Origin of the sequence: Mesorhizobium sp. KR9-304, from assembly GCF_040049215.1 — a bacterium.
Taxonomy (GTDB): Bacteria; Pseudomonadota; Alphaproteobacteria; order Rhizobiales; family Rhizobiaceae; genus Mesorhizobium_K.
On record NZ_JBDZDN010000001.1, the window covers coordinates 1,970,810 to 2,195,558 of the forward strand.

Annotated in this window: 226 protein-coding genes, 1 tRNA gene and 1 pseudogene (2 of these 228 cut by a window edge); 145 read left to right on the forward strand and 83 right to left on the reverse strand. The window is 64.0% G+C overall.

Annotation, left to right across the window (positions count from 1 at the left end):
- Positions 1–798, reverse strand: partial view of a YgcG family protein gene (locus ABLE71_RS09465; protein ID WP_348783086.1) — the 5' portion only. 66 nt of this gene lie to the left of the window's left edge; 798 of the gene's 864 nt are visible here — the first part of the coding sequence; it begins with the start codon at positions 796–798; the stop codon falls past the left edge of the window.
- 29 nt (positions 799–827) lie between these two features.
- Positions 828–1,454: a LemA family protein gene (locus tag ABLE71_RS09470; RefSeq protein ID WP_348783087.1), complete on the reverse strand. Its 627-nt coding sequence runs from the start codon at positions 1,452–1,454 to the stop codon at positions 828–830.
- Positions 1,455–1,611: 157 nt separating this feature from the next.
- On the opposite strand from ABLE71_RS09470, the gene ABLE71_RS09475 reads away from it, so the two are divergent.
- The 6 genes from ABLE71_RS09475 to ABLE71_RS09500 all read left to right on the forward strand — a co-directional run bounded on the left by ABLE71_RS09475 (position 1,612) and on the right by ABLE71_RS09500 (position 8,065).
- Entirely contained in the window at positions 1,612–1,869 is a 258-nt protein-coding gene (locus tag ABLE71_RS09475; RefSeq protein WP_348783088.1) for a hypothetical protein, read from the forward strand.
- A 4-nt stretch (positions 1,870–1,873) separates the two neighbouring features.
- On the forward strand, positions 1,874–2,758 hold the full coding sequence (gene pdxY / locus ABLE71_RS09480; protein ID WP_348783089.1) for a pyridoxal kinase PdxY: 885 nt from the start codon (positions 1,874–1,876) through the stop codon (positions 2,756–2,758).
- A 2-nt stretch (positions 2,759–2,760) separates the two neighbouring features.
- The gene (locus ABLE71_RS09485; protein ID WP_348783090.1) at positions 2,761–3,525 is read left to right on the forward strand and encodes a DUF429 domain-containing protein; all 765 of its coding nucleotides are present in this window, start codon (positions 2,761–2,763) and stop codon (positions 3,523–3,525) included.
- Positions 3,526–3,586: 61 nt separating this feature from the next.
- Entirely contained in the window at positions 3,587–4,228 is a 642-nt protein-coding gene (locus ABLE71_RS09490; protein ID WP_348783091.1) for a carbonic anhydrase, read from the forward strand.
- Positions 4,229–4,323: 95 nt separating this feature from the next.
- Positions 4,324–6,372 (forward strand): M3 family metallopeptidase, encoded by a 2,049-nt coding sequence (locus ABLE71_RS09495; protein ID WP_348783092.1) that lies wholly within the window; start codon positions 4,324–4,326, stop codon positions 6,370–6,372.
- Positions 6,373–6,487: 115 nt separating this feature from the next.
- A complete protein-coding gene (locus ABLE71_RS09500; protein WP_348783093.1) occupies positions 6,488–8,065 on the forward strand; it encodes an alkaline phosphatase in 1,578 nt (525 codons plus the stop codon).
- A 77-nt stretch (positions 8,066–8,142) separates the two neighbouring features.
- Here ABLE71_RS09500 and ABLE71_RS09505 read toward each other — a convergent pair whose 3' ends face one another.
- A complete protein-coding gene (locus ABLE71_RS09505; protein ID WP_348783094.1) occupies positions 8,143–8,427 on the reverse strand; it encodes a hypothetical protein in 285 nt (94 codons plus the stop codon).
- A gap of 181 nt (positions 8,428–8,608) precedes the next feature.
- Between ABLE71_RS09505 and typA the strand changes: the two genes are divergently transcribed.
- Positions 8,609–10,438 (forward strand): translational GTPase TypA, encoded by a 1,830-nt coding sequence (typA, locus tag ABLE71_RS09510; RefSeq protein WP_348783095.1) that lies wholly within the window; start codon positions 8,609–8,611, stop codon positions 10,436–10,438.
- 10 nt (positions 10,439–10,448) lie between these two features.
- Here typA and ABLE71_RS09515 read toward each other — a convergent pair whose 3' ends face one another.
- Positions 10,449–10,865, reverse strand: a complete 417-nt coding sequence (locus tag ABLE71_RS09515; protein ID WP_348783096.1) for a type II toxin-antitoxin system VapC family toxin — start codon at positions 10,863–10,865, stop codon at positions 10,449–10,451.
- Positions 10,862–11,104 (reverse strand): type II toxin-antitoxin system prevent-host-death family antitoxin, encoded by a 243-nt coding sequence (locus ABLE71_RS09520; protein WP_348783097.1) that lies wholly within the window; start codon positions 11,102–11,104, stop codon positions 10,862–10,864. The genes ABLE71_RS09515 and ABLE71_RS09520 overlap by 4 nt, the downstream gene beginning before the upstream one ends.
- Positions 11,105–11,189: 85 nt before the next feature.
- Between ABLE71_RS09520 and ABLE71_RS09525 the strand changes: the two genes are divergently transcribed.
- The 4 genes from ABLE71_RS09525 to ABLE71_RS09540 all read left to right on the forward strand — a co-directional run bounded on the left by ABLE71_RS09525 (position 11,190) and on the right by ABLE71_RS09540 (position 18,606).
- Positions 11,190–11,534 (forward strand): hypothetical protein, encoded by a 345-nt coding sequence (locus ABLE71_RS09525; protein WP_348783098.1) that lies wholly within the window; start codon positions 11,190–11,192, stop codon positions 11,532–11,534.
- Positions 11,535–11,622: 88 nt separating this feature from the next.
- Complete coding sequence (locus ABLE71_RS09530) at positions 11,623–12,237, forward strand: LysE family translocator (RefSeq protein ID WP_348783099.1); 615 nt, start codon at positions 11,623–11,625, stop codon at positions 12,235–12,237.
- A gap of 199 nt (positions 12,238–12,436) precedes the next feature.
- Entirely contained in the window at positions 12,437–17,209 is a 4,773-nt protein-coding gene (locus ABLE71_RS09535) for an NAD-glutamate dehydrogenase (protein WP_348783100.1), read from the forward strand.
- Positions 17,206–18,606 carry an MFS transporter gene (locus tag ABLE71_RS09540; RefSeq protein WP_348783101.1) on the forward strand — a complete coding sequence of 467 codons (1,401 nt, stop codon included), beginning with the start codon at positions 17,206–17,208 and terminating at the stop codon, positions 18,604–18,606. Before ABLE71_RS09535 ends, ABLE71_RS09540 begins: the two co-directional genes overlap by 4 nt.
- Positions 18,607–18,643: 37 nt before the next feature.
- Here the strand turns inward: ABLE71_RS09540 and purH are convergent, their stop codons facing one another.
- The 4 genes from purH to htpX all read right to left on the reverse strand — a co-directional run bounded on the left by purH (position 18,644) and on the right by htpX (position 24,630).
- Positions 18,644–20,260 (reverse strand): bifunctional phosphoribosylaminoimidazolecarboxamide formyltransferase/IMP cyclohydrolase, encoded by a 1,617-nt coding sequence (purH, locus tag ABLE71_RS09545; protein WP_348783102.1) that lies wholly within the window; start codon positions 20,258–20,260, stop codon positions 18,644–18,646.
- 101 nt (positions 20,261–20,361) lie between these two features.
- Complete coding sequence (locus ABLE71_RS09550; protein ID WP_348783707.1) at positions 20,362–22,032, reverse strand: heparinase II/III family protein; 1,671 nt, start codon at positions 22,030–22,032, stop codon at positions 20,362–20,364.
- A 199-nt stretch (positions 22,033–22,231) separates the two neighbouring features.
- A complete protein-coding gene (locus ABLE71_RS09555; protein ID WP_348783708.1) occupies positions 22,232–23,563 on the reverse strand; it encodes an RsmB/NOP family class I SAM-dependent RNA methyltransferase in 1,332 nt (443 codons plus the stop codon).
- Positions 23,564–23,622: 59 nt separating this feature from the next.
- The gene (gene htpX / locus ABLE71_RS09560; RefSeq protein ID WP_348783103.1) at positions 23,623–24,630 is read right to left on the reverse strand and encodes a zinc metalloprotease HtpX; all 1,008 of its coding nucleotides are present in this window, start codon (positions 24,628–24,630) and stop codon (positions 23,623–23,625) included.
- 106 nt (positions 24,631–24,736) lie between these two features.
- On the opposite strand from htpX, the gene ABLE71_RS09565 reads away from it, so the two are divergent.
- The 5 genes from ABLE71_RS09565 to ABLE71_RS09585 all read left to right on the forward strand — a co-directional run bounded on the left by ABLE71_RS09565 (position 24,737) and on the right by ABLE71_RS09585 (position 29,696).
- A complete protein-coding gene (locus ABLE71_RS09565) occupies positions 24,737–24,958 on the forward strand; it encodes a DUF1674 domain-containing protein (protein WP_348783104.1) in 222 nt (73 codons plus the stop codon).
- Positions 24,959–25,059: 101 nt separating this feature from the next.
- Positions 25,060–25,929 (forward strand): transglutaminase family protein, encoded by an 870-nt coding sequence (locus ABLE71_RS09570; protein ID WP_348783105.1) that lies wholly within the window; start codon positions 25,060–25,062, stop codon positions 25,927–25,929.
- A 44-nt stretch (positions 25,930–25,973) separates the two neighbouring features.
- Positions 25,974–26,417: a thermonuclease family protein gene (locus ABLE71_RS09575; protein ID WP_348783106.1), complete on the forward strand. Its 444-nt coding sequence runs from the start codon at positions 25,974–25,976 to the stop codon at positions 26,415–26,417.
- A 257-nt stretch (positions 26,418–26,674) separates the two neighbouring features.
- The gene (locus ABLE71_RS09580; protein WP_348783107.1) at positions 26,675–28,072 is read left to right on the forward strand and encodes a TadE/TadG family type IV pilus assembly protein; all 1,398 of its coding nucleotides are present in this window, start codon (positions 26,675–26,677) and stop codon (positions 28,070–28,072) included.
- A gap of 355 nt (positions 28,073–28,427) precedes the next feature.
- Positions 28,428–29,696 carry a cyclopropane-fatty-acyl-phospholipid synthase family protein gene (locus ABLE71_RS09585; RefSeq protein ID WP_348783108.1) on the forward strand — a complete coding sequence of 423 codons (1,269 nt, stop codon included), beginning with the start codon at positions 28,428–28,430 and terminating at the stop codon, positions 29,694–29,696.
- A 1-nt stretch (position 29,697) separates the two neighbouring features.
- Here ABLE71_RS09585 and ABLE71_RS09590 read toward each other — a convergent pair whose 3' ends face one another.
- Both ABLE71_RS09590 and acs read right to left on the reverse strand, forming a co-directional pair.
- Positions 29,698–30,450 (reverse strand): MOSC domain-containing protein, encoded by a 753-nt coding sequence (locus tag ABLE71_RS09590; protein ID WP_348783109.1) that lies wholly within the window; start codon positions 30,448–30,450, stop codon positions 29,698–29,700.
- The gene (gene acs / locus ABLE71_RS09595; protein WP_348783110.1) at positions 30,447–32,402 is read right to left on the reverse strand and encodes an acetate--CoA ligase; all 1,956 of its coding nucleotides are present in this window, start codon (positions 32,400–32,402) and stop codon (positions 30,447–30,449) included. Before acs ends, ABLE71_RS09590 begins: the two co-directional genes overlap by 4 nt.
- Before the next feature lie 292 nt (positions 32,403–32,694).
- On the opposite strand from acs, the gene ABLE71_RS09600 reads away from it, so the two are divergent.
- The gene (locus ABLE71_RS09600) at positions 32,695–32,967 is read left to right on the forward strand and encodes an usg protein (protein ID WP_348783111.1); all 273 of its coding nucleotides are present in this window, start codon (positions 32,695–32,697) and stop codon (positions 32,965–32,967) included.
- Between the two features lie 13 nt (positions 32,968–32,980).
- On the opposite strand, the gene ABLE71_RS09605 is transcribed toward ABLE71_RS09600, so the two are convergent.
- Entirely contained in the window at positions 32,981–34,015 is a 1,035-nt protein-coding gene (locus ABLE71_RS09605) for an aldo/keto reductase (RefSeq protein ID WP_348783112.1), read from the reverse strand.
- Between the two features lie 36 nt (positions 34,016–34,051).
- Complete coding sequence (locus ABLE71_RS09610) at positions 34,052–35,248, reverse strand: MFS transporter (RefSeq protein ID WP_348783113.1); 1,197 nt, start codon at positions 35,246–35,248, stop codon at positions 34,052–34,054.
- Between the two features lie 114 nt (positions 35,249–35,362).
- On the opposite strand from ABLE71_RS09610, the gene ABLE71_RS09615 reads away from it, so the two are divergent.
- Entirely contained in the window at positions 35,363–36,274 is a 912-nt protein-coding gene (locus tag ABLE71_RS09615) for a LysR family transcriptional regulator (protein WP_348783114.1), read from the forward strand.
- Between the two features lie 39 nt (positions 36,275–36,313).
- Here the strand turns inward: ABLE71_RS09615 and ABLE71_RS09620 are convergent, their stop codons facing one another.
- Entirely contained in the window at positions 36,314–37,363 is a 1,050-nt protein-coding gene (locus ABLE71_RS09620) for an aldo/keto reductase (protein WP_348783115.1), read from the reverse strand.
- Between the two features lie 88 nt (positions 37,364–37,451).
- Positions 37,452–38,114, reverse strand: a complete 663-nt coding sequence (locus ABLE71_RS09625; RefSeq protein ID WP_348783116.1) for a YggS family pyridoxal phosphate-dependent enzyme — start codon at positions 38,112–38,114, stop codon at positions 37,452–37,454.
- Between the two features lie 146 nt (positions 38,115–38,260).
- Between ABLE71_RS09625 and leuS the strand changes: the two genes are divergently transcribed.
- Genes leuS through ABLE71_RS09640 form a run of 3 tightly spaced genes read left to right on the forward strand, consistent with a single transcriptional unit; the run spans position 38,261 to position 42,415 of the window.
- Positions 38,261–40,891: a leucine--tRNA ligase gene (leuS, locus tag ABLE71_RS09630; protein ID WP_348783117.1), complete on the forward strand. Its 2,631-nt coding sequence runs from the start codon at positions 38,261–38,263 to the stop codon at positions 40,889–40,891.
- Positions 40,878–41,429: an LPS assembly lipoprotein LptE gene (gene lptE / locus ABLE71_RS09635; RefSeq protein WP_348783118.1), complete on the forward strand. Its 552-nt coding sequence runs from the start codon at positions 40,878–40,880 to the stop codon at positions 41,427–41,429. The genes leuS and lptE overlap by 14 nt, the downstream gene beginning before the upstream one ends.
- 17 nt (positions 41,430–41,446) lie before the next feature.
- Positions 41,447–42,415, forward strand: a complete 969-nt coding sequence (locus ABLE71_RS09640) for a tripartite tricarboxylate transporter substrate binding protein (RefSeq protein ID WP_348783119.1) — start codon at positions 41,447–41,449, stop codon at positions 42,413–42,415.
- A 19-nt stretch (positions 42,416–42,434) separates the two neighbouring features.
- Here ABLE71_RS09640 and ABLE71_RS09645 read toward each other — a convergent pair whose 3' ends face one another.
- Together ABLE71_RS09645 and fsa are read right to left on the reverse strand one after the other, a co-directional pair.
- Positions 42,435–43,241 carry a fumarylacetoacetate hydrolase family protein gene (locus tag ABLE71_RS09645; protein WP_348783120.1) on the reverse strand — a complete coding sequence of 269 codons (807 nt, stop codon included), beginning with the start codon at positions 43,239–43,241 and terminating at the stop codon, positions 42,435–42,437.
- A 9-nt stretch (positions 43,242–43,250) separates the two neighbouring features.
- The gene (gene fsa / locus ABLE71_RS09650) at positions 43,251–43,907 is read right to left on the reverse strand and encodes a fructose-6-phosphate aldolase (protein ID WP_348783121.1); all 657 of its coding nucleotides are present in this window, start codon (positions 43,905–43,907) and stop codon (positions 43,251–43,253) included.
- 106 nt (positions 43,908–44,013) lie between these two features.
- Between fsa and ABLE71_RS09655 the strand changes: the two genes are divergently transcribed.
- From ABLE71_RS09655 to ABLE71_RS09690, 8 genes are all read left to right on the forward strand, one after another.
- Positions 44,014–46,221 (forward strand): primosomal protein N', encoded by a 2,208-nt coding sequence (locus ABLE71_RS09655; protein WP_348783122.1) that lies wholly within the window; start codon positions 44,014–44,016, stop codon positions 46,219–46,221.
- A gap of 73 nt (positions 46,222–46,294) precedes the next feature.
- Positions 46,295–46,900 (forward strand): isoprenylcysteine carboxylmethyltransferase family protein, encoded by a 606-nt coding sequence (locus tag ABLE71_RS09660; RefSeq protein WP_348783123.1) that lies wholly within the window; start codon positions 46,295–46,297, stop codon positions 46,898–46,900.
- Between the two features lie 90 nt (positions 46,901–46,990).
- Positions 46,991–47,386, forward strand: a complete 396-nt coding sequence (locus ABLE71_RS09665) for a DUF4345 family protein (RefSeq protein ID WP_348783124.1) — start codon at positions 46,991–46,993, stop codon at positions 47,384–47,386.
- Positions 47,387–47,621: 235 nt separating this feature from the next.
- Positions 47,622–48,182 (forward strand): F0F1 ATP synthase subunit delta, encoded by a 561-nt coding sequence (locus ABLE71_RS09670; RefSeq protein WP_348783125.1) that lies wholly within the window; start codon positions 47,622–47,624, stop codon positions 48,180–48,182.
- Entirely contained in the window at positions 48,182–49,711 is a 1,530-nt protein-coding gene (atpA, locus tag ABLE71_RS09675) for a F0F1 ATP synthase subunit alpha (protein WP_348783126.1), read from the forward strand. Before ABLE71_RS09670 ends, atpA begins: the two co-directional genes overlap by 1 nt.
- An 8-nt stretch (positions 49,712–49,719) precedes the next feature.
- Positions 49,720–50,607, forward strand: coding sequence for a F0F1 ATP synthase subunit gamma (locus tag ABLE71_RS09680; protein WP_348783127.1), 888 nt, complete (start codon positions 49,720–49,722; stop codon positions 50,605–50,607).
- Between the two features lie 87 nt (positions 50,608–50,694).
- On the forward strand, positions 50,695–52,236 hold the full coding sequence (gene atpD / locus ABLE71_RS09685) for a F0F1 ATP synthase subunit beta (RefSeq protein ID WP_348783128.1): 1,542 nt from the start codon (positions 50,695–50,697) through the stop codon (positions 52,234–52,236).
- Positions 52,237–52,335: 99 nt separating this feature from the next.
- Complete coding sequence (locus ABLE71_RS09690) at positions 52,336–52,734, forward strand: F0F1 ATP synthase subunit epsilon (protein ID WP_348783129.1); 399 nt, start codon at positions 52,336–52,338, stop codon at positions 52,732–52,734.
- A gap of 579 nt (positions 52,735–53,313) precedes the next feature.
- On the opposite strand, the gene ABLE71_RS09695 is transcribed toward ABLE71_RS09690, so the two are convergent.
- The 5 genes from ABLE71_RS09695 to tsaD are packed head-to-tail and all read right to left on the reverse strand — an operon-like array spanning position 53,314 to position 56,824.
- Complete coding sequence (locus tag ABLE71_RS09695; protein ID WP_348783130.1) at positions 53,314–53,964, reverse strand: methyltransferase; 651 nt, start codon at positions 53,962–53,964, stop codon at positions 53,314–53,316.
- Between the two features lie 18 nt (positions 53,965–53,982).
- Positions 53,983–54,408, reverse strand: coding sequence for an EVE domain-containing protein (locus ABLE71_RS09700; protein ID WP_348783131.1), 426 nt, complete (start codon positions 54,406–54,408; stop codon positions 53,983–53,985).
- An 8-nt stretch (positions 54,409–54,416) separates the two neighbouring features.
- Positions 54,417–54,722 (reverse strand): YciI-like protein, encoded by a 306-nt coding sequence (locus ABLE71_RS09705; protein WP_348783132.1) that lies wholly within the window; start codon positions 54,720–54,722, stop codon positions 54,417–54,419.
- Between the two features lie 24 nt (positions 54,723–54,746).
- Positions 54,747–55,727 (reverse strand): NAD(P)H-dependent glycerol-3-phosphate dehydrogenase, encoded by a 981-nt coding sequence (locus ABLE71_RS09710; protein ID WP_348783133.1) that lies wholly within the window; start codon positions 55,725–55,727, stop codon positions 54,747–54,749.
- Positions 55,724–56,824, reverse strand: a complete 1,101-nt coding sequence (gene tsaD / locus ABLE71_RS09715; protein WP_348783709.1) for a tRNA (adenosine(37)-N6)-threonylcarbamoyltransferase complex transferase subunit TsaD — start codon at positions 56,822–56,824, stop codon at positions 55,724–55,726. Before tsaD ends, ABLE71_RS09710 begins: the two co-directional genes overlap by 4 nt.
- A 99-nt stretch (positions 56,825–56,923) precedes the next feature.
- Here tsaD and hemC point away from each other — a divergent pair, with 99 nt between their 5' ends.
- The 6 genes from hemC (at position 56,924) to ABLE71_RS09745 (ending at position 62,977) form a co-directional block, all read left to right on the forward strand.
- A complete protein-coding gene (gene hemC / locus ABLE71_RS09720) occupies positions 56,924–57,853 on the forward strand; it encodes a hydroxymethylbilane synthase (RefSeq protein WP_348783134.1) in 930 nt (309 codons plus the stop codon).
- 6 nt (positions 57,854–57,859) lie between these two features.
- Entirely contained in the window at positions 57,860–58,600 is a 741-nt protein-coding gene (locus tag ABLE71_RS09725; RefSeq protein ID WP_348783135.1) for a uroporphyrinogen-III synthase, read from the forward strand.
- A gap of 86 nt (positions 58,601–58,686) precedes the next feature.
- Positions 58,687–60,129 (forward strand): phage tail protein, encoded by a 1,443-nt coding sequence (locus tag ABLE71_RS09730; protein ID WP_348783136.1) that lies wholly within the window; start codon positions 58,687–58,689, stop codon positions 60,127–60,129.
- Between the two features lie 9 nt (positions 60,130–60,138).
- The gene (locus ABLE71_RS09735) at positions 60,139–61,734 is read left to right on the forward strand and encodes a heme biosynthesis protein HemY (protein WP_348783137.1); all 1,596 of its coding nucleotides are present in this window, start codon (positions 60,139–60,141) and stop codon (positions 61,732–61,734) included.
- 29 nt (positions 61,735–61,763) lie between these two features.
- Positions 61,764–62,252, forward strand: a complete 489-nt coding sequence (locus ABLE71_RS09740) for a TerB family tellurite resistance protein (RefSeq protein WP_348783138.1) — start codon at positions 61,764–61,766, stop codon at positions 62,250–62,252.
- Positions 62,252–62,977: a glutamine amidotransferase gene (locus ABLE71_RS09745; protein WP_348783139.1), complete on the forward strand. Its 726-nt coding sequence runs from the start codon at positions 62,252–62,254 to the stop codon at positions 62,975–62,977. Before ABLE71_RS09740 ends, ABLE71_RS09745 begins: the two co-directional genes overlap by 1 nt.
- Before the next feature lie 2 nt (positions 62,978–62,979).
- On the opposite strand, the gene ABLE71_RS09750 is transcribed toward ABLE71_RS09745, so the two are convergent.
- Both ABLE71_RS09750 and ABLE71_RS09755 read right to left on the reverse strand, forming a co-directional pair.
- Positions 62,980–64,221: an MFS transporter gene (locus ABLE71_RS09750; RefSeq protein ID WP_348783140.1), complete on the reverse strand. Its 1,242-nt coding sequence runs from the start codon at positions 64,219–64,221 to the stop codon at positions 62,980–62,982.
- A 129-nt stretch (positions 64,222–64,350) separates the two neighbouring features.
- Positions 64,351–65,043, reverse strand: coding sequence for an FCD domain-containing protein (locus ABLE71_RS09755; protein ID WP_348783141.1), 693 nt, complete (start codon positions 65,041–65,043; stop codon positions 64,351–64,353).
- 168 nt (positions 65,044–65,211) lie between these two features.
- On the opposite strand from ABLE71_RS09755, the gene ABLE71_RS09760 reads away from it, so the two are divergent.
- Genes ABLE71_RS09760 through ABLE71_RS09790 form a run of 7 tightly spaced genes read left to right on the forward strand, consistent with a single transcriptional unit; the run spans position 65,212 to position 71,822 of the window.
- Positions 65,212–66,207, forward strand: coding sequence for an ABC transporter substrate-binding protein (locus tag ABLE71_RS09760; protein ID WP_348783142.1), 996 nt, complete (start codon positions 65,212–65,214; stop codon positions 66,205–66,207).
- 2 nt (positions 66,208–66,209) lie between these two features.
- Positions 66,210–67,028: an ABC transporter permease gene (locus ABLE71_RS09765; protein WP_348783143.1), complete on the forward strand. Its 819-nt coding sequence runs from the start codon at positions 66,210–66,212 to the stop codon at positions 67,026–67,028.
- A 2-nt stretch (positions 67,029–67,030) separates the two neighbouring features.
- Complete coding sequence (locus tag ABLE71_RS09770) at positions 67,031–67,834, forward strand: ABC transporter ATP-binding protein (protein ID WP_348783144.1); 804 nt, start codon at positions 67,031–67,033, stop codon at positions 67,832–67,834.
- 24 nt (positions 67,835–67,858) lie between these two features.
- Positions 67,859–68,611, forward strand: a complete 753-nt coding sequence (locus tag ABLE71_RS09775) for an ABC transporter permease subunit (protein ID WP_348783145.1) — start codon at positions 67,859–67,861, stop codon at positions 68,609–68,611.
- Positions 68,608–69,312, forward strand: coding sequence for a fumarylacetoacetate hydrolase family protein (locus tag ABLE71_RS09780; protein ID WP_348783146.1), 705 nt, complete (start codon positions 68,608–68,610; stop codon positions 69,310–69,312). Before ABLE71_RS09775 ends, ABLE71_RS09780 begins: the two co-directional genes overlap by 4 nt.
- Positions 69,305–70,825 (forward strand): acyl--CoA ligase, encoded by a 1,521-nt coding sequence (locus ABLE71_RS09785; RefSeq protein ID WP_348783147.1) that lies wholly within the window; start codon positions 69,305–69,307, stop codon positions 70,823–70,825. Before ABLE71_RS09780 ends, ABLE71_RS09785 begins: the two co-directional genes overlap by 8 nt.
- Positions 70,826–70,838: 13 nt before the next feature.
- Entirely contained in the window at positions 70,839–71,822 is a 984-nt protein-coding gene (locus tag ABLE71_RS09790) for a 2-dehydropantoate 2-reductase (protein ID WP_348783148.1), read from the forward strand.
- A 13-nt stretch (positions 71,823–71,835) separates the two neighbouring features.
- On the opposite strand, the gene ABLE71_RS09795 is transcribed toward ABLE71_RS09790, so the two are convergent.
- Positions 71,836–72,846, reverse strand: a complete 1,011-nt coding sequence (locus ABLE71_RS09795; RefSeq protein WP_348783149.1) for an NAD(P)H-quinone oxidoreductase — start codon at positions 72,844–72,846, stop codon at positions 71,836–71,838.
- Positions 72,847–72,937: 91 nt separating this feature from the next.
- Here ABLE71_RS09795 and ABLE71_RS09800 point away from each other — a divergent pair, with 91 nt between their 5' ends.
- The 4 genes from ABLE71_RS09800 (at position 72,938) to ABLE71_RS09815 (ending at position 75,691) form a co-directional block, all read left to right on the forward strand.
- Positions 72,938–73,132 (forward strand): DUF1192 domain-containing protein, encoded by a 195-nt coding sequence (locus ABLE71_RS09800; protein WP_348783150.1) that lies wholly within the window; start codon positions 72,938–72,940, stop codon positions 73,130–73,132.
- Between the two features lie 97 nt (positions 73,133–73,229).
- Positions 73,230–74,483, forward strand: a complete 1,254-nt coding sequence (locus tag ABLE71_RS09805; RefSeq protein ID WP_348783151.1) for an MFS transporter — start codon at positions 73,230–73,232, stop codon at positions 74,481–74,483.
- A 78-nt stretch (positions 74,484–74,561) separates the two neighbouring features.
- Positions 74,562–74,825, forward strand: coding sequence for a metalloregulator ArsR/SmtB family transcription factor (locus ABLE71_RS09810; RefSeq protein ID WP_348783152.1), 264 nt, complete (start codon positions 74,562–74,564; stop codon positions 74,823–74,825).
- A 143-nt stretch (positions 74,826–74,968) separates the two neighbouring features.
- Positions 74,969–75,691: a pentapeptide repeat-containing protein gene (locus tag ABLE71_RS09815; RefSeq protein ID WP_348783153.1), complete on the forward strand. Its 723-nt coding sequence runs from the start codon at positions 74,969–74,971 to the stop codon at positions 75,689–75,691.
- A gap of 195 nt (positions 75,692–75,886) precedes the next feature.
- Here the strand turns inward: ABLE71_RS09815 and ABLE71_RS09820 are convergent, their stop codons facing one another.
- Positions 75,887–76,066: a DUF465 domain-containing protein gene (locus ABLE71_RS09820; protein ID WP_348783154.1), complete on the reverse strand. Its 180-nt coding sequence runs from the start codon at positions 76,064–76,066 to the stop codon at positions 75,887–75,889.
- A gap of 240 nt (positions 76,067–76,306) precedes the next feature.
- Here ABLE71_RS09820 and ABLE71_RS09825 point away from each other — a divergent pair, with 240 nt between their 5' ends.
- From ABLE71_RS09825 to ABLE71_RS09835, 3 genes are all read left to right on the forward strand, one after another.
- Positions 76,307–76,510 carry a YdcH family protein gene (locus ABLE71_RS09825; RefSeq protein WP_348783710.1) on the forward strand — a complete coding sequence of 68 codons (204 nt, stop codon included), beginning with the start codon at positions 76,307–76,309 and terminating at the stop codon, positions 76,508–76,510.
- A 91-nt stretch (positions 76,511–76,601) separates the two neighbouring features.
- A complete protein-coding gene (gene purE / locus ABLE71_RS09830; protein ID WP_348783155.1) occupies positions 76,602–77,099 on the forward strand; it encodes a 5-(carboxyamino)imidazole ribonucleotide mutase in 498 nt (165 codons plus the stop codon).
- Complete coding sequence (locus tag ABLE71_RS09835; protein WP_348783156.1) at positions 77,096–78,193, forward strand: 5-(carboxyamino)imidazole ribonucleotide synthase; 1,098 nt, start codon at positions 77,096–77,098, stop codon at positions 78,191–78,193. Before purE ends, ABLE71_RS09835 begins: the two co-directional genes overlap by 4 nt.
- A 1-nt stretch (position 78,194) precedes the next feature.
- On the opposite strand, the gene ABLE71_RS09840 is transcribed toward ABLE71_RS09835, so the two are convergent.
- Entirely contained in the window at positions 78,195–78,605 is a 411-nt protein-coding gene (locus ABLE71_RS09840) for a lysozyme inhibitor LprI family protein (RefSeq protein ID WP_348783157.1), read from the reverse strand.
- Positions 78,606–78,814: 209 nt separating this feature from the next.
- On the opposite strand from ABLE71_RS09840, the gene ykgO reads away from it, so the two are divergent.
- The 3 genes from ykgO to ABLE71_RS09855 all read left to right on the forward strand — a co-directional run bounded on the left by ykgO (position 78,815) and on the right by ABLE71_RS09855 (position 80,748).
- A complete protein-coding gene (gene ykgO, locus ABLE71_RS09845) occupies positions 78,815–78,940 on the forward strand; it encodes a type B 50S ribosomal protein L36 (RefSeq protein ID WP_348783158.1) in 126 nt (41 codons plus the stop codon).
- An 80-nt stretch (positions 78,941–79,020) separates the two neighbouring features.
- Complete coding sequence (locus tag ABLE71_RS09850) at positions 79,021–79,629, forward strand: hypothetical protein (protein ID WP_348783159.1); 609 nt, start codon at positions 79,021–79,023, stop codon at positions 79,627–79,629.
- 57 nt (positions 79,630–79,686) lie between these two features.
- Positions 79,687–80,748 carry an alpha/beta hydrolase gene (locus tag ABLE71_RS09855; RefSeq protein ID WP_348783160.1) on the forward strand — a complete coding sequence of 354 codons (1,062 nt, stop codon included), beginning with the start codon at positions 79,687–79,689 and terminating at the stop codon, positions 80,746–80,748.
- On the opposite strand, the gene pyk is transcribed toward ABLE71_RS09855, so the two are convergent.
- Positions 80,723–82,198: a pyruvate kinase gene (pyk, locus tag ABLE71_RS09860; protein ID WP_348783161.1), complete on the reverse strand. Its 1,476-nt coding sequence runs from the start codon at positions 82,196–82,198 to the stop codon at positions 80,723–80,725. The two genes, ABLE71_RS09855 and pyk, sit on opposite strands and share 26 nt — an antisense overlap.
- Positions 82,195–82,620: a DUF1036 domain-containing protein gene (locus tag ABLE71_RS09865; protein ID WP_348783711.1), complete on the reverse strand. Its 426-nt coding sequence runs from the start codon at positions 82,618–82,620 to the stop codon at positions 82,195–82,197. Before ABLE71_RS09865 ends, pyk begins: the two co-directional genes overlap by 4 nt.
- Positions 82,621–82,929: 309 nt before the next feature.
- Between ABLE71_RS09865 and ABLE71_RS09870 the strand changes: the two genes are divergently transcribed.
- From ABLE71_RS09870 to ABLE71_RS09885, 4 genes are all read left to right on the forward strand, one after another.
- On the forward strand, positions 82,930–83,727 hold the full coding sequence (locus tag ABLE71_RS09870; RefSeq protein ID WP_348783162.1) for an N-formylglutamate amidohydrolase: 798 nt from the start codon (positions 82,930–82,932) through the stop codon (positions 83,725–83,727).
- 70 nt (positions 83,728–83,797) lie between these two features.
- Positions 83,798–84,106, forward strand: a complete 309-nt coding sequence (locus ABLE71_RS09875; protein WP_348783163.1) for a DUF1244 domain-containing protein — start codon at positions 83,798–83,800, stop codon at positions 84,104–84,106.
- A 101-nt stretch (positions 84,107–84,207) separates the two neighbouring features.
- Complete coding sequence (locus ABLE71_RS09880) at positions 84,208–84,468, forward strand: DUF2312 domain-containing protein (protein ID WP_348783164.1); 261 nt, start codon at positions 84,208–84,210, stop codon at positions 84,466–84,468.
- A 102-nt stretch (positions 84,469–84,570) separates the two neighbouring features.
- A complete protein-coding gene (locus ABLE71_RS09885) occupies positions 84,571–86,403 on the forward strand; it encodes a mechanosensitive ion channel domain-containing protein (RefSeq protein ID WP_348783165.1) in 1,833 nt (610 codons plus the stop codon).
- Between the two features lie 24 nt (positions 86,404–86,427).
- Here ABLE71_RS09885 and ABLE71_RS09890 read toward each other — a convergent pair whose 3' ends face one another.
- A complete protein-coding gene (locus ABLE71_RS09890; RefSeq protein WP_348783166.1) occupies positions 86,428–86,907 on the reverse strand; it encodes a class I SAM-dependent methyltransferase in 480 nt (159 codons plus the stop codon).
- A 313-nt stretch (positions 86,908–87,220) separates the two neighbouring features.
- Positions 87,221–88,153 (reverse strand): tyrosine recombinase XerC, encoded by a 933-nt coding sequence (locus tag ABLE71_RS09895; protein ID WP_348783167.1) that lies wholly within the window; start codon positions 88,151–88,153, stop codon positions 87,221–87,223.
- Between the two features lie 89 nt (positions 88,154–88,242).
- Here ABLE71_RS09895 and rimM point away from each other — a divergent pair, with 89 nt between their 5' ends.
- From rimM to ABLE71_RS09925, 6 genes are all read left to right on the forward strand, one after another.
- Complete coding sequence (rimM, locus tag ABLE71_RS09900) at positions 88,243–88,842, forward strand: ribosome maturation factor RimM (protein WP_348783168.1); 600 nt, start codon at positions 88,243–88,245, stop codon at positions 88,840–88,842.
- Complete coding sequence (trmD, locus tag ABLE71_RS09905) at positions 88,839–89,564, forward strand: tRNA (guanosine(37)-N1)-methyltransferase TrmD (protein WP_348783169.1); 726 nt, start codon at positions 88,839–88,841, stop codon at positions 89,562–89,564. The genes rimM and trmD overlap by 4 nt, the downstream gene beginning before the upstream one ends.
- Before the next feature lie 191 nt (positions 89,565–89,755).
- Positions 89,756–90,283 (forward strand): 50S ribosomal protein L19, encoded by a 528-nt coding sequence (gene rplS / locus ABLE71_RS09910; RefSeq protein WP_348783170.1) that lies wholly within the window; start codon positions 89,756–89,758, stop codon positions 90,281–90,283.
- Between the two features lie 278 nt (positions 90,284–90,561).
- The gene (locus ABLE71_RS09915; RefSeq protein WP_348783171.1) at positions 90,562–91,353 is read left to right on the forward strand and encodes a transporter substrate-binding domain-containing protein; all 792 of its coding nucleotides are present in this window, start codon (positions 90,562–90,564) and stop codon (positions 91,351–91,353) included.
- 9 nt (positions 91,354–91,362) lie between these two features.
- Complete coding sequence (locus tag ABLE71_RS09920) at positions 91,363–91,881, forward strand: GNAT family N-acetyltransferase (RefSeq protein WP_348783172.1); 519 nt, start codon at positions 91,363–91,365, stop codon at positions 91,879–91,881.
- A 2-nt stretch (positions 91,882–91,883) separates the two neighbouring features.
- Complete coding sequence (locus ABLE71_RS09925) at positions 91,884–92,708, forward strand: amino acid ABC transporter permease (protein WP_348783173.1); 825 nt, start codon at positions 91,884–91,886, stop codon at positions 92,706–92,708.
- 26 nt (positions 92,709–92,734) lie between these two features.
- Here the strand turns inward: ABLE71_RS09925 and ABLE71_RS09930 are convergent, their stop codons facing one another.
- From ABLE71_RS09930 to sdhC, 5 genes are read right to left on the reverse strand one after another with little or no spacing between them, the layout of a single operon-like run.
- Positions 92,735–93,370: a DUF480 domain-containing protein gene (locus ABLE71_RS09930; RefSeq protein ID WP_348783174.1), complete on the reverse strand. Its 636-nt coding sequence runs from the start codon at positions 93,368–93,370 to the stop codon at positions 92,735–92,737.
- A 2-nt stretch (positions 93,371–93,372) separates the two neighbouring features.
- Complete coding sequence (locus tag ABLE71_RS09935) at positions 93,373–94,152, reverse strand: succinate dehydrogenase iron-sulfur subunit (protein ID WP_348783175.1); 780 nt, start codon at positions 94,150–94,152, stop codon at positions 93,373–93,375.
- Positions 94,153–94,167: 15 nt separating this feature from the next.
- Entirely contained in the window at positions 94,168–96,000 is a 1,833-nt protein-coding gene (gene sdhA / locus ABLE71_RS09940) for a succinate dehydrogenase flavoprotein subunit (RefSeq protein WP_348783176.1), read from the reverse strand.
- Between the two features lies 1 nt (position 96,001).
- A complete protein-coding gene (gene sdhD, locus ABLE71_RS09945; RefSeq protein WP_348783177.1) occupies positions 96,002–96,385 on the reverse strand; it encodes a succinate dehydrogenase, hydrophobic membrane anchor protein in 384 nt (127 codons plus the stop codon).
- On the reverse strand, positions 96,385–96,789 hold the full coding sequence (gene sdhC / locus ABLE71_RS09950) for a succinate dehydrogenase, cytochrome b556 subunit (protein WP_348783178.1): 405 nt from the start codon (positions 96,787–96,789) through the stop codon (positions 96,385–96,387). Before sdhC ends, sdhD begins: the two co-directional genes overlap by 1 nt.
- Before the next feature lie 424 nt (positions 96,790–97,213).
- Between sdhC and ABLE71_RS09955 the strand changes: the two genes are divergently transcribed.
- From ABLE71_RS09955 to ABLE71_RS09965, 3 genes are all read left to right on the forward strand, one after another.
- Positions 97,214–97,627 (forward strand): hypothetical protein, encoded by a 414-nt coding sequence (locus ABLE71_RS09955; RefSeq protein WP_348783179.1) that lies wholly within the window; start codon positions 97,214–97,216, stop codon positions 97,625–97,627.
- A gap of 57 nt (positions 97,628–97,684) precedes the next feature.
- Positions 97,685–99,013: a hypothetical protein gene (locus tag ABLE71_RS09960; RefSeq protein WP_348783180.1), complete on the forward strand. Its 1,329-nt coding sequence runs from the start codon at positions 97,685–97,687 to the stop codon at positions 99,011–99,013.
- Between the two features lie 74 nt (positions 99,014–99,087).
- Positions 99,088–99,882 (forward strand): hypothetical protein, encoded by a 795-nt coding sequence (locus tag ABLE71_RS09965; protein ID WP_348783712.1) that lies wholly within the window; start codon positions 99,088–99,090, stop codon positions 99,880–99,882.
- Here the strand turns inward: ABLE71_RS09965 and ABLE71_RS09970 are convergent.
- Together ABLE71_RS09970 and ABLE71_RS09975 are read right to left on the reverse strand one after the other, a co-directional pair.
- On the reverse strand, positions 99,869–101,077 hold the full coding sequence (locus ABLE71_RS09970) for a GGDEF domain-containing protein (protein WP_348783181.1): 1,209 nt from the start codon (positions 101,075–101,077) through the stop codon (positions 99,869–99,871). The two genes, ABLE71_RS09965 and ABLE71_RS09970, sit on opposite strands and share 14 nt — an antisense overlap.
- Before the next feature lie 158 nt (positions 101,078–101,235).
- Positions 101,236–102,450, reverse strand: a complete 1,215-nt coding sequence (locus ABLE71_RS09975) for a GGDEF domain-containing protein (RefSeq protein ID WP_348783182.1) — start codon at positions 102,448–102,450, stop codon at positions 101,236–101,238.
- Positions 102,451–102,620: 170 nt separating this feature from the next.
- Here ABLE71_RS09975 and ABLE71_RS09980 point away from each other — a divergent pair, with 170 nt between their 5' ends.
- Positions 102,621–102,932: a hypothetical protein gene (locus ABLE71_RS09980; RefSeq protein ID WP_348783183.1), complete on the forward strand. Its 312-nt coding sequence runs from the start codon at positions 102,621–102,623 to the stop codon at positions 102,930–102,932.
- A 62-nt stretch (positions 102,933–102,994) separates the two neighbouring features.
- On the opposite strand, the gene leuC is transcribed toward ABLE71_RS09980, so the two are convergent.
- The 4 genes from leuC to ABLE71_RS10000 all read right to left on the reverse strand — a co-directional run bounded on the left by leuC (position 102,995) and on the right by ABLE71_RS10000 (position 105,776).
- Positions 102,995–104,407, reverse strand: a complete 1,413-nt coding sequence (leuC, locus tag ABLE71_RS09985) for a 3-isopropylmalate dehydratase large subunit (protein ID WP_348783184.1) — start codon at positions 104,405–104,407, stop codon at positions 102,995–102,997.
- Positions 104,408–104,464: 57 nt separating this feature from the next.
- Positions 104,465–104,599 (reverse strand): hypothetical protein, encoded by a 135-nt coding sequence (locus tag ABLE71_RS09990; protein WP_348783731.1) that lies wholly within the window; start codon positions 104,597–104,599, stop codon positions 104,465–104,467.
- A gap of 59 nt (positions 104,600–104,658) precedes the next feature.
- Positions 104,659–105,216, reverse strand: a complete 558-nt coding sequence (locus tag ABLE71_RS09995; protein WP_348783185.1) for an MgtC/SapB family protein — start codon at positions 105,214–105,216, stop codon at positions 104,659–104,661.
- Positions 105,217–105,350: 134 nt separating this feature from the next.
- The gene (locus ABLE71_RS10000) at positions 105,351–105,776 is read right to left on the reverse strand and encodes an OsmC family protein (protein WP_348783186.1); all 426 of its coding nucleotides are present in this window, start codon (positions 105,774–105,776) and stop codon (positions 105,351–105,353) included.
- Positions 105,777–106,052: 276 nt separating this feature from the next.
- On the opposite strand from ABLE71_RS10000, the gene ABLE71_RS10005 reads away from it, so the two are divergent.
- Both ABLE71_RS10005 and ABLE71_RS10010 read left to right on the forward strand, forming a co-directional pair.
- Complete coding sequence (locus tag ABLE71_RS10005) at positions 106,053–106,181, forward strand: hypothetical protein (RefSeq protein ID WP_348783187.1); 129 nt, start codon at positions 106,053–106,055, stop codon at positions 106,179–106,181.
- Positions 106,178–106,534, forward strand: coding sequence for a YciI family protein (locus ABLE71_RS10010; RefSeq protein ID WP_348783188.1), 357 nt, complete (start codon positions 106,178–106,180; stop codon positions 106,532–106,534). Before ABLE71_RS10005 ends, ABLE71_RS10010 begins: the two co-directional genes overlap by 4 nt.
- A 5-nt stretch (positions 106,535–106,539) precedes the next feature.
- Here ABLE71_RS10010 and ABLE71_RS10015 read toward each other — a convergent pair whose 3' ends face one another.
- Positions 106,540–107,796: a ubiquinone biosynthesis hydroxylase gene (locus ABLE71_RS10015; protein ID WP_348783189.1), complete on the reverse strand. Its 1,257-nt coding sequence runs from the start codon at positions 107,794–107,796 to the stop codon at positions 106,540–106,542.
- Between the two features lie 106 nt (positions 107,797–107,902).
- Here ABLE71_RS10015 and ABLE71_RS10020 point away from each other — a divergent pair, with 106 nt between their 5' ends.
- From ABLE71_RS10020 to ABLE71_RS10030, 3 genes are all read left to right on the forward strand, one after another.
- Complete coding sequence (locus ABLE71_RS10020; protein WP_348783190.1) at positions 107,903–108,778, forward strand: acyl-CoA thioesterase II; 876 nt, start codon at positions 107,903–107,905, stop codon at positions 108,776–108,778.
- Between the two features lie 223 nt (positions 108,779–109,001).
- Complete coding sequence (locus ABLE71_RS10025) at positions 109,002–109,340, forward strand: P-II family nitrogen regulator (protein ID WP_348783191.1); 339 nt, start codon at positions 109,002–109,004, stop codon at positions 109,338–109,340.
- Between the two features lie 33 nt (positions 109,341–109,373).
- Positions 109,374–110,843: an ammonium transporter gene (locus tag ABLE71_RS10030; protein WP_348783192.1), complete on the forward strand. Its 1,470-nt coding sequence runs from the start codon at positions 109,374–109,376 to the stop codon at positions 110,841–110,843.
- Between the two features lie 129 nt (positions 110,844–110,972).
- On the opposite strand, the gene ABLE71_RS10035 is transcribed toward ABLE71_RS10030, so the two are convergent.
- Positions 110,973–111,278, reverse strand: a complete 306-nt coding sequence (locus ABLE71_RS10035; RefSeq protein ID WP_348783193.1) for a hypothetical protein — start codon at positions 111,276–111,278, stop codon at positions 110,973–110,975.
- A 474-nt stretch (positions 111,279–111,752) separates the two neighbouring features.
- Between ABLE71_RS10035 and ABLE71_RS10040 the strand changes: the two genes are divergently transcribed.
- The 12 genes and pseudogenes from ABLE71_RS10040 to ABLE71_RS10095 all read left to right on the forward strand — a co-directional run bounded on the left by ABLE71_RS10040 (position 111,753) and on the right by ABLE71_RS10095 (position 120,664).
- Positions 111,753–112,022 (forward strand): hypothetical protein, encoded by a 270-nt coding sequence (locus ABLE71_RS10040; RefSeq protein WP_348783194.1) that lies wholly within the window; start codon positions 111,753–111,755, stop codon positions 112,020–112,022.
- 41 nt (positions 112,023–112,063) lie between these two features.
- A complete protein-coding gene (gene rpsU / locus ABLE71_RS10045; protein ID WP_348783195.1) occupies positions 112,064–112,327 on the forward strand; it encodes a 30S ribosomal protein S21 in 264 nt (87 codons plus the stop codon).
- 38 nt (positions 112,328–112,365) lie between these two features.
- Positions 112,366–112,554 carry a hypothetical protein gene (locus ABLE71_RS10050; RefSeq protein WP_348783196.1) on the forward strand — a complete coding sequence of 63 codons (189 nt, stop codon included), beginning with the start codon at positions 112,366–112,368 and terminating at the stop codon, positions 112,552–112,554.
- Between the two features lie 133 nt (positions 112,555–112,687).
- Positions 112,688–115,324, forward strand: a complete 2,637-nt coding sequence (locus ABLE71_RS10055) for a DNA translocase FtsK (protein WP_348783197.1) — start codon at positions 112,688–112,690, stop codon at positions 115,322–115,324.
- 148 nt (positions 115,325–115,472) lie between these two features.
- Positions 115,473–116,162: an outer membrane lipoprotein carrier protein LolA gene (locus ABLE71_RS10060; RefSeq protein ID WP_348783198.1), complete on the forward strand. Its 690-nt coding sequence runs from the start codon at positions 115,473–115,475 to the stop codon at positions 116,160–116,162.
- Positions 116,163–116,265: 103 nt separating this feature from the next.
- On the forward strand, positions 116,266–117,072 hold the full coding sequence (locus ABLE71_RS10065) for an exodeoxyribonuclease III (protein WP_348783199.1): 807 nt from the start codon (positions 116,266–116,268) through the stop codon (positions 117,070–117,072).
- Between the two features lie 113 nt (positions 117,073–117,185).
- Entirely contained in the window at positions 117,186–117,971 is a 786-nt protein-coding gene (locus ABLE71_RS10070) for an SDR family oxidoreductase (protein ID WP_348783200.1), read from the forward strand.
- A 106-nt stretch (positions 117,972–118,077) separates the two neighbouring features.
- On the forward strand, positions 118,078–118,251 hold the full coding sequence (locus ABLE71_RS10075) for a hypothetical protein (RefSeq protein WP_348783201.1): 174 nt from the start codon (positions 118,078–118,080) through the stop codon (positions 118,249–118,251).
- A 25-nt stretch (positions 118,252–118,276) separates the two neighbouring features.
- On the forward strand, positions 118,277–118,867 hold the full coding sequence (locus ABLE71_RS10080; RefSeq protein ID WP_348783202.1) for a DJ-1/PfpI family protein: 591 nt from the start codon (positions 118,277–118,279) through the stop codon (positions 118,865–118,867).
- Positions 118,868–118,927: 60 nt separating this feature from the next.
- Entirely contained in the window at positions 118,928–119,335 is a 408-nt protein-coding gene (locus tag ABLE71_RS10085; protein ID WP_348783203.1) for a hypothetical protein, read from the forward strand.
- A 3-nt stretch (positions 119,336–119,338) separates the two neighbouring features.
- Complete coding sequence (locus ABLE71_RS10090) at positions 119,339–120,058, forward strand: YafY family protein (RefSeq protein WP_348783204.1); 720 nt, start codon at positions 119,339–119,341, stop codon at positions 120,056–120,058.
- Positions 120,059–120,131: 73 nt separating this feature from the next.
- A pseudogene (locus ABLE71_RS10095) lies at positions 120,132–120,664 on the forward strand (GrpB family protein).
- A gap of 61 nt (positions 120,665–120,725) precedes the next feature.
- Here ABLE71_RS10095 and ABLE71_RS10100 read toward each other — a convergent pair.
- Positions 120,726–121,409 carry a DUF1013 domain-containing protein gene (locus ABLE71_RS10100; RefSeq protein ID WP_348783205.1) on the reverse strand — a complete coding sequence of 228 codons (684 nt, stop codon included), beginning with the start codon at positions 121,407–121,409 and terminating at the stop codon, positions 120,726–120,728.
- Positions 121,410–121,629: 220 nt separating this feature from the next.
- On the opposite strand from ABLE71_RS10100, the gene ABLE71_RS10105 reads away from it, so the two are divergent.
- The gene (locus tag ABLE71_RS10105; protein WP_348783206.1) at positions 121,630–123,828 is read left to right on the forward strand and encodes an esterase-like activity of phytase family protein; all 2,199 of its coding nucleotides are present in this window, start codon (positions 121,630–121,632) and stop codon (positions 123,826–123,828) included.
- 82 nt (positions 123,829–123,910) lie between these two features.
- Here ABLE71_RS10105 and gcvA read toward each other — a convergent pair whose 3' ends face one another.
- Genes gcvA through ABLE71_RS10120 form a run of 3 tightly spaced genes read right to left on the reverse strand, consistent with a single transcriptional unit; the run spans position 123,911 to position 125,904 of the window.
- Complete coding sequence (gcvA, locus tag ABLE71_RS10110; protein WP_348783713.1) at positions 123,911–124,831, reverse strand: transcriptional regulator GcvA; 921 nt, start codon at positions 124,829–124,831, stop codon at positions 123,911–123,913.
- Between the two features lie 56 nt (positions 124,832–124,887).
- Positions 124,888–125,232: a hypothetical protein gene (locus tag ABLE71_RS10115; RefSeq protein WP_348783207.1), complete on the reverse strand. Its 345-nt coding sequence runs from the start codon at positions 125,230–125,232 to the stop codon at positions 124,888–124,890.
- A 60-nt stretch (positions 125,233–125,292) separates the two neighbouring features.
- Positions 125,293–125,904 (reverse strand): L,D-transpeptidase, encoded by a 612-nt coding sequence (locus ABLE71_RS10120; RefSeq protein WP_348783208.1) that lies wholly within the window; start codon positions 125,902–125,904, stop codon positions 125,293–125,295.
- 86 nt (positions 125,905–125,990) lie between these two features.
- Here ABLE71_RS10120 and ABLE71_RS10125 point away from each other — a divergent pair, with 86 nt between their 5' ends.
- The 5 genes from ABLE71_RS10125 (at position 125,991) to ABLE71_RS10145 (ending at position 129,387) form a co-directional block, all read left to right on the forward strand.
- Positions 125,991–126,674 (forward strand): response regulator transcription factor, encoded by a 684-nt coding sequence (locus ABLE71_RS10125; RefSeq protein ID WP_348783209.1) that lies wholly within the window; start codon positions 125,991–125,993, stop codon positions 126,672–126,674.
- Between the two features lie 66 nt (positions 126,675–126,740).
- Entirely contained in the window at positions 126,741–127,193 is a 453-nt protein-coding gene (locus tag ABLE71_RS10130; RefSeq protein ID WP_348783210.1) for a cyclic nucleotide-binding domain-containing protein, read from the forward strand.
- A gap of 209 nt (positions 127,194–127,402) precedes the next feature.
- Positions 127,403–128,062, forward strand: coding sequence for a peroxiredoxin (locus ABLE71_RS10135; protein WP_348783211.1), 660 nt, complete (start codon positions 127,403–127,405; stop codon positions 128,060–128,062).
- 69 nt (positions 128,063–128,131) lie between these two features.
- On the forward strand, positions 128,132–129,163 hold the full coding sequence (locus ABLE71_RS10140) for an MBL fold metallo-hydrolase (RefSeq protein ID WP_348783212.1): 1,032 nt from the start codon (positions 128,132–128,134) through the stop codon (positions 129,161–129,163).
- A gap of 62 nt (positions 129,164–129,225) precedes the next feature.
- Entirely contained in the window at positions 129,226–129,387 is a 162-nt protein-coding gene (locus tag ABLE71_RS10145; RefSeq protein ID WP_348783213.1) for a hypothetical protein, read from the forward strand.
- 48 nt (positions 129,388–129,435) lie between these two features.
- On the opposite strand, the gene ABLE71_RS10150 is transcribed toward ABLE71_RS10145, so the two are convergent.
- From ABLE71_RS10150 to ABLE71_RS10175, 6 genes are all read right to left on the reverse strand, one after another.
- Positions 129,436–130,335 carry a fructose bisphosphate aldolase gene (locus tag ABLE71_RS10150; protein WP_348783214.1) on the reverse strand — a complete coding sequence of 300 codons (900 nt, stop codon included), beginning with the start codon at positions 130,333–130,335 and terminating at the stop codon, positions 129,436–129,438.
- A gap of 126 nt (positions 130,336–130,461) precedes the next feature.
- Positions 130,462–131,661: a phosphoglycerate kinase gene (locus ABLE71_RS10155; RefSeq protein ID WP_348783215.1), complete on the reverse strand. Its 1,200-nt coding sequence runs from the start codon at positions 131,659–131,661 to the stop codon at positions 130,462–130,464.
- Between the two features lie 74 nt (positions 131,662–131,735).
- Complete coding sequence (locus tag ABLE71_RS10160; RefSeq protein WP_348783216.1) at positions 131,736–133,607, reverse strand: potassium/proton antiporter; 1,872 nt, start codon at positions 133,605–133,607, stop codon at positions 131,736–131,738.
- A gap of 179 nt (positions 133,608–133,786) precedes the next feature.
- Positions 133,787–134,800 carry a type I glyceraldehyde-3-phosphate dehydrogenase gene (gap, locus tag ABLE71_RS10165; protein WP_348783217.1) on the reverse strand — a complete coding sequence of 338 codons (1,014 nt, stop codon included), beginning with the start codon at positions 134,798–134,800 and terminating at the stop codon, positions 133,787–133,789.
- A 151-nt stretch (positions 134,801–134,951) separates the two neighbouring features.
- Entirely contained in the window at positions 134,952–137,003 is a 2,052-nt protein-coding gene (tkt, locus tag ABLE71_RS10170; RefSeq protein WP_348783218.1) for a transketolase, read from the reverse strand.
- A gap of 104 nt (positions 137,004–137,107) precedes the next feature.
- Entirely contained in the window at positions 137,108–138,007 is a 900-nt protein-coding gene (locus tag ABLE71_RS10175) for a LysR family transcriptional regulator (RefSeq protein ID WP_348783219.1), read from the reverse strand.
- 100 nt (positions 138,008–138,107) lie between these two features.
- Here ABLE71_RS10175 and ABLE71_RS10180 point away from each other — a divergent pair, with 100 nt between their 5' ends.
- From ABLE71_RS10180 to ABLE71_RS10190, 3 genes are all read left to right on the forward strand, one after another.
- Positions 138,108–139,100, forward strand: coding sequence for an aldo/keto reductase (locus ABLE71_RS10180; protein ID WP_348783220.1), 993 nt, complete (start codon positions 138,108–138,110; stop codon positions 139,098–139,100).
- 186 nt (positions 139,101–139,286) lie between these two features.
- Positions 139,287–139,559: a DUF4164 domain-containing protein gene (locus tag ABLE71_RS10185; protein ID WP_348783221.1), complete on the forward strand. Its 273-nt coding sequence runs from the start codon at positions 139,287–139,289 to the stop codon at positions 139,557–139,559.
- Positions 139,560–139,563: 4 nt separating this feature from the next.
- A complete protein-coding gene (locus ABLE71_RS10190; RefSeq protein WP_348783222.1) occupies positions 139,564–139,932 on the forward strand; it encodes a cell division protein ZapA in 369 nt (122 codons plus the stop codon).
- A 174-nt stretch (positions 139,933–140,106) separates the two neighbouring features.
- Here ABLE71_RS10190 and rpoH read toward each other — a convergent pair whose 3' ends face one another.
- Both rpoH and ABLE71_RS10200 read right to left on the reverse strand, forming a co-directional pair.
- On the reverse strand, positions 140,107–141,018 hold the full coding sequence (gene rpoH / locus ABLE71_RS10195) for an RNA polymerase sigma factor RpoH (RefSeq protein WP_348783223.1): 912 nt from the start codon (positions 141,016–141,018) through the stop codon (positions 140,107–140,109).
- Positions 141,019–141,207: 189 nt separating this feature from the next.
- Positions 141,208–142,266 (reverse strand): RluA family pseudouridine synthase, encoded by a 1,059-nt coding sequence (locus ABLE71_RS10200; protein ID WP_348783224.1) that lies wholly within the window; start codon positions 142,264–142,266, stop codon positions 141,208–141,210.
- 23 nt (positions 142,267–142,289) lie between these two features.
- Between ABLE71_RS10200 and ABLE71_RS10205 the strand changes: the two genes are divergently transcribed.
- The 13 genes from ABLE71_RS10205 (at position 142,290) to ABLE71_RS10265 (ending at position 157,726) form a co-directional block, all read left to right on the forward strand.
- Complete coding sequence (locus ABLE71_RS10205) at positions 142,290–142,670, forward strand: fimbrial protein (RefSeq protein WP_348783225.1); 381 nt, start codon at positions 142,290–142,292, stop codon at positions 142,668–142,670.
- The gene (locus ABLE71_RS10210) at positions 142,667–143,059 is read left to right on the forward strand and encodes a VOC family protein (RefSeq protein WP_348783226.1); all 393 of its coding nucleotides are present in this window, start codon (positions 142,667–142,669) and stop codon (positions 143,057–143,059) included. The genes ABLE71_RS10205 and ABLE71_RS10210 overlap by 4 nt, the downstream gene beginning before the upstream one ends.
- A gap of 100 nt (positions 143,060–143,159) precedes the next feature.
- Positions 143,160–143,234, forward strand: a tRNA-Glu gene (locus ABLE71_RS10215).
- Positions 143,235–143,498: 264 nt separating this feature from the next.
- Positions 143,499–143,828, forward strand: a complete 330-nt coding sequence (locus ABLE71_RS10220; protein ID WP_348783227.1) for a GYD domain-containing protein — start codon at positions 143,499–143,501, stop codon at positions 143,826–143,828.
- Positions 143,829–144,114: 286 nt separating this feature from the next.
- Positions 144,115–147,810 carry a PAS domain-containing protein gene (locus tag ABLE71_RS10225; protein WP_348783228.1) on the forward strand — a complete coding sequence of 1,232 codons (3,696 nt, stop codon included), beginning with the start codon at positions 144,115–144,117 and terminating at the stop codon, positions 147,808–147,810.
- Between the two features lie 474 nt (positions 147,811–148,284).
- A complete protein-coding gene (locus tag ABLE71_RS10230; protein ID WP_348783229.1) occupies positions 148,285–149,289 on the forward strand; it encodes a substrate-binding domain-containing protein in 1,005 nt (334 codons plus the stop codon).
- Between the two features lie 113 nt (positions 149,290–149,402).
- Positions 149,403–150,791: a phosphate ABC transporter permease subunit PstC gene (gene pstC / locus ABLE71_RS10235; RefSeq protein ID WP_348783230.1), complete on the forward strand. Its 1,389-nt coding sequence runs from the start codon at positions 149,403–149,405 to the stop codon at positions 150,789–150,791.
- On the forward strand, positions 150,784–152,391 hold the full coding sequence (pstA, locus tag ABLE71_RS10240; RefSeq protein ID WP_348783231.1) for a phosphate ABC transporter permease PstA: 1,608 nt from the start codon (positions 150,784–150,786) through the stop codon (positions 152,389–152,391). Before pstC ends, pstA begins: the two co-directional genes overlap by 8 nt.
- Positions 152,392–152,404: 13 nt before the next feature.
- Positions 152,405–153,220 (forward strand): phosphate ABC transporter ATP-binding protein PstB, encoded by an 816-nt coding sequence (pstB, locus tag ABLE71_RS10245; protein ID WP_348783232.1) that lies wholly within the window; start codon positions 152,405–152,407, stop codon positions 153,218–153,220.
- Between the two features lie 40 nt (positions 153,221–153,260).
- Entirely contained in the window at positions 153,261–153,968 is a 708-nt protein-coding gene (phoU, locus tag ABLE71_RS10250; RefSeq protein WP_348783233.1) for a phosphate signaling complex protein PhoU, read from the forward strand.
- Between the two features lie 30 nt (positions 153,969–153,998).
- Positions 153,999–154,688 (forward strand): phosphate regulon transcriptional regulator PhoB, encoded by a 690-nt coding sequence (gene phoB / locus ABLE71_RS10255; protein ID WP_348783234.1) that lies wholly within the window; start codon positions 153,999–154,001, stop codon positions 154,686–154,688.
- A 105-nt stretch (positions 154,689–154,793) separates the two neighbouring features.
- On the forward strand, positions 154,794–156,113 hold the full coding sequence (locus tag ABLE71_RS10260) for a vanadium-dependent haloperoxidase (protein WP_348783235.1): 1,320 nt from the start codon (positions 154,794–154,796) through the stop codon (positions 156,111–156,113).
- A 2-nt stretch (positions 156,114–156,115) separates the two neighbouring features.
- Positions 156,116–157,726, forward strand: coding sequence for a CRTAC1 family protein (locus tag ABLE71_RS10265; RefSeq protein ID WP_348783236.1), 1,611 nt, complete (start codon positions 156,116–156,118; stop codon positions 157,724–157,726).
- Positions 157,727–157,758: 32 nt separating this feature from the next.
- Here the strand turns inward: ABLE71_RS10265 and ABLE71_RS10270 are convergent, their stop codons facing one another.
- The gene (locus tag ABLE71_RS10270; RefSeq protein WP_348783237.1) at positions 157,759–159,000 is read right to left on the reverse strand and encodes an ROK family transcriptional regulator; all 1,242 of its coding nucleotides are present in this window, start codon (positions 158,998–159,000) and stop codon (positions 157,759–157,761) included.
- Positions 159,001–159,241: 241 nt separating this feature from the next.
- Here ABLE71_RS10270 and ABLE71_RS10275 point away from each other — a divergent pair, with 241 nt between their 5' ends.
- The 4 genes from ABLE71_RS10275 (at position 159,242) to ABLE71_RS10290 (ending at position 164,433) form a co-directional block, all read left to right on the forward strand.
- Positions 159,242–160,276 (forward strand): substrate-binding domain-containing protein, encoded by a 1,035-nt coding sequence (locus ABLE71_RS10275; protein WP_348783714.1) that lies wholly within the window; start codon positions 159,242–159,244, stop codon positions 160,274–160,276.
- A 253-nt stretch (positions 160,277–160,529) separates the two neighbouring features.
- Positions 160,530–161,936: a sugar ABC transporter permease gene (locus tag ABLE71_RS10280; protein WP_348783238.1), complete on the forward strand. Its 1,407-nt coding sequence runs from the start codon at positions 160,530–160,532 to the stop codon at positions 161,934–161,936.
- Between the two features lie 11 nt (positions 161,937–161,947).
- Complete coding sequence (locus tag ABLE71_RS10285; protein ID WP_348783239.1) at positions 161,948–162,727, forward strand: ATP-binding cassette domain-containing protein; 780 nt, start codon at positions 161,948–161,950, stop codon at positions 162,725–162,727.
- Positions 162,728–162,840: 113 nt separating this feature from the next.
- Entirely contained in the window at positions 162,841–164,433 is a 1,593-nt protein-coding gene (locus ABLE71_RS10290; RefSeq protein ID WP_348783240.1) for a CHASE domain-containing protein, read from the forward strand.
- Between the two features lie 78 nt (positions 164,434–164,511).
- Here the strand turns inward: ABLE71_RS10290 and ABLE71_RS10295 are convergent, their stop codons facing one another.
- From ABLE71_RS10295 to ABLE71_RS10310, 4 genes are all read right to left on the reverse strand, one after another.
- Positions 164,512–164,763, reverse strand: coding sequence for a hypothetical protein (locus ABLE71_RS10295; protein WP_348783241.1), 252 nt, complete (start codon positions 164,761–164,763; stop codon positions 164,512–164,514).
- Between the two features lie 69 nt (positions 164,764–164,832).
- Entirely contained in the window at positions 164,833–165,159 is a 327-nt protein-coding gene (locus tag ABLE71_RS10300; RefSeq protein ID WP_348783242.1) for a hypothetical protein, read from the reverse strand.
- A 395-nt stretch (positions 165,160–165,554) separates the two neighbouring features.
- On the reverse strand, positions 165,555–165,719 hold the full coding sequence (locus tag ABLE71_RS10305; protein WP_121583648.1) for a DUF1328 domain-containing protein: 165 nt from the start codon (positions 165,717–165,719) through the stop codon (positions 165,555–165,557).
- A gap of 117 nt (positions 165,720–165,836) precedes the next feature.
- The gene (locus ABLE71_RS10310; protein WP_348783243.1) at positions 165,837–166,631 is read right to left on the reverse strand and encodes a response regulator; all 795 of its coding nucleotides are present in this window, start codon (positions 166,629–166,631) and stop codon (positions 165,837–165,839) included.
- A gap of 266 nt (positions 166,632–166,897) precedes the next feature.
- On the opposite strand from ABLE71_RS10310, the gene ABLE71_RS10315 reads away from it, so the two are divergent.
- Together ABLE71_RS10315 and ABLE71_RS10320 are read left to right on the forward strand one after the other, a co-directional pair.
- On the forward strand, positions 166,898–167,095 hold the full coding sequence (locus ABLE71_RS10315; RefSeq protein ID WP_348783244.1) for a NepR family anti-sigma factor: 198 nt from the start codon (positions 166,898–166,900) through the stop codon (positions 167,093–167,095).
- A 4-nt stretch (positions 167,096–167,099) separates the two neighbouring features.
- Positions 167,100–167,648, forward strand: coding sequence for a sigma-70 family RNA polymerase sigma factor (locus ABLE71_RS10320; protein ID WP_348783245.1), 549 nt, complete (start codon positions 167,100–167,102; stop codon positions 167,646–167,648).
- On the opposite strand, the gene ABLE71_RS10325 is transcribed toward ABLE71_RS10320, so the two are convergent.
- The gene (locus ABLE71_RS10325) at positions 167,634–168,014 is read right to left on the reverse strand and encodes a response regulator (protein WP_348783246.1); all 381 of its coding nucleotides are present in this window, start codon (positions 168,012–168,014) and stop codon (positions 167,634–167,636) included. The genes ABLE71_RS10320 and ABLE71_RS10325 overlap by 15 nt on opposite strands.
- Positions 168,015–168,171: 157 nt before the next feature.
- Positions 168,172–169,422 carry an AI-2E family transporter gene (locus ABLE71_RS10330; RefSeq protein ID WP_348783247.1) on the reverse strand — a complete coding sequence of 417 codons (1,251 nt, stop codon included), beginning with the start codon at positions 169,420–169,422 and terminating at the stop codon, positions 168,172–168,174.
- Between ABLE71_RS10330 and ABLE71_RS10335 the strand changes: the two genes are divergently transcribed.
- From ABLE71_RS10335 to ABLE71_RS10350, 4 genes are all read left to right on the forward strand, one after another.
- Positions 169,391–169,711 (forward strand): hypothetical protein, encoded by a 321-nt coding sequence (locus ABLE71_RS10335; RefSeq protein ID WP_348783248.1) that lies wholly within the window; start codon positions 169,391–169,393, stop codon positions 169,709–169,711. The genes ABLE71_RS10330 and ABLE71_RS10335 overlap by 32 nt on opposite strands.
- Positions 169,712–169,720: 9 nt before the next feature.
- Positions 169,721–170,173, forward strand: coding sequence for a hypothetical protein (locus tag ABLE71_RS10340; RefSeq protein ID WP_348783249.1), 453 nt, complete (start codon positions 169,721–169,723; stop codon positions 170,171–170,173).
- A 79-nt stretch (positions 170,174–170,252) separates the two neighbouring features.
- Positions 170,253–170,438 (forward strand): hypothetical protein, encoded by a 186-nt coding sequence (locus ABLE71_RS10345; protein ID WP_348783250.1) that lies wholly within the window; start codon positions 170,253–170,255, stop codon positions 170,436–170,438.
- A gap of 269 nt (positions 170,439–170,707) precedes the next feature.
- Positions 170,708–171,715, forward strand: a complete 1,008-nt coding sequence (locus ABLE71_RS10350; protein ID WP_348783251.1) for a PRC-barrel domain-containing protein — start codon at positions 170,708–170,710, stop codon at positions 171,713–171,715.
- A 54-nt stretch (positions 171,716–171,769) separates the two neighbouring features.
- Here ABLE71_RS10350 and ABLE71_RS10355 read toward each other — a convergent pair whose 3' ends face one another.
- Entirely contained in the window at positions 171,770–173,314 is a 1,545-nt protein-coding gene (locus tag ABLE71_RS10355) for an alkaline phosphatase family protein (protein ID WP_348783252.1), read from the reverse strand.
- Between the two features lie 210 nt (positions 173,315–173,524).
- Here ABLE71_RS10355 and ABLE71_RS10360 point away from each other — a divergent pair, with 210 nt between their 5' ends.
- From ABLE71_RS10360 to ABLE71_RS10380, 5 genes are all read left to right on the forward strand, one after another.
- Positions 173,525–174,457, forward strand: coding sequence for a VOC family protein (locus ABLE71_RS10360; RefSeq protein ID WP_348783253.1), 933 nt, complete (start codon positions 173,525–173,527; stop codon positions 174,455–174,457).
- Positions 174,458–174,468: 11 nt separating this feature from the next.
- Entirely contained in the window at positions 174,469–175,098 is a 630-nt protein-coding gene (locus ABLE71_RS10365; protein WP_348783254.1) for an alpha/beta hydrolase, read from the forward strand.
- Complete coding sequence (locus ABLE71_RS10370) at positions 175,095–175,409, forward strand: GNAT family N-acetyltransferase (RefSeq protein ID WP_348783255.1); 315 nt, start codon at positions 175,095–175,097, stop codon at positions 175,407–175,409. The genes ABLE71_RS10365 and ABLE71_RS10370 overlap by 4 nt, the downstream gene beginning before the upstream one ends.
- A 52-nt stretch (positions 175,410–175,461) precedes the next feature.
- On the forward strand, positions 175,462–175,761 hold the full coding sequence (locus ABLE71_RS10375) for a GNAT family N-acetyltransferase (protein WP_348783256.1): 300 nt from the start codon (positions 175,462–175,464) through the stop codon (positions 175,759–175,761).
- Positions 175,762–176,035: 274 nt separating this feature from the next.
- A complete protein-coding gene (locus tag ABLE71_RS10380; protein WP_348783257.1) occupies positions 176,036–176,425 on the forward strand; it encodes a hypothetical protein in 390 nt (129 codons plus the stop codon).
- Between the two features lie 100 nt (positions 176,426–176,525).
- On the opposite strand, the gene ABLE71_RS10385 is transcribed toward ABLE71_RS10380, so the two are convergent.
- On the reverse strand, positions 176,526–178,613 hold the full coding sequence (locus ABLE71_RS10385; protein ID WP_348783258.1) for an ATP-binding protein: 2,088 nt from the start codon (positions 178,611–178,613) through the stop codon (positions 176,526–176,528).
- A 25-nt stretch (positions 178,614–178,638) separates the two neighbouring features.
- Positions 178,639–179,418 carry a response regulator transcription factor gene (locus ABLE71_RS10390; protein WP_348783259.1) on the reverse strand — a complete coding sequence of 260 codons (780 nt, stop codon included), beginning with the start codon at positions 179,416–179,418 and terminating at the stop codon, positions 178,639–178,641.
- Between the two features lie 58 nt (positions 179,419–179,476).
- Between ABLE71_RS10390 and ABLE71_RS10395 the strand changes: the two genes are divergently transcribed.
- Entirely contained in the window at positions 179,477–180,157 is a 681-nt protein-coding gene (locus ABLE71_RS10395; RefSeq protein ID WP_348783260.1) for a response regulator transcription factor, read from the forward strand.
- A 35-nt stretch (positions 180,158–180,192) separates the two neighbouring features.
- On the opposite strand, the gene ABLE71_RS10400 is transcribed toward ABLE71_RS10395, so the two are convergent.
- Positions 180,193–180,369, reverse strand: a complete 177-nt coding sequence (locus ABLE71_RS10400; protein WP_348783261.1) for a hypothetical protein — start codon at positions 180,367–180,369, stop codon at positions 180,193–180,195.
- A 314-nt stretch (positions 180,370–180,683) separates the two neighbouring features.
- Between ABLE71_RS10400 and ABLE71_RS10405 the strand changes: the two genes are divergently transcribed.
- The 8 genes from ABLE71_RS10405 (at position 180,684) to ABLE71_RS10440 (ending at position 189,740) form a co-directional block, all read left to right on the forward strand.
- Entirely contained in the window at positions 180,684–182,906 is a 2,223-nt protein-coding gene (locus ABLE71_RS10405; RefSeq protein WP_348783262.1) for an adenylate/guanylate cyclase domain-containing protein, read from the forward strand.
- Positions 182,903–183,937 (forward strand): LacI family DNA-binding transcriptional regulator, encoded by a 1,035-nt coding sequence (locus tag ABLE71_RS10410; protein WP_348783263.1) that lies wholly within the window; start codon positions 182,903–182,905, stop codon positions 183,935–183,937. The genes ABLE71_RS10405 and ABLE71_RS10410 overlap by 4 nt, the downstream gene beginning before the upstream one ends.
- A gap of 229 nt (positions 183,938–184,166) precedes the next feature.
- Positions 184,167–185,291 carry a sugar ABC transporter substrate-binding protein gene (locus ABLE71_RS10415; RefSeq protein WP_348783264.1) on the forward strand — a complete coding sequence of 375 codons (1,125 nt, stop codon included), beginning with the start codon at positions 184,167–184,169 and terminating at the stop codon, positions 185,289–185,291.
- A gap of 66 nt (positions 185,292–185,357) precedes the next feature.
- Positions 185,358–186,914: a sugar ABC transporter ATP-binding protein gene (locus tag ABLE71_RS10420; RefSeq protein ID WP_348783265.1), complete on the forward strand. Its 1,557-nt coding sequence runs from the start codon at positions 185,358–185,360 to the stop codon at positions 186,912–186,914.
- Positions 186,914–187,894: an ABC transporter permease gene (locus ABLE71_RS10425; protein ID WP_348783266.1), complete on the forward strand. Its 981-nt coding sequence runs from the start codon at positions 186,914–186,916 to the stop codon at positions 187,892–187,894. The genes ABLE71_RS10420 and ABLE71_RS10425 overlap by 1 nt, the downstream gene beginning before the upstream one ends.
- Positions 187,891–188,880 carry an ABC transporter permease gene (locus ABLE71_RS10430; protein WP_348783267.1) on the forward strand — a complete coding sequence of 330 codons (990 nt, stop codon included), beginning with the start codon at positions 187,891–187,893 and terminating at the stop codon, positions 188,878–188,880. The genes ABLE71_RS10425 and ABLE71_RS10430 overlap by 4 nt, the downstream gene beginning before the upstream one ends.
- Positions 188,881–188,887: 7 nt before the next feature.
- A complete protein-coding gene (locus tag ABLE71_RS10435; protein WP_348783268.1) occupies positions 188,888–189,439 on the forward strand; it encodes a gluconokinase in 552 nt (183 codons plus the stop codon).
- Positions 189,440–189,599: 160 nt separating this feature from the next.
- Positions 189,600–189,740 carry a DUF1127 domain-containing protein gene (locus ABLE71_RS10440; RefSeq protein WP_348783269.1) on the forward strand — a complete coding sequence of 47 codons (141 nt, stop codon included), beginning with the start codon at positions 189,600–189,602 and terminating at the stop codon, positions 189,738–189,740.
- 131 nt (positions 189,741–189,871) lie between these two features.
- Here the strand turns inward: ABLE71_RS10440 and ABLE71_RS10445 are convergent, their stop codons facing one another.
- The 5 genes from ABLE71_RS10445 to ABLE71_RS10465 form a co-directional block, all read right to left on the reverse strand.
- Complete coding sequence (locus tag ABLE71_RS10445) at positions 189,872–190,213, reverse strand: winged helix-turn-helix domain-containing protein (RefSeq protein ID WP_348783270.1); 342 nt, start codon at positions 190,211–190,213, stop codon at positions 189,872–189,874.
- Between the two features lie 42 nt (positions 190,214–190,255).
- Entirely contained in the window at positions 190,256–191,401 is a 1,146-nt protein-coding gene (gene modC / locus ABLE71_RS10450) for a molybdenum ABC transporter ATP-binding protein (protein ID WP_348783271.1), read from the reverse strand.
- On the reverse strand, positions 191,398–192,102 hold the full coding sequence (gene modB / locus ABLE71_RS10455) for a molybdate ABC transporter permease subunit (protein WP_348783272.1): 705 nt from the start codon (positions 192,100–192,102) through the stop codon (positions 191,398–191,400). Before modB ends, modC begins: the two co-directional genes overlap by 4 nt.
- Before the next feature lie 16 nt (positions 192,103–192,118).
- Entirely contained in the window at positions 192,119–192,922 is an 804-nt protein-coding gene (modA, locus tag ABLE71_RS10460; protein ID WP_348783273.1) for a molybdate ABC transporter substrate-binding protein, read from the reverse strand.
- A 188-nt stretch (positions 192,923–193,110) separates the two neighbouring features.
- Positions 193,111–193,824 (reverse strand): DeoR/GlpR family DNA-binding transcription regulator, encoded by a 714-nt coding sequence (locus tag ABLE71_RS10465; protein ID WP_348783274.1) that lies wholly within the window; start codon positions 193,822–193,824, stop codon positions 193,111–193,113.
- 123 nt (positions 193,825–193,947) lie between these two features.
- Between ABLE71_RS10465 and deoC the strand changes: the two genes are divergently transcribed.
- Both deoC and ABLE71_RS10475 read left to right on the forward strand, forming a co-directional pair.
- Positions 193,948–194,943 (forward strand): deoxyribose-phosphate aldolase, encoded by a 996-nt coding sequence (deoC, locus tag ABLE71_RS10470; RefSeq protein WP_348783275.1) that lies wholly within the window; start codon positions 193,948–193,950, stop codon positions 194,941–194,943.
- A 10-nt stretch (positions 194,944–194,953) separates the two neighbouring features.
- Entirely contained in the window at positions 194,954–197,338 is a 2,385-nt protein-coding gene (locus ABLE71_RS10475; protein ID WP_348783276.1) for an aldehyde dehydrogenase family protein, read from the forward strand.
- A 45-nt stretch (positions 197,339–197,383) separates the two neighbouring features.
- Here ABLE71_RS10475 and cydB read toward each other — a convergent pair whose 3' ends face one another.
- The 3 genes from cydB to ABLE71_RS10490 all read right to left on the reverse strand — a co-directional run bounded on the left by cydB (position 197,384) and on the right by ABLE71_RS10490 (position 200,955).
- Entirely contained in the window at positions 197,384–198,394 is a 1,011-nt protein-coding gene (cydB, locus tag ABLE71_RS10480) for a cytochrome d ubiquinol oxidase subunit II (protein WP_348783277.1), read from the reverse strand.
- The gene (locus tag ABLE71_RS10485) at positions 198,394–199,791 is read right to left on the reverse strand and encodes a cytochrome ubiquinol oxidase subunit I (RefSeq protein WP_348783278.1); all 1,398 of its coding nucleotides are present in this window, start codon (positions 199,789–199,791) and stop codon (positions 198,394–198,396) included. The genes cydB and ABLE71_RS10485 overlap by 1 nt, the downstream gene beginning before the upstream one ends.
- A 264-nt stretch (positions 199,792–200,055) precedes the next feature.
- A complete protein-coding gene (locus ABLE71_RS10490; RefSeq protein WP_348783279.1) occupies positions 200,056–200,955 on the reverse strand; it encodes a DMT family transporter in 900 nt (299 codons plus the stop codon).
- 99 nt (positions 200,956–201,054) lie between these two features.
- Between ABLE71_RS10490 and ABLE71_RS10495 the strand changes: the two genes are divergently transcribed.
- The 5 genes from ABLE71_RS10495 (at position 201,055) to ABLE71_RS10515 (ending at position 205,994) form a co-directional block, all read left to right on the forward strand.
- Entirely contained in the window at positions 201,055–201,651 is a 597-nt protein-coding gene (locus ABLE71_RS10495; RefSeq protein WP_348783715.1) for an ABATE domain-containing protein, read from the forward strand.
- 319 nt (positions 201,652–201,970) lie between these two features.
- Complete coding sequence (locus tag ABLE71_RS10500; RefSeq protein ID WP_348783280.1) at positions 201,971–202,468, forward strand: Imm26 family immunity protein; 498 nt, start codon at positions 201,971–201,973, stop codon at positions 202,466–202,468.
- A gap of 38 nt (positions 202,469–202,506) precedes the next feature.
- The gene (locus tag ABLE71_RS10505) at positions 202,507–203,712 is read left to right on the forward strand and encodes an RHS repeat-associated core domain-containing protein (RefSeq protein WP_348783716.1); all 1,206 of its coding nucleotides are present in this window, start codon (positions 202,507–202,509) and stop codon (positions 203,710–203,712) included.
- Between the two features lie 32 nt (positions 203,713–203,744).
- Positions 203,745–204,008 (forward strand): hypothetical protein, encoded by a 264-nt coding sequence (locus tag ABLE71_RS10510; RefSeq protein WP_348783281.1) that lies wholly within the window; start codon positions 203,745–203,747, stop codon positions 204,006–204,008.
- Between the two features lie 1,449 nt (positions 204,009–205,457).
- Positions 205,458–205,994: a hypothetical protein gene (locus ABLE71_RS10515; protein WP_348783282.1), complete on the forward strand. Its 537-nt coding sequence runs from the start codon at positions 205,458–205,460 to the stop codon at positions 205,992–205,994.
- A 20-nt stretch (positions 205,995–206,014) separates the two neighbouring features.
- Here ABLE71_RS10515 and ABLE71_RS10520 read toward each other — a convergent pair whose 3' ends face one another.
- The 6 genes from ABLE71_RS10520 to ABLE71_RS10545 all read right to left on the reverse strand — a co-directional run bounded on the left by ABLE71_RS10520 (position 206,015) and on the right by ABLE71_RS10545 (position 214,036).
- Positions 206,015–207,697, reverse strand: coding sequence for an ABC transporter permease subunit (locus ABLE71_RS10520; RefSeq protein WP_348783283.1), 1,683 nt, complete (start codon positions 207,695–207,697; stop codon positions 206,015–206,017).
- Between the two features lie 34 nt (positions 207,698–207,731).
- On the reverse strand, positions 207,732–208,811 hold the full coding sequence (locus tag ABLE71_RS10525) for an ABC transporter ATP-binding protein (RefSeq protein WP_348783284.1): 1,080 nt from the start codon (positions 208,809–208,811) through the stop codon (positions 207,732–207,734).
- Between the two features lie 32 nt (positions 208,812–208,843).
- A complete protein-coding gene (locus ABLE71_RS10530) occupies positions 208,844–209,956 on the reverse strand; it encodes an extracellular solute-binding protein (RefSeq protein WP_348783285.1) in 1,113 nt (370 codons plus the stop codon).
- Between the two features lie 240 nt (positions 209,957–210,196).
- Positions 210,197–211,471, reverse strand: a complete 1,275-nt coding sequence (locus ABLE71_RS10535; protein WP_348783286.1) for an FAD-dependent oxidoreductase — start codon at positions 211,469–211,471, stop codon at positions 210,197–210,199.
- On the reverse strand, positions 211,468–211,965 hold the full coding sequence (locus tag ABLE71_RS10540; protein WP_348783287.1) for a flavin reductase family protein: 498 nt from the start codon (positions 211,963–211,965) through the stop codon (positions 211,468–211,470). The genes ABLE71_RS10535 and ABLE71_RS10540 overlap by 4 nt, the downstream gene beginning before the upstream one ends.
- Before the next feature lie 154 nt (positions 211,966–212,119).
- A complete protein-coding gene (locus tag ABLE71_RS10545) occupies positions 212,120–214,036 on the reverse strand; it encodes a sigma-54-dependent Fis family transcriptional regulator (RefSeq protein WP_348783288.1) in 1,917 nt (638 codons plus the stop codon).
- A 226-nt stretch (positions 214,037–214,262) separates the two neighbouring features.
- On the opposite strand from ABLE71_RS10545, the gene ABLE71_RS10550 reads away from it, so the two are divergent.
- From ABLE71_RS10550 to ABLE71_RS10590, 9 genes are all read left to right on the forward strand, one after another.
- Positions 214,263–215,414, forward strand: coding sequence for an LLM class flavin-dependent oxidoreductase (locus ABLE71_RS10550; protein WP_348783289.1), 1,152 nt, complete (start codon positions 214,263–214,265; stop codon positions 215,412–215,414).
- Positions 215,415–215,437: 23 nt separating this feature from the next.
- Entirely contained in the window at positions 215,438–216,703 is a 1,266-nt protein-coding gene (locus tag ABLE71_RS10555) for a D-arabinono-1,4-lactone oxidase (protein WP_348783290.1), read from the forward strand.
- Positions 216,704–216,723: 20 nt separating this feature from the next.
- Complete coding sequence (locus tag ABLE71_RS10560) at positions 216,724–218,199, forward strand: aldehyde dehydrogenase family protein (protein WP_348783291.1); 1,476 nt, start codon at positions 216,724–216,726, stop codon at positions 218,197–218,199.
- Positions 218,200–218,209: 10 nt separating this feature from the next.
- The gene (locus ABLE71_RS10565; protein ID WP_348783292.1) at positions 218,210–218,581 is read left to right on the forward strand and encodes a RidA family protein; all 372 of its coding nucleotides are present in this window, start codon (positions 218,210–218,212) and stop codon (positions 218,579–218,581) included.
- Positions 218,582–219,055: 474 nt separating this feature from the next.
- Positions 219,056–220,369, forward strand: a complete 1,314-nt coding sequence (locus tag ABLE71_RS10570; RefSeq protein ID WP_348783293.1) for a hypothetical protein — start codon at positions 219,056–219,058, stop codon at positions 220,367–220,369.
- Between the two features lie 13 nt (positions 220,370–220,382).
- Complete coding sequence (locus ABLE71_RS10575; protein ID WP_348783294.1) at positions 220,383–221,366, forward strand: phosphoribosylaminoimidazolesuccinocarboxamide synthase; 984 nt, start codon at positions 220,383–220,385, stop codon at positions 221,364–221,366.
- A 32-nt stretch (positions 221,367–221,398) separates the two neighbouring features.
- Positions 221,399–221,713: a hypothetical protein gene (locus tag ABLE71_RS10580; RefSeq protein ID WP_348783295.1), complete on the forward strand. Its 315-nt coding sequence runs from the start codon at positions 221,399–221,401 to the stop codon at positions 221,711–221,713.
- Positions 221,700–222,269 carry a hypothetical protein gene (locus ABLE71_RS10585; protein ID WP_348783296.1) on the forward strand — a complete coding sequence of 190 codons (570 nt, stop codon included), beginning with the start codon at positions 221,700–221,702 and terminating at the stop codon, positions 222,267–222,269. The genes ABLE71_RS10580 and ABLE71_RS10585 overlap by 14 nt, the downstream gene beginning before the upstream one ends.
- Complete coding sequence (locus tag ABLE71_RS10590) at positions 222,266–223,306, forward strand: medium chain dehydrogenase/reductase family protein (RefSeq protein ID WP_348783297.1); 1,041 nt, start codon at positions 222,266–222,268, stop codon at positions 223,304–223,306. The genes ABLE71_RS10585 and ABLE71_RS10590 overlap by 4 nt, the downstream gene beginning before the upstream one ends.
- Positions 223,307–223,308: 2 nt before the next feature.
- Here the strand turns inward: ABLE71_RS10590 and prs are convergent, their stop codons facing one another.
- A complete protein-coding gene (gene prs / locus ABLE71_RS10595; protein ID WP_348783298.1) occupies positions 223,309–224,283 on the reverse strand; it encodes a ribose-phosphate diphosphokinase in 975 nt (324 codons plus the stop codon).
- Between the two features lie 5 nt (positions 224,284–224,288).
- Positions 224,289–224,749, reverse strand: the 3' portion of a protein-coding gene (locus ABLE71_RS10600; protein WP_348783299.1) for a nucleotidyltransferase family protein. The gene runs 655 nt beyond the window's last position; 461 of the gene's 1,116 nt are visible here — the last part of the coding sequence; its start codon lies beyond the right edge, outside the window — the gene reads right to left on this strand; it ends in the stop codon at positions 224,289–224,291.

Below are 224,749 nucleotides of genomic sequence, written 5' to 3' on the forward strand. Positions count from 1 at the left end.
AGAACCGCCCGACCATCCCCCGCCGGAGGAGCCCGAGGACCAGCCGCGTCCAGACGAACCCGAGCCTTCGCGCGCGTTATAGTCGAAGGTCATGCCGAGCCATTGGTAGCGGCCGGGACCAAGCTTGCGGCCGTAGATGCGCGGCAGTATGGCGAATGCGAAGCCGCCGAAGAACAGGGTCGCCCAGACGACGAAAAAGAGGGCGACGATCAGCGTATCGGGATCCCAGCCTGTCGTCTGCTGGTTGCGCTGCGCGCGCGCTTCGAGCTCGGCGGCATTGCCTTCGAGCGCCACGATGATGTCGTCGACCGCGCCCGATATGCCGCCCGCGAAGTCGCCCGCGCGGAACGCCGGCACCATCGTGTTCTCGATGATCAGCCTGGAATGCAGGTCCGTCAGCGTGCCTTCCAGCCCGTAGCCGACCTCGATGCGCATCTTGCGGTCGTCGCGGGCGACCAGAAGCAGGATGCCGTTGTCCTCTCCCGCCTGACCGAGCCCCCAGGCGCGGAAAAGACGGTTGGCGAACGGCTCGATCGCCTCGCCGCCGAGGCTGGCGATCGTGGCGACCACGATCTGGTCGGAGGATTTCTGCTCGAAGGCTTCGAGCTTCTGGACGAGCGCTGCTTCGGCTACCGGATCGACCAGCCCGGCATTGTCGACGACGCGCCCGGTCAGCGCCGGCAGGGTCTGCGCGAACGCCGCGAGAGGCAGGAGGAGGCACAAGGTCAGGAGGAAGGACGTCAGCAGAACGCCCGTCAGCCCTCCTGCCTTGGCGCTCGACATCGCGAGGGGACGCAAGGTTCCCATCCCGTCTGGCTCACCTGAGTCTAGTTGAAATCGACCTTTGGCGGCTGCATGGCCTCGTCGGAGGCGGTGAAGTTCTGGAACGGCTGGTTGCGGAACCAGAGCGAGTTCCAGAGAATCGAAGGGAAGGTCCTCAGCGAGGTGTTGTAGACCCTGACCGCCTCGATGTAGTCGCGCCGCGACACGGCAATGCGGTTCTCGGTACCTTCGAGCTGTGCCTGCAGCGCCAGGAAATTCTGGTTGGCCTTGAGGTCCGGGTAGTTCTCGACGACGGCAAGCAGCCGCGACAGCGCGCTGGTCAGCCCGGACTGGCTTTCCTGGAACGCCTTGAATGCTTCCGGGTTGGTCAGCATGTCCGGCGACACGGTCACCTGCGTCGCCTTGGCGCGGGCCTCGACCACGCCCTCCAGCACTTCCTTCTCGTGTGCGGCATAACCCTTGACCGTTTCGACCAGATTGGGAATGAGGTCGGCGCGGCGCTGGTACTGGTTCAGCACTTCGCTCCAGGCGGCCTTGGCTTGCTCCTCCAGGGTGGGAATGGTGTTGTAGCCGCAGGCTGACAGCAGCGGCAGGGCGAACGCCAGGAAGACGAAAGCCGGGAGCAGACGGAATGCGGCGGGCTTCTGGACCAGTGAAAATCGGCTGGGCATGGACATCCCTCGGGGTTGCGATCGAACCGGGACGACATTTAGCACGATGACGCGTGCAAATGACAGTTGCGGCAAGCGTGGTGGTTGCGCAATCGCCGATAGTGTGAATGAAGAACTTGGCCGGCAGCATCGACGGCGAGCGAGGAGTCTCCGGAATATGGCGGATGACCAGGACAGCCAGCGGAAGGCCGAATCGCGGCGCATCCTCGAACGCGTGTCGCAGGAAGCCGAAAGCGGCGGCCGTTCGGTCGTGGAACGCGCTGCGAGACGAGCCCACGACCATGTCACGGCAGCCGATGTGGACGAGGACGACTGGGCCGAGTATTGGGGCACGCGGATAGGCAGGACGCTCGGCGCGCTTCTGCTGATAGGTGTCATTGTATGGCTTGTGCTTTACCTCGCGAGGGGCGGGTAGCGGAATGAATGGAAGTGCGGTCGATACGCCACGGGCGGTGATCGTCATCTCGAGCCACGTGGCGCGGGGATCGGTCGGCAACCGGGCAGCCGTCTTCGCGCTGGAGACGCTCGGCCATCCGGTCTGGGCCGTACCGACCGTATTGTTGCCCTGGCATCCCGGCCACGGTCCGGCGACCCGCATCGTTCCCGACGCGGACCAGTTTTCCGCCTTCATGAAAGATCTCGAGCGCGCGCCTTGGCTCGGCGAAGTCGCCGGCGTGCTGTCAGGCTATCTCGGCGATGCCCGCCAGGCGGTCGATGTCGCCGCTCTCGTGCATCGGGTGAAGGCGCGCAACCCCAGCGCGCTTTACGTCTGCGATCCGGTGATGGGCGACGCCGGCGGGCTCTACGTTCCCGAGGCGACCGCCGAGGCGATGCGCGATCTTTTGCTGCCGCTCGCCGACATCGCCACGCCCAACCGCTACGAGCTCGAGTGGATCGTTGGGGCGAAGCTCGACGACCTGCGCTCGGCGACCGCCGCCGCGCTGGAGCTTGGTCCGCCTCGCATGCTGGTCACGTCCGCACCGGCGATGATGGCTGGCGGCATTGGCAACCTTCTGGTGACGCCGACCGAGGCGCTGCTTGCCGAGCACCGGCAAATTCCCGGCCCGCCCAACGGGCTCGGCGATCTGACGGCCGCCGTTTTCCTGGCTCGGCTCCTGGCCGGCCAGCCCGACGCCAAGGCGCTGCAGACGACGACCGCGGCGGTCTACGAGATTCTTGCCCGCACGGCCAAGCGCGGCGGCGACGAACTTCAGCTCGAGACGGACGCGCGCAGCCTGTCGCATCCGATGGCGATGGTACAGTTCCGCCATCTCACCCATCCCGGCCGGGATCAGCGGGCGTAGCTGTGCCGTCGGGCACGGTCGTCGGCGTCGACGGCTGCCCGGGCGGCTGGATCGCGGTCTGGCGGCACGACAATGACGAGCCGTCGGTCCGGGTCTTCGCTGCCTTTGCCGAACTGCTCAACGTTTTTCCCGACGAGACAATCATCGCCGTCGACATGCCGATCGGCCTGCCGGATTTTTCACGACGGGGCGGGCGAGGACCGGAAGCGCTGGTACGTCCGCTGCTCGGACAGCGCCAGTCAGGCGTCTTTTCCATTCCATCCCGAGCAGCTGTCTATGCCGAAACTGCGACGTTTACGACAGTGGATGCGTGGCACGCGGCGCATCGGCGAGCCAGCGAGGTGGCGCGTCGCACATCCGATCCGCAGCGCGGCGTTTCGATACAGGCTTTCGGCATCTTTCCGAAAATCCGCGAGATCGATGTGCTGCTCAGCGAGCGGCCCGATCTGCGGGAACGCGTGCTGGAGTCGCACCCGGAGGTCGCCTTCATGCGGATGAATGGCGGCCAGCCCATGCGCCTTCCCAAGAAGGTCAAGGGCGTCGTGAACCCGGCAGGCATGGAGGAACGCCAGGCGCTGCTTTGCCGGCATGGCTACGACCTGCAGTTCCTCGATCAGAAGCCGCCCGTCGGAGCGAAACCCGACGATTTCCTCGACGCCTGCTGCATGACGCTCGTCGCGGACCGCATCGCGCGCGGTCAAGCCGTCTCGTTTCCCGATCCGCCCGGTCGCGACGCCCATGGAATCCCTGTCGCCATCCGGGCGTGATCGCCCGGCCGACCTCTGGCCCATGTTGCAGCGCGGCAATTTTTGTCCTTAATGTCCGGCCATGGCTCATCTCCCCGAACATTTGCTCGCCGGCTACCGCAACTTCATGAGCGACCGCTATCCCACCGAAAGCGGGCGCTACCGCTCGCTGGCGCGCGAAGGCCAGGCGCCGGAGACAATGGTGATTGCGTGCTGCGATTCGCGCGCCGCGCCGGAATCCATCTTTGACGCAGGTCCGGGTGAGATGTTCGTCGTGCGAAACGTCGCCAATCTGGTGCCGCCCTATGCGCCTGACGGCGAATTCCATTCCACTTCCGCGGCGCTCGAATTCGCCGTGCAAAGCCTCAAGGTCAAGAACATCGTGGTCATGGGGCATGGCCGCTGCGGCGGCATCAAGGCTGCGCTCGACACGTCCGCCGGCCCGCTTTCGCCGGGCGACTTCATAGGAAAGTGGATGAGCCTGATCGGACCTGCCGCCGAGACGGTCACCAGTTCGACGCTGATGACGGCCACCGAACGCCATACGGCGCTCGAGCGCATCTCGATCCGCTATTCGATCGCCAATCTGCGCACTTTTCCCTGCGTCAGCATTCTTGAAGGCAAGGGGCGGCTGACGCTGTCGGGCGCCTGGTTCGACATCTCGACCGGCGAGCTCTGGGTGATGAACCGCGATACCGGCGATTTCGAGCGGCCCGAAGAATAGCCGCGCGGGTTACCAACGCGCCGCCGATACCATTGCGGGCGACAACCCATATCCCTACATCGGTTCTCTGTTCCGCCCTCCTCTGGAAGCTCCTCATGACAAGCTCCGTCGACCTCGACCGCAACCCGCTTACCCATTGGGATGGGCCGCTCGGCCTGCCCGATTTCCCTGGCATCGGCGACGACGGGTTCGGGCCGGTCTTCGACGCAGCACTTGCCGCCCATCAGGCGGATATCGATTCCATCGCCAACAATCCGGAGAAGCCGACGGTCGAAAACACCTTCGCCGCGATGGAACTTGCCGGCGACCCGCTCGATCGCGTTTCGTCGATCTTCTGGTGCAAGGCCGGCGCCAACACCAACGATACGATCCAGGCGATGGAGCGCGAGATTTCGCCAAAAATGTCCAGGCATTTCTCGGCGATCTCAATGAACGAAAAGCTGTTTGCCCGTATCGACGACCTCTATCAGCGCCGCGCCTCGCTCGGCCTGGATGCCCAAACTCTTCGGCTCGTCGAGAAGAGCTGGAAAGGCTTCGTGAAGTCAGGCGCCAGACTCGACGCCGCCGGCAAGACGCGCCTCGCGGCCATCAACGAGGAGCTTTCCTCGCTCGGCACCTCCTTTAGCCAGAACGTTCTGGCCGACGAGAAGGAGTGGGTGATGTTCCTCGGCGAGAAGGACCTTGCCGGCCTGCCCGACTTCCTCAAGAGCGCGATGGCGGGTGCGGCCGAGGCGCGGGGGCGCAAGGGCGAATACGCCGTGACCCTCTCGCGCTCGCTCTACGAGCCGTTCACCACCTTTTCCGAGCGCCGCGACCTGCGCGAGAAGGCATTCAAGGCTTTCACCGGGCGCGGCGAGACGGGCGGCGCAACCGACAACGCCGCGGTGGTGGCGAAGATGCTGACGCTGCGCGCCGAGAAGGCGAAGCTCGTCGGCTATGAGAGCTATGCGGCGCTGAAGCTCGACGACACGATGGCCAAGACGCCGAAGGCGGTGTTCGGGCTGCTCGAGCCGGTCTGGGAAAAGGCGCGCGAAAAGGCGGCTGCAGACGAGGCCGAACTGCAGCGGCTCGCCGCCGCGGCCGGCAGTAATGAAAAACTCGCCGCCTGGGACTGGCGCTTCTACCAGGAGCGACTGAGGGCGGAAAAATATGCCTTCGACGAGGCCGAGCTGAAGCCGTATCTCCAGCTCGAGAAGATCATAGAAGCCTGCTTCGACGTGGCGACTAGGCTCTTCGGCATCGGCTTCGCCGAGAGAGAAGGCATCGCGGCCTGGCATCCCGATGTGCGCGTCTTCGAGGTGCTCAACGCCGACGGCTCGCGGCGCGGCCTCTTCCTCGCCGATTATTTCGCGCGGCCGTCCAAGCGCTCCGGCGCCTGGATGAGTGCGCTGCAGTCCGGCTACAAGCTCGGCCACGGCTCATCGCCAATCATCTACAACATCATGAACTTCGCCAAGCCGCCCGTAGGAGAGGCGGCGCTGCTTTCACTCGACGAGGCGAAGACCCTGTTCCACGAGTTCGGCCATGCGCTGCACGGCATGCTGACCGAGGCCTATTGGCCGTCGCAGTCGGGGACCTCCGTCTCGCGCGACTTCGTGGAGCTGCCCTCGCAGCTCTACGAGCACTGGCTGACGGTGCCTGCGGTGCTGGAGAAACATGCGCGGCATTACAGGACCGGCGAGCCGATGCCAAAAACGCTGCTCGACAAGATGCTCGCGGCCTCCACCTTCGATGCCGGCTTCCGGACGGTCGAATTCACCTCGTCGGCGCTGGTCGACATGGCCTATCACTCGCAGAAGGAGGCGCCGGCCGATCCCAAGAAATTCGAGGCGGAGACGCTTGCGAAGCTCGGCATGCCGGACGCCATCGTCATGCGGCACCGCACCCCGCATTTCGGCCACGTCTTCTCCGGCGACGGCTATTCGGCCGGCTATTATTCCTACATGTGGTCGGAAGTGCTGGACGCCGACGCCTTCTCGGCCTTCGAGGAGACCGGCGATCCGTTCAATCCGGACCTTGCCGCCAGGCTCAAGAAGAACATCTATTCCTCGGGCGGCTCGGCCGACCCGGAAGCGCTCTATACGGCCTTCCGTGGCAAGATGCCTACCCCGGACGCGATGATGGCCAAGCGCGGACTGACATAGGCCGGTCCGCGGCCCGTCGCCGCGAGGTCGCTAAAGTTTCATCAAACTGCAATCGCCCTGCAACATCGAGGGGCGAAGGGTCCTCCCGTGTGTTCCAGCCATCCAGGAGACAGCCATGAGCCCCCACCTCAAACTCACCCGCAGGACTTTCGTGACATCGGCGAGCGCAGCCGGCCTCGTGGCCGCATCGGGCCTCGCGATGCCCTACTATTCCCGCGCCAACACGCGGCCCGCCTTCACCCATGGCGTGCAGTCGGGTGATGTCGACACGACCTCCGGCATGATCTGGACGCGCATCGACCGTCCGTCGCGCGTGACGTTCGAAGTGTCGACCACCGAAAGTTTCGCCGATGCCATCAGGCTGCCACCGCTCGACGCGGCGCCCGAAAGCGACTTCACGGTGAAGCGGCTGCTCACCGACCTCGCTTCGGACCAGGACATTTTCTACCGCATGAGCGCCGTCGACCTATCCGACGCCAATGCCGTTTCCGAGCCGATCGTCGGCCGCTTCAAGACCGCGCCGGCGTCCAAGCGCAACGTCCGGTTCACCTGGTCCGGGGACACCGTGGGGCAGGGCTGGGGCATCGACGACAAGGGCATGGTCACCTATGCGGCCATGGCCGGGCACACGCCCGATTTCTTCCTGCACTCCGGCGACACGATCTATGCCGACGGTCCGTTGAAGGCCGAGGTCGATCTGAAAGACGGTTCCAAATGGATCAACAAGGTGCTGACCGAGGAGAAGAGCAAGGTCGCCGAGACGCTGGCCGAATATCGCGGCCAGTGGAAGTACAACATGATGGACGAGCACTGCCGCGCCTTCAACGCGCAGGTGCCGACGTTCTTCCAGTGGGACGACCATGAGGTCGTCAACAACTGGTCGGGCTCGAAGGATCTGACCGCCGACGACCGCTATACGGAAAAGTCGGTCCCGCTGCTGACGTCGCGCGCCGCCCGCGCCTTCCATGAAATGACGCCCATCCGCTTCACGCCCGCGGAGCCCGGCCGCGTCTACCGCAAGATCGCGTACGGGCCGCTGCTCGACGTATTCTTCCTCGACCTGCGCTCCTATCGTGGTCCCAACGGCGACGCCGTCGAGACCGAGATGACGCCCCGGTCGCGTATCCTTGGAGAGGAGCAGGTGCGTTGGCTGAAGCGGGAGCTCGCCAATTCGAAGGCGACCTGGAAGGTCATCGCGTCGGACATGCCGCTCGGTATCATCGTCTGGAACGACGCCGCCAACAAGAAGGGCGCCGAGGCGGTCGCCAACGGGCAGCCGGGGGCGGCGAGCGGACGCGAACTGGAGATCGCCGACCTGTTGCGCTACATCAAGACCGCCGGCATCGACAACACCGTGTGGCTGACGGCCGACGTGCACTATACCGCGGCGCACTACTACAATCCCGACAAGGCGGCATTCCAGGATTTCACGCCGTTCTGGGAATTCGTCTCCGGCCCGCTGCATGCCGGCACGTTCGGCCCCGGCGACCTTGACCCGACCTTCGGCCCGGAACTGAAATATGTGAAGGCGCCAACCGCCGAACAGGGCCAGAACCTGCCGCCTTCGGCCGGCCTGCAGTTCTTCGGCATCGTCGACATCGACGGACGGACGGAGCAGATGACGGTTCGCCTGATGGATCGCGACGACAGTGAACTCTACAAGGTCACGCTCGATCCCGTCCGCTCGGCGTAACCTAGGTTCGTTCCGCGCGATGTCCGCTTCCGCACCCGGGGCGGATCGGGCATCGCACCGCTGGCTACATTAGTGAGCTACCGATCCGGATAGCAGTCGAGCGGAACGCTTGGCCAGACCGCCTTGTCGCAGCCGGCCTGTGCCTGCTGAATCTTGAAGGATGCGCTCGTCGGCCCGGTCACCATCGGGTCGACGCCGTAGTCGGCGTCCGGGAAAGCTTCCTGCGCCGCGGTTGCCGCCAGGATTGCCGGGCGGTCCAGATGCCGGGTGGCCGTCGAATGCGCCACCCCTGCAGCGAGCAGAACCGCTATTGCGGAGGTGCCGGCGGTCGCACGCAAAATCCTGGAAAATGCCATCGTCATGCCCGTTAACCGCGTCATCGCCAAAACGATCCGTCTTGGTTAGCGATTTCTTGTCGCACCCCAATGGCTAATTTTCAGTAACCATCCGCCCCTTTCGCAACTGCGAAAAAACCTGTATGAGCCGCGCAAACCGATTTCGCGGCGCCGGAAACATGTGCCGCAGCACCCCCGAGACCATATCATGAACCTTCGGAACATCGCGATCATCGCGCACGTCGACCATGGGAAAACCACGCTCGTCGACCAGCTCCTCCGCCAGGCCGGCTCCTTCCGCGAGAACCAGCGCGTCGCCGAACGCGCCATGGATTCGAACGATCTCGAGAAGGAGCGCGGCATCACCATCCTCGCTAAGGCGACTTCGGTCGACTGGAAGGACTACCGCATCAATATCGTCGATACGCCTGGCCACGCCGATTTCGGCGGCGAGGTGGAGCGCATCCTGTCGATGGTGGATTCGGCCATTGTGCTGGTCGACGCGGCCGAAGGACCGATGCCGCAGACCAAGTTCGTCGTAGGCAAGGCGCTCAAGGTCGGCTTGAAGCCGATTGTCGTGATCAACAAGATCGACCGCCCGGACGCCCGCCATGTCGAGGTGGTCAATGAGGTGTTCGACCTCTTCGCCGCGCTCGACGCCACCGACGAGCAGCTCGATTTCCCGATTCTCTACGGCTCGGGCCGCGACGGCTGGGTCTCGGCCAATCCGGAAGGCCCGAAGGACCAGGGCCTGGCGCCGCTGTTCGACCTCATCGTCGAGCACGTGCCGGCGCCGACCGTTCACCCCGGCCCGTTCCGCATGATCGGCACGCTGCTCGAAGCCAACCCGTTCCTCGGACGCATCATCACGGGCCGCATCGAATCCGGCTCGCTAAAGTCGAACCAGCCGGTCAAGGTGCTCGCCAATGACGGCTCGCTGGTCGAGACCGGCCGTATTTCGAAGATCCTTGCCTTCCGCGGCCTCGAGCGCCAGCCGATCGACGAGGCGCAGGCAGGCGACATCGTCGCCATAGCCGGCCTGTCCAAGGGCACCGTCGCCGACACGTTCTGCGATCCGGCGGTGACCGAACCGCTGCACGCGCAGCCGATCGATCCGCCGACCGTCACCATGTCCTTCATCGTCAACGACAGCCCGCTCGCCGGCACCGAGGGCGACAAGGTCACCAGCCGGGTCATCCGCGACCGCCTGATGCGCGAAGCCGAAGGCAATGTCGCGCTTAAGATCGAGGAATCCGCAGACAAGGATTCGTTCTACGTCTCCGGCCGCGGCGAATTGCAGCTTGCCGTGCTGATCGAGACCATGCGCCGCGAGGGCTTCGAGCTTGCCGTGTCGCGACCCCGCGTCGTCATGAAGAAGGGCGAGAACGGCGAGTTGCTGGAGCCGGTCGAGGAAGTCGTCATCGACGTCGACGAGGAGCATGCCGGCGTCGTCGTGCAGAAGATGAGCGAGCGCAAGGCCGAGATGGTTGAGCTGCGTCCCTCCGGCGGTAACCGCCAGCGCATCGTCTTCCATGCGCCGACGCGCGGCCTGATCGGCTATCAGTCCGAGCTGTTGACCGACACGCGCGGCACCGCGGTGATGAACCGCCTGTTCCACGCCTACCAGCCTTATAAGGGCGAGTTGCCCGGCCGCACGAATGGCGTGCTCATCTCCAACATGCAGGGCGAGTCGGTTGCGTATGCGTTGTGGAACCTGGAAGACCGTGGGCCGATGGTCATCGACCCGGGCGTCAAGGTCTATCAGGGCATGATCATCGGCATACACTCGAGGGACAACGACCTCGAAGTGAATGTGCTGAAGGGCAAGCAGCTCACCAACATCCGCGCCGCCGGCAAGGACGAGGCAGTGAAGCTCACCCCGCCGGTGCGCATGACGCTGGAGCGCGCGCTCGCCTGGATCCAGGACGACGAACTGGTCGAGGTGACGCCGAAGACCATCCGCCTGCGCAAGCTCTATCTCGATCCCAACGAGCGCAAGCGCTTCGAGAAGTCGGCGAAGGTGGCCGGCGCGGCTTAAGAGATCGGAACTATAGCGTGCGCGGGAGCACATTCACTCCCTCGGTCTGTGCCGCCGATTGCAGAGCGTTGTCCAGTGTCGCAAGCGGCAGATTTCGCCTTAGTGCGAGTTCCAGATAGGCCGCGTCGTAAGGCGTCAGCCTGTGCTTGTCCGCAAGCGCAAGCGTCCCTGCCCAGGCATGCGCGGCCGTCTCGGAATCAATCGCTATCGGCAGGTTGGAAAGCTGCTGAAGAACGGCGTCGCGATAGTCAGATGTGGCGCGCCCGCGGCGCACCGCGGTTCTGAGGCTGTTCGCCACTTCGAGCCTCCAGTGCCCAGGGACGGTTGCGCCGAGTTTGCCGACCGCATCCAGCACTTGATCGGAAGCGAGCGATTTCTCGTCGTCGAAATACCAGCTTAGCGTGATCGATGCGTCGACCACCGTCACTTGCGGCCGTCCTCGATCAGTTCCTTGATTGGTATGCCGCCGAGGGTCACGCCTCTTCGCATGGCCTTGATCCGTTCCACTGCCTGGAGGGCAGCTTCACTCCCCGGCTGCACAGTGGGTGCAGTGAGCCGCGCGACTGGCTTGCCGTGCCGTGTGATCGTGATCTCCTCGCCCTGCTCGACGAGATCGAGCAAGGCGCCGAGCTTATTCTTGGCCTCGAAGGCTCCGACGATGCGCATGGCCAATATTCCATTTAAGCTAGCTTGAGCTAGATTTAGCGCGCGAGCGTCTGGATTTCAACTCGCGCCGAGGACCGAGGAGCCCATGCCCAGCCGCACCTACGAGCTGTTCGCCGAGGCGATGGCGGCCCGAAAGCCCGTCGTCTGCATGTACCAGGGCCACCCGCGCGCCCTCTGCCCGATCATTCTCGGCCACACTGACAAGGCCGAAAAGGCGCTGACCTGGCAGTTCGAAGGTGAGGGCAGCAAGGGTCCTGTGCACGGGCAGTGGAAATGCCTGATGCTGGCGGAGGTGGCCGACGCCGAGATGATCGAAGGGCCGTGCCGCTCCGGCCGGCGGCACAGCCAGCCGCAAAGCTGCGTCAGGCAAGTCGACCTCGACGTCAATCCGGACAGTCCCTACGAGCCGAGGCGGCGGCTCCTGCGATAGCCTGCTGGAATGGTCTTGCCGTGCTGGCCCTATCGCGGATTGATCGACATGCTTATCTTTGCGCTCGCTTGTTCCAGAGATCTCCGCAATGGAATTCACGTCCCTCCTCATCTTCGCCGGCGCGCTCCTGGTCGCGGCCGGTTCGCCCGGCCCGTCGATCGCCGCGCTTGTCTCGCGCGTGATCTCCAAGGGGTTCCGCGACGTGTTCCCGTTCCTAGCGGCGATGTGGATTGGCGAGGCGATCTGGCTGTCCATGGCGGTGTTCGGCCTCGCCTTCGTGGCGCAGACCTTCCATCTCGCCTTCGTGATCGTGAAATGGGTGGGCGTCGCCTATCTCGCCTGGCTCGCCTGGAAGATGTGGACCGCGCCCGTCGCCATGGGCGACGGCGGCATGCCGAGCGAGGATTCGCCGGCAAAGCTTTTTCTCGCGGGCATGGCCGTCACCCTCGGCAACCCCAAGATCATGATGTTCTACCTGGCGCTGCTGCCCACCATCATCGATCTAGGCTCGGTCACCATGCTCGGCTGGGCGGAACTCACGCTGACCATGGCGATCGTGCTGATCGCTATCGATCTGGCCTGGGTGCTCGCCGCCGCGCAGGCGCGCAGACTGCTCAAAAGCGAACGCGCCATGCGGATCGCCAACCGCGTCAGCGCCACCACCATGGGCGGAGCGGCCGCGGCGATCGCGGCGCGGTCGTGAGGCATAATCGCGAAAGAGTGCGAAGCAATTTCTGCTCCGGGTGCCGGCGTCATATCCAGTTCATGTGACGTCTGCATTTTCCGCGCCTGCCGCAGCGCTACGTGGGTGATGCTGCGCCACCTCAATAATAGGGCAGTCGCCAAACGTCGGCCTTCTGCTACGATGCCGCAAAAGCATGCTTCGGGGAGGGATTCGAGCCATGGCCACCGATCGCGAAAAATCGACGGTTGCAACCAGAAAGCCGGCGTCTCCTCCCAGGTCGGGCGGCCTGGCCAGCTATCTCCTCGGCCGGGCGCCTGCCGAGGATGTATCCGCCTACGATCCCAAGGTGCTCGCCAGGGCCGCCGCACTCGCGGAAAAAGCCGTTTTGGCGCATCGCAAGGGCGGGAGCGTCATCTCCGTCGACACCGACCCCGCCATTATTCGCAACGGTCGGCCGCTGACCGCCGTCACCGTCGTCAACGACAATATGCCGTTCCTGTTCGATTCGGTGCTCGGCGAAATCACCGGCACGGCCGGCAGCGAACCGACTTTCGTGACCCACCCCGTCATCGGCGTCAGGCACGACAAGAAGGGCGTCAGCGAGATCGTCACCGATGGCGGCAAGTCCGAACATGTCGACCGCCTGTCGGTGATCCACATTCACGTCAGTGCGCTATCGGCCGAGGAAGCGCGCGGGCTGGAGAAGCGGTTGGGCCGGGTTCTGACGCAGGTGCGTGCCGCCGTCGCCGACTGGAAGCCGATGCTTGCACGGCTCGACCGGGCGATCTCGGAGTTCCGTTATCAGCCTATCGGGCTCGACAAGGATGCGATTGCGGAGGCGATCGCCTTCCTCGAATGGCTGCGCGACGACAATTTCACCTTTCTCGGCATGCGCGAGTTCCGATATTCCGGCGGCGAGAAAAGCGGCACGCTGACGCGCGCGCAATCGCCGGGCCTCGGCATTCTCGCCGACCCCGAGGTCAGGGTGCTTCGCCGGGCCCAGGGCGAGGCGACGACGCCCGAGATCCGCGCCTTCCTGTACGGTCCGGACCCGCTGATCGTCACCAAGGCCAACGCCAAGTCGATCGTTCACCGCCGCGCCTATCTCGACTATGTCGGCATCAAGACCTTCGACAGGAAGGGCGCGCTGACCGGCGAACTCAGGGTCGTCGGCCTCTTCACCTCGACCGCCTACACGCGGTCGGTGATGAAGATCCCCTATTTGCGCTCCAAGGCCGAAACGGTCATCCGCAAATCCGGCTTCGATCCCGGCGACCACTCCGGCAAGGCGCTCACCAACGTGCTGGAAAGCTACCCGCGCGACGAGCTCTTCCAGATCGCGCTGCCGACGCTGCGCAAGCACGCCGAGGCAATCCTCGGCCTTGTCGAGCGCCCCCGCGTCAGGGCGCTCTACCGCGTCGACCAGTTCGACCGCTTCGTCTCGGTCATCGTCTTCGTGCCACGCGACCGCTACGATTCCGTCGTGCGCGAAAAGATCGGCGCCCATCTCAAGACCGTCTTCGACGGCCGGCTCTCCGCCTATTACCCGGCCTTCCCCGAAGGCAGCCTGGCGCGCGTCCATTTCATCATCGGCCGCTCCGGCGGCAAGACGCCGAAAGTCGACCAAGCCGACATCGAGGAAGCGATCCGCGATATCGTCCGCACCTGGGAGGATGCTGTGCGGGAGGCCGCGACCGCGTCCGGCGCCGACCCGTCCCTGCTCGCCATCGCCGGCCGGCTGCCGGAAAGCTATCGCGGCTCGTTCACCGCCGCCGAGGCGCTGCTCGATGCCCGCCGCATCGCGGTCGTCGGGCCGCAGAAACCGATCGCCATCGACTACTACCGCCACGCCGACCAGCCGCCCGAAAGGGCGTCGCTCAAGATTTACCACCACGGCAGGCCGGTGGCGCTCTCGCGTCGCGTCCCGGTGCTGGAGAACATCGGTTTCAAGGTCATCAGCGAGCGCACTTTTGAGGTCCCGGGCGGTCCCGACGGGTCCGTCTTCATCCATGACATGGAACTCGAAAACGCGTTCGAAAAGCCGATCGACCTCGCCGACGGCGGCAAGCTGTTCGAGGACGTGTTTCTTTCGGTGTGGCGGCGCGAGGCCGACAATGACTACTACAATGCGCTCGCCCAGACGGCGGGGCTCGGCGCCTCGGCGATCGGGGTATTGCGCGCTTATGGACGCTACCTGCATCAGGCCGGCATCGCGCAAAGCCAGGGCTTCATCGCCGCCGCGCTCAGCCGCTATCCCGACATCGCCCGCGGCCTCCACGGCCTTTTCGTGGCCAAGCTCGATCCCGCCGCCGGCAAGGAGGGCGAGGTCACGGCCAAACACCTCAAGTCGAAGATCAAGGATGCGCTGGAGGACGTGCCGAACATCGACGATGACACGATCATCCGCCGCTATCTCAATCTGATCGAGTCGACGCTGCGCACCAATCATTTCGTGCCAGGCCTGCGCGAAAAAGGCCAGTCGCTGGCGATCAAGCTCGACTCGCGCCTGGTCGACGGGCTGCCCGAGCCGCGCCCGTGGCGCGAAATCTTTGTCTACGGCCCGGAGGTCGAAGGCGTGCATCTGCGCTTCGGACCGGTGGCGCGCGGCGGCCTGCGCTGGTCGGACCGCGCCCAGGACTACCGGACCGAGGTGCTCGGCCTGGTCAAGGCGCAGCAAGTCAAGAACGCCGTCATCGTGCCGGTCGGCGCCAAGGGCGGCTTCTTCCCGAAACGCTCGACGGCGGGCCTTTCGCGCGACCAGATATTCGAGGCCGGGCGAAACGCCTATATCAACTTTGTTTCCAGCCTGCTTTCGGTCACGGACAATATCGACGGCGAACGCGTCGTGCCGCCAAAGGACGTTGTCCGGCGCGACCCGGACGATCCCTATTTCGTCGTCGCCGCCGACAAGGGCACGGCAACCTTCTCCGACACCGCCAACGCGATCAGCCAGAAGCACGGCTTCTGGCTCGACGACGCCTTCGCCAGCGGCGGCTCGGCCGGCTACGACCACAAGAAGATGGGCATCACAGCCAAGGGGGCATGGGAGGCGGTGAAGCGCCACTTCCGCGAACTCAACCGCGATATCCAGGTCACACCCTTCACCGTGGTCGGCGTCGGCGACATGTCGGGCGACGTGTTCGGCAACGGCATGCTCTTGTCCGACCAGACGCGGCTCATCGCCGCCTTCGACCATCGCGACATCTTCATCGACCCCGATCCCGACCCGGCCGTCTCCATGGCCGAGCGCCGGCGCATGTTCGCACTGCCGCGGTCGAGTTGGCAGGACTACGACAGATCGAAGCTGTCTTCCGGCGGCGTCGTCATCTCACGCAGCCTGAAATCGGTGACGCTGCCTGCCGCCGCGGCCGCCGCCATCGGACTGGAAAAAACCGTGGCGTCGCCGATCGAGATCATGAACGCCATCCTCAAGGCGCCGGTCGACCTCTTGTGGTTCGGCGGCATCGGCACCTATGTCCGGGCGACGAACGAGACCAACCCGGAGGTCGGCGACCGCGCCAACGACGCCATCCGCGTGACCGCGGCGGAGGTGAGGGCGAAGGTCATCGGCGAGGGCGCCAATCTCGGCGTCACCCAGCGCGCCCGCATACAGTTCGGCCTGCTCGGCGGCGCCTGCAATTCCGACGCCATCGACAATTCGGGCGGCGTCAATTGCTCCGACGTCGAGGTCAACATCAAGATCGCATTGGCCTCGGCGATGCGTAAGGGAACGCTTACGCGCCCGGCACGCGACAAGCTGCTCGCCGAAATGACCGGCGAGGTGTCGCAGCTCGTGCTTGCCAACAACTACCAGCAGACGCTGGCGCTTTCGGTGGCCCAGAAGGCCGGCATGGCCGACTTCCCGCACCAGGTCCGCTTCATGAGCGCTCTGGAGGCGCGCGGGCTGCTCGACCGGGCGGTCGAGACCCTGCCATCAACGGCCGCGCTCGCCGAGCGCGAGGCGCGCCGCGAACCGCTGACCAGGGCCGAACTCGGCGTGCTGCTCGCCTACGGCAAGATCGTGCTCTTCTCCGACATCGTCGCCAGCGACGTGCCCGACGATCCGCACTTCGAGCGCGACCTCAATGCCTACTTCCCCGACCGCATGGAGAAAAAATTCGCCGCCGACATCGCCTCGCACCGGTTGCGGCGGGAGATCGTCGCGCGCGTCGTCGCCAACGATCTCATCAATCGTGGCGGGCCGGCCTTCGTGACGCGGCTGCAGGACGCGACCGGCAGCGGGGCGCGCGAGGTGGTGCGCGCCTTCGCCGTCGTGCGCGACGGTTTTGGGCTGCCGGCGCTCTATGTCGAGATCGACGCTCTCGACAACAAGATCGACGGCCAGGTTCAGCTCGATCTATACGCCGCCGTCGGGCGGCTGGTCCTTTCTGCCAGCGCCTGGGATCTGAAGAACGGCAGCGGCACCGCGCCTCTTGGCGTCCAGATCGCCGCTCTGCGGGACGCTCGCAAGCAGCTCGAGCCGAAGCTTGCCTCGCTGCTGCCCGATTTCACAAGGGAGCGCATGGCAGCGCGCAAGCTTGCGCTGATGGAAGCCGGAGCGCCGGAAGAACTCGCCGGCAGGCTGGCCCTGCTCGATGTATCCGCCCTTATTCCCGACATCGCGCTGGTCGCAAGGGACGCTGGATCCGATTTGCTGTCCGCCGCAAAGGCTTTCTTCGCCGTCACGGATGCGTTCCGCATCGGCCGCATAGAAGACGCCGCCGGCGCCATCGAGCCATCCGACTATTATGAAGGCATGGCGCTGTCGCGCGCGATCGACACGATCGGCGCATCGCGCCGGGGCATGGCGGTTGCCGCGCTCACCGGCTTCGCTGGGAAAGGCGATCCCGTCGATGGCTGGCTTGCAGCCGGCGGCGAGCGTGTGGCGAGGACACGCGAGCGGCTGCAGGCGCTCACCGAAGGCGGCGACATCACCGTGTCGAGGCTCTCCGTCGCGGCGGGCCTGATGAGCGATCTGGCGGGCCAATGAGCCAGAGCATCGGGGCGGCCGTCGCAGTCGACGAGACGGAGCCGAAGACCCCCAGGCGCGGCATCTGGGGCTGGATGTTCTTCGACTGGGCGGCGCAGCCGTTCTTCACCGTCGTGACGACCTTCATCTTCGGCCCCTATTTCGTCGCGCGCATGGCGGCCGACCCCGCCGCCGGCCAGGCAGCCTGGGGTTACGGAATCGCGGCGGCAGGCTTCATCATCGCCATCCTCTCGCCGGTGCTCGGTTCGATCGCCGACCAGACCGGCCCGCGCAAGCCTTGGATCGCCTTCTTCGCGGCCGTCAAGATCGCAAGTCTCTGCCTGCTGTGGTTCGCGGCGCCCGGCTCCAGCCTGTTCTGGGTCGTCGCGGTCTTCTCGCTGGCTTCGATCGCCGCGGAATTCTCTACCGTGTTCAACGATTCGATGATGCCGCGGCTCGTCTCCAAGGCCGAGATCGGCAAAGTCTCCAACATCGCATGGGGGCTCGGCTATCTCGGCGGCATGATCGTGCTCATCTTCGTCGTCGCCTTCATGGCGGCCTCGCCCGAGACCGGCAAGACGATCATCGGCGTGGATCCGGTCTTCGGCCTCGATCCGAAGCTCGGCGAGGATGCGCGGGCGACCGGACCGCTGTCGGCGGCTTGGTATTTCATCTTCATCCTGCCGATGTTCATTTTCACGCCGGACGGCAGGAAAGGCGTGCCGATGGGTGCAGCCGTGCGCCGGGGTCTGGCCGAGCTCGCCTCGACCATCGGCGAGGTCCGCCGGCGCAGCGGCATCCTCAGGTTCCTCGTCGCGCGGATGATCTACCAGGACGGCGTGGCCGCGCTGCTGGCGCTGGGCGGCGTCTTCGCGGCCGGCATGTTCGGCTGGTCGATCACCGAGATCGGCATATTCGGCATCATCCTCAACGTCGTCGCCATCTTCGGCTGCCTGGTGGCGTCGAGCCTCGACACCAAGCTCGGCTCCAAAACCGTGGTCATGGTCTCGCTGGTGATGCTGACGGTCGCCACGCTCGGCATCGTCTCCACCGGCCCCGGATACACGCTGTTTGGCGGGCTGATGCTTCCCGGAGCCGATTCCGGCGGCCTGTTCGGAACGCCTGCGGAGATAGCCTACATCGTGTTCGGCCTGCTGATCGGCCTTGCCTTCGGCCCGGTGCAGGCGTCGTCGCGCTCCTATCTGGCGCGCAGCGTGACCGCCGCCGAGGCAGGCCGCTATTTCGGCATCTACGCGCTGGCCGGCCGGGCCACCAGTTTCCTGGCGCCGTTCATGGTCGCCACCGTCACCGCGCTCAGCGGCTCGCCGCGTCTCGGCATGGCGATGATTCTCCTGTTCCTGCTCGGCGGCCTGGCCGTGCTGCGGCGAACCCCCTATCCGGCGGACAGGAAGGGGTGAGCAGGCGGGCTTCCTCCTGGGAGAAGAAAGACAGCCATCAATGCCTGAAGTGCCTGACGCCGGTGAACACCATGGCGATGCCGTGAGCGTCGGCGGCGGCGATCACCTCGTCGTCGCGCATCGAGCCGCCCGGCTGGATGACCGCCGTCGCGCCGGCCTCGACGGCCGACAGCAGCCCGTCTGCGAAGGGGAAGAACGCGTCCGACGCCACCACCGAGCCTTTGGTCAGCGGCTCGTCAAGCCCGGCGACCTCCGCCGCATCCAGTGCCTTCCTTGCCGCGATGCGTGAAGAATCGACCCGGCTCATCTGGCCGGCGCCGATGCCGATCGTGGCGAGGTCCTTCGCATAGACGATGGCGTTCGACTTGACGTGCTTGGCGACGCGGAAGGCGAATCTCAGGTCGGCCAGCTCTGCGGCGGTCGGCGCGCGCTTGGTGACCACTTTTAGCTCCAAGTCGTCGATCACCGCATTGTCTCGGCCCTGTACCAAAAACCCGCCGGCCACCGACTTCACGCTCGTGCCCGCCGCACGCGGATCGGGCAGGCCGCCGGTCACCAGCAGCCTGAGATTCTTCTTTGCCGCCACGATGCCTCTCGCCTCGTCGCTCGCCTCGGGCGCGATGATGACTTCGGTGAAGGTCTTGACGATCTCCTCCGCGGCCTCGGCGTCGAGCAGCCGGTTCACCGCCACGATGCCGCCGAAGGCCGAGACAGGATCGCAGGCGAGCGCCTTCAGATAGGCGTCCCTCAGCGTCGGTGCCTCGGCCACTCCGCAGGGGTTGGCGTGCTTGATGATCGCCACCGCCGCGGTGCGCGCCGGGTCGAATTCTCCGGCCAGTTCGAAGGCCGCGTCGGTGTCGTTGATGTTGTTGTAGGAGAGCTGCTTGCCTTGCAGTTGCCGCGCCGTTGCGACGCCCGGCCGCTTCTCGCCGGTGACGTAGAAACCCGCCTGCTGATGCGGGTTCTCGCCATAGCGCATGACGCTGTCGAGCCTGCCGCCGAAGGCGCGCCAGGCCGGATGCTCGATCTGAAGCGCATCGGCGAACCAGCCCGAGATCGCCGCGTCATAAGCCGCCGTGCGGGCGAAGGCCTTGGCCGCCAACTTCTGGCGAAACTCCAGCGACAGGTTGCCGAAATTCATCTCCAGCGCGTTGAGCACGGAGGCATAGTCTTCCGGATCGGTGACGACAGCGACATAGGCGTGGTTCTTCGCCGAGGCGCGCACCATGGCCGGCCCGCCGATGTCGATGTTCTCGACGATCGAGGCGTAGTCCGCGCCGGATTGCCTGACCTCCTCGAACGGGTACAGGTTGACGACGACCAGGTCGATCGGTTCGATGCCGTGAAGGCGCATCGCCTCGGCATGCTCGGGATCGTCGCGCACCCCGAGCAGCGCGCCGTGCACCGACGGGTGGAGTGTCTTGACGCGCCCGTCCATGATCTCGGGAAAGCCGGTCAGCTCGGACACGTCGCGGACAGGGATGCCGGCCCCAAGGATCGACTTGGCCGTGCCGCCGGTCGAGACAAGCTCCACGCCCGCCTTGAACAGAGCCGCGGCGAACTCCGTCAGCCCGGTCTTGTCCGAAACCGACAGCAGCGCGCGGCGCACCGGCACGAGGTCGGGTGCGGGGATCTTCTTGGAGACGACCGCCATGCCGGAGGCCTTTCAGCTTGCGAGGGGAATAGCCGCGCCGTAACCGCTCCGGGCCGGGAAATCAAGCAGAAGCATGCGGTCGGGAAAAGGCCCCACCGCCGTTACTGCTTCTGCGGATAGTCGACGATATGTGTGCGCGTCAGCTGCCAGTGGACCTCCGGCAGGTCGAACGCCTTGAAGGCAAGCACGACCTGCCTGCTGCGGCGCGGCCCGCCGAGGCCGGCGAAATAGATCGATTCCTCGATCTCGGGAGCGACCTCCTCGCAGGACATGACCCAGCGGTCGGCGTTCGGCGCGCTGAGAACGAGGCGCTCCTCGTCGTCGTGGAACAGATCGACATCGGGATGCAGGTGGAAGCGGATCGTCACCAGGTCGCGTCCGTTGTTGCGGGCGGCCGCGCCGCTCGACCGCAGGAATCGGTCGGTGCCTGCGAGCACATTGCCGCCCGACGACAACGAGAGCTCGCGTTCGTGATAAAGCGAGAAACGCGCGACGTAGCCGTCGTGGCTGGCGATGAAGCCCTGCATGCCGGGCTGGTCGGTTCGCCGGCAGGGCACGTGGCGCGGCCCGCCGATCAGCGGCGGGCTGTCCATGTCATTGATGCGGATCGAATGATTGAAGCGCGCCGACGAGGTGTCGTTCAGCGTCGCTGTCGAATGCGCGGCGGTCGCGCGCGCCAGCGGCCGGAACTCCGCCGCGCCATACGTGTCGACGCCACAATTGACGATGAAGTGCTGGCGCCCGGACGACATCTCGAAGGACAGGCAGCCGGCATGCGCGGCGTTGGAGACATCGATGGGTGGCGGCACGCCGGTGTCGGCGATGACAGTGGTGCCGCCCATCGAGAGCCGCTCGTAGCCGGAATGCGGCGCATGGAGCAGCGGCGCGCCCTCGGTGTCGTCGTGGCGCAGGATCGCGGCGATGCGATCGTGGATGGTGGCGCCCATGCCGTTGAAGCGGGCGAGCGCCCCGTCCTCGTGACGGAAGAAGCGCAGCGCCGGCAGCATGCGGTCCACCGCGTTGATCAGCGCCGGCGGCGGCGTTTCGGCCTGGTTGGCATAGGTGTAGCGGAGGGGCAGCAGGTCAGCGAGAAGTTCCATCACGGTCAATGGGTTGCGCGAGATGTGGCCGCCGTCGGGCAGGATCTGGCGGTCGAGTTCCTCGGCGAGATGGCGCGTCGCGCCGCGCAGCGCCGAAGCCGGCGCCGGCAGCGAAAGCGCCGCGAAGGCAAGCGCGATCCTGGCGCGCAGCCGGTCCTTGCCGTCGGGCATCTCCTTCACCACCGAGCGCAGATAGCGGATCTGCACGGCGAGCGACTTCAGGTAGGCGCGGTAGAACGGGAACTCCGCTCCCTGCAGCACCACCGAGGAGTGCTGCAGCCAGGCGATGATGCGCTTGGCTGTCGTTGCCGGTTCCCATGCGACGCCGGAGATGTTGCCGCCATGGGTGGCGATCCAGTCCGAAACCAGCGCGCGTGCATTGGCCGCCGCCAGCTCGGTGCCGGCGGCGCGCATGTGCCTCAGCCAGCGGAACCCGTGCAGCGTCTTCAGCCAGCCGCGGTTCTGCACGTCGATTTGGAAGGGTGAGCGCCCGCCGGTCTCGACCAGATGGCCCGAAAGCGGGAAACGGCCGTAGTAGATCTCCAGTGCGATCTGCGGATCGGCGAGGCGCAGGTCGGGCGGCGCGATCAGGACGCGCTCGGGCGTGCGCCCCGAGTAGCGCCAGCGATAGACCGGCCCGGAGCGGAGACGCCGGCGCGCCTTGCGCCACATCTCCTTTGCGACGAGCGTCCATAGGCGCGTCGTGCTGCCCGTCGCAGTTGTCAATAAATTTCTCTCCCGCTCAGCCGCGCCAAGTTCGACCGCCCTGCCCCAAACGCCCGAAAATAGCCTAGTCGATTCAGAAGTTTATACGAGAGTGAATTTTAGGTGAAGGCGATTGCGCGTTTTTTGAGCAAGTTCGACGGGTTGTTCAGGCGATGCGCCTGAAACGGGCGGCAAAGAAGCCGTCGAGGCCGGAAATGCCGGGCGCTCCGAGAGGCATGTCGGCGGGCGTGGTCCTGAGCGTGCCTTGTCCGGTAAGGAATTCGTCCACCCCGGGGATTTCCCCGGGCCGGACCGGCTCATGCTCGACATTGCCGGCCTCGGCCAGGAACGTCCGATAGAGGTCTTCCCCCTCGACCGGATCGAGCGAGCAGTTGGAGAAGACGACGCGGCCGCCGGGCTTCACCAGCGCCACCGCGGCCGTCAGCATCCTTGCCTGAAGTGCCGCGAGCTTGTCGATGTCGGCCGGCGACTTCGTCCACGGCACGTCGGGATGCCGGCGCACCGTTCCGGTCGAGGAGCAGGGCGCGTCGAGCAGCACGGCATCGAATAGCTCGTCCGGCGTGTAGGTCAGCAGGTCGGCCTGCACTAGGTTTGCCTGAAGCTTCAGCCGTTCCAGATTGCGCGCCAGCCGCGCCAGCCGGTTCTTCGACGCGTCGATCGCGGTGACGTCCGCGCCGGCCAGCACAAGCTGCGCCGTCTTGCCGCCGGGCGCGGCGCACAGGTCGACTACCCGCTTGCCGGCAATGTCGCCGAAGAGCCGCGCCGGCAGCGCCGCGGCGGCGTCCTGAACCCACCACTCGCCTTCGGCGAAATCAGGCAGGTCGGAGACATTGGCGGAGAGCTTCTCGACCCGCACGCCGCCCGTCGGCAGGACGATGCCGCCGAAGCGCTCGGCCCATGATTCCGCATCCGACTTCACGGAAAAATCGACCGGCGCCTCGACCCTGTGCATGGCCATGATCGCAGCTGCCTTGTCCTTGCCGTAGGCGGCCGTCAGCCGATCGGCGAACCAGGCCGGCGCGTCGAGCGTGGCTGCGAGCGTCGGCGCGAGTTCTTCTTCCTTGCCCCGCGCCAGCGAGCGCAGCACGCCGTTCACCAGCGCGGCAAAACGCGCCGTGCGCGGATCGGACTTGGCGTGGGTAACGGCGAGGTCGACGGCCGCGCTGTCGGGAATGTCGAGGAACAGGATCTGCGCCGCCGCGACATGCAGCAGGTGCGACAGCGCGGTGGCGTTGGGCGGGAGCGGCCGTTCGAGCCGTCGCGCCAGCAGCTTGCCGATGGCGACGCGGAATCTAAGCGCCGTCGTGAGGATGGCGCGCACCAGGCTGCGGTCGCGCGGATCGAGCGCCAGATAATGCGGATGGCCGTTTTCGTTGTCGGTCAGCCCGTCGAGCGGCGTCCTGGCGTCGATCACGATCGCGAGCAGCTTGGCCGCCGCCTTGCGCGCGGCAAGGCCTGGTACGTTCCTGTCGGCGATAGCAGGCGTTTCGGTTGCTACCCTGGCTTTGGTTTGAGCGCCTTGCCTCGGCGGTCGGCTCACGGCCGCCGGCCTTTCGGCCCGGTCGGGTTGCGTCCCCACGGATTGGGCTTTGGCCGTTCCGGCTCCACCGGCGTTTGCGCCTGCCGTCCGCGCGTCCACGGGCCGGCCTCATGAGCCGGTTCCTCAGGCTCGGCCTGCGGCGGATAGGCTGCGGGCTCGAAACCCTCCTGCGCCATAGCTTGCAGCGCGCGGATACGGTTCGCGGTAGCCGGGTGCGTCGAAAACAGATTGTCCATGCGCTCGCCCGAAAGCGGGTTGATGATGAACATGTGCGCCGTCGCCGGGTTGCGCTCGGCGTCCGGGTTGTGGATGCGTTCGGCGCTCTTGGCGATCTTGCCCAGCGCGGAGGCAAGCCAGAGCGGCTGGCCGCAGATCTCGGCGCCGCGCCGGTCGGCGGAATATTCGCGTGTGCGGCTGATCGCCATCTGCACGATTGCAGCGGCCAGCGGCGCGACGATCATCGCCACCAGAACGCCCACGATGCCGAGCGGATTGTTGTTGTCTCGGTTTCCGCCGAAGAAGAAGGCAAAATTGCCGAGCATCGAGATCGCGCCGGCCAGCGTCGCGGTGATCGTCATGGTCAGCGTATCGCGGTTCTGCACATGCGCCAGTTCGTGCGCCATGACGCCCGCGACCTCCTCATAGGACAGGCGCTCGAGCAGGCCCGTGGTCGCCGCCACCGCCGCGTTCTCGGGGTTGCGTCCGGTGGCGAAGGCGTTCGGCTGGGGATTCTGGATCAGATAGACCTTCGGCATCGGCAACCCGGCCCGTGCGGAAAGATCGCGCACGATGCCGTAATATTCGGGCGCATTGCGTTCGTCGACTTCCACGGCATGGTGCATCCTCAGCACCATCTTGTCGGCGTTCCAGTAGCTGAAGAAGTTCATGCCCGCGGCGATCAGGAACGCGATCATCATGCCGCCGCTGCCACCGATGAGGTAGCCGACCCCCATGAACAGGGCGGTCATGAAAGCCAGAAGCATGGCTGTGCGAAGGATGTTCATGACGGTCTCCGTTGGAGGCTGTCGAAAGCATTCGATCCAGCCGTAACTTGCCACTATATGATGGGAAAGCCATCGCTCTGTTTCAACAATGCCGGCAGTCAAACCAATGCGCAAAAACGATCCGCAGGCAACCGTGACCCAGACCGAAACTCCCGTGCGCGTGCCGCTTTCGCCGGCAGCCGAGCGTGCGCTTGCCGAAGCGGAAGCGCGCACGCGCGCCTATCGCGAACAGGATGCGGCGCAGCCGAAGGAACACGGCGGGCGCGGCGGCAAGGAGCCCGTACGCTACGGCGACTGGGAAGTGAAGGGCCTGGCCTCCGACTTTTGAACCGTGCAAGCCGGAATCTTCACGTTCGGCGGAACCGGCGGCTGGCGGCTGCGTTTGGTTTTTCAAATTTTCCGAAAACGCCAATGCTGCGAGGTTCAGCCATGCTTATTCGGCTCGGCTACGAAATTGCGATCGAATGCCCACGGCGGACCCCTGTCATTTCCTTGCTCGAGATCCATGAGGACCGGCAGGCCGACATCAAGCGCCAGACGCGTGTTCTGACGTCTCCCGCGGTGCCGACTTCGGTCTATCGTGACCGGTACGGCAATGTCTGCCGCCGCTTCACCGCGCCGGAGGGAGAGTTCCGCATTCTCTACGACGCGGTCGTCGAGGATTCCGGCGAGTTGGACGAGGTGAACACGCCCGCGCGCGAAACCCCGGTCGAAGACCTGCCCGACGAGGTGCTCGGCTATTTGCTCGGCAGCCGCTACTGCGAAACCGATCATATGAGCGCGCTCGCCTGGAACCTGTTCGGCCATATGCCGCCCGGCTGGGCGCGGGTGCAGGTGATCGTCGACTATGTGCACAACCGGCTTTCCTTCGGTTACGGCTACGCGCGCTCGACGCGCACAGCGGCGCAGGCGCATGAGGAACGGGTCGGCGTTTGCCGCGACTTCGCGCATCTCGCCATCACGCTCTGCCGCTGCATGAACGTCCCGGCGCGCTATGTGAACGGATACCTCGGCGACATAGGCATTCCGCAGGATCCGGCCCCGATGGATTTTTCCGCCTGGATCGAGGTCTTCCTCGATGGCCGCTGGTACACGTTCGACCCGCGCCACAACGTGCAGCGGATAGGCCGCGTCGTCATCGCGCGCGGTCGCGACGCGACCGACGTGCCGCTGCTGCACAGCTTCGGACCGCACCGGCTCTCCTTGTTCAAGGTCTGGACCTACGAACAGGACAGTCACCCCGCCAGCCCGCCCCTTCATGGCGTCGACCGTACGGCCGACGCGCAGATGCTGGCCTGAAATGCCGCTTGCACGAATCCGTGCAGGAGAATAAATTCCTATGAATGTATTCGCACCTGAAGCTTTGTATCGTCGGTCCGGTTGCGCTCGCGCTCGCTTGCTTTCCCGCATCCGCCGTAAAGCTCTTCCGCGGCCCGGTTGAGGCTGTCGTCGTCGAGGTGCTCGACGGCGACACGTTCCTCGCTGAAGCACTCGTCTGGCCCGGCCACACGGTGCGGGTCAACGTCCGCATCCGCGGCATCGATGCGCCGGAGATGAAGGCGCGCTGCGATGCCGAGCGCACAGCCGCGCTGCGGGCACGCGACGCCCTCGCCTCGATGTTTGGCGAAGGCTCGATCGCGATCTCAAACATTTCCGGCGCGAAATATTACGGCCGTGTGCTTGCCGACGTCACCACCGCGGATGGCCAGGCGGTGGCACAGCTATTGCTGGGTGAAAGACTGGTCCGTCCCTATGGCGGCGGCCGCCGCCAACCCTGGTGCGGTTGACCCGTGGCGGAACAGACGGGCCGTGCCAAATTGAAACGCTTTTGGCGTTCCGTGCCGGTCCGCGTCCGGCGTGGTGAACAAGTCGTTAGCATTTCGTCGAAAGAGCCGCTCCGTTAACCCAGCATTTACCATAACCGGCTGTCGCCATGAGGAATATCAATAGCTTAGGATTCCGGTTGGCCGACCGCGCCTGAAATCCCGGGCTTGGCCGGATTCCTGCTCTGTCCACTGCAGATGTGCGTGGATGGAGGCTAAACATGCGGCTTTATGCGGCGGTCGCTAGGCGGCTCGGGACTTTCGGAGGCAACAGGTCTGGCAGCTTTGCGATCATGACTGCGGCCATCATGGCCGTGCTTGCGCTGTCTGCCGGCTACGCGGTCAACATTGCCCAGCTCTACAATGTCAGGTCGAACCTCAGGCAGGCGCTCGACGCAGCCGTGACCTCAACGGCGCGCGACATCACGACCGGCATCATCGAGGTCGACGACGCCCGCGTCTGGGTTGAGCTTTTCCTCAAGGCCAACGGCGATCCCTCGATGATGGACGGCGACCGGATCGTGCTGGACCAGCTTACGGTCGACAAGATCAGCGGTACGGTCGAGGCCTCGGCCCATGTCGATGTCGCCATCTATTTCCCGCTTTTCGGCGCCTCGAACGAGCGCAGGGTGCGCGGCGAATCAGCCGCGCTCTATTCGGACAAGAAGATCGAGGTCGCCATGATGCTCGACGTCACCGACTCCATGTCCGGTTCCAAGATCAGCGACCTGAAGGATGCGGCAAGCAACGCGGTCGATGCGCTGACCAAGGGGCAGAACAAGGCCAACCCGCGTGTCAGGATCGCGCTGGTTCCCTATTCGGACGGCGTGAATGTCGGGGCGCTGGCCAAGGACGTCGTCTTCGTCGAGAAGGCGGGAGCCTGGGACCTGCCGCCGCCCATCGACGCCAAGAAGGCGGAGATCAACGCCAATACCGGTACTCAGACCGACAATTGCGCCACCGAGCGCAAGGACGAAAACCTGAAGGCCGATTTCAGCGACGACGCGCCGGATGCCAAGCGTACGCGCAACATCAATGGCAAGGACCGGGATTACTACGCCAAGGTCAATCGCGACGACCGGCTGAACAGCTGCGCCAAGGCCGTGCTCAAGCCACTGAGCCCGGACGCGGACGCCCTCAAGAAGCAGATCAAGGGCTTTTCGGTCGCCGGCTACACGGCCGGAGCGATCGGCGTCCAGTGGACCTACTACATGCTGTCGGAGAAGTGGCGGCCGGCCATCCAGAAGGCCGGACTGGGCGACGGTCCGGCGGATGCCGACCCCAAGGAGGTCGCGAAGATCGCGATCCTGATGACCGACGGCGAGTTCAACACCGCCCATGCCGATGTCAGCGGCGACAAGAACGCGGTGCGCAAGCAGAACGCCAAGTCGCGTTCCTACGCCGAATCGCTATGCGAGAACATGAAGGCCGACGGCATCGAGATATTCAGCATCGGCTTCAAGCTGAACTCCAGCGAAGCCCGGAACGTGCTGAAGAACTGCGCCTCGCCCGACACCGGGTCGCTCAAGCGCTATTACGAGACGTCGACCGGCGACGAACTCAACGACGCCTTCATGACGATCGCGCGCAACATCGAGGCGCTCGTCCTCACGCATTGAGGCTGAAAAAAAGCAAGGGCCGCCTCGCGAAGAGGCGGCCCCGTGCTTTCGTCCGTTGCGCGGCTCTTGGCCGTAGCTGTCGCTACCGGCCGCGCATCATGCCGCGATCAGGAAGGCTGCTTCCCGAAAGTGCAATCCGCCCGAGCCACGCTCTGGAAACCGAAACCACTCGACATCGGATCACCTCCTTTCGTTCGTTGAACACCTCACAAGGATGGGATCGTTCGGCGAAAATGACAAGAGGGCTGACGAAAATTTGCCGCCACACTCACAGGAGGAACCACAAAACCGTTGTGACAACGAGGGCGGGCGGTCATCATGCCCGCTCAGTCACGGTACTGGCAGGTGAGTGGGGATGGAGAGCGCAGACAGGGCGGCCCGGGTTATCCGGACGATAGTCGAGGAACTGAAACCGGGGTTCGCGGTTCGATTGTGGAACGGCGAGCGCATCGGGCCGGCTAACGGAGCCGTGCTTGCCATCAACGACAGGGGCATTCTCGGCCGCGCACTGCGGCGGCCCGTCTTCACGACCTTTGTCGAACTCTGGATTTCGAAGGCCATCGATGTCGAGAACGGCTCGCTTTTCGATATCGTCGAGCGGCGGCCACAAGGGAGGCTGAAGCAGAGGCTGCGCATGATTCCCAAGCTGAAGCTCCTGCGCGACCTTCCGGCCCTGATCTTCTCCAGCGGACGCGATTCAAGCATCGAAGGGCTGGCTGGACGCGATCCTTTCGTCAGCGGTTCCAACAAGGAAGCGATCACCCACCACTACGACATTTCGAACGCATTCTACCGGCTCTTCCTCGACGAGCGCATGGTCTACAGCTGCGGCTACTTCAAGGATTTCGCCAACAACATCGACCAGGCACAGTTCGACAAGCTCGACCACATTTGCCGGAAGCTGCGCCTGAAACCCGGCGAGACGCTGCTCGACATCGGCTGCGGCTGGGGGGCGATGCTCATCCATGCGGCTAAGCAGTATGGCGCCGTCGGCCACGGCGTTTCGCTCTCGGAAGCGCAAACTGAGCTCGCCCGGGAGCGCATCCGCGCGGAAGGGCTCGAGGACCGGATCACCATCGAGGTGAAGCCCTATTCAGAGCTTGCCGGTAAGTTCGACAAGATCTCGTCGATCGGCATGTTCGAGCATCTCGGCCTTGCCAACCACCAGGCCTATTTTCAGGCCGTGCACCGCCTGCTCAAGCCCGGCGGCATCTATCTGCACCATGCGATTACCCGGCGCATGAAGCGCGACCGGCGTGCCTGGCGGCGCAAGGCCCCTGCGTACAAGGCGCTGATCAAGTATATTTTCCCCGGCGGTGAGGTCGACCATATCGGCATGACCTTGGAAAACCTCGAAGCCAATGGTTTTGAGGTTCACGACGTGGAGGATTTGCGCGAGCACTACGCCCGCACCTGCCGACTGTGGGCGGAACGGCTGCATGCCCGCTTCGACGAGGCGATTGCCGAGGTCGGCGAAGCCAAGGCGCGGCTGTGGCTGCTTTATCTGACCGGCTGCTCGCTCGGCTTCGACGGCGGCTCGGTGCTGATCTACCAGACCGTGGCGACAAGGCGGGCGCGCGGCCCAAGCGGGCTGCCGCCGACGCGGGCGGATCTCTATCAGTAGTCTATCCGATGAACCGCGTCGCGTCGCCGGGCCGCACCGTTCCCGGCCGGGTTACCTCGCAATAGACGCCGAGATTGTGCGCGTTGTTCCTCACCAGCGTGCGCAATATGTCCGCATCGCTGTCGACGCCGCCCTCCTGCGCGATGATGGTGAAGCCGCAGCGGCGGCAGGGGTCGGCGACCGTCAATTCCAGTTCGCCGATCGCGATCTTGCGGCCGATCCATTCGGTTTCGGGAAACCGCCCGGGCAGCGGCTGCATGTCGACCAGGATGTTCGGCCTGAAGCGGCGCGGGTCGGGATTGCCTCTCGGATGCAGCCGCTTCAATTCGGCGAGGGAGGCTGTCGTCAGAAGATGGATCGGCGCCTTCTTGTAGCGCGGCGAAAACGCGCCTGCTGCGCCCTCGTGCCGGAATGGCCGGATAGATGCCTCGAAGCCAAGAAAGGCGGACACCGCGCGGTCGGCCGCTTCATCCAGCGCCGGGAGCCACTGGCCTGCCGGCACCCTGATCTCCAGCCCGCCGTCGCCGGCGAGCCGCGCCGCGATGCTCGGCACGCCGTGCCACTTGGCGCTCGCGTCGGGCCGCGCAATCTCGCCGGTCGCGGCGTCGACCAGGCCGAACAGGCGGTCGCTGGCCGCTCCGTCGGCGTTCACCGCCATTTCGGCCAGGCTTTCGCCTGCGAGCGAACTCGCCGGATAGCGCCAGAGTCCTGAGACGCGGCCGGCGACGTGGCCGGTTTGGCCGGCCCCGCTCAAGCCTTCTTGTTCTGCCGGTTGGCGATCAGGTCGTCGACCACAGCCGGATCGGCCAGCGTCGAGGTATCGCCGAGCGCGCCGAAATCGTCCTCGGCGATCTTGCGCAGGATCCGCCGCATGATCTTGCCCGAACGCGTCTTTGGCAGCCCCGGCGCGAACTGCAGCTTGTCGGGCGAAGCGATCGCGCCGATCTCCTTGCGCACATGCTGGACGAGTTCGGCCCGCAGTTCGTCCGAACCCTTCTCGCCGGCCATCAGCGTCACGTAGCAGTAGATGCCCTGGCCCTTGATGTCGTGCGGATAGCCGACCACCGCCGCCTCCGACACCTTGTCGTGGCTGACCAGCGCGGACTCCACCTCGGCCGTACCCATGCGATGGCCCGACACGTTGAGCACGTCGTCGACGCGGCCGGTGATCCAGTAATAGCCGTCCGCGTCGCGGCGGCAGCCGTCGCCGGTGAAATATTTGCCCTTGTAGGTCGAGAAGTAGGTCTGCACGAAGCGCTGGTGGTCGCCATAGACCGTGCGCATCTGCCCGGGCCAGGAGTCGGTGATGCAGAGGTTTCCGTCGGCCGCGTCGTCGAGCACCGCGCCCTCATTGTCGACAAGCTGCGGCTGCACGCCGAAGAAGGGGCGCGTTGCCGAACCTGCCTTGAGATTAGTGGCGCCCGGCAGCGGGGTGATCAGGATGCCGCCGGTCTCGGTCTGCCACCATGTGTCGACGATCGGCACCTTGCCGTTGCCGACGACGTTGAAATACCACTCCCAGGCTTCCGGATTGATCGGTTCGCCGACCGAGCCAAGCACCTTGAGCGACTTGCGCGAGGTCTTCGTCACATGGCTGTCGCCCGCGCCCATCAGCGCGCGCAACGCCGTGGGCGCAGTGTAGAAGATATTGACCTTGTGCTTGTCGATCACCTCCCAGAAGCGCGACACGGAGGGATAGTTCGGCACCCCCTCGAACATCAGCGTGGTGGCGCCGTTGGCGAGCGGCCCGTAGACGATGTAGCTGTGGCCGGTCACCCAGCCGACATCGGCCGTGCACCAGTAGATGTCCCCGTCATGGTAATCGAAGACATACTGGTGCGTCATCGACGCATAGACGAGATAGCCGCCGGTGGTGTGTAGCACGCCCTTCGGCTTGCCGGTCGAGCCCGAGGTGTAGAGGATGAACAGCGGGTCCTCCGCCTTCATCCTCTCCGGCTTGCAGTCGGCCGGAACCGATTTCACCTCGTCGTGATACCAGAGGTCGCGGCCATTGGCCCAGCCGACCTTGCCGCCGGTCCGGCGCACCACCAGAACGTTTTTCACCATGACGTACTGGCGTGCGGCGATGTCGATGGCCTTGTCGGTGTTGTCCTTGAGAGGAATGGCCTTTCCTCCACGCAAACCCTCGTCCGCCGTGATGACGAAAGTCGACTCGCAGTCGACGATACGGCCGGCCAGTGCATCGGGAGAGAAGCCTCCGAAGACGATGGAATGGATGGCGCCGATGCGCGTGCAGGCAAGCATCGCATAGGCGGCTTCGGGGATCATCGGCATGTAGATGGTGACGCGGTCGCCCTTTTTGACGCCGTGCTTCTTCAGCACATTGGCCAGGCGGCAGACGCGATCGTAGAGCTCGTTGTAGGTGACCTTCTTGTCGTCATAGGGATTGTCGCCTTCCCAGATGATCGCCGTCTGGTTGCCGCGCTTCTTCAGATGACGGTCGATGCAGTTGTAGGAGACGTTGGTTTCCCCGTCCTCGAACCACTTGATCGAGACCTTGCCCTTGAACGACGTGTTCTTGACCTTGGTATAGGGCTTGAACCAGTCGATTCGCTTGCCGTGCTTGCCCCAGAACCTGTCGGGGTTCTTCACGCTGTCGGCGTACCATTTCAGATAAGTGTCGTTGTCGATCAGCGCGCGTTTTTTCCACCCCGCCTGGACCTTGTGAACGTGAACATCGGACATGGTCTTCTTTCCCTCCCCGGCATTGCCCGCCAGTCATGGTCTGGCAGAGGTCGCGGTGCAACACCCGCGAACGGCGGCATTTATTATCAGTTCTCGGAAAGGGGCAATATTAGACGTTCGGTCGGCGCGGCGGCTTGCCGCACCGCGCTGTCAGCACTCGCCGCGTCGTGCTGCTAAGCCTCTGTTTTCGTAGCGGGAATCGGTTGCCATCACGAAGATTTCAATAGACGGTTAAGAAACCTCCTGCACACTCTGGACGTTGGGAGGACGAACAACGCTTGGAGGACGGGCCATGCGCGACCATTCCAAACTGGACCTGATGCTCAAGGGATACGGGCTGACGACGGCCCGCATTCTCTACCACCTTCCGGATCATCCGCACCTGCTGCAGACCTATGTCTGGCAGGACTACGACATCGCCCCGCGTTTCCCGGTGCTGATCAAGTTCATCGAGTTCTGGAAGGCCAAGCTCGAAGGGCCGCTGCATTCGATCGAATACACGCACCGCAAACTGATCGCGCCGAACGAATGGCGCAAGGTCGACGGCGAATTCGTGCTCCACTGAACACACACCACCCTCAAACGGCGGGCGGGTTCAGCCGGGCGAAACCTTCCTGACGCCGGTACGGGAAATAGGGGTAGGGCGCGGTACCCGCGCTCGCCGCGTCGAGCGTGGTGATCTGCTCCGGCGTCAGCGACCAGCCGATAGCGCCCAGATTCTGGCGCAACTGCTCTTCGTTACGCGCGCCGATGATAACCGACGACACGGTCGGACGCCGCAGAAGCCAGTTGATGGCGATCTGCGGCACCGTCTTGCCGGTTTCTTCGGCCACCTGGTCGAGCGCATCGACGACGCGGTAGAGATGCTCGTCCTCGACCGGCGGCCCAAAGCTTGCCGTCTCGTGCAGCCGGCTTCCGCCGGGCAGCGGCTCGCCGCGCCGGATCTTGCCTGTCAGGCGGCCCCAGCCGAGCGGGCTCCACACCAGCGCGCCGACACCCTGGTCGAGTCCGAGCGGCATCAGTTCCCACTCATAGTCGCGCCCGACCAGCGAATAATAGACCTGGTGCGCGACGTATCGCGGCCAGCCATGTTTTTCCGCGAACGCCAGCGATTTCATCAACTGCCAGCCGGAGAAATTGGAGACGCCGACATAGCGGAGCTTCCCTGCCCGCACCAGTCCGTCGAGCGTCGACAGCACTTCCTCGATAGGCGTGCCGGCGTCGAAGGCGTGCAACTGCAATATGTCGATGGTGTCGGTCCCGAGCCGCCGCAGCGCATCCTCCACCGCCTTGATAAGCCGCGAGCGGGAGGAGCCGGCGTCGTTCGGACCGTCGCCCATCGGCAGCGACGTCTTGGTCGAGATCAGCACCTCGTCGCGCCGTCCCTTGATGGCCGCCCCGAGGACTTCTTCCGAGGCGCCATTGGAGTAGACGTCGGCGGTGTCGAACAGGTTGACGCCTGCCTCCAGGCAGATGTCAACCAGGCGCCGCGCCTCATTGGCGTCGCTGGTGCCCCAGTGGCTGAAGAGCGGTCCGGAGCCGCCGAAGGTTCCCGCACCGAAGGAAAGCGCGGGGACTTTCAGACCGGATGCGCCGAGACGTCGATATTCCATTGGAAGGCTCCTTTTTTCCGTTTCGGGCGTTTCGGGCTATTCCGCTGCTTCGGGGCAAGCCGCCGCCAGAGCCGATCGCTTGCCGCGCCGCTCGGCCCGCTCGGCGGCGAACACGATCGCGAGGGCAGCGAGCGGTACGATGCCCGCGACCGGCATTACCGCCTCGAGCCCGCCGCCGTGGTCGATGACGAAGCCGCCAAGCCACGCGCCGGTTGCGTTGCCCAGATTGAAGGCCGCGATGTTGAAGGAGGATGCGAGGGCCTGTCCGGCGCCCGCCGCTTTTTCCAGAACCCACATCTGCAGCGGCGCCACCGTCGCGATGGCCGCCGCGCCGAACAGGCCGATCGCGACGACCGCCGCAATCTGGTTGTGGATGGCGAGGCTCAGGGCGAGAATCACCGCCGACAGAACCGCCAGCGTGCCGAGCACCGTCGGCACCAGCCGCCGGTCGGCCAGCCGGCCGCCGAGCAGGTTGCCGAAGAGCAGGCCGCCGCCGAACACCAGCAGGATCGGCGAGACAGCCGCTTCCGAAAAGCCGCCAATGCGGGTCAGGATAGGCGCGATGTAGGTGAAGGCCGCGAATACGCCGATCCAGGAGAACACCGCCGCCAGTAGTCCGAGCAGCACGGCCGGGCGGGCGAGCACGGCAAGCACGCCTTCGGAGGCTTCCTCTGCCGCATCGGCCTTTTCGTCCTTGGGAACCAGCAGCGCGATCACGGCGAGCGCCACGAGCCCGACCAGCGTCACCGCCCAGAAGGTCGAGCGCCAGCCATAGGCTTGGCCGAGCCATGTGCCGAACGGCACGCCGAGTATGTTGGCGACCGTCAGCCCGGTGAACATGACGGCGATCGCCGAGGCCTTCCTGTTGGCCGGCACCAGCCCTGTCGCGACCACCGAGCCGACGCCGAAGAAGGAGGCATGGGCGAAGGCTGTCAGCACGCGCGCCGCCATCAGCGTCCAATAGTCCGGCGCCAGCGCGCAGGCGAGGTTGCCGACGGTGAACACGACCATCAGGCTCATCAGCAGCGCCTTCTTCGACCAGCGGCCGGCGATGGCGCCGAGCAGGGGCGCGCCGACGACGACGCCGAGCGCATAGCCTGAAATGAGCAGGCCCGCCGCCGAGATCGAGACGCCGAGATCGGCGCTCACTTCCAGCAGCAGGCCCATGATGACGAATTCGGTGACGCCTATGCCGAAAGCGCCGGCGGTGAGGGCGTAGAGAGCAAGAGGCATGTCGGTCCCCGTTCCTGCGAAGTTCCGCATGTCGCGGCTCGATCCAAGATCGGTGCGGGGTGTCACACAGAACAGACTTGCGGAACGCAAAGGATTTGTGAGATCAATTCATGAATGGCACGGCTAGACGTCAACAGGTTCGGCGAGATCGAGGCGTTTGTCAGGGTGGTCGAGCGCGGCACGCTGAGCGACGCGGCCCGTCTGCTCGGCATGACGCCGTCGGCCATCAGCAAGCTGCTTGGCCGGCTGGAGGACCGTCTCGGCGCGCGCCTCATCAACCGTACGACGCGTCGTCTGCAACTTACGGCGGAAGGCGCTGCCTTCTACGAGAACGGCCGGCGCATCCTGGCTGACATTGAGGCGGCGGAGCGGGAGGCTTCAGCGGGTGCGGTGCCGCGCGGCAGGCTCAGGGTCAATTCCAACGTGCCGTTCGGCCAGCACTATCTGCTGCCGCTTCTGCCGGCATTCCTGGAACGGCATCCCAGGATCGTCGTCGATGTGTCGCTGACCGACCGTGTCGTCGACCTGCTGGAGGAGCGAGCCGATGTCGCCATCCGCGCCGGTCAGATGCGCGATTCCTCGCTTGTGGCGCGGAAGTTCTGGCAAAGCCGCATGGTGGTCGTCGGCTCGCCCGGCTATCTCGACCGCAAGGGGCAGCCGCTTTCGCCGGCCGATCTCTCGCGCCACAACTGCCTCGATTTCGGCTTCGCGCGGCTGGTCGAGGGCTGGCCCTTTCTCGACGGCGAAGGGGGCGTTCTCGCCATGCGGCCACGCGGCAATGCGCTCGCCGGCGACGGCGAGACGATGCGGCTGATGGCAATGGCCGGCGTTGGGCTCGCCCGCCTGTCGCGCCATCACATCCAGCGCGACATCAACGCCGGAGCGCTGGTTCCTGTGCTCGAGGATTTCAATCCCGGCGATGAGGAACCGGTGCATGCCATCTATGTCGGGCAGGGTGGGCACTTGCCGGCGCGCGTGCGCGTCTTCCTCGATTTCATGGCCGAAAATGTCAGGCCGCACGCCTGACATTTTTCTGGCAGGGAGGACCGGAAGGACGGTCGCGCCTTAGCTCCTGGGGTTGAAGGGTTGGGGCCTTCTCGCGGAGCCCTGGCGTTCCAGCATCCAGCCGGGATATTCGGAGGGCAGGGCGCTCACCTCGTCGAGCTTCGCCAGATCGTCGGCGTCCAGCCTCAAATCGACCGAGGCGAGGTTCTGCTCGAGCTGTTCCATGCCGCTCGCGCCTATGATCACTGACATCACGAAGGGTTTTGCCAGCACATAGCCCAGTGCCACCGTCGCCACGCTGACATTGTGCTTGGCAGCGATCTTGCGCATCTCGGCGACTGCGGCCCAGGCGCGGTCCTCGTTGACAGGCGGGAAGTTGAAGTTGGCGCGGCGGCCCTCGCCATTGCCCGGCGCGCCCGGTCCGTATTTGCCCGACAGCAGCCCGCCTGCCATCGGCGACCAGACCATCAGGCCGAGTTTCTCTTCATTTATCAGCGGCACGATCTCGCGTTCGAGGTCGCGGCCGGCGATCGAGTAATAGGACTGGATGGTCTCGAATCGCGCATAGCCCTTGCGCTCGGAAATACCCAGCGCCTTGGCGATGCGCCACGCCTGCCAGTTGGAGACGCCGACATAGCGGACCTTGCCGCTGGTCACGAGATCGTCGAGCGCCCGCAGCGTCTCATCGATCGGCGTCACCGTGTCGGTGCCGTGCAACTGGTAGAGGTCGATGTGGTCGGTTCGCAGTCTTTTCAGGCTTCCCCCGACCGAATCCATGATGTGGCCGCGCGAGGAACCCCGCTGGTTCGGCCCTTCGCCCATTGCGCCATGCACCTTGGTGGCGAGGATCACGTCTTCACGCTTGACGCCGAGATTCGTGATCGACTGGCCGAGCAGTTCCTCCGACTGGCCGATCGAATAGACGTCGGCCGTGTCAAAGAAGTTGACCCCCGCCGCGATCGAGCGGCCGACGACCTGGTCGACACCATCCTGGCCAAGGCTTGCTATGCCGCCCCATATGCCGTTCTGGCCGGCGCCGCCAAAGGTCATTGTTCCCAGGCAGAGTTCCGAGACGAACAGCCCAGTGTTTCCGAGTTGGTTGTAGCGCATATCACGTCTCCCGCGAATTCTTGTGCACTGCAACAGATAGGGGCGCGTCTGCGCTGCCGCCACGTGACGCGGCAAAATCCAGGGAAACTCAGCGCGTGCCGAAGATCGCGCTGCCGACGCGAACGCCGGTCGCGCCGAAGGCGACCGCCAGCTCGTAGTCGCCCGACATGCCCATCGACAGTTTTTCCACGCCCGCCTCGCGCGCCAGTTTCGCCAGCAGCGCGAAGTGCGGGCCGGGGTTCTCTTCCGCCGGCGGAATGCACATCAGCCCCTCGATCTTGAGCCCATGCACCTCGCGGCAGCGTTTGACGAAGGCCACCGCCTCGCGCGGTTCGATGCCCGCCTTCTGCGGCTCCGAGCCGGTATTGACCTGCACATAGAGCCTTGGCGTTGCACCCTGCCTGGCAATCTCCTTGGCAAGCTCGGCGGCGATCTTCTCGCGGTCGACCGTCTCGATCACGTCGAACAGCGCCACCGCCTCCTTCGCCTTGTTGGACTGCAGCGGTCCGATCAGATGCAGCTCGACATCGGGGAATTCCGCTTTCAGGGCAGGCCATTTGCCTTGCGCTTCCTGAACGCGGTTCTCGCCGAAGACGCGCTGGCCCGCCCCGATCACCGGCCTGATAGCATCGGCGTCAAAGGTCTTCGACACGGCGACCAGCGTCACTTCGCCTCCCGGCCGCTTCGCCTCGCGCTCCGCCGCGGCGATCCTGCCCTTCACGACATCAAGTTGTTCGACCGCGTCGATCATGTCTCTTTCCGCACCGTTTCGGGCCTTTCGGGGCGCTCCCGGAGTTGACGCTTCCGGCAATACATGGTGAAGGTCCGCCCCGATATTCCCGCTCCGCCGGCGAGCCGACGGAGATCGCTTGCTCTTCTTTAAGTGAAATACCGGTCATGGCAACCGAACGATATAACCCCCGCGCGGCCGAACCCAGATGGCAGAAAGCCTGGGACGCGGCAAAGCTCTTCGAGACGAAGAACGACGATCCGCGCCGCAAATATTACGTGCTGGAGATGTTCCCCTATCCGTCGGGGCGCATCCATATGGGCCATGTCCGCAACTATACGATGGGCGACGTGGTGGCGCGCCACCGCCGCGCGCTGGGCTACAACGTGCTGCACCCGATGGGGTGGGACGCCTTCGGCCTGCCGGCCGAGAACGCCGCCCGCGACCGCGGCGTCAACCCGCGCTCCTGGACCTACCAGAACATCGAGGCGATGAAGGCGCAGCTCAAGGTGATGGGCCTGTCGCTCGATTGGGCGCGGGAGATCGCGACCTGCGATCCGTCGTACTACAAGCACCAGCAGAAGATGTTCCTCGACTTCTGGAAGGCGGGGCTGGCCGAGCGCAAGTCGGCCAAGGTCAACTGGGACCCCGAGGACATGACCGTGCTCGCCAACGAGCAGGTCATCGACGGGCGCGGCTGGCGCTCCGGCGCTCTGGTCGAGAGCCGTGACCTGACGCAGTGGTTCTTCAAGATCACGTCGATGTCGCAGGAGCTGCTGGACAGTCTCGACACGCTTCCCAAATGGCCCGACAAGGTCAAGCTGATGCAGGCGAACTGGATCGGCCGCTCGGAGGGCCTGCTGATCCGCTGGGAGATCGCCGATCCGTCGGCGGCGGGCGCCGCCGAGCTCGAAGTCTACACGACCCGTCCCGACACGATCTTCGGCGCCTCCTTCATGGCGATCGCCGCCGACCATCCGCTCGCCAAAAGGGCGGCGGAGGGCAATCCGAAACTTGCCGCCTTCATCGAGGACATCCGTCACGGCGGCACCTCTGCCGTCGAGATCGAAACCGCCGAGAAGAAGGGTTTCGACACCGGCATCCGTGTCGTCCATCCGTTCGATCCGAACTGGACGCTGCCTGTCTACGTGGCGAATTTCGTGCTCATGGACTACGGCACGGGCGCCATCTTCGGCTGCCCGTCGGGCGACCAGCGCGACCTCGACTTCGCCAACAAATACGGCCTGCCGGTCATCCCGGTGGTCCTGCCCGAAGGCGAATACGCCGTCGACTTTCGCATTCTCGAGGAGGCGTATGTCGGGGATGGGTTGATGATCAATTCGCGCTTCCTCGATGGGCTGAAGCCCAAGGAGGCGTTCGACGAGGTGGCCGTGCGGCTTTCGGGCGTCACCATCGGCGGCAGGCCGGTTGCCGAGCGCAAGGTGCAGTTCCGCCTGCGCGACTGGCTCATCTCGCGCCAGCGGTACTGGGGTTGCCCGATCCCGGTCATCCACTGCGACGCCTGCGGCGCGGTGCCGGTTCCGGACGCGCAATTGCCGGTCGAGCTGCCGATCGACGTCAGCTTCGACAAGCCCGGCAACCCGCTCGACCATCACCCAACATGGAAACATGTCGACTGCCCGCGATGCGGCAAGCATGCGCGTCGCGACACCGACACGATGGACACTTTCGTCGATTCGTCATGGTATTTCGCCCGTTTCACCGACCCGTGGAACGAGACGGCGCCGACGACGCTGTCCTGCGTCGACGGCAAGGGCGGCTGGCTTCCGGTCAACCAGTATATTGGTGGCATCGAGCACGCGATCCTGCACCTCCTCTATTCGCGCTTCTTCGCCCGCGCCATGAAGGCCACGGGACATCTCAACGCGGTCGAGGAACCGTTTGAGGGCCTGTTCACCCAGGGCATGGTCGTGCACGAGACCTACAAGGGGCCGGACGGATGGGTCACTCCCGCCGAGGTCAAGGTCGAGGATTTCGACGGCTCGCGCAAAGCCTTCCTGCTTTCCGACGGCACGCCGATCGAGATCGGCTCGATCGAGAAGATGTCGAAGTCGAAGAAGAACGTCGTCGACCCCGACGACATCATCGGCAGCTACGGCGCCGACACCGCGCGCTGGTTCATGCTCAGCGATTCGCCGCCCGAGCGCGATGTGATCTGGACAGAGGCGGGCGTCGAGGGCGCGCACCGTTTCGTGCAGCGCCTGTGGCGCCTGGTTTCGGAAGCCGCGCCGGCGCTTTCCGGCGTGGCGCCCAAGGCCGCGCGCGAAGGCGAGGCCGGCTTGATCTCCAAGGCGGCGCACAAGACGGTCAAGGCGGTCGGCGAGGAGATCGAGCGGCTCGGCTTCAACAAGGCCGTGGCGCGCATCTACGAACTCACCAACGTGTTGCAGCCGCCGCTCGCCGATATCGCCGCCGGCAAGGCCTCGGCCGAGATGAAAGGCGCGGCGCGCCAGGCGCTCGATATGCTGGTCATCATGATCGCGCCGATGATGCCGCATCTGGCGGAAGAATGTTTCGCGGCGCTGGACGGCAAGGGCCTCGCCGCCGACAAGCCGTGGCCGGCCTTCGACCCGGCGCTTACCGTGGACAGCGAGATCGTCATGCCGGTCCAGATCAACGGCAAGAAGCGGGGGGATTTGACAATCGCCCGCGACGCGGACCAAGGTGCCGTGGAGAAGGCCGCGCTCGAACTCGATGTCGTGCGCAAGGCCCTCGAGGGGAAGAAGCCGCGCAAGGTGATCGTCGTGCCGCAGAGGATCGTCAATGTCGTCGTCTGATTGGTCCTTGCCGAGAGCGTCTCGCCGCGCCGCCGCTGTCGCGCTCGTGCTTGCCTTGCCCCTGGGCGCCGCCTGCACGGTCAAGCCGCTCTATTCCAATCCGTCCTCCGACGGCGTCCAGGCGGGCGTCACGGCCGACCTTTCGTCGATCGCCATCAAGCCGGTCGAGCAGCGTTACGCGCAGCAGGTGCGTAACCACCTGATCTTCCTGTTCAACCGCGGCGCCGGCCAGCCCGCCGTTGCCGCCTACACGCTCAACCTCGTCGTCACCGCCGTGCATCAGTCCGGCGCGGTCGTGCAGGTCGGCGACGACAATGAACCCACGGCAGGCACGGTCACCATGACCGCGAACTATTCGCTCGCCGGTACGACGAACGGCGAGGTGGTGGCCACCGGCCGTCGCCAGATCATGTCGTCCTACGATGTCCCCCGCCAGGAGTTCGCCGCCTACCGCGCCCGCCTCAACGCCGAGGATCGCGCCGCCCGCGAGCTTGCCGAACTGCTGAACCTGGCAATCGCCCAGCAGCTGTCGAAGTAGGCGGTCCGGCCGCGGCAGTGGAACGGATCGCGGCGGTTCTGCTCGTTGGTGCGCTTGCGCTTGCCGCGCCTGCCGCCGCCGAGGATGCCTACCCCTCCAGGCCCATCATCATGATCGTGCCATTCGCGCCCGGCGGCTCGACCGACGCGATCGGCCGCATCGTCGCCGAAGGGCTGCGTCAGGTGCTCGGTCGGCCCGTGGTGGTGGAAAATCGCGCGGGCGCCGGCGGGTCGATCGGCACGGCGGCGATCGCGAAAGCGCCGCCCGACGGCTACACGATCGGCATGGGCACCGCCTCGACGCTGGCGATCAATCCCGCAGTATACAAAAGCCTCGCTTTCGACGTGGTCGACGACCTCGTGCCGATCGGCAACGTCGCCGAAGTGCCGAACATCATGTCAGTCAATCCGTCGGTCGAAACCTCCGACATAGCCGCCTTCATCGATTTTGCCCGCGCTCATCCCGGCGAATTCTCCTACGCTTCGGCCGGCAATGGCTCGGTCAGCCACCTGCTCGGCGAGCAGTTCAAGCAGGCGACGGGCGCCGACATCGTCCACGTCCCCTACAAGGGCATCGGTCCGGCTCTGACCGATGTCGTCGGCGGCCAGGTCCAACTCGTGTACGACAATTTGCCGACCTCGCTTCCGCTCGTTGAGAGCGGAAGCCTGCGTCCGCTCGCCGTATCCGGCGAGGCGCGGATTGCGGCCTTGCCCGACGTGCCGACCTTCGCCGAGGCCGGACTGGAAGACATGAACTGGATGGCGTTCTTCGGGCTGGTCGCGCCTGAGGGCACGCCGGCTTCCGTCGTAAGGAAGCTGAGTGAGGCGCTTGCCGAGGCGCTTGCGTTGCCGCAAGTGAACGACAAGCTCGTTGCCCAGCAAGCCATCGTGGTCGGCAATTCTCCCGAGGCGTTCAAGGCTCAGATCGCGCACGAACTCGCCCGCATGCGCCGCGCCGCGGCCGCCGCCAAGATCCAGCTGGACTGACGGACGCAGGCCTTGAGCCTCAGCCTATCTCGACCGAAAGACCCGGCAGGTCGAAGCCCTCGATCTCGGTTGCCCAGCGCTCGCCGGGCACAACCGGAAACGCGCGGGTAAGCGTCCCCGTCGTCACGATCTCGCCGGCGCCGAGCGGCGGGTTCAGCCGGTCCTTGCCGAGCACCGCGACAAGATGCGCCAGCGCCTGTACCGGCCCGTCCAGCACATTCGCGCCGGTGCCGGCGTCGGCGAATTCCCCATTTCTGCTCAGCCGGATCGTCAAGGCCGAAAGGTCGCTCGCCAGGGTCTCGCGCTGCCGCGCCGCCAGTTGCCATCTCGGCCCGACGAACAGCCGCCCGTGGAGGCCGCCGTCGGCGACGCAATCGGCGACCCGGAAACGCCATTCCGGAAAGATCGACTGCACGAATTCGAAGCCGTGCGCCACCCAGCCGATGGAACCGGCGATTTCCTGGACGCTCATGCCCGGTGAAAGATCGCGTTCGAGCCCGAGCACGATCTCCGGTTCGATGCGCGGTTCGGGCAACTGGGACACCTCGACCCGGTCGCCCGGCGTCACGTCGCGCACGGTCGTATCGTAGAGGTCGCCCCAGATAGGCTGGAAGACGCCGTATTCTGCCCAGATGTTGCGGTTGGTGAAGCCGATCTTGCGGCCGACCGGCTTTTCGCCGCGGGCGGTCCTGAGTTCCCGCAGCCGCGCCGTCACCGCATAGGCGTCAGCCTCCGAAAAAGCTGCGTCCTTCGCCGTGAACGGCTCGGCCTGGCCGCCGCCGTCGATCGCCGCGAGCACGGTTTTGGCAATCGCTGCGGCGTCCATACCGGGAAATCAGCCGATTTTCTGGCCCGTCTTGGCCCAGTCGGCGAGGAAGGCTGCGAGCCCCTTGTCGGTCAGCGGATGGCTGACCAGCGCGCGCAGCGTGGCGGGCGGCGCCGTGATGACATCCGCGCCGATCAGCGCGGCCTGCTTCACATGGTTCACGGTGCGCACCGAAGCGGTGAGGATCTCGGTCTGATAATCGTAATTGTCGTAGATCTGCCTGATCTCGGAGATCAGCTCCATGCCGTCCGAGCCGGTATCGTCGATGCGCCCGACGAAAGGCGAGATGAAGGAGGCGCCGGCCTTGGCGGCGAGCAGCGCCTGATTGGCGGAGAAACACAACGTCACGTTGACCATGCGCTTCATCTCGGTGCGGATGGTGCGGCAGGCCTTCAGTCCGTCCAGCGTCAGCGGCACCTTGATGCAGATGTTGTCGGCGATCTTGGCGAGAACCTCGGCCTCTTTCATCATCTGGCTGTATTCGGTGGCGACGACCTCGGCCGAAACCGGCCCGGCGACGATCGAACAGATTTCCTTGGTAACCTCGGTGATGTTGCCGCCGGATTTCAGGATCAGGGACGGGTTGGTGGTGACGCCATCGAGCAGACCGAGGTCGTTGAGCTCGCGGATTTCCTTGACGTCGGCTGTGTCGGCGAAAAACTTCATGGCCGTCTCCTTAGCATCTTCGTGCCAGCATCTTCGTGCCCGCCCAGAGTTATCCGGCGGCTGCCGGCCTTTGCTCTAGCCGAAACTCGGGGCAAGGTCACGCGCCATGAAAGACGATTCGCGAGAGGCTCAGAAACCAGCACCTGTCCGCTTGCGCTCGGCGCCGGTGCTGGTGCCAATGCCGGCGGAGCGGCCATACACCTATGCGGTTCCCGACAGCATGGATGTCGTTGCGGGCTCGATCGTGCGCGTGCCGCTCGGCCCCCGCGAGGTGGCGGGTGTCGTCTGGGACAGCGCGGCCGATCCTGTCGATCCAAGGAAGCTGAAGCCGATCTCGGAGGTCTTCGACTGCCCGCCGATCGACGAGGAAACTCGCCGTTTCGTCGACTGGATCTCGGCCTACACGCTGTCGGCGCCCGGCATGGTCGCCCGCATGCTCTTGCGCGCACCCGCCGCCTTCGATCCGGAGCCTTGGACGGAAGGCCTGCAGCGCACGGAAATCCTGCCCGACAGGATGACGGCCGCCCGCGCCCGCGTGCTCAAGGCCTCGAACGACGGCTTCGCCTGGACCCGCTCCGGTCTGGCGCACGCCGCCGGCGTCTCCTCGACCGTCATCGACGGGCTGAGGGACCAGGGCGTCTTCGAGACGGTCATGATCCCGCCGCGCCCGGTCGTCGCGGCGCCCGACACCGGCTACGCCCAGCCGGAGCTTTCGCCCGACCAGAAGGCCGTTGCCGATATGCTGCGCGCCGCCGTCGAAAAGGGCGGGCCGGGCGTGACGCTGGTCGATGGCGTCACCGGATCCGGCAAGACCGAAGTCTATTTCGAGGCGGTCGCCGCTGCCTTGGACAAGGGCCGGCAGGTGCTGATCCTGCTGCCGGAGATCGCGCTGACGCACGCTTTCCTCGAGAGGTTTCAGGACAGGTTCGGGGCTAAACCCGCCGAATGGCACTCCGACGTTCCGCCGCGCATGCGCGAGCGCGTCTGGCGTCAGGTGGCCGAAGGCAGCATCCGCGTCGTTGCCGGCGCCCGCTCCTCACTCTTCCTGCCGTTCCAGGCGCTCGGCCTCATCGTCGTCGACGAGGAGCATGACCCCGCCTACAAGCAGGAGGACCGCGTCTCCTACAATGCGCGCGACATGGCGGTGGTGCGCGGCCGCATCGGCGGTTTTCCTGTCGTGCTCGCCTCAGCGACGCCGTCGATCGAAAGCCGGGTGAATGCCGACCAGGGGCGCTACATCAGAGCCGTCCTGCCGGCACGTTTTGCCGAGGCCGCACTGCCCGATCTCAAGGCGATCGACCTGCGCCGCGCCCCGCCGGCTCGCGGCGGTTTCTTGTCGCCCGTGCTTCTTGCGGAGGTCCGCAAGACGCTGGAGCGCGGCGAGCAGTCTTTGCTCTTCCTCAACCGGCGCGGTTACGCGCCGCTGACGCTCTGCCGCGTCTGCGGACATCGTTTCCAGTGTCCGGACTGTTCGAGCTGGCTGGTCGAGCACCGTTTTCGCGGTCAGCTTGTCTGCCACCATTGCGGCCATCACGAGAAGCGTCCCGACGCCTGCCCGGAATGCGGCACCTTCGACCATCTGGTCGCCTGCGGTCCCGGCGTCGAACGCGTCGCGGAAGAGGTCGTCGGCCATTTTCCGGACGCGCGGACGATTGTGCTGTCGTCTGACCTGTTGGGCGGCGTCAGGCGGCTCAGGCTCGAACTCGAAGCCATCGCCAAGGGCGAGGCAGACATCGTCATCGGCACGCAGCTCGTCGCCAAGGGGCATAATTTCCCCAACATGACGCTTGTCGGCATCGTCGATGCCGACCTCGGCCTGGCGAACGGCGACCCGCGCGCCGCCGAGCGTACTTTCCAGTTGCTCAGCCAGGTCACCGGCCGGGCAGGGCGCACCGGCAAGACGAGCCTCGGCCTTCTGCAGACCTACCAGCCCGATCACCCGGTCATGCGCGCGATCGTCTCGGGCGACGCCGAGACCTTCTACCGGCGCGAGATCGCCGAACGCGAAAAGGTCGGCCTGCCGCCTTTCGGGCGGCTCGCCGGCATCATCGTCAGCGCCGCCACGCGCGCCGAGGCGGAGAGCCATGCGCGGGCCCTGCGCCGCGCCGCGCCCGCGTCAGCCGACATCCAGGTGCTCGGCCCCGCCGAGGCGCCGCTGGCGCTCATCGCCGGCCGCCACCGCTTCCGCCTGCTGGTGCATGGCGAGCGGCGATCCGACATGCAGGGCTACATAAGGGCGATGCTCGCCGCCGGCCCGAAAATCAGCGGCTCGGTGCGCGTCGCCGTCGACATCGACCCGCAGAGCTTCTTGTAAGGAAGCATTGCCGCAAATTCGCTGCAAACCGGGCGGATGGGAGGCGCTGTTCAAATCCCTCAGCCGAGTTGCAATGTCCCGCAAGCCTGTCAACCAGAGAGTGCGTATCCGGATTCTTCAGGCAGGGGGCTTCTTGTTGATCGGCGCGCTGCTGTTTGCCCATCCGGCACTGGCTGGCGACGGCCACGAAGGGGTCGAACTGATCGCGCTGGCGCTGGTGCTCGTCTGCATCGCCGGGCGGATGTGGAGCATCCTCTACATCGGTGCGAAGAAGAACGAGGAACTGGTGACCGCGGGACCATATTCCGTGACCCGCAATCCCCTCTACGTCTTCTCGGTGATTGGCGCGGTCGGCATCGGGCTTTTCGTCGGTTCCTTCATGCTGGCGCTTGCGCTTGGACTTGCCGCGTATCTCGTTCTTGTCGTCACGGCGGAGAAGGAGGCGAGATATCTCGAGTCGCTGTTCGGCGACGGGTACCGCGACTATGCACGCGAAACGCCGCTGTTCTGGCCCAAACCTTTGCTCTATCGCGATGCCGACGAAGTTACCTTCTCGCCCGTCGCGCTCAGGCGGACCTTCCTCGACGGCCTGTTCTTCCTCGCCGCGTTTCCGGCGATCGAACTGATCGAGCATCTTCAGGAAGCGGGCCGCCTGCCGATCCTGTTCACGCTTTTCTGACTCACGACTTTCCGAGCCTCGACGCCGCCTCCCGCGACAGCGCGGGTCGCATCGGATAGTCTCTCCCGCGAATCGAAGGAGGCGACGCCCGTGGAATTCGCATTTCCGTGGCCGGTCACGCAGGGCGAATGGCTGGCTTGGGTTTCCGCCGCGGTCACGGTGCTGCTCGGCGTCCTCCTCCTGTTCGCGCCCGGCCTGTCGTTCAGAATGCTGCGCCTGGCGCCGAAGCCCGAGCGTCCCGAAGCCTACGCGGCCGCGCGCGCCAATCTGGCCGGCTTCTACCTTGGGCTCGGCCTGTCGGCTCTGCTGCTCGCCCAGCCGCTGCTCTACATGGCGCTCGGCTTCGCCTGGCTGTTCACCGCCTTCGGCCGCATCGTGTCGATGATGTCGGATCGGGGAACCGGTCTTTCCAACTGGCTCTGGCTGGTGCTCGACCTCGTCCTCGCGGCGCTGGCGCTCGCCTTTGCGCTGGGAATGGTGGCGTGATTCCGGCGGCCCTCGGCGGGCCCGTTTCCACACTGCGACAAAAGTGCCGGAATGCCTGCCCGCCAACGTGTTGCGGTCTCGAAAGGCCTGTGCTAGACGGCAATCGACTTTCGGCAGGGGGATGCGGAGCGCGTACGCTCAGGCCGAGGAAAATCCAATAAGGCCAGGGACTTAGCCAGCGCAAGCGCTAGCCAGATGAAACCCGCGGCCGGGCCAGACAGAGAAAAGACGATCAGTGGCACAGTCCAGTTCGCCAGTCTCCGGTATTGCCGAACGCTATGCGGGCTCGCTCTATGAGCTTGCCGTCCAGTCCAGCACCGTCGACCGGGTCGAGGCCGATCTCGGCCGTTTCGAGGCGCTGCTTGCCGAAAGCGACGACCTCACCCGCATGATCCGGAGCCCGGTCTTCTCGGCCGAGGAGCAGTTCAAGGCCGTCGCCGCCATCGCCGACAAGGCGGAGATCGGCGGGCTGGTCGGCAACTTCCTGCGCGTCGTCGCCAGGAACCGCCGCCTCTTCGCCATTCCGGCCATGATCAAGGCCTTCCGCGCCATCGCCGCCGCCGCGCGCGGCGAGGTGGCCGCCGACGTGACTTCCGCGCATCCGCTGTCGGACGCGCAGCGCGACGAGCTCAAGGCGACGCTCAAGGGCGTCACCGGCAAGGACGTGACGATCGCCGCCACCGTCGATCCGACGCTGCTCGGCGGCCTCGTCGTCAAGATCGGCTCGCGCCAGATCGATACGTCGCTCAAGACAAAACTCAATTCGCTCAAGCTTGCACTGAAAGAGGTCGGCTGATGGACATCCGCGCCGCGGAAATCTCCGCAATCCTTAAGGACCAGATCAAGAATTTCGGCAAGGAAGCCGAGGTTTCCGAAGTCGGCCAGGTGCTGTCGGTCGGCGACGGCATCGCCCGCGTCTACGGCCTCGACAACGTCCAGGCCGGCGAGATGGTCGAGTTCCCCGGCGGCATCCGCGGCATGGCGCTGAACCTCGAAAGCGACAATGTCGGCATCGTCATCTTCGGCGCCGACCGCGACATCAAGGAAGGCGACATCGTCAAGCGCACCGGTTCCATCGTGGACGTGCCGGTCGGCAAGGGCCTGCTCGGCCGCGTCGTCGACGCGCTCGGCAACCCGATCGACGGCAAGGGCCCGATCAAGTCGGACGAGCGCCGCCGCGTCGACGTCAAGGCGCCCGGCATCATCCCGCGCAAGTCCGTGCATGAGCCGATGTCGACCGGCCTCAAGGCCATCGACGCGCTGATCCCGATCGGCCGCGGCCAGCGCGAGCTGGTCATCGGCGACCGCCAGACCGGCAAGACCGCCATCATCCTCGACACCTTCCTGAACCAGAAGTCGCTCAACGACGGCGACGACGAGAGCGCCAAGCTCTACTGCGTCTATGTCGCCATCGGCCAGAAGCGTTCCACCGTCGCGCAGTTTGTAAAGGTGCTCGAAGAGCGCGGCGCGCTCGATTATTCGATCATCGTCGCCGCGACCGCGTCCGATGCGGCGCCCATGCAGTTCCTGGCGCCGTTCGCCGGCTGCGCCATGGGCGAATATTTCCGCGACAACGGCATGCACGCCGTGATCGCCTATGACGACCTGTCCAAGCAGGCCGTCGCCTACCGCCAGATGTCGCTCCTGCTGCGCCGCCCGCCGGGCCGCGAAGCCTATCCGGGCGACGTCTTCTACCTGCATTCGCGCCTGCTCGAGCGCGCCGCCAAGCTCAACGACGACAACGGCAACGGCTCGCTCACCGCGCTGCCGGTCATCGAGACGCAGGCCAACGACGTGTCGGCGTATATTCCGACGAACGTCATCTCGATCACCGACGGCCAGATATTCCTCGAGACCAACCTGTTCTTCCAGGGCATCCGTCCCGCCGTGAACGTCGGCCTGTCGGTGTCGCGCGTCGGTTCGTCGGCGCAGATCAAGGCGATGAAGCAGGTCGCCGGCTCGATCAAGGGCGAACTCGCGCAGTATCGCGAGATGGCCGCCTTCGCGCAGTTCGGCTCCGACCTCGACGCCGCCACGCAGCGTCTCTTGAACCGCGGCGCGCGCCTGACCGAACTCCTCAAGCAGCCGCAATTCTCGCCGCTGAAGACCGAGGAGCAGGTCGTGGTCATCTTCGCCGGCGTCAACGGCTACCTCGACAAGCTCGCGGTCAACCAGGTCGGCAAGTTCGAGCAGGGCCTGCTGGCGCATATGCGTTCGGACGGCAAGGACGTGCTCGACGCGATCCGCACGGACAAGCAGATCAGCGACGACACGCGGGCCAAGCTGAAGGGCCATATCGACACGTTCGCGAAAAACTTCGCCTGAGCTGACGCATGGCCTCGCTAAAAGACCTCCGCAACCGGATCGCCTCGGTCAAGGCGACGCAGAAGATCACCAAGGCGATGCAGATGGTCGCCGCGGCGAAGCTGCGCCGCGCGCAGGAGGCCGCCGAGGCGGCGCGTCCCTATTCGCAGCGCATGGGCGCGGTGCTCGCCAACATCGCGCAGGCGGTCGGCGGCGGCGGCGACGCGCCGGCATTGATGACCGGCACCGGCAAGGACGATACGCATCTGCTCGTCGTCTGCACCGCCGAGCGAGGCCTGTGCGGCGGCTTCAACAGCCAGATCGCGCGTTTCGCGCGCGACCATATCCGCCGCCTCCAGGGCCAGGGCAAGACGGTCAAGATCATCTGCGTCGGCAAGAAGGGTTTCGACATCCTCCGCCGCGACTTCGCTTCGCTCATCATCGAGCGCGTCGACCTGCGCGAGGCCAAGACGCTGGGCTTCGTCCATGCCGACGATATCGCACGCAAGATCATCCACCTCTTCAACCAGGGCGGGTTCGACGTCTGCACGCTGTTCTATTCCGAGTTCAAGTCGGTCATCTCGCAAATCCCGACCGCGCTCCAGATCATCCCCGCCGCGGCGCTTGTCGCGTCCAGCGAGCCGGAAGCGGCGGGCGGCAACGCCGTCTACGAATACGAGCCGGAGCCGGGCGAGATCCTGTCGGACCTCATCCCGCGCAACATCTCGGTGCAGGTTTTCCGCGCGCTTCTTGAGAACGCCGCCGGCGAGATGGGCGCCAAGATGAGCGCAATGGACAATGCCACGCGCAACGCCGGCGACATGATCAACAAGCTGACCATCACCTACAACCGTCAGCGCCAGGCGCAGATCACCAAGGAACTCATCGAGATTATCTCGGGCGCGGAAGCGCTCTAGAGCATCGGACCGAAAAGTGCGAAGCGGTTTTCGGTTGGATCCGATGCTCTGGTAAAGAGACAGACAGAGAGACAAAGAGGCACGAAGATGGCGAAAGCAGCTACCCCCAAGGCCGCCGCGGCCGACAAGGCTCCCGAAGCGAAGAAGGCGACAAGCGCCAAGGCAGCGTTCAAGCCCTCCACCGCGATGGGCGCAAAGGGCGAGGCCGGCCGTGTCGCGCAGGTCATCGGCGCCGTGGTCGACGTGCATTTCGACGGCGACCTGCCGAAGATCCTGAACGCGCTGGAGACCATGAACGGCGACAACCGCCTCGTTCTCGAAGTCGCCCAGCACCTCGGCGAGAACACCGTTCGCTGCATCGCCATGGACATTTCCGAAGGTCTGGTTCGTGGCCAGGCGGTCTATGATACGGGGTCCCCGATCACGGTGCCGGTCGGCGACGAGACGCTCGGCCGCATCATGAACGTCATCGGCGAGGCGGTCGACGAGGCCGGCCCGGTCGTCACCAAGTCGCGCCGCGCCATCCACCAGGACGCGCCTCCCTATGTCGACCAGTCGACCGAGGCGCAGATTCTCGTAACCGGCATCAAGGTCGTCGACCTCTTGGCGCCCTACGCCCGCGGCGGCAAGATCGGACTGTTCGGCGGCGCCGGCGTCGGCAAGACCGTGCTGATCCAGGAACTGATCAACAACGTCGCCAAGGCGCATGGCGGCTATTCGGTGTTCGCCGGCGTTGGCGAGCGCACCCGCGAGGGCAACGACCTCTATCACGAGATGATCGAATCGGGCGTCAACAAGGACCCGCACGAGAACAACGGTTCGACCGAAGGCTCCAAATGCGCGCTGGTGTTCGGCCAGATGAACGAGCCGCCGGGAGCCCGCGCCCGCGTCGCCCTGTCCGGCCTCACCATCGCCGAGCATTTCCGCGACCAGGGCCAGGACGTGCTGTTCTTCGTCGACAACATCTTCCGCTTCACGCAGGCGGGTTCGGAAGTGTCGGCTCTGCTCGGCCGCATCCCGTCGGCGGTGGGCTATCAGCCGACGCTCGCCACCGACATGGGCCAGATGCAGGAACGCATCACCACCACCAACAAGGGTTCGATCACCTCGGTGCAGGCCATCTACGTGCCCGCCGACGACTTGACCGATCCGGCGCCGGCCACGTCCTTCGCGCACTTGGACGCGACGACCGTGCTCAACCGCGCCATCTCGGAAAAGGGTATCTACCCGGCGGTCGATCCGCTCGACTCGACCTCGCGCATGCTCGACCCGATGATCGTCGGCGAGGAGCACTACACGGTCGCCCGCAAGGTGCAGGAGACGCTGCAGCGCTACAAGTCGCTGCAGGATATCATCGCCATCCTGGGCATGGACGAGCTGTCGGAAGAGGACAAGGTGACCGTGGCACGTGCGCGCAAGATCGAGCGCTTCCTGTCGCAGCCCTTCTTCGTCGCCGAGGTGTTCACCGGCTCGCCGGGCCAGCTCGTGCCGCTCGAAGACACGATCAAGAGCTTCAAGGGCCTCGTCAATGGCGAGTACGATCACCTGCCGGAAGCCGCCTTCTACATGGTCGGCGGCATCGACATGGCGGTCGCCAAGGCGCAGAAGCTGGCCGCGGAAGCGGCGTAAAATGAGGGAGTAGGGAGTAGTGAGTAGTCAGTAGTGATATTGTGTGCCTGTTGAACGGGCCACTACTCACTACTCCCTACTCCCTACTCACTAAATTGCATGGCTGAAGCTTTCCAGTTCGAACTCGTCTCGCCTGAGCGCCTGCTCGTCTCGGAGCAGGTTGAGTTCGTCGTCATTCCAGGCGCGGAAGGCGAGATGACCGTCATGGCGAACCACGCGCCGGTGATGACCACGATCAAGCCGGGTGTCGTCACAGTGAAGACGGCCGCCGGCGCTACCGAGCGCTACTGCGTGTTCGGCGGTTTCGCCGACATCCTGCCCTCCGGCTGCACTCTGCTTGCCGAATCGGCGGTGGCGGTAAATTCCATCGACCGCGATAATCTCGCCAAACGTATCCAGGACGCGCGCGAGGATGTCGCCGACGCCAAGGACGACATGACCCGCACCAAGGCCGAGCAATATCTCAGCCACCTCACCACGCTGGAAGCCGCGCTTTAAGCCAAGCGCGGGCTGGACAGGTACCAATCAAGCGAGGCTCTGGCCTCGCTTTTTTGTTTGCGGAGCGTGGAGAGATGCATCCGCCAACCCATTGATTTCGTTTGATAGTGAAAAATAATAGGGCTTGTTTCTCCACGCCGGTCCGCCATAGGCGATACTTCGCTTGCTCCTCCTGCGGGAACGCCGGTCGCGACGGTGGTCAGGTGGGGAGGAGACGGCGCCTCCGGTGGTTGGCTAACGTGGCCGCTGCCCGGGGAGGTTCTGTCCAAGGGTTCCCCTGCCGCCACTACGCGCGGTGCGTGCTGGACGAGCACATAGGCGGGACCGGGGAAGGGCGTGGCTTTGCGGCCTGCCCGCGACGTGCCGGGCGCAAATGCCTGACCCCGTCAGAACCGGCCACGCGCAGCGGAACGGACGGAAACAGAAATCGCCGGCGGGGCGCGGGGTTCGCGCCACGTACTAAATATTTGAGAGGCTCGGCCCCGTGCCCCGCTTCCCGACTTCTCTTCCCGGCGGCGAAGAGCGTTTTTTGAGAAAGCCAGACTGCGAAAGCAGGGCGTGGCGGCGTTGAAGCGCGGCTTATCTGAACCGCCAGACCGTCGTGCGCTTGACCTCCGCATCCTCCAGCGCGCGGGTCACCGGCACCTGATATTCGGCCAGTTTGGTCAGCCGTTCGCGCGGCAGGTAGGAGCGGCCGGGGTCACCGACGAGGACGGTCGTGCCGGTTGCGGACAGTTGTGCGAACCACGGGATCAGCCGCTCGGCGAAGGCACGATCGTAGAACACGTCGCCGGCGAGCAGGACATCGAAGCCATTGTTTTCACCCACGAAATCCCGGCAATCGAATTCGAGCAAGACGCCGTTGGCATCGGCATTCAGCCTGACCGCCGCGCAGAACGGGTCTATGTCGGCGGCGAGCACATGCGCCGCGCCGGCCTTGGCCGCCGCGATGGCGACCAGCCCGGAGCCGGTGGCGAAGTCGAGCACCTTCCTGCCGCGCACGGTGTCGGGGTTGTCGAGTACATAGCGCGCCAGCCCTTGTCCGCCGGCCCAGGCGAAGGCCCAGAAGGGCGGCGGCAGGCCGATCCCGGCGAGTTCTTCCTCGGTGCGATGCCAGAGATCATGCGCCTCGTCGGCGAGGTAAAGCCCGATCTCCGGCACATGAGGCGGTGTCGAGAAAGCCGTGTTGGCGTGGATAAATTCCGCGAACCTTTCCGGCGTGCACTTCATCTGCGCCTGCAAAACCAGTCACTTGGCCGGATCGACCCCGCCCATGCGGCAGACTTCTGCCCACTCGGCCGGCGTTACCGGTTGAACGGACAGTCTTCCGAGGCGAACCAGCGCCATATCGGCAAGTTTCGGGTTGGCCTTGACCTGTTCGAGCGTCGGCGGGTTGGGCACATCCTTCACCGCACGGATATCGACGCATTCCCAGCGCGGGTCGTCGGTCGTGGTGTCGGGATGGGCAAGCTTGCAGACCTCGGCGATGCCGACGATGTCGAGGCCCTCGTTGGAATGGTAGAAGAAGCCGAGGTCGCCGATCGCCATCGCCTTCATGTTGTTGCGCGCGGCGTAGTTGCGCACGCCGTCCCACTGGGTGCCGGACTTGCCCTTCTTTTTCAGGTCGTCGAAGGAAAAGACCGACGGCTCGGACTTGAACAGCCAGTAGTTCATGGTTCCTCCTATGGATTCGACGGATTGGCCGGGTTGTTGAAGGTCCAGTTCCAGGCCTTGATCTCGACGCTCTCGAACAGGCCCGCCTTGGCATACGGATCCTGTGCGGCGATGCCCGCCGCCTCGGCCTTGTCGGTCGCCTCGATGACCACGAGGCTGCCGGTCGGCTTGCCGTCGTTGCCGAGGAACGGCCCGGCGATCTTCAGCGTGCCGGCTTCGTTCAGCTTCCGCAGGAACGCGACGTGGTCGGGGCGGTTGTCAAGCCGCACCTGCAGATGGTCGGGCTTGTCCTTGCACAGCAGGGCAAACAGCATGGTCCAGAACTCCTCTCTCGAAAGTCATTCGGCTTCGGCCCGCAGCGGCCGCGACATCAGCGCCGACACGGCCTCGTTGATGGTCAGGCGCCTGGCGAGTATTCCGGCGACCGCAGTGATGATCGGCGCTTTGATCTTGCGCTCGTGGGCGATTTTTGCCGCGATGCCCGCCGTCGCCACGCCTTCGGCGAGCGGCCGGCCCTGGAGGCTCTCGCCGCGTCCGAGCGCCAGCCCATAGGCGAAGTTGCGCGACTGGGCCGATGCGCAGGACAGCAGCAGGTCGCCGAGCCCCGACAGGCCCATGATGGTCTCGGGCTCGGCACCGAAAGCCTGGCCGATGCGCCGCAGTTCGACAAAGCCGCGCGTCACCATCGCGGCCTGCGCGCTCGCCCCCAGGCCGGCGCCGGTAACCGCTCCGGCGGCGATCGCAAAAACGTTCTTCAGGGCGCCGCCGATTTCCACGCCGATGAGGTCGCCGGTCGAATAGCAGCGGAAACGCTCGGTGGAAAAGGACTGCGCGAGCGATGCCGCCAGCGCTTCGTCCTGCGCGGCGATCACCACCGCCGTCGGCAGGCCCTTGGCGAGGTCGGCGGCAAAACTCGGACCGGAAAGTGCCGCGACGGGATTGCCCGGCAGGAACTCGGCGGCGACCTGCGACAAGAGCAGGCCCGTCTCGTGTTCGATGCCCTTGGCGCAGAGCACCAGCGGCACGCCCGCCGGCACATCGCTGCCGATTGTTTCCAGCACGGCGCGCAGCACCTGCGCCGGCGTCACCGCCAGCACGCAGTCGGCCCCCGAGAGAGCCGTGGCGCTGTCGGTCGTCGCCTCGATGCCGGCGTCGATCTTGACCCCCGGCAGATAACGCGGGTTCTCGCACCGCCCGATCGCCGCGACCATGTCGGCGTCGCGCGCCCACAGCCTGACGTCGTGGCCGGCCCGCCGCATCTGCATGGCAAGCGCCGTGCCCCAGGCGCCCCCGCCAAGCACTGCGACGGCAAAACTCACGCCTTGGCCCCCCGCCGGCCCGAGCCGACCACCGGCGCGGAAACCTCGTCGAGGGGCCAGCGCGAGCGCGGCACGAAGGCGAAGGCGTCGTCGTTGCCGAGCCGGGTATCGACAAGACCGGCCCGGATGCGCTCGATGCCGGCCCAGGCGATCATCGCCGCGTTGTCGGTGCACAGTTCGAGCGGCGGCGCGACGAACCGGAAGCCGTTCTGCGCGCATTGCGTTTCGAGCGCAGCGCGGATCTGCCTGTTGGCCGCGACGCCACCCGCAACCACCAGGGCCGGCGCGGCAATGCCGGGATATTCGGCGCGGAAGCGCGCGAGGCTGCGCCCGACGCGATCGGCCAGCGCATCCGACACCGCCGCCTGGAAAGAGGCGCAGATGTCGGCGACATCCCTGTCCGACAGCGGTGCTGCCGCCGTCGCGGCCTGTCGGACCGCCGTCTTCAGCCCGGCGAAGGAGAAATCGGGTTGGGCGGAACCTTTCATCGGCCGTGGAAAGGCGAAGCGTTTCGGATTGCCGTCCTTTGCCGCCCTCTCGACGTTTGGGCCGCCGGGATATGGAAGGCCGAGCATCTTGGCCGTCTTGTCGAAGGCTTCGCCCAGGGCATCGTCGATGGTGGTCGCCCAGCGCTGGTAGTCGCCGACGCCGCGCACCAGAACGATCTGCGTGTGGCCACCGGAGACGAGCAGCAGCAGATACGGGAATTCCAGACCGTCGGTAAGCCGAGCCGTCAGCGCGTGGCCCTCAAGATGGTTGATCGCAAGCAGCGGCCTGCCGGCGGCGCTGGCGACCGCCTTGGCGGTCATCAGCCCGACGATCAGCCCGCCGACAAGACCCGGCCCGGCAGTCGCCGCCACCGCGTCGATGTTCGCGAGGTCGGTTCCGGAATCGGCGAGCGCGGCCTCGATGATGCCGTCCAGCGCCTCGACATGGGCGCGCGCGGCGATCTCCGGCACGACGCCGCCGAAGGCGGCATGCTCCTCGATCTGGCTGAGCACGATGCTCGACAGGATTTTCGGCGCCGCGCCGGGGCGCAACTCGACCACGCTGGCGGCGGTTTCGTCGCAGCTTGTCTCGATGCCGAGAACGCGGATCATCTTGTCGCGCCGTTCCATCATTGCCGGCCTGGCGTGTCCTGGGATAGGAGGTTGCGGGCAAAACCCGATTTCGCCGGGGTTATCACGGACCGTGGCATGCAAACAACCGTGCTGAGGATTGGAACGCGCGGCAGCCCGCTGGCGCTCGCGCAGGCGCATGAAACGCGCGCAAGGCTGATGGCCGCGCACGGTCTGCCGGAGGACGCCTTTTCGGTCGAGGTGATCACGACCAGCGGCGACCGCATTCAGGATCGCCCACTGTCGGAAGCCGGTGGCAAGGGCCTGTTCACCAAGGAGATCGAGGAGGCTCTGCTCGCCGGCCGCATCGACATCGCCGTGCATTCCTCGAAGGACATGCCGACCGCGCTGCCGGGAGGCTTGGCGCTGTCGGCCTTCCTGCCGCGCGAGGATCCCCGCGACGCCTTCATCGGCAAGACCGCGAATTCCATCATGGAGCTGCCGCGGGGCGCGACCGTCGGCTCGTCGTCGCTGCGCCGACAGGCGCTGATCCTGCGCATGCGGCCGGACATCAAGGTCGCCAGCTTCCGCGGCAATGTGCAGACGAGATTGCGCAAGCTGCAAGAGGGCATCGCCGACGGCACGATCCTGGCGCTTGCCGGTCTGAAGCGGCTGGGGCTGCAGAGCATCGTCACCGACCTGATGCCGCTTGAAAAATTTCCGACTGCGCCAGGACAGGGCGCGATATGCATCGAGAGCCGCATCGGCGATGCCCGCGTCGAGGAAATGCTGGCCGCGATCAACCACGCTCCGACAGCGCAGGCGCTCGCCTGCGAGCGCGCTTTCCTCGCCGCGCTCGACGGCTCGTGCCGGACGCCGATCGCCGGCTATGCGGTCATCGACGGCGACCGGCTGGCGTTCAATGGGCTGGTGATCGCGCCGGACGGCAGGCGCGCCCACGGGGTGTCGTCGGAAGGCTCTGCCGTGGATGCCGCCGAACTCGGCCGTGCCGCCGGCGAAAAGCTGCGCCGCGACGCCGGCGCGCATTTTTTTGACGACTGGAGCTAGGCAGTCATGGCCGGCGCGCCGAAGCGGGTTCTGGTGACGCGGCCGGAGCCCGGCGCGTCCGAGACCGCGCGGCGCCTGGAGACGCTCGGCTTTGACGCGCACAAGCTGCCTCTGCACGAGATCCGGACTTTGCCGGTGGATGCCGGCGTTATACCGGATGACGTGGCGACGGTCGCAATCACCAGCGCCAACGCAATCCGCCATGCGCCGCAAGACGTGATCAACAGGCTGAAGCATCTGCCGTGCTTCGCAGTGGGCGCTTCGACCGCCCGGTCCGCGACCGATGCCGGGTTTTCGAATGTAATCGCCGGCGGCGGCGACGCCGAAGGCCTCGCGGAGACAATTGCCGGCCGGCGTCCCAGCCTGCCGCTCGCCTATCTTTGCGGGCGGGTCCGCCGGCCCGCCTTCGAAAAGCGGCTTGCCCATGAGGGCATCCCAATCCACGCCGTGGAAACCTATGATACGGTGGGCCTCAGCTACACGGCCGAGGAGGTCCTCAATCTCACGACACGGCATCCCATCGACTTCGCCCTGGTCTACTCCGCCAATGCGGCCGAGATCCTGGCTGCGACGATACGCCGGCCACAACTGGAGAACCTGTTCGAGAACACGCTTTTCGCCTGCATTTCCGACCGGGTGGCCCAGGCCCTTGGGGGCTGGCCGCGCGGCAGAATACGGATCGCGCGGGAACCTAGCGAAACGGCACTGCTTTATCTTCTCGGGCACACCGCAGATGGCGCGCCATAAGCCTGCCCCTTTTCTTAGGGCATCGGTATGATAGTGATCGGCACCCCTTCACCTTGCCGGACGTTCAGACACTCGCGGAGGCCGTAATGGTCAAGACACCCAGGACACGGCACTCGACGGCGCAGCGCGAGCCGGTAACCATCGAGCTTGGGCCGGATGAGGTTTCGCGCCTTGCGGCGGAAGACAAGGCGGCGACCGCCGAGCATGGCGCCGACCCTGCGAAGCAGGACATCGGCGCACCGGAAGCGGTTGCCGAATCGCCTTTCGAAGCAACCAGCGGCGAACCGCCCCAAGAAACAACTGACGGCGAACCGGCGGCCGAACAATCTTCCGAAACCGCACCGGAACCGGCCAGCGCATTCGCGGATGAAACGAAGCCGGACGCGAGCCGGGCGGTTCCCGACGAGCCAGCGGAAGGGCCGCGGCCGTCGGCTGCCCAGTCTGAACCGCGAACCGCGCCTCCGCCTGCCCGTTCATCGCGGGGCTCTGCCGTTACGGCTGGAGTGGCCGGCGGCATCGTGGCGTTGCTCGCGGGCGGGCTGCTGCAATTCGCCGGCATTCTCGGAACGCCCGGCTCAACCTCCGGTTCGGCGGAACCGTCGGTCCCCGCAGCCGTCGAGGCAGAAATCGCAGCTCTCAAATCCGAGATCGAGGGGCTGAAAAGTGGCGCGGGCAATACGGGCGACATGACAGGCAGGGTCGACGCTCTTTCCCAGGCGTTCGATCAGGTGAAAGCCGACGTCGCCGCGCTGAAGCAGGCGGTGGTATCGGGTGGCGGCGACAGCGCCGGGCTCGGGGCGCTCAACGCCAAGATCGCCGAGATCGAAACCAGGATCGCGGCAATCGGGCCCGGCGCAGATGGCGCCATTCCCGAGGAGATTGCCGCAATCAACGAGAAGATCGCCGGCGTCGAAGTGCTGGTGAAGGCCGCCGGCGAGGCGGCTTCCGTCGTCGACGGCCGTCTCGGCGCGCTGGAACAGAGCGTGTCGACTCTGGCGACGAAGGTCGATTCGCAGGCCGCGCAGCCGAAGATCGCTCTGGCGATCGCGGCCTCCGCTCTCAAAGCGGCGATCGAGCGCGGCGCGCCGTTCCTGCCCGAGATCGAAACGTTCGCGGCCATCGCACCGCGGGCGCCGGGCCTCTCAGAGCTTCGTCCCTATGCGGAAAAGGGTGTCGCGACCCGCGCCGACATTCTCGCCGAGACCGATGCGGCCGCCAACGCCATCATCGCTGCGGCGAGCCCGCCGCCTGCAAACGCCGGCTTTTTCGAGCGGCTGCTGTCCAGCGCCGAATCGTTGGTAACGGTGCGTCCGATCGGCGCCGTTGAGGGGCCGGGCGTGCCGGAAACGGTGGCGCGCATGGAAGTGGCGCTGCAGGCCGGCGACCTCGCCAAGGCGGTCGCCGAGTTCGATACGCTGCCCGAGCCGGCAAAGGCCGCGGGTGCTATCTTCGCCGACAAGATCAGGGCGCGGCTCACCGTTGAGCAGCTCGCCGATCAGGCCATCGCCGCCGCCATGCAGGCGGCGTAAGGAAGGACCATGATCCGCATCCTCTTCTTCCTAATCGTCGTCTTCGCGCTCGGGCTGGGCTTCGCCTGGCTCGCCGACCGGCCGGGCGACATGGTGGTCACCTTCGGCGGCTACCAGTATCAGGTCAGCCTGATGGTGGCGGCGGTCGCGATCACCGCGGTCGTTGCCGCCGTGATGATATCCTGGTGGCTGGTCAAGTCGATCTGGAACAGCCCCTATACGATCGCTCGCTATTTCCGCGTGCGCCAGCGCGACCGCGGCTATCAGGCGCTGTCGACCGGCATGATCGCCGCCGGGGCGGGCGACGCCGCACTTGCCCGCAAGATGAACAAGCAGGCGGCAAAGCTGATCCGGTCCGACACCGAGCCGTTGATCCATCTGCTCGATGCCCAGGCTTCGCTGCTCGAAGGCGATCACGATACGGCGCGCGAGAAATTCGAGCGCATGCTCGACGATCCGGAGATGCGGCTGCTCGGCCTGCGCGGACTCTATCTGGAAGCCCAGCGCCTGGGTGACCTTTCGGCTGCAAGGCACTATGCCGGCCGTGCGGCCGACGTCGCGCCGCAGCTCGGCTGGGCGATCGATTCAACGCTGGAGGAAAAGACCGCAGGCGGCGACTGGGACGGCGCCCTGAAGCTCGTCGATGCGCAGAAATCGACGCGCCAGGTCGATCGCGACGTGATCAACCGCCGCCGCGCGGTGCTGCTCACCGCCAAGGCGCAGGACCTGCTGGACACCGATCTCACGGCCGCAAAGGCAGCCGCGGTCGAGGCCAACCGGCTGGCGCCGGATTTTCCGCCCGCAGCCGTGATCGCCGCCAAGGCGCTGTTCCGGCAGAACGATATCCGCAAGGGGGCGAAGATCCTCGAAGCCGCCTGGAAGGCCGAACCGCATCCTGATGTCGCCGATCTCTATATCCATGCCCGGCCGGGCGATGCGGTGCTCGACCGGCTGTCGCGGGCGCAGAAATTGCAGTCGCTGAGGACGAACAATGTGGAATCGTCGCTGGCGGTTGCCCGCGCGGCTCTCGACGCGCAAGACTTCAAGCTCGCGCGCGAGGCGGCCGAGGCGGCGATCCGCATGCAGCCGCGCGAGGGGGCCTATCTTCTGCTGGCGGATATCGAGGAGGCGGAAACAGGCGACCAGGGCCGGGTCAGGCAGTTTCTGGCCAGGGCCGTGCGGGCGCCGCGCGATCCGGCGTGGGTGGCCGACGGCTATGTGTCGGAGCATTGGGCGCCCGTCTCTCCGGCAACCGGCAAGCTCGATGCGTTCGAATGGCGCGTGCCGATGGAGCGCCTCGGCCAGCTGATCGAACAGGCCGACATCGAACCTGCCCACCCATCCCTGGCGCTGCCGCTCCGGGCGGAGCCTGCGGCAGTCGATGCATCGACGGCACTGATCCAAGCCGATGAGGCGGTTGGCGGACCGCTTGAGATCGTCGAGGCCGTTATCGTGGATGATGGTACGAAGGCCGAAGCGGCCGGGAAGACCGCCGAGAACGCCTCCGGGGAGCCGGACGTCGCGGAGCCTGCACGCTTGCCGGACGATCCGGGCGTCGATCCATCGCAAGAAGACAGATCGGAACGGCGGTTCCGCCTCTTCTGAGCGGCGCGTCGCATCGTGATTGGAGCAAGATGTTCGATCGGATACTCGCCTTTCTGAAGGAACTGCCGGCCGGCGCGGCGGACGGGGATGCGACGCGCGGAACGGACGATCCACGCGTCGCGGCGGCGGCGCTGATGTACCACGTCATGGATGCCGACGGCGTGCGCCATGACGCCGAATGGGAGCGCATGAAGAAAATACTCGCCGAGGCGTACGATATTGACGGCGAGGAACTGGACAAGCTCGTTGCCGCCGGCGGCGAGGCGGACGAGGACGCGATCGATCTTTATGCCTTCACCAGTGTGCTCAAGCGCGATCTCGACGAGCAGGCGCGGATCGAGTTCATCGGGCTGATGTGGGAGATCGTCTTTGCCGACGGCGAGTTGCACGAACTCGAGGATCACACGCTGTGGCGCATCGCCGAGCTGATCGGGGTCGACCGGCGCGATCGCATCCTGCAACGCAAGAAGGCAGAGGCAGAGGCGCCGGACGCCACAGGAAAATCCACGGAAGACTGATGCCGCGACTGGAACGGCCGAGGGAAAAAGTGCTGGTCGTGCTGCACCAGGAGCGGTCGAGCGCCGGGCGCGTCGGCCACCAGCTGATCGAGGCGGGCTTCGACCTGGATATCAGGCGGCCGCCTCTGGGCGACGAACTGCCCGAGACGCTCGAACGGCATGCCGGCGCCGTCGTTTTCGGAGGCCCGATGAGCGCCAACGACCAGGAAGAGTTCGTTCGCCGCGAGACCGAGTGGTTGAAAGTGCCGCTCAGGGAAAACCGGCCGTTTCTCGGCATCTGCCTCGGCGCGCAGATGCTGGTCAATCATCTCGGCGGCAGGGTCGAGGGCCATGGCGACGGGCTGGTCGAGATCGGCTGGTATCCGTTGAAGGCGACGGAGGACGGCGAGGCCCTCATGCAGTGGCCGGAGATGGTCTACCAGTTCCACCGCGAGGGATTTTCGCTTCCTGATGGCGCGACCCTGCTTGCAACCGCCGAGACCTATCCCAACCAGGCTTTCCGCTACGGCGAGAACGCCTGGGGCATCCAGTTCCACGCCGAGCTGACGCAACTGATGATGCACCGCTGGGTCGTGCACGGGGCGCACCGCTTCGAGCTGCCGGGCGCGCAGCCAGGCCGGGATCATCTCGGCGGCCGGCTGATCTGGGACATGCACCTCAAGCGCTGGCTGCACGAATTTTTGGCGACGATCTTCGGCCGGCCGGCGGACGCCAGGACGAGATAGGGCTACTCGCGCCCTTGCAGGTGGCGGATGCGCCTGAGCTGGGGGAAGAGCACCGCCCAAAGACCGGCGACAGCCACCGCACCGACGCCGCCGAACACGACCGCCGGCACCGTGCCGATCAGCGCCGCCATGGTGCCGGCGCGGAACTCGCCGAGCTCGTTCGACGCGCCGACGAAGACCATGTTGACGGCGTTGACGCGGCCGCGCACCTCGTCCGGCGTCCAGAGCTGGATCAGCGTCTCGCGGACGTAGACGCTGATCATGTCCGTCGCGCCGAGCATGGCGAGCGCAAGGATCGAAAGCCACGGCACGGTCGAGACGCCGAAGACGACGGTGAAGACGCCGAACAGCGCGACGAAGGCGAACATGACGATGCCGGCGTGGTCGCGGATCGGATGTCCGGTGAGCCAGACGGCGACGGCGAGCGCGCCGATGCCGGGAGCTGCGCGCAACAGCCCAAGGCCCCAGGGGCCGAGCTCGAGAATGTCGCGGGCATAGACCGGCAGCAGCGCCACAGCGCCCGACAGGAGCACGGCGAATAGATCGAGCGAGATCGCGCCGAGCACGACCCTCTCGCGCCAGATATAGCGAAATCCGGCAAACAGCGTTTCAAGGTTCGGCTTGTCGGTCGCATCGCGCCGCGCGGGCCTGGGAATCGAGAAGGCCAGCAGCGTGGCGGCAGTCATCAAGACGGCCGCAATGCCGTAGGCCGCTTCCGCCGACAGCCCGTAGAGCAAGCCGCCGGCCACCGGCCCGACGATGGTCGCCGTCTGCCAGGCCGAGGAGTTCCACGCCACGGCGTTGGCGAAATCCTCCTTCGGCACGAGGTTGGCGACGAGCGACGCGGCCGCCGGCCCAAGGAAGGCGCGCGCGACGCCGAAGACGGCGAGCACGGCGAAGATCGGCCCGACGCCGGTCAGTCCGCGCAGCGTAAAGAGCAGCAGCGCCAGAGCGCACAGCGCCTCGACGCCCGTGGAGAGTCCCATGATGAGGCGGCGGCCGAACCTGTCCGAAGCGGCGCCGGTGACCAGCACCAGCAGCAGCGACGGCAGGAACTGGATGATGCCGACCAGGCCGAGGTCGAAGGGATCGCGCGTCAGATCATAGACCTGCCAGCCGACGGCGACCGAGACGATCTGGGTCGCGAGTGTGGCGAGGAAACGCGCCGCCCAGAAGCGCATGAACGCGCCATACCGGAAAGCGGCGTAACGTCGATCGGTTGTGGTTGCTGCGTCTGGAGTCATGCTGCGGGCGGTCGTTCAGCGGGTCATGCTGAAGCTGCCCGATGGCGGGCTACATAGCTTAGCCAGGGCGGTTTGGCTCGCGGTTTTCGTAACGTTGCGAAATTTCGAATAAGGGTGTTGCCGAGAAGTTCACTCCGCCGCCTCGTTGAGCGGGATCAGCCTTCTGCCTACCTGCTGCAAGTGAAGCCGCATGGCGGCCGCGGCGCCGCCGAGATCGCGGTCGGCGATTGCCGACACGATCCGCTCGTGATCGGCAAAGCTGTGGTGGTCGGCCGGCGGGCGGGCGCTGTCGGAGCGCAGCCGCCCCCAGACAACGGTGCGGCGCACGGCGTTCAGCACGTCGAACAGTCCGAGCAGAACATTGTTGCGGCTTGCTTGAGCGATCTGCCGGTGCAGCAGATTGTCGATGTTCTCATATTGACGCCAGGTCGCGGCCTCACGGGTCTGGGCGAGCGATTGGCGCATCGCGGCGATGTCGGCGATGGTGGCGTGAAGGGCGGCCTCGCGCGCGATCTCGGGCTCGATGATCAGGCGGGCGCGCATAACGTCGGCGGGATTCGAGCTGCCGGCGATCTCCGAAATCCCGATCGTCTCCTCCACCGGTCCGCTGCCGACGAAAGTTCCCTTGCCGACATGGCGCCAGATATGGCCGTCCCGTTCGAGCACGTCGAGCGCCTTGCGCAGGTCGCCGCGCGACACGCCGAGCGTGTCGCAAAGCTCGCGCTCGGGCGGCAGTCGGCCGTCGCTCGGCAAGTCTATCTGAGCCAGATAGGCCTGGAGTTGCACGAGCGCCGCGTGACCGCCGTTGCCGATCTTGTCCATTGGTTCAACCAATCGAGAATCCTCGCCTGAATCGCGTACTAGAACGAATCCGCGGACGCGGTCAATCGTGCTGCGGTACACGTGGCAGATGATAAACCGCTTGACCAATACGCCAATTCTGCTTAACCAATCAACATATTGGTTACAAGAAAAACGGGAGGAAGCAACATGACCAGCCTTTCAAGACGCAGCATACTGGCAACCGCTTTCGCGGCCTTCATGGGTGCTGCGGTGGCCGTGCCGGCCGCCAATGCCGGAGACATGCGGATCGCTTTCGGCGACTTGCCCGGCATCGAATCCATCCAGACGCTGGCGGCGATCGAGCGCGCCAAGGAGCGCGGTGTCAATGTCGAACTCATCATCCTGAACGACGAGGATCTGGCCGCGCAGGCGATCGTCGGCGGCCAGGCCGATGTCGGCATCGGCGCGCCCTACACGCTGATCCAGAAGGTCGGGGTGCCGATCCGCATCTTCGCGCAAATCTCGACGCTGCGTTTCTTCCCGGTCGTCAACGCCGAACTCTACAAGACCTGGAAGGACCTCGACGGGCAGGACATCGCCGTCCAAGGGCGGGGCTCGGGCACCGAGGCGGTGATGCTGCTGATGGCCAAGAACCACGGCATTGCCTACGGCACGGTCAGTTATGTCCCGGGTTCGGAGGTGCGCCGCAACGCGCTGATCCAGGGCACGCTCAAGGCGTCGATCGTCGACGCCGCCAACCGCCGAGCCCTCGAGGCCGAGGCGCCGGGCAAGTTCATCGTGCTGCCGGTCGAGAATCTCAGCGCGACCGACGAGGCCTTGTTCGCGACCGCCGATTATCTCAAGAACAACGCAGCCGACGTCGACATCCTCGTCGAGGAGCTGATGAACACCGGACGCGAAATCACGGCGAACCCGGCCGTCGCGGTGGAACTGCGCAACAAATACAAGCTGCTGCCCGACCTGGGCGCCGAAGCCGATGCGGAAATCGCAGAATATTACAAGGAGACAGCCGAGGCCGGCGCGCTCGCGCTCAACGGTGGTGGCGCGGATGCGGCCGCGGACGACTTCGCCTTCTTCAGCCTCGCCGGCCAGATCGAGGGCGATGTCGCAACGCTGAAGGTCGAGGACTTCTGGGACGTTTCGGCGCTCGACCGCGCGACCGCTAAGCTGGGTAAAAAGTAAGAATGGCCAGCGTGCGAACAGAGGGCGAGGCCATCGGCCTCGCCTCCCTTTCCGGCGAGACGAGAAGCTGGCAGGAGCAGACGGTCCTGTTGCGCATTGCTTCGGTCGTGCTGTTTGCCGCGATCTGGCAGATCGCCGGCATGATCCCGGTCAGCTTCGCCTTTCCGACCTTTTCCGACACAGCTGTCGCCTTCGTCGGAATGATCGCCGACGGCAGCCTGCCGAAAGCCTATCTTTCCACTCTGCAGCCGCTGATACTCGGCGTTGTCCTCTCCGCATTCCTCGGCGTCGGCCTCGGCACGCTCTGCGGCCTGTGGCGCACCGGCGAGTGGCTGTTCATCCCGGTGTTCATCGTGCTGCAGGCGGCGCCGGTTGCCGCGTTCATTCCGATGGTCACCTTCATCTACGGCATCGGCATGACCGCCAAGACGCTGGCCGTCATGATCCTGGCTTTGCCGGTCATCGTGCTCAACACCTACAAGGCCGTGCGCAACGTCAATTTCTCGCTGATCGCCATGTGCCAGTCCTTCCTCGGCACACGCTGGCAGATCGTCTCCAAGATCATCCTGCCCGACGCCAGCCCCGTCATCTTCGCCGGTTTGCGCCTCGGCGTCGCGGCCGGTTTCGTCGGGGTGGTGCTGGCAGAGCTGCTGATCACGCCGACCGGTATCGGTGACCTCATCACTTTCAATCGCTCGCGCGCCAACTATGCCGAAATGTATGCAACCATCGCCTCGATCATCGCTCTTTCGACGCTCACGCTCATCGCGTTGCAGTGGATCGAAACGCGTGTCTTCAGGCCTGAAAAGAGAGGCGGCTGACGATGCGCAGCGCAACTGTGAGAAAAGGCCCAACGCCGATGCCCGAGCCGGTCGACGCCATCGTTGAGGTGCGCGGTATCTCCAAAACCTACGGCAATGTCGAGGCGCTGCGCGGCATCGACCTCGACTTCCCGCGCGGCAAGCTGACCAGCCTGCTCGGGCCGAGCGGCTGCGGAAAGACGACGCTGCTCAAGATCATAGCAGGCCTGATCGAAGCCGACGCGGGGACGGTGTCCGTGAACGGACGGACTGTGAGCAAGCCCGGTCCCGAGCGCGCTTTCGTCTTCCAGGATTTTGCGCTGCTGCCCTGGGCGACCGTTCTGCGCAATGTCGCCTTCGGGCTGGAACTGCGCGGCAAGCCGGTCGCCGAGCGCGAGAAGGTTGCTAGGCACTACATCGGCGAGGTCGGTCTATCAGGCTTCGAGGACAAGTACCCGCACGAGCTTTCGGGTGGCATGCGCCAGCGCGTCGGTCTCGCCCGCGCGCTTTCCGTCGACGCCGACGTGCTGCTGCTCGACGAGCCTTTCTCGGCGGTCGACGAGCAGAACCGGCGCAAGTTCCAGGAGGATCTGATCAGGCTTCGGACCAACCAGAACAAGACCTTCATCTTCGTGACGCATTCGATCGAGGAGGCGGTCTACATTTCCGACCGCATCGTGCTCTTGTCGCCTCGGCCGGGCCGCATCTCGCAGATCATCGAGCCTGACATCGACCGCTCGGTCGATCCCGACCGCATCCATCGCGACAAGCACTATCTCGATACGGTCGAGGAGATCTGGCAAGGGCTGAAGCAATATGTCGAGTGAGATGCCGTTGAGGGAGGCGCGGCCATGAAGCTGTTCGGATATCGCGTGCCGATGATGGCGTCGCTGCTCGTCTGGTGCGTCGTCTGGGAGATCGTCGGGCGGCTCGACCTGATGTTGATGTTGCCGCCCTTCACGGAGGTGCTTCGCGCAGCCGTCGATCTAGTGCAGACGCGGTCCTGGCAAAGCGCCACGGTAACGACGCTGCGCGCCTTCTTCTTGGGCATGGCGCTGTCGATCGTGGTCGGCGTGCCGCTCGGCATCCTCATGGGCCGCGTCAAGCTCGCCGACGAACTGCTCGGCATGTGGGTGAGCATTTTCTCCAGCGCGCCGCTGTCGGCGCTGGTGCCGGTGCTGATGATCCTGTTCGGCTTCGGTGAAAAGACGATCATAGCCGCTGTCTTCCTGTTTGCGATCTGGATCATCGTGCTCGACACCCGCGCCGGGGTTCGCCACATCTCGCCTTCGCTGATCGAGATGGCGCGCTCCTACGGCGCCAGCCGCCGCGCGCTCTACAAGATCATCCTCTGGGCGGCGTTGCCGGAGATCCTGGCCGGCATCCGGCTCGGGCTGATCCGCGGCGTCAAGGGCGTCGTCATCGGCCAGCTACTGGTCGCCATCGTCGGCTACGGTGCGCTGTTCGAGACGTTCTCGCGCAATTTCCGCATGGCCGAATTCTGGGCCCTCACCATCATCCTCTTCGCCTTCGCGCTGCTCGTCGCGGAACTGATCGAGCGGCTCGAAGCCAAGGTCGAATTTTACGCAGGAGCAAGACAATGAACATCAGGGACTCGGCCTCAAACTACGTCATCGAACCGGCCGCGTTCCCGGCCATTCCCATCGCCGGGTCGGACCAGCTTTTCCCGGTGCATCGCGTCTATTGCGTCGGGCGCAACTATGCGGCGCACGCGGTCGAGATGGGGCACGATCCGAACAAGGAGCCGCCCTTCTTCTTCCAGAAGAACGCCGATAATCTCGACACCAGCGGCAGCTTTCCCTATCCGTCCGCGTCGAACGACGTGCATCACGAGATCGAAATGATTGTCGCGCTGAAGAGCGGCGGCGTCGACATCCCCGTGGAGAAGGCGCTCGACTGCGTCTACGGCTACGGCGTCGGCCTCGACATGACGCGGCGCGACCTGCAGGGCAAGGCCAAGGACATGGGGCGGCCGTGGGAAGTCGGCAAGGCTTTCGAGCAGTCCGCGCCCTGCTCGGCGCTGGTGCCCGCAGCCAAGATCGGACATCCGGCGCAGGGCGCGATCTGGCTGGACGTCAACGGGGAACGCAAGCAGACTGGCGATCTCAACCAGATGATCTGGAAGGTTCCGGAAATGATCAGCTATCTGTCCGGCCTGTTCCGCCTCGCGCCGGGCGACATCATCATGTCCGGCACGCCGGCGGGTGTCGGCGCAGTGAAGCGAGGCGACGTCATGAAGGGCCATATCGACGGCGTCGGCGACATCGAGATCCGTGTTGTCTGACACTGCATCGATCATAGGACGGCTGGCGGCCGGCGCGGATGACGCGCCGGCTGTTCTCGCGCCCGAGCGGACGCCGCTTTCGCATGGCGGCCTACGCCGGCAGATGAGGGAAACGGCCGACCAGCTGCATGCACTGGGCATCGGACGCAACGACCGCGTCGCCATCGTGCTGCCTAACGGGCCCGAGATGGCGACGGCTTTCCTGTCGGTCGCGGCCTGCGCCACCACCGCGCCGCTCAACCCGGCCTACCGCGCCGAGGAACTCGACTTCTACCTCTCCGACATCGGCGCCCGGGCAATCCTCGTCGCCGAGGACGATACCGGCCCGGCGGTGACGGTGGCCGAAAAGCTCGGTATCGGCGTCTTGAGGCTGGTCGCGCTGAAGGATGCGCCATCAGGCCGCTTCCGCATCGAGGGCGAGGCGATCGGCCCCGTGGCTGGGCCGGAACTGGCGCAGCCTGATGACATCGCCCTGCTGCTCCACACGTCCGGGACGACGTCGCGGCCAAAGCTCGTGCCGCTCAGCCACGCCAACCTCGCGGCGTCGGCAAGGCATATCGCCGCGACGCTCGCCTTGACGGCCAGCGATCGCTGCCTCAACATCATGCCGCTGTTCCACATCCACGGGCTGATCGCGGCGGTGCTGTCCTCGCTGGCGTCGAGCGGCAGCGTCTACTGCACGCCGGGCTTCAATGCGCTGCGTTTCTTCCACTGGCTCGCCGACGCGAAGCCCTCCTGGTACACGGCGGTACCGACCATGCACCAGGCGATCCTGGCGCGCGCGGCGCGCAACAAGGAGGCGCTGGAGGCAGCTAGGCTGCGCTTCATCCGCTCGTCTTCCGCCTCACTGCCGGCGCAGGTGATGGGCGAACTCGAAGCCACCTTCGGCTGCCCGGTGATCGAATCCTACGGCATGACCGAGGCGGCGCATCAGATGGCCTCGAACCGGCTGCCGCCCGGACTGCGCAAGGCGGGCAGCGTCGGTGCGGCCGCCGGCCCGGAGGTCGCGGTGATGGCCCCGGACGGAACGCTGCTCAAGGTCGGCGAAACCGGCGAGATCGTCATCCGCGGGCCGAACGTCACTGACGGCTACGAGAAGAACCCGGAGGCGACTGCATTGGCCTTCGCCCATGGCTGGTTCCATACGGGCGACCAGGGCGTGCTCGACGAGGACGGCTACTTGCGCGTAACCGGCCGGCTGAAGGAGATCATCAACCGGGGCGGCGAAAAAATCTCACCGCTGGAGGTGGACGACGTGCTCATGGATCATCCTGATGTCGCCCAGGTGGTCACCTTCGCCATGCCGCATGACAAGCTCGGCGAGGAGGTCGCCGCCGCGATCGTGCTGCGCGAAGGGAGCGTGGCGAGCGAGGGCGATATCAGGAGCTTCGCGTCGGGCCGGCTCGCCGACTTCAAGGTGCCGCGCAAGATCGTCATCCTCGACGAGATCCCGAAAGGCGCGACCGGCAAGCTGCAGCGCATCGGGCTGGCGGCGAAACTCGGGCTGACATGATCGGGTTGGTCTGATGAAGATTGCGATTTTCGGCGCTGGCGCGATCGGCGGCTACCTCGCGGCAAAGCTGGCGGCTGCGGGACGGGTCGACCTTTCCGTGATGGCGCGCGGCGACCATCTCCAAGCGATGCGGGCGAACGGCCTGAGGCTGATCGAGGACGGCAAGGAGAGCGCTCATCCGGTCAGGGTTTCGTCGCGGGCGGAGGAGTTCGGCGTCCAGGACTATGTCGTGCTGGCGCTGAAAGCGCATTCGGTCGGCCCCGCGCTGGAACAGTTCGCGCCGCTGATCGGCGAGGGCACGTCAGTCGTCACCATGCAGAACGGCGTTCCCTGGTGGTATTTTTACAAGCTCGGCGGGCCGCTCGAGGGCACGCGCATCAGGGCGGTCGATCCCGATGGCCGCATCTGGGACGGCATCGGACCGGAGCGGGTGATCGGCTCGGTCGTCTATCCGGCGGCGGAGGTCGATGCGCCGGGCCTGATCCGCCATATCGACGGCAGCCGTTTTTCACTCGGCGAGCCCAACGGCGAGAAGAGCGAACGCGTGACGAAACTTGCCGAAGAATTCATCGCCGCCGGCCTGCAGGCGCCGGTGCGCGAGGACATACGCAGCGAGATCTGGCTGAAGCTCTGGGGCAATCTTTCGTTCAACCCGATTTCGGCGCTGACCGGCAGCACGCTTGCGGCAATCGTCGCCGACGAGGGGACGCGGACGCTGGCGCGCACGATGATGCTGGAGGCGCAGGCGATTGCGGAGACGCTCGGCGTCGCGTTCCCGGTTACGGTCGACCGTCGCATCAAGGGCGCCGGCGGTGTCGGCGCGCACAAGACCTCGATGCTGCAGGACCTGGAGCGCGGCCGGCCGATGGAGATCGACGCGCTGGTGACGGCGGTACAGGAGATGGGCAAGCTCACCGGCACGCCGACACCGGCGATTGACACCGTGCTGGCGCTGGTGCGGCGGCTGGCGACCGAGCGCGGCTGCTATCCGGGATAGGGGAGGGCCTCCACTACCCCACGTCGAGCATGATCTTGCCGATGTGCTCGCCCTCCTCCATGCGCTCATGCGCCCGCCATGCCTCCGTCAGCGGAAAGATCATATCCATCACCGGTGCAATCTTTCGTTCGCCAAGCAGCGGCCAGACCTGAGCTTCGAGCGCGGCTGCGATCTCGCCCTTGAATGCGATGCTGCGGGGCCTCAGCGTCGAGCCCGTATGCGTCAGGCGCTTGACCATCAGCCTGGCGAAATCCGCGCTCGCCACCGCGCCCATCTGCGTCGCGATCTGCACGATGCGCCCCTCGACCGCGGCGGCATGGTAGTTGCGCATGACGTAGTCGCCGCCCACCATGTCGAGGATGACGTCGGCGCCCTTGCCGTTCGTCGCGTCCTTTACCGCCTCGACGAAATCCTCTTCCTTGTAGTTCACGGCGCGGACGGCGCCGAGCTTGAGGCAGGCGGCGCATTTTTCGGCCGAGCCGGCGGTGGTGACCACGAAGGCGCCGAAGGCGGAAGCCAGCTGGATCGCCGTGGTGCCGATTCCCGACGAGCCGCCATGCACCAGCAGCGTCTCGCCGGCCTTCAGCCCGCCGCGCTGGAAGACGTTATGCCAGATGGTGAAGTAATTTTCGGGCAGCGCGGAAGCCTCGGTGAAAGTGAAGCCGGCCGGTATAGGCAGCGCGTTGCTTTCGTGCACCGTGACGTATTCGGCGTAGCCGCCGCCCGGCGTCAGCGCGCAGACCCGGTCGCCGCCATGCCAGCGCCTTACCCCTGCGCCGGCAGCGGCCACCTCTCCGGCGACCTCCAGTCCCGGCAGGTCGGAAGCGCCTGGCGGCGGCGGATAGAGCCCTTTGCGCTGCTGCACGTCAGGCCGGTTCACGCCTGCGGCGCGGATCCGAATCAGGATTTCCCCTTCGCCCGGCCTCGGCACGTCGCGCTGTTCGGGTTTCAGGACGCGCGGCCCGCCAGGTTCGGAAATCGCGATAACCGTCATCTTGGCTGGAATGCTCGATCCCCTGGCCATGCTGATTTCCTTCCCGACGCCCGCAGGCTGTTTGGTGCTTCAACCTGGACTATGTATGCTTTGCAGCCGACCATGCAAAGCGGAGGAAACCATGGCGCTGTTCGACGACGAGCCGCTGAAGAAACCGAAGCCACACGAGATAGGTCAGGATCTGTCGCTGCTCTCGGTGGGCGAACTCACCGAGCGCATTGCGCTTCTGCGGGCAGAGATCGAGCGGCTGGAAGCCGAGCTCAAGGCCAAGAGCGCCACCAAGAGCGCCGCAGAGTCGCTTTTCCGCCGGTCGTGACGACGCCATCGCAAAATCTCGTCCGCGCGCCGCAAAAGCGCCTGAAAATCCCTGCCCTCGCTGTACGAGCGCCCCGATTCGAAGAGCCTAGGCAAGCATGCTGAACTTCGCCGCCTACAAACCGGTCTTCTCGCTGCTGCGCGGCACGGCCTTCCTGCTTGCCGCGTCGGGTCTGCACGGCCTGCTGCTGCCGCTGCGCGGCCAGCTCGAGGGATTTTCGACGGCCTCGCTCGGCTTGATGGGAACCGCCTGGGCCGGCGGCTTCGTCACCGGCTGCTATTTCGCGCCGCGCATCGTGCGCCGCGCCGGCCATGTGCGCGCCTTTGGCGCATTCGCAGCGTCAGGCGCGATCGTCGCGCTGATGAGCGGCTTGCTGATCGACGAATTCTTCTGGATCGTGCTGCGCGCTTTCACCGGCTTCACCATGGCCGGCGCCTTCATGGTAATCGAGAGCTGGCTCAACGAACGCGCCACCAACGAGAACCGCGGCACCGTCTTCGGCCTCTATATGATGGTCACCTACGCGTCGATCATGGCCGGCCAGATGATTATCGCGGCGGGCGACGTCGGTACGCAATCGCTGTTCATGGTTACCGGCATCTTCTTCTGCCTGGCGCTCCTGCCGACCGCCGTCTCGACCGCCGCGCATCCCAAGCCGCTGCAGGATGTTTCGCTCGACATCAAAGGCCTCTACGCCAACTCGCCTGTCTCGTCCGCAGCCTGCCTGCTGATCGGCGTCGCCAACGGCGCCTGGGGCACGCTCGGCGCGGTCTATGGCGCCCGGATCGGCATTTCCACAGCCGAGATCGCGCTGATGATGAGCCTGGTCATGGTGGCCGGGGCGGCATTCCAGATGCCAGTTGGCCGACTCTCCGACAAGACCGACAGGCGCTATGTGCTCGTAGGCGCTTCGCTTGCCTGCGCCATCGTCGGCGTTCTGATCTTCCTCCTTACGCCGCGTTCGGGCGCCTTCGTGATTGCCTTGACCGCCGCCTACGGCGCTTTCGCCTACACGCTCTATTCGCTTGCGGTCGCACACGCCAACGACCACGCCAGGCCGGAGGATTTCGTCAAGGTGTCTGGCGGGCTGCTCTTGCTTTACGGCTTCGGCACGATGATCGGGCCGGTCGTCGGCGCCACGTTGATGGGCTCGATGCGGCCGGAAAGCCTGTTCCTCGCGACGGCGCTCGCGCATTTTCTGCTGGTCGGCTACACGATCCTACGTATTCGTCGCCGCGCGCCCGTGCCGCCCGACGAGCGTGAAGCGTTCAAGACGATGCCCTCCGAACGCGGCGCGACGCCGGAAGCCGCCCGCCTCGATCCGCGCACGCCGCAGGAAGAGACAAAGTAAACGCTGGGGTTGAGACCGCGTCCCATCTTGCTCCGAAACCTGTCTTGCCTCGAAACCCGTCTTGCCGCACAAAAAGCAATGACCTTCGCCGACGCTTTCCTGGCGATAGCCGATCCGAACCGACGCTATCTCCTGGAGGAGCTCCGGAGGGGGCCGAAGACGGTCGGCCAGCTGGCTTCCGGCCTGCCCGTGTCGCGCCCCGCCGTCTCCCAACACCTCAAGATATTGCTCGACGCCGGCCTGGTGGATGTCCAGGCACAGGGCACCAGGCGCATCTACGCCGTATCGGCCGCCGGCTTCCTGAAGCTCAACCTTTGGCTCGACCAGTTCTGGGAAGCATGAAAAACCCCGCCAAACCGGGCGTAAACCTTGCCCGCCTGTCACGATCCCGTCAACGATATGGTGAGATGACGAGAACCGGACGACTTGCTAGGTTGCCGGCAGAGGAAGCCGGGAAAGAGGCCAAGGAACCGGAAATGAGCCCAATGGTATCTGGACGTCCGACGTTTCCTCCACTGAAGGCGGGTCTTGCAGCCGCTGCCATTGCCGCATTCGCCGTCGTCCTGCCTGCAACCCCTTCGGCTGCGGCAGATTGCTCGGCCGATCCGGCACCTGGCGTCGACTGGACCGATTGCGACAAGAAGATCATTGTCCTTTCCGGCAGCGACTTCAGCGCGGCCACCCTTGTCGGCACCGATTTCACCTCGACGGACCTGCGTGACAGCAATCTTATGACGGCCAATCTCGAAAAGGCAGCGCTGGTGCGCGCATCGCTCGCCGGTTCGCACGCCGAAGGCGCGAAGTTCGATCGTGCCGAAGCCTACCGCACCAATTTCAGCGGCATCAATGCGAAGGGCGCGACCTTCGCCAGCTCCGAAATGCAACGCTCGAACTTTGCCAACGCCGTCCTGGTCAACGTCGATTTCACAAAGGCCGATCTTGCTCGCGCCGACTTTGCCGGCGCGGACATCAATGGCGCAAAATTCGCGTTCGCCAATCTGGCGCGCGCCGACCTGACGAAAGCGAAATTCGACACGCCGCTGGACTTCGCCAACGCATTCCTCCTCCTCACCAGGATAGAGGGCCTCGACCTCAGCGCCGCGACCGGCCTGGTGCAGTGGCAAATCGACATGTCTTGCGGCGACGGCAATACCAAGCTGCCGGAGGGCCTCAACCCGGGATCAAGCTGGCCCTGCAAGTTCGACTGATCTTATCTTTATGGGCGGGCGATCCCAGCCGCATCCAGACTTGGCGGCATGTGGGCCCGTCGAGCCAGCGAGGGCGTTAGAGCTACCCGCTCTGGAACATTCGCCGACGGCTTCGGGTCAAATCAACTACTTGGCCGGCGACGCAGCGCGCCGCCGGTGGGCAGGTGCAGTCGCACCTTGATGCGTTTGGGAGCGTCAGTGTTGCGTCGGTTGAGCCCTTAGTTTCTCAATCTCGTCCTTGAGTGCCAGCTTGCGCCGCTTGAGAGTCACGATCTCGAGGTCGTCCACGGACGGATGAAGCATCGCTTCATCCAGCGCGCGTTCGATATCGCCGTGCTTCCGCTGCAGCTCTTCAAGATGGTTGGCAAGAGACATGATTGGTTTCTCCCTTTCATGGTTTCCTCGATTGCAAACCGTAACAGACGGTATCCACCGCAGGTTCCGTCCATGACGGCACGAAAATATTTTGCCACCTTATGGCTTCGATGTCGAACGGGACATGGTAGCATTCCCGTGAGCGCCGAAATGTGCTATGGGCTCCGCGCCGGTGGTGTTCGCTTCCGGACCCGCCCGGATCAGCGCCTTTCGCGCCCGAAAACCCTGCAGACGGTGGCCATGTCCGACCAGGAACAGACCGAAATTCGCCTGGAATACGCCAAGCTTAAGCAGGATCACACCGACTTCGACGCAGCGATCAACGCGATGATCGCCACTGGCTGTGATCCGCTGCAGGTCCAGCGCATGAAAAAGAAGAAGCTTGCCCTCAAGGACAGGATGAAGGCCCTGGAGGACAGGATCATCCCCGACATCATCGCCTGATTCGCTTCATGCCCGACCCTAAGCGCCAGCGATCCTTGCAGCGCTGCATGAATTCCATTAATGCGCGACCTTGCCGCCGGGGGATATCGCATTGAACAGCAAGCGCGCAGACGTCGCGATCATCATGGGCAGCCAGTCGGACTGGGCGACCATGCGCCATGCCGCGGAAACGCTTCAGGCGCTGGGCGTCAGCCACGACAAGAAGATCGTCTCGGCCCACCGCACGCCCGACCGGCTCTATGAATTCGCCAAGGGCGCCAAGGCCGCCGGCTACAAGATCGTCATCGCCGGCGCCGGCGGCGCAGCGCATCTGCCCGGCATGACCGCCGCGCTGACGCCGCTGCCCGTTTTCGGCGTGCCGGTCGAATCGAAGGCATTGTCGGGCCAGGATTCGCTGCTTTCCATCGTCCAGATGCCCGCCGGCATTCCCGTCGGCACGCTCGCCATTGGCCGTGCCGGAGCGGTCAACGCGGCGCTCTTGGCCGCGGCGGTGCTGGCGCTGTCCGATACGGCGCTTGCCAAGCGGCTGGACTCCTTTCGTGCAGCGCAGACGTCGAAGGTCGCCGACGAACCCTCCAACGCGCAGTGACGATCGTGCCCGTTCCCGGCCCGCTTCCGCCAGGCTCGACGATCGGCATCATTGGCGGGGGCCAGCTCGGGCGCATGCTGGCGATGGCCGCGGCCCGGCTGGGCTACCGGATCGTCATCCTCGAACCACAGGCCGACTGCCCGGCCGCGCAGCTCGCCAACCGTCAGATCGCCGCAGCCTATGACGATACGAAGGCGCTGGCCGAACTCGCGAAGGTTTCGGCCGTCGTTACCTATGAGTTCGAAAATGTACCGGTAGCGGCCGCGGGCCTGCTTGCACAAAGCGTTGCAGTGTTTCCGCCGCCCAAGGCGCTTGAAGTCAGCCAGGACCGGCTCGCCGAAAAGCGTTTCCTGAACGGCATCGGCATATCCACAGCGGATTTCGTTGCTGTGGACAATGACGCCGACCTCGCGTCGGGCCTTTCCGATTTCGCCGGCAGCGGCGTGTTGAAGACCTGCCGCATGGGCTATGACGGCAAGGGCCAGCGCGCATTCAGGCATTTCGCAGGCGACGTGGACGGCACCCATGCGGCGATGGGCGGCGTGCCGCTCATCCTGGAACGGCTTGTAAGCTTCGAGCGCGAGATTTCTGTCATCGCCGCTCGCGGCACCGACGGATCGCTCGCCGCTTACGATCCGGCGGAGAACGTTCATAACGCCGGCATCCTGCACAGCTCGACCGTGCCGGCCGCCATCTCGGCGGCCACCGCGGAACTCGCCTGCCGCAACGCTTTCGCCATTCTCGATGCACTCGACTATGTCGGCGTCATCGGCGTCGAGTTCTTTGCGCTTGGCGACGGCTCGCTGATCGTCAACGAGATCGCGCCGCGGGTTCACAATTCCGGCCACTGGACCGAAGCCGCCTGCGCCATCTCGCAATTCGAGCAGCACATCCGTGCGATTGCGGGCCTGCCGCTTGGCGATACCGCGCGCCATTCCGATTGCGTGATGGAAAACCTGATCGGCGGCGATGTCGAACGGGCTCCAGCCCTGCTTTCCGGGCCCGGTCTGGTGCTTCATCTCTATGGCAAGGCCGAAGCCCGACCCGGCCGCAAGATGGGCCACTTCACCCGCATCCGGCCCATCGCTTCCTGAGCTATTGCGCCGCGGGCGTCGGGCAGCTCAAATCGCCTTCCGGGCATTCGATATAGGCTTCGAGCTGTTTCGTGCGTTCATCCGTCACGCTTTCCAGGCATTCCGCCATCAGCATCGGGTAGATCGAGCCCTCCTTGCTGTCCTCGGTGGAGAAAGCGCATTCGGCATCTCGGAAGGCGATCCAGGCGCGCTGGGCCTCCACCAGAAGCCTCCTGCTCCCGGCATTGTCGTCCGTCGCTGCCCGCACCGCGCCGTAGGCCTTGTTGAGCCGGGCATCAGCAGCCCTGTAGGCGGCGTCGGCGCAAATATTCATGCCCATCTGGCTTTCGTCCTCCGGATCGCATTCCTGCGAAAGGGCGGAAGCGGGAAGGCCGATCGTGGCGAGGCAGAGGGCAAGGACAGTCGCGCGCATCTGATTTTCTCCCGTGGAGGCACGAGGTTATGGCGCGGGCCGGGCCGCTGCAACCGGCCCTGGGCACGCATGCCGGCGAGCAGCCGGCGAGCTTCCGCGGTTGACAGCCGCGGCACTCCTCGTCTATGAGCCTGTCACAAATTCCGGCGCGCTCTTGGGCGCGCTTTTTATGTTCGGCCCGGATGGGGCCCCTTCGACAGGCCAGACCAATGAAGATCAAGAATTCCCTCAAGGCCCTCAAGGGCCGCCACCGCGACAACCAGCTGGTTCGCCGCAAGGGCCGTGTCTATCTGATCAACAAGACGGCCCCGCGCTACAAGGCGCGCCAAGGCTGATCGGCTGCGGCGCCAAAGGGTCGCGCCCAACACGAAAAATTCAGTTTGACGTTTCCATGCGCGGGAATAGATTCCCGCGCATGCGGATTCTTTCTGCCTTCTGCGGCGCGGTCTTCATAGCGGCCGCCCTTTCCCCGGCATCTGCCGCCGAACCCGCCGCCACCGCGACTGAAAAGCCGGCCGAGGCCACGGCGGCGAACACATCCGCCGAAAACCGCCTCGACGCGCTGTTCGTCGAACTGAAGCGCGAACGCAACGAGAAAGCGGCCGAGCGCATAGCCGGCCGCATATGGGAAGAGTGGAGCCGTTCTGGCAGCGCCTCGATCGACCTGATGATGGGGTGGTCGAAAACCGCGATGGACAGCAAGAAATTCGACGTGGCGCTCGATTTCCTCGACCAGGTGGTGACGATGAAACCCGCCTATGCCGAGGGCTGGAACCGCCGCGCCACCCTGCATTTCATGATGCAGAACTACGCCAAGTCGATGTCCGACATCAACCAGACGCTGCAGATCGAACCGCGTCACTTCGGGGCGCTGTCCGGCATGGGGCAGATCATGAAGGACACCGGCCGCGAGGAGCTTGCCCTGCAGGCATGGCAGCGTGTGCTGGATATCTATCCGATGATGCGCAGCGCACAGAACGAGGTGGCGACGCTGTCGGAGGAACTCGCCGGCGAAGGCATCTGACCGCGCCGACCGCCTCCCCCCGGCAAATCCGTTGCCACCCCTTCCGCCGAGCCATTCATGAATCTCGTCTATGCCGTTGTCGCGTTCCTGGTTGCGCTTCTGCTGGTGCTGGCGGGGATCACGCGCGCCAATGCGTGGCTGATCGAGCGCCGCCATCCGCCGGTCGGAAGCTTCGCGGACGTGAACGGCGTCACGCTGCACTATGTTCATGTCCCGGCCGATCAGCCAGGTCTGCCGCCCGTCGTCTTCATCCACGGCGCCAGCGCCAATCTCAACGACCAGATGGCGCCGCTGAGGCCGTTGCTTGAGGGCAAGGCGGAATTGCTCTTTCTCGACCGGCCCGGCCATGGCTGGTCCGGTCGCAGCCCTGGCCATGAATCGCAAGCCGAGCAAGCCGCAATAATCGCCGGACTGATGGAGCGTCTCGGCGTCGGTCCGGCGATCATCGTCGGTCATTCCTTCGGCGGGTCGATCGCCGCCGCTTTCGCGCTCGACCATCCCGACAAGACGAAAGGACTGCTCTTCCTGGCCGCCGCGACCCATCCCTGGCCGGGCGGCAGGACGTCCTGGTACTATCACCTGACCATGATGCCGCTGATCGGCTGGCTGTTCTCCGAGACTGCCGCCAGCCCGGCGGGCTCGGCGCGCATCGGGCCGGCGACCACCTGCGTCTTCGCGCCGAACGCCCTGCCCGGCGACTATCTGACCCGCGCGCAGATCCCGCTGGTGCTGAGGCCGGCGGCGTTTCGCGCCAACGCCGCCGATGTCGAGGGCCTCTATCGTTTCGCTTTGGCCAACGCCCAGCGCTACAAGGAAATCGCTGCGCCGACCGTCGTCATCTCCGGCGATGCCGACACCGTCGTCTACGAGGAGATCCACTCGCTCGGGCTGGTGCGCGACATTCCCGGCGCGGAGCTCGTCTGGGTGAAGAATCTCGGCCACAAACCGGACTGGATCGCGCCGGATCTGGTGGTCGCGGCGATCGAGAAAGTCGGCGGCCAGCCGAGCGACCTCCAGGCATTGGGACGCGTCGTGGAGGCGAGGATCGCCGGCGACCGGTTCGGCGCCGGGGTCTGCGTTGACGACCCGCCGCCTAGCGAGGGGCTCTCTGCGGCGTGATGCGGCCGCGCTCCGGATCGGCCGATCCCTCGTCCACGCCGATATAGGCGATGCGCAGCATGTTGGTCGATCCGGGCGTCCTCAACGGCACGCCGGCGGTGATGATGATGCGGTCGCCCTTGTCGCCGAAGCGCTCCTCCTGCGCGATGCGGCAGGCGCGATCGACCATGTCGTCGAGGTCCGCGGCATCCGGAGACACCACGCAATGCGTGCCCCACAGGAGCGACAGCCGCCGTGCCGTGTTGAGGATCGGCGACAGCGCGATGATCGGCACCTGCGGCCGTTCGCGCGCGGCGCGCAGGCCCGTGGTGCCCGAGGCAGTATAGGTGACGATCGCCGACAGCTTCAGCGTCTCGGCGATCTCGCGGGCGGCGAGCGAGATGGCGTCGGCGCCGGTCGCCTCGGGTTCGGAACGCTGAGCGTTGATGATGCCTGCGTAGAGCGGGTCGGTTTCGACCTTGGTGGCGATCTTGTTCATCATGGCGACCGCTTCGACCGGATAGGCGCCGGCCGCGGATTCGGCCGACAGCATGATCGCATCGGCGCCCTCGAAGACGGCGATCGAGACGTCCGACACCTCGGCGCGCGTCGGGACCGGGGCCGTGATCATCGATTCCAGCATCTGGGTCGCCACCACGACCGGCTTTCCCGCGCGTCGGGCGGCGCGCGTGATATGCTTCTGGATGCCGGGAACCGCCTCGAGCGGCATCTCGACGCCGAGGTCGCCGCGGGCCACCATCAGCGCATCCGCGAGTTCGATGATCTCCGCCAGCCGCGTCACCGCCTGCGGCTTCTCGATCTTGGCCATGAGCAGCGCCCGGCCGCGTGCGATCTTGCGGGCTTCCGCGAGATCCTCGGGCCGCTGGACGAATGACAGCGCCACCCAGTCAACCCCGGTCTCGAGCACGGCGTCGAGATCGGCGCGGTCCTTTTCGGTCAGCGCACCGACCGGCAGATCCGTGTCGGGCAGGCTGACGCCCTTCTTGTCCGAGATCGAGGTGCCCGACACCACCGTCGTCACGATCGACGTGCCGTCGCAAGTCTCGGCCTTGAGTTCCAGCTTGCCGTCGTCGATCAGCAGCCTGTGCCCGGGCTCGACGGAGCGCAGTATTTCCGGGTGCGGCAGGTAGACTCGCGAGGACGTGCCCGGCTCCTGGCTGTCGTCGAGCGTAAAGGTCTGGCCGGGCGTCAGCGTCTCCTTGCCATTGGCGAACTTGCCGACACGAAGCTTCGGCCCCTGCAAATCCGCCAGTATCCCGATAGGTCGGCCGACCGCCTCCTCAACCGAACGGATACGGCCGACCAGCGTGCGCATCAACTCGTGGTCGGTATGGCTCATGTTGATGCGGAAGACGTCCGCGCCGGCATCGAACAGTTTCCTCAGCATCTCCTCGCTGGAGGAGGCCGGACCGATCGTGGCGAGTATCTTGACCTTGCGGCTGCGTCTCATGGATTGGTCTGTCCCGTGACGGCGGCGGCACCGTCCGTTGCAGGCTCGTCGGTCAGCTGAACCATCCAGCTCGCCTGCTCGCCCGTGTCATATTCCTGGAAACCCGCACGCTGGTATCCGCGCGCGAGGCAGTCGTTGACGCCGGCGATCTTGAACTCTTTCTCGGCCACGCACATGTTGATCGGACCGTCCCAGCGCCCGCCCCGTTCGGCGTCTTCTGCATAAAGATAATAAAACCTCGATGACAGCGGGCCTTCGATCAGCGTCTTGCAGGTCGAGCCTTCTATGTGCCACCAGCCCTCGGTGACCCAGCCCGCGCTGGCGCGATAGCCGATGCCGACGCCGACCAGATTTTGCGTCGCGTTGCAGACGCGGAAGTCGGCCCTCGCTTCGAGCGTTCCTGCCGCCGTGAAGCAGGCCATGACGAGAAGCACGGGCGGCAAGGAAGACGCGAATCGGATGCGCTGCCCGCCGGCATAGGCCATTCTCGAACCCCTCGTGCGTTTCAGAAGCATCGTCAGGCGCCCCTTTTCGGAAAAGTCGGGGCGCATGTCAACGCGCGCCGCCGCACGCATCCAATCGATTTAGCTCAAGCGGCCCACGCATCATGGCGCCCAAAACTGGCCCTGGTCGAGAATTCCTTGAAAAGATTGGCCAAACAACGGCATTGTGCCGGCGACCATCCTGAAATCCGCAGCGTCAAGCGCCTGCTGTCCCGACTGTTCCCACCAATGACTCGTTCGGCCGTCTTTGCCCCCTTTGAAATCGTGGAAGGCGACCGCGCCCTTGGGCTCGTGGTCGTCGCCGACCACGCCCGCCGCGACCTGCCCGATGAATATGGCGATCTCGGGCTGCCGGCCGCCGAGTTCGACAGGCACATCGCCTATGACATCGGCGTCGAGACGGTGACGCGGAAACTGGCTGAGCTGACCGGCGCGCCCGCGGTCATCGCCGGCTTCTCGCGCCTGCTCATCGATCCCAATCGCGGCGAAGACGACCCAACGCTGATCCGCCAGCTCTACGACGGCACGGTCGTTCCGGCGAATTATCCGATGGCGGCGGAGGAACGCGAGCGGCGGCTCGACCGCTACTACCGCCCCTATCACGACGCCGTGGGCGCCATGATCGCGTCGGTGGCCGCGGCTTCCGGCGCCGCGCCTTTCATCTTCTCGGTGCATTCCTTCACGCCGGTGATGCAAGGCGTCGCGCGGCCATGGCAGGTCGGCGTGCTGTGGGATTTCGACGACCGTGTGGCGCGGCCGCTTATCGACATGCTCGCCAAGGACCCGCTGCTCGTCGTGGGCGACAACGAGCCTTATGACGGTGCATTGCGCGGCGACACCATGTTCCGGCACGCCATCGTCAATGGCTTCGCGCATGCGCTGATCGAGATCAGGCAGGACCTGATCGCCGAAGAGGGCAGCGCCGAGGAGTGGGCGAAGCGCCTCGCGCCGATCGTTGACGCGATCAACCGGCTGCCCGATATACATCTGGTCAGGCAGTACGGCTCGCGCACCGGGCCGGTTTAGCAATTCCTGGAAAAGTGGCCCCGGCTGCCGTCCGGTATTGCTGCGAGCAACACAGGAAAGGATCGCCGCCATGGCCGACCTCACCGAAAGCCAGCAGCGCGACTTCGAGGCGGCCGCCTTCCGCCGCCTCGTCGAGCATCTGCGCGAACGCAGTGACGTGCAAAACATCGACCTGATGAACCTCGCCGGCTTCTGCCGCAACTGCCTGTCCAACTGGTATCGCGAGGCCGCCGGGGCAGCGGGGGTGGAGCTGTCGAAGGACCAGTCGCGGGAAATCGTCTACGGCATGCCCTATGCCGAATGGCAGCGGAAATATCAGACCGAAGCCTCCGACGCGAAGAAGACGGCGTTCGAGCAAAATCGCCCGAAGGGACATTGAACGCGGCCCCTTGACCCTCCGAGCCGCTTCGGGCATCGAGCCGCACGCCTTGCCGCGGCCCCCGAGTCGTGGGACCGCCATTCAGATATCCGGAGAGTGAGATGGCCGACGACATTACCGAGACCAGCCAGACCGTAGCCGCCGGCCAGCTGCGCGCCTTCATCGAGCGCATCGAGCGACTGGAGGAAGAGAAGAAGACAATCGCAGACGACATCAAGGAGGTGTTTGCCGAGATGAAGGGCACCGGCTTCGACACCAAGGCCGTGCGCGCCATCATCCGCCTTCGCAAGCAGGACCAGGCCGAGAGGCAGGAAGCCGAGGCCATCCTCGATCTCTACAAGGCCGCGCTTGGCATGGTCTAACCAAACGGCCGCAACTTGAGCGCCGGGATATATTGTTTCCCGCCCGGACCCTCTATACTCACTGCGTAGCGGCCTTCGCGAGCGATCCGCTGAGAGGGGAACATGGCTGAAGAGACTTCATCGGCAGCCGGCGACGTTACGGCGATCGTTTCCGGCGTGGAACAGCTGATTGAGCGGTTCGTCACCGGGCTGGAATCACGCATCGGCCAGTTGCGAACAATCGGCAGCGAACTGGATGCCTTGCACGCATCCTTCGCGGCAGGCGGGACGAGTTTCGCCGCGCTGGTCCTGCAGATCGTCCTCGTCGTTGCCGTCACATCCGCAGCCTTCCTGTTTTGTCGACGCTGGTTCGGCAGGCGGCACGAAGGTGCCTGGCGCAGGCTGTTCGCGCTGCTTGGCGCGGCGTTCATCGCCATTGTTGTCGGCGTTGTAGTCCAGCGGTTCCTGGCGGCCGAAGGACTTGCAATCCGGACGCTGCGTATCTGGATCGTCGCCACGTCCTTTAGCTGGGTGGTCTTTGAGGCTCTCCATGCGCTGCTGACGAGGTCGCCCCTTGGAAGCGGCCGACTGGGCAAGCTGGCGCGAGACCTTTGCGTTGCGATTGGCTGGGGCCTGTTGGGCATGGCGTTCATGTCGACGCTGAGGCTCTGGAACGCCGGATCGGGGCTGCGCGACGTGCTCGGAACCGTGCTTTTCGTGCTCCCCGCCTTTGCATTGTTCATCTGGATCGTCTGGTATCACCGCGGGACGCTGGCAGGGGCAGTGGCCGGATCCAAACCCCGCGCGCGCTGGCATGGATGGCTTGCGCGGCTTTGGCCCGCGATGATCGTCGGGTTCCTCGCAGTTACTTTCGTGACGACACAGATCGCCCAGACTCTCGGCGTGGGGCTTCCGGCAGGAACCGTTCTGCTTACCGTTGTGATCGTGTTCCTGATCCCGCATATCGACGCCCTGATCGCCAATCGTGCGAACGTCGCGATGGAAGCGACCCGCGTTTCCGTCGTAGGCATCGCGCTGCAGCAGACATTGCGATTTGGGGTGCTGGTCGTGATGGTCACCATGCTCGGCGCCATCTGGGCCTCGCCGCTCGCTTCGGGCTTCGGTATCGACCTGCACAGCATCACCACCGAGGCCTTGCATATCGGATTGATTACGACAGGGGCGGCGTTCGTCTGGAACCTGCTGGGCACGGTGATGGCGCGGATCTCACAGCGCGACGGCCAAACGGCGGGCCATGTCGTGGCGCCCTCTTCCCGGCTTGGAACGCTTGTGCCGCTGATCGGATGGGTCGGAAAATCGTCCATCGCCGCCCTCGCATTCCTGTCGATCCTCGTTTCGCTCGGGGTCAATGTCTGGCCGCTGATCACCGGCCTCAGCGTCTTCGGCCTGGCGATCGGTTTCGGCTCGCAAACGTTGGTCAAGGACATCGTTTCCGGGCTCTTCTTCCTCTTGGATGACGCCTTCCGCATCGGTGAATACATCGAGACGTCCGGCGCCAAGGGTACGGTCGAGAAGATTTCGGTACGTTCGGTGACGTTGCGCAACCCGCGCGGGCCCGTCGCCACAGTGCCCTACGGCCAGATCAGCAAGGTCGTGAATTTCAGCCGCGACTGGGCGATCGAGAAGATCGCCTTCCGGCTTGCGTTCGATGCCGACATGGAACTGGTTCGCAAACTGTTCAAGAAGATCGGCCAGGACCTGCTCGCCGATCCTGAACTTGCGCCGGGAATCATCGAGACATTCAAAAGCCAAGGCATCGCCAATGTCGAGGACGGCACGCTGGTCGTTCGCGGCAAGTTCGTGGCGAGGCCGGGCGACGTGTCGGCGATCCGGCGCGCCGTGCTGAAAGCGGTTCACCAGGCATTTCGCGACAACGGCATCCGTGTTGTGCCAAAGCCGCTCACGGGAGACCCTGCGCCGGCCGTGGAGGCCTGATAGCCGCCCATGGCGCCGGGGCCGTCAGCTTCGCCGGTAGAGGAAATACCGGCCCGGCCGTATGTCTTCGGGCAGCGGCAGCGGGGCGAGGGCCGGATGATCGAGCGGCACGCCGCTTGCCACGATGCCTGAAGGCGCCAGCAGATCGACCGCCAGTTGCGGCAGCCAGCGCAGGTTCGTCGCGTCGAGGTCGTCATAGCCGCTGCCGATGTCGGCGTGGACCAGTGCGGCGTCGATGCCGGTGAATGCCTTCGCGGTTTCGCTGATTTCTCCCAGGATCAGGTCGCCTTCCGCCGGCAGGGATCTGAGGTTGGCCGCGTTGACCCGGTCGAATGCAATGATGCGCCGGCCCGGCAGGCGCTCGCGCAGGTGGTCGTAGGTGCGTCCGTTGCCAAGCCCGAGTTCGATCACCGGCCCGTCCGGCAGCGGCAGGTCCCGGCAGACCATGTCGAGTATGTCGCGCTGCGCCGTGAGGCGGCGGATGAAGCTTTCGAGGCGGCTCATGGACGGCTTTCGAGACTGGCGGAGACCGCCCTTGGGACGGCCCGTGATATCCGCGCGGCCGATCCGCCGCAATCCGGCAGCCTGCCGAGATTCTGTATCCTGTGCGAAAATTATGGGCGGAACTGTCCGGCCGCTACGAGGAGCGTTGCCAAGAATGCGGTGAGGAACAGAAGGTTCGCGGCCGCGATCAGCTTGAGCGCGAGCGGTGCTGCTCGGTCTGCGACGGCGATGACGCGGGTTCGGCTCATGGGCAGAAGCTAGCTGGCAAATGCGCCAAAACCGTTAACGGGCCTTCGAAAATTATAGTGAGCAGTCACGCACGCGGATGCGCGGCGTCATAGATCTCGAGCAGCCGCGCCGTGTCGACGCCGGTGTAGATCTGTGTCGTCGACAGGCTGGCATGGCCGAGAAGCTCCTGGATGGTGCGCAAATCCCCGCCGCGCCCAAGCAGGTGTGTCGCAAAGGAATGGCGCAGCGCGTGCGGCGTTGCCGTATCCGGAAGATTGAGCGCGGAACGCATCTTCTTCATCTCGCGCTGGACGATTGCCGGGTTCAGCGGCCCGCCGCGCGCGCCGCGAAACAGCAGTCCGTCCGGATCGAGATGATACGGGCAGAGTTTCCGGTATTGGGCGACCGCCTGCTGTACCAGCGGCAGCACCGGCGTCAGCCGCGTCTTGCCCCCTTTGCCGGTGACGCGCAGAACGCCCGCGCCGGGCAATTCGCCCGCCTTGATCGCCAGCGCCTCGGAGATACGCAGCCCGGAGCCATAGAGCAGTGTCAGCACGGCGGCGTTGCGCGCGGCGATCCACGGCTCCTCTGCAAGCTGCTCGCTACAGGAGACGACGCGCCGTGCGTCGTCCGCCGTCAGCGGCTTCGGCAGCGATTTCGGCTGCCGCGGCGCGCGCAGCGCCGCAGCACCCGCCGCATTGGCGAGGCCGCGCCGTTCCAGGAAGCGCACAAGTGAGCGGACGCCGGCAAGGCCGCGCCCCAGCGTCCGCGGGCCAGCGCCTTCGGATCGCCGATGGGCGAGAAAGCCGCGCAGGTCGGCCGAACGCAGCGAGGCAATGTCCGAAAGCCCGGGCGGCGCGCCGTTGTGGCCGGTCAGGAACTGCAGGAACTGGCGGCTGTCCCGCTCATAGGCTTCGACGGTTTCGGGCGACAGCCGGCGCTCTTTCTCCAGCGAGGCAAGCCAGTCCTGGCGTGCCTTCTGCAGGTCCGGTTTTGCGGCGACGAGGAATTCCTGCATTGGCAGCCGGCGTCGGGTTGGACTAAGTGAGTTCGCAATTGTCGAATGTTGAGCCTGCCAGGTTAGCAACTCGTGAAGCCGTCCTTCTCATGAAACCAAACAAGCCGGTCCAGATGGCCGTCATCGGCGCCGCGCACGGCATCAAGGGTGAGCTGCGCGTGAAAACCTTCACCGGCGATCCGCTGGCGCTCGGCGATTATGGTCCGCTCTATGCCAAGGATGGCCGGATCTTCGAGATCGAGGACATCAGGCCGGCGGGAGATGTCGTCGTCGTGCGCTTCAAAGACATTCGCGACCGCACGATTGCCGAGGGACTGACCGGCACCGAGCTATTCGTCGACCGCTCCATCCTGCCGCCCGGGGATGAGGACGAGTTCTACCACGCGGACCTGGTCGGGCTAGCGGTGCGCGACGAGACCGGCGCCGAGGCAGGCAAGGTGATTGCCGTGCAGAATTTCGGCGGCGGAGATATCCTTGAAGTTACGTTCCACGGGCGCGAGGGTCTGCTTGTGCCGTTTTCGCAGGCGGCAGTGCCCGAAGTCGACATAACCGGTGGTTTCATTCGCGTCGACACCATCGCAGCGGGGCTCGCCGAGGACGCGGACGAAGACGGGAGACCCGACGAACCCGGCCACTTCGATCCGAAATCGCGCCCGCGTGGCCCGAAAAACGCCGGTGGCAATCGATGAGCTTCCGCGCCACAATCCTCACCCTCTATCCCGAGATGTTTCCAGGCGCGCTCGGCGTTTCGCTTGCCGGCCGCGCGCTGGAGACCGGCACATGGTCGCTGGAAACCGTACAGATCCGCGACTTTGCGACCGACCGCCACCGCACCGTCGACGACACGCCGGCCGGCGGCGGAGCCGGCATGGTGATGAGGGCCGACGTGCTGGCCAGGGCAATCGACAGCGCCTCGCCGCTTGGCGACCCGCGTCCGCGTCTCTTGATGAGCCCGCGTGGAAAACCCCTGACGCAGGCGCGGGTGCGCGAGCTTGCCGCAGGCCCCGGCGCAGTGATCCTCTGCGGCCGTTTCGAGGGTGTCGACCAGCGCGTCATCGACGCGCGGCAGCTTGAAGAGGTCTCGATCGGCGATTTCATCCTGTCCGGTGGCGAGCCGGCAGCGCTTGTGCTGCTCGATGCGGTCGTCAGGCTGCTGCCAGGCGTCATGGGCAATGAGGCCTCCGGGACAGAAGAGAGCTTCGAGAACGGGCTTCTCGAGCACCCGCACTACACCCGCCCGCAGGTTTTCGAGGATCGTCCGATCCCCGAAGTGCTCATCTCCGGCAATCACGGTAAGATTGCCGGATGGCGGCGCGAAGAAGCGGAGCGGCTGACGCAAGAGCGACGGCCCGACCTTTTTGCCACTTACGAGAAACCGGCTAACGGCAAAAAATCCCTGCCCAAGGCGTGACAAGCCGGGTCTTTTGGTGTATCGCCCCGCCCGAACCGGAAGAACAATCTACCGGACCCGTCAATAAGAACGGTGAATTCGCCCCTGCTTCTTCCGGCCCTTAGGCGCGGAAGTGCATAGCCGAGCGGTCCTGAACTGCAAGGCGAGCGTCGGGCGCTCTGGCTGTCGAGAAGCAAGAAGAGGTAAATCCGATGGACATCATCCGTCAGCTCGAGGCCGAGCAGGCCGCCAAGATCGAAGCCAAGCGCACGCTGCCCGAATTCCAGCCGGGCGACACGGTCCGCGTTCAGGTGCGCGTCACCGAAGGCACCCGCACCCGCGTGCAGGCTTATGAGGGCGTCGTCATCGCCCGCGCCGGCTCCGGCTTCCAGGAGAATTTCACCGTTCGCAAGATTTCTTACGGCGAAGGCGTGGAGCGTGTGTTCCCGGTCTACTCGCCGATGATCGAGGGTGTTGAGATCGTGCGCCGCGGCAAGGTCCGCCGCGCCAAGCTCTATTACCTGCGCGACCGCCGCGGCAAGTCGGCCCGCATCACCGAGAACACCGGCGTGCGCGCCCGCAAGCTGAACGATTCCGAGCGTGAGGCGATGCTTGCCGAAAAGGCCAGGCTCGAAGCCGAGAAGGTCGCCGCCGCCGAGGCTCTAGCCGCGGAGAAGGCGGCCCAGGACGCCGCCGAAGCTAAGGCCGCGGCTGAAAAAGCAACTGAAGCTGCCGAGTAAGCTTCGGCCATATCTCGAAAGGCGGCTTCGGCCGCCTTTTTTGTTTTTGTGGCAGCCGCAGGTTCCCCAGGTCGGGCCAGCGACAAACGAGCGACGTAAAAATGTCGGCGACGCCTCTGCGAGCGCCGCCGATCACGATCTTCCATGCAACGCGCCTTCCGCAGTATTGCAGTTCGGCATTGAGCCTGCCGGCGCCTCGCGCCTTCTTGCCAGCACGCGGCGAAACGATAAAGTCGCGGCGAGTGGGCCCGCCGGCCCCTGTAGATAGGGAGCTTTCCATGACCAGACTGAGACTTGCCCTTGTTGCGCTGGGCGCGCTTTTGCTGATGCCGTTCGCCGCGCACGCCCAGGCGCTGCCCGATCTCGGCGGCAAGACCGTCGTCGTGGTCACCGAGAACGCCTATTTCCCGCTGCAGTTCGTCGATCCCAAGACCAGTCAGCCGGCCGGCTGGGAGTATGACGCGATGGCGGAACTCGCCAAGCGGCTGAACTTCAAGGTCGAGTACCAGAACACCTCGTGGGACGCGATGATCCAGGCCGTGTCGGACAAGCAGTACGACATCGGCATGACCGGCATCACCATCAAGGACGACCGCAAGGAGAAGGTCGACTTCTCCGACCCCTACATGAAATCGGAGATATTCATGCTGGTGCGCGGCGACGAGAGCCGCTTCGCCGACGCCAAGAGCTTTGCCGCTGACGAGAAGCTGCTGGTCGGCGCGCAGGCCGGCACCTCGCCCTTCTACGTCGCGGTCTACAACGTGCTCGACGGCAACGAGGCCAATCCACGCATCAAGCTGATGGAGACTTTCGCCGCGACCGTCGAGGCGCTGAAATCGGGCGATGTCGACCTCGTGCTCACCGACAGCGCGGCCGGCAAGGCGATCAGCGACAACTCCGGCGGCGCGCTGAAGATGATCGGCGAGCCGCTGCAGGCGGAGGAGTTCGGCTTCATCTTCCCGAAGGGCTCCGACCTCGTGGCGCCGATCAACGCCGGTATCGCCGCGCTCAAGTCCGACGGCACATTGGACAAAATCACGCAGAAATGGTTCGTCGACTACAAGCCCTGATCCGCCCTGATGACGCCCGAAACGGCAAGATACGAGATCGGCGGATATAGGCCGGGAGCGCTCGCGGCAATCGTCGGGCTCCACGCCGGCTACTATGCGCGGCACTGGAATTTCGGCCTGCCCTTCGAGACCAGGGTCGGTGCGGAACTCGCAGAGTTTCTCGCGCGTCACGATCCCTCGCGCGACCTCTTCCTCGTCGCCTATTCGGATGGGGATGCGGTCGCATCGGTCATCATCGACCAGAGCGGCGGCAGCCCGAAAGGCGCGCATCTGCGCTGGTTCATCGTCAGCGAACAGATGCAGGGCAAGGGTCTCGGCGCCGACCTTCTCGGCCGCGCACTGAACTTCTGCGACGAGCGCGGCTATGAGCGCGTCTGGCTGACAACCTTCGCCGGCCTCGACGCCGCGCGCGGCCTTTACGAGCGGCATGGTTTCGTATTGACGGGCGAAGCCGAGACCGACCAGTGGAGCGGCGACGTGCGCGAGCAGGTATTCGAGCGCCGTAGGCCGCCGGCGGCCTCCGACTGATCATGGTGAAGGCCGCGCCCGAGCTGACGGGCAAGAGCGAGTTCCCCTGGTGGCTGGTGACTGCTCTTGCCTTTGCCGCCCTCGCCGGCTTCGCCATCTTCGTCAGCGATCTCTACAGCCAGGTCTTCAAGACCGTCGCCAAGGGCATCGGCATCACGATCGCCGTGACCCTCGTCGCTTTCGCCGCCGCCTCGGCGATCGGGCTCGGCGTAGCCCTGATGGCGTTGTCGCGCTCGGCCTGGCTGCGCCAGAGCGCGCGCTTCTATGTCGAGATCATCCGCGGCATTCCGATCCTGGTCCTGCTCTTCTGGATCGCGTTTGCCGGCGTGCCGGCCTTCGTCACCGGCTGGAACTTTCTTTCCGCGTCACTGCAGCAAGCCGGCCTGATCGGGCCGCTTCAGGTTCGCGACGTATCTTTGCTCTGGCGCGCCGTCATTGCGCTCGCCATCGCCTATTCGTCCTTCATCGCCGAAATCTTTCGTGCCGGCATACAGGCCGTCGATGTCGGCCAGATCGAGGCCGGCAAAGCGCTTGGCCTGTCACGCTACCGGCGGTTTCGCCACATCGTCTGGCCGCAGGCCTTCCGCACCATCCTGCCGCCCTACAGCAACGATTTCGTTGCGATGGTGAAGGACTCCTCGCTCGTCTCCGTGCTCGGCGTCGCCGACATCACCCAGATGGGCAAAATCTACGCAGCCGGCTCGTTCCGCTTCTTCGAAACCTATTCGATCGTCGCCTACATCTACCTTATCCTGACGGTCGGGCTGTCGATGGCGCTACGCGCTCTGGAGCGGCGTATGCGAAGCCGGGGAGGCGAACGTGAATGAGCGGGGAGGCGGCGGCGTGGCGCGCCTCAATCGCCGGTGAGCGAACGCAGCTTCTCGGTCAGTTCGGCGACTTGCCGCTCCAGCGCCTCTATCCGTTCTTCGAAATCCGGGCGGTGCGCTAGCATCGCACCTGAGACTGGTGCTGCCGCGCCCGTCGCCTGAACCGGCCCGCTGAGCAACTGCGCGTAGCGATCCTCGCGCTGGCCGGGGCCGCGCTCGATGAACTGCACCAGCGGCGGCCGGCGGCCGATGAGCAGATCGAGATCGCTGCGCACCTCGTCGATAGATTTGAACCGGGCCAAACGTTCGGCTCTGGCATACAGCTCATGCACGGTCTGGGGTCCCCTGAGCAGCATCAGCCCGACAAGCGCGATCTGCGGCTGCGTCAGCGAAAATTTCTGCGCCAGCAGATGTTCGTAGCGCTCGACGCGCGAAGCAAAGACCTGCCGAACCAGCCCCTTGTCGGTGAGCAGCTTGAGCGCGCGATGGACCTCGACCGGTTCGAGCGCCATCACCGGCTCGCGCGATGTCTTCTGGTTTGCAGCCGACTGCAACCCATTGACCGTCATCGGGTAGACGTCCGGCGTCAGTTCTTTCTTCTCGGCCAGTGAGCCAAGCACCCGTGCTTCGGCGGGACTAAGGATCGGAAGGTCGTCCGACACGGTCAGACCCTCCGCTCCACCATCATCTTCTTGATCTCGGCAATCGCCTTTGCGGGGTTCAATCCCTTGGGACAGGTCTGCGCGCAGTTCATGATGGTGTGGCAGCGGTAGAGGCGGAACGGATCTTCCAGATTGTCGAGCCGCTCGCCTTTCGCCTCGTCGCGGCTGTCGATCAGCCAGCGATAGGCCTGCAGCAGCACAGCCGGGCCGAGGTATCGCTCGCCGTTCCACCAGTAGCTCGGGCACGACGCCGAGCAGCAGGCGCACAGAATGCACTCGTAGAGACCGTCGAGCTTCTGGCGATCCTCATGGCTCTGCAGCCATTCCTTGGCAGGCTCCGGCGAGACGGTCTGCAGATAGGGCTGGATGGAGGCGTGCTGGGCGTAGAAATTGGTGAGGTCGGGCACGAGGTCCTTCACCACCTGCATGTGCGGCAGCGGATAGACCTTCACCGCACCCTTGATGTCGTCGCAGCCCTTGGTGCAGGCGAGCGTGTTCGAGCCGTCTATGTTCATCGCGCAGGAGCCGCAGATGCCCTCGCGGCAGGAGCGGCGCAACGTCAGCGTCGGGTCGATCTTGTTCTTGATCCAGAGCAGGGCGTCGAGCACCATGGGCCCACAATCGTCCATGTCGACGAAATAGGTGTCGATGCTCGGATTCTCGTCATCGTCGGGCGACCAGCGGTAGATGCGGTATTCGCGCAGATTGGTCGCGCCTTCCGGCTTCGGCCAGGTCTTGCCTGCCTTGATCTGCGAGTTCTTGGGAAGGGTGAGTTCAACCATCTGAAATCGTCCTTCTCAATACACCCGCGCCTTGGGCGCGATCTTGGCCGGATCGATGCCGCCGTCGCTATGTGGCAGCATGGTTTCGGTGTGCACCGGCCGGTAGCCGAGCGTCACCTTTCCGGCGGCATCGACCCAGGCCAGCGTGTGCTTGCGCCAATTGGCGTCGTCGCGGCTGGAAAAATCTTCCCGCGCATGCGCGCCACGGCTCTCCTTGCGCGCTTCAGCGCCATGGACCGTTGTGATGGCGTTGGCCATCAGGTTTTCCAGCTCCAGCGTCTCGACGAGATCCGAGTTCCAGATCATCGAGCGATCGGTGACATGCAGATCCTTCAGCTCGCCCCAGATTTCCGACACCCGCCGGCAGCCCTTAGCCAGCGATTCCTGCGTGCGAAACACCGCAGCGTCTTCCTGCATCGCCCGCTGCATCTTGTCGCGGAGCACCGCCGTCGGCGAGCCGCCGTTGGCGTGGCGCAGCCGGTCGAAGCGGTCCATGATTTTTTCCACCGCCGCCGCGTTGACCGACGGTATCGCAGCCTCGCGATCGACCACCTGCCCGGCGCGGATCGCCGCGGCACGGCCGAACACGACGAGGTCGATCAGCGAATTGGAGCCCAGCCGGTTCGCGCCGTGAACCGACGCGCAGCCGGCTTCGCCGACCGCCATAAGGCCGGGCGAAACGCGGTCGGGCTGGTCGGGCGTCGGGGAGAGCACCTCGCCCCAGTAGTTGGTCGGGATGCCGCCCATGTTGTAATGCACGGTCGGCAGCACCGGGATCGGCTCACGCGTCACGTCGACGCCTGCGAAAATCTTGGCGCTCTCGGAAATGCCTGGCAGGCGCTCGTGCAGAACGGCCGGGTCGAGATGGTCGAGATGCAGAAAGATGTGGTCCTTGTTCTTGCCGACGCCGCGGCCCTCGCGGATTTCCATCGTCATGCAGCGCGAGACGACGTCTCGGCTGGCGAGGTCCTTGGCCGACGGCGCGTAACGCTCCATGAAGCGCTCGCCCTCGGAATTGACTAGGTAGCCGCCTTCGCCGCGCGCGCCCTCGGTGATCAGGCAGCCGGCGCCGTAGATTCCGGTCGGGTGAAACTGCACGAACTCCATGTCCTGAAGCGGCAGCCCGGCTCGCGCCACCATGCCGCCGCCGTCGCCGGTGACCGTGTGCGCCGAGGTCGCCGAGAAATAGGCGCGACCGTAGCCGCCCGTCGCCAGCACCACCATCTTCGCGGCGAAGCGGTGGATGGTGCCGTCGTCGAGGTTCCAGGCGACGACGCCGGTGCAGCGCCCGTCCGGCTCCATGATCAGGTCGAGCGCGAAATATTCGATGAAGAACTGCGCATTGTGCTTCAGCGACTGGCCGTAGAGCGTGTGCAGGATGGCGTGGCCGGTGCGGTCGGCCGCCGCGCAGGTGCGCTGCACCGGCGGGCCGTCGCCGAAGTTCATCATCATGCCGCCGAATGGTCGCTGGTAGATCCTGCCGTCCTCGGTGCGCGAGAAGGGCACGCCGTAATGTTCGAGTTCGTAGACCGCGGCCGGCGCCTCGCGCACCATGTATTCCTGCGCGTCCGTGTCGCCCAGCCAGTCCGACCCCTTGACGGTGTCGTACAGGTGCCACTGCCAGTTGTCCGGCCCCATATTGGCGAGCGAGGCGGCGATGCCGCCTTGCGCGGCGACCGTGTGCGAGCGCGTCGGGAAGACCTTGGTGATGCAGGCCGTCCTCAGCCCCTGTTCTGCCATGCCGAGCGTGGCGCGCAACCCGGCGCCGCCGGCGCCGACCACGACCACGTCGAACTTGTGATCGACATAGGTGTAGGCCTTGTTGCCGGCCTTTTTCTCTTCCACCACCTCAGCCCCCAAATGCCAGTTTGATCAGCGCGTAGGCGCAGGCGGCCCCCACCAGGATCGCGAAGAAGGTGTTGAGCATGATCAGTGCCAGCTTCAGCCCTTCGCCGTGGATGTAGTCCTCGATGATGACCTGCATGCCGAGCCGCATGTGGTAGAGCGCCGAGAAAAGCACGAGCGCGAACATCAGCGAAACGAACGGATGGGCGAAGGCTGCGCGAACCGTCGCGTAGTCGGCGCCGTTGATCGAGATCAGGAAGCCCACGAAGAACAGCATCAACGGAATATTCGCCACCGCGGTCAGGCGCTGATGCCAGAAATGCCCGGTGCCCTCGCGGGCGGAGCCGAGCCCGCGGACCTTGCCGAGAGGGGTGCGCATGTCGGCCATCAGAACCCCCGTGCCGCGTAGCCGGCGATCCAGATTAGCACCGTCAGCACAACCGAACCGGCGATGTTCGCCCAGGCGAGGCGCGACGCCCGATGTTTCTCGAGCCCCGCGCCGGTGTCCCAGATCAGGTGGCGCAGCCCGCCGAGCATGTGATGGACTAGTGCCCAAGTGTAGCCGAACAGAACCAGCCGGCCGAGCCAGGAGCCGTAGATCACGTTGACGAAGTCGAAATAGCTTTGCGAGGTCGCCGCCGCGATCAGCCACCAGGCAACAAGCAGCGTACCGAAATAGAGAGCGCCTCCGGTTACACGGTGCAAAATCGAGACGGTCATCGTAACCGGCCATCGGTAGACCGTGAGGTGCGGCGAGAGCGGTCTTCCTCGGGTGGCTGTGGCCTTGCTCATGGCTCCCCCAGTTAGTCGTCGATCGCTGCCCGCATGACGATCGGGTCAGGCGCAGTTTGCGACGTTTGCTGTCGCTTCCCTAAAACTCTTTTTGCACCGCGTCAAAGTGCGAAAACCGTTTCGGCACACATATTTAGTCGCGATGTTCGCCCTGCAAGGATAGCTGGCCAGCTTCAATCGATTGAACCGTGCCGACGCATGTTGCAGTGCGAAAAATCGCCAAATTGGCTCTTGCAGGCGCGTCTCAAGGGGCTGGCACGAGCAGCCATCCCCAGCATCCATCCGCTGTTGATATTAACCATGTTCGCCGAAGGCGTGACCGGCATTGCGCCTTTGGCTATTAACAAAGCTTAAGAAAACGTTAATTTGTCAGGCGAGGAGGCGAAGGGCTGCCGCCCTGACCCGCACGAAGGGATGACGCGCCATGCGTTCGAGACTGAGTGAACTGAGCTTCCTGCCGCTGGTCATCGGCCTGACGGTCGGTGGGCTTGCCGCCCCCGCGATTGCCGGCGGCGGGCCCAATTACGACCGAGTCTATGCCGACAGCTTCGGCAACCTCGTCGTCCATAGCCGCAGCGGATACAAACGCATCGTCGTCGGCCAGGGGCATCTCGCCAGGGAACTGGCCGAATACGAACGGCCGCGCGACCGGGACGTCGTCTATCTCGACGAAGACGAAGCCGTGCCGTACGAATGTTGGAAGCCGGCGGTTCTGCTCAAGGGCCGCAGCTACATGTACGGCCTGGAGGACGGCGAGCTGCCCGACCTGCCCGGAAAGTGGTGCGGCATCCCCGAGCGCGCGGCGCCGGGCGCGGCGCTGAGGCGCGTCCAGCCCTGATTTGGTCACGTTCCTGCGTCCCATTGGCGGCGGGGGCCCGATGAAAGTGGATGATCGATGAGCCGCGCCGTACAGACCCGCCGGCTGAGGGAACATGTCGCCTCGCTCGAAACGATGACGCGTTTCGTGCTGGCGACGCTCGCGCTCGGCAGCGGCGTCTACACCTATCTCGGCGTCCGTTCGCTGCTCGACGGTTCCGCCACCGTCATATTCTTCGCGGCCGTCATCTATTCGGTCTCGGTCTCGGTCGCCATGTACGGCTTCTGGACCTATCTCATCCGCTTCCTGCCCGAGATGCGCGACGGCGGCTCGCGCCTGTCGCTGGTCGGCATCATGGTCGTCGGCTCGGCCATGATCGTCGCCATGTCGTCCTGGCTTAACGCGGCCGCGCTGGCCGGTTCGGCCGCGGTCGAGCAGCACCTCGCAGTCACGCTGGAAGACTTCACCGCCGACCTCGACCAGGCGCACGGCAACGCACTAGGCGCATTGTCGCTGCTGCCCGACATCCAGCGCGCAGGCGAACGTTTCGCCCGACTGGCCGCGGACGAGCAGTCGACCGGCGCGCTCACCGGCACGTCGGGCTCCGGCAGCGTCGTTCAGCTGCTCACCCAGATGTCGGCGCAGATGAACGAACTCGCGGCAACGATTGAAGCGTCGCGTCAGACCGTTCAGTCGAGCTTCACCGAGGGCCAGGCGCATCTCGCCGCCATGCGCACCCTCGTCTCAGCGCCGGGCCAGATCGCACAGCGGTCGGACGAGTTTGCGGCCGAAGCCGTCAAACTCACCGGCGTTATCGCCGCGCTGGAGCAGACCTCGATCGCGCCTTCGGTCATGCGCGCGGCGGCAGATCTTTCCGTGGGTTTCATTGCGCCTATTGCCGACGGCGGCTCCGCCGACCTCGCCGGCCGGCAGGACCAGATCATGGCGACGATCCGCACCTCGGTGGACGCGCAGTCCAAGGCGCTGGCCGACGCCGCGGGTGAAATCCTCGCCCAGCCCAAGGTGCCCGAGCGCCGCTACGTGCCGCTCACTTCGGCCGAGGCCGTGATCCGCTACGCTTCCGACTTCGTGCCGAGCTGGGCGGGCGCGATTTCGATCGACCTTCTGCCCGCCGTCCTGGTGGGCATCATGTGCGTCGTCCACGGGGCCATACGGCGTGGCGAGGACGAGATCGAGGAAGCCGACCGCATCACGGCCGGCGACATGATGCGCTCGCTCGATCTGCACGAGACGCTGCTCGCCAAGCGCCAGGCAGCGGCCGCGCTGACCGCCGATCAGCAGCGGCCTGCCGCGTCCGCCGGGCTTCCGCCCCAGTCCGAAGCGCGACCGTCCGCCGAAAACGTGACGCCGCTGACCCTTGGCGAACGCAAGCGGGGTGATCCGTGAGCGGGACGCAGCAGGTCGTCGGCGCCCCGGTCGCGCCGCTTCCCGGAACGGCGCCGCGCAGGCGCAATTTCGTCATGCGCTATCTGTCCCGTTTCGACGACGGCGAGGTGGTGCGCTGGGCCTTCCGCGGCATGCTCATCGGCGCTATCGGCGTGCTTGCGCTCGACCTGCGCGATCTATCTCGCGAGAATGGTTGGTGGGCGCCCGAGGCCGTTCTGCCGGCGGCGCCTTCCGATCCGATCCTGCCGCCCGTCGTCCAGACGAACGCGCCGATCCCGCCCGACGATCCGCGCCGCTTCGTCACCGCGGGCGAAGACATCCTTGCCCGGCCCTTGACCTTCACGCTGGGCAGCGGCGGCGTGCTTTCCGCCGAAGGCAGCATCGACCCCGGATCGGCGTCGCGTTTCGCGGCAGAGATCGAGGCGCGGGGCGAATATGTAAAGACCGTTTCACTGAACTCACCCGGCGGCGCGCTCGACGATGCCATGGCGATGGCGAAGCTGGTGCGCGACAAAGGCATTGCGACGGAGATCGCCGACGGCGCGATCTGCGCTTCGTCCTGTCCGCTCCTCTTCGCGGGGGGGCTGACGCGAACCGCAGGCTACAAGGCGGCCGTCGGCGTGCATCAGTTCTACGCCGCTTCGCAGACGCCGACCGCGCCGGCACAGGCGATGTCCGACGCGCAGGCGACGACGGCGCGGATTTCGCGGCACTTGATCGAGATGGGCGTGGATCCTTCGCTGTGGCTTCACGCGCTCGATACGCCGCCGCAGGCCCTCTACTATTTCTCGCCTGACGAGCTGGCGAAATACAAGCTCGTCACGACGCCGGTCGCGACCGCCCAGAAAGCCGGGACTAAACCAGGCTGATCGCGGCGCCTTTGTCGTCTCCCGATCGCCGTCCGCCGGGCCTCGGCGCGATCTTTACGCAATCGCGGCCACTGTTCTTGGCGAGATAGAGCGCCTTGTCGGCGCGCGCCATCAGGTCGGCGATGTTTTCACCACCAGCGAGTTCGGCGACGCCAAAGCTCGCCGTGAGGCGCTTCGTTGCCGGCATGCCCTCGATGGCAAGCGATGCGAAGGCGTTGCGCGCGCCCTCGGCAAAAAGCCGCGCCGCGACCAGGTTGGTGCCGGGCAGAAGAATGGCGAACTCCTCGCCGCCGATGCGCCCAGCGACATGATGCTCCGCCATTGCGGAGCGCAGGAAGCCCGCGAAGGTGACGATCACCCTGTCGCCGGCCGCATGGCCGAAACTGTCGTTGACCGACTTGAAGTGGTCGAGGTCGGAGATAACCAGCGACACGGGCACGCCCAGCCTGTTCGCCTCGTGCATCGCCGCCGCCGCGTGGACTTCGAAGCCGCCGCGGTTGAGCAGGCCAGACAGCATGTCGGTTTCGGATCGCGCATATGCGTCGGAAAGTACGTCGCGCACTAGGATGACGAGCAGCATCAACGCCACGGCCATTGCGAAGACCGTGCCCATGGATTGCGAGAACAGAGCATACTCGGTCGCCAGATACTGGTCGGGGCTGTCGCCGGTTCCACCCAGGGCCCGAAACAGGAATGGCTTCGACAGGAACTGCAGCGCGCTGGCGGCTAGGAGAGCCAGGAGCACATTGTCTAGCGTGCTGCGCGCCTTCGCCTGGGCGACGATGCCGACGGCGATGGCCTGCATGATGAAATAGGGCGATTGATAGAGCAGCATCCGCATGAAGGACTGCCGCGACATGTCCTGGATGAAGTAGCAGGTGGCAACCGAGATGACGAAGACCACGGCCATGGCAGCCCACGGCACGGGCACCCCATATTTGCGCGCGATGCCGACGTTCAGCATGACGAGCGCCGCCAGGAACGAGGCGAAGGCGGCAAGAACCAGCCCGATCGACGTGCCGAATGTGGCGATGGCGAATTCGGACAAGAAATTCGCGGTGCCGATGATGTAGCCCAGCGCGAACCAGCGCGCAGGTTCCTGACGGCGATCATAGGCCGCAACGGTCAGGAACGCCGCCGCGAGCAGTCCCGCGACGAATAGGTTGATTGCGAGAATGAACTGTGCGCCCGTCATAGTGCCAGCGATGCTCTCTTCGACGCGGTTAGAGCACGGAGCCCACCAAAAAGGCGTTAACGACTATCAGTGAAACCGGTCGGGAGCTACGGTTGGCTAACCATGCCCGACGGCTTCCAAGGCCGGAGGATTTCCAGCGCCGCTTCGCTCGGCCGATGTCATCGGGTCCCTGTCCCAAGCGTATGCAGGAAAACGCCCGAAGCAGCTGGCCCCGGCGTGTGCTGGTAGGAGACACGAACGCCGTCGCGGCCTCCCCTTTTTGCATGGTAGAGCGCCTCGTCGGCCCGGTCCATAAGTTCGGCTAGGCTTTCGGCGCCCGACCGGGACGCGATGCCGAAACTCGCCGTTGCCCTGACCTCGGGCGGCAAGCCGTCGATTGCCTCGGCGGAAAAAACGGTACGCACAGCCTCCGCGAAGAGACGTGCTGCAGCGGGGTCGGCCATCGGCAGGAGCACCGCGAACTCCTCGCCGCCCAGCCGCCCGGCGATGGCGCGGGTGCCGGCGGCGGTCCGCAGACGCGCCGCGAATTCGGCGATGACGCGGTCCCCGGCGGCGTGCCCGTGCCGGTCATTCAGCGCCTTGAACCGATCCAGGTCGGCGACGACCAGCGAGACCGGCAGCCTCGATGGCGCGCACATCTCGAGCAGAGCCGACGCCCTCGTCTCGAAGCCGCGCCGGTTGAGCAGTCCCGAAAGCGGATCGGTCAGCGATTCCGACCGCAGCTTGTGCATCATCGCCAGCGCCTCGTCCGTGAAAAGCGAGAGCGCAATCAGCAACGAGAACACTGCATGCGACAGCACGGCGGTCGTCCAGTAGAACGAGGTATAGAAGCCGTCATAGCTGTCGTACGGCCCGTAAAGCGCCATGGCGAGCACCGGGCGGACAAGGAAATTGACGGCGGAAAGCAGCGCAAGCGCGATCATCATGTTCTTGACCGCGCCCCGTTCGGGCAAGCTCCTGAGTTCCGCCGCCACGACCAGGCTTATGCCCCCAAAGGCAAAATTGATCGCGAATACGCGCCAGGTCAGGTCAGGCTCGACGAACATGAACCACGAGAAGGCGGCAATGCCTCCAGCGCCAAGCAGGCCGATCTGGCCCCATGGAGGCTGGCGCCCACACCGCGCGATGATTGCACCGGCCAAAGCGAAGACAGCTATTGTGAACGAGAGACAGGACAGCAGCCGGCTGACCGGCAAGCCGACAGGCAGGACGAAATATTGCAGCAGGAAGCCGACGGCCGAGCCGCCATAGGCGACGGCGACCATCGCGAGATGGAAGCGTTGCCTCCGGTAAAGCCAAAGGAGAAAGAATGCCGCGGCCAGCGTCAATGCGATCGCCGGGTTCAGCAGCGCTATGAAAAGTTTGTCGTCCAATAAGCCGCTGCCCCGTTGCGGTTTGAACCCGACACTTAGCGCCGAGGCACAAAAATACCGTTAAGGTTGGTTCCCTGGTTTGATAATGTCGCTTCCTGATTTGAAGCAAGCGGGGAGCGGAACCGCACATCCGCTGCCGCGTTCCCGGACGTGCAAAAGGAGACTGTCAGATGGCCGATACCATAATGCTCACCGACCACGAGGCGGTCCGCGACTGGGCCGCCGCGCGCGCGGGCTTTCCGGCCATAGTCGACATCTCGCCGGCCGGCGGGACGCAGCCGATGCTGCGCCTGGTGTTCGACCAGGCGGCCTATCAGGATCAGGATCGCGCGGAGCGGGCCGCGAATTCGGGTGGTTACGACCTAGTCGAGTGGAGCGAATGGTTCAAGATATTCGATGAACAGATGCTCGCGCTGGTGGTGCCGAAGGATGTTCCGGGACTCCGCGACAGTTTTCACGAGATCGTACGCAGGCCCGGCTGATCCCAGAATAAAGCGCCCGCAATTGCTCGCGGGCGCTGCTCAAAACAGATATCTTCGGGCTGCTATTTCCAGTCCCGTATGTCGACGAAATGGCCGGCGATCGCCGCCGCTGCCGCCATCGCCGGCGACACCAGATGCGTACGGCCCTTGAAGCCCTGACGGCCTTCGAAATTGCGGTTCGAGGTCGAGGCGCAGCGTTCGTGCGGCTTCAGCCGGTCGTCGTTCATGGCGAGGCACATCGAGCAGCCCGGCTCGCGCCAGTCGAAGCCCGCCTCGATGAAGATCTTGTCGAGGCCTTCCTTCTCGGCCTGCTCCTTCACCAGGCCGGAGCCCGGTACGATCATCGCATCGACAGTCGGCGCGACCTTCTTGCCTTCGACCACCTTGGCGGCGGCGCGCAGGTCTTCGATGCGCCCGTTGGTGCAGGAGCCGATGAAGACGCGGTCGATCGCGATGTCCGTTATCTTCGTACCAGGCTCAAGGCCCATATAGTCGAGCGCGCGTTTCTTGGAGTTGCGCTTGTTCTCGTCGTCGATCATGTCCGGGTCCGGCACCTCGCCGGTCACCGAAACGACGTCTTCGGGCGACGAACCCCAGGTCACGATAGGTGGCAGCTTCGCCGCGTCGAGCACCACCACCTTGTCGAAATGCGCGCCCTCGTCCGTCTTCAGCGTCTGCCAGTAGTCCATCGCCATGTCCCAAGCCTTGCCCTTCGGTGCGCGCGGCTTGTCCTTGACATAGGCGAAGGTCGTCTCGTCGGGCGCGATCAGGCCGGCGCGCGCGCCGCCTTCGATCGACATATTGCAGATCGTCATGCGGCCTTCCATCGACAGCGCGCGGATCGCCTCGCCCGCATATTCGATGACGTAGCCGGTGCCGCCCGCCGTGCCGATCTCGCCAATGATGGCGAGGATGATATCCTTGGCGGTGACGCCCTCCGGCAGCTTGCCGTCGACGCGCACCAGCATGTTCTTGGCCTTGCGCTGGATCAGCGTCTGCGTGGCCAGCACATGCTCGACCTCCGACGTGCCGATGCCGTGCGCCAGCGCGCCGAACGCGCCATGCGTCGACGTATGGCTGTCGCCGCAGACGATCGTCATGCCAGGAAGAGTAAAGCCCTGCTCGGGGCCGATGATGTGGACGATGCCCTGGCGGCGATCCTTCTCGGAATAATATTCGACCCCGAAATCGGCGGCGTTCTGGGCCAGCGCCGCGATCTGGATGCGGCTTTCCTCGTTCCTGTTGATGCCGAGCTTGCGGTCCGACGACGTCGGCACGTTGTGGTCGACCACGGCCAGCGTCTTTTCCGGATGGCTGACCTTGCGGCCGGTCATGCGCAGGCCTTCGAAGGCCTGCGGGCTCGTCACCTCGTGCACGAGGTGACGGTCGATGTAGAGCAGGCATGTGCCGTCGGGGTCGCGCTGGACGACATGGTCGTCGAATATCTTGTCGTAGAGGGTGCGCGGTGCGCTCATGTGCGTAAATCCGTCGATGTGAAGCAGGCGTGGGTGGTCCCGGCGGCGCCGGAGCGGTCAGCCCTGCCGAAGCCGGCTGGTGGGCGCGCCCGTGATGCGCGCACAGAACCGCGCCGGCAGGCGCTTCCTGTCCTGCAGCACGAAGCCCTTGTAGGCCGGATCGCCAAACAGCTCTTCCATGGCGAGGCTCATATCAAGCTTTTCGGATTGCAGCAATCGCGCCGGCAAATGCCGTGCCCGACCGGAGAGCACTATCCTGCCGGCTTTGCTTCTTGCGGCGGCTTGTCGCCCTTGGCCTCGGCGCGTTTGCGTGTCGCGTCCCCTCCGCCTTCCATCTTGGTCACGAAAACGAAGAGCGATCCGAGCACGACCAGCGCCAGCAACGTGGAGAACAATGCGATCTGCCAGAGTCCCAGCCCGCAGGCGGCCCCGATCGCGCCGGCGAGCCACATGCCCGCACCCGTGGTCAGCCCATGCACCTCGCCACGCGTGAAGATGACGACGCCGGCGGCGAGGAACGCCACGCCCGCCGTCACCGCCTCGACGACGCGGACAGGGTCGACCTTGACCGCGTCGCCCAGCGCATCCGCGGTAAACATCGGCGCGTGGACGATCTCGATGGTCAGGATGGCGAAGGTCGCCGCCGCGACGCAGACGAGTATATGCGTGCGCAAACCGGCCGGGCGGTTGCGCCATTCCCGCTCGAAGCCGATCGCCGCGCCGAAGATCGTCGCAAGCAGCAGCCTCGCCGCCACCACCTGAAATGGCGTATAGGTCGGGTGGCCGAATTCCTCAGCAAGCTGTTCCATAGTCGCCCGTCAGATACCAACCGGCCAGAACGCGCGATTTTGGTCTCGGTTCCGAGGGCGGAAGAAAAGTCGGCCGAAGTTCCGCGTTGCAAAAGCGCGAAGGTTGCCAACCTCCGCGCTACGGGATCGGCGGCTCAGCCGAGCTTGGCCTCGAGCGACACGTTGATCGCGCCGAGAGCCTTGGACACCGGGCAACCGGCCTTGGCCTTGTCGGCCAGTTCCTTGAATTTCGCGGCATCGATGCCCGGCACGGTGCCGACAACAGTCAACGCGCTGCCGGTGATGCCGGTACCCGGCACCAGTGTCACCACCGCCTTGGCGTCGAGCTTTTGGGCCGGCGTGCCGTTCTCGGCCAGAAAATGCGACAGCTGCATGGCGAAGCAGCCGGCGTGCGCCGCGGCGAGCAACTCTTCCGGATTGGTGCCGGATTTGCCGCTCTCGTCCTCGAACCGGCCCTTGAAGGAATAGGCGACACTCTTGAGCGCGCCGCTCTGCGTGTCGAGGCTGCCTTTGCCTTCCTTAAGCGTGCCTTGCCAGACGGCAGTTGCGTGACGATCCATGATGTTCTCCTGATTGAAACGGTGGGCCTGACGGGGAACCCGCGGCGCGGCCCCACTATAGAACGGGAGACGGCAAAGCTTCGACTCCCAAAGCGCGAAAAATTCCGCGTGCAAAAATGTCGGATTTGCGTCCCTGCGCCCGTCCTCCGCTCGGCCGCGGCGTTGTGGCCTATGGAGAGCGACAACATGGATATTCTGTTTTGCGCAGGGTGGCGGAAGCCCCTTCGTGGGTCCGGATCACACCGATTGTATCCGTCCTGGGGGGAACCGTCCGGGTTGAACCGCCTGATGCTGGCTCTCGCCGTCATCGCCGCTATCGTGGGCCTGCTCGGCCTCGCATCAACGACGGCTGCGGACGCCCGCGCCATCGCCTCGGCATCAAGCCATCAGGGAGAACTGCCATGAACTATGTCTGCCTCGTCTATGGTGAAGAACGCCATATCCATGCGCTGAGCAAGGAAGGGCTGGCTGAGTTGGACCGCCGCTCGGTCGCCTACGACAAGTCCATCGAGAAGGCGGGCAAGCTGGTCACCGCCCAGGCGCTGCAATCGGTGAAGACTTCCAGGACCGTGCGAAAGCGCAAAGGCAAGGTCGTCGTGACGGACGGACCCTTCGCCGAAACCAAGGAGCAGCTTCTCGGCTTCGTCATGCTGCAGGCCGAGAGCCTGGAGGAAGCGCTTGAGCTCGCCGGCGGAATACCGATCGCCGAATTCGGCACGATCGAGGTTCGCGCCGTCTATGACGTACCGGGGCTGTAGACCTACTATATCGCTTCGCCCTTGAGCAGCCTGGGCGTGTCGGCGGCCAGCCCTGAAGCCTGGCGAATGAAGAATTCCTTCAGCTGCGGCATACGGTCGACGAGGCCGAGCCCGATGTCTCGCAATTGCCTGAGCGGCCCGAAATCGTTGGAGAACAGCCGGTTCAGCACGTCGGTGGTAATGCCCATCCGCACTGTGTCAAAGCGCCGCCACTGCTGGTAGCGTTCGAGCACGTCGAGCGTGCCGATGTCCTGGCCGAGCCGATCCGCCTCGACGATCGTCTCGGCCAGGGCCGCTGCGTCCCTGAAGCCTAGGTTCAGGCCTTGCCCGGCAATCGGATGTATCCCGTGCGCTGCATCGCCGACCAGCGCAAAACGATGCGCGACGAAGGCGCGGGCCAGCGTCAGCCCGAGCGGCCACGCGCGCGGCTTTCCCTCAACCGCGATTTCGCCAAGCCTCAGCCCGAAGCGCTGCTCGAGTTCCACCTCGAACACGAGTTCGTCGCCTGCCACCAGCTTCTCGGCATCCGCGGTGCGCTCGGTCCATACGATCGAGGAACGGTTCGCGCCGTCCTTGTCCGGTTTAAGCGGCAGGATGGCGAAGGGGCCTGCCGGCAAGAAATGCTCCTCGGCGCGGCCGTTGTGCGGGCGCTCGTGCCTCACCGTGCAGACGATGCCGGACTGGCCGTATTCCCACGTCACCGTCTTGATGCCGGCCATGTCGCGCAGCTTCGATTTCACGCCGTCGGCAGCGACAAGCAGCCGCGTCTCAATGGAGACGCCATCAGCCAGGTGCACTTTCGTCACCGCCGGACCCGCCTCGAAGGACGACACGGCGACGCCTTCGATGATATCGATGCCGAGTTCGCCGGCGCGCCGGCGCAGTGCGCCGTTCAGCGCAGTGTTGGCGACCATGTGGGCGAACGGTTCGCCTGGCGCCACTTCGCCGTCGAAAGTGAGGAACACCGGCCGCGCCGGATCGGAGGTGCGCGAATCCGTGACGATCATTTCGGTCATAGCCTGCGCCTGCGGCGCGATCTCATCCCAGCAGCCCAGCCGGTCGAGCATGCGAGACGCTGCGGCGGCTATCGCCGACGCCCGCGTATCCTTCTCCCACACTCCGGCGGGCGCGGCGTCGACGACCGCAACTGCCAGGCTCGGGCGCGCCTGTTTCAGCGAAACCGCGGTCGCGAGGCCGACATAGCCCGCTCCCGCGACCAATATGTCGAGGGGCCTGTCCGATAAGTCATCCATCTTCGCCATCTGCTTCCCCGAACGCAATGCGCGCCTGAACGCCCGACTTGACTTGCCCCATCACTTTGACGGAAACCGGCCCGCACCTAAGCTGTTCCACGAAGGGCGCTAGATAATGACGGCTGCCATGCAGGAGCTTCTCGCCATTCTCGACCTCGAACGGCTGGAGCACAATCTGTTTCGTGGTCGCAGCCCGAAGGTCGACTGGCAGCGCGTCTTCGGCGGCCAGACCATTGCCCAGGCGCTGGTCGCCGCCCAGCGCACGGTCGAGCCGGACCGCCACGTGCATTCGCTGCACGGCTATTTCATGCGTCCCGGCGACACTCAGGTGCCGATCGTCTACGAGGTCGACCGCATCCGTGACGGCGGCAGCTTCACCACGCGGCGCGTCGTGGCCATCCAGCACGGCCAGGCGATCTTCTCGCTCGAAGCCTCGTTCCAGGGCGAAGAAGGGGGGCTCGAGCACCAGGTGCCGATGCCGCACGACGCGCCCGCTCCCGACACGCTGCTCGACCAACGGCAGCTGATCGGCCAGTTCGGAGATGCCGTGCCGCTCGGCATCAGACGCTACTGGGACCGCGACCGCCCGATCGAGATGAAGCCCGTCATGCTGAAGCACTATACCAGCCGCGAGAAGCTCGAGCCGCGCCAGAACATCTGGATCCGCACCACCGGCCCGGTTCCGGCCGACCGCGCGATCCAGGCCGCCGTTCTTGCCTATCTCTCGGACATGACGCTGCTGGACACCTCGACCTTCGCGCATGGCCGCGCCATCTTCGACCCGGACATCCAGGCCGCCAGTCTCGACCACGCCATGTGGTTCCACCGCCCGCATCAACTCGACTCCTGGCTGCTCTATACCCAGGACAGCCCCTCGACCCAAGGCGGCCGCGGCTTCACCAGGGGCACGATCTATGCCGAGGACGGCACGCTGATCGCTTCTGTTGCACAGGAAGGGCTGATCCGGCTGCGGCACCCGCCTTCCCGATAGGCATTTTCCAAAAATTGCCTATTTTTTAGGCAACAAGCCCGGACCACAAGCGCCGGCTTAGCGGCGCACGACGGCAAGATCCATTCATTTACAATAGGTTAACGACCCGCTTCGGCAACTGGCACGGAGCTTGATTTGCGTTTCGCACTTGCCCGGTTCCGCGAGGTTCCCGGAAAGTCACGTGTAACGCGGGGGACCCGCAATCAGCAAAGGGTGAAACCTTATGAAAATCGTGATGGCAATCATCAAGCCGTTCAAGCTGGACGAGGTGCGCGAAGCGCTCACCGCGGTCGGCATCCAGGGCCTGACCGTCACCGAAGTCAAAGGCTACGGGCGTCAGAAGGGGCACACGGAAATCTACCGTGGCGCGGAATATGCCGTCAGCTTCCTGCCGAAGATCAAGATCGAAGTGGCCGTCGCCACCGACATCGTCGACAAGGCCGTCGAAGCGATCGTCGGAGCCGCCAAGACAGGACAGATCGGCGACGGGAAGGTCTTCGTCTTCCCGCTCGACCACGCGGTGCGCATCCGCACCGGCGAAACCGACACCGACGCGCTGTAAAGCGGGCCAATTCCCAGTTCCATGGAGATTTCAATGAACATTCCATCAAGTCTTAAGACCGCGGCCCGCACCGCGCTCACCGGAGCGCTGGTATTCGGTGCAATCGGAGTTGTTTCGGCCTTCGCCCAGGAAACTGCTCCCGCCGCCGCCGAAGCCGCCCCCGCGGTCGCCGCGGCTCCCGTGCCTGACAAAGGCGACACCACATGGATGCTCGTCTCGACCATCCTCGTGATCCTGATGACGCTGCCCGGCCTCGCCCTTTTCTACGGCGGCCTTGTACGCGCCAAGAACATGCTTTCGGTGCTGATGCAGGTGCTGATTGGCTTTTCGCTGATCTCGATACTCTGGGTGGTCTACGGCTATTCGCTCGCCTTCACCGATGGCGGCGGGATGAACACCTTCGTTGGCGGCTTCTCGAAGCTCTTCCTCGCCGGCGTGAACCCCGGCACGGTCGTCGAGACCTTCTCGCGCGGCGTCGTCATTCCGGAACTGACCTTCGTCATCTTCCAGTTGACCTTTGCTGCCATCACCCCGGCGCTGATCATCGGCGCGATCGCCGAACGCACCAAATTCTCCGCGGTGCTGTTCTTCATCGTGCTGTGGTTCACTTTCTCCTACCTGCCGATGGCCCACATGGTCTGGTGGTGGGCCGGTCCGGAATTCGCGGCCACGCATACGGCTGACGAAACCATCGCCATCTCCGGCCTTATCTGGGGCTTCGGCGCGCTCGACTTCGCCGGCGGCACGGTCGTTCACATCAATGCCGGCGTTGCCGGCCTCGTCGCCGCCATCATGGTCGGCCCGCGCATCGGCCACCTGAAGGAGAACATGGCTCCGCACAACCTTGTCTTCACCCTCATCGGCGCTGCGCTGCTCTGGGTCGGCTGGTTCGGCTTCAACGCCGGCTCCAACCTGGAAGCCAACGGCTATGCAGCCATCGCCGTGCTCAACACGATCGTGGCCACCGCTGCCGCGGCGCTTACCTGGAGCCTGCTCGAATACCTCACCCGCGGTCACGCCAGCCTGCTCGGCGCGGCGTCCGGCGCGGTTGCCGGCCTCGTGGCGGTCACCCCGGCTGCCGGCTTCGCCGGCCCCTTCGGCGCGATCATCATCGGCATCGTCGCCGGCGCAGTCTGCCTCTGGGCGGTTGTCAGCCTCAAGGCCAAGCTCAAGTATGACGACTCGCTCGACGTGTTCGGCGTTCATGCGGTTGGCGGCATCGTCGGCGCCATCCTGACCGGTGTGTTCGTCAATCCGGCGCTCGGCGGTGCTGGCGTGATCGACTACGCCATGAACGGCGGCGCCGGCGGCACGGCCGACTATGTCTTCTCCACGCAGGTGATGGCCCAGATCAAGGGCGTCCTCGTGACGGTCATCTGGACGGCGGTGGTTTCTTTCATCGCCATGATCATCGTCAAGGCGACGATCGGCCTGCGCCCGACGGAAGCCGAAGAGCGCGAGGGCCTGGACATCACGTCGCATGGCGAACGCGCCTACAACTGATCCCGTCGGGGGACATTCTCCCGCGCTTGAACCCGGCTTCGGCCGGGTTCTTTTTTGCACGCGCCCCGATTCAATTGCGGCTCGGCCGCCGTCTGCTGTTCAGGCTGGAGAACGGAACAGCCGCCTGCGTCAGTGCGCGCGGAAAATCTCGCTGGCCACGCATTTCCTGACCGGACAATACTCCATGTCAACGGTCGGCACGCCCGCCCCGCGCGCAACTTCGCCCGAGTCGCAGAACTGTTGGCCCAGCACATAACGATCGTAGATGGGCAGGCCGAGGATTCCCCGCGAACGATAGACGAGGATGACTGACCCCTCGGTACGGATCAGAGCCTGCACGGTTTCGCAGGTCACGTTGGTGACCTCGTAGCGCGACACTGCGGCAGCGTGCGATGCAACAAGGGACATCGCCGCGGCGATCAGGTATTTTTTCATAGGCACTCACCCGGCGGTCTACCCGGCCACTCAAGCCGGTCGGTTTCCTTCATCAATCATAGCCGCCTTGCCGCGGCCTGTCGCGGCCCGCCTTTATGCGAACACACTCGACTGCTATCCAACCTGCATCGATCGCAGGCGATGGAAATATCCCTCGGGATACGAGGTGAGGTTTTCATCGGGGTGCGATTGTATTCGATCCGATCGACGGCGTGCCGACCATGAATGGACCGGCGGCAGGCAGAAGGTCTCGGAGACAAGAGGAAGCGGGCCGCGGTCCGCTTTTTTTGTGCCTGCCGATAAGCCTTGTTGCGAACGCAATCGACTGATAGGAGGGTGACATCGTGATTTGGGCCGATATGGCTCGATGCGGTGTCAGAGACTTCGACCCGCCATTTTCTCCAGATTTGCGATGGATGATGCCAGCCGCGAGCTTTGCGCGGCCCGCCCTCAACGTCGAACTGGACCTTTCAAATGCACGAGCATCGATTTGCTATTGGACAGTCGGTCCGTATGCCCAACCGGCTTGGCACGCTCAAGACTGATGATCTCCTCTTCACGGTAACCGGCAAGATGCCGGCGAGGGACAGATCGCCGCAATACCGGATCCGGAGCGAGGAGGAGCGCCACGAACGTGTGGTGACCGAAGATATGCTCGAGGCGATCGCGCAGCAGCTGGAGATGGCGGACGCCGCCGAACAGCTGTTTGCACCCAAGAAGATCACGTTGCCGAACACCAACTAAACCCCCGACGCGCATTCAGCGCCCAGACAGTTAGGATCCTTATGCAGGTTCTCGTCAGAGACAACAATGTCGACCAGGCTCTCCGCGTGCTGAAGAAGAAGATGCAGCGCGAGGGGATCATCCGCGAAATGAAGGCCCGCCGCTCCTATGAAAAGCCTTCGGAAAAGCGTGTAAGGGAAAAAGCCGAGGCCATCAGGCGCTCGCGCAAGGCTGCCCGTAAACAGGCGCAACGCGAAGGGCTGTTGCCGCCGCCCAAGCCGCGTGTGCCGCTCGCCGGCCGCAAGCCGGCGCCGGTTCGCTTCTAGCATCGGTTCGTTCCCAGTATTGCCGACGGAGTGGCGAGATGAAGTTGTTGAATCTCTGGGGCAACGTACCGAAGCGCGCGCCGTTGGCACCCTTCAAACCCATCGTCCCGCTCGGCGTCCGCAAGGACCCGAAGCCGGCGGGCGTTCCGTCGAGGGCACGCATTGCCGATACCGACGGGCGCGCCAGGCGGCGCAGCCAACTGGTCGAAGACAACCGACTGCGTTGATCGCCGACAATTGCCCCGGCCGGCGGGACGTTATGCTTAATGCAGCCTTAACCTCCCGCCGATAGGCTCCCCTCCATATCTGCCGCAATGCGCTTTTCGCGCATGCCATCGTATGGGATTTACGGGGACCGACATGCGTTCTGGGGTTTCAGCACCGCTTGCGCTGGCCGACACGGGGCACGGGCTTCAGGCTTTCCTGCGCCGTCAGGCCGGGCGCCTGGCCGGTCTCGGGCTCTTTGCCGCGGTCGCCTTCGGCCTTGCCAGCCTCGGAACCTGGAACGTCGCGGATCCTTCCTTCAGCCACGCCACCGAGGCGCCGGTCACCAACGCAATGGGTTATCCGGGTGCGGTCTTTTCCGACCTTGCGATACAATTTTTCGGCCTGTCGTCGGTCGCCGCGCTGGCGCCTGCCGTGATCTGGGGATTCTTCTTCGTCACCGCCCGGGGCGTCGACAATCTGCCCAAGCGAGCCGCTGCCTGGCTCGGTTCGGCGCTGCTCTTCGCGGCTATAGCCGCTTGCACCGCGCCGCCTGAAACCTGGCCGCTGCCAACGGGCCTCGGCGGCGTCTTCGGCGACATGGTGCTGAGGGTGCCGACTTTCGTCACCGGCGGCGGTTATCCGACCGGCCTTCTGGCGACTGTGCTGGCGATATTGTTCGTAGCGCCCGCCCTTTACCTTTTCGCCTATGGCGCAGGTCTCCACGCGCGCAAGAACGGCTTTGCCGTCATGGCCCCCTCGAAGCCGAAGCAGACGGTCGGGGAGGGGGTGGCATTCGACGAAGACGACGACGAGGAAGACGGCGGCGTTCTGGCGCTCGGCGCAATCACCCACTGGTGGTTGTCGGCGCGCGCCTTTGTCCGGCGCACGGCCGCGAAATATCGCAGCCACGAGTTCGAAATCGACGACCGCGACCGGGCAAGCGGCTGGCGCCGCGCCGCCGAACGCGTCGAGCACGCGGAGCGCGCCGAAGCCCGCGTCAGCGCCGACGGCCGCGCCCGTGTCGAGCCGCAGTTTTTCGCCGCCATGGTGTCCGATCGCACGGAAACCGTCGATCCGGTCGATGTCGACGACGATTTCGGCGCCGAGGACGACGAACGCGGTGAGCCGCGCCTTTCGCCGTCCGCCGCCCAGGTACGCGGCTTCCGCTCGGATGCCGCGACCCGGGTTGAGGCTCCGGCGCCGCGGCCGGCCCCCGGCGCCCGCGTCCAGCGCGAGGCGCAGACCTCGCTCATCGGTTCGTCGAAATTCGAGATGCCGACGCTGCATTTCCTCAGCGAGCCGAAGAACATCGTCCGCGACAATTCGGTTTCCAAGGATGCGCTAGAACAGAACGCCCGGCTACTGGAAGGCGTGCTGGAGGATTTCGGCGTCAAGGGCGAGATCATCCATGTGCGCCCCGGCCCTGTCGTTACGCTATACGAACTGGAACCCGCGCCCGGTATCAAGTCTTCCCGCGTCATCGGCCTTGCCGACGACATCGCCCGCTCGATGAGTGCGATCGCCGCGCGCGTCGCCGTCGTGCCTGGCCGCAACGCCATCGGCATCGAGCTGCCCAACGCGCGCCGCGAGACAGTCTTTCTGCGCGAAATCCTCGCCAGCCGCGATTTCGAGACGACCAAGGCGAAGCTGGCGCTGGCTCTTGGCAAGTCAATCAACGGCGAGGCCGTCATCGTCGACATCGCCAAAATGCCGCACGTGCTGGTCGCCGGCACCACCGGCTCGGGCAAGTCGGTCGCCATCAACACGATGATCCTGTCGCTGCTCTACCGCATGACGCCAGCCGAATGCCGCTTGATCATGATCGACCCGAAGATGCTTGAGCTCTCCGTCTATGACGGCATCCCGCATCTGCTGACCCCCGTCGTCACGGATCCCAAGAAGGCCGTGGTGGCGCTGAAGTGGACCGTCCGCGAGATGGAGGACCGCTACCGCAAGATGTCGAAGGTCGGCGTGCGCAACATCGACGGCTTCAACGCGCGCGTTGCCCAGGCGGAAAAGAAAGGGGAGCGCATTTCCCGCACCGTGCAGGTGGGTTTCGACCGCCAGACCGGCGAGGCGATCTACGAGACCGAAAACCTCGACCTCGAGCCGATGCCTTTCATCGTCGTCATCATCGACGAGATGGCGGACCTGATGATGGTCGCCGGCAAGGACATCGAGGGCGCCGTGCAGCGCCTCGCCCAGATGGCGCGTGCCGCCGGCATCCACGTCATAATGGCGACACAGCGCCCGTCGGTCGACGTCATCACCGGCACAATCAAGGCGAACTTCCCGACTCGTATCTCCTTCCAGGTCACCTCCAAGATCGACAGCCGCACCATCCTTGGCGAGCAGGGCGCCGAGCAGCTGCTCGGCATGGGCGACATGCTTTACATGGCCGGCGGCGGCCGCATCCAGCGCGTCCACGGCCCGTTCGTGTCCGACGACGAGGTCGAGAAGGTCGTCGCACATCTCAAGCTCCAGGGCGTGCCCGAATATCTCGACGCCATTACCGAGGACGACGAAGACGATGACGAGGAGCCGTCGGGCAAGGGCGGCGGCAGCGTGTCCGGCGTTTTCGACGAGTCCGACGATCCATATGATCAGGCTGTTGCGATCGTGCTGCGCGACGGCAAGGCCTCGACGAGCTACATCCAGCGCCGGCTCGGCATAGGCTACAATCGCGCCGCCTCGATCATCGAAAAGATGGAGAAGGAGGGAATTGTCGGCCCGGCCAACCATGCCGGCAAGCGCGAAATCCTGGTTCCGACCGAGGAAGACAAGCTCTGAATCGCAGGATGCCGCGGTTTTTTGGAACTTCGCGCTCTGTTTCGGGTTTTGCAGGCATTCCGCATGCGGCCATGGATCGCCCAACTTAGGCCCCACTGCGCGCCTACCTATCCGCATCGACACGACCAATACGAAAGTGACGACTGGCATGAACACCCGTTATCCAACCGAGACATCCCGCGCCCGGCGCCGCGGCCTGTTGCGGCTTGCGGTCGGCGCCTTCGGCGTGGCCGCCCTGGCTGCCGTTTACGGCCTCGGCTTCGCCGGCCCGGCGACCGCCGCATCCGACACCGCCCAGAAGATCGCTGACCACTTCTCAACCGTCGCGACGATGAGTGGCGAATTCGTTCAGTTTGGCCCGCGCGGCGAGCAGACCGGCGGCAAATTCTACATCCAGCGTCCCGGTAAGATACGCTTCAACTACGAGCCGCCGTCCGGCTACAAGGTCATATCCGACGGCAAGTCGGTCGTGATCGACAACAGCAAGCTGAACACGATGGACCTTTACCCGCTGTCGAAGACGCCGCTGAAGCTGCTGCTCGACGAGCGCATCGACCTTTCCGGCAAGAAGGTGAAGAGCGTTAAGGAAGAGGACGACCTCACCACCATCCAGCTCGCCGACCGCCAGTTCTTCGGCAATTCGACCATCACCATGATGTTCGACCCGAAATCCTACGATTTGCGCCAATGGACCATCACTGATCCACAAGGCAAGGACACCACTGTGATGATCTTCAACGTCAAGCAGGGTGTGAAGATCGATCAGGACCTGTTCGCGATCGACTACGACCGCAACTACAAGCTCAACAAGCCCGGTACCAAGAACAAGAATCGGTAGCAGTCTCTTTCGTATTGTAACGAAGGCCGCGCGATGCGCGGCCTTGCCGTTTCTGCCCTTGCCTGCCAGTTTCCGGACTTTCGATTCCCGGGCCGGACCTGCCATGCCTTTTTCCGTAGCGACCTGGAACATCAACTCGGTGCGCCTGCGCATGCCGATCGTCGAGCGTCTACTGTTGGAGCGCGCGCCTGACGTGCTGTGCCTGCAGGAGACGAAGTGCCCGGACGAGCTCTTCCCGGCCGACCGCTTCCACGCGCTCGGCTATCGCCACGTCGAGATCCACGGCCAGAAGGGCTATCACGGTGTCGCAACCATCTCGCGCCGTCCGATCGAAGTGGTCGAGCGCCGTCGCTTCTGCGAAATTGCCGACAGCCGCCACCTGTCCGTCCGGCTCGAGGCAGGAGGCAGGTCGATCCTGATCCATAATTTCTACGTGCCGGCCGGCGGCGACGAGCCCGACCCGGAAATCAACCCGAAGTTCAAGCACAAGCTTGATTTCGTGTCCGAAATGAACGCCGTCCGCGCGGACTTCGATGATGCCTCCGGCTCGATCCTCGTCGGCGACTTGAACATCGCGCCGCTGGAGCACGATGTCTGGTCGCACAAGCAGCTTTTGAACGTGGTCAGCCACACGCCGGTCGAGACCGAAGGTTTCGAGGCTATGCGCAAAGGCGGCGGCTGGGTCGACCTGATGCGGCTGAACGTGCCTCACGAGCAAAAACTCTACACCTGGTGGAGCTACCGCGCCGCCGACTGGGCTACATCCGACCGCGGCCGCCGCCTCGACCACATCTGGTCTTCCGAGAACCTCGTCTCCGGCCTTTCCGGCATCGAAATCTTGCGGGATGTCCGGGGCTGGGACCGCCCCTCCGACCACGTCCCGGTCATCGCCAGCTTCGATTTCGATTAGACCGAATTTCCCTCGACAAGGCCTGCCGGCCCATGCGGTTGACCTCGCCATCCCTTGCCGCCAGCATCGGCCGCTGGAAGTGCGGCGCCCGGCAACAGACAGGAGCATCATCCATGAACCTCAGCGGCAAGGCGACCATCGTGACCGGCGGCGCGAGTGGCATCGGCTATGCGATCGCGGAGCGCTTCGTTGCCGAAGGGGCGAAGGTCATGATCGCTGACATCGACGAGGGGCGGGGAAACAAGGCCGTCGAGGCTTTGTCGAAGCATGGCGGGGCCTTCTTCCAAAAGACCAATGTCGCCAGCCGGGCCGATGTCGACAACCTGGTTGCCGCCGCGATCGCGGCGTTCGGCCGGATCGACGTGCTGATCAACAACGCCGGCATCGTCCATGCCGCCGACTTCCTCGACCTCGCGGAGGCGGATTTCGACCGCGTGCTCGCCGTCAACCTCAAGGGATCCTTCCTGGCCGGCCAGGCCGTCGCCCGCCACATGGTCGAGCGCGTCAAGGCCGGCGAAACTCCGGGCTCGATCGTCAACATGTCGTCGGTCAACGCCGTTTTCGCAATCGCCAATCAGGTACCCTATTCCGTCTCCAAGGGCGGCATCAACCAGCTGACAAAAGTCATGTCGCTCGGCCTCGCGCCCTACGGCATCCGCGTCAATGCGATAGGTCCCGGCTCGATAATGACCGACATGTTGACGAGCGTTAACAACGACTCGGCGGCAAAGAGCCGGATTCTGTCACGCACGCCGCTCGGCCGAATCGGCGAGCCCGCCGAAATTGCCGCAATTGCGGCCTTTCTGGCCTCCGACGAGGCAAGCTATGTCACCGGCCAGACGATTTACGCCGATGGCGGCCGCCTGCCCTTGAACTATGTGGTGCCGGTCAAAAGCTGAGCTTTTCCGCAGCCGCAAAAACATCCGGAACATGCTGCCGGGTTCCTGACAGACTGCTGTCAGGAGGGGTGTGCGATAGTGCCTCCATCACAGAAGGAGGATTGTCATGACCCCGATCGCCCCCAGGCTTTATCACACGGTCCGCGGCTACGCCGGCCGGTTGAAGACGATGCACGACGAATTCCGCATGGCGCATTTCATGTATTCGCTGCCCGAGGATATCCGCAAGGATATCGGCTGGCCCGATTTCGAAGGTGGACGACTGACGCGGGGCCGCTAAATCTGGCCGCAGGAAGGAGTTCGCCATGACTGCAGCCAAGAAAATCGGTTTGGTGTTCATCGAAGGCTTCGCCGATTGGGAGTTTGGCCTCCTGTCGGCCTCGGCGGTCGAATGGTTCGGCGCGAAAGCCTTCTCGCTTACGCCGGATGGCAAGCCGGTCAAGTCGATGAGCGGTTTCAGCCTGACGCCGGATCGCAGCGCCGATCCGGCGGAAAACATGGATCTCGACGCCGTCGCCGTCATCGGCTCGGATAATTGGGCCGGAAAGAACCCGCCCGACGTCGCGACGCTTCTCCATTCCGTCAGGCAGCGTGGCGGCGTGGTCGGCGGCATCTGCGCCGGTACGCTGGCGCTCGCCCGCGCCGGCTTGTTCGCGCGGGCTTCCCACACCAGCAACGGCCGCGACTGGATCCTCGGGCACGAGCCAGGCTATGCAGGCTCCGCCAACTACCAAGACGTGCCGCACGCCGTTGCCGACGGCATCATTGTCTCGGCGCCGGGTTCGGCTCCTGGCACCTTCGCGCTCGAATTCCTGCGCGTGGTCTACCCGGACAAAGAGGCCCAGTTCGCGGAGATGCGGGCTTTATTTGGTCGCGAATATGCTGCAGCCTCCTGACAATATGCTGTCAGGAGGCTTGTGGCAGGAAGCCTACGCGGAATTCCGGTCAGGAACAGCATGAAAGATTGGAACGACAGGCTGAACACATCAGGCATCAACGGCATCAAGCCGTCGCCGCGGACGTTTTCCGATGTCGTCGAGGGCCAGCCTATGCTTGTTCCGACGGCGCGCCAGGTCGACGACTTCATCCGCTCGATCCCGGAAGGCATTCAGATGGACGTGCGTGCGCTGCGCACCGCCCTTGCGCTGGAGCACGGCGCCGAGGTTACCTGCCCGGTCACGATCGGCTATCATCTGCGCACCGTATCCGAAGCTGCGCACGAGGCCTTGGACAGGGGTGCTGCGCTCGCCGACATCACGCCTTTCTGGCGCGTGCTGTCCGGCAGGACGCCGACCACGAAGAAACTGTCATTCGGCGCGGACTTCGTCGCCGAGCAGAGAAATCGCGAAGGTTTGCAGGACTGACCCATGCGGCGAGCGGATCGGCTATTCCAGATCGTGCAGCATTTCCGCGGCGGCCGGCTGGTCACCGCGCAGAAACTCGGCGCGTGGCTCGAGGTCTCCGAGCGCACGATCTACCGCGACATAGCGGACCTGCAGTCGACCGGCGTGCCGATCGATGGAGAGGCCGGCGTCGGCTACATGATGAGGGAGGGTTTCGACCTTCCGCCGCTAATGTTCACACGTGATGAAATCGTTGCCCTTGTCGCAGGCGCCCGCATGGTCAGAGCCTTCGGCGGCGCCACCATGGCGCGCGCCGCGGAAGAGGCGCTGGTCAAGATCGGCGCGGTGCTGCCCGACGCCGAGAAGGATCGCATCGCCCGCACCGAGATTCACGCCCCGATGTGGGTGGTCAGCGACGCCGACCGCGCCCATATCGACCGCATCGAACGCGCCGTCGAAAAGCGCGAGGTGCTGACGCTGGACTATCGCGACGAGGCAGGTCGTCCATCGGCCCGCGACGTGCGCCCGCTCGGCCTGTGGTTCTGGGGCAAGGTCTGGACGCTGGTCGCCTGGTGCGAGATGCGCTCCGACTTCCGCGCCTTCCGCATCGACCGCATCGCGTCGGTCATGGTGACCGGCCGCATCTACAAGCCCGAGCGCGGCAAGCAGCTCACCGACTTCTACCGCTCGATGGAGCGCGGCGAACGCGCCGGCGACGCACCCGACCGCGCCAGCGGGTATTGAGCGGGCCAGCGGGCTACCAGCACGGCAGCGAATCGGCGATGCTGGACGGATGCAACCGCTTCCGGTAGAGGGCATGGGCTCGGGGGCCATCCGGATCGTCCGCTACGACCCGGCTTGGCCGTCGCTGTTCGGCACCATCGAACGCGAACTGATCCTTCGGCTGGGTGGCTTGCTCCGTTCGGCACACCACATCGGGAGCACGTCCGTGCCCGGTCTGGCGGCGAAACCCAAGATCGACGTCGACGCCGTGATCGAACCCGCCGCGAGGCTCGACGAGGCCGTCGCGCTGATGCGGTCCGAGCAAGGATGGGCTTTCCAAGGGGAACCCTATGGCGACGGCATGTGGACATTCACCCGTGGTCACGGGTCATGGGGCGCGCGGCTCTACCTTTGCGCGCCGGGCAGCGCCACGCATGAGAAGCGCATCCTGTTCCGCGACTGGCTGCGAACGCTCCCGGAGACGCCGAAGCCTATGAAGCTCTCAAGCGCCGCCTCTCAGTCGAGGCCGATGGCGACTGGAAGTTCTATACCGGCGGCAAAAGCGCCTTCGTTGAAGAAATCATCAGGCGGGCGAATGCACGGCTGATCTCCCCCATTGAAGGGTAGGCGGCCGGCAGTCCGGGGTGTTGGACATAGCCGCTTCGCCTTAATCGAGGGGAAAAACCTACTACTCGTCCTCGCTCTTGCCCTTCAGCGCCGACAGCTTTGCGAACACGGCATCGGCGTCGAGCTCGTCGTCCTCGCTCTTCACCTTGGGCTGCTCGGGCTGCAGCCGCTCGGTGAGCGCCGCGGGCAGCAGTGTGTCGCCGACCGGCGCGGCGGGCTCGCGGCCCTTCGAGGCGCGATTGACTTCGAGGTCGAGGTCGATCTGCGAGCAGAGGCCGAGCGTGACAGGATCCATGGGCACGAGATTGTTGGCGTTCCAATGCTTGCGGTCGCGAATCTGCTCGATCGTCGATTTCGTCGTGCCGACAAGGCGCGAGACCTGCGCGTCCTTCAGCTCCGGGTGGTTGCGGACCAGCCATAGGATCGCGTTCGGCCGGTCCTGCCGCTTCGACAGAGGCGTGTAGCGCGGCGCCTTGCGCTTCGAGTCCGGCACGCGGACCTTCGGGTCCGACAGCTGCAGGCGGTGGTTCTTGTCGGCGACGCCCCTGGCGATCTCCTCGCGCGTCAGCTGGCCGGTCATGATCGGGTCCATGCCCTTGATGCCCTGCGCGGACTCGCCGTCGGCGATCGCCTTGACCTCAAGCGGATGCAGGCCGCAGAATTGCGCGATCTGCTCGAAGGAGAGCGCGGTGTTGTCGACCAGCCAGACCGCGGTCGCCTTGGGCATCAGAAGCGTATTCGCCATCGCTAAATATCCTCTCGTTCGCCCGCGTCCCTGTCGCGGGCGGTGGTCAGACCACCGAATTTTTGGGGAAATCGGGGCGTATATAGCGGTGTTCGCCGCCGGGGGCAAGAATCTTCGCTATGCCCCGGTTCGTGTCATTGAATTGTCACGGCCGTGTCATCCGCCTGAAATAGCGGCGTCCCAAAGCATGGCTTCTTCTAATCTCGAGGGAGACGCCGCCATGCCGCGCCAATCGACACTCTTCGCTCTTACCGCAGCGCTTGCTGCCTCCGTTTCGTTGCCGGCCCATGCCGACATGATGTTCAACCGCATCGCGAGCTTCGCGGTGGCGGAAAACCTGCCTGCCGACATCGAGAAGACCACGCCGACCTCCTCCGAGATCATAACGGCGAGCGAAGACGGCATGACGCTCGTCTATTCCGACAGCCCGCTCGGCGCGGTCGGCTTCATAGACATCACCGATCCTAGGGCACCCAAGGCCGGCGGCATCGTCAAGATCGACGGCGAGCCGACCTCCGTCACCGTCGCCGGCGACAAGGCGCTTGCCGGCGTAAACACCTCTGAAAGCTACACCAGCCCGTCGGGCAATCTCACGGTCATAGATATCGCCTCCAAGGCGATCGAAAGCTCCTGCGACCTCGGCGGCCAGCCGGACTCGGTCGCGCTCAGCGCCGACAAGAGCTTCCTCGCCGTCGCCATCGAGAACGAGCGCGACGAGGATCTGAACGACGGCGTCATCCCGCAGATGCCGTCCGGCAATCTGAAGATCGTGCCGCTCGCCGCCGGTGTGCCGGATTGCGGCGCCATCAAGACGGTCGAGCTCACCGGCCTCGCGGCGATTGCTCCGGAGGACGCCGAGGTCGAGTTTGTCGACGTCAACAGCCAGGGCGAGATCGTCGTCACGCTGCAGGAGAACAATCACATCGCCATCGTCAACGGCAAGACCGGCGAGATCGTCTCCAACTTCTCCGCCGGCTCCGTCACGCTCGACGGGATCGACACCAAGAAGGACGGCAAGCTCTCCTTCACCGGCAAGATGGAAAACGTCCTGCGCGAACCCGACTCCGCAAAATGGCTCGACGACAACCGTTTCGTCGTCGCCAACGAAGGCGATTATGAAGGCGGGGCGCGCGGCTTCACCATCTTCTCCCGGAACGGCGAGGTGCTCTACGAGTCCGGCCCGTCGTTCGAATACGAGGTGGCGAATCTCGGCCACTATCCGGAGCACCGCAACAAGAAGGGCGTCGAGCCCGAGGGCCTGGCCACCGGCGCCTTCGGCGAGGACAAGCTGATCTTCGTCGGTTCCGAGCGCGGCTCTCTGGTCGGCGTCTACAAGGACACCGGGGCTGCCCCGGAACTTCTGCAGATACTGCCTTCGGGCATCGGCCCGGAAGGCCTGATCTCCATCCCCGCGCGCAATCTCCTCGTCACCGCCAACGAGACCGATCTCGTCGAAGACAACCTCGCCCGCTCTCATGTCATGATCTATGAGCGCGCCGAAGGCCCGGCCGTCTACCCGATGATCACGGCCAAGCTGACCGACGAAGGCACGCCGCTCGGCTGGGGCGCGCTATCCGCACTGGCCGTGGGCGACCAGGCCGGCAAGCTGTTCGCCGCCTCGGATTCGGTCTATTCGGCCCAGCCTTCGATCTTCACGATCGACGCCACCCAGACCCCGGCGCTCATCACCGGCAAGCTCGTGGTGACCCGCAACGGCGACCCGGCGCAGAAGATCGACATCGAAGGTCTCGTGGCCGACGGCGAAGGCGGCCTCTGGATCGCCAATGAAGGCGATGCGGCGAAGCTCGTCCCGCACGCTCTGCTCCACGTCAACGACAAGGGCGAGATCAAGCAGGAAATCGGCTTCCCCGTCGAGCTTCTCGCCGGCCAGACCCGCTTCGGCCTCGAAGGCATCACCACCATCGGCGAAGGCGACGACCTGACGCTGGTCATGGCCGTGCAGCGCGAATGGGGTGACGACCCCAAGGGCCAGACCAAGCTTTTGGCCTACAAGCCGAAGGCCAAGGAATGGTCGGCGGTGCGTTATCCGCTCGAAGCCGCCGAGGCCGGCTGGATGGGCCTGTCGGAGATCACCGCCTATGACGGCAAGCTCTACGTCATCGAGCGCGACAACCAGATCGGCGCCAACGCCAAGGTGAAACGCCTCTACTCCGTCTCGCTCGACGCCTTCAAGCCGGCCAAGCTCGGTGGCGACCTGCCCCTCGTCGAGAAGACGCTGGTGCGCGACCTGCTCGCCGACCTCAAGTCCGCGACCAACGGCTATGTCGTCGACAAGGTCGAGGGCTTCACGATCGACAAGAACGGCGAAGCCTTCGTGGTCACCGACAATGACGGCGTGGACGACTCTTCCGGCGAGACACTGTTCATTCGCCTCGGCAACATCAGCGCCGTGAACTGATCTCCGGCAATCGCTGCCTCAAGAGCCGCAAGCCTGCTTGCGGCTCATTTCACTCGCCCGCGCGGGGATCGCATAATGACTGTCATGTCCGCGTCTTCGCCGCCTCATCGAGAACCCAGCCGCGGAAGGCGATGATGCGCGGGTCGTCGGCCGCGCTTTGCGGGTAGACGAGGAAATAGCCGAATTCGGGCGCCATCCTGACGCCGAGCTCGAAGGGCTGCACCAGCCGCCCCTCGGAGAGATCGTGCGCGACCATGGCGAAATCGGCGAGCGCCACCGCGCTGCCGTCGATCGCCGCCTGGATCGCGTCGGACGAGGTGCCGAAGACCATTGTGCGGCTGTCGTCGAAATCGTCGACGCCGGCTGCCGCCATCCACATACGCCAGTTCGGCCAGGTGACGCCACGGCGCGACCATTCGATGTGAACGAGCCGGTGGCTGAAGAGATCGCGCGGCGTCGTTAGCGGCGGGCCGTTGCGCAGAAGCGCAGGGCTGCAGACCGGGACGATGACGTTGTCGAACAGCCGATCGGCGGCGAGACCGGGATATTTGCCGGCGCCGAAGCGGATGCCGACATCGACGTCGTCGCGGTCGAAGTCGCGCACTTCGTAGGAAATGTCGAAGCGCAGCTCGATGTCGGGGCGGATGGCGCGAAAACCGTCGATACGCCGCATCAGCCATTTGGCCGCGAAATGCGCGTCCGCCGTTACCTTGAGCAGTGACTGCCCGCGCGCCAGCTTTTGCGCGCGCGACACGGCTCGGTTCAAGAGGTCTATGGCGTCGGCCGAGGCTTCGGAAAGGACGGCGCCTGCCTCGGTCAGTCGCACCGTACGGCTGGTGCGGGCAAAAAGCGCCAAGCCGAGCTGATCTTCGAATTCCTTGATCTGATGGCTTACCGCCGCCGGGGTCAGGCCGAGTTCGTCGGCGGCGCGTGTGAAATTCAGGTGCCGGGCCGCCGCTTCCAACGTCCTCAAGGCACGGGTACCGGGCACGAAACGGACCATCATCTTCAAGGAAAGTTTGACGATCCTGTGAAAACTACTCGTTTCCCCATTTACTTTCAATGGATGAAGGTAGTTTCAGCCAAGAAATCATCAAACCGGATTTTTGCTCCGGAGAAGTTGGAACGTCCATGTCCATCGTCATTGACCCCAGCCGCCCAGGCACTTTGCGGCAGGCCACGGACTGGCTTCGCCAGGCAAGAGTTGCGCTTGCCCAGCCCGGTGCTCGAGTATCCGGCATGTCCGATCAGGAATTGCGGGATATCGGCCTGAAGCCCCGCTCGCTTACCAGCACCGTGTATCGGGAGATCGGCAAGACCGGGCTTGTCGACTTCGGCTGGCGTCTCGGGAGATAAGGCTGCAGCGATCTGACGGAAGGCTGCGACGAACTCCCTCTCCGTCAATCCCTGCAGAACTCACCGCCTCTCCCGCACCTGATGCGCGGAGAGGCGGCTTTTTGATTTCTACCGCAACACCTGCAAAATCGTGCGGTCGGAGAGGAAGGGCAGAAGCCTAGCCATGACCTTTGCCGTAACCGCCACGCAGCCCTGCGTCGGCGTGAAGCCCGGCCGCGCGAGGTGGAAGAAGATGGCGCTGCCGCGGCCGCGGCGGCGTGGCGCAATGTTCCAGTCGAGCACCAGGCAGTAATCGTAGAGCCTGTCGGCCCTGCGCATCGTCTCATGGCTTGCGCCATAAGGGATTTTCACCGGCCTGTTGTAGTTGCGGTCGTCGGACACCTCGCACCAGCCCAGATCCGCCTGGATTGGCGTCATCGCAAGTCTTGTGCGGCGGGCGGCGACGTGGTCGCCGCGAAAATAACCTGACAGGATTCGCATCGAGGCGAGCGGCGTTGCGCCGTCGCCCTCGCGCTTGTTGGCCGAGATTCCACCGCGCCCGAGCGCGCAGGCAAACACTGTTCTGCCGGCGGCGAGCAGGCCCTGCGTGGGGTTGCCCGGCCGTGCGCGCACGGTCAGCCGGGTAATGCCCCGCCTGTTTTTGCCCCATTGGGCCGGGCCGGGCCGGTTTTTTGCATTGTTGGCCTTACACTTATGTTTTTTCTTGTATGATCGTGACATAGACAAATCGCTCGGCCCAGGATTCCCTGACGTTCCCCATAATCGGGCAAGGGTCAACCGATAACCGGCTATCGATGGACTGAAGCATGACGTCTCGCACCATCCTTATTGTCGACGACGACGATGACCTGCGTTCGACGCTGGTCGAGCAGTTGTCGCTCTACAAGGAATTCGAGGTGTTGCAGGAGGCAACCGCCGGCAAGGGCGTTGCGACAGCTCGGGGCGGCGCTGTCGATCTGCTGATCATGGATGTCGGCCTTCCCGACATGGATGGACGCGAGGCCGTGAAACTGTTGCGCAAGGGCGGCTACAAGGCGCCGATCATCATGCTGACCGGCCAGGACACCGATTCCGACACGATCCTGGGGCTGGAAGCCGGCGCCAACGACTACGTGACGAAGCCGTTCCGTTTCGCTGTGCTGCTTGCCCGCATCCGGGCGCAGTTGCGTCAACACGAGCAGAGCGAGGACGCGACCTTCTCCGTCGGGCCCTATACGTTCAAGCCGAGCCAGAAGCTTTTGATCGACCAGCGCGGCGGCAAGGTGCGGCTGACCGAGAAGGAAGCCTCGATCATCAAATATCTCTACAGGGCCGATCAGAAGGTGGTTACGCGCGACGTGCTGCTCGAAGAGGTATGGGGCTACAATTCCGGCGTCACCACGCATACGCTGGAAACGCACGTTTACCGGTTGCGCCAGAAGATCGAGCGCGATCCTTCCAATGCAGAAATTCTTGTGACAGAAAGCGGCGGTTACAAGCTGGTCCCCTGAGGCGGAGAGGTAGGGAGCCGGAGCGGTACCGCAGGAGGAGCGCCAGACTGACTGTTCGGGGACTTCATGGCGCTGGATGATCACATCCGCATTCTGTCCGGCGTGAGGCTGTTCGAAGGCTTCGCGCAGGACCAGTTGCGTTTGCTCGCATTCGGCGCCGAAGCGATGAGCATTCCGGCAGGCAGGAAGCTCTACCGCGAGGATGACGACGCCGATTCCGCCTATATCGTCATTCGCGGCAAGGTCGGCCTCTATCGCGAGCATGAGGGTAATCGCGTCGAGGTGAGCACGGGAGGTCCCGGAACCGTGCTCGGCGAGATGGCCCTGATCGCGGACTCCCGCCGCCTGACCAGCGCGGAGGCGGCGACCGATGCCGAGGTGCTGCGCATCAACCGCTCGATGTTCCGCCGCATACTCGAGGAATATCCCGAGACGGCGGAAAGGCTGCGTCTGCAGATCATTGAGGATCTGCAGGCGCTGATCATGCGGATCGAGGAGGTCGGGGAGCGGCTGGGCTGATACTTCCGTGTCCGGCAGCTCGACCTCGAAGCAAAAAGGGCCTCATGCAGCGGGCCAAGACCTCTCCGGTCAGGATTCACAAGATCTGAACCGGCGCGCCGTTGCCGCTTCCGCGAGGAAAGGAGTTGCTTGCCGATGGGTCGCCCGCTGTCCTAGATTGCCGAAGAAAAGCGCCGCGGCCCAGCGGCATGAATCTCAAGGAGGCAAGGATGGCACTGACGATCAACGATACCGCGCCGGATTTCGAGGCGAACACGACCGAAGGCAAGATCCGGTTCCACGAGTGGCTCGGCGACAGCTGGGGTGTGTTGTTCTCGCATCCCAAGGATTTCACGCCGGTATGCACCACCGAGCTTGGCCGCATGGCGGCGCTGAAGCCCGAATTCGACAAGCGTGGGGTCAAGGTGATCGGACTCTCCGTCGACCCGGTCGACAACCACAAGAAGTGGTCGATCGATATTGCCGAAACGCAGGGGACCGCGCCAAACTATCCGATGATCGGCGACACCGACCTCAAAGTTTCGAAACTCTACGGCATGCTGCCGGCAGGAGCGGGCGAGACTTCCGAGGGCCGGACCGCGATGGACAACGCGACGGTGCGCACCGTTTTCGTGGTCGGGCCCGACAAGAAGATCAAGCTGGCGCTGATCTACCCGATGAGCACGGGGCGCAATTTCGACGAGATTCTGCGTGTGATCGATTCCATGCAGCTTACCGCCAAACACAAGGTGGCGACACCGGTCGACTGGAAGCAGGGGGAGGACGTGATCATCCTGGCCTCCGTTAGCGACGAGGACGCCAAGAAGCAGCACCCCGGCGGCTTCAAGACGATCCGGCCCTATCTGCGCACGGTAGCGCAGCCGAAATAGGCCGAACTACCGGCAACCGCCCGAGGCGTGGCCTCGGGCGGACAGGTTCTGCTTTCCGGAGGTAGCGCCATGATCTTTCGCCAGCTCTTCGATTCCACGTCCAGCACCTACAGCTACCTGATCGCCAGCCGGCACGGCGCGGAGGCGCTGATCATCGATCCGGTGCTTGAGAAGGTCGACCGCTACATCAAGCTGCTCAATGAGCTGGACCTGAGATTGGTGAAGGCGGTGGACACCCATCTCCATGCGGACCACGTCACCGGACTGGCCGAACTGCGCGACCGCACCCATTGCATCACCGCGATGGGCGAGCAGACCAAGGCCGACGTGGTGTCGATGCGGCTTGCCGACGGCGACAAGCTCGACATCGAGGGCGTTAGCCTGGACGTGATCTACACGCCAGGCCACACCGACGATTCCTATTCCTTCGCCATGCAGGACCGGGTCTTCACCGGCGATACGCTGCTCATCCGCGGCACGGGCCGTACCGACTTCCAGAACGGCGACCCGCGCCAGCAATACGATTCCATCTTCAACCGTCTGCTGAGGCTTCACGACGACACGATGGTTTTCCCGGCGCACGACTACAAAGGCGATACGGTGAGCACGATCGGCGAGGAGCGGCGCAACAATCCGCGCCTGCAGGTTCCTTCAGTCGACGCCTATATCGATCTGATGAACAACCTCAATTTGCCAAATCCGAAGATGATGGACGTGGCCGTGCCCGCCAACATGCATATCGGATTGCACCAGGAGCAGGTGGCGGCCAAGGGCTGGGCGGTGTCGGCGGATGCGGCGCTGAGGCTGCTCGGCCGTCCTGATGTGGCGCTGGTCGATCTGAGGGAGAAGAACGAGCGCGAGCGGCACGGGAAGATCCCCGGCGCACTGCATCTTCCCTATACGGAGATCGACGACAATGTGAAGCCGGGCGGCATCTTGCACCAGTTGGGCTCGATGCAGAAACTTGCCTTCTTCTGCGCCTTCGGCGAGCGCTCGGCGATGGCGGTGACCGCCGCACAGGAAGCCGGCATCGACTCGGCCTGCCATATCGAGGGCGGCATCGCCGCGTGGAAGAAGGCCGGGGGGCCTATCGAGCACTGAGGGTGGAAAAAGTTGCTGGAATGCGGCTTTGACAGCGCGATGCGCGCCTGCTCAAACGCTGCATGTCGAAAATCCTCGCCCTCGTCATCATCGGAATGATGGTCATCCAGCTGATCAAGCCGCTCGGCCTGCCGGGGCTTAGGCAGCGTCGCGATTTCTGGAAGCTGGCCGTGGCGGCCATGGTCGCGATCTCGCTGACGGTGCTGATCAGCCACGGGCGCTAACAAAAAAAAGCCCCGCAAAGCAGGGCTCTTGCAATCAAATTCTGATGCCTACGCGGCGGCCTTGACGCTGGACGCCTGGAAAATGCTGTCGATCGCCGAAGCCAGCGCCGCGTCGAATTGCGCATCGCTTTGTTTCGCCGACAGCCCCTCGGTCAGGGCGCGCGAGAAGCTCGCGATCATGCCGACATTGTGCCGCAGCTTTTCGTTGGCGTCGTCGCGGGAATAGCCTCCGGACAGCGCGACCACGCGCATGACGCGCGGATCGTCTATCAGAGGTTTGTAGAGGTTGGCTTTTGCGGGCAGCGTCAGCTTCAGCATGACCTGCTTGCCTGATGGCACGTCGTCGAGGTGTTTTTTGATCTCGGCGAGGAGGATGTCCTCGGCCGCCGCCTTGTCCGGTATTGAAATCGTGACTTCCGGCTCGATGATCGGAACGAGGCCGTGCGCCAGGATCTGTTTGCCGACTTGGAACTGCTGGTCGACGACGGCCGCGATGCCTTTCGGATTTGCCGCGTCGATCACCGAACGCATCTTGGTGCCGAATATCCCCTTCGCTACGGCGCGCTTCAACAGCGCGTCCAGGGCCGGCATAGGCTTCATCAGTTTGACGCCGTCGTTAGCTTCCGCCAGCCCGCTGTCGACCTTCAGGAAGGGCACCACATGGCGCTTTTCCCACAGATATTGCGCCGTCGGCGTGCCGTCGATGTCGCGGTCCATGGTTTGCTCGAACAGGATGGCGCCCATCACCTTGTCCCCGGTGAAGGCGGGGGACTTGATGATCCGCGCGCGCATCTGGTGGACGAGGTCGAACATCTCAGCCTCGTTCGACCAGGCGCTTTCGTCGATGCCGTAAAGCTTGAGCGCTTTCGGCGTAGAGCCACCCGACTGATCGAGCGCTGCAATGAAGCCGTCCTTTTTCGCGGCTTGCGCGGCCATGTCCTTGTTCATCAACTTCTCCTCAGTCGGGCGATTTCCGGAATTCATTACGTCAACCGGCGGGCCAGCGCCACAGTACGGCTGCCACGCCCGCCAATCTCAATCGATTCAATTGGAAGCGTCCGCGACGAACACGCCCTACTTGTGCTTCAGAACCTCGACGCCGGGAAGCTCCTTGCCCTCCATCCATTCGAGGAAGGCGCCGCCGGCGGTCGAGACATAGGTGAAATCGTCGGCGACGCCGGCGTGGTTGAGCGCCGCCACCGTGTCGCCGCCGCCGGCGACCGAAAGCAGCTCGCCGGCCTTGGTGCGTCTGGCGGCATGCCGGGCGACGGCCACCGTGGCCTTGTCGAAAGGCGCAATCTCGAAGGCGCCGAGCGGGCCGTTCCAGACCAGCGTCTCGGCGCGGTCGATCCATTCGTTGATCGTCTCGATGGTCTTGGGTCCGACATCGAGGATCATGCCGTCGGCGGGCACGGCGTTGATCGGCACCACCTCGCTGATCGCGCCGGCCTTGAACTCCTTTGCCACCACACCGTCGGACGGCAGTATGATCGCGCAGCCGGCAGTGGCCGCCTCAATCATGATCTGGCGCGCGGTCTGGGCAAGATCGTGCTCGCAGAGCGACTTGCCGACATTCTCGCCGCGCGCGGCCAAAAAGGTGTTGGCCATGCCGCCGCCGATGACCAGCGCGTCCACCTTCTTCACGAGGTTCATCAAAAGGTCGAGCTTGGTCGAGATTTTCGCGCCGCCCACGATGGCGACAACGGGGCGCTCGGGGTTGCCGAGGCCCTTCTCAAGGGCTTCAAGCTCGGCCTCCATGGTGCGGCCGGCATAGGCCGGCAGCAAATTGGCGAGCCCCTCGGTCGAGCAATGGGCGCGGTGCGCCGCCGAAAAGGCGTCGTTGACGAAAATGTCGCCGTTGGCGGCGAGCTTTTCGGTGAAGGCGCGGTCGTTCTTTTCCTCGGCCTTGTAGAAGCGGGTGTTTTCCAGGAGCGCGATGTCGCCGGGCATCATGGCGAAGATCGCGCCCTCGACCATCTTGCCGACGCAGTCCGGGATGAAGGTCACGTTGCGACCGATGATGTCCGAGGCTGCGCGCGCTATCGGCTCGAGCGACAGCTCAGGATCGGGGCCATCCTTAGGACGCCCGAAATGGGCGAGCAGAACGACTTTGGCGCCCTTGTCGGAAAGCTCCAGGATGGTTGGCGCCACGCGCTCGATGCGGGTGGCGTCGGTGACCTTGCCGTCCGAAACCGGCACGTTGAGATCGACGCGGACCAGCACGCGCTTGCCCTTGATGTCTCCGAGGTCGTCGAGGGTGCGGAAATGGGCCATGATGGTCTCCTTCAGGCAAAGCGCCGCCGGACATTATCGCGGCGCGGCGCGGATGCAAGACGACGATTCGGAGGTCAATTGCCGCGGCTGCTGTAGGAATCGGGTTTTTCGGTTTCCTCGGATGCAACCGCAGCGCCGCCGCCAGATCTTGCCCGCTTGAGGAAGCCGCGGATACGATCGATCAGTTCGACCGGGCTTAGAAATGCCGGGATACTGGCAACAGCCGGCGCCGGCTCGAGCGAGAGCCCAACCGAGGCGATGCGGCCCTGCTCATCCACGTCGCGAACGATAAGCTCGATCGTGCCGAGAGTCATGCGGTCGGCATATTCGGCGTGCCCGCCGAGCCGCTGCTGCATGAGCTGGCCGATGGTGAGCTTCATTTCGGCCTCGGTCAGGCCGGGGCTGTAGTTCGCCTCCAGTTCGGCGGCGGATCGCGCCGGATCGACTGCGAACGCGCCGAAGAAGTCGGCGTCGTCGGGGCTGACCTCGGTACGGCTGGCGAACAGTCGGTCAAGCAGCCGCGGATATCTGTCCGGGACGAAAATATAGACGTGGTCGCCGGCGACGAGGCGGCCGGATTCCTGGTACTTCATCGAGCGACCTTCGCGCACGACGAGAGACGGCCTTGCCCAGCGCGGTATGCGCTCGCCGCGCGCGACCGGACTGCCGGCGACGACCGTGTAGGCGAGCAGTTCGTGGTGCGCGGACCCCGGCAGTTCGAGTTCCACCTTCTCCAGCGGGCCGATGCGCTGCGGCACGATGAGGCCGAGCCGGCGTGCGAGCGGGCCGACCGTCCAGCCCTGGATGACCAGCGACACGAGAACGACGATGAAGGCGGTGTTGAATATGGCGCGGCCGTTTTCCAGCCCGCCGAGCAGTGGCGTGATGGCGAGCAGGATCGAGACCGCGCCGCGCAGGCCGACCCAGGAGATGAATGCGGTTTCCTGACGTGCAAAGCTGAACGGGATGAGGCACAGCCACACGGCCAGCGGTCGCGCGACGAAGATTAGGAACAGGCCGAGCGCGATCGAGACCGGCAATATGCCAAGGAACTGTGACGGCGTGGCGAACAGGCCGAGCACGAGGAACATGATGATCTGCGCCAGCCAGGAGACGCCGTCCTGGAAACGCTTGAGACTTGCCGCCGAGCGGAGGTTCGAGTTTCCTGCGACCAGTCCGGCGAGGTAGACGGCAAGGAAGCCTGACCCGCCGATGGCGCCGCCCGTCGCGAAGACGAGCAGGGAAAGCGTCAGCACGAAGATCGGCAGCAGGCCGTGGTCGAGGTTGAACCGGCCGACCAGGCGGACGATCGCCAGACCGCCGAGCACGCCGGCGATTGCGCCGAGACCCATATGAACGAAGAAGCCAACCACAAGGTCGACAACCAGCACCTCCGCCTGCGGGTCCAGGCCGGCTGCGATGACCTCGACCAGCGTGATGGTGAGGAAGATGGCGATCGGATCGTTGGTGCCGGACTCGATTTCCAGCGTGGATCTGACGCGGTCGCGCAAGAGCACGTTGCCGGCGCGCAGCAGGAAGAACACGGCCGCGGCGTCGGTGGAGGCAACCGCCGCGCCGAGCAGGAAGGATTCCAGCCAGCTGAAATCTGTCAGGTAGAAGGTCACCATGCCGAACAGTGCCGTGGTGATCATGACGCCGACAGTTGCGAGCGAAATAGCGGGCATCGCCGCCTGCCGGAGTGCGGTGACCGGCGTTCCGAATCCGGATTCGAACAGAATGACGGCAAGCGCCAGACAGCCGACGAAATAAGCGAGGCGGGCGTTGTCGAACTCGATGCCGAGGCCGTCGACGCCTGCCGCCAGCCCGAGGGCGAGGAAGAGGAGCAGCAACGGCGCGCCGAAGCGGAAGGCGATCAGGCTCGAAAACGCGGCGGCGAGCACCAGGGCAGTGCCAACCAGCGTGACGAGATAAATCGACTGATCCATTCCGGCGCGCCCCTCCGTCTCAAATTGGTCCTAGCGTGAAGTGAGGCGAAGACAAGGCGGCGCGCGAGGGCAGGCACGCTTTAGCCGGCTTGGGCGAAGATTTTCCGTTTCGCGGTGCGAAAACAAAACGCCCGGGCAAGCCGGGCGTTCGAGGATGTCTGGAAAGCAGACCGGACAGTTCAGGCGATGGTCTTGGCGAAAACGACCGCGGTATCGGCCATGCGGTTCGAGAAGCCCCACTCGTTGTCGTACCAGGAGAGCACCGAAACGAAGTTGCCGTCCATGACCTTGGTCTGGTCGAGCGCCAAGGTGGAGGAATGCGGATCGTGGTTGAAGTCGATCGAAACGTTCGGGTGAGCCGTCACGGCGAGCACGCCCTTCAGCTTGCCCTTCGAGGCGGCGATCACCGCATTGTTGATCTCCTCGACCGTCGTGCTCCGTTTGGCGATGAACTTGAAGTCGACGACGGAGACGTTGGGTGTCGGCACGCGGATCGAGATGCCGTCGAGCTTGCCCTTCAACTCGGGAATCACGAGGCCGATGGCCTTGGCGGCGCCGGTCGAGGTCGGGATCTGCGACAGGGCGGCCGCGCGGGCGCGGTAGAGATCCTTGTGCATCGTGTCCAGCGTCGGCTGGTCGCCGGTGTAGGAGTGGATTGTCGTCATCATGCCCTTCTCGATGCCGACCGCTTCATGCAGCACTGCCGCCAGCGGAGCCAGGCAATTGGTGGTGCAGGACGCGTTCGAGATGACGATGTGGTCCTTCGACAGCTTTTCGTGGTTGACGCCGTAGACAACGGTCAGGTCGGCGCCGTCGGACGGAGCCGAGACGATGACGCGCTTGGCGCCGGCCGCCAGATGCGCGGCCGCCTTGTCGCGGGCGGTGAAGATGCCGGTGCACTCCATCGCGATGTCGACGCCGAGATCCTTCCAGGGAAGCTGGGCCGGGTCCTTGACGGCCAGCACCTTGAACTTCTCGCCGTTGCCGATGGTGATGGTATCGCCTTCGACGCCGACTTCCTGCGGGAACTTTCCATGCACGCTGTCGAAGCGGAGCAGGTGCGCGTTGGTCTCGACCGGGCCGAGATCGTTGACGGCAACGATGTCGATATCCTTGCGGCCAGACTCGTAGATGGCGCGCACGATGTTGCGGCCGATGCGGCCAAATCCGTTGATTGCAACTCTGACAGCCATGTCGTTCTCCTGCAGCGCTATGGGACGGGTCGCCGCTTCATAGCGACGAAAGCGGAAAGAATCCAGATATGCCGGACGCAAATTTAAATCGATTAGCGCCCGACCGATTGAGCCAGACCGGCGATTTCGTCAACGGATACCGGCGCGCGCCTCAGGGATGCGGGCGCGCAGGTTCGCTGGCGGGGATTGCGCGCGCGTCCTCGCCTTTCGGCACCCCGTTCCTGACTCGCTCAGCCGCGATCTTGGCGACGGCGTCGGCGGTGATACCGAAATATTTATAGAGCTCCTTGGCCGGCGCGCTTGCGCCGAAACCGGTCATGCCGACGAAGGCACCGTCCGAGCCGACGAAGCGATCCCACCCAAAGCGCAGCGCCGCCTCGACAGCAATCTTCACCGGAGCGTTGCCGAGGACCTTTTCGCGATAGGCCTTGTCCTGCTCCTCGAACAATTCGAAGCAGGGCACGGAGACGACGCGCGTCGGCGTGCCGTCCTTCTGCAGCAGGTCGCGCGCGTCGAGGGCGATCTCGATCTCGGAGCCACTAGCGAAGATGGTAACTTTCGCGTCTGCACCGTCGGCCGACGCAAGTTCGTAGGCACCCTTCGCCGACAGGTTTTCGGCCACATATTCCGTGCGCACGGCGCGCAGGTCCTGGCGGGTGAGCACCAGTGTCGACGGCGCCTTTTGCGAATGGATCGCGGCCTGCCAGCACTCGGCCGTCTCGGTCGCGTCGGCTGGCCGGAAGACGAGGTGGTTGGGGATGGCGCGCATGGCTGCAAGATGCTCGACCGGCTGATGCGTCGGGCCGTCTTCGCCGAGCCCGATGGAATCGTGCGTCATGACGAAAAGCGAACGGATGCCCATCAGTGAAGACAGGCGCAGCGCCGGCCGCGCATAGTCGGTGAAGCAGAAGAAGGTGCCGCCGTAGGGGATCAGCCCGCCATGCAGCGCGATGCCGTTGATGGCGGCGGCCATAGCGTGCTCGCGGATGCCGTAATGGACGTAGCGGTTGCCGTAATTGCCGGCCGACAGTTCCTTGGTCTGGCTGGTTTTGGTATTGTTGGAGGGCGTCAGGTCGGCCGAGCCGCCAATCGTCTCGGCGAGCGCGCCGTTGATCACTTCGAGCGCCATCTCGGACGACTTGCGGGTGGCGACCTTCGGCTTGTCGACGGCGAGCTTCTGTTTGTAAGCGGCGATGGCGTCGTCGAAGTCTGCAGGCAGCTTGCCGGCGACGCGGCGCTCGAACTCGGCGCGCCCGTCGCCGGATGCGGCGACGCGCTTGTCCCAATCGGCGCGTGGGGCCGCACCGCGCGAACCGGCATCGCGCCACGCCGACAGGACCTCGTCCGGGATCACGAAGGGCGGCGAATCCCAGTTCAGCGCTTTGCGCGCACCGGCAATTTCCTCGGCGCCGAGCGGCGAACCATGCGCGGCCTTGGTGCCGGCCTTGGTCGGCGCGCCGAAGCCGATGGTGGTCTTGGCAGCGATCAGCGTCGGGCGGTCCGATTTGTGGGCTGTCTCGATCGCCGCGGCGATCGCCTCGGGATCGTGGCCGTCGATATGGAAGGCGTTCCAGCCGGACGCCTTCACGCGCGCGACCTGGTCGGTCGAATCCGATAGCGAGACCGCGCCGTCGATGGAAATGTTGTTGTTATCCCAGAAGACGATCAGCTTGTTGAGCTTCAAATGGCCGGCGAGAGCGATCGCCTCCTGGCTGATGCCCTCCATCAGGCAGCCGTCGCCGCAGATTACGTAGGTATGGTGATCGACGAGGTCGTCGCCGAACTGTGCATTCATGACACGCTCGGCGAGCGCCATGCCGACCGAATTGGCGAGGCCCTGGCCAAGGGGGCCGGTTGTCGTCTCGATGCCCGCGGCGAAACCGTATTCCGGATGGCCGGCGGTCTTGGAGCCGAGCTGGCGGAAACGCTCGATCTGGTCGATCGTCATATCCTCATAGCCGGTCAGGTAGAGACACGAATAGAGCAGCATCGAGCCGTGGCCGGCCGACAAGACGAAGCGGTCGCGGTCGGGCCAATGGGGGTTTTTCGGGTCGAATTTCAGGTAGCGCGTGAAGAGGACCGTTGCGATATCGGCGCAGCCCATGGGCAGGCCGGGATGACCGGAGTTCGCCTTCTCGACGGCGTCCATGGAAAGGAAGCGAATGGCGTTGGCCATCCGGTCATGCTTGTCGCGCGAGGCCATGGTTCCTCCGTTGTCGGATTGAGCAGGTGAGAGCCGGAAAAGTCGCGCGACACATAGCAGGCACGGCTTCGGAGTCAACAAACTGAAGGGCCGGCGGCGGACGTTCAGGTCTTCGGCGCGCGTTTCAGGAAGTCGACGAAGGCGCGAAGCGGTCCCGGCATGTGGCGTCGGCTGTGATAATAGAGGAACGGTCCCGAGAAGGGAGGTAGCCAGTCGTCGAGCACGCCTTCGAGGTTGCCGCTTGCAAGATGCGGCGCGAGGAAGTCCTCGAATGTGGCGATAAGGCCGAGCCCTTCGATAGCGGCTGCAATCTCGAGTTCGATCGCGTTGCTGACAAGCGGCCCCTGCGGCACGACGCGAACGATCTCGCCGTTCTTCTCGAATTCGAGCTGGTGCGAGACCCCGCTCGCAAATCGGTGCCGGATCACGGCGTGATCTATGACTTCCGACGGATGGATCGGACGGCCGTGCTTTTCCAGGTATGAGGGAGCGCCGGCAAGGACGAAACGCTGCTGCCTGGGCCCGAGCGGCACCGCGATCATGTCGCGTTCCAGTCTTTCATCGTAGCGCACGCCGGCGTCGAAGCCGGCCACCAGCACGTCGATGAACGTGTCGTCGGCGGAAACCTCCATCGTGATGCCGGGATGCTCGCGAAGGAAGCGCGCGACCAGCGGTGGCAGGATCACGCGCGCGACGATGGTCGGCACGTTGAGGCGTAGCGTGCCGACCGGGCTATCGCGGAAGGAATTGACCGCATCGAGCGCGGCGCTGACCTCGCCGAGGGCCGGAACGAGCCGCTCGAACAATTGCGCGCCCGCATCGGTCAGCGTCATGGCGCGCGTCGTGCGGTTGATCAGGCGGACGCCCAGCGTGGCCTCAAGCCGGCGTAGCGCCTCGCTGAGCGCAGAAGCCGACACGCCGCGCCTCGCCGCGGCCGTGCGGAAACCACCTGCGCGCACGATTGCGGTGAAGGCGTCGAGATCGTCGTAGTTTGGCGTTGGCATTGTACGAATTCCCGCACAAGTCGTTCACGTTTATACGGGTTATCGTACGACAGAGGCAAGCGCATATTGGGTCCATCAGTTCCGGCAAAGGAGAAGAACGATGGAAAACCGCAAGCTCGGACTCACCGGTCCCGAAACGTCCGCGCTCGGGCTCGGCTGCATGGGCATGTCGGATCTGTATGGGCCTGCCGACCGCAGCGAAAGCCTGGCAACGATCGATGCCGCGATGGAGGCCGGTATCACGCTCATCGACACGGGCGATTTCTACGGCATGGGTCACAACGAGATGTTGATCGCGGAGGCGCTGAAGGGCGGCCGCCGCGACAGGGCGCTGATCAGCGTGAAGTTCGGCGCCATGCGCGACCCCTCGGGCAGTTGGATCGGCTACGACGCGAGGCCGGCGGCGGTGAAGAACTTTGCCGCTTATTCGCTCAAGCGGCTGGGCACCGACCACATCGACATCTACCGGCCGGCCCGGCTCGACCCCAACGTGCCGATCGAGGATACGGTGGGAGCCATCGCCGACCTGGTGAAGGAAGGCCACGTCCGTCACATCGGCTTGTCGGAGGTCGGCGGCGAGACCCTTAGGCGCGCTGCGGCGGTTCATCCGATCGTCGATCTGCAGATCGAATATTCACTGATTTCGCGCGGCATCGAGGAGGCGATCCTGCCCGCCTGCCGGGAACTGGGCATAGGCGTCACCGCCTATGGGGTCCTGTCGCGCGGCCTGATCAGCGGCCACTGGACCAAGGCGCCGCTCGGCCAGACCGACTTCCGTAGCATGAGCCCGCGCTTCCAGGGCGAGAACCTCGACCAGAACCTCGTGCTGGTGGAGGCCCTGCGCAAGGTGGCTGATAAGAAGGGCGTGACCGTCGCTCAGATCGCCATCGCCTGGGTGGCCGCACAAGGAAAGGACATCGTGCCGCTGATCGGCGCGCGCCGCCGCGAACGCCTGGCCGAAGCACTGGCCAGCTTCGACGTGACGCTCGACATGTCCGATCTTGCTGCGATCGAACAGGCCGTGCCGAAGGGCGTGGCCGCCGGCGAACGTTACAATGCGCATGCGATGGCTAGCCTAGACAGCGAGCGCTGAGCCATCCCGCCGGCGGCGGACTATTTCCGTCGCCGGCGACCGATTGCCGTGATTTGCAGCCTGTCCTTTGCGGGGGACAGCGCCGAGAGCTTTATTGACGGCCAATTCACACGGTGCCTAATGTTTCCCGAGTAAATCGTTCTGAATCCGGTCGATTCGGTGATGGGCGGGTCGGATACGGGAGCCATGACCGCGGAAGCCACGTTGAAAGAGGTCCTCGCCCGACTGGGAAGGGCAATGGACGCGCTGGAGAATGCGGTCAACGCACGGCTCGAGCACGAGCAGGATTATTCCGAGGCGGAAGCCGAGGTGCAGCGCATGAATGCCGACCGTGCTCGGCTGGCGCAGGAACTCGACAATTCCGAAGCACGAGGCGAGCGGCTCGAGGAAGCCAACAAGGAGGTCTCGCGCCGGCTGGTGACGGCAATGGAGACAATCCGCGCCGTGCTCGACAGGTAGGACGATGGCCCAGGTTACAGTCACGATCGACGGAAAAGCCTATCGCATGGCCTGCGACGAGGGTCAGGAGGAGCATCTTATCGGCCTTGCCGAGCGCTTCGACCGCTACGTCTCGCATCTCAAGGATTCCTTCGGTGAAATCGGTGACCAGCGGCTGACCGTGATGGCCGGCATCATGGTGATGGACGAGCTTTCAGAATTGCAGAAGCGCCTGATGGGCGTGGAGAGCGAGGTGGTCACGCTGCGCAAGACGCGCGACGATGCGCTGACCAAGGCGGACAAGAACGACACGGCGCTGACGGGCGCGCTCGGCGGGCTGGCGCAGCGCATGGAGGCGCTGGCCGAGAAGCTGGCGGTCAAGCCGGCGAGTTGAGGTTAGCCTCTACAGCGCTGCGTCCCTTCGGACGCGCAAAGGGCGCTGTAAGTCATTGATTCTGCGCATCGTACTTTCCGAAAACCGATTCCGGTTTCGGGCGGATGCGCTAGTAGCGTAAAAAAAATCGCGCCGGTTTCCCGACGCGATTTTGTTTTGCAGTCTGATGGAGCGTTAAGCCGCCGGCTGGGCCTCGATCGTCCGAAGCGACTGAGCCTGGCGCTTGGCCGCCGCCTTGACGGCGTCCTGCACCTTCTCGAAGGCGCGCACCTCGATCTGGCGCACGCGCTCGCGGCTGATGTCGAACTCGGCCGACAATTCTTCGAGCGTCAGAGGCTCTTCCGAGAGACGGCGCGCCTCGAAGATGCGCCGTTCGCGCTCGTTGAGCACCGACATGGCGCCGGTAAGCATGCCGCGGCGGTTCTCGAGTTCGTCCTGCTCGATGAGCATGGTCTCGGCGCTGTCGTGGTCGTCGACCAGCCAGTCTTGCCATTCGCCGGACTCGCCCTCGGACGCGCGGATCGGCGCGTTGAGCGAGGCGTCGCCGGACAGGCGACGGTTCATCGACACGACTTCCTCTTCCGAAACGTTCAACCTGGTGGCGATCTCGGTGATCTGGTCGGGCTTCAGGTCGCCGTCGTCGAGCGCCTGAATCTTGCCCTTCACCTTGCGCAGGTTGAAGAACAGCCGCTTCTGGTTGGCGGTCGTGCCCATCTTGACCAGGCTCCACGAGCGCAGGATGTATTCCTGGATCGAGGCCTTGATCCACCACATGGCATAGGTGGCCAGCCGGAAGCCGCGCTCCGGCTCGAATTTCTTCACGGCCTGCATAAGGCCGACATTGCCCTCGGAAATCACCTCGCCGATCGGCAGGCCGTAGCCGCGATAGCCCATGGCGATCTTGGCGACGAGCCGAAGGTGGCTGGTGACTAGCTTGTGGGCAGCGGTGGTGTCCTCATGCTCCTGGTACCGCTTGGCGAGCATGTACTCTTCCTGCGGCTGGAGCATCGGGAACCGACGGATTTCCTCAAGATAACGGGAGAGCCCGCCTTCTCCGGAAACGATGCTGGGTAGTGACTGGGCCATTTTAGCGCCCTCCTCTCTCTTACATTGCCCCCTGATGAAGGCGGGCATGAGGTCCGGCCGCGTTCAACGCGCTTTCGGGCCAACCAACATATATAGGAACAAAACCGGAAAATACAGAGGTTTGTTCAATCCTAAACAGATTGTAATGTTACCGCACCCGAACGCCAGCGCGCTTTCTTGATCGCACGTTCAGCTTTTATGAAGGTCGGAATGGCGGAACGCGTCGACCAATTCCGTCATGTCGTGCGGCATCAGAGCTTCGAACCGCATCATCTCACCCGTGACGGGATGGGAGAAGGCAAGAAGTTGCGCGTGCAGGGCCTGGCGGGGAAAATCCTTCGCCATCGATCTGAGTGGCTCGGGCAGGCGGTTCGCCTTGGTGCGGAACGCCTGGCCGTAATCGGGATCGCCGATAACGGGGTGGCCGATATGGGCCATGTGGACGCGGATCTGATGGGTGCGGCCGGTCTCAAGCCTGCATTCCAGGAGAGCGGCTGTGGCCCTGTTGTCCGGTTTTGCGCCGAACCTCTCGAGGACCGCGTAGCGCGTGACGGCGTGGCGGGCGTCGGCGCGGTCCTTCGGCACCGCGGCCCGGCGGACACGATCGGCGGCGCGACCGAGCGGCACATCGATAACGCCGGAACTACGCTCGGGTGCGCCCCAGACCAGGGCCACATAGGCACGTTCGAGTTCACCCGACCGGCCATGGTCGGCAAACGCTTCCGACAGCGCGCGGTGGGCGCGGTCGGTCTTGGCGACGACCATGACGCCGCTGGTGTCCTTGTCGAGGCGGTGGACGATGCCCGGCCGTTTGACGCCGCCTATGCCCGACAGGCTGTCGCCGCAATGGTGGATCAGCGCATTGACCAGCGTGCCGGTCCAGTTGCCGGCGCCGGGATGAACGACAAGCCCGGGCGGTTTGTTGACGACGATCAGTTCGGAATCCTCGTAGAGAATGTCGAGTGGAATGTCCTCGCCTTCGGGTTCGGCCGGCGTCGGTGCCGGCAGGATGACTTCGACCGTCTCTCCGGCCTTCAGCTTTCGTCCGGGATCGGTGGCGGGCGCTCCAGCCACCGCGACAGCGCCCTGACGCACCAGCGCCTGGACGCGGCTGCGGGAGAAATCGGCGCCGAGTTTCTGGGTCAGCCACAGGTCCAGCCGCGCGCCGGCAGCCTCCGGGCCGGTCTCAAACACAGCCGACCCGGCCCCTATCAATCCGGAAAGGTCTTCGCTATCAGGGTCGCGCATCGGGCATCCGGATAATCATCACCATGGCGCGGCCGGCATTGGACGACGAAGAGGAAAAACCGCTGGACCCGGCGGTCGAGAAGGTGCGCAGGAAGCTGGTGCGCTTCGTCGCCGTCAATCTCGGCCTGCTGTTCATAGCCCTTATGGCCGTGGTGGCCGCACTTGTCTACAAGTCGCGTGTGGAGACGCCGCCGGCTACAGAAGTTGCCGTCGAGGCGCCATGGCCGGAAGGCGTCGCCGAGGGTCGGATCCTGCTTCCGGCCGGGGCAAGGATCGTGTCGCAGTCGCTCTCCGGCAACCGCGTTTCGCTGGCGCTCGAATTTCCCGACGGCGGCCGCGCGATCCATATTTATGATTTGGCCTCGCGCCGCATGGTGGGACGCTTCGTGGTTACGGACGAATGAGCGAACGGCGCATCGCGACCGTGGCGCTCGTCGTTCGCGACTATGATGAAGCGATCGGCTGGTACGCGGAAAAGCTCGGCTTTGTGCTAGCCGAGGACGCCGATCTCGGCGGCGGCAAGCGCTGGGTGACGCTCGATCCCGGCAATGGCGGCGCGCGGTTGCTGCTTGCCCGAGCGGATGGCGAGCGACAGGCGTCGCGCATCGGCGACCAGACCGGCGGCCGCGTCTTCCTGTTCCTGGAGACCGATGATTTCGCCCGCGACCATGCGATCATGCTGGCGAAGGGCGTTTCCTTCAAGGAAGAGCCGCGCCGTGAAACCTACGGAACCGTGGCCGTGTTCGCCGACCTCTACGGCAATCTCTGGGACCTGATCGAGCCGAAGCACTGAGGCCGGGGCAGCGTTCTCGCACTGCCCCGGCCTCCGGTTGGAAGCAGCAGAAGCGCGGTTGCTTTTTGCCGGCGGCCAGCCTATATCGCGATTTCTGCGCGCGCCCATCGTCTAGCGGTCAGGACACCGCCCTCTCACGGCGGGAACAGGGGTTCGATTCCCCTTGGGCGTACCAACGATTTCAAACACTAGCGCTTCAGCGCAAAAACTCGTCAAATATCAGTCAAATATCGCGTCCGAGGAGGCCTCGGTGGAGCGCCTCGCTCAACGCTTCGGCTTCCTCGTAGCGAACTCGATTGCCCTGCCTAGACGGGCTGCGCATGCCTGCCTATGCATTGCGCTACTCGATAATTTAGCAGATGCTAATCGTAGCCGAGGACGTATTTCATATATCCGTCGAGTGTCCTCGGTTGCTCGAATAATGGGGAGGAATTCAACAATGCCATTGTTCATAATTACCGGCAGCTACACGCCAGCCGCAATGAAGGGAATGATCGCCAAGCCGTCAAATCGCGAGTCGGCAACCAAGGCCCTCGTAGAGTCATCTGGGGGGAAATTGCATTCTTACTATCTGACGACTGGGGACAACGACTTTATGATGGTGGTGGAGGCGCCAAATGGGACGAACTTGATCGCCCCTCTGGTCGTTGCCGGTGCATCCGGAACGGTTTCGAACCTCAAAACCGTACAAGCGTTCACAAGTGCTGAGTTCACCGCTGCGCAGAAGAAGGCAGGTGAGGTCGCGTCCCGCTATAAGCCGGCAGGTTAGAAGCCCTGAAGGACCGCCTGGCAAATCCGGGCGGTCCATGGCTCTTGCCGCCGGCTTGCCACTCGATGAGGTAAACCAGGAGCGGGAGCAAGCCGGGATTGAGATTCGAAAAGTCGCCAAGGCCATATCCCGAAATCACAAACTTGTGCCCGCCGTTACTGCGATGCGCAGGGTCGCGGCCCACCCGCGGCGGGCGGAATTATGGTTAGTCAATCCTTAATGCTTCTAAAGCACATTTGGCTAACCGAAGCCGGGTCCGGCCGGGGGCGGTCCGGGATGAAACGAAATGGCGGGCAGGGAAGACGCGCCGCGCGGCGCTTCGTACAGGACGTTCGTGCGGGCGAAGGGAGCCTCGTCATGCGAGGCGCGCGAATTCACCTGCGGCGACCTGTTCGAACTGGCGCAGGCGGGCTGCGATTGGATCTGGGAGACCGATCCCGAGTTGCGCTTTTCATGGCTCTCCGAAAACTATGAGGAAGCGACGGGCGTCGCTCCGGAAAAGGTGCTCGGCCGCTTCCGCTTCGACTTTTTGAAGGAAGGGCCGAACGGTTCGAAGGAAGCCGAGGCGCATCTCGACGACCTCCAGTCGAGGCGTCCGTTCCGCGACTTCGTCTACGAGTTCAGCGCGGGCCGGGCATACTGCCGCTGGGTTTCGGTCACCGGCCTTCCGCGCTTCAGCGCGGCAGGTGCGTTCCTCGGCTATCGCGGCGTCGGCCGGAACGTCACCGCGCTGATCGCGCCCTTTGAAGCGGCACTCGAACGCTCCCGGCTTGCCGAGTCGGTGCTGAACTCCGTCAAGGATCCGATATTCGTCAAGGATGAGAATCTGCGCTTCGTCTTCGCCAACGAGGCCTGCGCCTCGATGTTCGACAAGAGGCCGGAATCGATGCTGGGCAGGGATGGCGGCAATTTTTTGCCGGCCGGCAAAGTGGCCGAGTTCGAGCAGTCGGAGCGGCAGGTGCTCCGGACCGGTGAACCTTACGAAGTCGAGGAGCAGTTCGATCAGGACGGCGTGGTGCGTTCACGCGTCGTGCGCAAGCATCGAGTAGACCTCGACAGCGGCAGGCGCTACGTCGCCTGTTTCGTCTTCGACGCGACCGAGATGAAGCGCCGCGAAACCGAGGCCGAGGTGGCGAGGCGGCGGCTGGCCGACGTTTTGGAATCGCTGCCTGCGGGTGTGGTCATCTACGACAGTGAGGACAAGTTCGTCCTCGCCAACAGGAAGCTGCAGGATACACTGCCCGAGTTGAAGGCGGTCTGGCAACCGGGCTGTTCCTTCCGCGACGCCATCGCGCATGGCCGCGAACTCGGCTATTTCCGATCAAGCGGCGATCCCGAAATCGACAATCTTTACGAATCCGATCCGGACGCCTGGATCGATGCCTACATGGCGCGGCATCGATTGCGCCACAACGCGTTCGAACGCCGCAATCCCGACGGCCGCTGGTTCCATGCCATTGATACCCGTACCGACGACGGCACCTTCATCGGCGTGCGCGTCGACATCACCGAAATGAAGGAGCGCGAGAAGGCGCTGCGCAGGAGCATGCGCAAGACGGAACTCTACCGTCATGTGCTCGATGAGCTTCCCGTGGCCGCCTACGTCAAATCCAAGGATCTGACCTTCGAGTTCGTCAACAAGGCCTGGTCCGACCTGACCGGCGTCTCCGCCCAGCAGGCATCCGGCCGGACCGACCGGGACTTCTTTGCCGGGGAAGGCGAAGGCTTCGCCGAACGCGACCTTGCCGTGCTCAGGACCGGCGTCGCCAATGAGATCGAAGAGACGCTGACCCACCGGGACGGCACGCCCCGCCAGCTTATCGCCAAGAAGAGCCGCCTCGTCGCCAGCGACGGAAGCGTGCATCTCATCGGGTCGAGCACCGATATCACAGACGTCAGGGCACGCGAGGCCAGGCTTCAGGAGAGCCAGCGCGAGAACGAGATATTCCGCAGCCTGATCGACAACGTGCCGGTGGCGATCTACGCCAAGCGCGACGACCTCAAACTCTTCTATGTCAACAAGTACTGGACCCAGCTGACCGGCGTTCCCTACGAGGAGGCAATAGGCCGGACGGATTTCGAGGTCTCGGGCGAGAACGGCCACGCTTTCATGGAGAGCGATCGCGCCATCCTGCGGACCGGGCAAAGCCAGGAGTTCGAGGAGCAAGTCACAGCGCCGGACGGGAGCCTGCGCTACCAGATCGCGCGCAAGGATTCAATGAAGGCCTCGGACGGCACGCTCTTCCTGCTCGGCTCGACCATCGACGTCACCGAACAAAAGCAACGCGAGCAGGAGCTGCAGGAAGCTCAGCGGCGCGCGGTGCTTGCCGACCGCGCCAAGTCCGAGTTCCTCGCCAACATGAGCCACGAGATAAGGACGCCGATGAACGGCGTGCTCGGCATGGCCGAGCTGCTTTCAAGATCCGATCTCGATCCGAAGCAAAAGACCTTCACCGAGATCATCGTCAAGTCGGGCAACGCGCTCTTGACCATCATCAACGACATCCTCGACTTCTCGAAGATCGACGCGGGGCAACTGGTACTCGATCCGGCGCCGTTCGCGCTTGCCGAGGCCATCGAGGACGTGGCGACGCTGATCTCGACGCGCGCCAAGGAAAAGGATCTCGAGCTGATCGTGCGCATCGAGCCCGGTCTCGCTGAAACCTATGTCGGCGACGTCGGCCGGTTCCGGCAGATCGTCACCAACCTTATTGGCAATGCCGTCAAATTCACCGATTCCGGGCATGTGCTGGTCGATGCCAGTGGCGAGCCGGCGCAAGGCGGCACGAAAATCCGCATCTCGGTCACTGATACCGGCATCGGCATTCCGGCCAACAAGCTCGCTGCCGTGTTCGAGAAATTCAACCAGGTCGACGCTTCCTCGACGCGCCGGCACGAAGGCACGGGGCTCGGACTTGCGATCACTTCGCGCCTCGTCGCCCTGATGGGCGGGGAAATCGGCGTCGAGAGCACCGAGGGCAGAGGCTCGACCTTCTGGTTCACGGTCACGCTGCCCGGCGCCAGCCAGCAGCCCCGCCGCGTCATGCCGTCCGACGTCACCGGCGCGCGCATCCTCATCGTGGACGACAACCAGGTGAACCGCGCCATCCTGTCGGAGCAGATGGCGGCCTGGACTTTCGACGCTTGTGCTGCCGAAAGCGGCGAGGAGGGGCTGAAGGTGCTGATGGCGGCGGCCGCACGAGGGATCGCCGTAAATTGCATCGTGCTCGACTACCAGATGCCCGGCATGACCGGCGGCGACATGGCCCGCATCATCCGCGCGACACCGGAAATCGCGGACACACCCATCGTCATGCTGACCTCGGTCGACCAGTCGCTGTCGGGGCCAGCATATCGTGCTCTCGCGATCGAGGCGCAACTCGTCAAACCGGCGCGCTCGTCGCTGCTGCTCGAAACGATCGTTGCGGCGATCCAGAAACAGCGTGCGGCCGGATCGATGCATGACGATTGGCGGGCTCCGGTTGCCGCGGATCGACCTCAGGCAACAGTCCATGCAGAGCCCCGCCCCGCGCAGCGGCGCGGCGATCCGCCGGCTGCCGATGCGGAGGTGGGCGACGGCCACCGCGTCGATATACTGGTCGCCGAGGACAATGAGGTGAACCAGCTTGTGTTCACGCAGATCCTCGGCGAGACGGACTACAGCTTCGAGATTGTCTCCAACGGGCGGCTGGCCATCAAGGCGTTCGGCGAGATGAACCCGCGCATCATCCTGATGGATGTGTCGATGCCGGAGATGAGCGGGCTCGAGGCGACGGCGGCAATAAGGAGCGCCGAGACCGGCACGGGTCACCACATCCCCATCATCGGCGTCACCGCGCATGCGCTCAAGGGCGATCGCGAGCGCTGCATCGAAGCAGGCATGGACGACTATCTGTCGAAGCCGATCAGCCCGAAGGCGCTGATCGACAAGGTCGAGCGCTGGGCCGCGCAGACGTGGCGCGAGAATCGCAATGCCGGTTGACAGGGCTGACGCTATGGTGTGATCGCACCATAGCCGCCGCCTCGATCCGGGGATTAACCATGATGATTGATACCGTTCTGGTTAACGGACGGGAGTAGCGGCCGCCGAGATAAAGACGGTGTCAATCCCCAACGGGACACTGTTTCGGCGAGACCCGGCCGGGTCACATCCCCGGCTGCTGGCGTCGCCTCCCGTCCGATTTTTTTCCACACATGCCTCGACGATCAATTCTTCCAGCGCCATCCCTTGGCCATCGTCTTGCCAGGTTAGCCCAAACCGCTGTTTGCCTTACGCATAATCGAGCGCACCGACATCCTTTCCATCTCCGCCATCTTGGTAGCCGGCGTAGCATCGCCAGCCGCGTTACCGGGCCGACATCAAACTGTCATCCAACTGTAATAGTCGGAAGCTATTGGCTCACCGGGCGCTGACAGATTTCGCCCTTTGACAGATTTCCGAACAGGAGCAGGCTAGATGAAAAAAGCAATCCTTACCGCGTCGGCCGCTGCCGTCGCGCTTGCCGCGTCGGTTGGCTACGCCGCCGCGCGCGACCAGATCCAGATCGTCGGTTCGTCCACCGTGTTTCCGTTCACCACCGCCGTTGCCGAGAAGCTCGGCCAGGGCGGTCAGTTCAAAACGCCGGTCGTCGAATCCACCGGCACCGGCGGCGGCATGAAGCTGTTCTGCTCCGGCGTCGGCGAGAACACGCCCGACTTCACCAACGCCTCGCGCGCCATCAAGGACAAAGAACTCGCCGATTGCAAAGCCAACGGCGCGACCCCGGTCGAGATCAAGGTCGGCTTCGACGGCATCGTTCTCGCGAACTCCAAGGCCGGCGCAATGGTCGACCTGACCAAAGAGCAGATTTTCAAGGCGCTCGCCAAGAACGTCGCGGTCGACGGCAAGGTGGTTCCGAACCCCTACGTCAACTGGTCCGACATCGAGGCCTCGCTGCCTGCCACCAAGATCGAAGTGCTCGGCCCGCCGCCGACCTCCGGCACGCGCGACGCCTTCGTCGAGTTGGTCATGGTCGAAGCCTGCCAGGACGAAGTGAAAGCGGCCAACGAAAAGGCCTGCCCTGAAATCCGCGAAGACGGCGCCTATGTCGAAGCCGGCGAAAACGACAACCTGATCGTGCAGAAGCTCGAAGCCAACGCCAACGCGTTCGGTATCTTCGGCTTCTCCTTCCTCGACCAGAACGCCGACAAGCTGCAGGGCCACAAGGTGGACGGCGTCGAGCCGACCTTCGAGAACATCGCGTCGGGCGACTACGGCGTTTCGCGCTCGCTCTTCATCTACGCCAAGAAAGAACATGTCGGCGTCATTCCCGGCATTGCCGAGTTCATTGCCGAGTACACCTCTGAAGGCGCTTGGGGTCCTGACGGCTACCTGGCCGACAAGGGCCTGATCCCGCTGCCGGACGCGGAGCGCGCCAGCGTTGCCGAGAACGCCAAGGCGCTCAAGGGCATGGGTTCCTGACAATACAGGAATTCGGGCTTGTTTGCCCGGCTTGAATACGCGGCAGGGGTTCGGGACGGGTTCCCGAACCCTCGCTGTCCTGACATGGTTCCGGGCTCGGGGGCGCTCCTTTCATGATCGGCTATTTGGTCCTTGCTCTCTTCGCGCTCTTTGCCGTCACCTATTTCATGGGTCGCAGGCGCGCGCTTACGAGCGTTTCCGGCGAAATCTCAAAGCTTCATTCGCTTCCGAGCCATCACGGCATGTTCCTGGGACTGGCCGCGGCGGGGCCTGCCCTGATCGCGGTGGCGATCTGGTCGATCGCGACGCCCGGCATCGAATCCTCGATCATCAAGAGCCGATTCGCCGCGGAGCTTGCTGGCCTGGGCATTCCGCAGGTCGAAGCATTCGTCCGCGACGCGAGGGCAATCGCTTTCGGCGGCCTGGTCGGATTTACCGACGCCACCAAGGAAGCGGCGGCGATTGCCTATCGTTCGATCCACCAGACCAGCATTGCGATCATCTTGGCGCTTTCGGCCGTGCTCGCTGCTGCAGGGTTCTACTTGGCCTATTCGCGCATCGCTCCGGCCTACCGGGCGCGGCATGTCGTGGAGCGGGTTCTGAAGATATTCCTGATCCTGTGCTCGGTGGTGGCGATCTTGACGACGGTCGGCATTGTGTTGTCGCTGATCTTCGAATCGCTCCGTTTCTTCCAGCAGGTTCCCTTCTACAAATTCCTGTTCGGACTGCATTGGTCGCCGCAGAGCGCCTTTACCGGTGCCGGCACCGAAGCCGGCGCTGTGGACCCGAATATCTTTGGCGCCGTGCCGCTGTTTGTGGGCACGCTGCTCATTACGCTCATCGCCATGCTGGTCGCGGCGCCCATCGGGCTGATGTCGGCCATCTACCTCTCCGACTATGCTTCGCGATCCGTCCGCGCTGTGGCCAAACCGGTTCTGGAGATACTGGCGGGCATTCCAACCGTCGTCTACGGCTTCTTCGCGGCTTTGACCGTCGCACCGTTCTTCCGCGGCCTCGGCGAAAGCGTCGGCCTGGGCGTCGCCTCGGAATCGGCGCTCGCCGCGGGCGTCGTCATGGGCATCATGATCATCCCGTTCGTCTCATCCCTTTCGGACGACGTGATCAACGCGGTCCCGCAATCATTGCGCGACGGCTCGGCGGGGCTTGGCGCAACCAAGTCCGAGACCATCCGCAAGGTCGTGCTTCCGGCGGCGCTTCCGGGAATCGTCTCTGCCATGCTCCTGGCGGTCAGCCGCGCCATCGGAGAAACCATGATCGTCGTGATGGCTGCCGGCCTTGCGGCGAATCTGACGCTGAATCCGCTCGAAGCGGTAACCACCGTCACCGTGCAGATCGTTACGCTGCTCGTCGGCGACCAGGAATTCGACAGCGCCAAGACACTCGCTGCCTTCGCGCTCGGCCTTGTGCTGTTCTGCATCACGCTTGCCCTCAACATCATCGCATTGCGAGTCGTCCAGAAATACCGGGAACAGTATGACTGACATCACATCTCCAATCGGCGTGGGGCCGCGCGTATCCGGTCTGCATACGGGTGACGCCGCAAAGGCCAGGCTCAGGGGGCGGTATGCCGCCGAAACGCGCTTCAAGTGGATAGGCGCAGGCGCCGTGGCGCTCTCGGCGCTGTTCCTTGTTCTTCTGCTCTCGACCATCGTCACCGAGGCGCTGCCGGCCTTCAGGATGAACTACCTGACGCTGCCGATCGACCTCTCGGCGGCCAAGGTCGATCCGGCGAATCCCGGTGCGGCCAACTATGCGACAATTGCGCAAGACGCCCTGTCGGCAAAATTCCCCGGCGTCGAGAGCCGCCAGGACCGCAGGCTGTTGCGGGGGCTGCTTTCATCGGGTTCAGGCGACATCCTGCGACGGGACATCGCCGACGATCCGTCGTTGCTCGGCAAGACCGTCGACTACTCGTTTCCGCTCGACGACTTCGCCGACCTCTACTTCAAGGGGTTAATTGCCGACAAGGGTTCGGACACGGCGATCGCCACGACCGTTGCGCCCTCGGGCACCACTGGCGACATTGAAGTAACGTTCGGCGACGACAGCATAGCCAGCCTTGCCCGCGGCTACGGTGCGATCGAGGAAAACGGCGTTTTACGCCTGACCAGCGGAGCGGCCTCGCTGTTCGTTGCGCTCGACGGCGGCATGGTCAAACTCACGGAGATTTCGACCGCCGGCGGCGCGACAGTCGCTAAGGGCACCGTTCTCAAGCCGCTGGACAGCAATGCCGCCGCGGCGGCCGGCGCCGCCATGCTGCGCGTCATCAATACGCCCGAGAGCTCGCGCAAGATTTCCGACAAGGAGATCGTCTGGCTCGACGAGTTGAAGGCGCAGAACCTGATCCAGACCCGGTTCAATACGATCTTCTTCTTCACTGGGGCCAGCCGCGAGCCGGAACTGGCCGGCATCTGGGGGGCCGTCGTCGGCTCGTTCCTGACAATGATAGTGACACTCGCCATCGCATTTCCGATCGGCGTCTCGGCGGCGCTCTATCTCGAAGAATTTGCCACGAAGAACCGCTGGACCACGATCATCGAGGTCAACATCAACAATCTCGCGGCGGTGCCTTCGATAGTCTACGGCTTGCTTGGCCTCGCGGTTTTCCTGAATTTCTTCGGCCTGCCACGTTCGGCGCCGGTCGTCGGCGGCATGGTGCTCGCGCTGATGACCCTGCCGATTATCATTATCGCCTCACGCGCCTCGCTGCGCGCGGTGCCGCCATCGATCCGCGAAGCCGCGCTTGGCATTGGCGCCTCCAAGGTGCAGATGGTCTTTCATCACGTCCTGCCGCTGGCGATGCCAGGTATAATGACGGGCACCATCCTCGGCATGGCGCATGCGCTTGGCGAGACGGCGCCTCTTTTGATGATCGGCATGGTCGCCTTCATCGTCGACATTCCGGGCGGCTTCACCGATCCGGCGACGATTCTCCCAGTCCAGATATTCATGTGGGCTGACTTCCCCGAAGCAGGCTTCCAGCAGAAAACCTCTGCCGCGATCCTAATCCTGCTGGCATTTCTGGTAATCATGAACGCGATTGCGGTGATCCTGCGCAAGCGTTTCGAGCGGCGCTGGTAGCGGAGTTGAGGATATGAACATCATGACTGAAGCGGCCGTGGAGCAGAAAATCATGACTGGTTTGGACGGGCCGGTCTTCAAGATGAAGGGCGACAAGGTCTCGGTCTACTACGGTGAGAAGCGTGCGCTGTTCGACGTCGATCTCAACATCCGCGAAAAGCAGGTGACAGCATTGATCGGCCCCTCGGGCTGCGGCAAGTCGACCTTCCTTCGCTGCCTCAACCGCATGAACGATACGATCAGCATAGCCAGGGTGACCGGCAGAATCACGCTTGACAACGAAGACATCTACGACAAGTCGATCGACGTCGTGGAGCTCAGGGCCCGCGTCGGCATGGTGTTCCAGAAGCCGAACCCGTTCCCGAAGTCGATCTACGAGAACATCGCCTACGGCCCGCGCATCCATGGCTTGACCAAAAGCCGGGCGGATCTCGACGAGGTCGTCGAGAGGAGCCTGAAGAAGGCGGCGCTCTGGAACGAGGTCAAGGACCGTCTCACGGAATCCGGCACCGGCCTGTCGGGCGGTCAGCAGCAGCGCCTCTGCATCGCGCGTGCCATCGCCGTCTCCCCGGAGGTGATCCTCATGGACGAGCCCTGCTCGGCGCTCGATCCGATCGCCACCGCCAAGGTCGAGGAGTTGATCGACGAACTGCGCTCAAACTACACGATCGTCATCGTCACCCACTCGATGCAGCAGGCGGCACGCGTCTCGCAGCGCACTGCGATGTTCCATCTCGGCTACCTCGTCGAGGAGGGCGCTACCGACAAGATGTTCACCAACCCCGACGACAAGCGTACCCAGGACTACATCACCGGCCGCTTCGGCTGATTGACTGTTCCTGTTGCGACAGATCACGAGGACCTAGATCATGGGCGAACATACGGTCACCTCGTTTGACGAGGACCTCGACCACATCCAGCGGCTCATCCGCGACATGAGCGATCTCGCAGGCTCGATGGTCGGCTCTTCGATCCGTGCGCTGCTTGCATCCGACAATGCGCTTGCGCAGCGGGTCGTTTCCGACGACGTGATCATGGACGCGCGGCAGCGCGAGATCGACGACCGTGCGATCACCCTGATCGCCAAGCGCCAGCCCATGGCACAGGATCTGCGCGCGGTGGTCGGTGCGATCCGCATGGCCGGCGATCTCGAGCGAATAGGCGATCTAGCGAAGAATATCGCCAAGCGCGCCGGCGCGGTCGGGCAAGGTGCTGCGCCACGCGGCCTCTCGCACGGCATCGAGGCCATGGCGGAGCTGGTGCTCGGACAGGTGCAAGGTGTCGTCGGCCTCTACGTTGCGCGCGACGCCGACGGGCTGCGCACCCTGCGCATGGACGACGAGAAGATCGACGTCAAATACACGGCGGTGTTCCGCGAGCTTCTTACCTACATGATGGAAGATCCGCGCAACATCACGGCCTGCACGCATCTGCTGTTCTGCGCGAAGAATCTCGAGCGCATCGGCGATCACGTGACCAACATCGCGGAAAACGCCTATTATGTGGTAACCGGCGAGCAACTGCCGGCGAACCGTCCCAAGCTCGACGAGACCGCGCTGGCGGTTCTGGCCGAGTAGGATCAGGACACACCCAAGGGACACCCGAAGATGATCGCGCCGAAGATCATGGTGGTGGAAGACGAGGAGCCGCTAGGCGTGCTCCTGCGCTACAATCTCGAGGCCGAGGGCTACCAGGTCGAGATCGTGACGCGCGGCGACGAGGCGGAAATCCGGCTGCAGGAGCATGCGCCCGACCTGCTTGTGCTCGACTGGATGATCCCGGCGATCTCGGGCATCGAGCTCTGCCGGCGGCTCAGGATGCGGCCCGAGACGCAGCGCCTGCCCATCATCATGTTGACGGCGCGTGGCGAGGAGAGCGACCGCGTGCGCGGGCTTTCCACCGGCGCCGACGACTATCTCGTAAAACCATTCTCGACGCCGGAATTCATGGCGCGGGTGCGGGCGTTGCTCAGGCGCGCCAGGCCCGAGGTGCTGTCCTCGGTGCTCAAGGTCGGCGACATCATGCTCGACCGCGAGGCGCACCGGGTCTACCGCAAGAAGAACGAGATCAAGCTCGGGCCGACGGAATTCCGCCTGCTCGAGTTCATGATGCGGCACCCCGGCCGCGTCTTCTCACGCAGCCAGTTGCTCGACAATGTCTGGGGCGAGACGATCTATATCGACGAGCGCACCGTCGACGTGCATGTCGGCCGCCTGCGCAAGGCAGTCAACAATGGACGCATGCCTGATGTCATACGCACGATACGCGGCGCCGGCTACGCAATCCGCGAAGACTGAACTTCCGAAAATCTGACCGCCGCAAGCGACTCTTGCCGAGCCGACGTGTCCGGTGCATATTATTCCGGGCGCCGAAAAAAATAAAAAGCGCTTTTGGGAGGGGTCATGCGTTTACTGGGCCGCGTGCTTGCGGCGTGTGCTGTCATTGCGCTGGCGTGGTGCGCGACGCTGCCGGCCAAAGCGGCCGATCGCCCGACGCCGCAGGAAATGCTGCGCGACTGGTATTACCTGATGAACGAACTGGTTCGGCACACGGCGACTTATTCGCCACCGGTAGCAAGTCGCTCATTCGGCTATCTGGGTGTTACCGCGTTCGAGGCAGCCGTGGGAGGCTCGGACAGACTGGTGTCACTGGCGGGCCAGTTGCCTGGGCTGGATGCGGTGCCGGCGCGCGATGTCGCCGCCGTCTACGATGAGACGATCGTCATAAATGCCGCGATGTCGGATGCGATCGTCTACTATTTTGGCAATACCGGTCCGACGGGGCTGCGCGCTATCAAGGCCGCGCAGACGAAATGGCGCGGACGGGCCATTTCTGGCGTCTCCGAGGACGTCGTGGTGCGCAGCGAGACATTCGGCAAGGCCATGGCCTCCAGTATCCACGAATGGTCGCTGACCGATGGCGGCGCGGTCATCGACAATATGGGATTCCCTGAAGATTGGGATTTACCCAAGGGGGAAGGCAAGTGGGTGCCGACCAGCCCGATCCGCCAGCAGCAGCTGCCGCTGCTGCCCGAATGGGGAAATAACCGTACTTTTGCCGTGCCTTCTGGCGCTACCTGCAAGCTACCGGGCAACCCGCCCTTCAGTTTCGAACCGGACACCCAATTCTACAGGGAGGCCAACGAGGTCTATGAGACCGTCAAGAATGCGACGCCCGAGCAGGCAACCATCGCACGCTTCTGGTCCGACGATCCGATGCTGTCTATGACGCCCCCGGGCCACTGGGTATCGATTGCCCTCCAGGTCGCCGAACGCGCCAACCTGTCGCTGGAAGACAATGTCGACCTGCTCGCGCGCATGGGCGTGGCCATGTCGGATGCCTTTGTCGGCTGCTGGCGCGAGAAATACGCCTACAACCTCATTCGCCCTATCACCTATATCAAGAAGGCCATCGACCCCAAGTGGGAGCCTATTCTGAATACGCCGCCCTTCCCGGAGTACCCCAGCGGACACAGCACGGTGTCCGGCGCCATGGACGCAGTACTGACGGGGTTCTTTGGTGACGACTATGCCTTCGAAGATAAGACAGGCTCGCCCGACGGACGCAAACCGCGCAACTACAAGAGTTTCCATGAGGCCGCCGAAGAGGCCGGCATCTCCCGGCTTTATGGCGGCATCCATTTCCGCTCCGCCATAGTCGATGGGCTCGCGCAGGGGCGGTGCATCGGCGAATACACGAACGCGCTCAAGACGAGGAAATAACCATGCGCCTCGCGTCTTTTGGACTCGCTGCAGCGCTGGGGTGCGCCGGGGTAACCACCGCGTTTTCCGTGGAGAATTCGCCTGATATCCCGAGCTTCGTCGAGGAGACCGCAAGCGCCGGAATCGACAGCGTCTATAAGGGTGAGTGGGAGTACATGGTCGGCGGCGGCGCGGCGTCCTTCGACTGCAACGACGACGGATATCCGGAGATTTTGCTGGCCGGCGGCGAGCAGCCCGCGAAGTTCTATCGCAATGCAAGCAGCCAAGGCGGCGCGCTGAAGTTCACGGCCGAGCAGAGCGGTCTTGAGTTGGACAAAGTCACCGGCGCCTATCCCCTCGACGTCGACGGTAATGGCGTCAGGGATGTTGTGCTGCTGCGTGTCGGCGAGAACGTCGTGATGCGTGGCCTAGGCGGCTGCAGGTTCGAGCGCGCCAACGAGGAGTGGGGCTTCACCGGTGGCGATTCATGGTGGACCTCGCTTGCGGCGACCTGGGAAAAGGGCGCCGACTGGCCGACGATCGCGGTCGGCAGCTACATCGACCGCCACGAAGAGATTTCTCCCTGGGGATCGTGCACCGACAACTTTCTGCTGCGCCCTGCGGCCGGCGAGCGCAAGTTCGGCGCGCCGGTCGCGCTGAAGCCGAGCTTCTGCCCGCTGTCGATGCTGTTCACCGACTGGAACCGGTCCGGCACGCCGTCGCTGCGCGTTTCCAACGACCGCGAATATTACGAAGGCGGCCAGGAGCAGATGTGGAAGATCGAACCGGGCATTGAGCCGGCGCTCTATAGCGCTGCCGAAGGGTGGAAGTTCCTGCGCATCTGGGGCATGGGCATCGCCAGCTACGACCTGAATTTCGATGGCTATCCGGAATATTTCCTGACCAGCATGGCCGACAACAAGCTGCAGACGCTGGCGGTGGCGCCGGCGGACGGCGCCCCGCCAAAGCCGTCATACGCCGACGTCGCCTATCCCAGGAACGTCACCGCGCACCGGCCCTATAAGGGCGAAGACCTGAAGCCCAGCACGGCCTGGCACACGCAATTCGAGGACGTGAACAATGACGGCCTCGTCGATCTGTTCATCGCCAAGGGCAATGTCTGGGATATGCCGGATTTCGCGATGAAGGATCCCAACAACCTGCTGCTGCAGCAGAGTGACGGCAAGTTCATGGAGGCCGGCGACAAGGCCGGCGTCGCCAGCGTGGAGCAGGCGAGGGGCGCGGCGCTCGCCGATTTCAATCTCGACGGGCTGGTCGACCTAGTGGTGGTCAACCGCAATTCGCCCGCGCAGATTTGGCGCAACGCCAGCACGGACGTGGGACACTGGATCGAAGTGAAGATCGAGCAGCCGGGTCCGAACCGCGACGCCATCGGCGCATGGATCGAGATACGCTGCGAGGGCATGCCTGTCATGCGGCGCGAAGCGACGGTCGGCGGCGGACATGCCGGCGGTCAGTTGGGCTGGCGGCATTTCGGGCTGGGCAAGGTTTCGGCGGCCGAGCTGCGCGTGATCTGGCCAGACGGCACCAGCGGAGACTGGCAGCCTGTCGACGCCGGCCGCTTCTACATATTGAAGCGCGGGGAGCCGCCCCGGGCGTTCGATCCGGCGTAGGTTTGCTCGCCGGCCGCGCGGCTTGCGCCGGGTCAGGCGACCTCCTTGCCGGCGTCGAGCGCCTCTAGGCCGACGGCGAAAATCTCCTGGTCGACGAAGGCAAGCGCCCGCATCGCGCAGCCCTGCAGGATGAGCGGCAGCTCATCGGCCACAGTGTCGAACGATATGGCGTCGGAGTGCTGACCACCGGCAGTCTGCGCGATGGCGGTGCGGATGTACGGCTCCAGGAGGTCGAATGCGGCGGCGCCACCCCCGACGAATGCGACCGGCGCCGGGTCGATCAGCGCAAAAAGGCTGCCGAGACCGTAGCCGATGGCGGTGCCCGCCGTGCGGTAGGCCTCTCGTTCCGCGCCTTCCCCCGAGCGGGCGCGGGCGGCAAGCGCCACCATGTCTGCATTGCCGATGCCGTCCTCCGGCGTGGAGTACTCGCTCTTACGATGCGCGTTGCGCCAGATGGCGTAGTCGCCCGCATAGGCCTCGACGCAGCCGCGCCGGCCGCAGCGGCAGAGCGCGCCGCTTGGCTGGTGGATCATGTGACCGAATTCACCGCCTGACGATCGCGTGCCTGTGAACAGCTCCCCCTTCAGCACCAGTCCCATGCCTATGCCGTGCGAAAGCAGGATGGCGATGAAATTGTCGCGGTAGCGGGCCGGATCGCGCCAGCGCAAGGCGACCGCCATCATATTGCAGTCATTCTCGACCGTCGTCGGTATGGCGAACTCGCGCTCGAGCATGTCGGCGAACGGAATGTCGCGGTGCGGCGTGATCGGCGACCAGAGCATGACGCGGGCGGCAGCGTCGCTGATGCCCTGGATCGCTAGGACGATGCGCAGCGGCTTCAACGGGCCGGTCGAGCGTCCCGTGGTCAGCCGGCGCAGCATGGCGACGAGTTCCGCGACGAGTTCGTCGCGCGATATCGTCGCGGTCGACAACCGCCGGTTCTCCTCGACGACGGGCACGCCGGAATAATCGACGATCGCAGCCGAAAGATCGCTGAGCGACAGAACGGCGACGATCACGGCGCCGGCCTTGGGATTGAGCGACAGCGCCACCTGCGGCCGTCCGCGCCGCGCGGTCGCATGCTCGCTTCCTTTCGTCTCGGCGAGGATGCCTTCTGATATCAGGTCGGCCGAGATCGCGGATATGGTGGAATGGCTGAGGCCGGTGGCGGACGCGATCTCAGTGCGCGACGGTTGGCCGGCGCGGCGCACCGCGGCGATTACCATCGCGCGGTTGCGACGGCGCAGATCGTCATGGCGCATCCCTGCCGACATATTCAAACGCCTCCTCCAAGTCCCGCCGCCGTCGGCGGCAGGGGCCCGCCCGACAAAGCAGACTTGCAGCCGGCTTGCCAAGCATAGTTCTTCCGGACCAAGCGCTGGACCGGAACCTCCGAAATCGATATTGACAGAAAGTAGGCGTTCAGCCAGTATTTTTTCGAGACCCGAAAAAAGTCTCGCTCGGCGTGAAGGCCGAAAATTGTCGCGCATAGCTGCGCATGGGAGGAAAGTCATGATGAAATTTGCGGCCGCTTTTGCGGCTGGTGTAGCTATGTCGCTGGCGTTTGCCGGCGCTGCTTCGGCCAAGGACAAGACCATCGCCGTCTCCTGGAAGACCTTCCAGGAAGAGCGCTGGAAGACCGACGAAGCCGCCATCAAGGCAGCCGTCGAGGCTGCCGGCAACACCTACATCTCGACGGATGCTCAGACGTCTGCCCAGAAGCAGGCCGCCGACATCGAGGGCCTGATCGCCCAGAAGCCGGACGTGGTTCTCGTCGTTGCGTATGATAGCGACGCCATCCTGCCGTCGATCAAGGCGCTGAGCGATGCGGGGATCAAGTCGATTGCCTATGACGTGCAGTTCGAAGACCCGAATGCGCTCTACATCACCTTCGACAACGTCGGCGTGGGCCGTATCATCGCCGAGGAAATCCAGAAGGTGAAGCCGGAAGGCAACTACGCCTTCATCAAGGGCGACAAGGGCGACCCGAACGCCACCTTCCTGTTCCAGGGCATGATGGAAGTGCTCAAGGACGGCCTCGACTCCGGCAAGATCAAGAATGTGTGCGAGACATTCACCGACAAATGGGCCCCGGACAATGCCCAGAAGAATATGGAACAGTGCCTGACCTCGACGGGCAACAAGGTTGACGCAGTGCTTTCTGAAAACGATGGCATGGCTTCGGGCGTCGTCGCGGCCCTTACCGCCCAGGGCATGGCCGGAATTCCGGTTGGTGGCCAGGATGGTGACTTGGCTGCCATCAACCGCGTGGCTCTGGGCACGCAGACCGTTTCGGTCTGGAAGAACTCCAAGGACCTCGGAAAAGTTGCTGGCGAAGCTGCCAATGCTCTCGCCGATGGGACGCCGATGGAAAAGATCGCCGGTGTCACCAAGTTCTCGGGTGGCAAGAACGGCGTTGAGATGAACTCCATTCTCCTCAATCCGACGCCGATCACGAAGGCCAACATCAATGTCGCCATCGAAGCTGGCCACATCACCAAGGAACAGGCATGTGCAGGCGTGGCCGCCGGTGCAGTGCCGGGTTGCTGATCGCTTGACGATCTAACGATCGACGCTGCGCCACCTTGAAAAAAGGTGGCGCAGTCGTTTCACGCAGTGGCATCGGCCTCCACTTGACCGTTACGCAGGCTTGGCCAGGGGCATGGGCAACGGCGTACTCGTCTTTCCGCGACCGAGGTCTGGCCTTTGCCCAGGTGACGATTTGGGGCCATGGTTCATTCCTTGACTGCTTTCTGTTTTCCAATGCACGTTGTCAGTCGCAGCGGCCACATGGGGAGGCAACGTGTCCAACCTGCCAAACACCAATCAGGGACCCGCCCTTGAAAGCGAAGGGGCGATAAAGCGGTTTTTCCGCGCCACGGAGATTGACGAGCGTCTGCTTGGCATGGTGGCCGCCCTGTTGTTGATCTGGGTAGTCTTCGACATTGCCAGTGGCATCATGCGTGGCAATTTCGGCGGCCTTCTGGGCGGCTCGTTCCTCACGCCGCGCAATCTGTGGACGCTGCTGGTGCAGACGTCCTCGATCGCCATCATGTCCACGGGCATGGTGCTGCTGATCGTCATGCGCCAGCTCGACCTGTCCATCGGCTCGATGCTCAGCCTTGTAGCCGTCGCCGGCGCCGTCCTGCAGGTCTTTGAACTGGTGCCCATTCTCGGTGTTGGTCACCCCGCTATCTGGCCGATCGCCGTCATGTTCATGATCGCCCTCGGCGCGATGGTCGGCGCACTGAACGGCTGGCTGACAGCCTACCTCAAGATCCCGGCTTTCATCGTCACGCTTGGCGGACTTCTCGCCTACAGCGGAATGGCGTTCTATCTGGCCAAGGGCGAAACCGTGGCGCCCATGGACAAGACATACGAGATTTTCGGTGGCGGCATCCCCTTGAGCTGGCTCGGACCATTCTGGAGCTGGATGATTGCGGTCGTCGTCTGCTGCGCGATCGTCTTCGCAATTTACAACGGCCGCCGCCAGCGCAAGCGCTTCAAGTTTCCATTGCGTCCCGTCTGGGCGGAAATCGTCCTGGTAGTACTCGGCAGCGGCATCGTCCTGGGCATCACCAATGTGATGAACTCATACCCCTGGCCGTTCAAGCTCATCGAGAACTACGCCAAGGCCAATGGCGTCGTCATTCCACCGGGCGTGGAAAACAAGGACGGGAACGCCGTCTGCACGGCCGGTGACCAGGTCGTGCGTTGCACCGAGGGCCTGATCTACTACACGGGCTATTCCGTACCGGTGCTGATGGCGCTCTTTGTCGGCGTCGCCATGACCTTTCTTGCCACACGCACCCAGTTTGGCCGCTATGTCTATGCAACGGGCGGCAATCCGGAAGCAGCCGAACTGGCCGGCGTCAACACCAAGTGGCTGACGGTGAAGGTCTTCGCCCTGATGGGCATTCTGGTCGGCATCTCAGCGGTCGTGTCGTCGGCGCGTCTCAATGCGGCAACCAACGCTCTGGGCGCCCTCAACGAACTCTACGTCATTGCCGCAACGGTCATCGGCGGCACGTCACTCGCGGGGGGTGTCGGCACGATCTACGGTGCGATGCTGGGTGCTCTTATGATGCAGTCCATCATCTCCGGCATGTCGCTGTTGAATCTTCCCGCAGCCTTCCAGAACATCGTGGTGGGCGCCGTGCTCGTGCTGGCAGTCTGGCTGGATCAGCTCTATTCCCGTCGCGTGAGGTGAGGCTCAGGATCATGGTGACACCACTCATTGAAATGCGTGACATCTCCATCGCATTCGGTGGCATTCGTGCTGTCGACCGCGCCTCCATCGACCTTTTCCCAGGGGAGGTCGTCGGTCTGCTCGGCCACAATGGCGCCGGTAAATCCACTCTCATCAAGATCCTGTCCGGAGCGTACAAACGCGACCATGGCGACATCTACATCGCCGGCGAGAAGGCCGACATCAACAACCCGCGCGACGCCAAGAAATACGGCATCGAGACGATCTACCAGACGCTGGCTCTCGCCGACAACGTCGACGCCGCGGCCAACCTCTATCTCGGTCGCGAGCTCAAGACGGCGTATGGCACATTGGATGACGTCGCGATGGAGGCCGAGTGCCGCAAGGTGATGCACAGGCTCAACCCCAATTTCCGCCGCTTCAAGGAGCCTGTATCGAAGCTTTCGGGCGGCCAGCGACAGTCGGTTGCGATTGCGCGCGCCATCCACTTCAACGCCCGAATCCTGATCATGGACGAACCGACAGCGGCGCTCGGGCCGCAGGAAACCGCGCAGGTGGGCGAACTGGTCAAGCAGCTGAAGGCCGAGGGCATCGGGATATTCCTCATCAGCCACGACATCCATGATGTGTTCGATCTGGCCGACCGTGTCTGCGTGATGAAAAACGGTCAGGTCGTGGGCACGGCGAGAACCAGCGACGTCACTCCGGACGAGGTGCTCGGCATGATCATTCTAGGCAAGTGCCCGCCCGGTGCGGTCCCGGGACCGGGCGCCATGGCATTGGCGGTCTGAAGATACCCAAGCCGGCAAACGAGGCGATTCTCCGGCTCTGCGCGGCTTGAGATTCTGCATTGTCTTGGCGTAATGGAGCGCCGATAAGGTGTCGGGGCCAACCGGGTCGGCGTTTGAAGAAGCATTTTCCCATAGTGGCTTTTGCAGCCGTGGCCCTCGCCAGCCTGGCGATGGCCGGCTTTGCCTATCTCGCCGCGGAAGAGGCGACGCGCATCAAGTTCGAGGCGACCGCCGACGATGCATTGAACCGCATCCAGAGCAGGGTCGATCTGCATCTGTCGCTACTGCGCGAGACGGACGCATTCTTCAGCGCGCGCGCCGGTGAAGTAACCAGCAATGAGTTCAAGACTTATTTCGACGCGCTCCAGGTCGACAAGAATTTTGGAGGGCTGCAGTCGCTGGGCCTGCTCGGTGTTGGGAAATCCGGCGACGAGGTGTTGCTGGAACGCGCGATCAGCGAGCGGCAGAACGTCGAGAGGTCGATCTTCCCGCCTTCCTCGGAAGGCGACTGGCGGATGCCGGTGATGCTTATCGAGCCGCTCGACCGGGGCAGGATGACGGGTATCGGCTACGATATGTTCAGCGACGCGCAGGCCCGCGACGCGATACTGGCCTCCATTGAGACGGGCGAATCGCGGGCGACCGGCCGCGTGCTGCTCGGGCCTCAGATCGGCGCCCAAATGTCTCCTGGCTTCCTGCTGTTCTCCGCGCTGGAGCGGCCGGGCGCGCCCGAAGGTCAGCCGGCCGGAATGCTCTTTGCCGCTTTCCGCACGCAGGAACTCGCCAACTCCGCGCTCGACAAGTTTCCGGCGCTGCCGGTTTATGTCCAGGTGTTCGACGGCGCGGCAGAGGCTGAGAACCTGCTGTTCCGGTCGCAGGTCGAGCCCGCCCACGACATGGATTTCGCAACCACCCGCCAGTTGCTCGTCGCTGGGCGGCCCTGGGTCATCGAATTCCGGCCGACGGCCGATTTCACGCGACCGTCTTCACCGGTGATCCCCGTGCTGCTGGGCCTGTTCGGCCTGCTGCTCGCCGTCGCGATAGCACTCCTCCAGCGCTATCAGGCCCGCGCCTACGAGGCGATGTCGAAGCTGCAGGAGAATGCCGAGAACAGCCTTCTGGAAAAGGATCTGATGCTTCAGGAGATGAAGCATCGCATCAAGAATTCGATCACGCGGGTGCTGGCGATCGCACGCCAGACCGCCGCAAGCGCCAAGGATATCGGCGAATTCTCGGAATCCTTCTCGGCGCGGCTGCAGGCGATGGCCGCCTCACAGGACATGCTCACCCGCTCGCGCTGGCAGAAGGCGGATCTCGGCGAATTGCTGCACATCGAACTGGCTCAGGCGTTCGGCAAGGAGCTTCCCGATGGCATGCTAAGCGGTCCGAAGGTGATGCTTACGGAAACCGCGACCCAGGCGCTGGGCCTGACTTTCCATGAATTGGCCACCAATGCGCTGAAATACGGAGAAGCCGGCAATTCGCCCGACGCGCTGAAGGTGGATTGGCAGGTTCGGGGCCAGACGCTCTTGCTGTCCTGGCGCGAAATTGGCTCGCCCGTGTCGCCGCCCGAAAAGCCTGGCTTCGGCACCAAGCTGATAGACATGAACATCACAAGGGAACTCAAGGGCAAGATCCGTCGCGACTACCGCGCCGACGGACTGCTTATCGAGATCGAAATCCCGCTGGCCGGCAAAGACCTCTGAGCGTGAAAATAATGGCTGCCCCAACAACAAGCGGGGCAGCCATGTTTCGGCCGGCGACTTCGACGGTTTCGGCGCGACCTAGCGGCAGCGGGCCTCGTAGATGCGGCCGTTGCGATCACGGTAGCGGCACCAGCCGTCGCGGGCCGCCCTGCCGATCAGCACGCCTGACGCGGCGCCTACCACGCCACCGATGATCGCGCCGCCGGCGTCGCCCGTGGCCAGAGCGCCGACACCCGCGCCGATCAAGCCGCCGGTCGTGGCGTCGGTTTCAGCCGTCGTGCAACCAGCGAGCGCCATCATGGCTGCCACCGCAAAGATAGTCTTTCTCATATGAGGCTCCTCAGTTCGTCGTCCCGCCCGTCGTTTAGCACGCAATGGCGGATTTTTGCGCGCCAGAAATCATTCTTGGCTAAGATAGTCTTTTTCGCGACTTTCCGGGCTCGATGCAACCATGATCTCCGGCACCTCGATCAGGGCGTATAGGGTGCCGTCGGGCTTTACGTCCCAGACAAGCTCTGCGTCCTCTTCCTCTATGGCCGGATCGACTTCGACGCATTGGCCGAAGACTTGCGGATGCTTGGTCGTGAATAGGCTGATGGATGGCTGCAGGTTACCTTCGCATTCCTCGACGGTTTCGTAGACCGATATTGGCGGCGGTAGTTCGCGGCATTGGACAAGATCGTCGGAGCATCCCACGATCAGTAGCAAGGCAGCTATATGTTCCATGGCAGTTTCCTCTCGCAATGAGAGAACGGCCCTCCAGGGCATGAAACGCCGACGCCTCCGCGATGGTTCCTTGCAGACTAACTCAATCGCTGAAGAGGCGAGCTGGAACCGAGGACTCGATGGTTGGCCGGCTTTCAGACGGATCAATCTGTCTCGAAATTGTCGTACGGAACGACCAGCTTGTATTCTAGCGAGCGAGCCGTTCCCGATCTCCAGACCGGCGCCGTCCAGACTGGCGCAGCGGCGGACCGACATGTTGACGGTTGGTCTGAACGCCGGGACCGCATTCCTGCGGAAGATAGGTCCGCCGGACAGTGCTCCGTTGGAAAGCCCTGCCCGGCGGCAACTGGAAACCGATTGAGGGGTGCGGCTTCCAGCATTCGAATGAAGCTGCGTCAGGCTCGGCGGAAAAGACCGGCCAGAAGCGAGATCACCAGAAACGCGAGGAATACGAAGAACAGGATCTGCGCGATGCCTGCGGACGTTCCAGCGATGCCGCCAAAGCCCAAAGCGCCGGCTATGATTGCGACGACGAGAAAAACAAGCGCCCAGTAAAGCATGATCGATCTCCTCGAAAGCGGATGCGTCGAAAACGGCGCATGCCCAACTTGGTTCCGGAAAGTCAACAAAAAAGGGCCGTCACCGGACGGCCCTTTCTGAACTGAGCGCGTCGTATCTCAGGCGGCGGCCTTGGCTTGCCGATCAAAGAAAAGTGCTTGGCTGATAAGGGCCTTCACCATGTCGGGATTGAAGGGCTTGGTGACCAGGAAAGCCGGTTCCGGCCGTTCGCCGGTGAGCAGGCGCTCAGGGAACGCGGTGATGAAGATGACCGGCACCGATGTGGTGGCAAGAATCTCGTTGACCGCGTCGATGCCCGAACTGCCGTCGGCTAACTGGATGTCGGCAAGGATCATCTTGGCGCGTGTGTTCCTGAACATCGCCGTCGCCTCGCCATGGGTACGCGCAGTTCCGACCACGCGATGCCCCAGGCTCTCGACCATCTGCTCGATGTCCATCGCGATCAGCGGCTCATCCTCGATGATAAGGATGTCTGTCGCGACCTGGCGCGAAATCTCGGCGCTCGCCTGGGCGAGCAGATCGGCGAATTCCTCCTCGGCAGTATCGAGAATTTCGGCAGCCTCCTCGTTCGAGAAGCCCTCGACCGCAATCAGCAGGAATGCCTGGCGTGCGCGCGGCGCCAAAGCGCCGAGGTTGGCGGCGGTACGCTGCTCCCATGCCACAGGCGAAGCCTCCTGGGGCACGCGGATCGAAACCGAGGTGAAGAGTTGGGAGAAGAGCTTGTAGATAGCGATGCGATCGCTGGAAGCTTTGGGAAAAATGCTTATGTCGGCAATGATTGCTTCAAGCAATGCTGCGACGAGCGCATCGCCGCTGTGTTGAGATCCGGACACCGCCCGCGAAAACCTGCGGAGAAAAGGCAGGTGCGGCGCAATGGTTGCCGATAGACTCATGATGGTGCGTCTCCCTCAAAGGACGTGATGCGTGCGGGTGATTTGAGCTGAACCCCACCCACAACGCTCCCACAACGCCCTGGCGAAAAAAAGGTTCCGAAAGATGCGACGTTGCGGAACCAAACCGAAAATCATGCGTTTAGCGGCCCACGGCAACCGGACGTTCAGCGGCCCACGGCAACCGGGGTAGGGGACCGGCGTGTACGCGGCGCTGGAGAATGATACGCTCGGCACGTTCTCGGGGAAAGAAGGGCGAAATACCGACAATGACTAAAAAAGAAACCGCCGCGGAGGCCGCGAACCGTCGTCGGCCGACCATGGTCGATCCGCTCGGGTCCAATTCCGAGATCGGCCGCAAGCTGAAGCAATATTACGACGAGCTCGTGTCCGACCAGGTGCCGGATCGATTCGCCGTGCTGCTCAGCCAGCTCGAAAACGCCGAACCCGTTCGGAAAAAGGATTGACGGCATGGCGGTTTCCGCAGCCTTCAAGACCGATCTGCTCGGCGCGATCCCCAGTTTACGGGCCTTTGCCGTGTCGCTCGCCCAGAATGCCGACAAGGCGGACGATCTCGTCCAGGAGACGCTGGTCAAGGCCTGGGACAAGCATGAGAGCTTTCAGCCCGGCACCAATCTCAAGGCCTGGCTGTTCACCATCCTGCGTAACGAGTTTTATTCGCAGATGCGAAAGCGCGGCCGGGAGGTTCAGGACTCGGAAGGGCTGATGACCGCGCGCCTCGCGGTACATCCAAGCCAGCATGGGCAGCTCGACCTCAAGGATTTCAGGGCTGCGCTCGAGCAACTGCCGGAAGACCAGCGCGAGGCGATCATCCTGATCGGGGCTTCGGGTTTCTCTTACGAGGAAGCGGCGGAGATTTGCGATTGCGCGGTCGGCACCATCAAGAGCCGGGTCAGCCGCGCACGCGCCAGGCTGCAGGATATATTGCAGATTTCGGGCGAGGCCGATTTCGGTCCCGACGCCATTTCTTCACAAGTGATGGGATCAAGCGCTGCGTGATAAGGGCATACGGCCGCAGGCGGCTGCAACGGCTTCGACGAGGTCGTTTCCGGCGTAAGGTTTGCCAACCATCGTGACGCCGGGGAATCGTTGGCTCACCTCGGCATCGTCCGTATAGCCAGACGCGAAAATGAAAGGCTTGCCGGCGTCTTTCAGGCGGGCGGCGAAGTCGAAGGTGGAGACGCCACTCAGCAGCAAGTCTAAGATTGCCGCATCGAACTCGAGGTCGTCTCCGACATCGTCTACGCTGCGCGCCGCGACGACGCTGACGGCGCCGTGGTCGAGGCAGAGTTGCTCTACATCCATGGCGATAAGGAACTCGTCCTCGAGCAACAGGATTCTCAAGTCTTCGAGTATGCCGGACAAGCGTAGATCTCCTGGAAAACGTCAGTCATGGGGGCAATCGGGGATAATGTCATTAAAAAAAGATACTCGTGCCCTGTGCGCCTTTTCGGACGCACAGAGGGCGCGCCGACATATGGGAATCCACGGTAGCCGACAAGCGCCGGCGACAGTCCGCGAGCTAACTCTTATCGATGTCGTCCACGCCCCAGTTTATGCCCGGCACGATATTGCGGATCACAGCGTAAACGATGAGCAGAGCAGGGATGGCGATGAACCCTCCAAGCGGACCCCACAGCCAAATCCAGAATATCAGCGCAAGCACGACGATGAACGGATTCAGCGTCATGGTGCGGCCGATCACCATGGGGGTCACGAACTGCGACTCCAGCATGTTGACGGCCAGATATACCGCGACCGGCAGCAGGCTTCCCGTCAGCGTGTCGTATTCGGCCAACCCAACCATGAAGAGCATCGCGACCATGACGACTGGGCCGATGAAAACGACGAAGTTGGTCAGGGCCGCGAGCGCCCCCCACAGCGCGGCGGACGGAACGCCGATGAGGTAGAGCCCTATGCTGACGGCAATGCCTTCCAGGATGTTGATGATGGTGATCGACAGCAGATAACGCGACACCATGCGCTCGACATCGCGGAAGATATGCGCGACCCGCCAGCGGAGGCGCCTGTCGAGGCAAAGCTTAAGGACGGCGGCGCGGGTCTGGTTGCGGGTGGCGACGAAAAAGTACAGGCAGGCGAAGAAGATCAGGATCTGCGCGACCACTGCGGGCGCCAGGATGGCCATGCTTTCGACGCCGCTTCCTTCGTCCACCGACACGGGGAGTCCTTCGCTGCCAGTCAAGTCGCGCAGCTGGTCGCGGACGCTCTTCAGCGTATCCAGTGGCGCCTTGAACTCCGACAGATGCAGCTGCAGGTTGGACCAAAGCTGTGGCAGGCGTGACAGCCAGACCGACAAAGGGGCGGCGACGGCCGCTGCAAGAAGACCAATCGCTATGATGAACAGGATCACCACCAAAGAGGCGGAAAGGCCGGGCCGCAGCCCCCGATTTTCGAGCCGGGTGGCGACTGGCCCCAGCATCAGCCCAAGCACGATGCCGAGGCTCGCCGGAGCAAGTATGTATTGGCCGGCGTGGAGCGCGAAGACGCTGGCGACGGCGCCTATCACGATTACGGCCACCTGCGCGCTGCGCAGCAGCAGAAGCTCGACATTGGACTTGGGCGGCAACCTGACGATCGGCGCCTTCTTGGCAATTCGATTGGACATGAAATTTTCCAATGGGGGATTAAAACGCGAAAACGCCCTTTGACATTCGTTTGTTCCCGGCGGAACCTCGCCAACAATGCGGCGTTGAACGCCTGCAAATGCAAGGAGTGAAGCCATGGCGACAGCGGCGACCGGCAAGACCGGCAACGAAGCCCCCGATCTCGAAGCCGATATCAAGCAGCTGAAAGCGGACCTGGAGAAGCTTGCCAAGCAGATGGCGGCCACCGGCGAGCATGGTTATGGAACCGCCAGGCGCGCGGCCGCGATGGGTGCAGAACAGTTGCGTGCGCAAGGCGAGGCGAAGCTTGATGAACTTCGCGCCAACGCCAAGGATATCGAGGCGCAAGTTATGGCTCATGTTCGCGAGAAGCCGGTCACCTCGTTGGCGATCGCTGCGGGCGTGGGCTTCCTTTTCGCACTTCTCGCGCGCCGTTAGTCACTCCGGATGCTGGCGTCGCTGCTTGCAAGCCTGGCGTCGGGCGAGACGGTAGTAGCCATTCGGCGCGCGCGCCGGGCGGCCATCTTCTATCTGTTGGCCGGACTGGCCGCCGTTTGTGGCGTCGGGTTCCTTGTAGCGGCCCTCTACATCTGGCTGTCCGACCTGTACGGGCGGCTGGAGACGGCGCTGTCGTTCGGCTTTGGCTTCCTCGTCATTGCACTCGTCGTCGTGATGGTCCACCGCCTGACGGCGGGATCGCGCGCCAAGCGTGCGGCCGAACGGCGAAAATCAGACCTGACCGCCGTCGGTGTGGCCGCCGCGCTCGCGGTTCTGCCTGGATTGCTGCGCAGCCGGGCGGGAGTGGGCGCGCTTCTTGCGCCTGCGCTCGCGGTTGTCGCCTATGCGATCTATCGCGAAAACACCAAGCCAAGGCCCGGCCCGGACGAGCCTTCGGAATAGATCGTCCGCAGCCGCGACTCGGCGGGAACCCGCAACCTTCCCAAGCATTGGTGCCACAAGCGTCAGCGAAGGAAGATCAATGCCGCAAAGAATTCCAAAGAACAAGGCACGGCAAGGCAGGTTGGGTGCGAACGTGCTGATGATTCTGGTCATAGCACTCGCTCTTTCCGGCGCCGTATGGCTCGGGCTCGAGTTCTATGGCGAAGCCATCGACGCGCAAAGCACAGGCCAGCCGGGCGCCGTTCAGACGAACGTCACCCAGTAGCCCAGCCTACTCATCCGCCCAGTGGACCTTGTCTGGTTGCTTGGTGCCTGACGGGCGTCAAGCTGTTGCAATCAATCATCTATTGGTTGGGTTTGTTCGCGACGCGCTGAGCAAAAAGGCAGGCATCCGCGGATGCAAAGTTCGGAACGGAATCGGCAACGCGACGTTGTGAAAGTGTGATGTCGCACCGGCCCTCCCAGCGACGAGTAAGGCCGGCGCGACAGATGCAATGACATCGTTCCCGAAATCACGCATAAGGAGAGTTTAACATGATCCGCAATTTCCTGGCTACCACGGCGATCACGACGCTTGTAGCAACCGGCGCATTCGCCCAGGAGGCAACCACGCCGGCGCCCGCGCCGGTCGAACCTGCTCCGATGACGCAGGAAGCGACTCCGGCCGCGCCGGCGATGAAGGCCGACGGCCATCTGGCCAGCAACATCATCGGCGAGAACGTCTATAACGGCACCGGCGACGATGCCCAGAATATCGGCGACGTCAACGACATCGTCATCGGCGCCGATGGCAAAATCGAGGCCGTGGTGGTCGGCGTCGGCGGTTTCCTCGGCCTCGGCGAGAAAGATGTTGCCGTGAACTTCGCGGAGCTCGATTGGGCCGAACGCGATGGCGACCGCTGGCTGGTGAGCTCGCTCACCAAGGAGCAGTTGGAATCGCAGGCGGCCTTCGACCGCAGCGCCTACGAGCCCGCGCAGCCGGTGGCGTCGAACGAACCTGCCGCAGGCGTAGCCCCGGCTCCGGAAACGACCGCCCAGGCGCCGGCCGATCCCGCATCGCCTGCCCCGGACGCCACGGCTGAAGCTCCTGCGGAATCGGCCCCTGCCGATCAGATGGCGCAGAACCCGGCTCCGGCCGACCCTGCGGCTCCGGCGCCTGACGCCTCGACCGACACGACGACCACGGCGGCGATCGACAAGTCGACGCTGACCGAAATGCCGGCCACCGATATCCGCGCCGAAGAAATGATCGGCACCACGGTCTATGGCGCCAATGACGCCAATGTCGGCGAGATCGGCGATGTCGTGCTGACGGCCGATGGGAAGGTCGACGCCTATATCATCGACGTCGGCGGCTTTCTGGGCGTCGGCGAAAAGGAAGTCGCCGTCGGCAGCGAGAATCTCGCCTTCATGACCGACAAGGACGGCGAGAAGTACCTGTACACGAACTTCACCAAGGAGCAGCTCGACGCGGCCGCGGCCTATGACGAGAGCACCTATACGGAGAAGCGTGACGACCAGCGCCTGATGATGATCCAGTAAGTCATCTGACCGGTAAGACAGCAAAAAGCCCGCGCCGAAAGGCGCGGGCTTTCTTTAGATCAGCGGCAATGCGGCCGGCATTCCAACAACGCCATTCTCGGTCAGGGTCGATAGAGCGAGCGATTGGTCGAGATGTTCGGCGCGCCAGGCGAGCATGCGCTCCGCGAATTCGAGCCGCACGGGGATGGATGAAGGATCGTCCGCTCGATTTTGCAACTCGCCCGGATCATTGTCCAGATCGTAGAGCAGCGGCGGCAGTCCGCCGCCAAAATGCACATATTTCCACTTTTCGCTGCGGATAACGGCAAGGTTGCACTGCCGAGGGTCCAGTCCGAAGTGACGTTCCGCCGAGCCCTTCTCGATCGAGCGGAAGTCGAATTCCCAATGTGCTGCGTCGCGCCAGGTTGCCGGCGTGTTGCCATCGAGAAATAGCGCCAGCGACCTGCCGTCGAGATGCCCAGGCGGGGCTTCGCCAAGCAGCTCGATCAGCGTCGGCATGATGTCCACTGCCTCGGTGAACCGCTTGACGCTTGCACCCCGGACTTTCCGGCGCGGGTCGCGGACGATCAGAGGTATGTGGAAGCTCTGGTCGAAGAAGCCGCCCTTGCCGAGCAGGTAATGGTCGCCCATCATTTCCGCATGGTCCGAGGTGAGGATGACGATCGTATCGTTCCATGCGCCCGCCTTCTTGACAGCGGCCCATATGCGGCCAAGCTGGGCGTCGGTTTCCGAGATCATGCCCCAGTAGAGCGCGCGGATGGCGCGGAACTCGTCCTCGCTGAAATCGTGAACCTTGCCCTTCTTGCCGGGCAGGAATTTCGACTTCTTCTGCCGCCCGATGACGTAGTCGAGATAGGGGTGCGCCGCGGCTTCCTGCGACCAGGTCTTGTTCCGGCTGAAGCCGGGCCCGTCCTCCGGTGCGTAGAGCGCGTTGTAGGGCTCGGGCACGATGAAGGGCGGATGCGGGCTGATGAAGGAAAGGTGCGCGAACCAGTGGCCGCTTTGCTCGCCTAGCCAGCGGATGAATTCGTCTGCCAGAAATGCCGCTGGCGTCTCATCGGCCGAATAGACCGGCGGCGCGTTGGTCACGGTTCCGCCGCCTCCCTTGGCTGGGCGGTGGATGTCAGGATGGCCGGCGGAAGCGTCGATGCCGCGCGCGGCGAGCCAGGACAGCCACGGTTTCTGGTGTTCAGGCAGCAGTTGGCGGACTGTGAAGCCCGGCAGAACGCCCTCGTAGCTCTTCAGCAGCGGATCTTCGGGCGCCAGGTGTCGCGGATCCGGCGATACGTCGGTGTAGCCGAAAAGCGTCGGATCGTAGCCGACCGCTCGGGCCGCGAGGGCTATGTTGCCGTGGCGCGCATCGAGTGGGCTGCCGTTGCGGCAGACCCGATTGTTCATCTGGTAGAGGCCGGTGTAGAGGCAGGCGCGGGCGGGTGAACAGGGGGCCGCGCCGCCATAATGGCGACGGAAGATGACACCTTCGGCGGCGAGCGCGTCGACATTGGGCGTCCGCACCACGGGATGATCTGCCGCCGAGAGGCTGTCGCCGCGCCACTGGTCGCAGGTGATGAAAAGGACGTTCGGTTTCCGGCGCGCCATTTCCAACCTCCGGGTGCAGCGCGTCATGGAGCCGAATTTTCGGTCGCTTGCAAGAGGACCACCCAGAGGCGACGATGTACTGCGATCCGCTATTGTTCATTATGTGTGGACGGACCTTGCTGAGGTCACGCACTACCGGTGAACGATTGGATGGACAACATAGCGAGCAGGCAAGAGCGGCGATGCCGCAATGGAATAAGGAGCCTGAAAATGCTCGACCAGATCAAGGGCCTTCACCACGTCACCTCGATGGCGAAGGACGCCCGACAGAACAATGAATTCTTCACCGGCAAGCTCGGCCTACGCCGGGTCAAGAAGACCGTCAATTTCGATGCGCCGGATGTCTATCATCTTTATTATGCTGACGAATTCGGCACGCCGGGTTCGGTTATGACCTATTTTCCGTTCCCCAATATCGGCAAGGGCAGGCCCGGTGTCGGCGAAGTCGGCACCACTGTCTTTGCAGTGCCCGAGGGTTCGCTCGGTTACTGGAGGGAGCGTCTCGAGAAAGAGGGTGTGGCCGGCCTCAAGACCGAAATCAGCTTTGGCGAGAACCGCCTTGTCTTCGAAGGGCCGGACGGTGACGGCTTCGCGCTCGTTGAGGCGAAGGGCGACGAGCGTGCGCCCTGGGTCAAGGGCGGCGTGCCGTCGGACGACGCGATCCGCGGCTTCCACTCCGCCTCACTCAGGCTGCGCGACGGCGGCGCGACCGAAGAACTCCTTAAGTTCATGGGCTACGAGAATGTCGACCAGTCCGGCAATGTGAAACGCCTCGCCGTCAAGGACGGCAATGGCGCCAATGTGATCGACATCGAGACGCTGCCCGGCGCCGCTTTCGCCGATCTCGGCGCGGGATCGGTGCATCACATCGCCTTTGCGGTGGAGAATCGCGCCAAGCAACTCGAAGTGCGCAAGGCGCTGCTCGATACGGGCTACCACGTGACGCCGGTCATCGACCGCGACTACTTCTGGGCGATCTATTTCCGCACGCCCGGCGGCGTGCTGTTCGAGGTGGCGACCAACGAGCCCGGTTTCGACCGGGACGAGGATACTGCACATCTCGGCGAGACGCTGAAGCTGCCGACCCAGCACGCGCATCTGCGCGACTATCTGGAAAAACACCTGCAGCCGCTCGGCAACTGACAGAGGCCACCATGTCCAAAAGTGCCTACATCCACAAGGTCGCGCCCGGTTTGCCGGGCGGGCCGCTTCTGTTCACCTTCCACGGCACCGGCGGCGACGAGAGCCAGTTCCTCGGTCTGGCGCGGGAGCTGCTGCCGACGGCGACAATCGTGTCTCCGCGCGGTAATGTGTCGGAGCATGGCGCGGCGCGCTTCTTTCGCCGGACCGGCGAGGGCGTCTACGACATGGACGACCTCGCGCGGGCGACGGACCGGATGTCGGGCTTCGTCCGCGCGCATGTCGAGGCGGCCAAGCCGTCCTCGGTGCTTGGCCTCGGCTATTCCAACGGCGCCAACATACTTGCATCGGTGGTGTTCGCCGATCCGGGCCTGTTCGATGCCACGGTGCTGATGCATCCGCTGATTCCGTTCGAGCCGCAGGTCAACGGCGACCTCGCCGGCAGGCGTGTGCTGATCACGGCGGGCCGGCGCGATCCGATCTGCCCGCCGAACCTCACCGCAAGGCTCGCTGCCCACCTCCAGGGACGCGGCGCCGATGCCAAGGTTGAATGGCATGAAGGTGGTCACGAAATAAGAGAGAATGAGATCGAGGCGGCACGGCGCTTTTTCGCCTTCGCCCCTGCGCCAGGAGAAACGGCATGAGTGGTGAACTGTCTGACGAAAGCCTCACGGAGATCCAGTTCGAGGACTGGGGCTCGAAAGGCCGCTATGTCCTGCGTTCGCCGGCCGGCGATGAGGCGGAGATGACATTTACCAAGATCGGCGAGCACCAGATCATCATCGACCACACCGAAGTGCCCGATGCTTTCCGCGGGCAGGGCGCCGGGCTCCGCCTTGTGACGCGGGCCGTGGAGGACGCGCGCGCCGCCGGCACGACAATCATTCCGCTCTGTCCCTTCGCCGCGGCTCAGTTTCGCCGCCATCAGGAATGGCATGACGTGCTGAAGAAATGACCATGGAACCGCGAGCGGGCACGCGGCCTGGGCAAACGTGCGGAGATGGCAGGTGAGCGGTGCGGACCAGGAAATTAGCATCGAGAGACAGAACGGACGGGGTTCCTACCTGCTGCCGCTGCCTGACGGCGGGGCCGCGCGGCTGACCTTCGTCGAGACCGGTCCGGACCACATCGCCATCGACTACAGCTTCGTGCCGCCGCAATACCGTGGCCGGGGTGTGGCGCTGAAGCTGGTCAAGAAGGCCGTCGATGACGCTCGGGACAAGAGCTTCAAGATCACGCCGCTCTGCGGCTATGTCGTGGCCGAGTTCCGGCGCCATCCGGAATGGTCCGACGTGCTGCAAAGGTGACACGCGCCAACATCTTCGGCGGTTCAGCTTTGCCCGAGTCGACGAGAAACGCCACGATATCTCCGTTACGTAGAAAGCCAGCTATTTCAATACCTTGTTGGGTCCCCCGAGGGCAGCTGGCATGGGTGGAATGTACATGAATTTGACCGAAAATGCCTGAAGTTCAAGAAACAGATGGGATACACAGGCACAAAGCGGCAACATCGGGCGGAAACAAAAGGGCTGCTATTTTCGTTTCATCCAATCAGATCCAACTACGCAAGAGCCTATGGCCATGGCCGCCGTCATCGACAAGGAATTCGACCGCAATCTCAGGCCGCGCGAGCGTCATTGGGGCTTGCCGAGGGTCGCGCTCCGCCAGCGCAGCGCCGACCATCCGATGATCCTGTTCTTTCTGGTCGTGACAGCCGCCTTCGCCGCGATGGCGATCGTTCCGCCTTCGGGCGCCGCCTTCACTTCATTTGGAGTGCCGGCTGCGGCATCCGCGCCGGCCATCCCGGCGCATGATGGGGCCGATACGACCAAGACCGTCGGCCTGTCCGAGGCCGAGATCGCCTGTCATGGGCAGGTCTGGGGCGCCGAAAGCGCCGAATGCCTCGACACGATTTCCAGGGAATCAGGCCGCACCGACGGCCGCAAGATCCGGGTGATCGCCGGCGCCTGAGGGCCGTCAGCCAACGCCAATCCGCTCGCGCATTCCTCCTGCGCGCACTTCCAGCCCCGCCACCCTGCCGGCGGGGCTTTTTTCTTGACCCAAGCCGGAATCAGTGCGTCATCGTGGTCTGATCGTTGACCGCGGCGAGCGCGCTGCGCACGTCGAGCGTCGAGAACGGCTTTTCCAGCACCAGCGGACGCTCATGGGGAGGCAACGCGCCTATCTCCGCGCGTGCTCCCACCATGTCGCCGGTGACCAGGACGAAACGGCGGCCGAGATCGGGGCGGTAGGCGATCAGCTCGCGGTAGATCGTGATGCCGCTCGCCTCCGGCATGCGCAGATCGCTGAAGACGATGTCCGGCTCGTAGTCCGAGAGCACGGCCGAGGCCGTGCTCCAGGCCGTGACGATGCGCGACTTGATGCCCATCAGTTCGAGGATGTCGGAAAGCGACGCCGCGACGTCAGGCTCGTCGTCGATCACCAGCGCGTGGCGCAATCCGCTCGACCGCGTCTCCTGCGCGGCCACGCCTGTGTGAGCGCCAACGAAGGCGGGCAGCTCGACGACGAAGCGGGCGCCGTTCGGAGTCACCTCCTCGAAGCGGATCGACCCCTTGTGCCGTTCGACGATCGCCTTGGAGATGGAGAGACCGATGCCGGTCCCCACTCCCACCGGCTTCGTGGTGAAATAGGAATCGAAGATGCGATGCCTTATCGCCGCGGGGATACCTGGCCCCGTGTCCTCGACGGCGAAGCCGACGGTCCGCTCGCCGAGGCGGAACGTGCGCACCATGATGCGCCGCTCGCCATTCTGGGCGGCGAGCGCGTGCTGGCTGTTGATGAGGAAGTTGGCTGCGACCTGTGTGATGTGATCTGCATCGGCCAGAACCGGGATGGTCCCCGGCGCGAAATCCGCATCGATGTTGATGCCGCTCGATCGCGCGCCATAGGCCGTCACCTCCAGCGCGGCGCGCACCGCGCTGTTGAGGTCGGTTTCGGCCGGCACGGTCGGGTGGAGCCGCACCATGCCGAGGAAGCTCTTGACGATGCGCCCGCAGCGCTCGGCGGCGGCTCGCACCTTCTCGGCGCGCAGCTTGGTCTGCTGGTCCGGCGCGAATTCGTGCAGCAGCGTCGACTGCGCCACCACGACCGCCAGCGGGTTGTTGAGTTCGTGCGAGACGCCGGCGAGCAGCGAACCCATGGCCGCCATCTTTTCGTTCTGGTGAAGTTTTTCGCGCTGCCTGTTGATCTCCTCCTCGGCACGCCGCTGCTCCCTGAGGTCGCGGATGGAGCCGAAGAAGAGCCGCCGGTCGGCGACCTGCATCTCGGTCACAGTCAGCTCGATCGGGAAGATCTCGCCGCGGGCGTTCTGCGTCACCGTTTCCATGCGCTGGCCGATCATCGGCGCGCCGCGGCCGGCCATATAGTCGGCGCCGGTGGCGTAGCCCTTGCGGTAGAAATGCGGGATGATCGTGTCGATCAGGTCCTTGCCGAGGATCTCGCTGCGCTTGTAGCCGTAGATGCGTTCTGCGGCCGGGTTGAACTCGATCACGCTGGCCGTCTCGTCGATCACGATGATGGCGTCGAGCGAGGCCTGCAGCATGGTCTGGCGGATGATCTCGCTGACATGCGCGTCCGACAGCGAGCGCTCGATCGCGGCGCCGATGGCCATCGCGACGATCTCGACGGCGGCTTTCTCCTCGTCCGTCCAGCGACGCTCGACGGCGCAGTCGTTGACGGCGAGTGTCCCCCACAGGTGGCCGTTGGCGAATACGGTGACGGACAAGAAGGATTTGATCTTCTGGTTTTCGAAATCCTGGCGCAGATAGCCCTGGATCTCGCGTGTGCGGCCGGCGAACATCTTGCCCTGCCTGACCTCCTCCGCAAGCCTTGTTAGCAGCGGGTCGGCGTTCACGATCGACTGCAGGATGACGCGCGGGCGGTCGGTGCCGCGAAGCGCGTCCTCGTCCTCCCAATAGGCCGCGATGGACTGGGCAAAGCCTTCGCCGGGCAGTTCGCGCAGACGGAACAGGATTGCCCGATGACAGCCCAGCGAGCGGGCCAGCAGCTCCAGAACATCGGCGATGATGCGCTGCCATTCCGCCGTTTCGTGCAGCCGCCTGACGATGCGGGCGGCCGCAACCGTGCAGCCCGGTTCGGTGATCGCCGGATTGGTGCTCGGGGGCTGGGTTTCGACCATGCGCTGCTTTCGGGACGGCGACGCCTCAGCGGCCTTCTTCGGGCAGCGAGAAGATGTATCCCTCGCCGCGCACGGTGCGCAAAAATTTCGGGTTCGAGGGATCGTCCTCGATCTTCTTCCGCAGCCGCATGATGCGGATGTCCACGGCACGCGAGGATTCCGGCTCTTCGCTGAAGCCGATCGCGTCGGAAATGGTGGCGCGGCTCAGCAGCCGGTTGCAGCGGGTCAGGAAGATTTCAAGCACGTCGAACTCGCTCTTGGCGAGGTCGAGGATGACGCCGCCACGGCCGGTCACCATGCGGCCGTCGAGGTCGGCGCGGAAATCGCCGAAGGCGACGATCCGCCGCTCGCCCTCGTCGGGTTTGCCGGCCGCAGCCGGAGTCTCGGAGGCGCGCGGCACGCGCCGCAGCACGCTGCGCACCCGGGCGAGCAACTCGCGCAGTTCGTAGGGCTTGACGATGTAGTCGTCGGCACCGAGCTCGAGCCCGACGATGCGGTCGATCGCGGAGCCGGCAGCGGTGGCGTAGATGATACCCATCGGTGCCTGCTGGCGCAGCCAGCGGCCGAGGGACAGGCCGTCTTCCCCCGGCATGGCTATGTCGAGTATGGCGAGATGGAAGGCTTGCGTCTTGACCAGTTCGCGCATGGTGTCGGCATTCTCGGCGGTGACCACGTCATAACCGTTGGCGCCGAGATACTCGGCGACCGCATCCCTCAAATCGGGCTCGTCCTCGACTATGGCGATCCTTGTGGCCAGGGAAATCTCGCCTCCGCTATCGGCGGAAAGTAGATTGGGTATAAACATGATGTCCAGCGCTCATTTGGGGCGGTCATTCGGGATTCGGGAGGCAGTGGTTCGCAGCATGGGTGCAAGGCCGGTCATAGCGCTCATATGCCTTTCGCAGGACCCCGAAGACAGCCTCGCGGACTATCTCGAGCGCCGTGGCTACGAGGTGCGCGAGGCGAATGAGGCGTGGATGGCCGAATCGCTGCTTTCGGCCGGCGGTATCGACGTTGCGGTCATCGGCGAGACCTACCCCGCAAGTTCCGGACTCGACCTTCTGCGCCGGCACGGCGGTGAGGCCGGAGCGAGCTTCGTCATGGTGGCGGGCCGCGCCGATCTGATCGAGAAAGTGCTGGCGCTTGAGCTGGGCGCCGCCGACATCGTACCGAGCCCGGTGGTCTGGCGCGAGCTTGCGGCGCGCATCGGCGGTATCGTCGGCCGCCGCGGCAAGGCCCATCGGGAACTCGTCGTGCTGGAGAATGCGACCGTCGATCTCAAGGCGGCGCTGGTCATGCACAGATCCGGCACCGAAGAGCAGCTTTCGCCCGGCCAGGTGGCTCTGCTCAGGCTCTTTCTCGCCAATCCACGCAAGGTTCTGACGCGCGACGACATCATGGCTGCAGCGCCGGCCGAAAGCGCCGACGCGTTCGACCGGTCGATCGATTCCCGCATCGTTCGCCTCAGACGCAAGCTGGACACCGAGAGCATCGCGACAATTCGCGGCGCGGGCTATCGTTTCGATCCGCCCAGGACGACTTAGGTCCAGAACCGAGGCCTGGCGGGCGGCCACCCCGGTTAACGTAGTTGGGCGTCGAGCGACGCGATTTTCATGGTGATGACCTGGCCGGCCGGATCGGAGTGCATGCGGTCCTTCAACACGACGAGCGTGACGCCGGCGACCCCGAGCAGGCCCTGCGTGTAGAGCAGCCCCGAGAGTATGGTCGCAGCAAGTTTCGAGGTCTTTCCGTTCATGGCGGCGGTCCCGGATCAGCTTGTTTTCGGAATGAAAGCGCTGCGCCGCATCGTGGGCGCGCGCTTTCCGTGGGTGCACCATGAGGGCCTGCTGTATCGGGCCGATGCCGCTTGTGGAGGCCGATGTTTCGGGATTGTTTCGCGCAGGGAGCTGTCTCGACGCCCCCGATCTCCTAACCTATGCAATATATGAAAGAGCGCGGACTGCGCTGGAATTTGGTCGCACGACGGCATGGAACAACGGGGCCTATAACAATCGCTCTTGCCTCGCGGCCTGCGTCACGCGACTGTGTGCGCCGCTTCGAGGGGATTGAATGCGGGCCTTCCTGACACGTCTTTTGCATATTGCCCGCCGTCGGCGCTATCTCGCGATCTGGTCGGCCGGCCTGCTGGTCATCGTGCTGGTCATTGCCGCTGCCTATTCCCCTTTCAGCCCGCTCGACCGGCTGAACGCGCTGGTCTTCGACACCTACCAGAGGCTCAAGCCGCGAGAGTCCACCGAGAGCGCGGTTGCCGTCGTCGACATAGACGACGAGAGCATCCGCCAACTCGGCCAATGGCCGTGGTCGCGCACCGTTCTCGCCTCCGTCATCGACCGGCTGGCCGCCGAAGGGGCCGCGGCGATCGGACTTGACATCATCCTTTCCGAGCCGGACCGCACCTCGCCGGCGCTGGCGGTCGCGCAGCTTGAAAGCCAGGGTTTCCAGGTCACCTATCCCGGTTCGGCTTCAGACCTCGACCACGACCGCATCCTTGCCGCGAGCTTCGCCAAGGCGCCGGTGGTGGCTGGCCTCGTGCTCGCCGAGGGGGCGACAACACAGCCGCCTTCCGCAAAGGCCGGCTTCGCCTTTGCCGGCGAAAACCCGGCCGCCTATCTGCCGTCCTTTCCGGGCGCGGTGCGCAACCTTCCCGTCCTCGACGAGGCCACACCCGGCCTCGGCGTCTTCTCCTTCCCGCGCCAGGCAGACGGCGTTGTGCGCCAGATCCCGCTGATCTCGCGCCAGGGCGACAATCTCTACCCGGCGCTGTCGATCGAGTCGCTGAGGGTCGCACAGGGCGCGTCGAGCTTCGTCATCAAAAGCACGGGGGCCTCCGGCGAGTTCGACACCGGGCAGCCCGGCATGACGGCGCTCAAGGTCGGCGAATTCGAGGTCCCAACCGGGCCGGACGGCCGCATCTGGGTCTACTACACGGGTGAGCAGGCGTCGCCGCTGATACCTGTCCATCGCCTGCTCGGCGGCCCGGATCCCGATCTTTCCAGCCAGATCGAGGGGCGCATCGTGCTGATAGGCACGTCGGCGGTCGGACTGCGCGATCTCGTGGCGACGCCGCTCAGCGCCGGATTCCCCGGAGTGCTCGTCCATGCCGCCATCATCGACCAGATCGTCACCCAGAAATTCTTGACCCGGCCGGACTGGGCGATCGGCTTCGAGATCGTCGTGGCGATCGGCCTCGGCCTCCTGGTGCTTGCCTTCCTGCCCTGGCTGTCAACCTTCGCCAACGCCGTGGTGGCGGCCGGCGCGCTCGCGATAAGCGTGGGCGTCGGTTGGCTCGCCTTCACCGGCTACGATCTGCTGCTTTCTCCGATCCTGCCGGCGCAAACGTGTCTCCTTGCCTACGGCGTGGGGTCCGGCGTCAGGCTGCTGCTCAGCGAAAGCGAAGGCCGCTACATCCGCAGCGCCTTCAGCCACTATCTGTCGCCGGCCATGGTCGAGCAGCTGGTCGAGAATCCCGACGCGCTTGTGCTCGGTGGAGAGAACCGCGAACTCACCATCCTGTTCTGTGACATCCGCTCCTTCACCTCGATCTCGGAAACGATGGAGCCGACGGAGCTCACCGTCTTCCTCAACAATTTTCTCACGCCGATGACAAACGTGCTGATGGAGAGCGGCGCGACGATAGACAAATATATCGGCGATGCGATCATGGCGTTCTGGAATGCGCCTCTCGACGTCCCGGAGCACCGGCAGCGGGCGTGCGAAAGCGTCTTGAAGATGCTCGATGCGCTGGAGAAGCTGAACCAGACGCTGGAGAAGCCGGTCAAGATCGGCGTCGGCCTCAACTCCGGAATCTGTTGCGTCGGCAATCTCGGATCGCGGCAGCGCTTCGACTATTCAGCCATCGGCGACAGCGTCAATGTCGGATCGCGCATCGAGGGCCTGACCAAGCAGTATGGCGTGAGCAACCTCATCGCCGAGAGCACCGCCCGCGGAGTCCAGGGGCTGGCGATGCTGGAGATCGACAAGGTCATGGTGGTTGGGCGCGACGAGGCGACGCTGGTCTATACGCTTCTTGGCGGGCGCGAGCGGGCGCAGGACGAGGAGTTTATCGAGCTAAAGCGGCTGCACGACCGCTTCCTGGCCAATTACCGGTCGATGTGCTTCGATGCGGCCGCCAACGATCTGGCGCTGCTGATGAAAGCCGCTCCGCACCAACTCGAAAAAGTCTATTCCGAATATCAGCGCCGGCTTGACGCCTATCTGGTGACGCCCCCAGCGGCTGGATGGGACGGATCGTACCGGGCCGAGCACAAATGAAGCCGCGCGCGCGCCGCGGCGGCGGCCGCCCGACCATCGCCGACGTCGCGCGGCTCGCCGGCGTCGGTGCGATCACCGTGTCGCGGGCGCTGCGGGAACCGGAGCGCGTGTCCGAAAGCCTGCGCCAGCAGATCCAGCAGGCCGTCGACGAACTCGGCTATGTGCCGGACCCCAACGCCAGGGCGCTCGCTTCGGCGCGCGCCGAAGTGTTCGGCGTGCTGGTGCCGTCGCTCACCAACAACGTTTTCGCCGAAGTCGTGCGCGGCATCTATGACAGCCTTTCGGACAGTTCCTTTCGCGTGCAACTCGGCAATACGCACTATTCCGGGCTTGAAGAGGAACGCCTGCTGCAGGTGTTCCTCAGCCAACGCCCCTCGGCTCTGATCGTGTCGGGCATCGATCAGACGGCGGCCGCGCGCAAGCTGCTCGAAACCGCTGGCTGCCCGGTCGTTCAGATCATGGAGACAGGTCCCGATCCGATCGACATGATGGTTGGCTTCTCGCATTTCGACGGCGGCCGCGCAGCGACAAACCACATGATTGAGGTCGGCTACCGGCGCATCGGCTTCCTCGGTGCACGCATGGACCCGCGCTCGCAGCGCCGCCTCGCCGGCTACCGGGCGGCGATGGAGGCGGCCGGGCTGTTCGACCCCCGGCTGGTGACGACGACGCCGGTTCCCTCCAGCGTCACCCTCGGCCGCGACCTCTTCCGCGACGCTCTGGCCAAGATGCCGTCGCTCGACGGCGTCTTCTGCAACAACGACGATATCGCGCTCGGCGTGCTGTTCGAATGCCACCGCGCCTCGATTGCCGTGCCGCAGACAATCGGCATATCGGGCTTCAACGATTTCGACATGATGCAGGTGGCGTTTCCGTCGGTAACCAGCATCAGGACACATCGCTACGAGATCGGTCGACAGGCGGTCGTCATGGCGCGGGCCGCGATGGCGGGGACGCGGCCGGAAAATAGAGTGCTCGACCTCGGCTTCGAACTCAAGCGCCGAGAGAGCACCGATCGCGCGGGCGGTTGAGCTGCCGTTGCGGAATATCACTTTACATCAATTCATGGTAGCGCTACCAATACTTCCGAGATGGTTGTGCTGGTGGCTTGCCAAGGTCGATTTGTCTGATAAATATGTCAATTGCCGGTGTAGGGAGGACACCGGCGCGGAGCCGCAAGAGGAGCGCTCCGCGGGCCGCACGGCGGCAGTCACGGCACACGCATCTCAACAGACAACAGAGACAACCGGGAGGAATTAAATGTTCAAGTCCGTCGCCAGCGGCGTGCTCGCCGCTTCCGCATTCATGCTCTTTGCGTCTTCGGCCATTGCCGAGCCGGAAATCGTCAGCGGCCCGGCCGCTGAACCGGAATGTTTCGCGCCTTGGGCCGCCGATACCAAGTTCTTCAAATTCCCTGCCAAGGCGGGTCCCTACCGGATCGCGCTCGCCAACGGCTACATCGCCAACACCTGGCGCATCCAGATGATCCAGACCGCGAAGGCCTATGCCGCACAGCCCGAGGTCGCCGCCAAGCTCAAGGAATTCAAGGTCGTCTCGACCGGCGAGGACGTGCCGGCGCAGATTTCGGCGATCAACAATTTCATCGATTCCGGCTACGACGCCATCGTCGTTAACGCACAGAACCCGACCGCCTTCGCGCCTGTGATCAAGCGCGCCAAGGATGCCGGCGTCATCCTCGTCGCCTTCGACAACATCCTCGACACCGAAGATGCCATCAACGTCAATGTCGACCAGAAGGGCCTCGGCGTGTTGTGGGCCAACTGGCTGGCCAAGCACCTGCCCGAGGGCGGCAAGATCCTCGAAGTGCGCGGCGTCGCCGGCACGTCGGTCGACACCGACCGCCACAACGGCATCCACGAGACCTTTGCCGCAACCGGCAAGAAATGGGACGTGGTCGAGGTGGTCGGCAAGTGGGATGATCCGACTGCGCAGAAGGCGACGGCCGACGCTATCGCCGTGCACAAGAAGTTCGACGGCATCACCGCGCAAGGCGGCGACACCGGCGTCGTGCAGGCGATGATCGATGCCAAGCATCCATTCGTGCCGTTCGGCGGCGAAACGGAAAACGGCTTCCGCAAGTTCTGCGCCAAGTTCGCCGGCGAAGGATTGAAATGCTCGTCGGCGGGCACCGGCCCGGCGCAGGTCGCCGTGGCCATCAAGACGGCCATTGCCGCCTTGGAAGGGGCGGTTGTCCCGCAATCGGTCAAGCTGCCGACTGCTATCGTCGAAGATCCGAACTTTAAGGAGGGCGAGGACTTCTATCCCGACCAGTCCGACAACTTCTTCGTAGGCAACGCCTTCCCGACCTGCGGCATCAACTTCACCGCGCAGGAAATCATGGGTCAGACCAAGGAAAATCAGTAGTCCGGTCTGAAGTCCCGGCGCCGCGGTCATAGCGCGGCGCCGGCCTCGGGAACGATGGGGAGATCCATGGATACGGCTTCAACGGAGGCGGCGCCGCTTTTCCGCATGGAGGGCGTGTCGAAACGATATGGCGGCGTGCGCGCGCTCGAAGATGCCGAGGTTTCCGTTCACGCCGGCCGCATCCATGCCATCCTCGGAGAGAACGGCGCCGGCAAGTCGACCCTGATTAAGGTCATGGCGGGCGTCGTCGCGCCGGACGAGGGGCGCATGATCCTCGACGGGCAAGATGTAACGTTCGCATCGCCGGCGGAGGCCAACAAGGCAGGCATCGTCTGCATCTTCCAGGAGCTGTCGCTGATCCCCGAACTCAGCGTTGCCGACAACATAGTCATCTCCGATCCGCCGAAGAAATTCGGCATGATCGACCGCAAGGCGCAGCGCAGGATCGCCGAGCAGGCGCTGGAGCGCGCCGGCGCTTCCGATATTCATCCTTCTGCGCTGGTCAAGGACCTGCCGCTGTCGCGCCGCCAGATGGTCGAGATCGCCAAGGCGCTGGCACGCAAGCCGCGCATTCTCATCCTTGACGAGGCGACCTCGGCGCTGACCGCAGCCGACGTGTCAAAGGTGTTCGAGGTGCTGAAGCGGCTCCGTTCCGAGGGTCTGGCGCTGCTCTACATCTCGCATCGCATGCATGAGATCGCCGAGCTCGCCGACGACTGCACCGTCTTCCGCAACGGACGCAAGATCGCAACCTACAAGGCCGGCGCCAAGACAGACAGCGAAGTCGTCGAACTGATGATCGGGCGCGAGTATCAACACGTCTTTCCGCCGAAGCCGGCGACCGCGGCGAACAATGCCGCGCCGATCCTCGAATGCAGGAATCTCGGATGGACCGATCGCTTGACCGCCATCAATTTCGCCGTGCGGCCGGGCGAGGTGATCGGGCTCGGCGGTCTTGACGGGCAAGGCCAGCGTGAGCTGCTTCTGGCGCTGTTCGGAGTGCTCAGCGGCTGCACGGGCGAGGTGCTGATCGACGGTCAGCCGGCGAACATCAGGAGCCCGGCCCACGCTCGGGCCGGCAAGATCGGCATGGCGCTGATCCCCGAGGACCGCAAGACCGAAGGCTTGATGTTGCCGATGAGCGTGCGCGAGAATCTGGCCTTCGCGGCCATGGACAAGGTATCGAGACACGGGATCATCGACCGCCATGCCGAGGACGCGCTGCTCGAAGAGATGGTGAAGCTGCTTGCAATCCGGACAGCCGGGCTGGACATCCCCGTCGGCTCCCTGTCGGGCGGCAACCAGCAGAAGGTCGTCATCGCCAAATGGCTGATGCGGCATCCGCGAATCATCCTGCTCAACGACCCGACGCGCGGCATCGACGTCGGCACCAAGCAGGAGATCTACCAGCTCTTGCGGCGTCTCGCCGACCAGGGCGCGGCGATCGTCTTCTATTCGACCGACTATGACGAGTTGATTGGCTGCTGCGACCGCGTGCTGGTGCTCTATGACGGAGCGATCAAGCGTGAACTCGTCGGCGACGAGATCACCGAGCATGCGCTGATCGCCAGCGCGCTGAACATCGACGCCGCCGAGGCGGCCCGAATGGCAAGGGCAAGCTGATGAGGGAATGGCGCTATTGGTTCGCCGAGCAACGGGGCACGCTGCTCGCGCTGGGCATCTTCGTCGTGATGTTTGTCATCTACACCTCCAATCACCCGGCGGGCTTCACGGCCAATGTCGTGCAGACGGCCTCCAACAAGGGCGTGTTGCTTGCCTTCATAGCGATGGCGCAGACGCTGGTGGTGCTCACCGCCGGCATCGACCTCTCGATCGGCATGATCTTCATCCTGACCAACTGCCTCGCCTCGTGGATCGTCGTCGGCACGCCGACGGAGACGGCATTCGGCGTGGTGGCGGTGCTCGCCGTCGGCATCCTGTGCGGGGCGCTCAACGGCGCCATCGTCATATACGGGCGCCTCCAGCCGATTGTGGCGACGATCGCGACGGGCGCGGTCTTTTTCGGCATCGCCCTGCTGCTTCGACCGTTTCCCGGTGGCTCGGTCAACGAGGATCTTGCCGATGCGCTGACTGGAAGGCTGTTCGGATTTATGCCGTCGAGCCTTGTCGCGCTGCTGGCGATCGTCCTGATCATCTGGGTGCCGTTCCGCCGCTCGGTCTATGGCCGCGCGGCCTATGCCGCTGGCTCGTCGGAAGTCGCAGCCTATATGTCGGGCGTGCCGATCAAGCGCGGCAAGTTCCTCGCCTATACGCTCGCCGGGCTGCTTGCGGCGATCGGCGGACTGTTCCTGACCTTCTTCACCTATACGGGCGAAGCCGCCTATGCGAGCGGCAACACCTATACGCTGTTCTCGATTGCCGCCGTGGTGCTCGGCGGCGTATCGCTCTTTGGCGGACGCGGCAGCGCGATCGGCGCGATTTTTGGCGCCTTCGCCTTCAGGACCATCGGCGACCTGCTTTTCGTCTTCGATTTCGATCCGCTGTGGCAGCCGCTCTTCCAGGGCGTCGTGCTACTGCTTGCCGTCAGTCTCGGAGCATTCGCCCTGTTCCGCGTGAAGAACCGTCTGGAGTGGTTCGGATGAGCGACACAACCACTGCTGGCGGCAATTCGAGCCGCATGCCCAGGTTCCTGCGCAAGGTCGATCCGGCCGTGGCGACCTCGTTTGCCTGCATCATCGCGCTGCTCATCTTCGGCAGTCTCTATTCGACCAGCTTCTTGTCGCCCGAATATCTACTCCAGCAGCTGAAAGTGGCGTCGTTCCTCGGCGTCATCGCCACCGGTATGATGCTGGTAATCCTGCTTGGCCAGATCGACTTGTCCGTACCCTGGACGGTGTCGGCCGGCGCCATGATGGCGTCGGCGGCAGCCGCTTTCGGCCCGGCCGGCGTCGCCTTCGCCATTCCCTTCGGCATTTTTTGCGGCATGGCAATCGGGCTGGTGAACGGAATAGGCGTTGCCTATCTGCGGATACCTTCGATGATCGTCACGCTTGCCACCAATGCCGTCGCGCAAGGGTTGATGGTGGTCTATACGGGCGGCTTCTCGCCACAGGATTCCGCATCCGAAGCGATGCGCTATCTCGCTACCGGCTCGCTGATCCCCGGCGTGCCCAACGCCGTGATCGTCTGGGCGATCATCGGTGCGGTTACGGTCTTCGTGCTCGCCCGGACGACCTTCGGGCGCTCCGTCTATGCGATCGGCAACCGCGAGCGAGCGGCCTACCTCTCCGGCGTCGACACGCGCAAGATCGTGATGATCGCGTTTGCGGTCTCCGGCGGGCTTTCGGCCTTCGGCGGCGTGCTGCTGGCGGGCTACGCGTCCAAGGCCGCGCAATCGATGGGCGATCCCTATCTGCTTCCTTCGATTGCCGCAGTAGTGCTCGGCGGCACGTCGATCCTCGGCGGACGCGGCTCCTATCTCGGTACTGTCGCCGGGGTCATCCTGATCACGCTTCTTCAGTCGATCCTGTCGGTCATGCAGATGCCCGAAGCCGGCCGCCAGATCATCTATGGCATCGTCATCGTGGCGATGCTGTTGCTCTACGGCCGCACGCCAGCGAACCGGTGACCGGCGGATGCATCCAGAGACAGCCAGCCCGGAAGCGAAGCGCTTCATCGTCGTCGTCATGGGAGTCAGCGGCTCGGGCAAAACGGTCATCGGCTCGGCGCTTGCGGAGGCGCTCGCAGGTCGCTTTGCCGAGGGCGACCGCTTCCACCCACCCGAGAATATCGCCCGCATGTCCGCCGGCATGCCGTTGCGCGACGAGGATCGCTGGGGCTGGCTCGACGCCATCGCCGTCGAGATAAGCGAGGCGGAACGGCGTGGTGAGACGCTGGTCATCGCCTGCTCGGCACTGAAGCGCATCTATCGCGACCGGCTGAGGCTGGCCAGCCGGAATTTGCGATTCGTCTACCTGAAGGTCGCACGCAATGTCGCGGCCGCCCGGGTGGCGGCGCGCAAGGGCCATTTCATGCCGGCAAGCCTGATCGACAGCCAATTCGCCGACCTTGAGCCGCCCTTGCCGGACGAAGATGCGTTGACGCTCGACGCGGCCAGGGATCCGGTCGGTCAGGTCGCTTTTGCAGCGTCCGCTATACTGGGGTCGGCGCCGGTCGTCCGTGCGTAACGTTCGCGAGTCCTGACCTGCAGGCATGCAGGACTCGTTAACCGGCTATGCGACCACTGCATAAATGCCATGCAAAAGCGTCCATTTAATAGGCACTTGCTGATCACTATCTGAGCGCTGTTAACGAGAACAGCCCAAAGACGCTGAGAAAGAGACTGAAATGAACCTGATCCGCAATTTCCGCAACTGGCGCCGCTATCGCGAGACCGTCAACGAGTTGAACCGCCTTTCGGCGCGTGAACTCAACGATCTCGGCATCACCCGCGCCGACATCCACGGCATCGCCCGCGGAGCCCGCTAACCAAGAGATTTCGACGGCTTCTCCTCCCGGCCGCCGACTAGGCCGGCGTTCCCTCCCCCTCCAGAACGCTGGCCACCCCATAGAACCCGCCGCCAACCCGGCGGGTTCTTTTTTGCCCAAACATTGCAGCGTCAGGCCGCTGCGATCTCGGCCTGCAGGGCGGCCATATGCTGCTCGGCTGCCGATTCGGCTGCCCGCTCGATAGCCCGGAAACGGCTGACGATGGCAAGCCCGGCCTGGGTGAGTTGGGCGCCGCCGCCGCGCTTGCCGCCGGTCTGGGCCGACACGACAGGCTTGCCGAACAGCCGGTTCATCTCTTCGACGAGATCCCAGGCGCGCTTGTAGGACATGTCCATGTTGCGCGCCGCGGCCGAAATCGAGCCGAAGGCGGCGATCTGCTCAAGCAGCTCGATCTTGCCCGGCCCGATCCGTCCGGCGGGATCGAGGTTTATCCTCAGGCTGAGCGATGGCATGCGTCTCTCTCCCGGCTCGCCGCGATTGCGTGCGCAGCCATTTTACCCGACCTTCTCCATTCCTGTCGTCCCCTCGGGCCGCATCGTCCCGTCCGTCGTGCCGCGTGTCGTGTTGGCCTGGTCGAAGGTGACCGACTTGATCACCGCGAATATGTCCAGGCCGCGCGTCAGACAAAGCATCTCGGCCGATTGCCTGGTGATGCGTGCCGTGATGACTTCGCCGTTGCAGTCGATCAGTACGTCCGCGAAAAGGCCATTGCCCGCACTGACGCCGATGATCCTGCCCGGGAGGATGTTCAGGGCGCTGAGACCGTGCGGCCGCTCCGTCGCGACGATGACGTCGCGCGCGCGAATGCGTACGCGGACTGTGGAGCCCGGCTCGGCATCAAGCCCCACGATATGGATCTCGCCTGCCGGCGACACGAGCGTTGACATGCCGAAAGCCTGGTTGCAGCCGGCAACCCGCATTTCCAGAACGGCTCCGCCTTCGCCACGTTCTTCTGCCGGCAGCAGGTCGAGACGCTGCAGGAGCTCGGAGGTCGGCCCGGCTGCAGCGACCTTGCCTTGGTCGAGCACCACCATGTCGGTCGCCAGGCGCGCCACCTCGGCCACAGAATGGCTGACATAGACGATCGGTATCTTCGTCTCGTCGCGCAGCCGCTCGATGTAGGGCATGATCTCGGCCTTGCGCCGGTCGTCGAGCGAGGCAAGCGGCTCGTCCATCAGGATCAGCCGGGGGCTGGCAAGCAGGGCGCGGCCGATGGCGACCCGCTGCTTTTCTCCGCCCGACAGCAAGCCTGGCTTTCGGTCGAGCAGGTGGCCGATGCCGAGCAGGTCGACCACACCGTCGATATCGCCGTAGCGCTCGGAGGCCGGCGTGAAGAACCGGCCGTAGTGCAGGTTCTGGCCGACAGTCATGTGCGGGAACAGGCGAGCGTCCTGGAAGACATAGCCGATGCGACGCTTGTGCTTGGGAACGTATTTGCGAGACGCGGTGTCGACCAGAACACGGCCATCGGCGACGATCCTGCCCTCATCCGGGCGCAGCAGCCCGCCGATCAGGTTGACCAAGGAGGTTTTGCCCGAACCCGAGGGGCCGAACAGCGCGGTCAGCCGCCCACCTGTCTCGAAGGTGGCGTCGAGCGAAAATGCCCCGAGGCGGCGGCGGACGTCGACCCGGAGGCTCATTCGACCTCCAGCGTGCGGCCGACCCGCCGCGCCAGTACTTCCGAAGCGACAAGCGCCGTCATGGCGATGATGATCGAGATGACGGTGAGACGAAGCGCGCCGGCGTCGCCGCCCGGCACCTGGGTGAAGGTATAGATCGCCGACGGCAGCGTCTGCGTCTCGCCGGGAATGTTGGACACGAAGGTGATGGTCGCGCCGAATTCGCCCATCGCCTTGGCGAAGGAGAGGATCATCCCGGCGATGATGCCCGGCAGGATGAGCGGCAGCGTGATCGTGCCGAAGACCCAGAGAGGGTTGGCACCGAGCGTGCCAGCGGCGGCCTCCAGTCTGCGATCGACCGCCTCGATCGACAGTCGGATGGCGCGCACCATCAGCGGGAAGGCCATGACGCCGCAGGCGAGCGCGGCGCCTGTCCAGCGGAACGAAAAGACGACGCCGAAATACTGGTCGAGGAAGGCGCCGGCCGGGCCGCGCTTGCCGAAGGTGAGGAGCAGGAGATAGCCGGTCACTACCGGCGGCAGGATCAGCGGCAGATGCACAAGCCCGTTGAGCACGGACTTGCCCCAGAATTTTCCGCGCGCGAGCAGCAAGGCGATCAGTATTCCCGGGGGCAGGCTGAAAAGCATCGCTACGACCGCGACACGGATCGAGAGCCGGACCGCATTCCATTCGTCGGGAGTGAGGTCCAGCAGCCAGTTCATGCGTTTGCGCCGGTTCTCAGTTGGACACCACCGGCGCAAGAACCGTGAAACCCTGCGCCTCGAAAAGGTCCTTCGCCTTAGCCGATTGCAGGCAATTGATGAATGCCGGCGTGTCGCTGTCCGCCGACTCGGCGGTCTGGGCGACCGGGTAGACGATCGGCGGGTGCGACCCGTCCGGGAAAGTGCCGACGATCTTGACCGTCTGGTCGGCCGCGGCGTCGGTCTTGTAGACGATGCCGAGCGGGGCCTCGCCGGTGGAGACCAGCGCGAGCGCGGCGCGGACGTTCTCGGCCTGCGCGACCTTGCCTTCGACGGCCGCCCAGACACCGAGCGATTCCAGCGAGGCCTTGCCGTATTTGCCGGCCGGCACGGCATCGACGTTCGCCATCGCGAGCCTGCCGTCGCCGAGCAGGTCGGCGAGGTCGAAGCCTTTCTCGATCTTGGCCTCGACCTTCGAATCCGTCGGCGCGACCAGCACGATGGAATTGCCAAGCAGCTTGGTTTCAGTGCCGGCTTTGATGAGATTCTTGTCGGAGAGATATTTCATCCAGTCGAGGTCGGCCGACATGAAGACGTCCGCCGGCGCGCCCTGCTCGATCTGCTTCGCCAGCGCCGAACTCGCTGCGTAGGACACCGTCGCCCGCTCGCCGACATCCGTCTCGCAGGCTGCGTTGACGGCATCGAGTGCGTTCTTCAGGCTGGCGGCTGCGAAGACGGTGACCTTGTCTTGCGCTACCGCGCCAGGAACCCCGGCGAGCAGCACGGCAGCGAAGCTGCCGATGGCCGCAGCCAATCCCGTTCCGATCCGTCCGTTCCCCATGAAACTCTCCCCAATCCGTTCTCGGGTCGGATCGCAAGCGCCGGCGACCTCCAATCGATATATTCGATTGAATATAACCATGGAAGGTACGTCAACAACCAAATTGCGGCGCGAAACAATCATCCGCATGCACGCAGCGGCGATCGCGATGACGCCAGTCGAATACAGCGAAGTCCAACCGCGGCGGATCAGTCCCGATCCGAGACGACCGAGGTGAAGGCAGCGATCTCGGCGAAATGCGCGGCGCGCACCTTGCCGAATTTGCTCGCATCGACGACCAGATACGACACCACGGCGCGCGCGATTGCTGCCTGCTTCACCGGCACCTCATGGAAATGCGAGCAGGTGACGCCACGCGTCTCGTGCACGCCGCCGGCCGAGATGAAGGCCTTGTTGAGGCTGATGCGCTTGAGCTGATCGAGTGCTGCCTCGCCGGAAAAGGAAGCTGCCGCGGGGTGGAACAGCCCGCCGAGCAGGATCAGCCGGGTGTTCTGGCGGCGGCTCAGGATCTCGGCGACGTTGAGCGAATAGCAGATCGCCGTCAGCCGCAGGTCAGGCGGGATGAGGGCAGCGAGGTGCGGTGTGGTGGTGCCGCAGTCGATGAAGATCGTGTCGTCATCCTCGATCAGCCGCGCCGCCTTGGCGCAAGCCTTTTCCTTGGCGGCGGCGTGGTGGTCGGTTTCCTTCGCAAGCACGTAGTCCCCGGCGACGTCGTTCTGCGCGCCGATGACGTGGCCGCCAAGGCACGCGAAGCGGCCGCCGGAATCCATCACATCGCGTCGGATGGTCATCTCGGAGACGCCGAGTTCTTCGGCAACGGCGGTGAGCTTCAGGTGGCTGTGGCCGCCCAGCAAACCGGCCAGCCGTTCGAGCCGGGCGTTCCTTAATCCGATCCTGCTCACGAGGCCTCCGGCGCCAAATCAACCTTGACATCGGTAATGCCGATATGAGACGATTGCAACATAATGTTTTTATTGTAACATAATAATGCCGGGCTGGACGCTGCCCGGCGCGGAGGATCAGCGATGCAGAGGTCAGCCGTCGCGGCAGTTTCGGAACCCGTGCTGCGCAACACGCACCGCAACTCCGGAACCGCGCTGCGTCCGGATGCTTTCGAGGCGATCCAGATAAATCTCAGCGCGGTCGAGCGGCGCGCCGCGACGCTGCCGACGCGCCGCTCGGTCAAGAAGGAATATCAGGCCGGCTGGCTGGTGAAGGCGCTGACCTGCATCGACCTCACCACGCTTGCTGGCGACGACACCCCCGACCGGGTGCGGCGACTCTGCGCCAAGGCGATGCGGCCGCTGAGCGATGCGCTGCTTAAGGGGCTCGGCCTCGAGGATGCGCCGCCGACGGTCGGCGCGGTCTGCGTCTATCCGACCATGGTGCCCGCCGCAGTGAAAGCGCTGAACGGATCCGGCATTCCCGTCGCCTCGGTGGCGACGGGTTTCCCGGCCGGCCTGACGCCGCTGCCGCAACGCCTTGCCGAAATCAGGTATGCGGTCGGCGAAGGTGCCGGCGAGATCGATATCGTCATCAACCGCGCGCTCGTCTTCGACCAGGAGTGGCAGGCGCTTTATGACGAGGTCGCGGCGATGCGCGACGCCTGCGGCGAGGCGCATCTGAAGGCGATCCTCGCCACCGGCGACCTGAAGACCCTGCGCAACGTGTACAAGGCGTCGATGGTGTCGATGCAGGCCGGCGCCGACTTCATCAAGACCTCGACCGGCAAGGAGGACGTCAACGCGACGCTGCCCGTCAGCCTGGTCATGATCCGCGCGCTGCGCGAGTACGGCGAGGAGACGGGCTACCGGGTCGGCTTCAAGCCGGCTGGCGGGCTGAAGACCGCCAAGGACGCACTCAACTGGTTGATCCTGATGAAGGAGGAGCTCGGCCGCCCCTGGCTCGAGCCCGACCTCTTCCGCATCGGCGCGAGCTCGATGCTCGCCGACATCGAGCGCCAGCTCGAACATTTCGTCACCGGCCGCTATTCGGCCACCTACCGTCACCCGATGGCCTGAGGGACGAGACATGGTTCACATCAAGGATGTGCTGAAAAGCATGGAATACGGCCCGTCGCCGGAAGGCAACGAGCACGTGCTGGCGTGGCTGGACAGCCACAAGGACGGTTTCGGCCATTTCATCGACGGCAAGTTCACCGATCCCGCGGCAGACAAGAGCTTTAAGGTCACCAATCCGGCCGACGGCAAGGTGCTGGCGCGCGTCGCGCAGGGCGCGGCCGGTGACATCGATCGCGCCGTGTCGGCTGCTACCCGCGCGTTCAAGACCTGGTCCAAGCTCTCTGGCCACGAGCGCGCGAAACATCTCTACGCGATCGCTCGCCACATCCAGAAGCGCGACCGCTTCCTTGCCGTGCTGGAAACCATGGACAACGGCAAGCCGATCCGCGAGACCCGCGACATCGACATCCCGCTGGTTAGCAGGCATTTCTATCACCACGCCGGCTGGGCCGAACTTATCGAGAGCGAGTTTCCCGGCTACCGGCCGGTCGGCGTCTGCGGCCAGATCATTCCGTGGAATTTTCCACTGCTGATGCTGGCCTGGAAGATCGCGCCGGCGCTGGCCGTCGGCAACACGGTGGTGCTGAAGCCCGCCGAGCAGACGCCGCTCACAGCACTCGCCTTCGCCGAGATCTGCCGCGAGGCGGGACTGCCTGCCGGCGTCGTCAACATCGTGACCGGCGAGGGCGACACGGGTGCCGCACTCGTCGCGCATGACGGCGTGGCGAAGATTGCCTTCACCGGCTCGACCGATGTCGGCCGCATCATCCGCACCGCAACTGCCGGGTCGGGCAAGAAGCTGTCGCTGGAGCTCGGCGGCAAGTCGCCGTTCATCGTCTTCGACGACGCCGATCTCGACAGCGCTGTCGAAGGGCTGGTCGACGCCATCTGGTTCAACCAGGGCGAAGTCTGCTGCGCCGGCTCGCGTCTGCTCGTCCAGGAAGGCATCGCGGAAAAGCTCTATGCCAAGATCCGCGCCCGCATGGAGACGCTGCGCGTCGGCGCGCCGCTCGACAAGTCGACCGACATTGGCGCGGTCGTCTCCACCGAGCAGCTCGAACGCATCACCGCGCTGGTCGAAAAGGGCAGGCAGGAGGGTGCGGAGGTCTTCCAGCCTTCGATACCGGTTCCTGGAACCGGTACCTTCTTCGCGCCGACGCTGATGACCGGCGTCGAGCCGTCGTCCACCGTCGCCGTCGTCGAGATATTCGGGCCGGTGCTGGTCGCGATGACCTTCCGCACGCCCGACGAAGCGGTGGCGCTCGCCAACAACACGCGCTTCGGACTTGCCGCCTCGATCTGGTCGGAGAACATCAACCGCAGCCTCGAGGTCGCCGCGCGGCTCAAGGCCGGCGTTATCTGGGTCAATGCCACCAATCTCTTCGACGCCGCCGCCGGCTTCGGCGGTTACCGCGAAAGCGGCTTTGGACGCGAAGGTGGCCGCGAAGGCCTTTACGAATATCTGATCGCTGACGGCGCTAAACTGAAGGGCAGGGAGGCTGCCAAGGTCTCGCTCAACGCGGCACCGTCGCCGACAGCTCAGATCGCTGCCCAGGACGAGGTCGACCGCACGGCGAAGCTCTATATCGGCGGCAAGCAGGCGCGGCCGGATTCAGGCTACAGCTACGCCGTTGTCAGTCCTTCGGGAAAGACGGTCGGCCTCACCGGGCTCGGCAACCGCAAGGATATCCGCAACGCGGTCGAGGCCGCTGCCAAGGCCGAAAACTGGGGCGCGGCGACCGCACACAACCGCGCGCAGATACTCTACTACATCGCCGAGAATCTTTCGGCCCGCGCCGGAGAATTCGAGGCGCGGCTGCGTGCCATGACCGGCGCGTCGAAGCGCGACGCGGCGGAAGAGGTCGCGGCCTCGATCCGGCGTACCTTCTTCTACGCCGGCTTCGCCGACAAATATGACGGCGCGGTGCGTTCGACCAAGTCGCGGCATGTTACGCTTGCGATGAACGAGCCCTTCGGCGTGATGGGGATTCTGTGCCCGGACGAAACGCCCCTGCTCGGCTTCGTCTCGCTCGTGATGCCGGCGCTCGCCACCGGGAATCGCGTCGTCGCCGTGCCGTCTTCGCGCCATCCGTTGGCGGCCACCGATTTCTACCAGATCCTCGACACCAGCGACGTGCCGGATGGCGTGCTCAGCATCGTCACCGGAAATGCCGCGGAACTGGCCAAGACGCTTGCCGACCATGACGAGGTCGCCGCGCTCTGGAACTTCAACGGCGGGGTCGAGGCGGCGCTGGTCGACAAGGCGTCGGCGGGCAACCTCAAGCCGGTCTGGAACGGCGGTGCGCGCAACTGGCTTTCGGGCGAAGCGCAGGGCCGTGAATTCCTGCGGCATGCCACGCAGGTGAAGAACATCTGGGTGCCTTACGGCGAATAGCTCGCCTCTCTGAACGCCCGGCAGGACTGGGCCTTTACGGTGCCCTCAGTGATAGCCGATGTCGGCGCGCACCTTGCCGCGGAACACCCAATAGGACCAACCGGTGTAGACCAGGATCACCGGCAGCAGGAACAGCGTGCCGACCAGCAGGAAGGCCTGGGTGGTGTTCGATGAGGCCGCGTCCCACAGCGTGAATTTGTGCGGCACGATGAACGGCCACAGGCTGATTGCGATTCCGAGATAGGAAAGCGCGAACAGGCACACCGCTCCGATGAAAGCCCCCGCATGGGTCGAGCCGTTCAAGGCCCGCCACGTCAGGTAGGCGGCCAGCAAGGTCAGCACCGGAACAGGCGAGAGGAACAGCAGGTTCGGCCAGGAGAACCAACGCTCGGCAACCTCCGAACTCACGAGAGGCGTCCACAGGCTGACTGCGCCGATGCCGATCAAGACGCCGATCAGGCTGATCCTGCCGCTGCGCCGTGCGCGCTTCTGCACATCGCCCTCGGTCTTCAGGATGAGCCAGCCCGAGCCGAGCAGGCTGTAGCCGAAGACGAGTGCTGCGCCCGTCAAGATGGAGAAGGGCGTCAGGAAGTCGAAGGAGGTGCCGACGAATTCGCGCCCTTCGGTCTCGAAGCCGTCGATGAAGGCGCCGAGCATCACCCCTTGAGCGAAGGCGGCAAGCCCGGAGCCGTAACAGAATCCGTGGTCCCAGAAACTCTTGTGTTCGGAATCGCGATAGCGGAACTCGAAAGCGACGCCCCGAAACACAAGCGCCAGGAGCATCAGCAGTATCGGGAAGTAGAGCGCGGGAACGATGATTGCGAAGGCGAGCGGGAAGGCCGCGAGCAGCGCGAAGCCGCCCAGCACCAGCCAAGTCTCGTTGCCGTCCCAGATCGGCGCAATCGAGTTCATCACGAGATTGCGCGATTCGAGATCGGGCTCGAAGCCGTAGAGGATGCCGACACCCAGATCGAAGCCGTCGAGCAGGACATAGAGGAAGATGCCGGCGGCGAGGATCATCGCCCAGATGGGTACGAAGCTGAGCACGCTGTCCATCATGCCCCTCCCTTGGCGTGCAGTTCGACGGTGATCGGCTTGCTGGGGCGGCCGCCTTCGATCGGCTGATCGCCTTCCTCTTCGGCAATGGATGGACCTTTCCTGATGATGCGCGCCATGATCAGGAAACCGGCCGGGAAGATGATGAGGTAGACCGCCATATAGAACAGCAGCGACATCAGCACATCCCAACTCGTCAACGATGGCGAAACGGCGTCGGCGGTGCGCATCAATCCATAAACGATCCATGGCTGGCGACCGACCTCCGTCGTGGTCCAGCCGGCAAGCACCGCGACGAAGCCGAGTGGCCCGACCAGGATGCACGCGCGCAGGAAGAGCGGGCTGTCGAAGAGCTTGTGGCGCCAGCGCAGCCACCAGCTTAAGATGACCACGCCCAACATCAGCAAGCCGATGCCGACCATGATGCGGAAGCCGAAGAAGGGAAGCGCCACGGGCGGTCTCTGGTCCGGCGGAAAATCCTTCAGCCCCTTCACCGCGCCGTCGAGGCTGTGAGTCAGGATCAGGCTGCCGAGATAGGGAATCTGGATGGTGAGGCGGTTTGTCTCGGCGGCGTCGTCCGGGATGGTGAAGAGGATGAGCGGGACGTTGCTGCCGGTTTCCCAATGCGCCTCGATCGCCGCAAGCTTCGCCGGCTGGTGCTCGAGCGTGTTCAACCCGTGCTGGTCGCCAATGAAAATCTGCGCCGGCACCAGCACGCTGAGCAGCCAGAGCGTGATCGAGACCATCGCGCGGGCCTCGTCCGTGGATCGCCGCCTGAGCAGGAGAAAAGAGCCGACCGCCACGACGGCGAAGCCGGTCGTAATGTAGAAGCCGACGACTGTATGGGCGAAGCGGTAGGGAAAAGAGGGGTTGAAGATGACCGACAACCAGTCGGTCGGGAAGAAGCGCCCCTCGACGATTTCGTAACCGGCCGGAGTCTGCATCCAACTGTTGGCGGCAAGAATCCAGAAGGACGATAGCAGCGTACCGAGCGCCACCATGATCGCCGCGACGAAATGCGCGCCGGGAGGCACCAGCTTGCGGCCGAACAAAAGCACGCCGAGGAAGGCCGCCTCGAGGAAAAAGGCTGTCAGCCCCTCATAGGCGAAGAGTGGCGCCAGCACGTTGGCGGTGGCGTCGGAGTAGCGGCTCCAGTTGGTGCCGAACTGAAACGGCATGATGACGCCGGACACCACGCCCATGCCGAAGGCGACGGAGAATATCTTGATCCAGAAGGTCGATATCCTGAGGTAAATCTCCCTGCGAGTGAAAAAATGCAGGCCTTCGAGCACCGCTATGAAGGACGCCAGACCGACGGTGAAGGCCGGCATCAGGATATGCCAGGCGATCAGCCATGCAAATTGCAGCCGGGAAAGGAATACCGGGTCCAGTTCCATGGTCTTGCCCGCCTCCTCATAGCTGCAATCCGAGTGCGCCCCGGCAGGTGGCAGGGTGACAGGCTATCAGCCGACGTGCAACTCCTGCCGGCTGGACATGCGGTCGCGCCTGCCTGCGTATTAAAAATGCCGAGTTGCGGCGGTCGATCGAAATGGAGGCAAGCGTCTCGATGGCCGTTCGGGCAAGGGGGTCGCAGACAGGACAACTCGACCGCCGTCTCGAATGGCGCCGCTTTGAACCCCCAGAGATGCTGGTTGAGCGGCCTAAGTCGAGGCTGACCTGGCAGGTCGGGTTGCGAACACCAAACCCACAACGACGATGGCTGCTCCGAGCAGATCGACGTAGCCCGGCACCTCTCCCAATAGAGGGATGGCAAGGGCAGTCGCGATCACAGGCTGGCCGTAACCCAGCACCGCAACCAGCGCCGTCGGGAGCTTGCCGAGGCTTCGGTTGATCAGCACATAGGCGGCCAACGTCAGGGCGCCATAGAGCACCATGTAGCCCCAACCATAGACGCCAATCGGCAGAAAGTTTTCCTCGAACCAAGCGAAAGGGAGCGCGCCCAGTGCCGCGCCGACAAATGACCATGCCGTCACGGTCACAGTAGAATAAACCTTGCATAGTTGGCCGGTGAGCAGAATGCAGCCGGCGTAGAATAGGGCCGCAGCCACAGCGTAGAGATTGCCTTCGACCGTCGACTGTCCGGTGGCAGGGCCGAGGGTCATGACTATCAAGCCACCGAACGCCAGAACTCCACCAATCCCGAGCCGCCGGGTGATTTTCTGGCGCCAGATCAGCCAGCCACCGACTGCCACCAGCAGGGGATAGATCGTTGCAAGCAGCGTTGCTTCGAGGATCGTGGTGGAGACGACGGCCCGGTTCCACAGCACCAGATCCGCTGCCACCAAAAAACCAGATGCGATCGATAGGGCCTTGGCCGTTGTTGGCAGTGGCGCCCCTTGGCGTGCCAGCCACATCGCTGCAGGCAGTGCAATGAGCACGCGCCAGAAGGCTGTCGCGGCGGTGTCGACTGGCGAGTTACGTACCATCAACGGACCGAAGCCAGAGAAGAATATCCCAACCACAGCGGTTCGCAGCGCTTTCGGATCAATCACGCCGTCGGTTACCGCTCCTTCGGACAGTCCGGTCGAGGAACTTTCCATAACGCAACCACCTATTTACATTTTACCAGTTACACATCATGACCTCTTGGCGAAACCAGTCAAACGAATTATGTTGGTTACGGATGGTCGGTGAAAAAGATGTCTGTAAGCGATCAGGGGTATCGGGCGTTGCCCAAGCATGAGTTCGTGGCAGGGCGACTGGCACTCGACTTCTGCAACACGCTTTCTCGCACCCCTCTGGATTTCGACTGGGACCGCGCCTCCAATCCGCGCGATTTTCTGAGTTGGGCGCAACGATGCGGCATAAGGCTCGAGCGCGCGCCGACCACTCGCGCGCTTGCACGGCTTCAAGCACTGCGCGAAGCGTTGGCTAATGTCTTCGACGCGGTGGTGGATGAACACAAACCAGCGGCAATCGACCTCAAAGTGCTGAATACCGAGCTGGCTCATGCGCGAATGGCGGAGCGGCTTGTTCCGACCGATCACGGCTTCGTTCTGCAGGATGGCGCAACAGACGCCGTCGATCGGTTTCGTCACGCCATTGTGTGCGAAGCTGTTGAAATGCTGACGGACAACACCCGCAGAATCAAACGCTGCCCCGACCACGAGTGCCTGTGGCTATTCTACGACGGCAGCAAAAACCTCTCGCGCAGATGGTGCGCGATGGACGATTGCGGCACCAGGTACAAAGTGCGGCGATTTCGGGGCCGAGAAGGGACAAGCCAAGCTACCTAGCCGGGTTGTTCCTCGATCTTGGACGTGTCGGTGCAGGCAAGCGGAATTCGCGAAATTACCCGACCGAGGTCTTAGTCCCGGAAAGCGACAAACGGACGCCGATGGCCCCCGACGATTTATTGCCAGTCCTTTTGGAAGATTGCAGTGTTCACGCGAACTGTATTCAAATGCTCATTGGCGAATTTTCCTCAAAAGGTAACTCCATAGCCGTGCGAAGATCCCGCCGGTCGTCCGTCGTGTCTAACTTGCGTGATCCGGTTGGCGCGGCGCGGCGTCGAGATTTTGGGCTGCCTGAGCCGAAATAGGAGAAATATATCAGATGGGAATTCGGGCAAAAGTCGGCGACGTTTTCCTCATCTCTCTTGACGAAAGGAGTTGGGCGCTCGGTCAGCTTGTCAGCGCGTGGAACGACGAGCTGTACGTGGCGATATTCGGCCAAAAGCTTGAAACACAGGAAGTGGATCCGAAATGCGTCATCGATCAAGAGCCAGTTTTTTTGGCGCTGACGCTTGATGCCAAGTTGTTCCATGGCGATTGGCCGATACTTGGAAACGTGCATCAGAATCTGATCAACTTCCCGCAACCGGCGTTCACGGTTCGACAAGCGGGCGTCGTGCACATCGAATCACGGGATCGTACGGTCAGTCGCGCAGCTTCGCCATCCGAGGCCGAGATACTGAGATATCGAAGCGTGTCATCGCCAGCGGTGATCGAGGAAACTGTCCGCGGGTATTTTGGTGCATGCGAATGGAACCCCCATTTCGAAAAGTTCTATGCTGACTACGCGTTTGAGTCTTCTCGGCTGCTCGCTGGCTGACCCGCATCGTCACCACGGCGCCGGGTTCCGTTGTGCTGATGGATACGACATATACACGCGACCTCGCCGGCCGCATCACCGGGATCAACGGCCTGACCGCCTCGGAGGACTGGAGCTACAGCTACAACCATCTCGACTGGCTGATGTCAGCCGACAATCTCGGCGATATCCAGCTTGACGAGACGTTTGCCTACAGCCCCAGCGGCAATCTTCTCAGCCGCACGCGTCTTGCCGGAACCTTCACATACCCGGCCGGCACCGCTCCCCGTCCGCATGCGCCGACGCATCTGGGCGCGACCGCGATCGCCTACGACGCCAACGGCAACATGACCGCCGACGGTGTTCGCGCGCTTGTCTGGGACGAGGCCAACCGGCTCGCCGACGTCACCATCGCAAGCGCCGTCACCAGCTTCGCCTATGGTCCCGACGGCGCTCGCGTCAGGAAGGCCAACGCCTTCACGGCCACGCTCTATCCCTCGACCGACGTCGAGATCGACGCCACCACCACGCCGGACGATCTCCAGGACTTCACCCGTTATCCGCATCCCGACATCAAGATCGTGGGGAGCCAAAAGTTCTTCCTGCACCGGGATCACCTTGCCTCGGTGCGCATCGTCACCGACGCCTCGGGAGCCGTGGCTGAATCCACCTCCTACGCCGCCTATGGCGAGGGCCTCAACGCAGCCTTCCAGACCAGGAAGAGCTACATCGGCGAGCGCTACGATCCCGAGACCGGGCTCCTCTACCTCAACTTCAGGTACATGGACCCCCTCTTCGGCCGCTTCATCTCGCCAGACGACTGGGACCCGACCATGCCAGGCGTGGGGACGAACAGGTATGCGTATGCGCTGAATGATCCGGTCAATAAAGCCGATAACAATGGGCACGATTCATACGTTAGGAATGGCTATGTCCACATTGAGCCTATGGACAGGTCGGTCCCATCTGTGTCTGTGTTTAACAAAATGGGCGCGTTGGGAGTTTCCCGTGAGGACACTAATTTCCACCAATATGATGTTCTCGGCGTCGCGCAACCCGTAACGGGACCAGATGCCGCCAAATATGTCGGAGACGGAATTGCAGCGAATGCAACCCCAGTATCGACTCAACCAGCAATGTCTTCAGGCACATTAAATGACGCCGGGGCACTCCCTTTCAGCCGAACGCAAAACTACGTTATTTCTTTTTCGATCCCGTCTCCAAACCCAGCTAGATTTACTGACATTACCGTTAACTATAGGTAGACGGTCTGCACTCACTTCAGGAAGGTTTTGTGATGCGGTTTGGGGAGATCCAAGAAGACGGCTCGGTTACTATTCGCAACTACGGCGAAGGAAATAACTGGAGACAAAACGCGACGCTCAAGGACCTCTTTGGTCTAGGATGGGGAAAACGGGTCGAAGACGTCTGGCGAGAAAATGAGAAGAAAGTGATGGACTATGCAAATGAAGCTAAGAGGGAAGCCGAGAGAGCGGAAAGCGCTTCATCCGGCTCCGACAATGTCACCAATCCGTCTAGTAAATCCGACCGCCTGCAATAGATGATTTTTGACGCCTAAAGCTGAGAACGAGGGGGCTCGGTATGCAATCTAGAAATCTAGGTGCGATAATACCTATTGCAATAGTAATTATTTCATGCTCCATGTATTTTATACTATATGAGTATACCTTTCTGTGGTTTGTAAAAGCACAAAATGCCAGAATAATGAGAGCGGTAGCATTAGGTGCATTGGCCACAATAAATTGTGTTTCATTTCTTCGCCCTAATCCGTTCGTGGTTTTCGGGCTAGCTTGTTTACCCATCGCAGTTCCCTATCTGCTTGGAACTCTAGTGGACTTCTCCCTGAACCTCGGGGTAGCCGTTTTCATTCCTATTTCCTTTTTGGTCTTGTCCAATCTGTATAGAGCTCGCCAATCGCGATCGTGAACTGCGAAAACGATGACGTTAACTGTGCCGGTATGGTAACTGACAGTCGCGCTGGATGATGCCCCGCAGGTCCTAGGCCGTGGACGCTAGGGTGAGTGCGAGTAGGCAAATGCCTCGATAGCTGCCCAGCAACGGAAACAGAGACTGCCGGACCGGGCGGGCGACCGCATGTGACAGCCCTGTGAATTGAATCCCGCGTCCGACCCCGCCAACTGCCTGAATTTCCTCGAAAACACGATTTTCTTTTTCCACGCTCCTCTCAGCTAAGCAACAATGCGCGCATCGCCCTTGCGGGAACCCTGGTCCCGACCGGGGATCAGGAGAGGGCGGCGGCGGTGGGTCGGTCGCGCTAGCGGTGGCGCGGCTGGGTGATGAACCCCAGGTCCGGCCCTCGAACCGCGATGCCGCGTGCTGCCTGTTACTCAAAACCATGGGGTGGCCAGCGGAGCGTTTGAGGGAAGCCTGCCGGCGGGGTACGGGAAACCGGGCGAGCCGTGGATAAACCTTACGCGCCGCCCGTTGTTTTTCCTCGCTTTTCAAAAAAAGTTGACCTCTGTTTCTCCACGCCCACTCCAGCTCCCTTATCATCCTCCACAGTTCTTCCCACCGGGAACACCAGTCGCGACGGTGATTGCGTGGGGAAGGACCGGCGCCTCCGTCTTGCGGCTAACGTGGCTGCGGGGCCGGGGAGGTCTAGTCCAAGGGTTCCCCTGCCGCCACTAAGGGCGGTGCGTGCTGGACGAGCACATAGGCGGGACCGGGGAAGGGCGTGGCTTGACGGCCTGCCCGTGACCTTGCCAGGCGCGAATGCCTGTCGGTGTCGGAACCGGTCACGCGCAGCGGAACGGACGGGAACAGAAATCGCCGGACGGGCGGCCGCGAGGTCGCGTTGTTTTACTTAGATTGGCGTCCGAGCGGCCGCCCGTCTTCCCGACCTTGTTCTCAGAGGAGGACCGAGGTCAGTTCTTTGACAATGGCCAGACCGGCAACGGGGCGTGGCGACGATAGGGTGCGTCTCCACATCACCGTGCAAACGGATCCTGTGTAACGGCGATACAGAATCTTGTGGGATTCGATCGATCCTGGTCGTCAGGAGACATCGTCCTATTCGGCATTTGCTAGAGTGCGGCAGACGACAAATTCCGACTCGCTGCCCGACGCTAAAGCGGACTTCTGGCCCATGAATATTGCCGGCGACCTCGCCGACTTTGGCAACTGGTGGCTGTCGGAAACGACAGACACGCTCACGGCCGTTTCGAGACGGCGGCAGAGCCGTGTCGACTACCGGATCCGCGCTGGCAGTGGGGCGGTACACGTCGAACGCCCCGCGACAGGCGAAGTGATCGAACTTTCCCTCGATGATCTCGGACAGAATCTGCGGCGCTTCGTCAAAAGAAGCCGAACCAAGGATCGGCGATGGATCGAGTTGGTCCTCGAAGCCGGCCGGTTTCTCGAACGCCCGCTGAGCGCCTTCCGGCTGCCCAAGCGGCGAGCGGGGGCTGGACGTGCCGCGGGAAGCGTATGGCAGGTGGACGCTCTTCCGGTTAGCGCCCCCCGCTGCACTTCTGGGTCGCCGCAGCTGTTGCCGGAGTTTATTTGAGGCGAATAGCCGTCCACTCGCTAGGTTTCGATAGGGCGGCGTCGTGCGATCAGTTGGCCGATTAGAACCGACACGAGCGCCAGCACCCCAAGCAGGGTGAACACTGCGTTGACCGACGGGGTGAAGCCAAAGCGCATCTGGTTGAACACCCAGATTGGCAAGGTCTGCGACGGTCCGGCCAGAAACAGCGTCACCATCACTTCGTCAGCCGACAGCGTCAGGCCAAGCAGCATTCCCCCGATCGAGGCGCCCCGAATGAGCGGAAGAACAACGAAATAGAAACTCTTGGCGCGGCTCGCGCCAAGATCCAGCGACGCTTCGAGCAAGGACGGGTCGAGCCGCCGGAGCCTGGTCGTCACCAGAAGCATGGTGATAGGCATGATGAAGCTGGCTTGACCAATGACGGTTCGCGTCAGCCCGGGAGGAACACCTGCGATCTCCGTGCCAAGCACCATAACGATACCGAGCACGACCGCAGGCATGGCCAGTGGAAGTGTAAGCAGAAGCTCGACAAGCCGCGGATAGCGCAGTTTTCGGTAATGGAGAATCAAAGCGAAGGCGGTGCCGACACCGGTCGACAGGATGACGACACATACTGCGACAATCACCGAGCGTTGTGCGGCTGCAATCAATCCGGAATTGCTGGCAAGCTCCGCGTACCATCTGAAGGTCAGTTGCTGTAGCGGGAAGGCCTGCAAGGTTGAATCGTTGAACGAGAACACCACCATAAGCAACAGTGGCGCGTAGAGAAAAGCGACAACCACCGCGTACAGGATCGATCCGCCCAGAAAGCCCAGCCGCCCCCCTTGGACCTGCGAAGGCGGCGCGGCCTTGGACGTTGCCTCGTCGCCGGAGAACTGTCCCCGTTGCGGGCACGCCCATAGAACCACCGCCACGACAGCCGCGACAGTTGCAATCAAGGCTATCGACATGGCCGCACCGAATGGCCAGTTGCTGGCGATGCCGAACTGGGAGGAAATCAGGACCCCAATTGTCGTCCCGTTGATTCCTCCGACCATCGATGGCGTGACATAGTCGCCGACTGTCACAAGAAAGGCTAGGCTGAAGCCGATCGCCAGACTGCGTCGCGTGAGTGGCCAGATGACGTGCCGAAAAGTCTGGAACGAGGTGGCGCCCATATCCTGCGACGCTTCAATCAGCGATCCGGGGATCTTCTCGAAGGCATTCAAAGTCGAGATGAACACGAAGGGGATCGAGATATAGGTAAACGTCAGCACCACGGCTGCGCCGTTGTACAAGAATGCCGAAGACGGTTCCGCCAACAGGCCGCTTGACACTAGGGACGAGTTCAGCACGCCGTTCTGTCCAAGGATCAGCCGCCAGGAAAAAACGCGCATGAGCAAGCTGATCCACAGCGGTACGAGCACCAGCACGGTCAGCACTGCGCGATTGTTTCGTACCATTCGGCCGACGAAATAGGCCATTGGATAGGCGATCAGCGCGCCAAAAAAGGCCCCGAGCAGGCTGAACTGAAGTGTCTGTCCAAGCACGCGCCAGAACCCGGCCGACTGCCAGAGCCGTTCATAGTTGGCGAGTGTCGGTTCAAGCTTGATGCGCCCGCCCGCCACGGACAGGAAACTGGTTCCCACCAGGAGAAAATTGGGGACCAGCACGATCAGGGCCAGCCATGCGTATACTGGCACCTGCACCCAGTCGACGCCGAGTGACAGCCGACGTGGCATTACCGGTGGGGCCAACATTGCCGCGGCCACGGAACTAGACATGGAAGATGGAAGCTTCTTGCAGGTCGAGCCCGATGGAAACGTGCTGGCCGGCTGAAATCCCTTCCGCTCGACTGGCAGGGATGCTGCCAATGATGCGTAAATCCCCGCAGCGAATGTCCACCTCCATGTTGGTTCCGAGAAAAAGAACATTCGCGACGACACCGGCGAGCCTGCCGGGTTCGGCTGTGCTTGCCGGTGAGTAAATCCGGATATCGTCATAGCGCACGGCAATCCGCGCCTTGCCATGCCGGTCGCCTCTGATCTCCGGGAACGTCGTGCCGCCTATCGATGCAACATAACCGCCAACATCAGGCTTGAATTCCACCGGCAGCATGTTGGAATTGCCGACAAACTCCGCGACGAACTCCGAACCGGGTTTGAAGTAGAGCTCCTGTGGCGTGCCCAGTTGAGCGATACGACCCTCATTCATCACCAGCACGCGGTTGGACATCGAAAGGGCCTCGCCCTGGTCGTGCGTCACATAGACGAAGGCAATGCCAAGCTCCTTCTGAAGTGAAGTCAGCGTGTGCTGCATCTGCTGGCGCAGGCGCAGGTCCAGAGCGCCGAGCGGCTCGTCGAGAAGCAGCAATTGCGGCTTGGAAACGATGGCCCGAGCCAAGGCAACGCGTTGCCTCTGGCCTCCGGAAAGCAAATGGGGAAGGCGGGCAGAATACTGCTGCATTGAAACGAGATCCAGCGCCTCTGCAGCTTTTCTAATTCGCTCGGGTTTAGCCATGCCTGCCATGCGCAAGGGATACTGGACGTTCTCGGCGATCGTCAGGTGCGGAAACAAAGCATAGCTTTGAAAAACGGTGCGAAGGTCGCGCAAGTTCGGGGGCAGTGAGGTGACATCTGCCCCCGACATCATGACTCGACCTTCGTCGGGTTTCTCGAAGCCCGCGATTGTCCTCAGGATCGTCGTTTTCCCCGACCCGCTAGGGCCCAGGATCGAGAAGAACTCACCTGGAGCCACCGAGAAGCCCACCTTGCCGAGCGCCGGCTTGGTCGTCCCTGGGTAGGTCTTGGTGACGTTTTCCAGGCACAACACATCACGGGAAGGCGACTTCTGCATCGGCGGCTCCAGCTCTTGATCAAGATGCCGGACTAGAGAATGCCCGACTTGAAATCGTTCCATATCTGGAGCCGGCGGTCGAGGTCCTCGGGCTTCTGGAATATGACCAGCTTGTCCCAGAAGCCTGCATCGGCGGAATCGAGGATGTTGGTGATCTTCATAGCCTCCTCGCTCATGCCGGCGGCACGGGCGGATTCTGCGCTAAGAATGCCGTTGTTCGTCGATTTGGTGATGAAGCGAGCCTGCCACTCTGGGCTCAGATTATCGTTCATAAACTTGTAGACGATCGGCCTGTCGCCCTTGGGAGAGATTGCCGCGCAATCGATCCAGGTTGGGGTGCCTTCCTTGGGCAGTGCGTATTTGAAGTTCTTCCCCTTCGCCTGGAGCGAAGTGACCACGGCGACATTCTGACAGTAGCCGATGACCGCTTCATCAGCTGCGTAGATCGTGGAAGCGTCGTCGAAGCCGCGCGCGATGACCCGGATCTGTCCGTGAAGAACACGCAGGGCATCTGTGCACTTGCTGAACTCGTCCTCTGTCAGATTGAACGGGTCCTTGGCGCCGACATAGAGCGCGATCATCGGAAAGGTGATCGTGCAGTCGTCGAACATATTCACCTTGCCCTTGTATTTCTCGGCCCAAAGCGTCGCCCAGCTGTCGGTCTCCGCCTCGGCGACGACGTCTGCATTGTACATCAAGGGCTGAGTGCCCCAGTTGTAGGGGATCGCCACCGTTTCCCCGCCGACTTTCGTGAAGTCCTTCCAGGGCAGATTGGGAGAGACGTTTGTTGTGTTGGGCAGCTTCGACAGATCGAGACCCTTGATCAGTCCGGCGTCCTTGAACCTCGATAGAGACCCCGTTTCGATGTAGAGGATGTCCGGCTGGACCGCGCCCGAAAATGGCTGCGAGTAAAGTTCGTCGACCGAACCGATGCGCACGGCTTGGACGTCGGTGTCGTTAGCGCGACCCCATTCCTGAATCCACTCGTCGTCGTGGTAGGTCTCCCAGGTCAAGAGCAAAATCTGTTCGGACGCGTTCGCGGGCCTGATGATGTTCGGTGCAAACAGCGAACTGGCGATCGTGGCGCCCCCAGCCTTCAGAATGGTACGGCGGCTGACAACGGCTTCATTCAGAGGTTTTTTCATGCCCGGTCCTTTCCCATGTTTCTGACTGTAGGGCAGCAATAGCCGTGCCAGAATGTCCTATAGCCGCTGGCGCGATTTTGCGGCTGCGCAATCGCGCTGGCAAGTTGTTGATTTGTAAGCGTATCGCTGCCCAAACACGTGACTGAAACGTGCAACTGCGCTGTGATGCCTCGTTTCTGACGTCGCAACTGTGATTGATCAGTCTCTCGCGTGAGACGTCGGAGTGGTTTCCAGGATGGCCTAGCCAAACCGTTGCGGCGAAAAGGCTTCGACGGACAGGCGCGGCGTCGTTCCGGCAATCAGATCGGTCACGAGATGGCCGGTACAGGCGCCCGCGGCCATGCCGATATGACCATGACCGAAAGCATGGACCACATCGCGGCTACGTCGGGAATGACCGATCACGGGCAACGAATCCGGCATGCTTGGGCGAAAGCCCATCCACAGCGACAGACGGCTATCCGGATAGCTATCCTTGAGGCCGGGAAAAAGCCGCTGTCCGAGCTTCAACAGGTTGCGGGCCCGCCGCCAGTCAGGCGCTGCGTCCAGCCCGGCAAATTCGACTGTTCCCGCAATCCGCAGCCCCGTCTCCATCGGCGTTGCGACAAACTTGCCGAAGGTATCCAGCACCGGCTGCCTGGGGCTGGATTCCGGGTTGCTGATTACGACGTGATAGCCTCGCTCCGTATCGAGCGGAACTGCATCGCCGAGTTTCAATGCCAACTGTCTGGAACGTGCGCCGGCGGCAACCACCGCGCGATCGGCGGCCAAGAACCCATTATCCGTTCGCAGCCCTACAAGTCTTCCGTCGACCAGATCGAAGTCTTGCACTTGGGCGCGCCGGACGTGTCCGCCGTCGCGAACAAAGGCGCTGGCAAGGGCCCGGACGAACGACTGTGGGTTGACCGTGTGACCATTGCCGGGGAGGAATACGCCCAGTCTATAGTCTCGCGACAGGGCCGGTTCGTGTTGCCAAAGCGCCTCGTTTTCCAATACCGAGTATTCGATGCCGTTCCGCGCACGCAATTGCCAGGCGAAGGCGTCAGCCTCGAAATCTAAACGCGACCGATAGGCCATGAGGTGACCGTCGCGCCGCATCAGATCGCGAGCACCGGCGTTCTCGACGAGCGGCAGATATAGGCCGGGGGAATCCCGAAGCAGACTCCCCAATGCAGCCGCCTGCTTCTCAACTTCCACTCGGGATCCAGCCTTCAGGAATCGCAGCAGCCAGGGCGCGATGCGCGGCAGGTACGCCCACCGGATCGACAGCGGCCCAAGTGGGTCAAGGAGCCAGCCCGGCACCTTTGATAGGTTGCCGGGCATGGACATCGGAACAACGGACGAGGGGTTGAAACACCCGGCATTGCCGAAAGACGAGCCGTTCGCGATTTCGTCAGGCTCGACAATCGTTACCGCAAAGCCCTCTCGCAAGAGCAGGCTTGCGCAGCAAACGCCGATGATCCCTCCGCCAATGACCGCGACATGAGTCTTCTTGACTTTCGCGAAGTCGCTCAAGCGCAATTCCTCGAGCGAAGCCCGTCGAAACGGCCGTCGATGTAGACCAACGGCTGGAATTCGGCGTCGATCAGCTTGGTTTCCACCACCTCGCCAAAAAGCACCGTGTGTGTCTGCACCTCGACCGCGCGGTGGATGCGGCAGTCAAAACAGGCCAGGGCGCCCGACAGCGCCGGCGCGCCGGTCGACAGCCTCTCCCACGTGCATAGTTCGAATCTGCGGTGGCGGTTCTCCGAGGAACTGAAAAGCCGCGCCGTCTCCACATCCGCCTCGCTCAACACATTCACGCAGAACCGCCCCGATGCCAGCATCAGGTCGTGGCACGAGACAGTCTTGTTGACGCAGACAAGAAGCAGCGGCGAAGGATCTGCCGAGACAGACGTTACAGAAGTCGCAGCAAAGCCGTGCGGAGTATCTCCGTCCATGGTCGTGACGATGGAAACGCCAGCGGCAAGTCTGCGCATCGCCAGCTTGAATTCGATGGGGTCAGGCATGTGTGTCTCCTCAGGCCCACCGCTGACACCATGTATCCCGGCATGCCGGGCGGTGATGTCGGTGGTCGAGGAGGGCAAAGCAATTCACGTGCCAGACCGAAGCTGGCTTGAACCATAAAACGCCAAGGCGGGGGCGGCCTTGGCCTGCGACTGTCTAGGCGCGAACCACCTTTTGGGCGACGATCCCATGCGCGCGCATCTTGCGGTAGAGCGTGGCCCGGCTCATATCGAGAGCCGCTGCCGTTCGGCCGACGTCGCTGCCAAACTGAGCCAATGCGCCAACGATCATCTGCCGTTCCGCGTCGTGAAGCGCCTGTCGTGGATGCGACGCCTTGTCGGGAACTGCGCCATTGGGCGCCGTCGATCCAACGAGGTTCGTCAGCAGAAGGTCACTCAGTTCGATTATGCCATTTTCGCAAATGCGGCGCGCCCGCTGCAAGACATAGCGCATTTCGCGAATATTTCCCGGCCAGGGATAGGCTTCGAGCCCGGAAATCGCCGCCGGGCTGAGTTCGGCGTAGGGCGCGGTGGTGTCCGAGGCAAGCAGACGGCGTGCGATGTCAACGATGTCGCTGCGTTCCCGCAGCGGCTGCATCTCCACGATCACGCCAGCCAGGCGATAGTAGAGATCCTTCCTGAAACGCCCATCGGCGACGGCGGATGAAAGGTCGTTATTGGTCGCAGCAATGATGTTGATGTCGATCGTCTGCGTTCTCGCCGAGCCGAGCGGACTGACTTCGCCAGTTTCCAGGACGCGCAGCAATCGAGTTTGCAGGGGCAGCGGCATATCCCCGATTTCGTCAAGGAAAAGGGTGCCTCCGTCGGCTTGCTTCAAGCGGCCGACATTGCCGTCGCGCTTGGCGCCGGTGAAAGCGCCAGCCCCGTAGCCGAACAATTCGCTGTCGATGAGTGAATCCGGGACTGCCGCGCAGTTGAAGGCCACAAACGGCTTGGCGGATCGGTCGCCTTCGCGGTGCAGCGCCGCCGCCAGCGTGTCTTTACCTACCCCTGTTTCACCGAGGAGAAGGATCGGCAAGCGGCTGCCGGACACGCGATGCAGCAGTCGCGAAAGAGCCTGTTGTCGAGGATGAGATCCAAGGCATTGTTCAATCGTCGGATAGTCCGAAGGGATGACGTCGGTTGTGTGTTCGCGCAAAACGGCTGGTGCTGGCGACTTAGAAACCACCCGCTTGCCCGCTGGCAACCTTGGAGTGACAACTTCGGCTTCGCACAACGCTTCGGAATCGATCTGGCGCAGGCCAGCAAAGCGTCCGTCGCGCGCAATGCCGTCGCGCGCTTCCGGAGTGTTCTGAAAAAGGTCCCACAGGGTCGTCCTGTTGAGGCGTTCTGCGATGGGGCCGAACCTGTGGCGCGCCTGCGTGTTGGCGCCGACAATGCGCTGATCTCCGTCCAACGCCAGCAACATTGCCGGGCCGTTGCCTCTGATCTTGATGATCGAATTCGCCACAAAATGATTGACGAAGAGCTGATTGCTCAGCCTCTCGGCCGTGCTCATAGTCAGGCCGGCAGCCAGATTGAATGTTTCGGAAGTGACGCGCGAATTGCCTGTCGCAACGTTGAGAACGCCGATCATTTCTGCGTCAGCCGACATCACCGGCGCGGCAATGCAAGAAAACGACGAATAGGCACGGAAATAGTGATGTTTGCCCAGCACCATGACAGGGCGACGCTCCACGATGCATGTCCCAACGCCGTTCGTGCCAACCGAACCCTCCGCCCAGACCGTGCCCGGTCTCTCGAACTTCAGTTCTTCGTCGTTGTCTCTGTCACCCTGATAGCGAAGGATGATGCCCGCCATGTTCGAGAAGCTGGCACAGAAGTTCGAGCCGCGTAGGGTCGACTGCACGAACTCCAGTTCGTTCTTGATCGTTTCGATGCTGGGGTCAAACGGTTCGCAGTGCGCCACGACCTCTTGGTCGGTCAACGAGGAAAGGCTGGGCTTTGCATCGCGATCGAAATCATACCGCTCCCGGCAGCGCTGCCACGAACTCTCGATGTTGGCGATCGCGTTGACCGCAGACTCGGCGACAACAAGGCGCGATTTGTCCATCCGTACCCGACCCTCTTCACTGTCTACAAAGTACGCAGCTATGAAAGTTGCCGTCAACAGAGGCAGTCAGGTCACCGGCGCCTATGCCAAGCGCCTCGTCGCATCGAGTCAGAAATGAGACGGGTTTCGCTGCGGCGCGACGGCCCAACCAAAACGCGGCGAGATTTGGAACCTCACGGCCCGGAAATCCGCGCGATGTGAGCTTCGCCGCATATTGGCATGTGCCTTGCTCCGCTCTCCGTTGCCTGAAACGGGGAAGGATATTGTGATGAAACTCGCATTTTTTATGATGCCAATGCACAACATGAACCGCGACTATCACGCGACCTTGATGGAGGACGTGGAGTCGGTGGTGCTGGCCGAGAAACTCGGTTTCACCGAATGCTGGGTTGGTGAACACTACACTTGCGAGATCGAACAGATATCCTCTCCCATTACGTTCCTCGCGTTCGTTGCAAGCAAGACCAGCAAAATCAAACTCGGTACCGGTGTACTGCCTTTGCCGCTCTACCACCCGGTGATGGCCGCATCCCACGTCGCCCTGCTTGACCATCTGACCGAGGGAAGGCTAATCTTGGGTGTCGGCACCGGCGCTCTCGGTTCGGACTTCGAGGCTTTCGGCATGCCGAACGCCAACCGCCCCGAAATGATGATGGATTCCCTGGATATCATCCAGCAAATCTGGTCGGGCAGCGCGCCTTACGAGATCAAGGGCAAATACTGGAACGTCACTCTCAAGGACAATGTCTGGCCCGATCTTGGTGTTGGCTCATTTGGCAAGCCGTATCAACTGCCGCATCCTCCGCTCGCCCTTTCCGTCAGCAGCCCCAATTCCAATTCCATCCGTATCGCGGCGCAGCGCGGCATGATGCCCATTTCCGCGAATTTCGTAGCGTCCTGGGTCGTGAAGACGCATTGGGACACCTATGCCGACGAGTTGAAGAAACTAGGTAAGAAGCCTGACGGAAACCAGTGGCGCGTAGCGCGGTCGATTTTCGTCGCCGATACGGATGAGGAGGCCGAGGCCTTCGTGAAAACGCGCAATGGCGCCTATGACTGGTATTACGACTATATGTTCACCGTGTACCAGCGTCTCGGCTCGGCCAAATTGCTGGCGCCGACGCCTGGAATGGACGAGAGCGAGATCACCTACGAAAAGGTACGGGACAGCTTCGTCATCTACGGAAGCGTCGAGACCGTCACCCGCAAGATCCTCGAATTGCGCGACGAGGTCGGACCATTCGGCACACTCTTGATGACCGCGCACGACTGCACGGAAAAGGCGGTCATGCACAAGTCCATGGAACTCCTTGCCACAAAGGTGATGCCTGCGGTCAATGTCGAGCTTGCAAGCAGCCGCGCGAAACTCATCGCCTGACGCAAGCAAGATCGGAGACACGCATGCAACCTACCGAGCTGGACATTCTGAAACCAGGGAAGCTCTGGTGGAACTGGTTCGGCGAGCACTATTTCGTGCCGGCCTACACGGTCTTGCCCCGTACGGAAGAAGAGGTGCGCGAGGCCGTCCTCAAAGCGGCGAAACTTGGAATCCCGGTCCGTTCATCCGGCAGAGGCCACGCCAATACGGCAGCGGTGCCGACGCCAGGCGTCCATATCGACTTCAGAGCTTTCAACGAGGTTCTCTCCCTCGACAAGGAGTCGATGCAGGTAACGGTGCAGCCGGGGATCAGCGTCGGCGAGTTGAGCCGCTACCTGCGGACGCAGGGTATGTCGCTGAACAATCAGGGCGACATCGACACGCAGTCCGTCTGCGGCGCGATCATGACCGCGACCCATGGTGCTGGAATAACGTTGCCCTGCATGTCGATGCAGATGATCGCCGCAAGGATCGTTACAGCCGACGGCAGCTTCCTGGACCTTTCGGCAGAGGCCGACGGCGAAATGTTCAAAGCCTTTCGGACTTCGATCGGCATGTTTGGCGTCGTTGTCTCAATGACGCTGCAGGCGGTTCCGTCATACAACATCTTGAAACGCTCCTGGAATGCCGACATCGAAGACTGTCTCGGCGGACTTCATCGGCGGCTCGAGGACAACCGCACGTTCTGGTTTTTCTGGCTGCCGAGGCGCGAATCCGCCGACCTGTTCGTCCTGCCGAGCGGCATTCCCAACAAGGCCAGCCGCGACTATGACATTTGCCATATGCGCAGCTACAACGCTTTTCCGGTTGCGGAGCCGCAGCCGGACCTGGAGCAGGGCGAACAGTTCGACCATAGCTCGGTTATCTTCCCCAATCCCTATGAGCCGAACTTCCGCGAGATCGAATACGCCGTGCCGTTCGAAGATTTCGAGGCGACTTTCGACGAGGTCCGCCATCTGTTCCTCAACAAGCACAAGGACTTTACCTTTCCCGTCGAATGCCGACCGGTAAAGGCGGATGATTCCTATCTCAGCGCCTACGCGGAGCGTGACGGCTACGCGCTGTCGGTTTCGGGACCCCTGGAAACCCCCACATGGGCGATGCTGAAGGACGTCGACGCCATTTTCGAGCGGCATAGCGGCCGGCCGCATTGGGGCAAGCATCATTTCATGACGGCCGCGAGGCTGGAAAAGCTTTATCCGCGCTACGACGCCTTCAAGGCCATGCGTCGCGAGATTGATCCAGCCGGAATGTTCCTGAACGACTTTCTGCGCCCCCTATTTGCGTGAACCCGACCGAAGGACCAGAGATGAACCGGCCCAACCTCGAACAGACTGATGTCGTTCGCAAACTGATCATCGATGGCAAGTTTGTGATGCCCGTCGCGGGGCAGACGTTCGGAACCTACAATCCGGCTACCGGTGAATTGCTGGCGACCGTCGCCCAAGGGGACGCGGAGGATATCGATATCGCCGTAAAGGCCGCCCGGCGGGCTTTTGAAGGGCCGTGGTCGAAGTTCACGCCTTTTCAGCGACAGGAAGTGCTCCTGAAATTTGCTGACTTCGTCGATCGCAACTTCGAGGAATTCAGTATGCTCGATACGCTGGACATGGGGATGCCGATATCGCTGACGCGCGGGCGACGCCAACGCGCCATCGGCATGATCCGTTTCTATGCGTCCATGTGTACGGCGATCACGGGCCGTACGTTGCCCAATTCGCTGCCGGGCGACGTCTTCGCCTATACTCTCAAGGAACCGGTCGGCGTGGTGGGGGCCATCACGCCCTGGAATGCGCCGCTGACGTCGACGATCTGGAAGATTGGCCCGGTGCTTGCGACCGGCTGCACGATGGTTCTGAAGCCGGCTGAGGACGCCCCACTGACCGCACTGCGGCTTGGCGAACTGGCGCTCGAGGCAGGTGTGCCGCCGGGCGTGATCAACGTGGTGCCGGGACTGGGCACCGTGGCCGGAGCGGCGCTTGCGGCTCACATGGATGTCGACAAGGTCGCATTCACGGGGTCGGACGCAACCGGGCGGCAGATCATCGAGGCGAGCAAGGGCAATATCAAGCGTCTCATGCTCGAACTCGGCGGCAAGTCGCCCGACATCGTCTTTGCCGACGCCGATTTGGACCGGGCCGTGCCCGGCGCTGCCATGGGCATCTTCGGCAACAGCGGCCAGATTTGCAGCGCGGGCTCGCGGTTGCTTGTTCAAAGGTCGATCTACGACGCCTTTGTCGAACGCGTGGCGGATTTTGCCAAAGGGCTGAAGGTCGGAAACGGCGTGGAGACGGAGACACAGATCGGTCCCGTTGTCTCGAGCCGGCAGATGAAGCGAGTGCAATCTTATCTCGGCATAGGCGTCGACGAAGGCGCCGAAGTCGTCGCGGGCGGCAGCCGCATCGTCGAAGGCCAACTTGGAAAAGGCTATTTCCTTGAGCCTACAGTAATGAAAAACGTTGTCCCTACGATGCGAGTGGCTCAGGAGGAGATTTTCGGGCCAGTCGTCACTGCGATCCCGTTCGATGAACCCGAGGACGCCCTGCGCATCGCCAACGGCACGGCATACGGCCTCGGAAGCGGCGTCTGGACCCGCGACGTCGCCAAGGCACACGTCGTCGCCAGAGGCATCCGCTCCGGCACGGTGTGGGTCAACTGCTATGGCCTGCTTGATCCGGTCATCCCGTTCGGAGGCTACAAGATGAGCGGGTACGGCCGAGAGTCCGGGCACGATCATGTCGAGGAATATCTCGCTACCAAATCCATCGTCCTCCAGAACGGATAGGACTGCACGCATGGCGATCAAGCGCAGCGATTTCACGGGACGGTTCCACCGGATCGTGGAAGCGGGCAATGTGATCTACCTCGCAGGGGTCACCGCGAGGAATGCCGGCGAGGATACCGGCACCCAAACTGCCGACGTCCTGACCCAGATCGACGAATTGCTCGCGAAGGCAGGCGTGTCGAAACGCGATGTCGTCGCCGCGAATATCTGGCTGGCGGACATCGGCGATTTCGCTGCGATGAACTCTGCCTGGGACGCGTGGGTGGACAAGGAGCATGCACCGGTGCGTGCGACTGTCGAATCCAGATTGGCACGCCCTGGTCTCAGGGTCGAAATACAGGTACAGGCGGTAAAGACCGCCCAACCGTCGTCTCTCGCATGAAACCCGGCACGCCCGGTCGAGGCTGCAATCCAGCGGAAGGGCGAACGCGCTCGACCAAGGGAGCGCGGATGCGCGACTCGAAATTCCCGGCGCCAGGGAGCGCACGTCGCGGTTACCCACTGCCGTTGCAGCGATGCCATCAACCCTTTTTGCAGGCGTTGCGAGAGGTCACGATACAATCCAGCTTCTACCGTTCCCCCGTTGATTTCAGCATCGGTCAACTCGCGACGCCGAACAAATTCTCCTGCTAACACCGTCGCCAGATTTCTGAAGAGATTTTCGCACGCCAACCCCGGCATTCACCATAGCAGCGGTAGGGCCGGAAGCGCGGGAAACGAGCATAGTAATTGTCGCCAAATTGAGTCGTAATATGTCGACCGAACACTTCTGAGCAAGTGTCCCCACTGGCGCTTACACGCGAGATGCGTTATTCTATAGAGCTTAGAATAGGTTCATAAGGGCTTTATTCAGTTCTTGGGAAAGATTCGAACTCCAAACATCGTATCGGACGTTCATCGCGTCGAACATCAACCCTCCTGGCGTAGGCAAGGGTTCAACGTAAATTTTATCTTCCTCAGCACCGAGTACGCTGAAAAGGATTTGATCAGCGTCCATGAGTGGGCACAACAACAGGGTCTCGAAAATCCTCGCTGTATCTCACCCCAGACGCTTCGCTGGTCGGCGCTATTCCAGCCGCGCTTCTTCGAGGCAATGCGGCGCGCAGCGATCTCAACCGAATCCAGTCTGTGCTTGGCCTACCCCGGTTCGGAATGCCTGCTCGCCGATGCCGACAGCCGACTGAGCTTTTGGATGCAATCGGTCCTGTTTCTCGCCGCCGTCACCCTGTCGGCGGCGGTTGTCCAAGACCGAGCATCCGAAGGGACGATCGCGAGCAAATATGACAAGCTGTGGCAGGCCGGGCTCTTGGAGACTGACGTGCCGAAGCTTGCTGGCACAGGGCTTTGCCACGCTGTCGCCGCCCTGGCGGCCCGGAAGGAGGACCCGAAGCTCCGCAGGCTGCTTGACCTGCGGGACGTTTTTGACCAAGCCGTTGCCCGGCTCGCTACCTCCGTCAGCGCGAGGGCTGTGCGGGTGCGCCAGATCGACAGGTCTGATCCCCGCATGACGCGGTTCGGCTTTGTCGGCGACCTACAAAGCGGCGTGACGGGACTTGTAGCCGTTATCGTTTATGGCTCGAGCGTGCTCAGTGATCATTTCGCCGATTACGACGTGGTGCTGGTCGTCGACGACGCTGAAGCTACGCTGAGCGCCCTCTCCAACACCAGTCCGCGCTGGGCCGGCAAGGAACTGAACGTCGGCATCTACACGCCGCGGCAGTTGTGGGACATGCAACTGCTGTCGGGAGACAACCTTGCCGACTATGGGCTCTGCGTATTCGGCGAGGTCGAACTGCCACAAAAGCGGACGCCGCTGCTGCTCGCCCGCAATCTGAGCTTCGGCATGGTGCGCCTGCGCCAGCAACTCGGCATGATCGGGCATGCGCTGGCAGCAAATAATTCGGATGGCGACGACCGCCGGAATCTATATAGTTACTTCGTGAAGATACCCGCCAATATTGCCAAGGGCACCTTTGGTGCGGCCGGGCAGCATTGGCCGAAGGAAAAGATCTGGCAGTGGCTGGCGGAGCATTGCGGCTTCGACGCCAGCGGCCAGGAGCAGCGGGTCGCCATCGATGGGCCCGCAGGACCGCTGGCGGCGGCCGCCACGGCCACGGAACGCACGCTGAGACGCCTTGACGAGGAATTCCGGATACTAGGCCCCGGCTGAGCAGGGATCGACGATGGCAAGAGCGACGAAGTCCTTTGGATATGCATCCGAGGTGCTGCTCGACCAGTGCGCCGACCTCGATCTTCCGATCCGATTCCTCGGCGGCACGTCGGAGGGATTTACCGTCGAGGGACCGGTCGGAGAGATCATCCCGGTCCGCCTGGTCGCCAGCGGCGACTCCATGCTGGAGCAGGTCCTGCGCGGTCTGTCGGTCACCTTCGACCGGCTTGAGCTTCTCACGGTCGGCGAGAGCAAGGAAATCCGGCTGCTGACGCCGAAGATCGCCGTCGCGAAGCTGCTGCCCTCCGTCTACTCCTTCACCAACAACCGCTACGGCATCGTGCCTGGCACCGAGCTGGTGCGCACGCGGTTCTGCGGCGAGCTTTTCCGCGCCATGGCCCGGCGGCCCGGCGGCAGGCGCCTTTCCAATGCCTTTCTCGGCCTGGTCGACAGCGACCGCGGGCCGCTGCTCGCCGAACATGTCGTGGTGCCGGGCAACCTCGAACTGCGCGTCAAGCGCTACCACATCGGCTCGCCGGTGCACCGCTACCGCTACACCGAGGCGCACGAGACGGCGTTCGGGGCCGGGCCGCTGACTCGGTGGAGCCGCTTCGAAAATCCGGTCGTCTGCTTCGACTGGCGCAATCCGCTGCACGACGATGAAGGCAACCGGCTCGCCGACGAGCCCCTCTCCGACGACTACGCCGCCATATGGATGGACGACAGTGTGCGCGCCAAGGAGCTAGCGTGCGACACCTTCGCGTGGATCGAGGAACTTTTCGCCGCGCGCGGGCTGCAGCTCATCGACATCTGCTTCTTCATCGACCGGACCGGCTCGGTGATCTTTGGCGAGATCAGCCCCGACTGCATGCGGGTGAGGAGCAGCGCGTCCGACAACAGCGAAGCGCTGGACAAGGACCAGTGGCGGTCGGGCGGCGAGCCCTCCGCCGTGCTTGCCCGTTACGAGGAGCTATACAGAATCGTATTCGGGGGGTGAGCGCAGTCTTGGTCGCAAAGAGGAGGCTTCCGATGACCTTGATGACCATCAAAAACCGTAGTTCGAAGATCTCGCCGGGGGGCGTGCTGACGCTACCGCTGTCGGCGCGCAAGACCTTGCGGATGGAGCCCGGCAAGGGATTGCGCGTCACCGTCAGCCTGCAGAAGGACGGCGTGGCGCTGAGGCCCGCGCCAGGCAAGTCCGGGGCGCGCGTGTCGCCGAAGGGGCAGATGGAAGTGCTCGGCGAGCCCCGCGCGGTGCTGGAGAAGGCTGCGCAACGCCACTACTGGCTCGAGCTGGACGACGAGAGCCAGACAGTGTTGCTGCGCCCCTATGCGGAGCGCTGAACGGCCCGCCGTGATCGCCCTTGACGGGCATGACGGGAGCGGCAAGACCACACTTGCGAAGGCCTTGGCCGAGCGCATGGACGCCCGGTATGTGCGGACCTTCGGCAGCCCGCACGGTGCAGCGCTGATGGCGGCCTATCGCAGGCGGGACAGCGGCGGCGTGCTGGAGGCCGGGGTAAAGGCCGTCGAGGCAGCGCTCGATCTCGCCGCCGGCGGGCCGGCCGTACTCGACCGGGGTTGGCTGACGGTCGCGACGCTAGTTCCCGCCGACCTCTTCGCCGCCCGCTGGTGGCTCTGGGTACCGACGGCCCTGCTGTGGTGCGACCTGCCGACCACACTGGCGCGGCTTGGGCAACGGGGGGCTGAAACGCCGGAGACAACCGCTTGGCATGCCGATTTCCTGGCGATCTACGAGGACCGCCGGCTCCTGCGTGATGGCCCGACCATTCGCACCGATCTGAAGAGCGTGGAACAGTGCCTGGACGAACTCGAAACGTTGCTCCGGGAGAGCGCGGATTCTGTCGCAAGCTCTGATGCCAGGGCGGGACGGCGATGAGATCGATCGATGTCCGCGCGCCGATCATGACCGGTCCCCGCGCGACGGAGGACTGGACGCTCTCCGTGCCGGTGGACGCGTCGGATGTCGGCGTCCGCGTCGAGCTCTGCGGCATCTGCACGCCGGAGCAGCGCGTCTACAAGGGAACAAAGCCGACCTATCCCTATTGGGGCGGGCACGAGCTTTCCGGGACGGTCGCCTTTCTGCCCCAGGAATCCCGGACCGAACTGCAGGTCGGCGACCGGGTCGCGATCCTGCTGATGCGCCGCTGTGGAGAGTGCCGCGCCTGCCGGAGCGGGCTCGATAACCACTGCGCCTATCTCCATCCGGAGGCCCGGTCTGGCCTGCCCCAGGGGCCGGGCGGGTTTGCCGACCTGCTCGCGGTGCCTGCCTACAAGGTCTTTGCCGTGCCGCAGCACCTGCCGGCCGGGCGCATCGCGCTCATCGAGCCGGTCGCCTGCGTGTCGCGCGGCGTCGGGCGTGCGCGAGCGAAGGCCGGCGAGACGGTGGCGGTGATCGGCGGCGGCACGATGGGCCTGCTCCACACGATCCTGCTGGCGATCAGAGGCTGCGCCGTCCATGTCTTCGACGATGACGAGGTGACGCATGGCGCAGCGCTCGCTGCCGGTGCGACAGCCGCCGGGCCTCTTTCCCAGCTGTCCGACCCGAAATGGGTGGAAGCGACGACGGACGGCTGGGGCTTCGACTGCGTCTTCTGCACGCGTTTCGGCGCGGATGCCGTTACATCCGCAATCGCCGTGGCGGCGCGCGGAGCGCGGATCGTCCTCTACCAGTCGATTCCAGACACGGACCAACTGAGCATAAGCGCCAACTTCCTGCACTATCGCGAGATTGAGCTGATCGGCAGTGTTGCGCAGAGCGCCGCCGATGTTGCCGCCGCGATCGACATCATGGGCCGCCGTCACGACCGCTTCGATGCACTGAACATCGAGATCATGCCGGCTTCCAGTGCGCGCGATGCGTTTGAGCGCGCGCTCGATCCCCGCGTCAACCGGGTCATGATCGACTTCCGGTAGGGTTATCGCGCGGACAGCGCCGCGGCGATGTCGGCGCCGATAGGTAGGATTTCGACACCGTCCGGAAAGTTGTCGTTTCGTCCAACGCTGTCGGTGACGATCATCCGGTCGATGCCCGAGCGGTTCCGATTCTCCCTCGACCACGGCGTGAACAGCGCGTGCGCGACGGCGAGCGTCACGCCGCTGGCGCCCGCCTGCCGAAGGTGGAACGCCGCCGAAAAGGCCGTCTGGCCGCTGTTGATCTCGTCGTCGATCAGGATGACTGCGCGGCCTGCGACATCGCCCAGAATCTCGATGCTCTCGCGGCGGTCGTCGCGGTCGTGGCGATGCTTGCGCATCACGGCGAAGGGGCGGGCGATCGCAGCAGCAAGCTGCTCCGCCCGCTTGGCGCCGCCGAAGTCGGGTGATGCGACCACGGCATCTGCTCCAACTGAGTTGCAGAGATGACGCGCGAGCGTCGGGGCGAATGGCACGTTGACCACCGGGCAGCTGAAGGCGGCCGCAAGCTGTGGCGTATGCAACTCGAAGGTCAGGACGCGGTCGACTTGCAACGTCTCGATTAGCCCAGCGAGCATGCGGAAAGGCACGGAACCGCCTTCGAAGTTGGGGCGATCCGAGCGGGAATAGGGGAAGTAGGGAAGGACGATGGTCACCTTTCGCGCGCCCCGCGCCCGCACCGCGTCGATGGCGAGGAAGAGTTCAAAAAGCCGGTCGTGCACGCAATCGTGGAATAGCTGAACCACCGCGACGTCTGCGTCGGCCGGCATCGCGTCAGGAAACACCGCCATCTGGCCATTGCTGAAGACTTGCGTCCTGAGGGGCGACAGCGTGGACCGGGGAAGCGCCGCCTGCATGGTCGCGGCGAAGCCGGTCGCTGCCTCCGCCGCGACGATGCAGATGTGCCGGCCCTTCGGCTGCACAAAGGGAGCCAAGTCCGGCCCGCTGGCGACGTTGACCTCCGCCTGCGGGACGCGCATCGAGCTTAAGCCAGTTCGAGCTCTGTCACGTTCGGCACGGAGAGCAGCTTTGGCAGGATATCGCCCCAGTCATGCTGCAAGGGCACCTCACCCTGATCCGGCCGGATGAGGTCGAGGAAGGCCGGCGGGATGTCGATCCCGCAGATGCGCCGCATCTGCTCCAGCACGAAATAGATCGCCGGTCGCATCTCGTATTTGTAGGCGATCGCCGCCACCTCGGCCCAATTGACGTTCGCGAGTTCCTTGTGAAGCACGGCATGAAGGTCGCCGAACATCAGCAGCCGGAGCGAGTTGTAGAGGAACGCCTCGTGGTAGAGGCGGGCCGACAGGAACCACACCGCCCCGGTGACGGACTGTACGCGCAGGATGCGGCCAAGCCCCTTGGCCAGCCCGACGCCCGACCAGATGTCCTGGACGTCCATGCCGACCGACAGGTTCACATGCATATCGATGAAGATCGGCATGT

Coding starts and splice junctions, on each gene's coding strand:
- hemC (WP_348783134.1), top strand. CDS start 56,924: ATGCAAACAACCGTGCTGAGGATTGGAACGCGCGGCAGCCCGCTGGCG.
- ABLE71_RS09605 (WP_348783112.1), bottom strand. CDS start 34,015: ATGGAATATCGACGTCTCGGCGCATCCGGTCTGAAAGTCCCCGCGCTT.
- ABLE71_RS09800 (WP_348783150.1), top strand. CDS start 72,938: ATGGCGCTGTTCGACGACGAGCCGCTGAAGAAACCGAAGCCACACGAG.
- leuS (WP_348783117.1), top strand. CDS start 38,261: ATGGCAACCGAACGATATAACCCCCGCGCGGCCGAACCCAGATGGCAG.
- ABLE71_RS09755 (WP_348783141.1), bottom strand. CDS start 65,043: ATGGACAAGATCGGCAACGGCGGTCACGCGGCGCTCGTGCAACTCCAG.
- phoB (WP_348783234.1), top strand. CDS start 153,999: ATGATCGCGCCGAAGATCATGGTGGTGGAAGACGAGGAGCCGCTAGGC.
- ABLE71_RS09550 (WP_348783707.1), bottom strand. CDS start 22,032: ATGTGGCGCAAGGCGCGCCGGCGTCTCCGCTCCGGGCCGGTCTATCGC.
- ABLE71_RS10500 (WP_348783280.1), top strand. CDS start 201,971: ATGGGAATTCGGGCAAAAGTCGGCGACGTTTTCCTCATCTCTCTTGAC.
- ABLE71_RS09570 (WP_348783105.1), top strand. CDS start 25,060: ATGCTTATTCGGCTCGGCTACGAAATTGCGATCGAATGCCCACGGCGG.
- ABLE71_RS09525 (WP_348783098.1), top strand. CDS start 11,190: ATGCCCAGCCGCACCTACGAGCTGTTCGCCGAGGCGATGGCGGCCCGA.
- ABLE71_RS09820 (WP_348783154.1), bottom strand. CDS start 76,066: ATGTCTCTTGCCAACCATCTTGAAGAGCTGCAGCGGAAGCACGGCGAT.
- ABLE71_RS10475 (WP_348783276.1), top strand. CDS start 194,954: ATGGTTCACATCAAGGATGTGCTGAAAAGCATGGAATACGGCCCGTCG.
- ABLE71_RS10560 (WP_348783291.1), top strand. CDS start 216,724: ATGAACCGGCCCAACCTCGAACAGACTGATGTCGTTCGCAAACTGATC.
- ABLE71_RS09855 (WP_348783160.1), top strand. CDS start 79,687: ATGAATCTCGTCTATGCCGTTGTCGCGTTCCTGGTTGCGCTTCTGCTG.
- ABLE71_RS10410 (WP_348783263.1), top strand. CDS start 182,903: ATGAAGCCGCGCGCGCGCCGCGGCGGCGGCCGCCCGACCATCGCCGAC.
- ABLE71_RS09790 (WP_348783148.1), top strand. CDS start 70,839: ATGAAGATTGCGATTTTCGGCGCTGGCGCGATCGGCGGCTACCTCGCG.
- ABLE71_RS10080 (WP_348783202.1), top strand. CDS start 118,277: ATGACTGCAGCCAAGAAAATCGGTTTGGTGTTCATCGAAGGCTTCGCC.
- ABLE71_RS09775 (WP_348783145.1), top strand. CDS start 67,859: ATGAAGCTGTTCGGATATCGCGTGCCGATGATGGCGTCGCTGCTCGTC.
- ABLE71_RS09970 (WP_348783181.1), bottom strand. CDS start 101,077: ATGACGGGCGCACAGTTCATTCTCGCAATCAACCTATTCGTCGCGGGA.
- modA (WP_348783273.1), bottom strand. CDS start 192,922: ATGGGGAACGGACGGATCGGAACGGGATTGGCTGCGGCCATCGGCAGC.
- ABLE71_RS10030 (WP_348783192.1), top strand. CDS start 109,374: ATGAACATTCCATCAAGTCTTAAGACCGCGGCCCGCACCGCGCTCACC.
- ABLE71_RS09690 (WP_348783129.1), top strand. CDS start 52,336: ATGGCTGAAGCTTTCCAGTTCGAACTCGTCTCGCCTGAGCGCCTGCTC.
- ABLE71_RS10070 (WP_348783200.1), top strand. CDS start 117,186: ATGAACCTCAGCGGCAAGGCGACCATCGTGACCGGCGGCGCGAGTGGC.
- ABLE71_RS09920 (WP_348783172.1), top strand. CDS start 91,363: ATGACGCCCGAAACGGCAAGATACGAGATCGGCGGATATAGGCCGGGA.
- ABLE71_RS10385 (WP_348783258.1), bottom strand. CDS start 178,613: ATGGTCGAAACCCAGCCCCCGAGCACCAATCCGGCGATCACCGAACCG.
- ABLE71_RS10490 (WP_348783279.1), bottom strand. CDS start 200,955: ATGGAAAGTTCCTCGACCGGACTGTCCGAAGGAGCGGTAACCGACGGC.
- ABLE71_RS09585 (WP_348783108.1), top strand. CDS start 28,428: ATGGAGAGCGCAGACAGGGCGGCCCGGGTTATCCGGACGATAGTCGAG.
- ABLE71_RS10415 (WP_348783264.1), top strand. CDS start 184,167: ATGTTCAAGTCCGTCGCCAGCGGCGTGCTCGCCGCTTCCGCATTCATG.
- ABLE71_RS09735 (WP_348783137.1), top strand. CDS start 60,139: ATGATCCGCATCCTCTTCTTCCTAATCGTCGTCTTCGCGCTCGGGCTG.
- ABLE71_RS09880 (WP_348783164.1), top strand. CDS start 84,208: ATGGCCGACGACATTACCGAGACCAGCCAGACCGTAGCCGCCGGCCAG.
- ABLE71_RS10175 (WP_348783219.1), bottom strand. CDS start 138,007: ATGCCAACGCCAAACTACGACGATCTCGACGCCTTCACCGCAATCGTG.
- ABLE71_RS09520 (WP_348783097.1), bottom strand. CDS start 11,104: ATGCGCATCGTCGGAGCCTTCGAGGCCAAGAATAAGCTCGGCGCCTTG.
- pstC (WP_348783230.1), top strand. CDS start 149,403: ATGATCGGCTATTTGGTCCTTGCTCTCTTCGCGCTCTTTGCCGTCACC.
- sdhC (WP_348783178.1), bottom strand. CDS start 96,789: ATGAGCAAGGCCACAGCCACCCGAGGAAGACCGCTCTCGCCGCACCTC.
- ABLE71_RS09470 (WP_348783087.1), bottom strand. CDS start 1,454: ATGCCCAGCCGATTTTCACTGGTCCAGAAGCCCGCCGCATTCCGTCTG.
- ABLE71_RS10020 (WP_348783190.1), top strand. CDS start 107,903: ATGACGGCTGCCATGCAGGAGCTTCTCGCCATTCTCGACCTCGAACGG.
- ABLE71_RS09815 (WP_348783153.1), top strand. CDS start 74,969: ATGGTATCTGGACGTCCGACGTTTCCTCCACTGAAGGCGGGTCTTGCA.
- ABLE71_RS10275 (WP_348783714.1), top strand. CDS start 159,242: ATGAAATTTGCGGCCGCTTTTGCGGCTGGTGTAGCTATGTCGCTGGCG.
- cydB (WP_348783277.1), bottom strand. CDS start 198,394: ATGGACAGCGTGCTCAGCTTCGTACCCATCTGGGCGATGATCCTCGCC.
- modB (WP_348783272.1), bottom strand. CDS start 192,102: ATGAACTGGCTGCTGGACCTCACTCCCGACGAATGGAATGCGGTCCGG.
- tkt (WP_348783218.1), bottom strand. CDS start 137,003: ATGGCCTCGCGCGACAAGCATGACCGGATGGCCAACGCCATTCGCTTC.
- deoC (WP_348783275.1), top strand. CDS start 193,948: ATGCAGAGGTCAGCCGTCGCGGCAGTTTCGGAACCCGTGCTGCGCAAC.
- rplS (WP_348783170.1), top strand. CDS start 89,756: ATGGACATCATCCGTCAGCTCGAGGCCGAGCAGGCCGCCAAGATCGAA.
- ABLE71_RS09865 (WP_348783711.1), bottom strand. CDS start 82,620: ATGGCCTGCTTCACGGCGGCAGGAACGCTCGAAGCGAGGGCCGACTTC.
- ABLE71_RS09895 (WP_348783167.1), bottom strand. CDS start 88,153: ATGCAGGAATTCCTCGTCGCCGCAAAACCGGACCTGCAGAAGGCACGC.
- ABLE71_RS10000 (WP_348783186.1), bottom strand. CDS start 105,776: ATGGATCGTCACGCAACTGCCGTCTGGCAAGGCACGCTTAAGGAAGGC.
- ABLE71_RS10590 (WP_348783297.1), top strand. CDS start 222,266: ATGAGATCGATCGATGTCCGCGCGCCGATCATGACCGGTCCCCGCGCG.
- ABLE71_RS09730 (WP_348783136.1), top strand. CDS start 58,687: ATGGTCAAGACACCCAGGACACGGCACTCGACGGCGCAGCGCGAGCCG.
- ABLE71_RS09565 (WP_348783104.1), top strand. CDS start 24,737: ATGCGCAAAAACGATCCGCAGGCAACCGTGACCCAGACCGAAACTCCC.
- ABLE71_RS09980 (WP_348783183.1), top strand. CDS start 102,621: ATGGCCGATACCATAATGCTCACCGACCACGAGGCGGTCCGCGACTGG.
- rimM (WP_348783168.1), top strand. CDS start 88,243: ATGAAACCAAACAAGCCGGTCCAGATGGCCGTCATCGGCGCCGCGCAC.
- ABLE71_RS10025 (WP_348783191.1), top strand. CDS start 109,002: ATGAAAATCGTGATGGCAATCATCAAGCCGTTCAAGCTGGACGAGGTG.
- ABLE71_RS10350 (WP_348783251.1), top strand. CDS start 170,708: ATGATCCGCAATTTCCTGGCTACCACGGCGATCACGACGCTTGTAGCA.
- rpsU (WP_348783195.1), top strand. CDS start 112,064: ATGCAGGTTCTCGTCAGAGACAACAATGTCGACCAGGCTCTCCGCGTG.
- ABLE71_RS09890 (WP_348783166.1), bottom strand. CDS start 86,907: ATGAGCCGCCTCGAAAGCTTCATCCGCCGCCTCACGGCGCAGCGCGAC.
- ABLE71_RS09875 (WP_348783163.1), top strand. CDS start 83,798: ATGGCCGACCTCACCGAAAGCCAGCAGCGCGACTTCGAGGCGGCCGCC.
- ABLE71_RS10210 (WP_348783226.1), top strand. CDS start 142,667: ATGAGCGAACGGCGCATCGCGACCGTGGCGCTCGTCGTTCGCGACTAT.
- ABLE71_RS10120 (WP_348783208.1), bottom strand. CDS start 125,904: ATGTCACGATCATACAAGAAAAAACATAAGTGTAAGGCCAACAATGCA.
- ABLE71_RS10440 (WP_348783269.1), top strand. CDS start 189,600: ATGAACCTGATCCGCAATTTCCGCAACTGGCGCCGCTATCGCGAGACC.
- ABLE71_RS10585 (WP_348783296.1), top strand. CDS start 221,700: ATGCGGAGCGCTGAACGGCCCGCCGTGATCGCCCTTGACGGGCATGAC.
- ABLE71_RS10145 (WP_348783213.1), top strand. CDS start 129,226: ATGTCGAAAATCCTCGCCCTCGTCATCATCGGAATGATGGTCATCCAG.
- ABLE71_RS09885 (WP_348783165.1), top strand. CDS start 84,571: ATGGCTGAAGAGACTTCATCGGCAGCCGGCGACGTTACGGCGATCGTT.
- lptE (WP_348783118.1), top strand. CDS start 40,878: ATGTCGTCGTCTGATTGGTCCTTGCCGAGAGCGTCTCGCCGCGCCGCC.
- ABLE71_RS09825 (WP_348783710.1), top strand. CDS start 76,307: ATGTCCGACCAGGAACAGACCGAAATTCGCCTGGAATACGCCAAGCTT.
- ABLE71_RS09810 (WP_348783152.1), top strand. CDS start 74,562: ATGACCTTCGCCGACGCTTTCCTGGCGATAGCCGATCCGAACCGACGC.
- ABLE71_RS10185 (WP_348783221.1), top strand. CDS start 139,287: ATGACCGCGGAAGCCACGTTGAAAGAGGTCCTCGCCCGACTGGGAAGG.
- ABLE71_RS09695 (WP_348783130.1), bottom strand. CDS start 53,964: ATGAAGTGCACGCCGGAAAGGTTCGCGGAATTTATCCACGCCAACACG.
- prs (WP_348783298.1), bottom strand. CDS start 224,283: ATGCGCGTCCCGCAGGCGGAGGTCAACGTCGCCAGCGGGCCGGACTTG.
- ABLE71_RS10160 (WP_348783216.1), bottom strand. CDS start 133,607: ATGGATCAGTCGATTTATCTCGTCACGCTGGTTGGCACTGCCCTGGTG.
- ABLE71_RS10220 (WP_348783227.1), top strand. CDS start 143,499: ATGCCATTGTTCATAATTACCGGCAGCTACACGCCAGCCGCAATGAAG.
- ABLE71_RS09965 (WP_348783712.1), top strand. CDS start 99,088: ATGCGCTATCTGTCCCGTTTCGACGACGGCGAGGTGGTGCGCTGGGCC.
- ABLE71_RS10130 (WP_348783210.1), top strand. CDS start 126,741: ATGGCGCTGGATGATCACATCCGCATTCTGTCCGGCGTGAGGCTGTTC.
- ABLE71_RS09580 (WP_348783107.1), top strand. CDS start 26,675: ATGCGGCTTTATGCGGCGGTCGCTAGGCGGCTCGGGACTTTCGGAGGC.
- ABLE71_RS09780 (WP_348783146.1), top strand. CDS start 68,608: ATGAACATCAGGGACTCGGCCTCAAACTACGTCATCGAACCGGCCGCG.
- modC (WP_348783271.1), bottom strand. CDS start 191,401: ATGAGCCTCCGGGTCGACGTCCGCCGCCGCCTCGGGGCATTTTCGCTC.
- ABLE71_RS09660 (WP_348783123.1), top strand. CDS start 46,295: ATGTCCCGCAAGCCTGTCAACCAGAGAGTGCGTATCCGGATTCTTCAG.
- ABLE71_RS10365 (WP_348783254.1), top strand. CDS start 174,469: ATGTCCAAAAGTGCCTACATCCACAAGGTCGCGCCCGGTTTGCCGGGC.
- ABLE71_RS10065 (WP_348783199.1), top strand. CDS start 116,266: ATGCCTTTTTCCGTAGCGACCTGGAACATCAACTCGGTGCGCCTGCGC.
- ABLE71_RS10085 (WP_348783203.1), top strand. CDS start 118,928: ATGAAAGATTGGAACGACAGGCTGAACACATCAGGCATCAACGGCATC.
- ABLE71_RS09495 (WP_348783092.1), top strand. CDS start 4,324: ATGACAAGCTCCGTCGACCTCGACCGCAACCCGCTTACCCATTGGGAT.
- ABLE71_RS09925 (WP_348783173.1), top strand. CDS start 91,884: ATGGTGAAGGCCGCGCCCGAGCTGACGGGCAAGAGCGAGTTCCCCTGG.
- ABLE71_RS09490 (WP_348783091.1), top strand. CDS start 3,587: ATGGCTCATCTCCCCGAACATTTGCTCGCCGGCTACCGCAACTTCATG.
- ABLE71_RS10060 (WP_348783198.1), top strand. CDS start 115,473: ATGAACACCCGTTATCCAACCGAGACATCCCGCGCCCGGCGCCGCGGC.
- ABLE71_RS10525 (WP_348783284.1), bottom strand. CDS start 208,811: ATGCAGAAGTCGCCTTCCCGTGATGTGTTGTGCCTGGAAAACGTCACC.
- ABLE71_RS10335 (WP_348783248.1), top strand. CDS start 169,391: ATGGCGACAGCGGCGACCGGCAAGACCGGCAACGAAGCCCCCGATCTC.
- fsa (WP_348783121.1), bottom strand. CDS start 43,907: ATGAAGTTTTTCGCCGACACAGCCGACGTCAAGGAAATCCGCGAGCTC.
- atpD (WP_348783128.1), top strand. CDS start 50,695: ATGGCGAAAGCAGCTACCCCCAAGGCCGCCGCGGCCGACAAGGCTCCC.
- ABLE71_RS10405 (WP_348783262.1), top strand. CDS start 180,684: ATGCGGGCCTTCCTGACACGTCTTTTGCATATTGCCCGCCGTCGGCGC.
- ABLE71_RS09960 (WP_348783180.1), top strand. CDS start 97,685: ATGAGCCGCGCCGTACAGACCCGCCGGCTGAGGGAACATGTCGCCTCG.
- ABLE71_RS09935 (WP_348783175.1), bottom strand. CDS start 94,152: ATGGTTGAACTCACCCTTCCCAAGAACTCGCAGATCAAGGCAGGCAAG.
- ABLE71_RS09530 (WP_348783099.1), top strand. CDS start 11,623: ATGGAATTCACGTCCCTCCTCATCTTCGCCGGCGCGCTCCTGGTCGCG.
- ykgO (WP_348783158.1), top strand. CDS start 78,815: ATGAAGATCAAGAATTCCCTCAAGGCCCTCAAGGGCCGCCACCGCGAC.
- ABLE71_RS10565 (WP_348783292.1), top strand. CDS start 218,210: ATGGCGATCAAGCGCAGCGATTTCACGGGACGGTTCCACCGGATCGTG.
- ABLE71_RS09870 (WP_348783162.1), top strand. CDS start 82,930: ATGACTCGTTCGGCCGTCTTTGCCCCCTTTGAAATCGTGGAAGGCGAC.
- ABLE71_RS10495 (WP_348783715.1), top strand. CDS start 201,055: ATGTCTGTAAGCGATCAGGGGTATCGGGCGTTGCCCAAGCATGAGTTC.
- ABLE71_RS10315 (WP_348783244.1), top strand. CDS start 166,898: ATGACTAAAAAAGAAACCGCCGCGGAGGCCGCGAACCGTCGTCGGCCG.
- ABLE71_RS09995 (WP_348783185.1), bottom strand. CDS start 105,216: ATGGAACAGCTTGCTGAGGAATTCGGCCACCCGACCTATACGCCATTT.
- ABLE71_RS10430 (WP_348783267.1), top strand. CDS start 187,891: ATGAGCGACACAACCACTGCTGGCGGCAATTCGAGCCGCATGCCCAGG.
- ABLE71_RS09655 (WP_348783122.1), top strand. CDS start 44,014: ATGAAAGACGATTCGCGAGAGGCTCAGAAACCAGCACCTGTCCGCTTG.
- ABLE71_RS09705 (WP_348783132.1), bottom strand. CDS start 54,722: ATGCTGTTTGCCCTGCTGTGCAAGGACAAGCCCGACCATCTGCAGGTG.
- ABLE71_RS09625 (WP_348783116.1), bottom strand. CDS start 38,114: ATGATCGACGCGGTCGAACAACTTGATGTCGTGAAGGGCAGGATCGCC.
- gcvA (WP_348783713.1), bottom strand. CDS start 124,831: ATGGTCCGTTTCGTGCCCGGTACCCGTGCCTTGAGGACGTTGGAAGCG.
- ABLE71_RS10575 (WP_348783294.1), top strand. CDS start 220,383: ATGGCAAGAGCGACGAAGTCCTTTGGATATGCATCCGAGGTGCTGCTC.
- ABLE71_RS09765 (WP_348783143.1), top strand. CDS start 66,210: ATGGCCAGCGTGCGAACAGAGGGCGAGGCCATCGGCCTCGCCTCCCTT.
- ABLE71_RS10370 (WP_348783255.1), top strand. CDS start 175,095: ATGAGTGGTGAACTGTCTGACGAAAGCCTCACGGAGATCCAGTTCGAG.
- ABLE71_RS09540 (WP_348783101.1), top strand. CDS start 17,206: ATGAGCCAGAGCATCGGGGCGGCCGTCGCAGTCGACGAGACGGAGCCG.
- ABLE71_RS10140 (WP_348783212.1), top strand. CDS start 128,132: ATGATCTTTCGCCAGCTCTTCGATTCCACGTCCAGCACCTACAGCTAC.
- ABLE71_RS09535 (WP_348783100.1), top strand. CDS start 12,437: ATGGCCACCGATCGCGAAAAATCGACGGTTGCAACCAGAAAGCCGGCG.
- ABLE71_RS10555 (WP_348783290.1), top strand. CDS start 215,438: ATGCAACCTACCGAGCTGGACATTCTGAAACCAGGGAAGCTCTGGTGG.
- ABLE71_RS10420 (WP_348783265.1), top strand. CDS start 185,358: ATGGATACGGCTTCAACGGAGGCGGCGCCGCTTTTCCGCATGGAGGGC.
- typA (WP_348783095.1), top strand. CDS start 8,609: ATGAACCTTCGGAACATCGCGATCATCGCGCACGTCGACCATGGGAAA.
- ABLE71_RS10360 (WP_348783253.1), top strand. CDS start 173,525: ATGCTCGACCAGATCAAGGGCCTTCACCACGTCACCTCGATGGCGAAG.
- ABLE71_RS10390 (WP_348783259.1), bottom strand. CDS start 179,418: ATGTTTATACCCAATCTACTTTCCGCCGATAGCGGAGGCGAGATTTCC.
- ABLE71_RS09840 (WP_348783157.1), bottom strand. CDS start 78,605: ATGCGCGCGACTGTCCTTGCCCTCTGCCTCGCCACGATCGGCCTTCCC.
- ABLE71_RS10380 (WP_348783257.1), top strand. CDS start 176,036: ATGGCCGCCGTCATCGACAAGGAATTCGACCGCAATCTCAGGCCGCGC.
- pstA (WP_348783231.1), top strand. CDS start 150,784: ATGACTGACATCACATCTCCAATCGGCGTGGGGCCGCGCGTATCCGGT.
- ABLE71_RS10520 (WP_348783283.1), bottom strand. CDS start 207,697: ATGCCACGTCGGCTGTCACTCGGCGTCGACTGGGTGCAGGTGCCAGTA.
- ABLE71_RS10010 (WP_348783188.1), top strand. CDS start 106,178: ATGAACTATGTCTGCCTCGTCTATGGTGAAGAACGCCATATCCATGCG.
- ABLE71_RS10505 (WP_348783716.1), top strand. CDS start 202,507: ATGGATACGACATATACACGCGACCTCGCCGGCCGCATCACCGGGATC.
- ABLE71_RS09700 (WP_348783131.1), bottom strand. CDS start 54,408: ATGAACTACTGGCTGTTCAAGTCCGAGCCGTCGGTCTTTTCCTTCGAC.
- purH (WP_348783102.1), bottom strand. CDS start 20,260: ATGGCGGTCGTCTCCAAGAAGATCCCCGCACCCGACCTCGTGCCGGTG.
- ABLE71_RS09990 (WP_348783731.1), bottom strand. CDS start 104,599: ATGAGCCTCGCCATGGAAGAGCTGTTTGGCGATCCGGCCTACAAGGGC.
- ABLE71_RS09760 (WP_348783142.1), top strand. CDS start 65,212: ATGACCAGCCTTTCAAGACGCAGCATACTGGCAACCGCTTTCGCGGCC.
- ABLE71_RS09680 (WP_348783127.1), top strand. CDS start 49,720: ATGGCCTCGCTAAAAGACCTCCGCAACCGGATCGCCTCGGTCAAGGCG.
- ABLE71_RS10090 (WP_348783204.1), top strand. CDS start 119,339: ATGCGGCGAGCGGATCGGCTATTCCAGATCGTGCAGCATTTCCGCGGC.
- ABLE71_RS10265 (WP_348783236.1), top strand. CDS start 156,116: ATGCGCCTCGCGTCTTTTGGACTCGCTGCAGCGCTGGGGTGCGCCGGG.
- ABLE71_RS10355 (WP_348783252.1), bottom strand. CDS start 173,314: ATGGCGCGCCGGAAACCGAACGTCCTTTTCATCACCTGCGACCAGTGG.
- ABLE71_RS10035 (WP_348783193.1), bottom strand. CDS start 111,278: ATGAAAAAATACCTGATCGCCGCGGCGATGTCCCTTGTTGCATCGCAC.
- ABLE71_RS10040 (WP_348783194.1), top strand. CDS start 111,753: ATGCACGAGCATCGATTTGCTATTGGACAGTCGGTCCGTATGCCCAAC.
- ABLE71_RS09500 (WP_348783093.1), top strand. CDS start 6,488: ATGAGCCCCCACCTCAAACTCACCCGCAGGACTTTCGTGACATCGGCG.
- ABLE71_RS10485 (WP_348783278.1), bottom strand. CDS start 199,791: ATGGAACTGGACCCGGTATTCCTTTCCCGGCTGCAATTTGCATGGCTG.
- ABLE71_RS10125 (WP_348783209.1), top strand. CDS start 125,991: ATGACGTCTCGCACCATCCTTATTGTCGACGACGACGATGACCTGCGT.
- ABLE71_RS10530 (WP_348783285.1), bottom strand. CDS start 209,956: ATGAAAAAACCTCTGAATGAAGCCGTTGTCAGCCGCCGTACCATTCTG.
- ABLE71_RS10580 (WP_348783295.1), top strand. CDS start 221,399: ATGACCTTGATGACCATCAAAAACCGTAGTTCGAAGATCTCGCCGGGG.
- ABLE71_RS10345 (WP_348783250.1), top strand. CDS start 170,253: ATGCCGCAAAGAATTCCAAAGAACAAGGCACGGCAAGGCAGGTTGGGT.
- ABLE71_RS09600 (WP_348783111.1), top strand. CDS start 32,695: ATGCGCGACCATTCCAAACTGGACCTGATGCTCAAGGGATACGGGCTG.
- sdhD (WP_348783177.1), bottom strand. CDS start 96,385: ATGGCCGACATGCGCACCCCTCTCGGCAAGGTCCGCGGGCTCGGCTCC.
- phoU (WP_348783233.1), top strand. CDS start 153,261: ATGGGCGAACATACGGTCACCTCGTTTGACGAGGACCTCGACCACATC.
- ABLE71_RS10270 (WP_348783237.1), bottom strand. CDS start 159,000: ATGTCGGCAGGGATGCGCCATGACGATCTGCGCCGTCGCAACCGCGCG.
- ABLE71_RS10425 (WP_348783266.1), top strand. CDS start 186,914: ATGAGGGAATGGCGCTATTGGTTCGCCGAGCAACGGGGCACGCTGCTC.
- ABLE71_RS09645 (WP_348783120.1), bottom strand. CDS start 43,241: ATGGACGCCGCAGCGATTGCCAAAACCGTGCTCGCGGCGATCGACGGC.
- ABLE71_RS09615 (WP_348783114.1), top strand. CDS start 35,363: ATGGCACGGCTAGACGTCAACAGGTTCGGCGAGATCGAGGCGTTTGTC.
- ABLE71_RS09805 (WP_348783151.1), top strand. CDS start 73,230: ATGCTGAACTTCGCCGCCTACAAACCGGTCTTCTCGCTGCTGCGCGGC.
- ABLE71_RS10435 (WP_348783268.1), top strand. CDS start 188,888: ATGCATCCAGAGACAGCCAGCCCGGAAGCGAAGCGCTTCATCGTCGTC.
- pstB (WP_348783232.1), top strand. CDS start 152,405: ATGAACATCATGACTGAAGCGGCCGTGGAGCAGAAAATCATGACTGGT.
- ABLE71_RS10100 (WP_348783205.1), bottom strand. CDS start 121,409: ATGGCGAATACGCTTCTGATGCCCAAGGCGACCGCGGTCTGGCTGGTC.
- gap (WP_348783217.1), bottom strand. CDS start 134,800: ATGGCTGTCAGAGTTGCAATCAACGGATTTGGCCGCATCGGCCGCAAC.
- ABLE71_RS10320 (WP_348783245.1), top strand. CDS start 167,100: ATGGCGGTTTCCGCAGCCTTCAAGACCGATCTGCTCGGCGCGATCCCC.
- ABLE71_RS10200 (WP_348783224.1), bottom strand. CDS start 142,266: ATGCGCGACCCTGATAGCGAAGACCTTTCCGGATTGATAGGGGCCGGG.
- ABLE71_RS10050 (WP_348783196.1), top strand. CDS start 112,366: ATGAAGTTGTTGAATCTCTGGGGCAACGTACCGAAGCGCGCGCCGTTG.
- ABLE71_RS10295 (WP_348783241.1), bottom strand. CDS start 164,763: ATGAGAAAGACTATCTTTGCGGTGGCAGCCATGATGGCGCTCGCTGGT.
- ABLE71_RS10105 (WP_348783206.1), top strand. CDS start 121,630: ATGCCGCGCCAATCGACACTCTTCGCTCTTACCGCAGCGCTTGCTGCC.
- ABLE71_RS09620 (WP_348783115.1), bottom strand. CDS start 37,363: ATGCGCTACAACCAACTCGGAAACACTGGGCTGTTCGTCTCGGAACTC.
- ABLE71_RS10285 (WP_348783239.1), top strand. CDS start 161,948: ATGGTGACACCACTCATTGAAATGCGTGACATCTCCATCGCATTCGGT.
- ABLE71_RS09740 (WP_348783138.1), top strand. CDS start 61,764: ATGTTCGATCGGATACTCGCCTTTCTGAAGGAACTGCCGGCCGGCGCG.
- ABLE71_RS10300 (WP_348783242.1), bottom strand. CDS start 165,159: ATGGAACATATAGCTGCCTTGCTACTGATCGTGGGATGCTCCGACGAT.
- ABLE71_RS09725 (WP_348783135.1), top strand. CDS start 57,860: ATGGCCGGCGCGCCGAAGCGGGTTCTGGTGACGCGGCCGGAGCCCGGC.
- ABLE71_RS10055 (WP_348783197.1), top strand. CDS start 112,688: ATGCGTTCTGGGGTTTCAGCACCGCTTGCGCTGGCCGACACGGGGCAC.
- ABLE71_RS10180 (WP_348783220.1), top strand. CDS start 138,108: ATGGAAAACCGCAAGCTCGGACTCACCGGTCCCGAAACGTCCGCGCTC.
- ABLE71_RS10540 (WP_348783287.1), bottom strand. CDS start 211,965: ATGCCTGACCCCATCGAATTCAAGCTGGCGATGCGCAGACTTGCCGCT.
- ABLE71_RS10305 (WP_121583648.1), bottom strand. CDS start 165,719: ATGCTTTACTGGGCGCTTGTTTTTCTCGTCGTCGCAATCATAGCCGGC.
- ABLE71_RS09610 (WP_348783113.1), bottom strand. CDS start 35,248: ATGCCTCTTGCTCTCTACGCCCTCACCGCCGGCGCTTTCGGCATAGGC.
- ABLE71_RS10400 (WP_348783261.1), bottom strand. CDS start 180,369: ATGAACGGAAAGACCTCGAAACTTGCTGCGACCATACTCTCGGGGCTG.
- ABLE71_RS10395 (WP_348783260.1), top strand. CDS start 179,477: ATGGGTGCAAGGCCGGTCATAGCGCTCATATGCCTTTCGCAGGACCCC.
- ABLE71_RS10225 (WP_348783228.1), top strand. CDS start 144,115: ATGGCGGGCAGGGAAGACGCGCCGCGCGGCGCTTCGTACAGGACGTTC.
- ABLE71_RS10510 (WP_348783281.1), top strand. CDS start 203,745: ATGCGGTTTGGGGAGATCCAAGAAGACGGCTCGGTTACTATTCGCAAC.
- rpoH (WP_348783223.1), bottom strand. CDS start 141,018: ATGGCCCAGTCACTACCCAGCATCGTTTCCGGAGAAGGCGGGCTCTCC.
- ABLE71_RS10545 (WP_348783288.1), bottom strand. CDS start 214,036: ATGGACAAATCGCGCCTTGTTGTCGCCGAGTCTGCGGTCAACGCGATC.
- pyk (WP_348783161.1), bottom strand. CDS start 82,198: ATGAGACGCAGCCGCAAGGTCAAGATACTCGCCACGATCGGTCCGGCC.
- ABLE71_RS09575 (WP_348783106.1), top strand. CDS start 25,974: ATGTATTCGCACCTGAAGCTTTGTATCGTCGGTCCGGTTGCGCTCGCG.
- ABLE71_RS09750 (WP_348783140.1), bottom strand. CDS start 64,221: ATGACTCCAGACGCAGCAACCACAACCGATCGACGTTACGCCGCTTTC.
- ABLE71_RS10135 (WP_348783211.1), top strand. CDS start 127,403: ATGGCACTGACGATCAACGATACCGCGCCGGATTTCGAGGCGAACACG.
- ABLE71_RS10310 (WP_348783243.1), bottom strand. CDS start 166,631: ATGAGTCTATCGGCAACCATTGCGCCGCACCTGCCTTTTCTCCGCAGG.
- ABLE71_RS09850 (WP_348783159.1), top strand. CDS start 79,021: ATGCGGATTCTTTCTGCCTTCTGCGGCGCGGTCTTCATAGCGGCCGCC.
- leuC (WP_348783184.1), bottom strand. CDS start 104,407: ATGAGCGCACCGCGCACCCTCTACGACAAGATATTCGACGACCATGTC.
- ABLE71_RS10445 (WP_348783270.1), bottom strand. CDS start 190,213: ATGCCATCGCTCAGCCTGAGGATAAACCTCGATCCCGCCGGACGGATC.
- ABLE71_RS10075 (WP_348783201.1), top strand. CDS start 118,078: ATGACCCCGATCGCCCCCAGGCTTTATCACACGGTCCGCGGCTACGCC.
- ABLE71_RS09795 (WP_348783149.1), bottom strand. CDS start 72,846: ATGGCCAGGGGATCGAGCATTCCAGCCAAGATGACGGTTATCGCGATT.
- ABLE71_RS10015 (WP_348783189.1), bottom strand. CDS start 107,796: ATGGCGAAGATGGATGACTTATCGGACAGGCCCCTCGACATATTGGTC.
- atpA (WP_348783126.1), top strand. CDS start 48,182: ATGGACATCCGCGCCGCGGAAATCTCCGCAATCCTTAAGGACCAGATC.
- ABLE71_RS09770 (WP_348783144.1), top strand. CDS start 67,031: ATGCGCAGCGCAACTGTGAGAAAAGGCCCAACGCCGATGCCCGAGCCG.
- acs (WP_348783110.1), bottom strand. CDS start 32,402: ATGTCCGATGTTCACGTTCACAAGGTCCAGGCGGGGTGGAAAAAACGC.
- ABLE71_RS09505 (WP_348783094.1), bottom strand. CDS start 8,427: ATGACGATGGCATTTTCCAGGATTTTGCGTGCGACCGCCGGCACCTCC.
- ABLE71_RS10190 (WP_348783222.1), top strand. CDS start 139,564: ATGGCCCAGGTTACAGTCACGATCGACGGAAAAGCCTATCGCATGGCC.
- ABLE71_RS10230 (WP_348783229.1), top strand. CDS start 148,285: ATGAAAAAAGCAATCCTTACCGCGTCGGCCGCTGCCGTCGCGCTTGCC.
- trmD (WP_348783169.1), top strand. CDS start 88,839: ATGAGCTTCCGCGCCACAATCCTCACCCTCTATCCCGAGATGTTTCCA.
- ABLE71_RS09475 (WP_348783088.1), top strand. CDS start 1,612: ATGGCGGATGACCAGGACAGCCAGCGGAAGGCCGAATCGCGGCGCATC.
- ABLE71_RS10340 (WP_348783249.1), top strand. CDS start 169,721: ATGCTGGCGTCGCTGCTTGCAAGCCTGGCGTCGGGCGAGACGGTAGTA.
- htpX (WP_348783103.1), bottom strand. CDS start 24,630: ATGAACATCCTTCGCACAGCCATGCTTCTGGCTTTCATGACCGCCCTG.
- ABLE71_RS10155 (WP_348783215.1), bottom strand. CDS start 131,661: ATGGCCCATTTCCGCACCCTCGACGACCTCGGAGACATCAAGGGCAAG.
- ABLE71_RS09745 (WP_348783139.1), top strand. CDS start 62,252: ATGCCGCGACTGGAACGGCCGAGGGAAAAAGTGCTGGTCGTGCTGCAC.
- pdxY (WP_348783089.1), top strand. CDS start 1,874: ATGAATGGAAGTGCGGTCGATACGCCACGGGCGGTGATCGTCATCTCG.
- ABLE71_RS09915 (WP_348783171.1), top strand. CDS start 90,562: ATGACCAGACTGAGACTTGCCCTTGTTGCGCTGGGCGCGCTTTTGCTG.
- ABLE71_RS10260 (WP_348783235.1), top strand. CDS start 154,794: ATGCGTTTACTGGGCCGCGTGCTTGCGGCGTGTGCTGTCATTGCGCTG.
- ABLE71_RS09955 (WP_348783179.1), top strand. CDS start 97,214: ATGCGTTCGAGACTGAGTGAACTGAGCTTCCTGCCGCTGGTCATCGGC.
- ABLE71_RS10150 (WP_348783214.1), bottom strand. CDS start 130,335: ATGAACAAGGACATGGCCGCGCAAGCCGCGAAAAAGGACGGCTTCATT.
- ABLE71_RS10205 (WP_348783225.1), top strand. CDS start 142,290: ATGGCGCGGCCGGCATTGGACGACGAAGAGGAAAAACCGCTGGACCCG.